Origin of the sequence: Rhodococcus sp. BP-349 (assembly GCF_019835845.1) — a bacterium.
Classification (GTDB): domain Bacteria; phylum Actinomycetota; class Actinomycetes; order Mycobacteriales; family Mycobacteriaceae; genus Rhodococcoides.
Window position 1 is genome coordinate 915520 of the sequence record NZ_JABUDR010000001.1, and the last position, 223952, is coordinate 1139471.

Sequence of the window (223952 nt, forward strand, 5' to 3'; positions counted from 1 at the left end):
GGTCGCGGCATACCTGCTCTACGCGACACTGGGGCCCACGCTCCCGAACGGCGCGACATCGGCCTCGGTCATGTGGGCGTTGTCCCAGAAAATCTTCCACGAACATCCCGGCTCGGTCCGCGCAGCAGGCCATCGCAACGCCGAGGCCCTGTTCACCGCGATCCTGGAGAACAGATCAGGCGTCGAGATCACCGTGGACGATCTCGACGGCGGAGCGTGGAACTATGTCCCTGCTGCGAACCGGCCGATACAGCTGGCCATCACACCCCTGCTGAAGTCGTTGACGGCGTTGACGGGCAAGAACCCGTCCCATGTCAGCGACGAATTCCCGTTCGTTCTCTCCGCCGGCGAGCGACGCGCGTTCACAGCGAACACCATCTTCCGTGACGACACGTGGCGCAAGCGGGGCGGAAACGGCGCCTTGCGCATCTGCCCCGTCGATGCCGAGAAGCTCGGTCTCTCCGAAGGTTCGAGTGCCCGGATCACGACTGCCAAGGGGTCGGCGATGGCACACGTGGAGATCACGGACACCATGCAGCCCGGCCACATCGCCCTGCCGAACGGCTTCGGACTCGACCTCCCCGGTTCGGCCCGCGTGGGAGTGGCACCCAACGAGTTGACCGATGCTGCCCGCCGCGACGAGTACTCGGCCACCCCGTGGCACAAGAACGTGCCCGCACGCGTGGACGCGATGCACGCTCCGCAGTGAGTGCGCCGGCGCAGTCGACACGGGCACGCGACACCGAGGAAGCAGCACGTGCTGCTTCCTCGGTGCCGTTGGTAGTGTTCACTTTCCCGAATCTGTCACAACATCGTTCTCACAGGAGGATTCATCATGCGACTGTCCACTCGCAACCAGCTCGTCGGCACCATCACCGAGGTCACTCTCGGTAGCGTGATGGCGACCGTGAAGGTACGTCTCGACGGCGGCGACCAGACCGTCACCTCCTCGATCACACGAGAGGCGGCCGAAGACCTCGGCCTCGAAGTGGGTCAGCAGGCAACCGCGTTCGTCAAGTCCACCGAGGTGACGATCGGCGTCGAGTGACCCCGCTAGCGGTCTCGGGTCGAGGCCGCTAGCCGCCGGCGAAGGGCGGCAGGACGTCGACTCGGGAACCGACCGGGTAGGCGTCGTCGCGGACCATCTCGTCGCCGATGAGGAACACCGCCACCGCCAGCACACGATCGAGTTTCTCCCCGTGGCGTCCACGCAGCGCCGACTTCACGTCCGCCACGGTCGCACCGGCTCGCAGCTCGTACGACTCCCGGGTGGTGCCCGCAGCGTCCGCGGCCCCCGCGAAGTACCGCACGCCCACCGTCACGGACTCAGCCACCGATGGCACCCATCGAACGTTCCGGCGGCACGAAGTCCTCACGTTCCATCCCGTGCCCGGCCCACTTGTTCCACATCGCTCCACGCCAGAGGTCCGCGATCTCCTCGTCCGCCGCACCCCCGCGCAACGCCACCCGCAGATCGGTCTCGGCATCGCTGAACAGGCACGACCGCACGGTCCCCTCCGCCGTCAACCGCGTCCGATCGCAATCGGCGCAGAACGAGCGGGTCACCGAAGCGATGATCCCCACCGTGGCCGGGCCACCATCGACGGTCCACTCCTCGGCCGGCGCCGACGGATCGGTACGCCCGATCTCGGTGAGCGTGAACCGCTCCCCGAGCACATCCAACAGTTCCGCCGCCGACACCATCGTCGAACGGGCCCACTCCCGGTCCGCGTCGAGCGGCATCTGCTCGATGAACCGCAGATCCACACCCCGGTCCAGGCACCACTGCACCAGATCGCGAGCGCCGTGCAGAGTCTCCCGCATCAGAACGGCGTTGATCTTGACCGGCGTCAGACCGGCCGCCAGGGCACCGTCGATACCAGCGAGCACCGTGGGCAGCCGGTCCCGCCGGGTCAGCGACGCGAAGTGCTCGCGGTCGATCGTGTCGAGGGAGACGTTGACCCGGGTCAGACCCGCCGCGCGCAGCCGCTCCGCTCGGCGTTCGAGGCCGATGCCGTTGGTGGTCATCGACAACTCGACACCGGGTGCGTGCTCAGCGGTCAGGGCGATGATGTCCACGATATCCTTGCGGACCAACGGTTCGCCGCCGGTGAAGCGGACCTCGCGCACCCCGAGGAGCCGATCGGCGATGCCGACGAGGCGGGCGATCTCCTGCGCGGTGAGCAGTTGCTCGAACTCCAGGTTCGGCAGCCCCTCCGCCGGCATGCAGTAGGTGCATCGCAGCGAGCACTTCTCGGTCACCGAGATCCGCAGATCCCGCGCGATGCGACCGAAACTGTCCACCAGGTGCGGCACATCGGGACGGCCCACCATCATGTCCTGCGGACCCGATAGGGCGGACGGCGCACGTACGACACCGGGCAGGCTGGGCATTCCCATGCTCACCGTCGTCATCCGATCACCTCCGGTCGAGTCGCAGGCATCATCGCACCGTGACACCGAGCAGTGTGGCCAGCTGGTTCGCGATCGGGTTGAGGTCGAGTGCGCCGGGGTCGACCTTGGGCTTGTCGTCCCAGGGCTGCGGAATGGCGGGATCCATGTAGGGCGCACTGCCGGCACCTCGGACGCCCGTCACGGATCCTCGCGGTGCTGTGCATCCGACCGACAGATCGATCGGGAAGTCCCGAGTCGTCTCGTCGAAGTCCGGATCGGCGGCACGTTCGCGCTCGAGGGTTCTCTGGGTGGCCTCGTATCCCACTGTGCACGGTGGGGGGTTGTTCGTCTCCACGACGAGGCCGAAGTGGGTGGTTCCGTCACCGGGGCTCTGAGCTCGGGCCCCCATGGCCGTCCGGGGGAGAATCTGCAGCAGAGGCCGAAGGGCCCATGCTCGTGGACTGACCGCGGCGGCCACCGAGGCGACGTCGTTCGCGATCGATGTGACGCGTGCCCCTGCACTGGTGATCAGTGCGCCGGTTTCGTCGGAAGCGTCGATTCCGCTGTCGACTATTCGACGTAGGTCACCGTCGTTCGCACGGAGCTGCGCGGTGATGTCGTCGAGCCCCGCGCTGAAATCGATGATGGCGGAGGACTGTTCGGACTGGGTGTCGAGTACGACGCGCCCGTCCCGTACGAGATCCAGCGTCTCGGGGAGGGCGTCGAGCTGCGCCGCACTGAGCGAGTCGAGTGACTCGACGAGTGTCGCGAGGTCACCTCCCATACCGTCGAACCCGTCGCCCAGTTCGGTCACGACGGTCCGCAGTTCGTCGACCGGGATGCTGCGCGCGAGGCCGTCGACGTTGGACAGCACGTTCTCCACTGGGGTGGGAATCGTCGTCCTCGATCGGTCGATGATCGAGCCGTCCTGGAGGTGAGGGCCCTCGTCGGTGTCAGGCCGCAGGTCCACGTACTGCTCACCGATGGCGGAGCGTGCGGCGACCGCGGCGGAGGTCGCCGCGGAGATCGGATCGGACGAGTCGTCGATCAGCAATTCGACGTCGACCCCCGCGTCGACGAGTGTCAGCGTTCCGACGCGACCCACGGGAATGCCGCGCGATGTCACCTCGGCGTTGGTGAAGATGCCGCCGGAGTCTCTGAGCTGCAGTGTGACCGAGTACTGGCCGACCCCCAGGAGGGACTCCATGCGGACATACGATCCGCCGGCCACGGCGAGAGCGGTCGCGGCGACTGCGAGGACTGTGAGTCGGGCGTAGGTGCTGCGTCCGACGGCGGTCATGCAGCGGTCGCGCGGTCAGCCGCAGGAGGACTGTCCATCATCGTGTCGAGATGTGGAGTGCCGCGGAGCGCTGTCATAGCGCATGTATATCAATGTTATGCCGCTCTCGCAACGCATCCCGATCGTTCACGCGAACCGTGGGTGCTGGACCACGCGTTCGGGCGGGGGGATCGATGCACGCTGACAGGTAATGGCACTCGACCACCGGCACGCGTCACAGCGGCATGATCCCGCCCGCTGGTCGCTCGAAAATCGGGGCGTGGAAAGGGGATTGTCGACGGCGAGGCGGCGACACTCCAGTGCCGACGCGACGGCGGCGGCGGCTCGGTCACCCGCATTCTCGGGTTCGCTCACCGGCACGAGGCCGACCTTGCAGCCACCGCACGCACGCGCGATGGCCCGGACCCTGACGGGCCCGGGCCATCCACTACCTACCGCAGCTCAGCTTCCGAAAATGTTCCCGAGACCACCGGCAGGTCCCGCAGGCCCGGCAGGCCCGGCAGGTCCGGGAGCCCCGGGAGTGCCCGGTGCGCCTTCGGGCCCGGCAGGTCCCGCAGGCCCGGCAGGTCCGGCAGGTCCGGCGGGTCCCGCAGGTCCGGCAGGTCCGGCAGGCCCGGTGGCGCCGCCGCCACCGAACGCACCCACGATCACCGGCAGATTCGTCACCGAGTACACCTCACCGATGCCCTGGCATGACACGTCCACCGCATACAACCCATCGACCAACGGCCCTACCGGGAAACTCGGGATGCGCTGTCCTTGAGACAACACGCTCCCGATGAAGATAATGCCGGGACTCGAGTACTGCGTCGACACCCCGTCGATCGAGAAGGTGCAGATGGGCGAGCCGAAGGCAGTGAAGGCGTTGGCCGTCACCGTGATCTGAATCGCCCCCGAGCCGTCTCCCGGGTCGACCTCCACCGCCGTGAACGTCACATCGTTCGGAGCAGCCGTCGCCGACCCCGCAGCTACCAGACACAACGGGACCACAGCAGCAGCCCCGACAACAGCACGAACAACACTCCTACGCATCACACGACTCCCCACGTTCACGGCCCCGAGCCTGCCGAGGAAGTCCCGGCCTCCGCCGCGGAGTACATCAGTGAACTGCACATATTTTGTGAAAACGCCTGGTGACATCTCATAAATCCAGACCCGCTCACTGCTGGAGGGAGGAAGCTGCCGTCGGACAGGACGGCCAGTCTCGTGGCCCACCCGGTCTGGAATCGCCGACACCGACGTCCCTGTCAACTCGATATGGACTGTCGAGCCGATCGCCCGCGACATCCACGGCGCGAGGCGTGGCGGGCAGTCACGTGTGCGATGACAGCCAGGTGGTGATCCGTCGGCGTGCGCGCGCGGGTTGCCTGCGCACTGACCGTCGCCGTGCGACGCTGGCGTACACCAGTCGTCGGGTTAGTCGAAAGGGTTGTGCCGTTGCCTCCTCTGCCTCAGTTCCGGAGTGCGATTCGCGGTCCGTGGTTGACATCGGTGTTCGGCGCCGTTCTCCTGGTGTCGCTGCCGGTGATCACCGTGACCGGGCTGTTGTCCTACATCGCCTACGGTCCCGAGTTCGGACAAGCCCGCCCCGGGGACGTGGGGTGGTTGAGAGTGCCCCAGTTCGACTGGCCGACCGATCCGGCATGGATCTATCGACTGAACCAGGGCCTGCACGTCACGCTCGGCATCGTCGTGATTCCGTTGGTGCTCGCGAAGTTGTGGTCGGTGATGCCGAAGTTGGTGCAGTGGCCCCCGGTCCGATCCCCGGCGCAGGCGCTCGAGCGGCTCAGCCTGTTGATGCTCGTCGGTGGTGTGCTGTTCGAGATCGTCACCGGTGTGCTCAACATCCAGTACGACTACGTCTTCGGTTTCGACTTCTACGCGGCCCACTATTTCGGGGCGTGGGTGTTCATTGCCGGTTTCCTCGCGCACGTGGCCGTCAAGGTTCCGGTCATGTGGAGGACGTTGCGGCAGACGTCGCTGTCCGAGGTGCTCCGGGAGCGCAACCGAGCGGCCGGGGTGGAACCGGAGCACGAGCAGAAGGCGCCGGACGGCATTTCCCGGCGCGGGGCCCTCGCACTCGTGGCGGGCGGGAGCGGCCTGCTGGCCGTACTCACCATCGGGCAGACGATCGACGGGCCACTGCGGTCGACTGCACTGCTGCTGCCCCGCGGCCGGTCCTACGGCGACGGACCGAACGACTTCCAGGTCAATCGCGCGGCGGTCGCGGCGGGGATCGATCCGGCGTCGACCGGGGATTCGTGGCGTGTGGAGCTGTCGGGGACGACGCGCGTGGTTCTCGACCGAGCCGCGCTGGAGGCGATGGAGCAGCACACCGCGGTGTTGCCGATCGCGTGCGTCGAGGGGTGGTCGACGACGCAGGAGTGGACCGGGGTGCGGCTGCGGGATCTCGCGGGGCTGACCGGCGTGTCCGGCGGCGCTGCGACGGTTGTGTCGCTGGAACAAGGGGGCGCGTTCGCGCAGGCGACGCTGGCTCAGAACCAGGTGTGGCATCCGGATTCGCTTCTCGCCTTGACCGTCAACGGTGCGGCGCTGTCGCTCGACCACGGCTTTCCGGCTCGGGTGATCGTCCCCGGGCTCCCCGGCGTCCACAACACCAAGTGGGTCTCGCGTATCGACTTCGCGGGCGGGGCCGATCGATGAGGCGGCTCTACGGCGCCGGCGTCGCCCATGCGGCCGTCCTGGTCGTGTCCTTCGTCATCGCCGGTGCCGCTGTCCTGACACTCGGGGTGGATGCATTGTGGAATTCGGACAGGTGGTGGCAGTCGATCGCCGTGTGGTTCGTCGGTGCGGCGATCCTGCACGACCTCGTTCTGTATCCGCTCTACTCGCTGGCGGATCGTGCGACGCGCCCGACCCGGAACTGGACGGTTCGACAGGTCCCGGTGCGGCAGCACATCCGGGCGCCGGCCCTCGGCGCCGCGCTGACGCTGCTGGTGTTCTTCCCGGGCATCCTGAACACCGACGACACTGCCATCGTGGCGGCCACGGGCCTGGGCCGTGACCCGTATCTCGAGCGGTGGCTGTGGCTCGTGGCGGCCATCGTCGCGATCAGCGTCGCCGTGTTCCTGGTGCGGGTGCTCGCGGCGGCGCGGCGACCGTCACGTGGAATGCCCCGCGGCCATGACCGGACGGAGACGCGCGGCGCGTAGAGGCCGCGAGAAGTGTTGCGCTGCAGAGTGTCACGACCGTCACGGAGATGCGCCACAATACCTGCTGCGAAGTCGGCTGCGTGAACGATTGTGGTCGAACACCATCCGTGGGCCGTGTCGCGGCGAATGTGGAGTGACCATCATCGACGACAAGGAGCTGCATTGTTCACCATTCGTGAGTCCGTGGCCGCTACTGCGATCGGCGTGATGTCTCTCGTCCCGCTGGCCGCCTGTTCGTCCAGCGACGACGGCGTATCGACGGCGACGTCCAGTTCGTCGTCCGCTGCCGCATCGACGTCCACTCAGCCCGAACCCGCCGCGCAGGTCGATGCTCTGACCGGCGTGGACACCGCCGTCGCGCTCGATACCGGCTTCACGGACGCTCTGACCACGCTCGGGTTGACCCCGGGAACCGTGGGCACGGCGACCCTGGCGGACGGATCACTTCGATTCCCGATCACCGGCGGCAACGTCAAGTACTGGACGCCGGGCACGGTCGATCCGTACGTGCAGGGCTCCATCGACCACGAAGGCAGCGGATTGTCGCTGACCGCCGGCGGCACCACGGTGGAGCTGACGAACTTCGTCATCGATCCGGGCACCTCACTGCTCATGGGTGATGTAACCGTCAACGGTGAGAGCGCCGCCACCGACGCCGTGCTGTTCGATCTCGACGGCCGCACGCTCGAGCCGCTGGCCACCGGCCCGAACAACACCGCGATTCTGCAGGGCACGACCGTGCACATCTCCGAGACCGCCGCCGGCCTGCTGAACGAGACGTTCAAGACCGACGCCGTCACCCCGGGACTGCTCGTGGGAGTCGCCACGATCACCGTCAACACGCAGTAACACGGCGGAGCCTCGCACCCGGCCCACATCGACACCGATGTGGGCCGGATCGTGTCGACGAGCCGGACGATGGCCCCGAAAGCTGGGAACCTACCGACCCCGACGTTTGTCGTCGTCGTCCAACGGGAATGGACAACCATCCACTCAGGACGCAGTGCCGGACCAGTCGGGGTCTGTAGAAGGGACAAGTGTGACAGCGACTTCGGCGGGCGAGGCCCCTGACAGTTTCGATGTTCTGTTCGGCACTGCCGCTACCGGCACCGCCTGGTGGGTACGCCACCGCGACGGGCCCCGCCACCCGTTGCCGGTCGGGCGTTGGCTCGGCGGCGAGCACGCAGACGCCGACGACCGGGCAGTGGACGAGACGTTGCTCGCCCTGTGTCGTGGTCGCACGATCGATCTCGCGTGTGGTCCGGGCCGATTGATCGAGGAACTACGGCGACGAGGAGTGTCCGCGATGGGTGTGGACACGTCCCCGGCCGCGGTCGCGCTGGTCCGCGAACGCGGCGCCAAGGCCGAGCTGGCGGACATCTTCGATACCGTGCCCCACGAAGGGCATTGGGACACAGTGCTTCTCGTCGACGGGAACATCGGCATCGGAGGCGACCCCGGTCGTGTCATCGGTCGTGCGCAGGACATCGCCTGCGAGAGCGGAACGGTGCACGTCGAAGTGGCTGCCCCCGGAACGGGATTCGTCGCCGAATGTCTGCGTATCGAGAGTGACGAGACTGCCGGGCCTTGGTACGACTGGGCTCGAATCGACGCCGACACACTGGCGCCTCTCGCCGCGGCGCGAGGACTGGTGCAGGTCGGTGTGACCTCGATCGTGGGTCGGCACTTCGCTCACTTCGTCAAACCCCCGTACGGCTCGGCCCCCGAGAATCCCGAGTGAGCGGCCCGACCACGACCGTTCGGCGGCGCGGGTGGGCTCCACGAGTTCCGGAACTCATCGGCGCCGTACTCGCGGCCGCCCTGGTCATCGCTGCGGTGATGGTGGCGCGGCGGAGAAACGCCCTCGTCACCCCGCTGATCGACGGTATGGGTTTCGAGTTCGACGATTTCGCCGCGTTGGCGCCTCTGTTCGGGCAGTGGGGTGCTCACGTGGGGCCGGGTACTCCGGTCGCGGTAATCGTCGGCGTCCTGGTGGTGATCCTCGGCCCGTCCGTGGCGGCACGCATGTCGTGGCGTCCGCTGCTTCTCGTGACCTGGGCGACGACCCTTGTCTGGACCGTCGGTCTGGCTGCGGTCGACGGCTGGCAGAAAGGGTTCGTCGACAAGTTGACGTCCCGCGACGAGTATCTGTCCGAAGTAGGTGGCATCGACGACATCGGTGCCACGCTGCGCGGCTTCTCCGACCGGATCGTCGACGGCCAGGCGGAGTCCTGGGCCACGCACGTCTCCGGGCATCCCCCCGGCGCGATCCTGACGTTCGTGTGGTTGGACCGCATCGGACTCTCCGGAGGCGCGGCGGCCGCATGGTTGTGCGTGATCGTCGGGTCGTCGGCCGCCGTCGCCACCGCTGTCGCCGTGGCAGCGCTCGTCGACCGCGACACCGCTCGGCGGCTGATCCCGTTCGCCGTGATCGCCCCCAGCGCGATCTGGATCGGTGTCTCCGCGGACGGCTTCTTCACAGGCGTGTCCGCCTGGGGGATCGCCCTCCTGGCAGTCGCAGCAACCGGGCGACGCCCGCGTCACGACGCTACGGCCGTCGCGGCAGGTCTCCTGCTCGGGTTCTCGGTCTACCTCAACTACGGCCTCGCCTTGATGGGACTGCCGGCGCTGGCGGTCCTCATCGCCTCCCGCCGCGTTCGGCCATTGCTACCGGCGATCGGTGGCGCCCTCGTCGTCGCCGGACTCTTCACCGCGTCGGGCTTCTGGTGGTTCGACGGGTATGTGGCCGTCCAGGAACGGTATTGGCAGGGCATCGCGTCCGCACGTCCGTTCCAGTACTGGAGCTGGGGCAACATCGCGGCTCTGGTCTGCGCCGTGGGACTCGCGGTGCCCGCCGCCCTGTCCCGCGTGGTGTCACTGCCGCGTGTGCAACGTGCCGAGCCGGTGACGCTGCTTGTGGTGGCCGCCCTGCTGGCGGTGGCTTTCGCCGACCTGAGCAGGCTGAGCAAGGCGGAGACGGAGCGCATCTGGCTGCCGTTCCAGGTGTGGATGACGGTCGCCACTGTCGCGATCGGAGATCGCTCGGTGCGCTTCTGGCTGGCAGCGCAAGTCGTGCTGGCACTGGCGATCAACCATCTGACGTACACGAACTGGTGAGCGACCCGCCCCCTCGATCGACACGACAAGGAGAAAACGATGCACGTGTTACTCACCGGCGCGGCCGGTTTCATCGGTGAACACATTCACGAAGCACTCCTGGCGGCCGACCACGAGGTCACGGCTGTCGACGCGTTCCTGCCCTCCGCGCACGGCTCGGCGCCGCGGCTCACGCCGAACATCAGGACGGTCGACGTGCGCGACCCCGACGCTCTGGACGATGTCATGGTGGGGGTGGACGTGGTGTGCCACCAGGCCGCCGTCGTCGGAGCCGGCGTGAGCACGGCCGATGCGCCCGCCTACGCGAGCCACAACGATCTCGGTACCGCCGAGGTACTCGCCGCGATGGCCCGTGCCGAGTGCCGGAAGTTGGTACTCGCATCGTCGATGGTCGTCTACGGCGAAGGTCGCTACCGCTGCCCGGTGCACGGTGTCGTCCGTCCGCGCCCCCGGAATCCGTCGGATCTGCGACACGGTGTCTTCGATGCGAAGTGCCCGGAAGGCGACGAACCGGTGACGTGGGAGACGGTGGACGAGGACGCACCGCTCGAACCTCGGAGCCTCTATGCGGCAAGCAAACTTGCGCAGGAGAATTACGCACTCGCCTGGTCGCTGGCCACGGGCGGATCGGTCACGGCGCTGCGCTACCACAACGTCTACGGTGACCGAATGCCGCGTGACACACCGTATTCGGGTGTCGCCGCGATGTTCCGCTCATCGCTCGAGGGCGGTGAATCACCGACGGTGTACGAGGACGGCGGGCAGATGCGCGACTTCGTCGATGTCCGGGACGTCGCCGCGGCGAACCTCGCCGCCGTCGAGCACGAGGGGGAGGGGTTTCAGGCCTGCAACGTCTGCTCGGGACACCCGATCTCGATCGGCGATGTGGCCCGCATTCTGTGTCGTGCACACGGCGGCGGCATCGAGCCGACGGTGACGGGTCAGTTCCGTCCAGGCGACGTGCGGCACATCGTCGCGGGTGCCGCCCGCGCGGACGAGGTCCTCGGATTCAGAGCGGCCATCGGTCCGGACGAGGGGTTGACACGGTTCGCGTCCGCGCCGCTACGGGCAGCATCCGACGGCTCCGCCCCGGTGGTGTGACGATGATCGATCCGTCCGACGTCACCGTCGTTCTCCCGTGTCGGAACGAGGCGCAGTCTCTCCCCGGTGTTCTCGATGCCGTGCCCGACGGTTACCAGCGACTGGTCGTCGACAACGGTTCCACCGACAGCACAGCGGACGTGGCCCGCGCGCACGGGGCGCAGGTGGTCGTCGAGGCGATTCCCGGATACGGATCCGCCGTGCACGCCGGAATCAGTGCTGCGACAACGGCGATCGTGGCAGTCATGGACGGGGACGGGTCGATGGACCCGCGCGAACTTCCCGGTCTCGTCGCGGCGTTGGACTCCGCCCACCTCGTCGTCGGTCGGCGCCGCCCGGTGCACCGCAGTGGCTCGCCGTGGCACGCCCGCCTCGGCAACAGGGCCATCGCCTGGCGTCTGCGCAGACGACTGAAGATCGACGTCCACGACATCGGCGCTCTTCGGGTGGCCCGCCGCGAGGATCTGCTCTCCCTCGACGTCCCGGACCGACGCTCCGGTTACCCGCTGCAGCTGCTGGTTCTCGCCGCTCGAGCAGGGTGGACAGTCGTCGAACACGACATCACCTACCGTCCGCGTACCGGGGGAGTGTCGAAGGTGTCGGGGTCGGTTCGGGGCACGGTGGTCGCGGTCTGGGACTTCGCGAAGGTGATCCCATGATCGATGCCACGCTGCTCGTCATCGCGAAAGCACCGGTACCCGGTTTCGCCAAGACACGGCTGATGGCGGCGATGTCCGCCGAGGACGCCGCGTCGGTGGCGGCTGCGGCGCTGCTCGACACGCTCCACGCGGCGCTGCAGGCTCCTTTCGCCCGGCGGGTGGTCGCGATGACCGGCGACCTCGGCGAGGCGATGCGCAGTGACGAGATTCGAACGTTGCTGGCCGGCTTCCGAGTCATCGACCAGCGCGGCGACGACTTCGCGCAACGGCTGATCCACGCGCATCACGACGCCGCCGGATCCGGACCCGTCGTGCAGATCGGCATGGACACGCCGCAGGTCGACCCCGCGGTGCTGGTTGAGATCGGTGCAGCTCTGGCACCGTCGTCGGCGATTCTGGGCCGCGCCGAGGACGGAGGATGGTGGGTGCTCGGACTGCACGACGCATCCGGCGCGCAGGCCCTGCGGGCAGTGGAGATGTCCACCAACCGCACCGGGGACGACACCCGGGATGTACTGCAGCGCAGTGGACTCGTCGTCGACGCGGCACCGACTCTGCGTGACGCCGACGAACTCGTCGATCTCGCCCCGATCGCACGGCAGTGCCGCCCGGACAGTGAATTCGCCCGATGCGTGGCTGCGCTGCCCGTTCCGAGGCCGCCGGGGGAGACGCTCTGACGACGACATCCCGAACCCGGAGCGTGTTGTTCCGCTTCTACCTGGTCGGCGGTGCGAGCGCGGCCGCGTACGTTCTGTTGTTTCTCGCATTCCGAACGATCATGTCTTCACAGGTCGCGAATGTGCTGGCACTGTTCATTTCTGCGCTGGCGAACACCGCGGTCAATCGCCGCTTCACCTTCGGCATCCGAGGAACCGATGCGATCGTTCGGCAGTACGTCCAGGGTGTGGTGGTCTTCGCCCTCGGGTTGGCGGTGACCAGTGGTTCTCTGGTGGTTGTGCACAGCTGGGTACCTGATGCCTCACGAGCGGTCGAGGTGTCCGTCCTCGTTGCCGCAAACCTCGTGGCCACGGTGGTGCGCTTCGTCGGGCTGCGCCGAGTGTTCACCGATCATTGAGCGGGAACGTCGCGCAGGCAGGTATCACGGAGCGTCGACGTTCTCGGCGGGGATGATCTGCAGGCTCGAGTCCGCGCCGGGATCGCTGCCCGTCACCAGGACGTTTCCCGAGCGTGGATCCACGGCAACGGAATTGGCCTGTCGAACCGTCGGCAGGTCGACCACGACTCGGGGCGATGCCGGGTCGGCCACGTCGACGACACGAAGAATGTTGCTCTCGGTCAGCGTGATCAGAAGCAGCTGTCGATCGGCGTCGTAGGCGAGCCCGTAGGGATTACCCGGCGCGTCGATGCGAGCGACCTCGCTGATGTCCGGGGTGATGCGCTCGAGGTAGACCGCGCCACCGTCGGTGTCGGCGAAGGCAGCGAGGTCGGGGCCGAGCGATGTCGCATGCGTCAGTTTGGTCCCCAACGGTCCCTGCGCGACGAGCTTCTGGTCCGGCCCGCTGTAGATCCAGATCCCGTTGCCCTGCACATCTGCGACAGCTGCGTGATTGCCGACGGCTGCAACTCCGCCCGGCTGCACGGGGCCGGCGGGGAGAGATGTTGTCACGACACCGTTGCGGACGAACACGACTCCGCCGCCCATCTCGTTGGTCACGACGGTCGTGCCGTCTGCGGTCACCACGGCATCGTGCGGTTGCCGTCCGACGCCTCGAGTGGTGGAGAGCGTCGCGCCGTTCGCCGGATCGACCAGGAGCAGTTCGTCACTGGACTCGAGTGGCGCGAGTACCGGTCCGTCCGGGCCGGCAAGAGAGAGGTGCCGCGGCGCACCGACCGTCGGCACGAACTGCCGCTCCACCCCGGTCGCCGCGTCGAGCAGCCTCAGACCGTCGGGCTCACGCACTGCGGCGACAGCGATACCGGACGCCGTGACGACGATGCCCTCGGGTGCTCCCGGAAGCGGGACGACGGTGCCGATCGGATCCTGTGCGGCGGGCGCCCGGGCCGGTTCGGCAGCAGGCGTCTGTGTGGGCGCGGGTGCAGGTTCCTCGGTGGAACAGCCGGCGACCAGAGCCAGTACCGACAGTGCGACGACGAATCGTTTCACGGTGTGCCACCGAGCTTCTCTAGTGCAGCATGGAGCGATCCGTGTGTGCATACCCACCCCTGTCGAGCGAGAAACTCGGGTGGGGCTCGGACCGGACCACAGCCGAGCGGGCCGACCGATCGCGTGACAGAACGGAATCGGTGTGCGGAGCCGGCTGATAGCGTCGATCGTCTCCACGGTTCATCCCATGAAGGAGACGACGAGACGATGACGGACACGCTCATCTGGCACGACGACGTCAGCCCGCAGGCACGCGTCCTGTCGGCGGCGATGAAGGCGGTCCTCAAGCCCACCCTGAGTATGTGGCCGCTCACCGATGGCGGCATCAAGGCCATCGGGCATCTGGACCGCGCTGTGGACCACCTGCCCAAACCGCCTCGCGTCACCATCGACCAGGTGACTCTCGGTGGTGTGCCCTGTGAGAAGACGACACATCCGCGGACGGCCACCGGCTCTCTGGCCGACGCCACGGTCCTCTACTTTCACGGCGGCGGGTTCGTGTTCTGCGGACTGGCGACCCACCGCGGTGCGTGTGCCATGATCGCCGCCCGTGCGGGTGTTCCGGTGTACTCCGTCGAGTACCGGCAGGTCCCGCACGGCGGCATCGGCACGTCGATCTTCGACGCCATGGTCGCCTACCGGGCCGCATCGGCGACTGTGGCCGATCCGTCGAAGATCATCGTGGCGGGGGACTCTGCCGGCGGCTACCTCGCGATGAAGGTCGCCGAAGTGGCAGTGCTGGAGGGGTTGACTCCACCCGCTGCCGTACTGGGGTTCTCTCCGCTGCTCAATCTCGATCTGCGAAGCCATCCCCGTGCGTTCATGAAGCGGGACGCGTATCTGCCGATGAAACAGGTTCTCGCGCTGGAGGACCGCTGGATGAACGGTCCGGACTCCATCCCGGGCGCCGCGTCTCCGATCGACGCCGATCCGTCCGTGTTCCCGCCGGTGTTCCTGTCCTCGGCGCAATACGAATTGATGCGCCCGGATGTGGAGGCGATGACACGCAAGCTCGACGACGCCGGACGGATCGTCGAGACCCATGTGTGGCGAGGTCAGGTGCACGCATTTCCCGTGCTGGCGGGCGTACTACCGGAGGGTCGAGAGACCCTCCGGTGCGCAGTGGACTTCGCTGCACGCCACCTCTGACTGCCGGCGGAACGTCGTCTCGGCCGACGATCAGGCCGCGTTCCTCCGCGCGGCCAGGCGGTGGGCAGCGTCCTGAACGAACCAGTACGCCACCAGGCCCACGTACACCCCGACGAACCCACTCGTCACTCGAACGCTACGTCGGCGAGACAGCGTCTCCCACGTCATCGACATCGCACACCCCTCCGTGATCCCGATCGATCTCGTCGATCGTCCTCCCACTCGTCGACCAGCACAACCGGTGATCCCGGGGTCGTCCCGATCGTGACGTCAGGTCGAGGATCTGCTGCGGGCGCCGACGACGAGGTCGACCGCGAGGAACGCGAGCAGGGACAGGCCCAGGAGCGGCACGAACCACCCGACGGCGGCGGTGACGACGGCGAGTCCGAGGACGGTGGCAGGTGATATCCGCCGGAGCGCTCCTCGCTGCGGCGGCCGACCGACCGGAGATGCGCCACTGCGAACAGGTCTGCGCTGGAACCACATTCGGTACCCGGCGATGATCATGGTCACCAGGACGGCGGCCAGTGCCAGTAGGGCGAGTTGGCTGACGAGCCCGAACAGCACGCCCATGTGCAGGCTGATGCCCCAGGTGGTGAGTTGGGCGGCGAGCGGCCAGTCGTCGAAGCGTTGTACGTCGACGACTCGGTCGGACGCTCCGTCGACGGCGATCGAGTCGGTGGAGAGCACCCACGGATCGCGTAGTTGCGCCACGGTGAACGCGGTGTCGCTCGAGGTGGGTATCGATGCTTCGACGGCGCCGGTGACGTCGTTCGCGCGAGCGACGGCGAGGACACCGTCGATCTGCCGGACATCCACCGGCTCGGTGGCCGCCGCGGTGTCGGACGTGCCGTGTCCGGTGTGGCCGGCGTGCTGGTCGTCCGAGTGACCGGCGTGACCGGTGAGATCGGTGTCGACGGCGGGGGTGGTCCAGCTCAGCGCGGATCGTAGGTCGCCGATGTTCGCGCCGGCGTGGTTCGACCATGTCAGTCCGGTCGCGGACAGGAATACCAGCCCGACGACGATCCACGCTCCGCTCGCCCCGTGCAGGCCGAGCGTGCGCCGTCGGCCGCGGGCGGTGCGGTCGACGGTGAACAGCCGCGCTCCGTCGGCGGCCCTGGTGCGGTGGCGCCGGTAGCGCTCGACCCAGAGGAAAATTCCGCCCAGCGCGACGACGCCGAGCCAGGACGCGGCGAGTTCGCTGTAGAGGCGGCCGGTGTCGCCGAGGTGCAGCGTGCGGTGCAGCTCGCTGAGCCAGGTGCGCAGCGGAAGCGAGCCGGACGAGCCGTAGACCGTCGACTGCCCGACGGGGGCGGCGGTGGCGGGGTCGAGGAACACGGCGGTGCGTTTCGACTCGCCGAGGCTCGGATCGGTGAACAGGACGCGGGTGGTGTCGCCCGTTTCGGTGGCCGGTCGGACGGCGGCGACGGTGAGATCGGGTCGCTCTCGCTGTGCTGCGACGATCTGGTCGGACACCGGTAGTGCGGGTCCGGTGCTGTCGGTGTGGAGCAGGTCGCGGTACACGACGCTCTCGAGTGTGGGTGCGATCGCGTAGAGGCCGCCGGTCACCGCGGCGACGAGGATGAACGGTGCGATGAAGATGCCGGCGTAGAAGTGCAGGCGCAGGATCAGTGGTCGCCACCGCGCGGTGGGTGGCGGTGCGGGAGCCGCGGTGGGCTCTGTCTTCTCGGGTGTGGACATGGTTGTGCTCGATTCCGGTGATGGCGCGCGAGAGCGCCGAGTCTCGACACACGAGATCGGCGGTCGGCGCGGCAGGATGCATCACCCGACGGCGTGCTGCGTCGGGCGGCTGTCGAGGAAGGGTTACCGGAGTCGAGCGGGTGGGCCGCGAGTGCCGCGCCCGGAGAGGTCGAGCAGACGCGCGGGTGCGTCGACACGGATGACGGGGCGGGCTGGGCGGACCGTGTCGGTGTCGACGTCCGCCACGGCGAGAACGACCGGGAGGATGCGGCGCATCGCTCGCGCGGCGGCGATGATGCCGCGTTCTGCGCCGTGGACGGCGACAGCGCCGACACCGATGGCTAGAGTGTGCGCTGCGGCCATGCGGGGGTCGAGGAGTGGACCGTGGTGATGGCCGTCCACGACGGTCAGGGTGAGGTGTCCGAGCGCCTGCGCGGCGGCGAGCGCCACCACGAGACGGTTCCTGCCCGCCGGTGTCGACGAGACCATCCACCCCACACCGGTGCAGACCGCGAGTAGTGCGACGACGGCGGATTGCGACGGCAGTGCAGCCCCACCGAGACTGTGGGCGGCGGCGGTGACGAGCACGGACAGCGTTCCGACGGTGACGCCGCGCAGAGGCGCGCTGGTCGCCGGGGTGCTCACCGCCAGCACCCTACCTGCTGCTGCTCCTGGTGGTGGTCACGGCGACATGGTCGGCCGGAGTCCTCGCGGAGCTGTTCGATCAGAGTCGATTTCCGGCATCGGACCCGTGATCACCGAGGGGCTCACTCGCCAGGCGAGTGACCTCCTCGTCTCGGAAGTCGAAACCTTCCAGTACGTCCGTGTCCGCAGCGATCACGCGGAACACTGCACTGACGAAGTACTTCTGGATGTCGAGAAGATCCAGGCGCCCGCCGGGCCGATACCAATGGGCGACCCCGGTGCACATCTCCAGGATCGCCAGGCGAGACAGCGCGTGATCGGCCACGTCGAAGAGGCCGATTCTGCCGCCGCGTTCGAGTACGTGTCCGAACAGCGCCTCGTAGTCGTCTCGCATCTTCTGCATCTCGTCCAGGTTGCTGCCCGTCAGCCCGCGCATCTCGTACTCGGCGACTCGCGCGGTCGAGCTGTTCACTGCCGTGAATCCGACATGTGAGGACACGAGCCCGGCCAGCTGAACTGCCGGGTCGGAACTACGCCTGAGAGCGAGCGCGCCGGAACGTGTCATCTCGTCGAGGCAGGTTCTGATGATCGACGCGAGGAGAGACTCCTTGCTGCCGACGTAGTGGTAGAGCGTTGCCGAGTTGATCCCGGCTTCGGCGCCCAACTCACGGATACCCGTTGCTGCGAAACCCTGCCGAGAGAACAGCACGACGCCCGCCCTCTGCACCCGCTGTAGATCCATTGTCCGCCGTTCACCTCGTCGACCCCGTCATGGTACATCGACGCGAGGCGCGCTCGCTGCCCGATCGAACGATCGGGAGCTGGCATCCATCTGCTCATACGTCCGAAGTTCGATCAATCGATCGATTGAAAATGCTTGACCCGGGGTTGTCGATCGTGGGAAGCTCGGGATCGCTGCAGACGGTGCCCCACCTGTCGAGACGGACCGTCACTCGTTCCGGCTCGGGTTCCCCGGCGCCGATCCGACGAACAGATTCGAGACGGACATGACCAGTGCAGACAACAGCAACAGGGCCGCGCACACCGCGCTGGTGGAGGAGCTGCGCTCTCGCCTCGCGGTGACCTCCCGCGGTGGTAGCGACAGTGCGCGCGAACGGCACGTCGCCCGCGGGAAGTTGCTGCCGCGCGACCGAGTCGACACTCTGCTGGACCCCGGAAGTGCGTTCCTCGAGATCGCCCCGCTCGCCGCGAACGGGTTGTACGACGACGCCAGTCCCGGAGCGGGTGTGATCGCCGGCATCGGCCGAGTCTCCGGGCGCGAATGCGTCGTCGTCGCCAACGACGCCACGGTCAAGGGCGGCACCTACTACCCGATGACGGTGAAGAAGCACCTGCGCGCACAGGAGATCGCGATGCAGAACAACCTCCCGTGCATCTACCTCGTCGATTCGGGGGGAGCGTTCCTCCCACGTCAGGACGAGGTGTTCCCCGATCGCGACAACTTCGGCCGGATCTTCTACAACCAGGCCACCATGAGCGCGCGCGGCATCCCCCAGATCGCCGCGGTCATGGGGTCCTGCACGGCGGGCGGTGCCTACGTTCCCGCGATGAGCGACGAAGCCGTCATCGTGCGCAACCAGGGCACGATCTTCCTCGGCGGACCGCCGCTGGTGAAAGCGGCAACCGGTGAGGTTGTCACAGCCGAGGAACTCGGTGGCGGAGATCTGCATTCGAAGGTGTCCGGGGTGACCGATCACCTCGCCGACGACGATCGCGACGCGTTGCGCATCGTTCGCGACATCGTCGACACCTTCGGTCCTCGTACCGAGAAGCCCTGGGACATCCGGCCTGCCGAGCCTGCCGTCGCGGACCAGAGTGCGTTGTACGACATCGTTCCCACCGATCCGCGGACTCCGTACGACGTGCACAAAGTCATCGAGACTCTTGTCGACGGAGGGAAATACCACGAGTTCAAGGCCGAGTACGGCAAGTCCTTGGTCACAGCGTTCGCACACATCGAGGGGCATCCCGTGGGGATCGTCGCCAACAACGGCGTGTTGTTCGGCGAGTCCGCGGTGAAGGGTGCCCACTTCATCGAGTTGTGCGACAAGCGCACCGTCCCGTTGCTGTTCCTGCAGAACATCACCGGCTTCATGGTGGGGCGGGAGTACGAAGCGGGTGGCATCGCGAAACACGGCGCGAAGATGGTCACCGCAGTCGCGTGCGCACGGGTTCCGAAACTGACCGTCGTCATCGGCGGGTCCTATGGGGCGGGCAACTACTCGATGTGTGGGCGGTCGTATTCGCCCCGCTTCCTGTGGATGTGGCCCAATGCCCGCATCTCCGTCATGGGAGGTGAGCAGGCCGCATCGGTGCTGGCGACGGTCCGCCGCGAACAACACGACAATGCCGGCACCTCCTGGACCGAGGACGAGGAAGCGGCGTTCAAGGCGCCGATCCGCGAACAGTACGAAGAGCAGGGCAACCCGTACTACTCCACGGCGCGGCTGTGGGACGACGGGATCATCGACCCCGCCGACACCAGAACTGTTCTCGGGCTTGCTCTCTCGGCGTGCGCCAATGCGCCGGTCGAGTCCGTCTCCTACGGCGTCTTCAGAATGTGAGTGACCATGACCGACAAGATCAGCATCGACACCGTCCTCGTCGCCAATCGCGGTGAGATCGCCGTGCGCGTGATCCGCACCCTCCGGGAGATGGGAATTCGGTCCGTCGCAGTGTTCAGTGAACCCGACCGGCATGCCCGCCATGTCGCGGAAGCCGACACTGCCGTGCTCCTGGGACCCGCGGCGGCGCGGGAGAGCTACCTCGCCATCGACAAGGTCATCGACGCTGCGACTCGCACCGGCGCGCAGGCCATTCATCCCGGGTACGGGTTCCTCTCCGAGAACGCGGAGTTCGCCACCGCCTGCACACGTGCCGGCATCGCCTTCCTCGGTCCCGACGCCCACGCCATCGAGGTGATGGGTGACAAGATCACCGCGAAGAACGCGGTGGCAGAATTCGGCGTGCCCATCGTTCCCGGCATCGCGGAACCAGGACTGACGGACGATCGGCTCATCGCCGCAGCCTCCGACATCGGATACCCCATACTGGTCAAACCTTCCGCCGGCGGCGGCGGTAAAGGTATGCGGCTGGTCGAGAACCCGGACGATCTGCCGGCGGCGCTGCGGAGCGCCCGGCGTGAAGCGGCCTCCTCCTTCGGAGACGACACCCTGTTCATCGAACGCTTCGTTCTCCGTCCGCGTCACATCGAGGTGCAGATTCTCGCCGACCGTCACGGCAACGTCGTCCATCTCGGCGAACGTGAATGCAGTCTGCAACGGCGGCACCAGAAGGTCATCGAGGAAGCCCCGTCACCCCTGCTCGACGAGGCGGCGCGCGCTCGTATCGGCGAGGCCGCCTGCAACACGGCCCGGAGCGTGGACTACGTCGGGGCCGGCACGGTGGAGTTCATCGTCTCCGCCGACGCCCCGGACGAGTTCTTCTTCATGGAGATGAACACCCGCCTTCAGGTCGAGCATCCGGTCACCGAGATGGTCACCGGTCTCGACCTCGTCGAGTGGCAGGTGCGCGTCGCCGCCGGAGAGGAACTGGGCTTCGGTCAGGACGACATCACCCTCACCGGGCATGCCATCGAGGCTCGCGTCTACGCCGAGGATCCCAGTCGCGGATTCCTCCCGACCGGCGGCACGGTGGCCGACGTGGCCGAGCCCTCGGGACCGGGCGTGCGTGTCGACTCGGGCTTGCAGCCGGGCACCATCGTGGGCAGTGACTACGACCCCATGCTCGCCAAGGTGATCGCCCACGCGGACGACCGCGCCTCGGCACTGCGGAAACTCGACCGCGCACTCGCCGAGACAGGCGTCCTCGGCATCGTCACCAACATCGACTTCGCTCGCTTTCTTCTGGCCGACCCGGACGTGGTGCGCGGCGACCTCGACACGGGACTGCTCGACCGCAGGGTCGACGATTTCGTTCCCCCCGACGCATCCGACCTCGACATCGTCGCGGTGGCGGCATTTCTGTGGCTGCGGCGGTGGCCGGCCGACACGTCCGGAGATCCGTGGGACCGCCCCACCGGCTGGCGCATGGGCGGTCCGGCGCGGACCACGGTCGCGCTCTCCGCTTCCGGGCGCGAGGTGCACGTCCACATCACCGGTGACCCGGAGAACGCTCGCGTGCAGATCGACGACGCGGATCCCGTGCTGCTGTCCGCATCCCTCCACCGGAACATCGTGACCGCCAACGTCGGTGGACAGCGCTCGTCCCATCGAGTCGCCGAGGTGGACGGCACCATCTGGTCGGCCGGCGCCGACGGCACCATCGCAGTCCGCGAGATCGACGAACGTGGCATCCGGGAAGACGATGCGCAGGAGGGCGATGCCGATGTCGTCAGTCCCATGCCCGGAACCGTGATCGAGGTCGGCACGACGACAGGAAGCGAGGTCACTGCAGGGCAGACGCTTGTCGTGGTGGAGGCCATGAAGATGGAACACGCACTGACTGCACCGATCGACGGGGTCGTCGACATCCTGGTCACGGCGGGGGAGCAGGTTCGCGTGGACCAACCTCTCGCCCGAGTGTCACCCCACGGCGCAGCTGACTGCGGCGAGGACCTCCTGGCGACGTGACGAATTCGGTGGACCACTCGTCGGCGCGAATGGTCGCCGTGCGACAGGTAGTTCGAGGAGGGGTGACTCGACACCTCAGGCCGTGCCCCGCATCTTCCCGCGCACGACGATGACTCCCACGACGAGCACCAGAACTGCGACGACGAGGGCTGACGGCCCGCCTCGGGGGAGCGAGGTGAGAACCGGTGCCGCCGTGAACAATGCGAGACCCAGCGGGGGCAGGGTGAGGAGTCCTACTCCCGTTCCGTACCAGAGGTCCTCCACCTTTTCCCAGTCCGGCCTGGCCTGGACAGACTCCTCCAGTCGGACGAGCACGATTCCGAGCGGTGCAGCGACGAGCAACCACAGCAGCGGAGACGTCGGCAGCCCCGGTCGGCCGAGAAGTGCGTCCGTGATCAGAGTGGCGCCGAGGTAGGCGGGCAGAAATGTGCTCACCGCCAGAACGATGCCCAACGTGGTGTCGGTGGGTTCGTCACCGGGGGGCGAACCGGCAGGTGGGGTCGGGTCGGAACTCACGTGTCGACGCCTCCCCGTGGGTGCGGCCGACGGTCGTCGCGAGAATGGGGGTTCGTCGACACGAGCAGGACCCGGGCCGGTGCGTCCCCGACGCTGCGGACCGTGTGCGTCGTGGACGACGAGAAGTGGAGCGCGTCACCGGGTTCGAGCGGCACTCCTTCGTCGCCGACGGTCACTTCGACCGAGCCCTGCAGGAGGTACAGCCATTCTTCGCCGTCATGGCGAGCCTCCGGTGCGTGCGACGTCGGTGGGATGGTCAGCAGTACTGCAGCGAGACCGGGATAGTCGCCGGACAGGGTCGTCATCGCACCGTTGACGGTGTCACGGGGTACGTGTTCCGAGGTCCGCACCACATGGAACCTCCCGGACGGCTCCTCTGCCACGAGCTCGCTCAGCGTGAGACCGAATGCCCGCGCGAGTTCGATCAAGGTACCCACCGAGGACTGCCGACCCCCCGACTCGATCCGAGAGAGCTGCGTCGTCGACAATCCGACCCGGCTCCCCAGAACTGCCAGGGTCCACCCTCGCTCGCGGCGAAGCCGTGCGACTCTGCGTCCGATCCAGTTCTCGTCGGTCGGGTGCGCTGACATGTCGATCAGGGTAGTTGTTCGGCGCACACGCTGTTGCCTCACTGGCGAACAATGTGCCTCTCGGGTTGACGCACCGTCTGTTCGCCTGACATGGTCGACGGCGCGTGCCCGTCGGAAGATCGGAGTTGGCGATGACCGATGACGACACGGGTCGGCGTCACGGTGGTGGTTCACTCGTTCCTGCACCATCCGCCCTCGCCGCGGTAGGCGTGGGCACAGCGGTGCTGGCGCTCGTACTCCTCGGGCTGAATCTGCGCGTGGTGTTCGGCAGCGCGTCCGCGACCATGACGGAGATCAGGCAGGACTACGGCCTCGGGGCAGGCTCCGCTGCACTGGTGACCACGGGTCCGGTCCTGTGTCTCGGTGTCTTCGCCCTGGCCGGTCCCCGACTGCTTCGGCGATGGACCGTGCCGGTCGTCCTCACCGGGTGCCTGGTCGCGGTGTCGGTCGGAACGGCGCTACGAGGTGCACCGTGGTGGTCGTCGCTGGTGTTCGGCACTGTGGTCGCGGGGATCGGTGTCGCGATCGCCAACGTGCTCGGCCCCGTTCTGATTCGACTTCTCTTCCCGCATCGAATCGGATCGATGACAGGACTCTTCACGGCGCTGGTCAGTGCCAGTGCGGGGCTTGCCGCCGGGGTGACCGTGCCGATCGACTCGGCGTTGTTCCACGACTGGCGCGTGACGCTCATGGCATGGTCCATTCCGTCCGCACTCGCGGTGGCGGCGATGGCGTTGCTCTCGTGGCGATATCGAGTTGTCGCCCAGTCTGCGACGGCCGGGACTCGCACTGCTGCAACGACACCGGTGACCGATTTGGTGAGATCCCCCGTCGCCCGCGCCGTCACCGGATTCATGGGACTGCAGTCCCTGTTGGCCTACTCCTTGATCGCGTGGCTCCCGACCGTGTACCGAGATCGCGGGATGGCCCCCGACCATGCTGGGCTCGTTCTGACATCGTTGTCCGTCTCGAGTATCGCCACGGCGCTCACCGTCCCTGTCCTCGCTACGCGCCTCCGCCGTCAGAGCGCGCTCGCTGTCACTGTCGTCGCGTTGTCGGTGGCCGGGCTGACGGGAGTCCTCGTCGGCGACACGGGCATGGCGACGGTGTCGGCCGTCCTGCTCGGACTCGGTCAGGGCGGCCAACTCTCGCTCGCTCTGACGTTGATGAACCTTCGAAGCCGCAGCGCAGCGACGACCACGAGTCTGTCGACCATGGCCCAATCGATCGGCTATCTCGTCGCGGCGCTGGGGCCTGTCGTATCAGGAGCGATCCACGGTGCGACGGGCACATGGACCGTTCCCCTCGTGGCACTCGTCGTGGTCACGGTCCCGATGGCCGTGTGCGGATGGGTGGCCGGCCGCGACACACCTGTGCGAGACACCCCGTCCGAGTCACCGCTCGCGTCGTAGTACGGACTCTTCGAGGATGGTCCGCAGAGCACCCACGGAGGAGGGGGGTAGTGGACGGGCACACAGGGTGATCGCCTCGGCCGCGGACACACCGAGTGCACGCAGCACACTCGATGCCATGGCGTCCACTGCGGCCTCGTCGTCACGCTCGGGATGCTCGGTGAGCAGTCGACCGAGCGCGAGCATGGACCCGGACACCAGGGCCAGTGCGACCTCGGCATCCTCGATCACGAAGCGACCCGAGTCGGCCCCAGCCCTGATGTCCCGTAGCGACCGCGGCGCGAGTCCGCTGTGGGGCGAACTCAGCAGTATCGATGCGGAATTGAGCAGGACCCGGCTGAGTTCGGGTTCGAGCCGAAAGAGCCGTCCGGTCAACCGGAAGGACTGGGTGAACATCTCGACGGGGTCGGTCAGGTCGACGGTCACGGTGTCGAGATAGGCGCCGACAGATTCGAGTGCGTCGTCCACCGCCGCGCGGAACAGGTCTTCCTTGCTGTCGAAGTGGTTGTAGAACGAGCCCATTCCCACGTCTGCGGCCTGCGTGATCTCGAGGACCGGAGCATTGAACCGCCCCTCGGCGACAAACGTCTGCGCGGCGCCGACCAGCGCGGCGCGGGTGCGCGCCTTGCGGCGTTCGAGCCGGTTGACCTGTGTCATGACTGACCTGCCTCTCGTGACCGGCGTGATCGCAGTCTGCAGGCGTCACGGGGCCGCGAAGTCTGGACGACACCTTGACTGCGATCGTCATCATAGGTGACGATACCGTCACCGCCGTGAATCGATGGGCTGCGAGGCTCGCGACGACGCGACTCCCACTACGCGAGGAACACCATGCTTCGAACGTCTCCGTCCGGTTCTGCGCGCCATCTCCCCGCTGCTGTCGGGCTCGCCCGGGCAGCGATCGGCATCGCCCACATGATTGCGCCCACTCGCGCGAACGAGCTGCTCGCCGGACCTGATGCGGCGCTCGCCACGACCCGTGCGGCGGCCCGTACCTTCGGTGTTCGGGAGATCTACATCGGCGGAGGATTGTTCGCGGCGACCCGGCACGCACCGGCGGCCGTGCGCACACTGCTCCGCGCCGGAGTGGTGGTCGATGTGTGGGACACGGCTGCGTTCGCGGGTACCGCACACCTGCCGACGAGAACGCGGGCGGCCGGATGCATCATCGCCGGGGGCTTCGCCGTCGCCGGCGTCCTGGCCGAGATGCAACTGGACAGGTGACGGTCGACTCACGGTGGACATCGCACACACCCTGAAGGCGGCGAGCATCACGGCGCTGCGACTGTACAACCGGCTCGATATCTCAGTGGCGCAACCAGTTCCGGACACCCCCGTCCTCTTCGTCGCCAACCACGGGTTCGGTGGGATCGTCGATCTGAACGTGTTCGCCTTCGCGGCTGCCTACGACCGACTGGGGCTCGACAGGGCGCTGGTCACCCTGACCCACCAGATCGCATGGACGCTGCACGTCGAGAAGCTGATCGAACCGTTCGGTGCCAGGCCCGCTGATCGTCGGACCGCTCTCCGAGCGTTCCGTGAGGGCAACAATGTTCTCGTCTTCCCCGGCGGCGACCTCGATGCTCTGAAGTCATGGAGACAGCGCGACGACATCGTGTTCTCCGGGCGTACCGGTTATGCCCGTCTGGCGATCGAGGCGGGGGTGCCGGTGGTACCGGTCGTCACTGCGGGAGCGGGGGAATCGTTGTTCGTGTTCGGCAGTGGCACTCGGCTGGCAAGGGCGCTCGGAGTGGACAGACTCCTCCGTCTGAAAGCGCTGCCGCTGTCGATGTCCGTTCCGTGGGGTCTCAATCTCGGCCTGGTCGGGCTCCTGCCCTATTTCCCACTACCGACCAAGCTGGACACGTCGGTACTCGCACCCATGAGTCCGCGGCCGGAGGAGTCGGCAGAGAGCTTCGCCCACCGGATCCACACTGCGATGCAGAACGAGCTGGACTCCTTGACGGCCGATCGCAGGCCCGTGATCGGCTGAGCGCGCGCCGGCGGTCCCGGCCGGCTACTGCGAGGATCCCGACGTTCGGCGGGGAAGCAACTGAGGAATCCTGTCGACCAGCTCGAGTGCCACATCGGGATCGGCGCCGTCGAACACTGCAGCGTGAATTCCGCGCATCGCGCCGGTGACGAGTCGCGCCGCGTCAGCGATGTCGATGTGACGGTCGATCTGATCGGTGTCGGCTGCGCGACGGAGCAACTGATCGATCGCGCGGACGAAGTCGTCGTGCCATCCCTCGGCTGTTCCTTCGCTGCGGGGCACGCCGACGTTGCGGAACAGCACGTGTGTCGCGGGGGTGCTGTAGATGGTGGCGGCGGCCACGTGGAGGAACGACCCCAGTTGGCCCAGAGCGTCCTCCGGCCATCGTGCCTGCTCGGACCGCGCTGCCATGCGCTCGATCAGTGTGGTCGCGGCGTCGTTCACCGCCGACTGGAAGAGGTCGCTCTTGGTGGGGAAATGATGGAAGGCGGTGCGGGGAGCGAGCCCGCACTGCTGCGCCACGGCCTCGATGGTGATGTCGCCGTAGTCGGCGTGCCTCAGGAGCTCCTGCGTCGCGCGGACGAGTCGGGTCGTCGCCGGCCCCGGGTCGTCCGCTTCCTCGGACGCGGCCCACCGATAGAGAGTGGTGGTGTGGACACCCAGAGCCGCAGCGACAGCGGACGGGCTCTCTGTTCCGGTGAAGGCACGTTCCACGGCGTCGCGACGGTCGGCCGCAGTGAATCTCGAGACCCTGGCCATGGTCGTGACAGTACAGTCCTCGTCGGATCGAGCTGCGGAGGGAACACCGAGGTCAGCGGAGCAGCCGGGCCACCGCGGGCAACAGTATGCGAGCCGGCGTCAGTGACGCTGCGCCCGCCTGGACGACGTTCATGCGACCCGAGATCACGTGTGGACGTGACGTTCTGGCGTCGAGAGCGCGCATCGCTGTGGCGACGACCTCAGTCGGTGACTGGTACGAGCCGGTGACCGCGGCAGACTCGCCGATGACGTCGAAGAACTCGGTGCGCGTCGGACCCGGGGCGAGTGCGAACACTCGGACACCGTGGCGCCCGGATTCGTACCACAGGGACTGGGTGAAGCTGAGGACGAACGCCTTGGCTGCGGCGTAGACGGCCAGGGTGGGAACGGGTTGGAACGCGGTCGTGCTGGCGACGTTGACGACGGATCCGGTGCCGCGGGCGATCATGTAGGGGACGAAGGCGGAGCAGATGTCCACCACCGCTGCGACATCGACCGCCACGAGCCGTGCGAGATCGTCGGCGTCGTTGTCGACGAAAGGGCCTTGAACGGCGAAGCCGGCGTTGTTGACGACAAGATCCAGTGTCTCGGGAACCAGGTCTCGCAGTCGACGGCCGGCGGCCGGTTCCGACAGATCGTGGGAGACCGTACGGCAGTGGACACCGTGCGCGCGTTCGAGTTCGGCTGCGAGAGCGGTCAGCCTGTCCGTCCGCCGGGCCACCAGCACCAGGTCGGATCCGCGAGAAGCGAGAACCCTGGCGAACTCGGCTCCGATGCCGGAGCTCGCGCCGGTCACCATGGACCGCGCCGGTCGGAATCGATCCCGCGAGCGGCTCATCGTCGGGTGTCCGTCACCTGGTGTCCGCGCTCGGTGGCGGACCGTCGGGCGAACTCCTCGTAGGAGGTGGGTTCGCGTCCGAGCAGTGCGGGCAGCACGGTCAGGTCGCCGGCGGGGAGTCCGTGTCGGTCGTAGTGCGCCATCATCGTGCGGTACGCCTCGCGGGCGTCGTCCGGCCAGTCGTTCATGCCGCGGGGATTGGCGGCCGCGCCGACTCCCCGAACGAGGTGACCGGCGGAGTGCAGCCCGGTCGCCCGGACGGCCTCGACGAGAATCGGTCCCAGCGCGGGCAGGGCCGCCGTCCTGTGTCTCAGCGACGACGGTGGGATGCGGAAGGCAGTCACACTGTGGCCCAGCACCGTCGACCAGATCGCCGCCATCTGGTGGCGTGTCAGTTCGACGGTGCTCAGGTCGTAGGTGCGCCCGGTGTGGGGGGCCGGATCGAGCGCGATGGTCGCGGCGACGCCGGCGACGTCGGCGACGTCGACCACTCCCATGACGCTGTCCGGTGAGACCGGGTAGGGCATGACGCCGGCGAGGAGCAGGTCCCACACCTCGAGGTAGTTCTGCATGTAGTGCGACGGTCTCAGGACAGTGGTCGGCAGTGCGCTGTCGAGCAGCATCCCCTCCGCGAGGTCCTTCTGTCGGTGGTGGGTCAGCTCGTGCAGGTCGGGGTGAATCACCGAGTGGAACACGATGTGCTGCAATCCATGTGATGGACCGGAGGTGATGAGGTGCTCGATGATGGGCCGCTCGTCGATGACCTGCGTGGGTGCCGCGTGGTACAGGACGGTCGCGCCGACGAGCGCCGTGTCGAGCGTCTGCGGGGATCGCAGGTCACCGACGACGACCTCCGACGCGCCGTCCCGCCGCGTCGTCCGAGCCTGGTCGGCGTTCTTCACCACCGCGCGCACCGATGTGCCTCGTCGTGCCAGCTGTCGGACGAGCAGCCGTCCGACACCGCCCGCGGCACTGGTCACTGTGATCATGAGATCCCCCTCCGACGACGGCATCCGGCTCCGGATGCTTTAGGCGAATATTGCATGATGAGTGCAAATAGCGCAAGACTCTCGACGTGCACGTCCGGGTGTGCGGGCCAGGAAGTGTGCACCTCTGCTCCGCTGAGGAGCGGGTGCTCGACAGGTGGTGGCGGTGGCAGCCCGCGCGGTGTCGCTGAGTGGACCATGCTCGTGGTGACCGAGCGCACAAGTCTCCACACTGATCGCGTCCGACGGCACCCGCCGTCATTTGCACAGGTTCGAGGAGTTGACATCTATGGTGCCACGCACGCAGAACGGCACGCCTCAGGCGGAGGACGCGACAGAGCTGGCGCAGGGGAGCCTGAACGTCGCCCACATCGTGTTCATGGTGATGGCCACCGTCGCACCCGCCGGTGGCGCGGTGGCGATCCTGCCGCTCGCGTTCGGTCTGGGAGTGGGACTCGGCACGCCCGGCATGTACGTATTCGTGGTGGTGATCATGCTGTTGTTCGCGGTCGGATTCACCCGGATGGTCCCGTACGTGCAGAACGCCGGTGCCTTCTTCGCGTACATCGTCAGAGGACTCGGTCGTCCGGTCGGACTGGCCGGTGCCTACATCGCCAGCAGTGCGTACATCGCCCTCTCCGTCGCCACGGGCGGCGCCATGGGATTCTTCGCCGCCGGCAGCATGAACAAGCTGGCGGGCATCGATCTTCCGTGGTGGATCTACACACTGGCCGGTCTGATGATCACGTTCCTCCTGGGATACCGAAAGATCACTCTCGCTGCCGGAGTCCTGGGCGTCGCTCTGGTCATCGAACTGGTGGTGATCCTCGTGCTGGACATCGCCATCATCGCGCGGAACGGGTTCGGCAGTCTGCCGCTGGAATCCTTCAGCCCGAGTGAGGTCTTCGTTCCCGGAGTCATCGGCGTCGCGATGATCTTCGCGTTCTCGTGCTACCAGGGTTTCGAGGGAACGGCCATCTACGCAGAAGAGGCACGTGATCCCCAGCGCACGGTTCCACGAGCGACCTACATCTCCATGGCCTGCATCGGACTGTTCTTCGTCCTGACGTCGTGGGCCTTCCTCGCGAGCTCGAGCGGCGCGACGGCTGCGGCGGCCGCGAGTCCGGGCACGTTCGTCTACGACCTCAGTGACGAGTTCGTCGGGCCGGCGTGGACCACGACACTCGAGGTGCTGATCGTGACCAGCTGCTTCGCCGGGATGCTCGCGTTCCACAACGCGGCATCGCGCTACCTCTTCGCGCTGGGTCGTGACGGGTTCCTGCCGCGGTCGATGCGAACGTTGCATCCTCGCCATCAGTCTCCTGTCGTCGCCGGCTCGACGAGTTACGTGATCGAGACGCTCGTCATCGTGGCCTTCGCCCTCGCCGGTCTGGACCCCCTGACGAACCTCTCGTCGTCGCTCACCGGTTTCGGCGCTGTGGGTCTGATGGTCCTGATCACCACCACCTCGCTCGCCGTACTGGTGTTCTTCGCGCGGCAGCGCCAATTCGGTTGGGCTCGAACCGTTGCGCCGACGCTGGCCCTGATCGGTTTCGGCACGATCACGTACTTCGCGCTGTCCAATTTCCCGGCCATCACCGGCACCGATTCAGCAATCATCAACGGGTTGCCCTTGCTGCACGTGGTCACCATCGTGGTCGCGATCGGGGTCGCGCTGCATGCGCGGAGAAACCGACCGGAGTCGTACGCCAATATGGGACGCACCCTTGTCGACTGACGCCGTCTCGGTCCGTGACGCGACTGCCGTTCGGTACGGCTACGCGGACACCCCACTGGGGCAGCTGCACTACGCCGAAGCCGGCTCCGAGGGCGTCCCGCTCATCTGCCTGCACCAGACTCCGCGCTCCTGCGACGAGTTCGCCGAGCTTCTGCCGCTCATCGCGTCGTCACGTCGCGTGATCGCCATGGACATGTACGGATTCGGCCACTCGGCCACACCGTCAGGGCCGCAGTCGATCGAGCAGTACGCGTCGGGTGTCCTGCATCTGGCCGACGCGCTCGAACTCGGCCACTTCTCGGTCCTGGGCCACCACACGGGGGCCGTCGTCGCGGTGGAGGTCGCGGCCGCTGCCCCCGGGCGCGTGCACGCCGTGGTGCTGTCGTCCCCGTCGTTCACCGGACCCGAGTACCGCGCCCGTCACCGGGACGGGCCCTCCGTCGACGTCGCGGAGAGAGACGACGACGGAGGCCACCTGCTCACATGGTGGAACCAGCGCGCGCCGTACTACCCCGCGCATCGTCCCGATCTTCTCGATCGCTTCGTGCGCGATGCTCTCGCGCCCGGAGTCGATCCCGCGGAGGGCCACAACGCCTGCGCGCGGTATGTCATGGAGGACCGCGTCGCCTCGGTGTCCGCGCCGGTGCTCGTCCTCGGCGGTGACGCGGACCCGTTCTCGTTCCCCGATCTGGAGGTGATGCGCCGCAGCCTGGTCACTGCATCCTCCGTCGAGGTCGCGGTCGTCGAGGGCGGAACGATTCCGATGATGGAGCAGCTGCCGGCGGCCGTGGCCGGCGCGGTCACCGCTTTCCTGAACGGCCGGACGACCGTGGACCGCTGAGCAGAACCTTCGACTGCACGCACGACAACTCGCTGGTTGTGTGGGCAACACACGCCGGCGCATCGCAATCCGAGCCGGCGACATGCCAGGAAAGGAACCACCCGTGCGCAACCCGCTCTTCGATTCCCTGACCGCCGACGAGATCAGCCTCGTCTCCGCCGTCGTCCGCCGTGAAGCCATCGCTGCAAGGCCTGGATTCGCCGCGGTCTACACCGACGAACCCGACAAGCGACTGCTCCGCGAAGGCCATCGCATCCCTCGTCGCGCACGGGTTCTGCTCGTCGACCGTGCGTCCGGCACGACGCACGACGTCGTCGTCGATCTCGAGGCGGAGGCAGTCGTCTCCTCCGAGGTGATCACGGACGGCGCAGCACCTGTTCTCCTCGACGAGTTCGATCTCGCTCCCGAGCTGATCAAGCAGGATCCGCGCTACGTCGCCGCGTTGGCTCTGCGCGGCATCACCGACATGAGCAAGGTTCAGATCGACCCGTGGGGTGTGGCCAACATGGCGGTTCCCGGCGTGCTCGACTACGACGTGGAAGGCCGCCGTCTCGCGGGATCGGTGTCCTACTACCGAGACTTCCCCGACGACAACGGTTACGCGCATCCCATCGAAGGCGTGATCGCCGTGGTCGACCTGGTCGCGATGACGGTTCTCGACGTCCACGACTTCGGCGTGCGGCCGATGAACATCGATCAGGCCAACTACACCGCGGACGCCAATCAGCCGATGCGTTCGGACATCGCCCCTCTCCACATCACACAGCCGGACGGCGTCGGATTCGTCATCGACGGCAAGGAACTGACCTGGCAGAAGTGGCGGTTCCGGATCAATTGGCATCCGCTCGAGGGTCTGGTCCTGCACGCAGTGGAGTACCGGGACGGCGACGACTACCGCTCGGTGCTGCACCGCGCGTCTCTGGGGGAGATGGTCGTCCCCTACGGAGATCCGTCCCCGGAGCACTTCTGGCGCAGCGCTTTCGACGCCGGTGAGTTCGGCCTCGGAAAGCTCGCGAACTCCCTCCGACTCGGGTGCGATTGCCTGGGCGAGATCGTCTACCTGGATGCGCTCAATGCCGGCGAGAACGGCGAGCCCACGACGATCGAGAACGCCATCTGCATCCACGAGGAGGACGCCGGCATCCTGTGGAAGCACACCGACTGGATGACCGGCAAGGTGGACGTACGTCGCTCGCGTCGACTGGTCATCAGCTTCATCGCCACCGTCGGCAACTATCACTACGGCTTCTACTGGAACTTCTATCAGGATGCGTCCATTCAGATGGAGGTCAAGCTGCTGGGCATCGTGCAGACTCGTTCCGTCGAATCGGGCGAGACGTCGGCGCACGGCACCCGCATCGCCGAGAACCTCGTGTCCAGCTATCACCAGCATCTGTTCTCGTTCCGGTTGGACACCGAGATCGACGGGTGGGAGAACACGGTCGTGCAGAACGACGCCTACGGAGTGCCGGTGGGGCCGGACAACCCGTACGGCAACGCGATCGGCGTCGAGAAGACGATCATCGACCGCGAGCTGACCGGTGACGACCACACCAACCCGCAGTCGTCTCGCAGTTGGTCGGTCGTGAACACGTCGAAGCGCAATGCATGGGGAAATCCGGTGGGGTACAAGTTCCTGCCCGGCTGGTCCTCGGCGACGATGTTGGCACAGGCTCCTTCGCTCATCGCCGCGCGCGCCGGATTCGCCACCAGGAACATGTGGGTGACGCCCTACTCTCCCGCCGAGATGCGCCCCAGCGGCGATTTTCCCAATCAGAGCCGATCCGGCGACGGACTGCCCCGGTGGACTGCGGAGAACCGCGCGACCGACAACACGGACGTGGTCCTCTGGCACACCCTCGGTGTGACGCACATTCCGCGCGCCGAGGACTGGCCGGTCATGCCGACCGAGGTGGTGGGCTTCCATCTGTTGCCGGTCAACTTCTTCGACAAGAACCCGGCACTCGACGTGCCTGCCACGTCGACGGCCCACACCGGCGGTACGTCCGACGACGGACCGTCATGTCACTGACGCATCGACCGGGCGACACGATGGTGCATTCTGTCGTCGGGCGCGAGAAGACCACGTCGCCGGTCGATCTGGCCGTCGCTGCGCTCCCCGCAGTGGCCGTCCTGTGCTTCGGAGTGCACGTCGCGCTGCTGCTGGTGACGGGGACGTCGATGCTCGGGATGGTCGTGCCGATGCTCGTACTGTCCGGGCTCTGCGTGGTGTTCACGTGCCGCAAGGGCAGCGGCACCTCGCTCCGGGGACACCTGGTGACCGCGGGCTTCGGGATCGCGATGCTCGTGGTCCATTCCGTGACGATGCACTCGGCGCCCGGGCACTCGATGGCGGGCCACGAGAATTCCGCAGGCATGGACCACGCGGCGATGGGACACACTGCCGCGGACATGGCGGAGTCCGGGAATCTGATGGCCACGGGACTGGTCGGTGGTCCGATGCAGGCCGGCCTGGTTCTCGCGGTGGTGCAGGTCCTGGTGGCAGTGGTTGCAGCCGTTCGTGTCTCGCGCTCGTCGCGTTGACCGAATTCCTCTCCACGACGGCCGACGGTCCGAGTCGAGGTACCGGCTCCGTCGCCCCCGCAGTGAGTGCACCGTCCGGAACGACCCGACGTCGTCTGGTCGTTCTGCTCGGCGCACTCACCGCGCTCGGACCGTTCACGGTCGACATGTATCTGTCCGCCTTCCCGTTCATCGCGGCCGAGTTCGAGATCTCGGAGACGGCGGTGCAGTTCACGCTCACCGGCACGTTGCTCGGATTCGCGGCCGGCCAGCTGGTGATAGGTCCGCTGTCGGATGCGATGGGTAGGCGCCGACCTCTGATCCTGGGCTCGGCGCTGCACGTGGTGGCCTCGCTGGGCTGTGCCGTCGCACCGGGGATCGAGACACTCGCGGTGCTGCGGGTGATCCAGGGTTTCGGAGGTGCGGCGGGCGCCGTCCTCGCCATGGCCGTGGTGCGAGACCTCTACGACGGCGGAGCCGCCGCGGCCATGCTGTCCCGGCTGATGCTGGTGATGGGCGTGGCACCCATTCTCGCCCCCTCGATCGGGGGCCTCGTCGTCGATGTGTCGACCTGGCGGGTCATCTTCGTCGTGCTGGCGGCATTGGGGCTGATTGCAGTCCTGGTCGGCGTGATCGCGATGCCCGAGACGCTGCCTCCTGGTGCACGCCAGAAGGCGGGTGCGCGCAGGGTGATGAGGAACTATCTGGCACTGGGCTCCGACCGCGCATTCCTGTCGATGGTCGTGGTGTGCGGTCTGGGACGGGTGGTGATGTTCTCCTACATCTCGGCGTCTCCCTTCGTCCTGCAGGGCAGCTTCGGTTTCACGCCGTACCAGTTCGGGTGGGCCTTCGCCGCCGGCGCGGTGGTGCTGATCGCCTCGTCGCAACTCAATGTCGTTCTCGTCCGCCGGTGGCCGACGCGGACCGTGCTGCAGTCGGCTCTGGTGGTCGGCGCAGTGGTGGCGATCGCGTTCGTCGTCCTGGCGGCGACCGGTGCCGGCGGGGTGGCCGGATTCATCGTCCCCGTCTACCTGATGCTCGCAGTGATGGGCACGGTTCTGCCGAACGGCCCCGCACAGGCGATGTCGGACAAGAGGGCTGTCGCCGGCACCGCGGCGGCGGTCATCGGCGGTGTCCAGTTCGTGTGTGCCGCCGCGGCGGCTCCGGTGGTCGGACTCCTCGGAAACGATGCACTGGCGGTCGCGTCGATGATGGCGTTTGCTGCGTCGGCCGCCGTGGTGCTCGCTGTGGTCGGTCTCCGTTCGCAGCCGCGGCAGCAGTAGTCATGTCCAGCAGTAGTCACGTCCAGCAGTAGTCACGTCCAGCAGTAGTCACGTCAGAAACAGTCATGTCAGAAGGAGATTCGATGTCCACCACACTGTCGACGGAGTCCGCACGCGCGGCCTTCGTACCCGAAGGGGACTACGAGCAGTTCATCGGAGGCGAGTGGGTGCGCTCCCGTGACGCCTTCGACGCAGTCGACCCCAGCGTCGGCAGCCCCTGGGCGGTCCTGCCACAGGGGACGGCCGCCGACGTCGAGTCCGCTGTCGCGGCGGCCGGTCAGGCGTTCACGCTGTGGCGCAGGACGACACAGGAACAGCGACAGGCACTTCTGTTGTCGATCGCCGACCGATTCGAGTCTGACGGTGCCCGCTTCGGCGCTCTGCTGGCGACCGAGAACGGCCGACCCGTGCGGGAGGCGGGCATCGCCGACATCCCGACTGTCACTGCGATCTTCCGGTTCTACGCAGGCGTCGTGCGCGCCTTCAACGGCGAGCAGATTCCGCTGTCGAACGCCGACACACTGCTGTACACCAAGCGTGAACCGCTCGGTGTCGTCGCAGCGATCATCTCGTGGAACTCCCCGCTGATCACCTTCGCGAACAAGGTGGCACCGGCACTCGCCGCGGGTAACACCGTGGTGGTCAAGCCGTCCGAGTACGCCTCCGCGAGCATTCTGGAATTCACCCGCCTGATCGCCGATCTGCTGCCGGCCGGGGTGCTCAACATCGTGACGGGCTTCGGACCCGAGACGGGCGCAGCTCTGGTCTCTCATCCGGGCGTCGCGAAGATCTCGTTCACCGGAGGGCCCGAGACCGCGCGGGCGATCCTCGGCTCGGCGGCGCAGATCCTTCGCCCCAGTCTGATGGAACTCGGTGGCAAGGGACCGATGATCGTGGCTGCCGACGCCGATCTCGATCTCGCTGTCCAGGACGCCCTGATGGGGATCTATCTCGCCAACGGGCAGGCGTGTATAGCCTCGTCGCGGTTGCTTCTGCACGACGACATCCACGACGACTTCGTCGACCGGTTCGCGGCGGTGGCGCGAACGATCAGGGTGGGCGATGCGACCGACCCGCGCAGCGAGATGGGCCCACTGGTCTCGCGTCGTCAACTGGAGCTGGTCAGCGCTCACGTCGCGAAGGCGCGCGCCGAAGGTGTGTCGGTCGTCGTCGGTGACGAACCACTCGAGCTCGACGACTCGTTACGCGAGGGTTTCTACCACCGACCCGTGTTGCTGGCCGATCCGGAGGGACGGTCGACGATCGTGCGTACCGAGGTGTTCGGCCCGGTCACGGTCGCGGAGCGATACCGCACCGACGACGAGGCGATCGCGCGCGCCAATGCATCGCCGTACGGCTTGGCTGCCGGGGTGTGGACCCAGAACCTGCGCCGAGCGCACCAGTTCGCCGATCGTCTGAACGCCGGGATCGTCTGGGTCAATCGCTGGTTCGACCTCCCGCCCGGTATGCCGATGGGTGGCCGGGGTGACAGCGGATTCGGACGTGAGCTCTCGTTCGAGACCCTCCGGGAGTACACCGCGGTCAAGTCCGTCAACATCGATCTCGGGGACGCGCGGCCACCTCTGTGGGGTCTGACCGGCCGATAGAGACCGGGTGGTCGGCGGCGTGATTGGCTGTGTCCATGAGCGCCGCCGACGGTTCCACGGACAGTGACACCGATCAGTCCACCCGCGATCGACTGCTCGACGCTGCCATCGACATCGCCGGCGAGACGGGTCTGCAGGCGGTCACCTACCGCGCTGTGGCGGCCCGTGTCGGAATGGCGCACGGATTGGTCCGACACCATTTCGGTACCCGTGAGCAGTTGCTGGTCGAAGCGTTCCGGCGGGCGGCGACCCAGGATTCCGACCAAGCGGGACTGGCGGCGAACTCGATAGACGAGTTCGCCGCCGGTCTGGTCGAGACCTTGAACGGGTCCAGGAGGCGCCAGCTGCTGCAGTACGACGAGACCACCCAGGCGGTGCGTGGGAATCTGCCGATCGAGAACGTGCGCGGACTGTATCGGCGGTACACGGCCCAGGTCGGCGGCACACTGCACACTGCGGGTGTCCCCGATCCGGACGGATCGGTGTCCGGCCTGGTGTTCTCGGCTCTGGATGGAATCGTGCTGCAGCACATGATCTTCGCCGACGACGACCGCACGTCGCAGTTACTGGAACAGTTGCGAGAGGTGCTTCGGCGGATGGTGAGGTGACGATCGGTCAGTGACCGGCCGTGAAGTCCGTGTCCACGCCCAGCGGGCCGATCTTCTGGGATCCGCCCGGATCTCCGATGGGCTCCTCGCGTCCGGGCAGCGGCTCGGCGAAGAATGCGATCGAATCCGCCAGGAACTCGGCGAGCTCGGGATCCTTGCGCGCTTTGCGGTCGACGAAGACGGCGTCCACGGGACATTCCACCTCGCAGGCACCGCAATCGATGCACTCGTTGGGATTGATGTAGCTCCGCCGGTCCCCGATGTAGATGCAGTCCACGGGGCAGACTTCGATGCACGACCGGTCCAGCTGGTCGATGCAGTTGATGCCGATGACATAGGACATGGTCGGTTCCTCCTGGTGATGGTGGGTGTGAAGCTCAGGCGCCGTCGGTCGAATGACCCGGAAACAGAACGAGATCGGGATCGAGATCCACCGCGACATGGTTCATCGCGGTGGCGACCTCTCCGAATCCGACCGACATGAGCTTGACCTTGCCGTCGTAGTCGGTGACGTCGCCGGCGGCGTAGACACGGGGAAGGTTCGTCCGTCCCGATCGGTCCACCGCGATCGAACGACCACGAAGTTCGAGGTTCCACTCCTTGATGGGGCCGAGATTGCTGATGAAACCCAGCGCGGCGATCACGTGGTCCGCAGCGACGACGGTCTCGGCGCCGCTCTTGGCGCGCAGGGTCACCTCGGTGAGCACGCCGGCGTGCCTGTCGCCGACGAGACCGATCACCTCCGTGTCGGTGTGAATGGCGACCTTCCCCGAACGCACACGGTCGAGCGTCGCGGCATGGCCCCGGAACGTGGCCCGGCGGTGGACCAGGGTCACCGACCTGGCGATCGACGAGAGAGCGTCCGCCCAGTCGAGCGCCGAGTCACCGCCTCCGACGATCACCACGTCCTGATCCGTGTGGACGGTGGGATCGACGACGAAGTAGGAGAGTCCCGAACCCAGCCATTCCGTGCCCGTCTCGATGGCACGCGGCGTCGGCGTGCCGATGCCTGCTGTCAGCACCACGGCGCCGGCGCGGATCACGGTGCCGTCGTCGAGAGTCAACACCGGTGTACCGTCCTCGTGGCTCAGGTCGACGGTCTGACGGCCGAGCATGTAGGTCGGTTCGAAAGCGTCGGCCTGCTGCACGAGGTTGGCGACGAAATCCCGGCCCCGTATCGAGGGCAGCGCAGCGACGTCGCGAATCTGCTTCTCCGGGTACAGCGCCATCACCTGGCCCCCCGCTTGGGGAAGGGCGTCGATCACCACAGTGTCCAGGCCGCGAAAGCCGGCGTAGTACGCGCCGTAGAGGCCGGTCGGGCCGGCCCCGACGATGGCGACATCGGTGGTGACGACCGGTGGCTGAGAGGTCATCGGTTCTCCTTGGTTCTGGTTGTCTCGCTGGACGGTAGGTGTGACCGGCAGAGACAGCGCAGCACGGGATCGCTGAGCGGAACCCGGCCGGCGCAGTGGCCGGGTCGCCTCGAGATCTCGGTAGGTGAACCGCTTCGATTGTGGGGCCGGTCGGCGGGTGGTGTCCTGTGGCCACTCGGAGCGCTCTGTCCACGGCGGTCGCTCCGCCCGACACGACTCGAACTGCACCTGGAGAACACATATGAGTGAGACGCGAGAGGCGACGCCGGCGCGGAAGAAGAAGGAGGGCAACCTCCCGGGCCGCCAGGACTGGTCGAGTTGGCCCCTCTACCAGGCGGCCGGTGCCGGCTTCCGAGGGTACTGGTACCCGGTCGCGTTCTCGTCGAAGGTCGGTGAGCGCCCCCTTCGCGTCATGCTGCTCGGTGAGGACCTCTTCGTCATCCGCGACGGCGGGGTGGTCCGCGGCATGGCCAACCGGTGCCCTCATCGCGGTGTGCCCCTGAGCTACGGGAACAAGCAGTTCCCGGGAACGATCTCCTGCGTCTACCACGGGTGGACGTTCGATCTCGAGTCAGGCGATCTCAAGGCTGCGATCACGGACGGCCCGAAGTCGCCGATCTGCGGCAAGGTCACCCAGCCGACGTACCACGTCGAGGAGCGTCTGGGGATGGTGTGGGTGTTCGTCGGAGACGGCGAGGAACCGCACCCGATCGACGAGCAGTTGCCCGAGGAGCTGGTCGGCAACGCCGCCGTGATCGGAGCGCGCATCCAAGCGCGCGAGGGCAACTGGCGCTTCGCCTGTGAGAACGGATACGACGAGGGTCACGCCAAGTATCTGCACAGAACTGCGCTGTGGCGTGTCTTCAAGTCGATGCCGGTGTGGAACACCACCAAGATCGTCAAGCGTGGACGGTGGATCTATCGCGTTCAGCTCGAACAGTTCTGGGATGCGGACTTCCCCGGGCTGGGGAAGTGGAGCAGCCAGGCCTGGTACAAGACCAAGCCTCCGAAGACGACCACCAACATCGGTAACACCGGCTCACACCGTGAGGTGAACGAGGTGATCGCGGCACAGGAGTTCCCGGGCTTCGCATCGGTCAGCATGCCGGGCGTCCTGCGGATCGCCTATCCGACCTTCATCCACTACGAGTTCTACGTGCCGGTCGACGAGGACAACCACCTCTACGTCGGAGTTCTCGCGGACTTCAAGAAGGGGTGGCGGACGATCCCCTTCTACTTCAAGTATCTGGGCGCCGTCCGATGGTTGTTCCACGGGCAGTTCTCCGGCCAGGACAAGTGGATGGTCGAGGTGACCGACGCACCGCCGGAGAAGCTGTACCGCCCGGACGACTCACTTCTGCAGTGGCGCAAGCTCGCCGAGGACACCACCGAGGACCGTATCGACGCTCTGGCCGACCAGGGCATCGAGGTCTCCGGGCCGGCCTGACCGCACCTCACCCATCCGAATCTCGACCGAAAGGAGCACCCTTGTCCATCGTGCTGGGCGTCGGGGCATCCCACTCGACACTGATGAACACCCATTGGGACCAGGTGGTGCACACCGAGCGAGCCGAGGCGTTCCGAGCCGGCCTCACGGTGGCTCGCGAGCGCATCGTCGAAGCACGCCCGGACGTCGTCGTCCTGGTGGGGTCCAACCACTTCCGCGGCTTCTGGCTGGACCTCATCCCGTCGTTCACCCTCGGCGTCGGCGAGGTCGTCGCCGCCGGTGACGGCGGAACACCGAAGGGCCCGCAGAAGACGGATCCCGAGTTCGCCCGCGCTCTCGCTCAGCGCCTCGTCGACGCCGGTACCGAAGTGGCGATCTCTGCGCGCCTGCAGATCGACCACGGGCAATCGCACGCGATCCAGTACCTGCTCGACGGGATCGACGTACCGGTCGTACCGCTCGTGGTGAACGTCTTCGCGGCACCTCTGCCGACGCTTCCCCGAGTCGCCGAGCTCGGCCACAACATCCCCGAGGCAGTCGCCGCCATCGGTGATCGACGCGTCGTGGTCATTGCCTCGGGTGGGTTGTCCCACCAGTTACCGTGGCCGAGCGACTGGACGGCCCCGGACGGTGAGGACGAGGAGTTCCTCGTCGAGGCTTGGTTGAACGGGCGCGGCGAGTGGGAGCGATACGACAAGCGCCGCCGAGAGATCATCGTCGGCGCCCAGCCGACCATCTTTCCCGAGTTCGACGAGCAGTTTCTCCGCGATCTCGAACTCGGTGCGTTGGAGCAGTACACGCAGTGGACGTCGGAACGGATCGCGGAGAACGCGGGTAACGGCGGGCAGGAGCTGCGGACCTGGTTGCTCATGGCCGCCGCACTCGGTTTCGCGCCGGGGAAGGCCCTCGCGTACTCACCGATGCCGGAGTGGCTCACCGGAATGGGCGTGGCCCTGATCGAACCGGATTCCTCGCGAGAAGAGATGACGTCATGACTGTCGTATCGCCGGTCGCGGCAGGGACATCGCCCGCCGCTTCGGCACCCCCGGAAAGCCACTTCGTCGACGCGGACGGTGCCACCTACCACTACTACGACATCGGTACCGGGCAGGACACCCTCTTTCTGCACGGTGGCGGCCCCGGATGCACCGCATGGAGTGACTTCGGTCCTGTCGCACCGTATTTCGAGGCGGATCGGCGCTGCATCCTGGTCGACATCCTGCAGTACGGGCAATCGGAGAAATGTCTGATCACCGGTCCGATGTGGGACTTCCATGCGGCCAAGACCGTCGCGCTGATGGACGCACTCGGCATCGAGCAGGCCGACTTCGTCTGCAACTCCTGGGGCGGAACGATCGCACTGAATCTGGCGGCGCTCTATCCCGAACGTGTTCGCTCGCTTGTGATCACGGGAAGCATGCCGGTGTTCTACGGTCCACTGGCCCCGCTTCCCGAGCGCGGTCATCGGGGACGAACGGCTCGTGACGTCTACTACGGCGGCGAGGGGCCCACCCGGGAGAAGATGCGGACACTGATCACCCGTCTGGAATGGTGTGACGCCGATCGTCTCCCCGAGGAGACCCTGGACATGCGCTACCGGCAGAGCCTCGATCCCGAGGAGACAGCGCTCGCCGCGATGTCGGACAGCCCGCGCGGCGACTGGCAGGACCTGACCCGGCAACTGGGCCTGATCGAGGCGCCCACCCTGTTCATCTGGGGGCGTGAGGACGCATTTCTCACGCCCGACTACCCGATGATGTTGGCGCGCATGATCAAGCGCGGCAACCTCCACGTGATGGACAACGTCTCGCACCACCTGCAGGAGGAGCGCCCCGCTGCGTATCACGCGGTGGTCGCAGGCTTCTTCACCGCCAGCCGGCACACCTGACCGACAAGAAGAGGACACCGTTGTGAAGTTCGTGTACATCCCTCTCGCCGCCGCTCTGGCGGTGGGCGCGCTGCGTCGGCTGAGCGACCGAGTCGCCACCCACCAGCGCGTCGTCCCCAATCCGTTGGCCCACGTCAACACCCAAGTGCATCGCATCAATCAGTAGTACGCACACCTCTCGGTAGGAGCAACGATCATGACACAAGAACTTGCACAGACGATCTGGACAGAGCTCGCGGGGCTGGACTTCAGCGTCGGCACCGTGAACGCGGGTGGTGTCCCCACTCGATCGCTCAGGGCCGGCAACGGTGCCGAGCACGTCGTGTTCCTTCATGGCACCAGTGGCCACCTGGAAGCGTTCGCTCGTAACATCAAGCCACACGCGGAGCGCTACACCGTCCACGCGATCGACATGCTCGGCCACGGCTACACCGGGAAGCCGGACCACCCCTACGAGATTCCGCGCTACCGGGATCACCTTCTGGCGTACTTCGACGCGGTCGGAATCGACAAGGCGCACATCGGCGGAGAATCGCTCGGTGGGTGGGTCGGCGGTCGGACTGCGATCGACAACCCCGACCGCGTCGCCTCGTTGCAGATGATCGCCGCCGGCGGGACGGTCGCGAACCCGGAGGTCATGGAACGCATTCGCACCAGTACCCGCAAGGCCGTCGAGACTGACGACGTCGAGCTCACCCGGCGCCGTATGCAGCTGCTCATGCACGATCCGGCGAACGCGACCGAGGAACTGGTCTCGGTCCGCCACACCATCTACCACCAGCCCGACTTCGTCGCCGGCATCGACAACCTGTTGTCCTTGCAGAATCTCGAGACCCGGTTGCGGAACATCCTCACACCCGAGGACCTCGCACAGATCACCGTTCCCACCCTGGTCGTGTGGGGTCGCAACAACCCGTTCGGGGATATTCCGGAAGCGACCGCGATGCACCAGAACATCGCCGGATCCGAACTTCTGTTGTTCGACAACTGTGGCCACTGGCCGCAGCGGGAGCACGCGGACGAGTACAACGCGGCCAGTCTGGCGTTCCTCGAGAAGCATCCGATCGCATGAGTGGAACGATGCGAGCGGCCCGGGTCCACGCCTGGGGACAGGCGCCGGTCGTGGAGGACGTCGACGTGCCGGTTCCCGGCCCGGGGGAGGCCCTCGTCCAGGTGGAGGCGGCCTCGGTCGCGCACCTCGACGTCACCGTCGCCAGTGGTGAGTTCGGCATCAAGCCGACCCTGCCCTACACCGGAGGCGTGGAGGGGAGCGGCGTCGTCGTCGAGTCGGCCGCCTTCCCACCCGGCACCAAGGTCGTCCTGCGCGGCGGCGGACTCGGACTCTTCAAGAACGGGACCTGGGCCGAGTACGTGGTCGTCAAGGACAAGGCGTTGGTCGAGGTGCCCCACGGTCTGTCACCCGAGGTCGCTGCGACGTTCTGGGTCCCGACGACGACCGCGCACACCGCACTCGTCGACGTCGGCCGACTGGGATCCTGGTTGCCCGATGTCGGCAGCGCTTCCGAGGAACACGTCATCGTGGCCGGTGCCGCCGGGGCTGTCGGCTCGATGGTCACCCAGCTGGCCCTGCGACACGGAGCGACCGTGACTGCCCTGGTGGCCGACCACGAGCAGGCGTCGCGGGTCGCGGACGGTGCCACCGCCGTGGTCGCCGACGACGACGAGCGATTCGCCGAACTTGCCGAGCAGCGCCCGGCCACCCTGCTGGTGGACACCCTGGGCGGATCGGATCTCGTCGTCAGATCGCGGTGGGTTCGTCCCGGTGGCCGCGCGGTGTCGATCGGATACGTTGCCGGCAACGACGTCTCGATCGGGCTGTCGAACTGGCTGCTCGACGATGTTGCGCTGCTGCCGGTCAACATGATCCGGCGTGAGGAGTCGGCGCGTGCCGCGGTCCCCGAGCTCGCCGCCCTGCTGGCCGCAGGAGAACTGACGCTCGACCACGAGACCTTCTCGTTGGACGAGACCGGGATCGCTCTCGACAAGCTCGGTGCGGGAAAGGTCCGTGGACGAGCGGTGGTCGTTCCCCGGTGACGACAGGGAGCAGGGGGACCGCCACCGAGGAGATCGTCGAGCGTGTTCTCGCACAGGTCACTCGAGAGCGTCTGCTCACCGCCGTGCGAGCGATGGTGGACATCGCCAGCCCCACGGGCGGGGAGGGGCCGTTGGCCGAGTGGATCGCGTCGGATCTGGCGGCGGCGGGGGTGGAGGCCGAGGTCCAACGTCTCGACGCCAGCCAGGCGAATGCCGTCGCCACCATCCGTGGTGGTGACGGACCGTCCCTTCTCCTCTATGCCCCGATCGACACGTTCACCACCGGTGATCCCGCACTCGACATTCCCGGCGCCGCTGTGCGGTGGCGGTCGGATCTCGCGCCGCGGTCCGTGGTCTCGGGCGACATCGTCGAGGGCCTCGGAGCCGGTAACCCCAAGGGCCACGGCGCTGTGGTGCTGGCCGTGCTGCATGCACTGCACGCGGCCGGCATCACCCCGCCCGGAGATGTCCTGGGAGGCTTCGGGGCCGGCGGTATGCCGAGCTTCGCGGTCTCGGGGGTCGGTGCGCCGGACCGCACGAACACCGGTCACGGGGTCGGCGCAGGGTTCATGCTCGAGCGCGGTCACGCCACCGACTTCGCCGTCATAGCCAAGCCCGGGTGGACCGTTCTGCACGAAGAGGTCGGGTTGGTGTGGATCGACGTGACCGTGCAGGGTCTGCACACCTACGTGGGCAGCCGCCACCGGATCCCGTACAGCAACGCGGTCGCCTCGGCCGGCCGTGTGGCCGTCGCCCTCGAGGACTGGCTCGAGGACTACGCGGTGCGCCATCGGCACGCGACGATGACGCCGCAGGGAATCGTCTCGTCGATCAGCGGCGGGCTCGAACGGTTAGCGGCGTCGACTCCCGCGGCAGTGACGCTCCGGCTCGATCTTCGGCTGACCACCCAGCAGACTCCGGCCACGGTGCTGCGGGAAGTACGCGCCATGCTGGCCGGTGTGAGTGACCAGCTCGGGGTGGCGGTGTCGGCACGGCAGGTGGCTGCCGTTCCCGCGACGCACACCCGACCCGATTCACCGGTGATCCGGGCGGCTGTCGAGGCATTCGAGACCGTGTCCGGTGCACCTCACGAGATCGTCGTGGACAACAGTGGAGCAACCGACGCGAACATCCTCCGGATGCGGGGCGTGCCCACGGCCCGCGTCGGTATGCCGAAAGTAACTGCGACACCCGATGGTTCGGACATCGACTTCACTCGGGGGATGAATCTCGTCGCCCTCGGCGACATGAGACGCCTGGCCGAGATCCTGATCCGCACCGTCTTCCTTCTTCCCACCGCGGGCGACCACAGACCCACGTGACACTCAGCGTCCCTCGAACCGCGCCGTGCGCTTGTCGAGGAACGCGCCGATGCCTTCCGCCGCGTCGTCCAGGTCGAGGTTGGCCAGAACGTGCTGCTCCTCGACCGACATGGCCTCGTCGATCGGGAGGTCCCAGCCGCGGTCGATCGCCGACTTGACCAGACCGATCGTGGCCGTGGGGCGCTGGGCCAGCCGACGCGCCTCTCGTACGACGACCTCCTCGAAGTCGTCGCCGGCGACGAGATCGACCAGACCCTCCCTGAGCGCCTGCTCCGAGGTGAACCTGGTCGCGTCGACGATGAATCGCTTGGCGCGGTGGGGGCCGACCAGCCGGGGCAGCCGCTGCGAACCGCCCGCACCGGGGAAGATCCCCAGGTCGGTCTCGGGGAAGCCGAACAGCGCGTCCGCGTGCAGGATTCGAAGATCGCACGCCAACGACAGTTCCGCTCCTCCGCCCAACGCGTGTCCGTTCAATGCGGCGATGACCGGTTTCGGTGCGAGTTCGAGCAGACGCTGAACCACCACCCACCTCCGCATCTCGCGGTAGGTGTCGGCATCGAGTCGATGCATGACGCGGAGGTTCGCTCCGCCGACGAATATCCGGTCCTTTCCACGGAGCACGACGCACCGCACCGTCGGATCGTCCAGTACCGACGGCAGGTGCGCGATCAGCGACTCGATGAGGTTCGGGTCGACGATGTTGATCGGGCCGTGGTCGATGACCACGGTGACGATGTCCCCGTCCCGCTCGTAACGGTGGCCGGTGGGTTCAGTGCTCATGTGAGTACTCCTTCGGTGTGCAGTTCGGCGAGCTCCCGCGGAGTCAGTCCCAGTCGCTCGCGGAGAATGTCGTCCGTGTGCTGGCCCAGCAGGGGAGCAGCGGTACGCAGGCTCCCCGGCGTGTCGGAGAGGTGGGCCACGAGTCCTTCGTGAGCGACCGGGCCGGCGAGCGGGTGCTCGAGATCGACGTAGAAGTGGCGCTCCCGCAGTTGCGCGTCCGTCTCCACGAGGTCGCGCCCGTCGCGCACCGCGTAGGCGGCGATTCCCCGGCCCTGCAGGAGTTCCGCGAGCGAGTCGGCGTCCCTCTGCGCGGCCGCCTGCGTCAGTGACTCCATCGGATCGCGGTCGGTCTCGAACCCGAGGTCGGAGACCACCCTGCGCAGAGCGTCGGGTGCACTCGCACCGATCGCGATCCACCGATCGTCGCCGAGGCAGCGGAGAACACGGGCCGGCAGGTCGTCCGACGGTTCCGTCGGCATCTGGCTCTCCACCGCGGCAGTACCCAGGTGGGATGCCATCGCCTCGAGCTGAGACAGGTCCACATGTCCCCCCTCCCCGCGGTGCAGAAGCTCGAGCGCACCGATCACGGCCGCGTTCGCCGCGACCATGTCGCCCAGTCCGAAGGTGAGACCCTGTGGGTCGCGGTCCGGCCGGGCGGTCTCCGCTGTCAGCCCCGACATCGCGGCGAGGGTGTCGGCGAAGGTGACTGCGTCGCGCCATGGTCCCGTCTGGCCCACACCTGCCATCGACACCAACACGACGCGCGGATTGAGTTCGCGCAGTCGGGCGAAATCGAGACCCCACCGTGCGAGAACACCCGGACTGAAGTTCTCGACGACGATGTCGACGTCCGCAGCGAGTCGTCGCAGGAGAGCCTGCCCGCCCTCGGTCTTCAGATTCAGAGCGATGCTTCTCTTGTTGCGGTTGAAGTTGAGAAAGTACCCGCTCTCGTCGAAGTCGGCGCCCGGGCGCAGTCGCATCCCCGGTGCGAAACGGGTCGGATCCTTCCGGTGGAACGACTCCACCTTGAGGACGTCCGCACCGTGTTCGGCGAAGATCTTGGTGACATAGGGCCCGGCCAACACCCACGTGAGGTCCAGTACGCGAACACCGTCCAGCGCGCCGGCGGGGCCGGGCGACGTCTCTTCCGCCCGATGGTGTCCGGGTCCCGCGCCGGCGGGTCGAGGGAATCCCGTCGCCCATGCGTCGTCGGTCGAGACGTCGAGCGGTGGGGCCAGACGTATCGGGCGCGGGAGGGCCGGCGATTCCCAGCCGAATCCCACATCCCGGATACTGCCGTTCGCTCCGGTGTCGACGAAGAACTTCCGGTCCAGCAGTTGTGGGTTGCTCGACAGGGCCTCGGCACTCGACACTTCGGCCCACGGCAGAGCCCGGCGTCGCGCCTCTTCGGCGAACAAGCGGGCCGAGCGGCGACCGGTGAACCGTGCGACCACGGCATCCACGTGCGCTCGCTCGCGCCACCGGACATCGTTGTCCTGCCAGCGTTCGTCGGCGAGATCCTCGGCCTCGCCCTCGTCGATCATCCAGGTGAGGAAGTCGTCCCACATGCGGGGTGATCCGGAGTATCCGCCACCGAGAAATCCGTCCCGGGCGCGGAACACCCGGTGAGCGACATGGCCGTAGATGCCGGAAGTGCGTGCAGGGATCGTCCGGCCGTGAATCCACGAGACGGCGCCGATCTCCAGGGTCGCGGCGACGGCTTCCTGGGCTGAGATCTCGACGAGCTGGCCTGTCCCCGTGCGCCTCCGGGTGATCAGGGCAAGGAGGGCGCCGATGGCGCCGTGCGTACCGGCGAGTTGGGTGCCCTGCTCGCGGGGTGGCGCCTCGGGAGCCTGGCCCGCATCACCACACAGCCATGCCATGCCGCCGGCCGCGGTGATGACGGTGTCGTCCCCGAGCCACTCACGTCGTGGTCCGGACAGTCCGAACGGTGTGATGACCGTGTGCACCACCGCGCTCCAGAGCGTCGGCCGTGAGTTCCGCAGCGCGAGTGTTCGCAGCGTCGACACCGGGCCGGACTCGAGCACGACATCGGCCGCGGCGATCAGGGCGCTCACGGCGTCGTCCGACAGTTCGGCCGTGGTCGATCGGAGGATTCTCTTGCCGGCATGCCAGTGTGCGGCGTCGACCGCCGAGTCGGGCTCGCCCGATCGGGGTACGCGGACCACATCGGCACCGAGGCCGACGAAGATGCGTGCGGCAGTGAATCCGAGCCGATCGGTCAGGTCCAGCACGCGAAGAGGTTCGACGGACAAGTGACTACTCCTGATCATGGTGTGGGTCTTCGGCATCCCACGCTGCGGCCGGCAGACCCCGGTCGCGGAGAGCGCGGCGATCGAGCTTCGTGCCGGCCGAGGTGGGCAAATGCTTCTCGACGGTGATGTAACGGGGAACGGCGTGCCGAGGAAGCTCGCGCGCGCAGTGACGCAGCAACTCGCCCGGGCGGATGGTTCGACCGACATGCGGGACCACTGCCAACAGGACCTCGTCCTCGGTCAGCTCGGACGGGACCCCCACGGCAGCGGCATGCGCGACATCGGGGTGAACGGACGCGACCCGCTCGACGTGTTCGGCATCGATGGTCAGTCCCCGCCGACGGATGGTGTCGGCGCACCGTCCCTCGTAGTGGAGCCACCCGTCCACCAGCCGCCCACGATCCCCGGTGACGAACCAGCCGTCGCGCCACGCGCGTCGAGTCGACTCCGGGTCGCCCACGTACTCGGTGAACGTCGCATCACTCCTGCGGGGAAGTACCTCCAGCGAACCCGTGAGACCGTCCCCGAGGACGCTGCCGTCCTCGCCCGTCACGCGCACCCGATAGTCGGCCACGATCTGCCCGGCCGCACCCGGTTTCACGAGCCTGCCAGTGGTTGCGACATCGCCGAGCTCGGTCGATGCGTACGCCTGACGCAGTTGGACACCGAAACGTCGTGTCACCCGGTGACACATCCATTCCGGTGCCGGCCCACCGTAGGCGCGGGAGATGCTGTGGGCGCGATCGTCCTCGCTCTCGTTGCCGCGCAGCAGAATCGCGCAGACCGCACCCATGAAGTTGAACGCGGTGACGCTTTCGTCGCGCGCCGTGCGCCAGAACCGACGAGCGGAGAAGTCGTCCACGACGAGCCGAGCTCCGGATTCGACCGCAGGGAGGAAGGCGGCGTGGCGGGCGTTGACGTGTTGCCACGGGAAGACATTGAGGAGCACGTCGCTGGAGTCGTACTGCATGGCTCGTCGTACGCGTGCGGACTGGCCGAGACCGACGCCGTTGCACAGCAGTGCGCCCTTGGGTCGCCCGGTCGTGCCGGAGGTCACCATGATCGCGGCGGGATCGTCTCTGGACGTCCGGCGCCGCGCGGGGCGAGGTCCGGTCCGGTCCGACAGGGCGGCGAACCCGTCCCGGTGTCCGGCGACCGTGACGACGGGGATCCCTGCCGCCTCGGAGAGGTCGACCGAGTGCGGTTCGACGATCAGCCGATCCGGTGATGCAACGACGAGCACACACCCCGCCGCGGTCATCAGTCGAGCCGCGACGCGTGGATCGAGTGTGGTCGGTATCGGTAGCTCGATCGCTCCGAGCCAGGAGATCGCCGTCGTGAGCGTCGCGGCGGTCGGTCCCGACGGGCAGGCCGTCGCGACGACATCACCGGCGCCGATCAGCGTCGCGAGCGAGCTCGCCATGTCGACGGCGTTCTCCAGCAGCAGGCCGGCGCTCGTCGCAGGCCCGCCGACTCGGCGGATCACCTCACCGTCCGCGTCGGCATGCGCTCGACGCTCGACGGCGTCGGCCCAGGAGCTGGGAGGGTTCATGCCGGCCGTGTCTCTCGTGCGGCGATGGACATGGTCGACCTCACTCACGGACTCCGGTGTCACCGCCCTGGTGGCGATGCGTCGCCAGCTTCACAGTCGATCGACCGCCGGGGCACGAACCTGGTCCGTTGAGCGATACGTGACTAGGCCGGACGCAGGGCGCTGAGAGCGGTCGGCATGCTCATCACCGCGCGGGTGTGGTGCTGTGTGATCGCGTGCGAAGCCCCTCGGAGTGCGCTGACCATGGCAGCGTCGCCGGCGTGATCCACGGGGACCGTGAGCGACAGCGCCGCGATGGCAGTGTCGCCGGAGTCGTAGATGGGTACGGCGAAGCTCTTGTACCCCGTCAGGGCCTCCTCGCGTTCCGTGGCCAGGCGTCGTGCCCGGATCGTGGCCAACTCGCGGCGGACCGCGTGCAGGTCACGAGTGCTCTGAGCCGTGAGGCGCGGGAGGTCGCTGTCGACCAGCAGGGCCAGAAGCCGGTCGGCGTCGGGTGCCATGGCGAGCAGGAGTTTTCCCGATGCCGTGCACGTGAGGGGAAGCCTGCCGCCCACTCGGGACAGCGAGTGCACACTGCGGGTACCGCCGAGCTTCTCCAGGTAGCACGTGTGCGTGCCCTTCAGGATGGCGAGGTGGGCGGTGCCGCGGGTCGAGGCGACGAGGTCCACGAGGACCGGGCGTCCGACGCGTCGCAGCAGCGAGGTGCTCCCGGCACGTTGGCTCAGGGCGAACACGCTGAACCCGATGCGGTACTCGTACCCGACGCGCTCGAGCAGGCCCAGGTCCACCAGCTCCTGGGCGAGCCGATACACGGACGGCTTGGGCACACCGCTCCGCTGACACAGGTCGACCAGGCGCAGGGACTCGCTCTCGCCGTCGAAGGCCGACAGGATGGAGAATGCCTTGCCCAGAACGGAATTGGGTGGGGTGAGCGACGACTCGTCGTCCGAGTCGAAGGGGTGTGCCGACTCGGACATGGTTGCCTCCAGTGCGTGCTCGGTGGGAGTGTGCTCCCTGTCACACCCATCATTATCCAGATGGATAAGAAAGTCCAGCCCGGAAACGCGACCGGAACATACTGTTCACGGCGGAGAGTCTCGATCCTCGGTTCGCTGACCGATACGTCCGTCGGTCCCGACGACCACGGGCTGGGACAGTGGCCAGCCGAAGCCCGATCCGGCGCTCGTCGAACGAGATGTTGAGGAAAAATCATGCACAACACACAGTTGCTCATCGCGAACGAGTGGGTCGATGCGTCCAGCGGTCGCACCGGCGAGACCGTGGATCCGTCGACGAATCAGGTGATCGGTCGGTTTGCGGAGGCCACGGGCGCCGACGTCGACGCAGCGGTGGCTGCGGCGCGTACCGGCTTCGAATCCGACGCCTGGCAGGGGATGACGCCGGATGCGCGCGGCCGACTGCTGTGGCGGATCGCCGACCTGCTCGACCGTGACGCCGAGGAGATCGCTGCGCTGGAAACTGCCGATCAGGGGCAACCGACCTTCATGAGTGTCGGCGTCAACCTGCCGCTGACCGCGCAGGTGTTCCGGTACTACGCCGGATACGCGACCAAGATCGAGGGCACCGTGTCGCCCGTGTCGATTCCCGGGAATCTGAGCTTCCAGAACCGGGTACCGGTGGGGGTCTGTGCGTTGATCACACCCTGGAACTTCCCGCTGGCCATCGCTGCGTGGAAGTTGGCGCCTGCCCTGGCCACCGGCAACGCGGTCGTTCTGAAACCTGCTGAGCAGACCCCGCTGTCGACTGTGCGACTGGTGGAGCTGTGCCGCGAAGCGGGAGTTCCCGCCGGCGTGGTCAACCTGCTGACCGGTGGGCCCGAGGTCGGCAAGGCCCTGGTGGCGCATCCCGGCGTGGACAAGGTGTCGTTCACCGGTTCGACCGAGGTCGGCCAGCACATCGTGCGTGCCTCGGCGGGAAACCTGAAGAGGGTGTCTCTGGAGCTCGGCGGCAAAGCGCCCAGCATCATCACGGCCGACGCCGACATCGACGCCGCGGTGACCGGAAATCTCCAGGGCGCACTGTTCAACACCGGCCAGGCGTGCGGGGCCTACACCCGGTTCTTCGTACATCGTTCACGCGCAGAGGAATTCACCGCGAAGATCGCCGCAGCGGCCGACTCGCTGCCGATCGGTCCGGGATCTGATCCGTCGACCATCGTCGGGCCCTTGGTCTCGCAGGAACACCTCGACCGCGTCCACTCCTACGTCGAGTCCGGCCTGTCGCAGGGGGCCGAACTGGTGACGGGAGGACGCCGCGTCGACGGGGAACTTGCCAACGGATTCTTCTACGCTCCCACGGTGTTCGCCGGTGTGCGTGACGACATGGTGATCGCACGTGACGAGATCTTCGGGCCGGTCCTCGCCGTCATGCCGTACGACGACGAGGACGAGGTCGTGGCCCGCGCCAACGACACCGAGTACGGACTCGCCGCAGTCGTGTGGACGAAGGCGCTCCACTCGGCTCTCGCGCTTCCGCCCCGGCTGCGATTCGGAACGGTGTTCGTCAACCAGCTGCCACTCATCGATCCGGCCTCGCCGTGGGGCGGTTTCGGGATGAGCGGCTGGGGACGGGAATTCGGCTCGCACTCGATCGACGCCTACACCGAGACCAAGACGACCTTCATCAACCTCGCGTAGCCGGTCGACGCGCAGAGTCGACCACGGGACGACCGTTCGGTCGACTCTGCGCATCCCCCGACGGGAGTGCGGTCCGTCAGTTCAGGGCGACGAGCTCGTGCAGCGTCCGCCCCGTCCGGGTCTCGGTCACCCCGTCGCGTACGACGGTCAGTTCGAACGTCGAGTCGAAGCGGAAGTACCCGGGGTGACCGACGAGGCTGTAGAGCAACGGTCGGAACATGCGATGGCCGGCGACGGGAACGTCGTCCAGCAGGTCGTGGGCGTGCACGACGTTCCGGACGGTCAGCAGGAGGGACACCTGTCCCGGTACCTCGATGCGGAGCCACGCGGGGTACGACCGGTTCGCGATCTCGTTGAACACCATCGGTCCCTCGGTGACGTCCGCTTCGCCGGAGCTGAGGATGATCTCTCCCCTGTACGCCAACATGAGTGGTCGACTCTCGTGGGCGCCGAGCCTGGCCTGCGTCTTGACCAGGGCGTAGAGCAGCGAGTAGTCGTCGTCGTACAGTCGGCCCCAGTGCCAGCGGTCGATGACGCGCTTCATGTCGCCCGCGCCCCAGTTGTGGTCCGCGTAGCCGCGCCCGGTGACGGCCGTGGTTCGGCCGTCGATGGTGATGGATCCCTCGACGCGTGCTCGCGGCGCGGCGACGACCCAGCCGAAGACGTCGGTGCCTCCGAACAACGTCTCTCCCTCGCCGGGCATCCAGCTCGGAAGTTCGTTGTGGAAGCGGAGATCGAAAGTGACGTCCTCCTCCGACAGGTAGAGGTGATGGATGGGGAGCCCGTCCTCAGGGAACTCTGCCCACGCGTGATTAGGCCCCACGACGACGTCGCAGGCGGCGATCGATGCGGTGGCGTCCTTCTTGGAGTGGCGGACGAAAATCTGTCGGCGTGAGCCGTCGGGTGCGTAGATCAGGATCTCCACGCTCGGTTTCGCCACCAGTGCAGGCTCTTCGGGCCGACGCAGGTTGAGGAACCCGATGATGGTGTGACCGTCGTCGAGATGTGCGTCGAAGTACCAGTGCTCGAAGCCCGATCGGCTACCCGGCACAGGATGGGCCGCGTTGTGGCGCGGGTGGACGGCGGTCAGCCGAGCGTCACGTCGGCCGGGGCCGTTCCAGGTCTCGACGATCTCCGGCGCGCTCATGCGGAGAATCCGATGTGGACGGTCTTCTCTTCGGTGTCTCCGTCGAGGCCGGTACGGCCGAGTTCGCGGCCGACTCCGCTCGCGCCTCGTCCGCCCCACGGCAGGCCCGGGTCAGGCACGCCCCACCCGTTCACCCACACGGTGCCCACGCGGAGTTGCTCCACGACGGAGTGCACGCGGGAGATGTTCTGCGAGTACACCATCGCGTTCAGGCCGTACTGGGTGTCGTTGGCGATGGCGACGGCCTCCTCGGTGGACGAGAAGCTGATGACGGTGGCGACGGGGCCGAAGATCTCCTCCCTGGCGATAGTCAGGTCGTTGTGTCCGCGGAAGACGGTGGGCTGCACGAACTGTCCCGGGCCGTCCAACCGTCGCCCTCCGGTGACCAGCTGTGCCCCCTCGGTGACGCCGGAATCGATGTATCCCATGATGCGGTCGAGCTGCCGTTCGTTGACGATGGTGCCCATCGTGCTGGCGTCGTCGAACGGGTCTCCGATCACCGCGGCGTCGGCCGCCGCCACCAGCCCCTCGACGACGCGATCGACCACGGACTCGTGCGCGAGGACGCGGGTGCCTGCCGCACAGACCTGCCCCTGGTGATAGAAGTTGCCCATCGCGATCCACGGCATCGCGGCGTCGAGGTCGGCGTCGTCGAAGATCAGTTGCGGTGCCTTACCGCCCAGTTCGAGGACGATCTTGCGGAAGGTGGTGCCGGCGAGCGACTGGATCAGTCGGCCGACACGGGGACTGCCGGTGAACGACACCTTGTCCACGCCGGGATGACCCGCCAGGGCGGCACCGGCGGTCACGCCCAGCCCGGTGACCACGTTGAGCACACCGGGCGGTAGACCGGCTTCGGCACACAGATCCGCGAGGTGCAGGGTGGACAGAGACGCGTCCTCCGCGGGCTTGATCACCACCGTGTTCCCTGCGGCGAGGGCTGGTGCCAGCTTCCACGCGGCGATCATCAGCGGGTTGTTCCATGGTGTGATCGCGGCGACGACACCGAGAGGCTGCCGGACGGTGTAGCCGAACCGGCGTTGCGGCCCGAAGTCCGGCAGCATGACGGTGGTTCCGGAGATCTTGTCCGCCCACCCAGCGAAGTGCCGGAACACCGCGGCAGCGGCCGGGATGTCGCCGTTCACGGAGTCGCGGAACAACTTGCCCATCTCGACCGCTTCGAGTGCGGCTAGAGTCTCGCAGTCGCGGTCGATGAGGTCTGCGATCGCGAGGAGAAGCCTTGATCGTTCCGGTCCGCTGACACGAGACCAGTCACCGTCGAACTGCGCGCGTGCCGCGTGGACGGCCCGGTCGACGTCGGCATCGGCCCCTGCAGCGACGGAGGCGACAAGAGAACCCGTGGTCGGGTCGATGCTGTCGTAGGTCTGTCCATCCGTGGCAGCCTGCGCTGCGCCGCCGATACGCAACAGCGGATCGGGCAGGGCGACGGGCGGACGGATGGTGGTGCTCGCGGTCATGGCTGCTCCGGGTTGCTGTGGGTGAGGGATGGCGTGAAGTGGCGCTGCAGTCCGGCCCACGAGGAGTCGTAGTCCGGCTGGCGATGCGGTGCGTCGTGGGCGAGTGGGGTGACGAGCAGGGGGAGCCGCGTCTCGAACATGAACGGCAACGATCCTTCGAGCTTCTGTGGTGCCAGGTCGGCCGCGGTGGCGAGGTCGAAGGTCTCCTGGTCCGGTCCGTGCGCACCCCACATGTTGTGCAGACTTGCACCCCCGGGCAGGAAGCCTTCCGCCTTGGAATCGTGTTGCCCCCGGACCAGTCCCATGAACTCGGTCATGACGTTGCGATGGAAGTGCGGGGGCCGGAACGTGTGCTCGGCGACGTTCCAGCGCGGCGGGAAGATGGCGAGATCCACATTCGCCTGTCCCGGCCGTTCGGAGGGCGACGTCAGAAGCGTGAAGATCGACGGGTCGGGGTGGTCCCACCCGAGTGTCCCCATGACGTTGAAGTCGGCAGTGTCGTACTTGTACACACCGTGATTGCCGTGCCAGGCCACCACGTCGAGAGGCGAGTGGTCAAGCTCTGTCGAGAAGAGTCGGCCGCCGAACTTCTGGATCTTCTCGACGGGTCGGTCGTCGTCCTCGAATGCTGCGACGGTGTAGTGGAAGTCCCGTGCGTGGGCGAGACCGTTCGCGCCGATGGGTCCGAGTTCGGGGAGGGTGAAGTAGGACCCGTAGTTCTCGCACACGTAGCCCGCGGCATCGTCGTCGAGCAGCACGACTCGGAACGTGATGGCCCGTCCGACGACGGCGATCTCGCCGGGAGCGACGTCGACGATTCCGACCTCGGTGTGTATCCGTAGACGGCCGGACTGGGGAACGATCAGCAACTCTCCATCGAGGTCCGCGACGTAGCGGTCGGTCATCGATGTCGTCGCGTGGTACAGGTGGATCGCGATGCCGTCACGCTGCAGCGCATCACCGTTGGCAGCGATGGTCGTGAGGCCGTCGAGAAAGTCGGCCGTCTCGAAGGGTCGGGCCACCGGGTTCCACCGAAGCCGGTTCACGTCGAGAACTCCGTCACGCAGCGGTGCGGATCGGAGCGTCGGGTGGTCGATGGGGTGATACCGCCGGTGCGCTGCACTGGGGCGGATCCGGTACGTCCAGGTGCGTCGGTTGACCTCTCGCGGCTCGGTGAACGCCGTCGCGGACAGTTGCTCCGCGTAGAGGCCGTGGGGCGCTCGCTGCGGCGAGTTCTGACCTCGGGGGAGTGCACCGTCGAGTGCTTCGGACTGGTGTTGGTTGCCGAAGCCGGATAGATACTCGGTCATCGTCGCAGTGCTCCGTTCGCGTCGAATTCGGCCTCGCGGCCGTCCATCTGGTCCCGGTACCACCGGAGTCGTTGTGCCACAGCGACCTTCTCGACGACGGGCGCCACTCCGGGTAGGAACCGTCGGGAGAGCTCGATCGCTGTCAGGAGAGGGAAGCGCAGGAGGATGATCAGGATCCACGGGAACGCCCGAGGCATCGTGTAGTCCGACCGTGTCACCGGACTCATGAAGAGAGCGGTGTAGGCGCCGTGAATGCCGTAGGTGTACCGCGCGCGAAGGCGCGCGAGGCCCTGCTGCTCGGGGCGCGGTGCGAAGCCGGCGGGAAAGGACTCGATTAGTTCTTTGCCGTGTGGTCCGGCGTCGTAACTGCGGGCGGCCGACACCATCGCCGTCATGCGGAGTGAGTCGGCGATGGTGGTGGGGAAGTTCGACACGTCGACACCCAGCAGGTGGCCCATGTACTTCTGGAAATGGAGCAACGCCCGGATCTCGTCGGCGGTGGTCTGCAGACCCACCAGCCGCAGAGCCAGGGCAGGGACGGTGCTGCCGCCGAGGAGAGTCAGCATCTGGTACCCCTGGCTGATGGGGTAGCCCCACTTCTCGCGATCCCACTCCGGGTGTCCATCGACCTTGCGACGTACGGCGACGTGCATGACGCGGACCTTCATCGCGGTGGCTCGGCCTTCGGACCCGATGCGGGACAGGGCACCCGGCTCGGAGGTGTCGATCCAGAATTTGCAGGTCTCGAGGAATCGGCGCATCGCGTTGTCGCCGGCGTACCCGCCTGCCAGTGACAGCGGTGTGGCGACGGCCGCTTCGGTGTACATCTCGAGGGTGATGCCGCCGGCGACGGTGAACAGCATCGTGCCCCACCGTCGCCACACCGCGGCCCCGCGTTCCACCAGATCGGCGTCGAGCCAGTCCGGTTCGGTCTCGAACTCGTCGAACAGGACGCGCATGCTCTCGGGAACGTCGCGAAGAGAATCGATCCCGTGCGCGAGTGCACGGTCGAGGATGGCGCGTGTTCCGGTCGGGTCTGCCGCGTACACCTCGTCGACGAAGTTCTCGGCCACTGTGTCGCCGAGGAACAGACTCTCGCAGAACTCCCGCGCGACGTCATCGCTGGGAAAAGGCGACGATCGGAACACTCGCTCGAACAGTGCTTCGGCGCGTTGGATGCGGGGACTCTGCCGGTTCTCCCAGTAGGTGAACGCGGTAGGAGTGCGCGTGGCGCTGGTCATCTCGATGTCCTCTCCGACAGGGCGTCCGTCAGCCATGCCAGCGCTGCGGTGGTGACTCGGTCGACTCCGTCGGGTTGATCGACCAGGTAGTGATTCAGGTGGGGCATCTCGACCACTGTCGCGTCACTGCGAGCTGCGGCCATCGCGCGCGCATCGTCGGCGAAGGCGGCTTGGTCGCCGAGCAGAGGCATGACGAGAGTGGGAACCGTCACGGCGGTCAGGTTGCGCACGGCATCCGCGTTCGTGTGGTCCAGGCTCCAGGTGCTGAGCCAGCTGCGGACCGAGACGAAGCGCGCGAGTCCGCCGGCGGCGGAATTGGCCGCGACCGGATTCCCGTACATGCTGCCCGGCAGCCGATCACTCGGATCCAGCGTCATGTCGACGAAGCGCGGATCTGCCACGGTGCGATGGACGACGAAGGCTCGGTCCGACGCCCCGCCCCGAGTGAGATCCTCCAGTTCTCTCCACGCCCACGTGTCGATCCTGCGCATGCGGGAGAGCTGCGCCGCCCGGTACTCCTCGACCCACGTGCGGTCGAGTGGCGTCGTACGTCCAGGTGCGTAGAGGTCGAGGTCGGGCGCGACCGAGGACGGGTCGGACTCGTCCACGACTGCTCCGTCGATCCAGTGACGCAAGACGCGAGCGCGTCCGGAGTGCGCTCCGACGAGCATGAGGGCATCCGCAGGAACGAGCTCCGCCGACGCGAGATCGACCGGGTCACCGGCGGGAGTCGTCGTGATCGTCGGAGTCTCGGCCTGCGACTGGTAGAACGCGGACAGCGAACCGCCGCCGCTGAATCCGAGGAGAACGACCTTCTCGAACCCGAGCTCGTCCTTCATCCACCGCACACCGGCGCCCACGTCCAGAGCCGCGCGTTCCATGATCAGTGCCGGCTCGTTGGAGGAGTAGCGGGTGTTGAGACCCATCGTGGGGATGCCGGCGGCCGCGAATCCGCGGAGCAGGAAGTGCGACAGGAAGTCGCTCGACGGGTGCGCCATCAGGATGCCGACGCGTCGATCGGGCCTGCCGATGGGCGACACCAGATTTGCATGCAACGTCGGGTAGTGCCGGGAGAGTCCGGAATGCATCTCCACGCGCCCGTCCCGCGCCGGTTCGTACGGTATTCGCTGGAACTCGTCGACTGTCTCCCGCACCTGCCCCCTGCTTTCGATCGGTGAAATCCGGTCGTTCGTGTGGAGCGAACGTACCGTACTACCGGGTATGGAGGAACCGTTTCGAGCAACGAAATCTGTTCCGCTGTTTCGGAATCAACAGCCGTACTCTGTAGTACGGTCGACCCTGAGGGCCGCGCTGGAGGTGGCCCGGGACAGGAGCGGCTGTGCGCACACGAACGCGGGTGATCGTCGGTGTACTCGCTGTCGCCGCGGTGGCCACCTCGGTCACTGTCTCGGCCACGACGTGGACGCAATCTCAGGAGGTTCGGGAGCGCGCCACGCTCGAGCAGCAGTACCTGCAGGTCGCACGGCAGGGCGTTCTCGACCTCACGACCATCTCCGCAGACACGGTCGATGCGGACGTCGAGCGGGTGACGTCGTCGTCCACCGGTCGCTTCCGCGACGAGTTCTCCGAGCGCGCTGCGGATTTCGTGTCCGTCGTCCGGGATGCAGACGTCACTGCCACCGGAGCGGTGAGCGAGGCGGGAATCGAGTCGATGACCGATTCCGACGCGCAGGTGCTCGTGGCTGCGACATCGACGGTCACCAATGCCTCGGGAGCCACGGACGAGCCGCGTGTCTGGCGCCTGCGCGTCTCGGTTGCACGCGACGGTGACCGCGTCGCGTTGTCCGACGTGCAGTTCGTGCCGTGAGCGACGACGTGGCGGCCACTCTGGACGCCGACACAGAACCTGAGGATGCGGTCGCCGGCGGCGCGGCGACCGATCGACGACGAGGCCTGCGCCGGAGGGGTGCGCAGATCTCGATCGTCGTCGGAGTCATTGCGCTGGTTGCTGTCCCGGTCGCGATCGCGCTGACGGTCCCGGATCGGGCGGTATCCGATGCCGTCGAGTCGGACGTCGTCCGGGCGGCGACGGAGGGGACCGTCGCCGTCCTGTCCTACCGAGCCGACAGCGTGCAGTCCGACGTCGACAGCGCGAAGGCACGCCTCACCGGCGATTTCCTCACCTACTATTCCGGTTTCGCCGAGCAGTCCGTCGTTCCGGGAGCGATCGAGCGCGGGCTCACCTCGAGCGCGGTCGTGTCCGGTGCCGCGCTCGTCTCGATGGACGACGCCGAGGCCGTCGCGCTGCTGTTCGTCAACCAGACCGTCACGGCGGCAGACACTCCCGATCCGCGTGCCACCTCGACCAGCCTCCGCGTGGAGATGGCGCAGGTGGACGGCCGATGGCTCGTCTCCGCGCTGGATCCTGTGCGGTAGGTCGCCGGGTCACCTGTCCGGCAGCATCATCTGTTCCACCGTTGCGGGCGGCGCGTCGGACAGTGTCGACTCGACCCAGCGCGATCCGTCATCGGTGATGAAGGACCCGTTGTTCGGGTCGTAGGCACCCTGTCGGCACAACTGCACCGTCGCCGCCCGCCGGCCCGGGAACTCCTGGCACGGCAGGTTGCGTGCACCGCGGATCGCGCTCGGGTCGTCCGGCGCAACCTTGCAGTACAGGTCGGTCGGCGTCGGCACGGTGTCGACCTCGACGGGTGACCTGCGCTGGTCGGCGGGGAGGAAACCCTCCGTGCACGGCGGCGGGTCGTTGAGTTGCGCGGCGAAGTAGGTGTTCTGGCCGGGGTCACCGGCATCGGCATTCGCTTTACCGGTGCCCTGCGTGGCAGCGATGAGAGGGGGATACAGAACCAGGATCTGTTCCAGCGCAGCGTTGTACGTGACGGCCACCTGCTCGACGCTGATGAGGTTCGACAACAACAGGGGGAGTGTGGGGCGCAGGTCCTGGAAGAGGCCGGACACCGCAGCGCCCAGGGGTTCACCACCGTCGATGACGGATCGTAGGTTGCCGTCGCGCGCCGACACCCGACCGGTGACGGTGGCCAGCGACGCGGCCCACGACCGGATGGCGTCACTGCTCGCGGCGGTCGCACCGAGCACGGGGTCGAGATCGGTGACGAGGGCCGCGATCGGGTCGATGTTCTCCCGCGTCGCAGTGGTGACGGACCCGAGCGAGTCGAGCAGCTCGCCGAGGGTGTCACCGTCGGCACCCAGCGCGAGGGAGCTGTCGTCGAGAACGCGGCCGAGAGTCACCGGGTCGACGGATCGGAACGCCGCGTCGAGACGGTCGATGGTCGGGGCAACCGCCGTCGGGATCGTGGTGCGGTCGATCGGGATGACCGACCCGTCCTCGAGAAATGGCCCGTCGTCGGTGTCGGGCAGGAGATCGATGAACTGTTCGCCGATGGCCGACATGCTGTGCACCTCGGCGCGTGTCGTCGCTGGAACCGGCACGTCCGAGGACAGGGAGACGACGGCCGACGCACCGGCGGGAGTGACCCGCAGGGCGCTGACCTTGCCGATCTCACTGCCGCGGTACGTGACGTTCGCATTTGTGTACAGGCCGGCGCCCCCCGCGAGCTCCACGGTCACGCTGTACCGGCCCAGCCCGAGCTCTTGCGGAATGCGTGCGTAGTGGACACCCGTGATCCCCACCGACAGCGCTGCCACCACGGCGATGACCGTCAGCTGAACACGGAGTCGGACAGTCGGAGTCATGGTGCGCCGTTCTGTGGCAGAAAGTTCGGGGGCAGAAGGTTCGGCGGCAGAAGTTTCGGGGGCAGGAGAAGATCGTCGACGGGGGGAAGCGTGGGTGTCGGGGTGGGTGCCGTGGCGCCCACGGCTCCTTCGAGCCCGGCGAGCATCCCTTCGAACGGTGTGCCGAGAAGGAGAGCGTTGTCCAGCGTGGCCATGCGGAGATCGAGCGTCACCTCGCCGTTGGCGTAGTCGCCGCGCACCGCGTTCTTGTAGACGTCGATGGGGAACGGATAGGTGAGGAGATACCGGAACGATTCGGTGAGTGATGTTCCCGAATCCGCGAGAGACTTCAAGACCGGGCCCAGATCGTCCAGTGCTGTGACGAGGTCGTCGCCGGTGTCGTTCACGATGGCCTCCGCCGTCGTGCCGAGGCGTCCGAGGGAGTCGAGGGCCGAGACCAGGTCCCCCCGGCGATCCGACAACACAGTCAGAGCCGGGGCCAGCGCGGTGACCGCGTCGCCGAGGACCGCATCGTTCGCAGCGACCGTCCCGGCGAATCGGTCCAGATCCACGATGGCGTTCTGGATGTCGGTTTTCTGATCGTCGAGTCCGACGAGCAGTGTCTCCAGACCCGCCAGGACCGAGCGCAGCGACTCCTCGTTGCCCTCCAGTGCCGCGTCCACCTCGGTCGTGATGTCGTTGATGCGCGCGAGCCCACCCCCGTTCAGTACCAGGGACAACGACGACAACGTCTGCTCTGTCGTGGGGTACGCGCCCGCTCGGTCGAGGGGGATCACATCGCCGTCGGAGAGTCGACCCTGCGCGTCTCGCGTTGTCGAAGCTGCCAATTCGATGTGGGTCGATCCGAGGAGGCTCGTCTGCCCCACCGACGCGACGGCATCGGCCGGGAGTGCCGTGCTGCCGTCGAGACGCACCGTCACCTCGGCGTGTCCGTCGACGAGCGCCAGATCGGCCACACGTCCGACGGTGACGTCGCCGACGAGGACTCGCGCGTTGCGTTCGATCGTCGAGACGTCCGGCATCTCGATGACCACCTCGTACGATCCGGGACCGTCCCCCGCTGTGCCCGGCAGCGGAAGCGAGTTCAGGCCTTGCCATCCGCACGCCGACAGCAGTGCCGACGAGCACAGAACGAGTGCCACCGACGCCGCGGCCCTCCGTGTCGTCATCGCCCACCCTCGCTGTCGACGATCTGGCCCGGCAGAGCGCCGACACCCGTGATGGGGTTCGCCTGCAGGGGCAGGTAGTCGAACGCGAGAGTCTTCAACAACGGACCCAGGTACCGGACACACGACTCTGCTCCCTCCTGCGCTCCCACCTGCTCGGCGGCGGCGATGGCCGAACAGACGAAGTCCATCGGATTCGCGAAGTTGTTCGGCGCCAACGACGACACGATCGCGTTGTGCGCCGGTTGGTAGATGTTGTTCAGATTTGACAGCGCCGTGGGCGCGACGTGGAGAATCTGCGCGATGCCGTCCCGCTGGGACGCCAGCTCGGCCGTGAGCTCTTCCAGGCTGCCCAGCGTGGTTGCGACGACCGTCCTGTTCTCGCGGACGAAGCGCTCCACGTCCGACACCGCGCCGTCCAATGATGCCAGCGCGCTGCCGATCTCGTCCTGATCGTCGGCCAGCACGGAGGTGACCGAGGCCATCGTCTCGTTGAACGTGACGATCTGCTGATCACTCGCGGCGAGTGCCGACACGAAGACCTGGAGGTTGCGCACGAGGGAGTAGAGGTCGGTTCTGCCGTCCGAGAGCGTGCGCATCGCGTCGGACAGCTGGGTGAGCGTGGTGCGGATGTCCTGCCCACGCCCGCCGATGTTGGCGTCCACCGCATCGACGAGCGCTCCGAGGGGCCTGTCGGCGTCGTCCGAGTCGGGCCCGGTGGGGCCCTGCGGCGCGAGCGTCTCGGACACGCGGGCGAGTTGTTCGGTTATGCGGTCCCACTCGACGGGCACGGCAGTCCGATCGAGCGGGATGGTGTCGGCGGATCGGAGGGTGTCGCCGCCGTCATATGCGGGGGCGAGCTGGACGAAGCGCGACGCCACCACGCTCTGCGAGACGATGACCGCCTTCGCGTCGGCCGGAATGGGATACGACGAGTCGTAGCGCAGTCCGACCTCCGCGTGGTCACCGCGAGGTTCGATCGAGGTCACCGAGCCGATGGTCACCCCCATCAGGCGCACGTCGTCACCGACGTAGAGGCCGGTGGTGTTCCCGAACTGCGCCGTCACCGCGACCGACGTGAACCGGGGCACGAGCGCGTAGGACGCGGTCGCAGCGACGACGAGGAACAGCACGACGCCGACGATCCTGGCCGTCATCGCGGTGCCCCGTTCAAGGCCGTCAGCGGATTGACGGAGGTGGAATCGGCCGGCGCCGGGCCGAGTCCGAGGGCTGCGCGGATGAACGGGCTGATGACCTGGCCAGGGATCAGGTTCTGGATGTACGAGTTGAAGAACGGTCCGCTGGAGACCGCCTCACCGAGTTGCGTCACGTACGGCCCCAGGTTCTCGATCGCGGCGGAGATGTCCGCCTTGTTGTCGGTCAGGACGGTGAGGACGGAGTCGAGCGAGGCCAGTGTCGGCGCAAGCTCGGCCTGGTTGTCGGCCACCAGTCCGCGCAGTTGGTCCGCCAACCGCGTCACGGTTCCGAAGAGTGTGTCCACGGCGCCGCGTCGTCGGTCGAGTTCGGCGAGAACCGTGGCCGCATCGACGATGAGCGTGTCGACCTGCGCACTGCGGTCTGCAAGGACGCCGGTGACCTTCTCGGCCGACGCCAGGAGGTCACGCAAGCTCTTGTCCCGCGACGCGACCGTCGCGGACAATCGCCCCACTCCGTCGATGGCGCGGCCCAGGTCGTCCGGTGTGCGGTCGAGCATCTCGGTGGTGGCGGCGAGTGAGTCGGTGAGCTGCTCGGTGTCGATACCGGCTGCGTCGTCGGTGAGGTCGCCCAGAGCGTCCGTGAGCTGATACGGGCTGGTGGTGCGGTCGAGTCCGACGGGTTCCGTCGTCGACAGGCGGCCGGCGCCACGCGGATCCATCCGGAGGTTCTTGGTGCCGAGGACGGTCTCGGTGGCGATGGTGAGACGGGTGTCATTGCCGGGCAGCACCTTTCCCTCGATCGAGAACGTCACCAGGACGGCCTTTCCTGCGACCGCGATGTCGGTGACCGTCCCTACCCGCACTCCCGCGACCTCCACGGCGGCGCCTGTCTCGAGTCCTCCGGTGTCGAGGAACAATCCGCTGTACGACGTTCCGGCGGAGACGATCGGCAGTGCGGCCGCGTTCATCGCTGCTGCTGCGGCGATCACCACGAGGAAGGTGCCGACGATGCCGGTGCGGACGGTGTCGACCGTGCGAAAGCGTTCCATCATGCTGGGGCACACCTTCCCGTGTTCTGACCGATGAGCGGTGTCGTCAGGCCCTGCCCGTCGGGCGTGTCGATCTTCAACCTGATGCCGCACAGGTAGTAGTTGAAGAAGTTCCCGTACGCGCCGAGGCGGCTGAGGGAGGCGTACGTGTCCGGAAGGCGAGTGGTGATGCTCGCGATGGTGTCCTTGCCGGCATCGAGTTGTGCTGCCGTGCGCTGCAACTGGTCGACGGTGGTGTCCAACGGCGGACGTGCGTCGACGAGCAGGTCACCGATCGTGGCGGCCGAACTGTCGATGCTCGTCAGTGCCTCACCCCAGGTCCGGGTGTCGGCAGCGAGGCCGGACACCAGCGTCTGAGCACTGTCTATCGCGAGGGACACGTCGTCCTGGCGCCCTGCGAGTGTCGCCAGGGTGGTCCGCAGATTCGTGATCAGCTGTCCGATCACCTCGTCACGGTCTGCCAACGACGACGTCAGACTCGCGAGCCGCGCCAGCACCGAGGCGACGGTGCCGCCCTGCCCCTGGAAGACGTCGACGAGTTCGCCGGTCACTCTGTTCACGGTGCTGGGGTCGAGGCCGGAGAACAAGGGTTGGAATCCGCCCAGGAGTCGGTCCAGATCCAGTGCAGGAGAGGTCCGGTCGACCGGGATGGTGGCGCCGGCATCGAGAGGCGCGGCGTCACCGGCAGTGTCGGCCAGTTCGAGATAACGATCGCCGACCAGGTTCTGGTAGCGGATCGTGGCCGTGGTGGACTCGGTCACGGTGTACGCGTCGGTCACGTCGAACTCCACCACGGCGTGGTCGTTGTCGTCGACGTCCACCGCGCCCACCGATCCGACCTCGACACCCGCCACTCGGACGAACTCGCCGCTGCGCAGTCCTGACGCGGTGGTGAAGATCGCCCGGTGGGTGGTGGTCGAGTCGAAGCGGACCTGGCCGAAGACGACCACCAGGGCGGCAAGCACCAAGGTCATGGCGACGACGAAGGTCGTGAGCCGAACGAGGGTGCCTCGGTGGCTCATCGAGTCGTTCTCGGTGCTGCAAGACCGCCGGGGAGGAAGTCGATGATGGACGTCGGGTCGAGGACGGGGGCGGTGGTAGCGGCGCGGAAGGGGTTCGAGCCGGTGTCGGCCAGGACGTAGGGAGCCGGAATGTCGTTGTCGGACAACAGCGGTAGCGCACCGCACCGGGGCCCGCCGGTGGCGGCGACCTTCGGTAGGTCGGTGGCGTACTCGTACGCCGGCACCCCGAACAGCACGGTGCTGTTCAGCAGCATCGTGCGGCCGTTGCCGCCGGAGACCTTCTCTGCGGCCTGCCGTGCGACGTCGGCGCCCTGAAGGAAGCACGTGAACTCGGGGGAGTACTCCCGCAGCAACCCGGTCGTCGGGACGAGATCGGCCACCGTGGCTGTCACTCCGTCGGCGTTCTCCGCGAGCACGGTGCGAGCGTCGGTCGCCGCTCCCGTCAGCGACGTCAGGGCGGGGCCGAGCGCATCGGTGCTGTCGGTGACCGTGCGCGCGGTGGTGGTCAGCGAGGCCAGAGTGCTGACCAGATCCGGTGCGCTGTCACCCAGTGCACCGGATGTGACAGCAGCGGAACGCAGGTCGCGTCGGAGAGTGGGAACGAGCGGAGTGAGCGCCCCGAGCACGGTGTCCAGGTTCTCGATGGTCGTGCCCAGCGCGCGTCCGCGGCCGTTCAGGGCGGTGGAGAGCGCCCCCAGGGTGGTGTTCAGCTTCTCGGGTTGCGACGCGACGAGAACGGACGTGAGGGATTCGAACACGGAGTTCACCTCCACGGTGACGGAGGAGGCGGCGATGACGGCGCCGTCGGCGATGGGCACGGCGGACGGTGACGGGGGAGCGGTGAGGGTGACCATCTTCGATCCGAAGATGGTGGTGGCGGCGACGGAGGCCTCGACATCGGAGGGCACCGAGCCCGCGATGTCGGCGCGGAGGCGCAGGTCGATCACAGCGCCGCGGGTCGACGGGCGGACCTGCGAGACGGTGCCGATCTCGACACCGTTCATCTTGACCAGCGCGCCCCGCTGCATCACCAGCCCGGCGCGATCGGACTGCACCGACACCGAGACCGATGGCGCGATCGCGTCGGTGACGGTGCCCCGATAGGCGAGGTAGGCCGCCGCGACCACTCCGATGATCAGCAGTATCGACAGGAGCGCAGCACCTTTGAGGCGAGCGGAGGATTGCGTCATGTCACCCTGCCAGGTGCACGGATCGTGCGCTGCCGTACAGCGCAAGCGAGATCAGCAGCGTGACACTGACGACCGTGATGAGGGACAGTCGCACGGCGCGTCCGGTGGCGGTGCCGACGCCCGCGGGACCCCCGGAAGCGGTGTAGCCGTAGTAGGTGTGGATCACCATGACCGCGACGGCCATGACGATGACCTGGACGAACGACCACAGAACGTCCGTCGGGACGAGGAACGTGGAGAAGTAGTGGTCGTAAACCCCGCCGGACTGGCCCAGCACCACGACTGTCGCGACCCGGCTCGCGAGGAAGGACGTGATCAGTGACAACGCGTAGAGCGGCACCACGGCGACGATGCCCGCGACGATGCGTGTGCCGACGAGGTACGTGAGCGACTTGATCGCCATGACCTCGAGCGCGTCGATCTCCTCACTGATCCGCATGGCGCCGAGGGCGGCGGTGGTCCCGGCACCGATGGTCGCGGCCAGTCCGACTCCCGCGGTGACCGGTGCGACCACCCGGACGTTGACGTAGGCGGCGAGGAACCCGGTCAACGCGTCGACCCCGATGCTCCCGAGCGAGTCGAAACCCTGCACCGCGACGGTGGCTCCGGCGAACAACGTGAGGAAGCCGAGGATGACGATGCTGCCACCGATCGCGGCGAGAACCCCGGTGCCGAGGGAGATCTCGGCGATGACGCGCATCGTCTCCCCGCGGTACGACCGGACGGCTCGGCCGGTGGACGCAAGTGCGCGCGTGAAAAAGATCGCGCGTTCGCCGAGTACATCGACCGCTTCGGAGGCAGCGTTCGTCCGGCGTCGCATCGCGGCGGCGACGTCACTCACCTCGAGGACCATCAGCGGCCGCTCACGGCGAGGCCCACGGAGGTGAGGACGAGGTTGGCCAGAAACAGGGCGACGAAGGAGAACACGACGGTCTCGTTGACCGCCTCTCCGACGCTCTTCGGCCCACCCCACACGGACAGTCCGCGGTAGCAGGCGACCAGCGCGGCGAGGAGGCCGAACAGTGCGGCCTTCACCTCGGAGAGCAGCAGTTCCGGAAGTCCCACCAGCAGAGTGACTCCGGCGGCGTAGGCACCCGGTGTGACGTCCTGGAGGTAGACGGAGAAGAAGAACCCACCCACCAGTCCGATGGTGCACACGGCGCCGTTGAGAAGGGCCGCGACGAGAGTGCAGGCAAGGACGCGAGGCAGGACGAGGCGGTGCACCGGATCGATGCCCAATACCTCCATCGCATCGACCTCCTCACGGATGGTGCGCGATCCGAGGTCCGCGGCGATGGCGGTGGCGGCAGCGCCGGCCACGACGAGCACGGTGACCAGCGGCCCGATCTGGGTGACGGCGCCCAGGCCTGCGCCCGCTCCGCTCAGATCGGAGGCACCGATCTCGATGAGCAACGAGTTCAGAGTGAAGACGACCAGCACCGTGAAGGGGATCGACATCAGGATCGTCGGCAGTAGGGACACCCGGGCGATGAACCAGCTCTGATCGACGAACTCCCGCCACTGGAACGGCCGCTTCGCGAGTGCTCGGGCGGTGTCGAGTGCCAGGGAGTAGAACTCCCCGAGAGACGACACCGTGCCGCGTGCCGCGGACGTGACTGCTCTCGAGGTGGAGACGCTCACCGGCCTACCCGACCGGGTCGTGTCCGTTCGTGGTCCATGCGACCTGCCCTTCCGGCGATCCTCGGCACAGCGGCTGTGACTCAGGACACCATACCGCACTGTATGGTGTGTTCGAATGGTTTCGACGATCCGGCCTCGGGAGACATGAATGTCGTTGCGCAGCAGACTCACGTCCGTCGTACTCATCGCGATAGGAGTCCAGGCGTGTGTCGCGGCTCCGTCCACGGCCGGCCCGGCGGATCCGTGCGTCGACACTGTTCTCCTGCTGCACGATCTGGGTTCCTCCGCGGCGGAGTGGGACGGGTGGACCGACGATCTGACGACTCGGGGGTGGTGTCCGGTCGCGCTGACCTACGGCGAATCGGCCCTCACGGAGGCGCTCCGGCCGGTCGCCACCGTCGCCGGTCTGGCTGCCCTCGAGGACTCCGCATCGCAGATACGGTCGGCGATCGACGGAATCCTCTCCCGCACGGGGGAGTCGCGCATTCGCGTCGTGGCACGCGGCGCGGGAGCGCTGGCCGTGCAGTACGCACTGGCCCACCCCGTGGACGACGGACCTGCCCCGGTGTCCACACTGATCACGATCGGGCCTCTCTGGCACGGGACGAACCTCGCCGGAGCGGGCACGATCGCGGCGTTCAACCGCGGTATCGGAATCTACGACGAGCTGGCCCGTCTGGAGAAGCCCCTGGTGAATCCGTGGTGCGGGGCGTGCGGCCAGATCGTCGCGGGGTCGTCGTTTCTCACGACTCCGCCCGTCGACGTACCGGTCGCTGGGGTGCGGTACGTCGACCTCGTCACGGCGACCGACGGACTCGTGACCGATCCGCTCACGAGTGCGATGCCGGGCGGCGAGGCGATCGTCGTGCAGTCCGTCGATCCCACGAGCACGGTCGACCACACCCGGCTCTCGGGCGACGAGCAGGTGCGGCGACTCGCGCTGGACGCACTCGGTCAGACCTGAGTCGACGAGGTGATCGTACGATCGACGGATCAGTCGAGCCCGACGACACGAAGGAGAGCGATGGCACCCGAGGCCGCGTCCGGCGATGCCCGCACCCGGAGTGGCGCCCCCGCGCGTCGACGGCGTGGCAGTGAGAAGAAGTCGGCGCCCGCGCCACGGGCTCCGCGGCTCACCGTCGACGACTGGATCGACGCCGCCTTCGCACTGCTGGTGAGCGAGGGCGTGTCGGAAGTGAAGATCACGACGCTGTGCGAGCGGCTGAAGGTGACCAAGGGCAGCTTCTACTGGCACTTCGCCGACATCGACGAGCTGATGACCGCCATCGCCGACAAGTGGTGCGATGAGCAGAACGACACGCTTCGCGGACTGGCTCAGGTGGACACCGTACCCGTGGACGCGAGACTGCAGGTGATGGCGGAACTGCTTCTGCAGGAACGAACCTGGGCTGTCGAGGCGGCGGTGCGGGACTGGGCTCGGACCTACGACAAGATTGCCGTGGTCGTCCGGGAGCTCGATCAACGCATCTTCGACGTGGTCCAGAACTCTATGCGCGAACTGGGGTTCGACGAGGCCGAGGCACGGTTGCGAGCAGGCTTTCTCGTGTACGCGGGAATCGGTTTCGTGCATGCCCGCGACAACCTTCCCACGCCCACCCCGGACGAGGTGCGGGCGATGTTCGCCCTGCTGACCGCGCGGTAGCTGCCCGTCGCTCCACCGAAACGGGCCTGACACACCATACGGTGCGGTATGGTCGGCCCCGGCGCACTCGCGTCGCGGGCATAGGGGTGCGAAGTGGCAGAGGAGTTCTCGGTCGGTCGTGACGGCGTGATGGCGCGTCGGCGTTTCCTGCGCAATCTGGGTCTGACGATGGCAGTGGGTGTGACGGGGGGTGTTGCCACCCGCGCTCAGGCTCAGCCGACCATCTCGAGTCCGCTGCTGTTCCACTCGCCGGCACTGACGCCGTACATCGACGAGGTGGCTCCGCTACCCACTGTGCGCGGGGCCGACCACGTTGTCCGAACCGTGTCCACGATGCATCGATATCACTCGGGAGTGTCTGCGGCACCCGCGATGGCGTACGAGGTGGACGGGGTGGCGACCACGGTGCTCGGCCCCACCCTCGAAGCGGTGTCCGGTCAACGGATGTCGCTCACCCTCACCAACGACCTCGGCCCGCATCCGTTCGCACGCGATCTCGACACGAGTCTCCACGGAGTCTCGCCTCTCTTCCGGACCAGTCCGCCGACGGTGCTGCATCTGCACGGAGGGCTGACCCCGCCGGACAGCGACGGGCACGCCGAGCAACTCGTGCACTACGGTCGCACCCTGCGCTACGAGTTCCCGTTCCGCCAGGAGGCGGCGCACTTCTGGTACCACGACCACGCCATGGGAATCACCCGCGCGAACGTGTACGGCGGGCTCGCCGGAAACGTCCTGCTCCGCGATCGCTTCGACACCGGCGAAGCGGGCAATCCGCTGGGTCTGCCCGCAGGTGAGTTCGAGATGCCGCTCGTACTGCAGGAGAAGATCCTGAACCCGGACGGGAGAGCGAGCCTTCGGTCGACGCCGGTGGTACCCGAGGGTTCCTGGGAGGGTGGGGCCGTCGGTGATCTCGGAGTGGTGAACGGTGCTGTGTGGCCGCGTATTCCGGTCGCTCGCGGGTTGTATCGCTTTCGCTTGATCAACGCCGGCTCGTACAGCGTCTGGAATCTGTACCTGGACCACGAGATCCCGTTTCTGGTCATCGGTAACGACGGCGGACTGCTCGACGCGCCGGTGGAGACGCGGCACCTCCGGGTCGCGCCGGGCGAGCGCTACGACGTGCTCGTGGACTTCGGCGCGGTCGAACCCGGCACGGCAGTGCGACTTCTCAACGACGAGGCACCACCGTTCCAGGCTGCACAATTGGGCGCCGTCGCCATGACGCACTTCTGCCGCTTCGATGTGACGGCTGCTCGCGGCCACACGGGCGCGATTCCGAACCGTCTGCGCGACGGCGGATCTCGACCGGACCCCCTACCGTCGATCGCGACTCCCGACCGCCATCGCGTCGTCACCGTCAGTCAGCCCTACGCACTGCGGCTTCCGCCGGCCTACATGGCTCTCAACAATCTCCGCTACACCGACGGTGACATCGAGTCGCCCCGCGCCGGGACCACCGAGCGGTGGGACATCGTGAACATCACCGCGGATCCGCATCCGATCCATCTTCACCTGGTGCACTTCCGCATTCTCGAGCGCGTCCCGCTGCGCACCGTGGAGCTTCAACTCGCTCATCCGCAACCCGCCGTCGGCACGAAGTGGACGCCGTCGCCGGAACCCTTCCTCGCCGGTCCGGGTCTCCCTCCCGCGCCGTGGGAGAGCGGGTGGAAAGACACGGTGCGGGTCGATCCCGGCACCGTGACTCGCATCGTCGTGCGATTCCCCACCGCCGAGGAACTCGACTTCGATCCCGACGCCGTGTTCCCCCGGCCGCCCGAACCGGGTGCACTGGCGTCCTACGACCATGCAGCTCACAGTGCACCGGCCGGGGATCTGCAGGGCTACATGTGGCACTGCCACATACTCGACCACGAGGATCACGAGATGATGTTGCGATACCGTGTGATCGGCTGAGGGAGAGGACGTCTCCGGGGATGAGCAGTACGTCATGCTCGGCAGCCGAGAGATGTACGCGAGCGTCGGCGGTGTCGAGGACCTGATCGGAGGACCGCAGACCCCGTCCAAGGTCACGGTCTCCTTCGACCTCGGAAGCCGCGCGGCGGTCGACGGTCTCGTCGAGCGCGCTGCCGCTGCGGGTGGCCGTGTCGGCGACACCGACGACTACCCCTTCATGTATCAACGCCAGTTCGACGACCTCGACGGCTACCACTACTCGCCGTTCTGGATGAAGCCGGACACCGACGACGCGACGTGAGTGACCTGGCCACTGCTCTCGAGGTAGTCGGTGCGCGCTGGGCTCTACTCATCGTGGAACGCCTTCTCGACGGTCCGCAGCGATACGGTGACCTGCAGCGTGAACTCGGGGTTCCGACGAATATGCTCGCCACCCGTCTGCGCGAGCTCGAGGCGGCAGGCGTCCTGACCCGTCTCCCGCTGCGGCACAACACCCGGGCCTACGCGCTCACCGGTCGTGGAGCCGCTCTGCGCAACGCGATCGAGGCGCTGGGACGTTGGGGCGGCGACGCCGACTGAGGATGCACCGATACGGCGGCGGCGCCGAACGGAGGTCAAAGATTGCCGGTCGGCGCGGTCGCACTGACAGACTCGACGAACTCGGTGGCGATCTCGCGCACCTTGCGATTGAGATGTTGGGAGCGGGTCGACAGCACAGTGAAGGCCGCATCCTCGTCAATGCCACGCAGTGCCATCAGGATGCCCTTGGCCTGTTCGATGGGAGCCCTGTGCACCAGCGCGTCCCGTAGTCCGGCGATGGTTCCGTGTAGTTCGCGGCGACGTCGAGCCCTCTCGAGAGCATCCGCTGTCACTCCCGTGAGCAGGTCGACGATGCGGTGATCGAGATCGTCGAAACCCTGTGGTGCACGGGCGAACAGGGTCAGCGATCCGACCGGCCGATCGTCGCAGACGATCGGCGCACACAGCATGGTGTTGATGCCGACACGGCGAGCGGCGGGTCCGAGATGCGGCCATCGATCGTCGTCGACCGTGCAATCGACGACGATGGTGGCGGCCGTGCGAGCCGCGTGCAGACAGGGACCGTCGTCGGCGGAGTACTGCTGGTCGTTGATCGGCGCGATCTCCGTGCTCGAGGCGGCGGCGGTGAAGGTGACATCGCCGATCGACAGCGTGATGCCGCAGTGGTCGGCGGCATCGACGAGGGTGCAGGCGACGTCGGTCAGTCGATCGAGCAGCTCGGCGACGTGGTCGTCGTCGGCGAGTGCGGAAACTGCCCGGACGGCCAGAGCGAGCCGCAGCTCGGGCGGTGTGGGGTCCGACGTGGTCACGGCGCTCTTTCCATCACTGTCTCAGGTCGCGCCGGCCGGTGACGGGCCTCGCGAACACGGGAAGTCGGTGCCGACCGCCGTCGGTTTCGACAGTCGAGCACCGAACTCCGGGTGCAGCGGGGCACCTGCGGAGGATTGTGCCCAGTGGGGGACCACCCTGAAACACCGCTCGGAGATCACGGTGGAGTCGAGAGAGAAAATCTCCCCTCACGGAAGGTTGAGTGGCACCGGACAGGGTATGGACACGCACAGACAGCGGCGTCCAGAGTGTGGCGGCTTCCTACTACCTACCGATGCAACGGCAGATCGGCCCGTGCGGGGCCACCCTGCGTGGTCGTTCGTACGTGTGTCCGACGAGTTCCACGTGGTTCGCAAGATTGACGTGACGCTGATCGACGACCTGGACGGGATGTCCGCGGACGACACCGTCGTGTTCGGTTACCGGGGAATGTGGTTCGAGATCGACCTGTCGGCCGAGAACGCAGCGCAGATCCACGGCCTGCTCACGGAGTGGAGCAACCGAGGACGTCGGTCGGAGGATATCTCGACGGTGCGGCGTCGGACGGCAGCGGACCGCGCGGAGACCGCGGCGATTCGCACGTAGGCGCGTGGACATGGTGTCGCCATCGCCGACCGCGGGCGCATCGCCGATTCTGTCGTGGCGGCGTATCGGACGCGAGCACGTCCGCCGTCTCGTGAGGATGCGACCTGCCCCCGTCGTCGCGGACGGGAAAGCTGAACGAGGCGTACGCGAGTCGATCTGCGAACGCCTGGTGGAGGGATGGACCATGAACGACCCCGGTGACGCGACCGCGTCCGACGGGCCTCGACTCGGCCCGGGGGAGAGGTTGTCGGATTTCGTCGACGTGTGTGTCGGGGTCGCCGGCGCGGACAGTGGCGCGGTGGTCGTGTCGTCTCCGCGTCACCCCGATACGCGACGCGTGCTGCACACCACCGACCCGTCGGCGGAGAGGATCGCCGACCTGCTGTACCTGCACGGCGCGGATGTCGATCTCGTGTCGAGTGACCGTGCGGTGGGCCGGACGATCATCGTGGGCGACCGCGACGACGGGGCGCGGTGGCCGTTGTTGATCGACGACCTGGTGGCATTGGATGTCGGGTGGGTGAGGGTGCTCTCGCTGGGCGCAGTGGACGCCCCCCTCGGGTGCGTACAACTGCACCGGCGCTCGGTGCGGAGCGGGCCGCTGCCGGCAGGAACGGACGTCTTGATCGGACACCTGGTGCGGGTCATCGGGCCCGTGGTCGCCGGCGACGCCGCGCTGGCGACCGTGGACGGGGACGAGGCCACCGATCTCACGAGCGTGGCCATCGGCATCCTGGTCGCGCGGCATGCCGTGGCGGTCGATGTCGCGTCGGCGATGTTGCGGGCCGGAGCGGTCACCCGGGCGCATTCGTCGGTGGAGGAGGCGCAGCGCATCATCGCCACCCTCCACGGCCGCGAGGGGCCGTGACACGCGCAGCGCGGCGGCGGCATCATCCTTCCCGAGTGGTCACCCGGCTGTCTCCGCAGCGACGAGCCCGAGCACCAGAGCGGCCGCCAGACCGCCTGCGTACGCGCGGTTCCACAGGTCGCCCGTGTCCGAACCGGCTGCCAGCAGGCCCGGAATCGGCTCGCCGTTCGGTGTCAGAACACGGGCGTCGCCGTCGACTCTGACGCCGTGAAACGGGAAGGTGACGGCCGGGACGGCTTCGATGACGTAGTACGGGGGTTCGCTCAGTGCGCTCCCATCCAGTGCCCGTCCCGGTGTCGGTCCCTCCGCGGACGTGGTGGACTCGTTGAACTCGGCGATCGCGGCCGCGATGGCGGCTCCGTCGTACCCCCAGTCCTCCGGTAGGTACTCGAGCTCCTCGAGCGTGTCCGCTCGTCCGACCCGACCGCCGCGCTTGCTCGCGAGTGCGAACTTGTCGACGGCCACCGCGCCCTCGACGTACGACGCCAGGACCCAGTCCCGGTGCACACGAGCGTCTGCCACGAGAAGCCCGCGTGCCTCGCGCCGGTCGAGCAGAGCCATCGTCGTGAGGTGATCACCGAGTGTCTCGTCGACGAACCGCGTCCCGTCGAGATCGAACAGGAGCGCGTGTTCGCTGTAGTAGAGCGACATGTCGACGAAGTCGGACGGGTCCGTCAGGGTCACCCCGCTGGGAATCAGGTGCCCGTAGAAGCCGGCGTTCGTCGTACCGGAGTCAGCGCCCACACTGTCGGCGAGAGTCAGCCCGACACCTGCGCTGTGGGGATTCGACCGCAGCTGCATGCGCCCTGCGTTCGGATGAACGTGCTTCTCGAGCAGCGCCGCGGACCCTTGGAACCCGCCCGTGGCGAGCACGGTGTACGTCGCCCGCACGTCCTGTGGTTCCGCGGTGCTGGTCCGGATCACCGCACCGGTGACGACGCCGTTCTCGAACGACAGGCTCTCGGTGCGCGTGTTCAGCAGGACCGATCCGCCGGACTCGAGGACGATCCGCCGGCACAGATCGACGTACTGGTTGGTGTCGAACTTGTGTCCTCGCCCGAAGGACAGGATTCGCTGAGCATCGCCCACCTCCACGCCGGTGTCACGTATCCACTGCACGCCGTCCTGGAACCGGTCCACCAGCAGTCGTCTCAGGGCAGGGTCGCCGTGCGGGTTCTGTGCGTCCATGACGGTGTGATCCGGTGCCGTCCAGACGTATCCGGCATAGCGCGCGGATCCGCCGACATCCGCACCGACCTCCACCACGACGACGGATCGGCCTGCGGACGCGGCGCGGGCCCCGGCGGTCAGACCGGCCATCCCTCCGCCGATCACCAGTACGTCGCACTCGATGTCGTTCATTGCTGTCGGCCTCTCATCAGATGTGGTGTCTGTGGGTCACCGTGAGAACGCGCGCAGCCCGGCTGCGGCGAATTCGGCTGTGGCGTGGGCGGCTGCCGCGGCGGTGCCGTCCGTGTCGTCGGAGGCGGCGGCGCGGTATGCGATGCCTTCGGCGATGACGGCGATCTTGAAGTCGGCGAGGGCGCGGTAGAAGTTCCAGTGGGCGAGGTCGCGCCCGGAGGCGACGGCGTAGTGCTGGGCGAGGTCGTCGGCGTCGGGATAGCGAGGGGAGGTCCAGGCGGCGTCGACGCCGAGGACGGTGTCGAACATGGGTTGCCGGTAGGCGCACATGAGGGCGATGTCGGTGAGGGGGTCACCGAGGGTGGACATCTCCCAGTCGACAAGTGCGGCAACAGTTCCGGGTTCGCCGTGGGTGAGGATGGTGTTGTCGACGCGGTAGTCGCCGTGCACGATGGCGGCGGCGCAGTGGGCGGGGACGGCGTCGGTGAGGGCCTGGTGGAGTCGGTCGATGTCGTTCAGGTCGCGGGTCTTGACGCGGTGCCATTGCCGTCCCCAGGTGGCGACCTGTCGGGCGGTGAATCCGTCGGGCCGACCGAAGTCGGCGAGTCCGACCTCGTGGTGGTCGACGGCGTGCAGCGCGGCGAGGACACGGACGAGTTCGCTGGTGTTGGCGGCGATGTCGTCGTCGGTGAGGGCGTCGAGGTCGGTGCGGGTGCGCACGACCTGTCCGTGGACGAACTCGACGACGGTCATGGGCGCGCCGAGGGTGGCGCCGTCGGCGTCGAAGGCGACGGCGGTGGCGACGGGGAAGTCGGTGCCGGCGAGGGCGCGGGTGACGGTCCACTCGCGGGCCATGTCGTGGGCGGAGGGGGTCAGTCCGCTGACCGGGGGGCGCCGCACGATCCACGAGGTGGTGTCGTCGTGGGCGCGGTAGGTGAGGTTGGACCGGCCTCCGGCGATGCGGTCGACGCGCAGGTGCCCGGTGATGTCGATGCCGTTGTCGCGCAGGAACGTCTCGAGTGCGGCGATGTTCATGCCGGGGAGGGTGGTGGTCACGGCTGTTCCTTCGCGGCGCGGCGGGCGGCGCCGACGGCGCGTTTGGCGATGGCCCACCGGTGCACTTCGGAGGGGCCGTCGTAGACGCGGAAGGGGCGGACCTCGCGGGAGAGTCGGGCGAGGGGAAGGTCGTCGGAGACACCGAGTCCGCCGCACATCTGCACGCCGCGGTCGACGATGCGGAAGATGGCTTCGGCGGCGAAGGTCTTGGCGATGGAGGTCTCGTTGCTCGCGGGGTCGCCGAGGTCGAGTGCGTGGCAGGCGGTGACGAGCAGGGCGCGGGTGGCGGCGATGTCGATCTCGTTGTCGGCGATCATCTTCTGCACCATGCCGAGGTCGCCGAGGCGGCTACCGAACCCTTCGCGGTGGGCGACGTGGGCGACGGCGACGTCGTGTCCGCGTCGGGCGGCGCCGAGCCAGCGCATGACGTGGGTCATGCGGGCGGGTCCGAGGCGTACCTGGGCGTAGGTGAATCCTTCGTCGACGGCGCCGAGGACGTTGTCCTCGGGCACGACGACGCGGTCGAAGGTGACTTCGCAGTGCCCGCCGATCATGGCGCGGTCGAGGGTGCTGATGTGGCGGCCGATGGTGATGCCGGCGGTGTCGGCGGGGACGAGGAACATCGTGGCGCCGCCGCGGTCGCCGGGGGTGCCGGAGGTGCGGGCCATGACGATGAAGAATCCGGCGCCGTCGGCGCCGGTGATGAACCATTTGTGGCCGTCGATGCGCCAGCCGCCGTCGGTGCGGGTGGCGGTGGTGGTGAGGGCGGAGGGGTCCGAGCCGGCGCCGGGGGCCGGTTCGGTCATCGCGAATGCGGACCGCACGTCGCCGCGGGCGAGGGGGGCGAGGAACTGTTCCTTCTGGGCGGGGGAGGCGACGTGGGCGAGCAGGTGGACGTTGCCTTCGTCGGGGGCGCCGATGTTCGTCGCGATCGGTCCGAAGAGGGAGTAGCCGGCTTCTTCGAACACCGGTGCCCGGTCGCTCATGGACAGTCCGCCGCCGCCGTACTCGCGGGGCGCGTGGGGGGCGAAGACTGCTGCGTCCTTCGCCGCGGCCTGCAGTTCCTGGCGGAGGTCGTCGCCGCCCGCGGCGGTCACGTCACCGAGGAACTTGTCCTCGATGGGCAGGACGTGCTCGCGGGTGAACGTGCGGGTGCGCTCGATCCACTCGCGGACGACGGGGTCGTAGGTCAGATCGATCGCCATGGTGGTTCCCTTCGGTCGACGGCCAGGCTAACATGAACTGACTTCAATTAGAGAGGCTGGTGAACGATGTTGTGTGATGACCGTACGGCTGTGCGTGATCCGCAGCCGGTGTCGCTCAGGGTGCTCGACGAGTTCGCTTCCTGTGGCCGCGGGCCCCTGCCGACCACCACCGCTGTGGCCGGCGCACTGCACGTCAGCGAACCGCACCTGCGCCGCCTGCTCGCCGGTGAGTCGACCACCCTGGGTGCTCTGCGGGCTCGACACGACGCCGCCCGTGCGGTGGAGGCACTTCGGCGTGGAGAGGCCCTGGACATCGTGTCGGCCCGGTTGGGCTACTCGGAACCGCGGGCATTCCGCCGCGCCTTCCGGCGGTGGACCGGTGTCACGCCCAGCGCGGTCGATGCGGTATGACGGGGGTGACCTCGACTCGTCATGTCGTGTTGCGCTGTCGGCCGAACGGCGCGCTGACGAGCGGCGATCTCGAGGTGGTGGAGGCTACGGTGCCCGAGCTTCGTTCCGGGGACGTGCTGGTCCGGAACACGTGGCTCTCGATCGATCCGTCGATCCGCATCCGGCTGTCGAGCCAGACGCCGCGAGGCTATCTGCCACCCTTTGCGCCGGGGCAGCCATTGGAAGGCCTTGCCCTCGGCGTCGTCGAGCGATCGGAGAGTTCCGCTTTCGCCGTCGGCGACATCGTCGCTCATACACTGGGTTTCCGTGAGCACGCCCTCATCTCGGCCGACACCGCGACGATCGGTGGTTACGGGTCGCCCACCGTCGTCCGTCCGGGCGGTCTGCCCGAGCAGTGGTTCCTCGGCCCCCTGGGCAGTTCCGGTCTCACCGCGTACGCGGGAGTGATCGGCATCCTCGACGTGGGGCCCGCGGACACGGTGTGGGTGTCGTCCGCTGCCGGTGCGGTCGGTGGGCTCGCGGCGGGACTCGCGGTGGCACGAGGGGCCACCGTCATCGGCTCGGCAGGGTCCGCGGCCAAGGTGGCCCATCTGCGAGCGTCCGGCCTGGCGGACGCCTTCGATCATCACGATTCGCTGCCGGTGGCATTGGCCGCCGCGGCGCCCGACGGCATCGACGCGTACTTCGACTGTGTGGGAGGTGATCATCTGACTGCTGCGATCGACGCACTCCGGCCGAACGGACGTATCGCGATGTGCGGCCAGATGTCCCAGTACGACGCGGCCGACGCGCCGAGTCTTCCCGGCAACCTGTTCCAGTTCGTGTCGAAGAATCTGTCGATGCGGGGGTATCGGGCCGGATCGTTCCTGCACCTCGAAGCCGACATGCGCGCGGAGATCACCTCCCTCATCGACGCGGGCCGTCTCGGGTACGACGAATGGGTGTTCGACGGGCTCGATTCGGCCCCGGCCGCACTGGTCTCGATGCTGGCAGGGGAGAACATCGGCAAGACGCTCGTTCGGCTGGGATGATCCCGCAGCGGTCACGATCAACGGTTTCGGTTCGACGCGGCGAGGTGACCGCTCCTCCTGTTCCCCGTGGTAGGGCACCAGCGGTCTAGAGTTCCGCGCCGGCCCGATAACCCTCTGCGATCGCATGACCGATGCGCCGTGGCGTGACGCAATCTCCGATGACACTGACGGTGGAACTCGAGTCGAGTCCGAACGACGACAGCGCCACTCGCGGCTGGTGCCACACGATGGCGGCGTCCTCGTAGGGCAGGTCGCCCGTCCCGAAGACCGGTCGCAAGGTCACCGGATCTGCCGGGTCGTCGGGGACGTGAAGGCCGTGCGCGATCTTGAAGTCGACCCCTGCGTCACCCAGTCGATCGAGCAGCGGTCCTGCACTCTCGGTGGGGATTCGGGACGCGAGAGCCGTGAGCGTCGTGGCCACGGTGACCTCCCATCCACGCTGCACGAGTGCTTCGGCCGCGCTGTACGCCGGCCAGAAGCCGTCACCGTCGTCGAACACCACCACCCTGCCGGCATCGGCCGAGACACGGCCGAGCAGAACATCGTCGACGCTGTAGGCGGTCCGCGTCCGGAGCGACGGGGTCACGTCCGCGGGACGCGATCCAGTCGCCACCACGATGTGGTCCGACGCGGAGCGAATCTCGTCCAGGTCGTCCTCGCCGATCCCGGCCGACAGGTGAACCTCGACCTTCAGCCGACGCATCTCCCGTTCCAGATAGTCGACGATGTCGATGAGTGTGGCGCGATGGGGCGCCGAGGCAGCCACCCGCACGGATCCGCCGAGGGCACCGCTCTTCTCGAACACGGTGACGCGGTGGCCCCTCCCGGCGGCCACGCGGGCGGCTTCCAGACCGGCGGGGCCGCCGCCGATCACGATGACATCCTTCGTCGCGCGGGCTCGTCGACCGACGTCGACGTGTCGACCGCGCCCGATCTCGGCATTGACCGCGCAGTGCAGATGCGGATCGAAGGCCCTGCAGTCCTGGTTGACGCCGAGACAGCCGCGTATCTCGTCGAGGCGACCGGTTCGGGACTTGTTCGGCAGTTCGGGGTCCGCTATCAGCGCCCGTGCCATGCCGACCATGTCCACCTGTCCGGTCTTGATGGCGTGGTCCGCAACGCCCGCATCGCGAATCCGCTGTCCGACGAGAGTCGGTGTCCCGGTCGCCGCTCGGACCCTCGCAGCCGACGGGATCGCGACCGCGTCCGCGCCGGTGGAATCCTTGACGTACTTCCCGCGGGTGCCGTGAGTGATGCTGAAGTAGTCGACGCCGACCGTGGTCACGTTCTCGGCGATGCGAACGCAGTCGTCGATCGTCATTCCGCCGGGGATCTCCTCCTCCCCACTCAGCCTCACTCCCAGCGCGAGCCCCGCGGGCATCTCCGACCGCATCGCCTCGATCACCATCCGGGTGAAGCGCATTCGGCCGTCGAACGAGCCGCCGAAATCGTCCGTCCGTCGGTTCGTGAGCGGGGACATGAACTGAGCGGGGAGATACCCGTGCGCAGCGTGGAGCTCCACCCCGTCGACACCTGCTCGCACCAGGTTTCGGGTCGACGTACGCCATCCCTCGACGATGTCCTCGATCTCCGCGACCGACAGCTCGTGGGGTGGGTAGGCGTCGCGCGCGGTCTTGATCGCGGAGGGCGCCGAGGGCGGCGCATCCGATTCGCCGCCGATGAACTCACGTCCGAGATGACAGAGTTGGCCGATGAATCGTGCGCCGTGGCGATGCGCCGCAGATACTTTGGCCGCTGTGCTCGGAACGACGTCGACCCGGTAGGCCTCGATCAGCTTGCGCGATCGCAGCGTCGTCGTCGGGTGCACGACCGTGGCACCTCCGATGATCAAGCCCACTCCACCCGCGGCCAGACGCTCGACGTGCTCGGTGTCCTTGTGGGTGGGCACACCGTCGACCGCCATCGACGTGCCCGCCGGGAGCGCGACCAGTCTGTTCTTCAGCGTGAGTCCGCCGATCCGGATCGGTGAGAAGAGGTGGGGAAAGTGGTCGTTCATGCGGACTCGGTTCTGTCGGCGGGTGTTCTGGGGCGGACGAGGATTCGAACACGCGGTTCCTCCGCCAGGTCGGGGGCGAGGTCCGTTCGGACGAGCCGTTCCGGGACGGTGAGACGGACGGTCTCCTGGGCGGAGTACTCGGCCCAGTTCCGGAAGGTGCAGAATTCGACGTACGTCGAGGCGGAGTCGCTCACCCTGGTCAGCGCCCATCGCGATGCGCCGAGGCGCAGGCGCGACGACCTCAGACGAGCCATGGCGTGGACGAAGTGGTCCGCCCGCTGCGGACGGACCACGTACGTCGTCTCGACGACGATCGTCGCTCCACGATGACCCGGTTCGAGTTCCGGCGGTCCGTCGGCACCGGACGGGTCGGGCGCGATGGAGTCGCTGGGCAGAATGCCTCGGCGCAGCAATCCGATCGACGACACCGACATCGCGACGGCGGAGAGTGCGACAGCGGAGACGAGCCCCATCGTGTCGGCGAGGAGCCCCCAGAGAAGGGCACCGATCGCTTGGCTGCCCTGGAACGTCAGCATCACGAAGGCAATGACTCGGGCCTTGATCCACGGTGGCATGACCGCGTGCGTCGCGATCATCCACGTGCTCTGCACGCCCACCCAGGCCGCGCCGACCATCACCAGTAGAGCGAACACGACCGGCATCCACGGCACGAAGGCGAGACCGAGCAGAACCAGTGCGTACGCGGCAGAACCCAGGGCCGCGAACACGTTCCAGCTCAGGCGTCGTCGCAGCGGCATCGAGGCGACGGTGCCCGCCACCGCGCCGACACCGATCGCCCCGGACAACACTCCGAACTCGAACGTCGTCACGTGAAGCATCTCGTACGCCACGAGCGGCAGCAGAGCCCACAGGCAGCTCGCCGGCAGGCCGAACATCACGACACGGAACAACAGTCTCCGCGTCCATCGCGAATGACGGATGAACCGCAGGCTCGTCGCCACCGATTCGAGAACCGACTCGGTCCTGGGAACTCGCCCGGACCGAGCCGGAATCTGACCGGCCGCCACGACGACGCAGATCGCGAACACGACCGTGACGAGAGCGAAGGTCGAGGTGGCGCCCCATGCGGACAGGAGCGCCCCGCCGAGTACCGGACCTATGGCGCGCGCACCGTTGAAGATGGCGCCGTCGATCGCGGGCACGACGGTCATCATCTCGCGGGACGCCAGCGTCGGCAGCAGCGATTGCCAGACGATCGCCACCGACGCCAGACCGCACCCCGACAGGAACACGGCTGTCATGAGAACCGGCGTCGTCGCGAGTTCGAGGACCTGGAGCGCCGTCAGTATTGCGGACGTGATCAGCAGACCGATCGCCGTTCCTGTCAACAGGTTCCGGTGACCGGCGTGCTCCGCGATCGCGCCGAGGGGGAGGGAGAGCAGAAAGAAGGGCAGACTGGCAGCGAACTGGACAGCCGACACTGCGAACGCGGATTCTCCCGATTGCGTCAAGGTCCACTGAACCGCCAGAACCAGGATCCAGATCCCGATCGCAGCGCCGAGTTCGAAACCCAGCATCATGCGTAATCGGTGCACCCGCAACGGCGTCAGGAGTGTGACGGTCTGTGGTCGTGTCATGGCCCGTGCCCCTTCGCCGCCGGCCGGCGTCACCGGATGAAGCCCGACGTCACCGGATGAAACGCTGTTCCCACTCCGCCTGGTACTCGGTCACCGCTGCGGGGTCGAGGTCCGCGGGGTCGGTCAGTGCGATGTCCTGTGCGCGGCCCACTGCCTCCGGGATGTTCGGCAGCACACTGGCGTACCCCTTCGACAACGCCTGCTGGCCCTCGGGGGAGATGAGGAAGTCGGCGAGTAGTTGCGCTGCATTCGGGTGCGGTGCGGATGCGAGAACATGCGAGTAGTACGGGGCGCCCCATGCCGGGTCCGGCCTGAACCACCCGACGGGTGCGCCGGCCTCCTGTTCCCGGACGAGGGGCTGGACCATCGGCGTGGCGATGATCTCTCCGGACCCGAGGCCCTGCGCGACGGCCAGAACGCCGGGATAGACACGTGGCTCGTTCTTCGCGAGTTCGTCGGTGTAGTCGGGTGACCAGTTCCGGTCGAAGAACCGGAACTGATCGGTCACGGCGGCGAAGCCCGCCGGATTCACGACGCCGACACGTCCACGCAGTTCGGGAGCCAGGAGATCCTCCGGACTGTCGAGACCGTCCGGTAATGCCGTGGTGTTCCAGCCGAGCCCCAGAACGGCGGCGCTGGTGAGGAAGAGCTTGTTCTCCAGCACGCTGGTGTCTCGATCGTAGTCGGGGTTGTCGAACGAGGGGCCGACGACGTTCACCGAGTACTCGCCCGAGTCGGCGGCCGCGCGGATCCACGCGGGGTCGGTGGTCATGTGGACGTCGCCGATCCCGCGCCCGGACTTGTGCTCCGCGTCCACGCGGGGGTTCAGCTCGACGTCGGAACCTCGCGTGAACTCCACCGTGATGCCCGGATACGTCGCTTCGAATCCGGCTTTCACCGAGGCGAGGTTCTCGGGGTGCTGCGACGAGTACAGGTAGACGGATCCTTCGTCCTTCGCTGCGGCGACCACGTCGTCCCACGTGCCCGACACCGGTCCGGACGCTGTCGCCCCACCGCTGCAGGCCGCCGACAACCCGATTGCAGCTGCCGATGTCAGCGCCGCGAGCGTACGACACCACGTGGTCATGAGGGCCTCCTGTCAGTTCTGGTCGACGGCATCAGTCGAACGCGAGTTCCGGTGTCCGGCAGATGAGCAACCGGCGTATCGAGCCGGCCGCGTCGACCGACGCGGTCGCGTTGAAGGACGCCTCGAAGTCGCCGTCTCGCGTGGTCCGCCCCAGTACGAGCTCCACGTCGCCCACCCGGGATCCGACGTCGATGTGATGGACGAGAGTGCTCTTCTCACGCTGGGCGAGGTAGAGGACGAGTCCCTCTCTGTCGCCGACGAATTCGGCGGACGCCCCCTCGCCACGGGAGAACTGCACTGACATCCGGAAGTCGTCCGTGATCATGGTCAGCACCCGGTCGGGATCTTCGGAGTCCATGTACGAGAACCACGTTCGCAGGACTGCTGTCGCATCGGTCGTCATCGTCGTGCTCCTGTCGGGTCGGTCGAGGGCGCGTCGGAACCGGTCCACGGCACCAGCGCGTGGTCGGGATCGAACGACACCTGGTAGCGGTCGATCAGTCCGTTCTCGTCGAGGTGCATCGCCGCGACGAAGTATCCCGTCACGACATCGCCGTGCTCGGTGACGGCTCCCTGGGCGAACTGGACATCGCCGTCCTGTGCGCGTCGCAGCAGTCGATGCTGCCGGCCGACAGGGGGACGTCCGGTGAGGTAGTCGAGCATCGCGGCGCGACCGGTGCCGGCTCGGGCTCCCGTCGGGACGATCATCACGAAGGAGACGTTCTCCGCCAGCATGTCGGTCGCCTGCTCGAGCTCACCGCTGTCGAGGGTGGCGTAGTAGGACTCGATTCGAAGCATGAACCGAACTTAGTTCAAGAAAAGTCCGCACGTCTCCCCTTTCGTCGATACTCTCAAAACAGAACTGAACTCGACTCAGGAGTGTTATGTCTGCAGCGATCGACGACGTCACCTACTCACCCTGGCCGGAGGCGGAGCCCGCGGGCCTGATTCCCGGGCCGGAGCAGACCGATCTCCGGTCCGCGATGCGCGCAGTACTCGCGCGGCACGGTGGCCGAGACGAGGGGGACCCGACGGCACTGTGGCGGACACTCGTGGACGACATGGCCGTGACCATGCTGTCCGTTCCCGAGGATCGTGGCGGCCTCGGGTACGGGATGACGGACATGGCCGTGGTCCTGGAGGAGTGCGGCCGAGCGCTCGTGTCGGAACCGGTGCTGTTCGCGGCCGGTGTCGGCGTGCACGCGTTGCTCCGAGCTCCGGCCGGAACCGTGGACGAGATGCTGTCCGGCGCTCTCGCCGGTGAACTCCGCGTCGCGGTGCACCTGCCAGTGTCGCAGGCGGGACGAGCTGCCGCGCAGGTGATCACGGCCGACCACACGGCGGACGGATGGCGTCTGAGCGGTGTCGCGACCGACATCGTTCACGGTGCGTCGGCCGATGTCGTCGTGGTCGGGGCGCACACGGCGGACGGCGCCCGAGTGTTCGCCGTACCCCTCTCCGACGCGGTGCGCGCCGTCCCGCGGACGGTCGTCGACCCGACGCGGCCGCGCGCCGACGTGCATCTCGACTCGGCAGTGGCGTCCGTGCTCACCGAGGTGGCAGACACGGCCTCCGCTCTCGACGACCTGACGGCGCGAGCGACGATCGGGCTGGCGAGCGAGCACACGGGAATCGCCGATCGCATGCTGGAGATGACCGTCGAGTACGTCACCACCAGGCAGCAGTTCGGTCGGCCCGTCGGCTCCTTCCAGGCCGTGAAGCACCGACTCGCAGACCTGCTCCTCTCTCTCGAACGAGCGCGATCGGCATCCCGCTTCGCTGCTGCGCTGTACGACAGCTCCCCGGACCGCGCCGTGCTCGCGGTCGCGATCGCGGGCGCCGTGTGCACGGAGGTCGCGTCCGAGTCGGTCGCCGAGGCGGTACAGCTGCACGGTGGCGTCGGTTTCACGTGGGAGCACCAGGCGCACAGGTACTTTCGTCGAGCGACCGGTGACGAGGCACTGCTCGGCGATGGGGTGTTCCACCGCCGCCGCATCGCCGACCTCATCGGACTGAACTCGATTCGATTCGAGGCTTGACGTGCTCGACCCCATGCCGTAAAACTGAAGTGAATCCAGTTCAAATCGTGACGCAGCCCAAGGAGATCCCATGATCGACACCGACCACATCCTGCTTGAGAAGGACGGCGACGTCGCTCGCGTCTGGCTCAACCGCCCGCACAAGAAGAACGCGGTGACTCCGGAGCTGCTGTACCGACTCGACGAGATCATCGCCGAGGTCGACGCCGACCCGAACCTCAAGGTTTTGGTCCTGCGCGGTGTGAACAACACCTTCTGCTCGGGGTTCGACCTGGACATCCTGCTGTCCGATTACGTCGGCAGCACCAACGCCATGGACGTGGCCGTGCTCTCGGCCAAGGTCTGCGATCGCCTGTACTCCATGAACACTCCGTCGGTCGCGGTCCTCGAGGGGTACGTCACCGCCGGTGGATTCGAGCTCATGATCTCCTGCGACTTCGCCATCGCGGACGATGACGCCAAGATCGGCGACTTCCACATCCGCCGTGCACTGTTCGGCGGCGCCGGCCCCATCTACCGCCTCCCGCGCATGATCGGCATCCGCAAGACCAAGGAACTGATGCTGACCGGCAAGCTGCTCTCCGGTGTCGAGGCTGCGGACTTCGATCTCATCAACGCGTCCGCGCCGGCCGCCGAGCTGGACAAGACCGTCGAGGAGTTCATCGCGCAGCTCACCGACAAGAGCCCGTTCATGATGAAGCTGACCAAGATGACGATCGACCGCGGCCTGGACGCGGACATCCAGTCCCTCATGGTCATGGAGCACCTCGCCGTGGGCAACGCCCTGCAGTCCGAGGACGGGCGAGAAGGCGTCACCGCGTTCCTCGAGAAGCGTGAGCCGAAGTGGGTCGGTCGCTGATCCACAGCGAGACACGAACGAGGAACGACGGTCGGCGGGGAGCGGGAGGATCACGATGACGAACGGTCTCGGGACACAGCGGGTGGTGTTACAGGGCAGTAGATGCACTGTGTGCGGCACGGTCGCGTACCCGGCGTCGACCCTCTGCTCCCGGTGCGTCACGCCCACGGCAGAACCCGTCGACCTGAGTACGTCGGGCACCGTGTGGGCCCACACGGTGCAGCGCTTCCCGCCAAAGTCGCCGCCGTACATGCCACCCGCGGGCGGGTTCACCCCGTTCGCGGTCGGCTGGGTCGAGTTGAGCGAGGGCATCCGCATCGAGGCGATTCTCGACACCGAGAACGTCGACGATCTGCACGGAGCGCTCGTCCACCTCACGGCCGTCGTCCCGGTTCCCCGGTTCGAGGTCGTCGCGGCCGACCCGTCGTCTGCACCGAGCACACTGGGAGACACAGTATGAGCGAGTCCGTGGTCATCGTCGGAGTGGGATTGTCGAAGTTCGGTCGCCAGCCCGGTGTCAGCGGCCGCGCGATGGCCGTCTCGGCCATCACCGCCGCGCTCGCCGACGCGGGCATCGCCTGGCCGGACGTCGATGTGGCGTTCGGCGGCAGCGACTCCGCGGGCCTCGCCGACACGCTCGTCAGCGAGCTCGGTTTCACCGGCCTGCCGTTCACCAACGTGCGGAACGGCTGCGCCACGGGCGGCAGCGCCCTGTTCTCGGCGGTCAACGCCGTACGGGCGGGATCGGCGTCGATCGGTCTCGCAGTGGGCTTCGACAAGCACCCACGCGGTGCGTTCGACCCCACGCCGGCGGAGTGGGGTCTGTCCGAGGGGTACGGCGAGGCGGGTCTCATGGTGACCACCCAGTTCTTCGGCGCGAAGATCTCCCGGTACATGCGTCAGCACGGCATCACCCCGGACACGCTCGCGCGCGTGGCCGAGAAGTCCTACCGCAACGGCGCGCTCAATCCCAATGCGTGGCGCCGCGAACCCATGTCGGCCGAGGCGATCGCGTCCGCCGACATGGTGAACGATCCCCTCACGCGCTACATGTTCTGTTCTCCCGGCGAAGGCGGAGCGGCCGTGATCGTGGCCTCACCCGAGGTGGCCGAGCGGCTGACGGGCCGACCGATCCGGTTGCGCGCCATCACCCATCGGACGCGGCGATTCGGCTCGTTCGAGGTCTTCAGTCCGTCCGTCCAGGGCGTCGGCGAGCCGACCAGCGTCAGCGCGGATGCTGCGGCAGCCGCGTTCGAGCAGGCCGGGATCTCCCCGTCGGATGTCGACGTGGCTCAGCTGCAGGACACCGAGAGTGGGGCCGAGCTCATGCACATGGCCGAGTGCGGCTTCTGCGAGCACGGCGAGCAGGAGCAGTGGATCGCCGAGGGGGCCACCGAGATCGGCGGGCGTCTGCCCGTCAACACCGACGGTGGGTGCATCGCGAACGGTGAACCGATCGGGGCTTCCGGTCTGCGCCAGGTGCACGAGGTGGTCACTCAGTTGCGTGGGGAGGCCGGCGATCGTCAGGTGCCGGGCGGGCCGTCCATCGGCTTCACCCATGTCTACGGGGCACCGGGCATCAGCGCCTGCACCGTTCTGTCCGTCTGAACCAGTCCGATCCGACCAGCGAGGTCAGTCCATGAGTACCAGCACCGTGTCGTCCGACGTCCGAGCCTTCACCGCCGAGGCGACGGCGTGGCTCAGCAGCGTGGCCGCACCGCGGACCAGCACGACGTGGGGCGAGGGCTCCGACTCGGTGGCCGTCTTCGAGAACTGGACGCCCGAGGAGGAACGACGACACACCGACGTCATCCGCGACTACGAACGGCGGAAGTTCGATGCCGGGTGGGGTCCGCTCGACTGGCCGGCGGAATACGGTGGACGAGATCTTCCGCTCTCCCACGTACTCGCCTTCCGCCGCGCGGAGGACCGGTTCGATGTCCCGCGTCGCACCGAGATGTTCTCCGTGACACAGCAACTGGTGGCGCCCACGATCGAGAAATGGGGCACGCCGGAGCAGCGCGCCACGTACGTGCGAGCGATGCTGCGCACCGACCTCATGGCCTGCCAGCTCTTCTCGGAGACCGAGGCCGGTTCCGACCTCGCGGCCGTCCGCACCCGCGCGGTCCGTGACGGCGACGGGTGGGTGCTGAACGGCCACAAGGTCTGGACGTCGGGAGCCACGGTCTCGGACATCGGGGTGGCGGTGTGCCGCACCGATTCCTCGGTCCCGAAGCACAAGGGCCTCACCGTCTTCCTGGTCCCGATGGACGCGGAGGGCGTCTCCGTCCGCCCCATCCGGCAGATGACGGGTGGCAGCTCGTTCAACGAGGTGTACCTCGAGAACGTGCGGCTGACCGATGCGCACCGTCTCGGCCCGGAGGGGCAGGGGTGGCAGGTCGCTCTCACCGTGCTGGCGGCCGAACGACTCGACGGTGGCAACCTCGGACTGGCGAACGCCGACCGGGCCGTGGAACTGGCGCGCAACCTGGGTCGGCCCCTCACCGAGATCGAGCTGGACCAGGTTGCTGATCTCGTCGTGCACAGCCACGTTCAGCGCGTCACCGCCATGCGCGTCGCCGGCGTCGTCGTCTCCGGACGCGATCCCGGCCCCGAGGCGTCCGTCGGCAAACTGCTCGCGACCACCACGATGTCCCGGACATCGGCGGCGGTCCGCCGGATGCTGGGCTCCGATCTGGTGTCCGACACCGGTGAATGGGGCACGTTCGCCTGGACGGAACACGTCCTGGGCGCACCCGGATACCGCATCGCCGGCGGCACCGACGAGATCCAACACAACATCATCGCCGAGCGCGTTCTCGGCCTTCCCCGAGAGCCGAGGCCGTGACCACCGACGACACGACACACTCCGCACTGCAGCAGCGCGTCGCCGAGAAGCTCGAGGCCGGCGGCCTCGGATCGCTGCGCAGCTTCGATCCACTCCTCGGAGGGCACTCCGGTCTGACCTACCGCGTGCGGACCGACGACGCCGAGTTGGTGGTCAAGGCCGTGCCCGCAGGGCAGCGCCCCGTCGGGCGCCACGACATGCTGCGGCAGGCCACCATCATGCGGGAACTCGCGGGTACGTCGGTGCCGGTGCCCACGATCGTGATGGTCGACGACACCGAGCCCTCCTGGTACGCCATGACATTCGTCCGCGGTGAGTCGCTCGAGCCTGTTCTGGACGACCCGGCGGTCGACCCGGAGCTGGCGGCCGCGCGCATGCGTCGTGCGGCAGCGGTCCTGCCCGAGTTGCACGCGGTCGATCACCGGGCGGTACCCGACGCCGGTCCCACACTCACACCGGGTGACGAACTCGCCCGGTGGGCTCGCACGCTCGGCGCCGTTCCACCGGAACTGGTGGAGGGCGGAGACAGACTGCTGAGCCTCCTCGGTGCCCGAGTCCCGGATGCGGTCTCGTCGACGCTGGTGCACGGTGACTATCGCCTGGGCAATCTGATCGCGGACGGTACCGAGCCGGTCGCGCTCATCGACTGGGAGATCTGGAGTGTGGGCGACCCCCGAGTCGAGCTGGGGTGGTTCCTCGTCTTCGCCGACGGTGACAACTTCCCGGGTGTCGGGCGGTCGGTCCCCGGCCTGCCGAGCGCCGACGAGCTGGTGGAGATCTACGCCGGCACGGGACGCGACCTGCCCGACCTGCCGTGGTTCGATGCCCTGGGACGACTCAAGATGGCCGCCATCATGGGCCACAATCTGCGTCGTCACCGGGAGGGTCGTCATCACGATCCGGATCAGGAGAAGCTGCCCGCCACCATCTCTCGGCTCATCGACACCGGCACCGCCCTGCTCGCCTGAGCCCCCCGTCCTCGCATTCACACGCTCGATCCGCCCTCCAGGAGGCCAACCGTGGACTTCTCCTACAGTGCTCGTACCGACGCGCTGCTCGAGACCCTCGAGACATTCATGACCGATCATGTTCTGCCCGCCGAGAAGGTGTACGACGCGCAGATCGCGGCGAACACGAACAAGCACGAGCAGCCGGCGGTGATGCGCGAACTGCAGGAGACCGCGCGCTCGCAGGGACTGTGGAACCTGTTCATGACGCACGACGGACTCGGAGCCGGACTCACCAACCTCGAGTACGCCCCTCTCGCCGAGGTGGTCGGGCGCTCGATCATCGGCAACGAGGCCATCAACTGCTCCGCCCCGGACACCGGCAACATGGAGATCCTCGCCATGTTCGGTACCGAGGAGCAGAAGAAGGACTGGCTCGAGCCGTTGCTCGACTGTCGTATCCGGTCCGCGTTCGCCATGACCGAACCGGCCGTGGCCAGCTCCGACGCCACCAACATCACCTCGACGATCCGGCGCGACGGTGACGAGTACGTGCTCAACGGCCGAAAGTGGTACACCTCGGGTGTTCTCGACCCGGACTGCAAGCTCATCATCTTCATGGGCAAGTCGGATCCGGACGGTCCGACCTACCGTCAGCAGAGCATGATCCTGGTTCCGGCCGACAGTCCCGGCATCGAGGTGCTGCGCGATCTCCCGATGTTCGGTTTCCACGACCGTCTCGGGCACGGCGACGTCCAGTTCACCGATGTCCGAGTGCCGGCCTCGAACATGCTCGGAGCCGAGGGCGACGGTTTCGCCATCGCGCAGGGTCGCCTCGGGCCGGGCCGGATGCACTACGCCATGCGCGCCGTCGGCATGGCCGAGCGCGCCCTGGAGATGATGTGCCGCCGTTCGCTCGACCGGGTCGCGTTCGGTGCCCCGCTCGCCGATCGCGGTGTCGTGCGCGAGTGGATCGCCCGCAGCCGTATCGAGATCGACCAGATTCGACTGTTGGTCCTGAAGTCGTCCTGGATGATGGACACCCGCGGTAACGCCTCGGCGCGCTCCGAGGTCGCCGCGATCAAGGTCGCGGCGATGGAGGTGGCGCACAAGGTGGTCGACCGCGCTGTCCAGACGTTCGGAGCGGCCGGGGTCAGCGACGATTTCGTCCTGGCACGTCTGCACGCCATCACCCGCGCCCTCCAGATCGCGGACGGACCCAGCGAGGTCCACCTCCGCACGATCGCCCGCCTCGAGACGAAGAAGTACCGATGACCGACATGCATTCCCTCACCGGCAGAGTGGCCCTCGTGACCGGCGCGAGCCGCGGACTCGGCCTGGCCATCGCTCGTGGACTGCGCGACGCGGGAGCCACCGTCGTGGTGTCCAGCCGCAAACTCGAGGCGTGCGAGGAAGCAGTCGCCTCACTCGGACCGTCGACGGTGGGCAGCGCTCACGCCCGCGCTCTGCACGTGGGTCGCTGGGACGAGATCGAACCCGCGGTCGACGCCATCGTCGACGAGTTCGGCTCCCTCGATGTCGTGGTCAACAACGCCGGCATCGCACCGCTGTCCGAGAACCTCGTCGGAGTGACGGAAGGGTTGTGGGACAAAACTATCGAGGTCAATCTCAAGGGTCCGTTCAGGCTGATGGCAGTGGCCGGAGCGCGGATGGCGGCCGCCGGGCGCGGGTCGATCATCAACATCTCGAGCATCGGAGCTGTTCGACCGAGCCCGCCCGAGGCCATGTACGCCGCGGCCAAGAACGGCCTCAATGCGCTGACCATGGCGTTCGCGCAGGAGTATGCGCCGCACGTGCGAGTGAACTGCGTGATGCCCGGGGGATTTGCAACGGACATGGCCGAGCACTGGGACGACGAGTTCGTCGGCAAGATCGTCGACCGGTTGCCGTCGGGACGTCTGGGTCGCCCCGAGGAGATCGCCGGTCTCGTCGTACATCTCGCGAGTGACGCCTCGTCGTACACGACGGGTGCCATCATTCCCGTCGACGGCGGCCGCACCGCGGTCTACTGAGGAGGGCGTGGACGTGACAGAAGTGAACGACACCCCGAGCCCTGCCGCCTTGTTCGATCTGACCGGCCGAACAGCGGTGGTGACCGGAGCGTCGTCCGGTCTCGGTCTCGGGTTCGCCCGGACGCTCGCCGCCGCCGGAGCCACGGTGTACGCGGCGGCACGTCGCGCGGATCGTCTGGCCGCGGTGGCGGAGACCGTCCCGGGCCTCGTTCCCGTGCGATGCGATGTGACCTCGGACGAGGACCGTCGAGCGCTGGTGGATCGGTGCCGTGCGGAGACCGGGCGCCTGGACATCCTGATCAACAACGCCGGGATGCCCGGCCCACCGGACGCGGAGCAGGAGACCGCGGAGGGTTTCTCCGCGATCCTGGAGGTCAACCTCCTCGCAGGCTTCCACCTGGCGGTGCACGTCGCCTCGACGACGCCGGACTCCGCCCCGGTGTCGATCGTCAACATCTCGTCCGTCGTGGGTCTCGTGTCCACCGCCCCCATCGGCGGTGCGAGTTACGCGGCATCCAAGGCCGGTGTGCTCGGGCTGACCCGCGAACTCGCCGGGCAGTGGGGGAGACGGGGCATCCGCGTGAACGCGGTGGTCCCCGGGTGGTTCGACACCGAGATGACCGACGGGCTGTTCGAGAACGAGAAGTCGGCCGGGTGGGTGCGGCGCAACACGATGCTCGGTCGCGGAGGCACCGCGGGCGAGGTGGACGGCGCAGTGCTGTTCCTCGCCTCCGATGCCTCGTCGTACGTCACCGGGCACACCCTGGTGGTCGACGGCGGCTGGACGGCGCGCTGATGCTGGCCGTGCAACTGCTCGAGTGGGGCTCCGCTCCCGAGCTGAGGGACATTCCCGTTCCCGAACCGACGGGCGAGCAGCTGCTGCTCGAAGTCACGGCGGCGGGTCTGTGTCGCAGCGACCTGTCCGTCTGCGATGCGCCCTCCGGACGGTTCGACTACCCGTTGCCGCTCACACTGGGACACGAGGTGGCCGGACGCGTCGTCGCTGCCGGCCCCGATGCCGACGGCAGCACGGTGGGATCGTCCGTGGTCGTCCACGGCGTGTGGTCCTGCAGGACCTGCCGTAACTGCCGCCGGGGTCGGGAGAACTACTGTCTGGCACTGCGGCCGGTCGACGGCAGGCTCGCCGTGATCGGCAACGGCCTCGGCGCGCCGGGCGGACTGGCCGAGTACATGGTGGTTCCGCACAGCGGCGTGCTGGTCGACACCGGCTCCCTGGCACCGGAACTCGCAGCGCCCCTTGCTGATGCGGGCGCCACCGTGCATCACGCCGTCAGCGGTCAGGCCGACCTCCTCGACTCGAACGCCGTGGTCGTGATCGTGGGTGTCGGCGGACTGGGTCACCTTGCCGTCAGGATGGCTTCGCTGCTGGGAGCCGGCCACGTCGTGGCCGTCGATCCGCGCGACGCGGCTCGGCGATCCGCGTCGACCATGGGCGCGACCGCGGTGTACCCGTCACTGGCCGAGGCGGCCTCGGCCACGAAGGATCTCGGGGGCGTGGACGTGGTGTTCGACTTCGTCGGCAGCGACGACACGATGGCCGAGGGGCTGGCGACGCTCGCACCCGGAGGGCGCCTGGTAGTGGTCGGCGGCGCGGGTGGGTCCGTGTCGGTGGCCAAGAACCGGGGGATCGCCGCCGGGTGGCAGGTCTCCGCCCCCTTCTGGGGCAGTCGCGCGGATCTGGTGGAGGTGGTGGCGCTCGCGGAGTCCGGGGCGCTGCTGCCCGAGGTGACCACGCGACCTCTCGACGAGGCGATCGACGCCTATGCGCGTCTGCGTGCCGGGGAGGACGCCGGCCGAACCGTGCTCCTGCCCACCACGTCCGACGAGCCCACCCCAGAACGTGATGCCGGAAAGGACCACTGTCAGTGAAGACCCTCGCGCTCGAACTGCGAGACCGCGTCCGGGAACACCCCGACGCGATCGCCGTGATCGACCTGCACGGCACCCATCGACTGGCCGACGTGATGGCTGCCGCCGAACGCGGAGCCGAGCACATGGCACAGCACGACCCCACACCTCCCACGGTGCTGATCCAGGCGGACAACACCTGGCAGACGGTGGCAACCGCACTGTCGGTCGGTTTGCGCGGAGGCGTGGTCGCCGTGCTCAGCCCGCACGCCACAGCATCGGAGTTCGTGCTCGCCGTCGAGGACGTCGACCCCGACATGGTGGTGGCCGACCTCCGCACACTCGAACAGTGGGGGGTGTCCGACCAGGACTTCCCGTCGGGCGACGCGGCGGTCGGTGACCGTCATCTGCGTGCTCGCCGTGGTGACCCGCGAGGTGTGTCGCGCTGGAACGGAGGCAGTGTCATCGCGATGACCTCCGGATCCACCGGTCGCCCGAAGTGCGTCGTCCAGTCCGAGGACGCACTGCGCTACGCCTGTTCGTGCACGAGGGACGCCGTGGGTCTGCGGCCGGGCGACGCGGTGGGCGCCTTCGTCCCCCTGTCCTCCGTCGCCGCAGCATGTTTCGGGATGTATCTGCCGCTGTTCGTGGGCGGACCGATGGTGTCGATCGGCAAGTGGTCACCGGCGGCCGCACTCGACGCGATGGCCGCCCACGACGTCCGCTGGACGATGCTGGTGCCGACGATGGCGCTGCAGCTGTCCCTCGTCGAGAACGGGGCCGGTCGACTCGCGGGGATGCGGGCGATGACGGTCGGCGGGGGGCCCATGAACGCGTCGGCTCTCGAACGGGCCGAGCAGTTCCTGGGAACGACGTTCCTCCGGGTGTTCGGCATGTCGGAATGCCTCGGTCACACGACCGCGACCCCGGACGACGATCCTCCGCTTCGCCTCGGTACGGACGGACGGCCGTTCCCCGGCACGATCGTGCGGGCCGTGAACGGTGCGGGGGAGGACGTGGGCACCGGGGAGATCGGTGACGCGCAGGTCCGCGGACCATCGATGTTCGTCGGGTACGCGCGGGGAGGGCAGGTCGCTGCACCGACACTGACCGACGACGGATTCCTGCCGACCGGTGACCTCGTCGAGGTGGCGACCGACGGCACCATCACCGTGATGGGCAGGCAGAAACAGATCATCATCCGTGGTGGTCGCAACATCGACATCAACGAGGTCGAGGCGGCGGTGGCCGGCGTCCCCGGAATCGTGCAGGTCTGCGTGGTGCCGATCCCGGACGAGCTGCTGTCCGAGCGCGCCGGAGCCCTCGTGGTGACCGACGGACGCGCTCTAGGTCTGGCCGAGGTGACGGACGGATTGTCCCGTCGCGGCGTGCCACGACACAACTGGCCGGAGTACGTCTTCGCTGTGGACGATCTGCCGCAGAACCGTGTCGGGAAGCTCTCCCGGCCGGATGCCGTGCGGATCGCAGCACGTCTCGCCGGTGTTCCCGATCCGAATTCACCTCGGGACGCGTAGCATGATCACGATGCGGACACGTTGCGGGAAGGCCGGAGGCCGGCCGGGCCGGTCTTCGCGGGTGCCGCGATGAGCGTCGGAACGACGGCACGCCGCGAGAGCCCGCGCTCCAAGCGTTCTCGTATTCTCACCGTCGCCATCGAGCAGTTCGGCAGGGTGGGCTACGACCACACCAAGTGGGCGTCGGTGGCGGACGAGGTCGGAATAGGACAGACCGCGCTCTACCACTACTTCGAATCCAAAGCGCACTGCCTGCTCACCATCATGCGTCTGGAACTGGCGGATTCTGTCGAGCGCTTCGACGCGGCCACGGCCGACCCGAGCGACCCGGAGGCGGCGCTGCGAGCCGCCGTCGCGGGAGCTCTCCAGGCCTCGCCGCTGGACGCTCTGCAGCGCCGGATCCTGCAGAACCACATGGACCTTCTGGCGACGGAGCGGCAGTCGGGGAAGGAGGAGGCCGAGCGTCTCCAGTCCCGCGAGCTGGTCCAGGAGATCGAGCGTCGGTGGACGAGACTGATCGCCAGTGGCATGGACGACGGGGTCTTCGCCGAGGGAGATCCGAAGACCGTGGGACGCCTGGTCCTCGCGCTCGTCATCAGCGTATGGCGATGGTATCGGCCGAACGGTTCCGCCACCCTCGACGAGATCGCCGAGACCGTCACCACCGCAGTGCTCAAGATGGTGCGCCCCTGACCGCTGGGCGGTGAGCCCGGCTCGGCCATTTATGTCGATCACGTCCACCTGTACCGAACCGAATTCATGTCGACCACACTCTGGAGGAAATCATGTTCGATCTGATGGTTCTCGCCGCCCGTCCGAACGACTGGACGCACGAGCAGTTCATGGCGTGGTGGCGCGGTGAGCACGCGGAGGTGACCTACCCTCTCCCGGGCCTGCTGCGGTGGCAGCACATCGACATCGTCCACTCGATAGACGAGCGCAGCGCCGGGTGGGACGGTCTGTCCATTCTGAGCTTCGCCTCGCGCGACGATCTCGAGACCGCGCTCGCCAGTCCGGAGTGGAAGGTCGCCGTCGAGCACGTCGGAACCATGCGTGGGCGACGGATGATCTGGTACGGCGACGAGCGGACCATGGTCGCCGACACGTCGACCACCTCGTGACCGCCCGGTGGTCCGATCCGGGATCCGTTCGGATCGCGGACGGCATCCACCGGGTGCCACTGCAGATGCCGTCCGACGGACTCCGTGCCATCAACGTCTATGCCCTGGAAACCGATCGAGGCCTCGCGCTGATCGACGGAGGATGGCGACGACCGGGCACCTACGACGAATTCCGCACCGCCCTGGCCGAATTCGGTCACCGTCCGGACGACGTGCATGACGTGTTCGTCACCCACGTCCACCGTGACCACTACACCTTCGCCGTCGACCTCCGCCGTCGACACGGCTGCCGCATCCACCTCGGGTCGGCCGAGGCGCCGGGGATCGTCGCCATCGGGGAGCTGGCCTCCAACATGCCGACATCGTCACTGCGTGAGCTGGAACGGGCCGGCGCCGACGGCATCGCGCGAGCGGTTCGCCTGGACACCAGCGACGAGGACTTCGACTCGGACGACTGGGAGCCGCCGGACGCGTGGCTCACCGAGGGCGCCCTCGACATCCCCGGACACCGGTTGACCGCGGTGCACACGCCCGGCCACACCAAGGGCCACATGGTGTTCCACGATCTCGACCGAGACATCAGCTACACGGGCGACCACGTTCTGCCGACCATCACCCCGTCGATCGGATTCGAACTCGGTGAGTGGGACCTGCCCCTGGGGCACTACCTGCAGTCGCTGGAGATGATGCTCGACGATCGGGATCGCACCGTGCTGCCCGCCCACGGGGACACCGGTGTCGGTCTGCACGCGCGCGTGCGCGAACTCCTCGATCACCACGCCCGCCGCTTGGCGGCGACCCGGGCGGTCGTCGCCGACCTGACCCGGGCGACCGGCCTCGATGTCGCCGAACGCCTTCCGTGGACCCGTCGTGATCGACCGTTCGCGGATCTCGGAACGTTCGATCGCATGGTCGCGGTCTGCGAGACCCTGGCCCACCTCGATCTGGACGGCCACCGGGGCGTGCTGCGTGTGGAGAACCAGGACGGCGTCGACGTGTTCAGCGCCGCCTAGGACTCAGGCGGCGGTCCACCCGCCGTCGACGTACAGCTCGGTGCCGGTCACGAAGCGTGCATCGTCACCGGCCAGGAACGCCACCGCGGCAGCGACTTCCGCGCCGGAACCCAGTCGTCCCATCGGTGTGCCGGCCAGCATGGCCTCGTGGCGCGGTGTGCCCTCGTAGCGTGCGAGCAGTGGCGGGGTCGCGATGAAACCGGGGTGGATCGAGTTGACCCGCACCCCGAGGCGGGCCCAGTGCAGCGCTGCGTTCTTCGTCATGGTCCGCACGGCACCCTTCGCCGCGGCGTAGGCGATGCTGTTGCCCAGTCCGCCGACGCTGCCGAGGATGGAGCAGATGTTGACCACCGATCCGCCGCCGGTCCGCTCGATCAGGGCGCCGGCGTGCTTCATTCCCAGCCACGTACCGGTCTGACTCACCTCGACGACGCGGCGATACTGCTCCACCGTCTCGTCGACGACGGTGGCGAGCGATCCGATCGCACCGTTGTTGACGACGGCGTCGAGCGTGCCGTGACGGTCCTCCACGAGGGCGAGGGTCGCCGCCCACTGCTCCTCGTCGGTGATGTCCAGCGCGCACGCCAGGTGCGAGTCGGGGCGTTCCAGCGCGTGCACCGCCGCGTCGCAGGCGCTCTGGTCGACATCGGTGACGATCACGCTGGCTCCCTCGGACGCCAGCCTCGTCACGATGTCGACACCGATTCCGCCGGTGGCGCCGGTCACGAGGACCACCTTGTCGGTCAGTCGAGTACTGCCTTCGGGCATGGTGGGCCTTTCAGAGCTTGCTGAGGACGTTGCGACCGCCGACGAGCATGGCGATCGCGACTCCGGTGGTGGTCACTGCGGTCATGAGCAGCGCCATCGCCGCGACGAGCGGGTACGACCCGTTCTGCCACATGTCGTAGAGCAGGGTGCCCATGACCTGGGTCGTCGAGGCACGCACGAGGAGCGAGGCGGCGAACTCGTGAGTCAGGAGGATGAACATCAGGGCGACGGCGCCGAAGATGGCTCCTCGCATGAGCGGCAACAGGATTCGCAGGTTTGTCACCACAGGCGAGGCGCCACTGGTTGCGGAGGCCTCGGTGTAGGTGTTGCCCAGCGCGAGCATCGCCGTCATCTGCAGTCGGACCGAGAACGGCAACATCAGCACGATGTAGACGAGCACGATCACCGTTCGGGTTCCGTAGAGGATCAGCGGAGGTTCGGTGTACGTGAGCAGGAACCCCACACCGAAGATGACCGCGGGGATACCCAGTGGCAGGGCGGTGATGAAGTCGCCGATCATGCCCAGGACGCGGAAGCGCCGGCCGCGGACCAACAGGTTGGCCATGACGTACCCGATGGGGATGCACACGGCCACCGCGGCGAGGGACGTGAGGATGCTGGTGAGCACGGACGAGACGATCGCGTCGTCGGAGATGAGGGCCCGGAAGTTGTCCAGCGTCAACAGATCCAGGGTCAGGGTGTCCGACCAGTACGGGGTCAGCGACACGATGACGAGTCCGACGACGGGAATCAGCAGCGCGAACAGGGCGTACACACTGATGGTGACGGCCGCCCACGTTCCGCGGCCCGAGGGTGCGGAGAACGCCTTGCCGCCGTGAGTGACGAACCGGCTCTGGTTGCCCAGCAACATCTTCTGCACCAGAACCAGCGCCAGTCCGAACAGGACGAGGGGTGAACCGGCAGCGGCGGCGGCCGCGAAGTCGGACGGTGATTCCGACACCCGCCGGTACATCTCGGTGGTGAGGACCTTCACTCCGCTGTTCTGACCCAACAGGAGTGGTCCGGTGAACTGGCCGAGTCCGAGGAGGAACGCGATACCACCGCCGTAGATGAGCGACGGACGGAGCAGGGGGAGAACGATACGGAAGAACACACCCATCGAGGACGATCCGCTGATCCGAGCGGCCTCGAGGTGCTCCGAACTGATGTTGTCCATCCCCGAGGACACGAAGAGATAGACGAACGACGTCAGACCGAATCCGGTCAGGATGACGATCCACGGCACCGTGTAGACGTCCACGGGGCCGCTCTCGAGATCGCTCCACCAGGGCAGCGCGCGCAGTACGACATTGAGGTAGCCGGGTCCCGGTGACAGCAGGAAGGCCCAGCCGACGATGTTGGCGACCGCGGGAAGCACGATGGGCAGGATGGGGATCATCTTGAGGAACCCCAGTCGCGCCGGAAGGCGGCTCGCGGCGTAGGCGAGCAGGGTGCCGAGAACGAGCGCGATGACGAGCGATCCCAGCGCCAGAATCACTGTCGTCCACAGTGTCTGGGCGATGTCGAACCGTCCGTACTGGCTGCGGTAGCCCCGCGCTCCGTCCTCGAACGCGAGCATCTGCAGACGCACCATGGGGAGGACGACCAGATAGGCGAGAACGGCGAGAAGAATGCCGTAACCGAGCCGGGCACGCCAGGGGCCGGTCAGCCGTGACCGTCGTCCCGCCGGCGGCGGCGTCGTGTCGGTGTCGGGGGGTGTGAGGGTGGCGGTCACGATGCGCTCCCCACTGCTGCGGCGACGGGTGCGGTGTCCGCGGCTGTCGCGGTGGAGGGCGCCGAGGGGAACACCCGCAGCGCTGCGGGGGAGAAGGAGACGACCACGGCGTCACCCGGCTCGGCCGAACGCAGCGCGAGGCCGTGCTCGGCGGCCGACGCACGCAGGGTGAGTGTCTCGGCGCCGGACCGCACGGTCACGTCGAAGTGCCGGCCTCCGTACTCGTGATCGACGAGGGCGGCGTGCAGTCCGACGTGGCCCGGCGGGACCTCGGCCATGCTGCGGTGCAGGAGCAGGTCGTCCGGACGTAGCCGTGCGACCGCGGAGTCGCCCTCGTCGGCGCGGTCGCGGACCACCGAGTCCCGGAGATCGATCGCGTCACCCGCGGACGTCTGCCAGCCATCGTGTGCTCTGCGCAGTTCGAGCTTGTTGGCCATACCGATGAACGCCGCGACGTAGTCCGACCCGGGGTTCTCGAATACGTTCGACGGCGTGTCGAGCTGCTCGATGCGGCCGGATTTCATGATCGCGAGGCGGTCTCCGAGTGCGAAGGCCTCGGACTGGTCGTGGGTCACAAATACGGCGGTGAACCCGAGTTCGCGATGCAGACGGTGGATTTGAGAACGGACCTGATCGCGCAGCCGCGCGTCGAGGTTGCTGAGCGGCTCGTCGAAGAGGATGAGATCCGGCCGCGCCACCAGACCGCGAGCTACCGCCACACGCTGCTGTTGACCGCCACTGAGTTGAGACGGGTACCGATCGAGCAGGGCCCCGCAGTCCACCATGTCGGCCGCTGCCTCCACGGCTCCCGGCCCGAAGGACTTGGTGAGTCCGCGGACGTCGAGGGGGTACTTGATGTTGCGGCGCACCGTCATGTGCGGCCACAGGGCGTAGGACTGGAAGACCATGCCGATGTTGCGCTTGTGCGCGGGGACGTCGACTCGCTGGTCCGCGTCGAAGACCGTCCTGTCCTTGAACGAGATACGCCCGCCCTGGGGCGTCTCGAGCCCCGCGAGGCACCGCAGCGTGGTGGTCTTCCCACAGCCACTCGGGCCGAGAAGAACCAGGAACTCGCCCTGCTCGATGTCGATGTCGAGACCGTCCACGACCTTCGTGCTGCCGTACGTCTTGGTCAGTCCGGAAATGGTGAAGCGATCGGTCATCTCATGCCTTCTGTCCAGAGGTGTGTGTGGGTGTTCGCGCGCCGGCCGCCAGACCGCCGTCGACGACGAGGTCGGTTCCCGTGATGTAGCTGCTCTCGGATCCGGCGAGGAACACGACGGCGTCCGCGACGTCGGCGGTGGTGCCCCGACGCTGCATCGGAATGGTGCGCACGTAGCCGGCGACATCGTGGTCGGCGAAGTCCTCGCTACCGGTGATGTCGGTGTCGATGCTTCCGGGGCACACCGAGTTGACCCGGATCCCCCGCTCGGCGAACTCGAGCGCAGCCACTCGGGTGAGGGCCCGCACCCCGAATTTCGAGGCGCCGTAGGCACCGAGCTTCGCTGTCGCGAGGATTCCGCGCAGGGACGAGACCGTGATCACGGAACCGCCGGACTTCACGGCAGTGCTCGCCGCCCTGAGGGCGAGGAAGGTGCCGACCAGGTTGATGTCGAGCATGCGGCGGAAGTCGGCCAGTGAGGTGTCGGCGATGTCGCCGCGGTGCGCCGCCCCGGCGTTGGCCACCAGCACGTCGAGGCCTCCACCGTCCGCTTCGATTCTCTGCACGCACGCGTCCCACTCGGCTTCCGACGCCACGTCCAGATGCAGGTAGCGCGCCGACGGTCCGAGGGCGTCGGCGACGGCGCGACCACCCTCGTCGTCCACGTCCGTGACGTACACGGTCGCTCCGAGAGAGGCGAAGCGCGCGGCACATGCCGCACCGATGCCGCGCGCGGCGCCGGTGACGAGCACACGTGAGCCGTGTGAAGGCGCTGTCCGAGCGTCCATGATCACCTCCCTGGATGACGAGTTCGGATGGTCGAGAGCGGTCGCGTCCCCGTCACTGGAAGAGCTGCGACCATTCCTGCGAGTACCGGTCGACGTTCTCGGGGGTCAGATCGGCGGGATCGGGTGAGGCGATGTTCTGTGCCCGCTCGACGGCGCCCGGAACATCCGGCAGCGCGGCGGCGTAGCCACCGTTCAGCGCGGCCTGTCCCTCGGCGGTCACCATGAAGTCCGCCAGGACCTGAGCCGCATTCGGATGCGGCGCCGCACTCAGGACCTCGGTGTACCACGGTGTGCCCCAGGGGTTCTCCGGCAGCACCCAGTCGACGGGAGCGCCCGCGTCGACCTCGGTGACGAGCGGCTGGACGCTGGGCGAGACCACCACTTCACCCGACGTCAGGGCCTGCGCGACGGCCAGTGCGCTCGGGTAGACACGCGGCTGCAGTTCGGCCAGCTTGTTCCAGTAGTCCTCGCCGTAGTTCTCGGCGTAGTGCCGATACAGGTCGACGTACGACGCGATGCCCGTCGGATTGACGATGCCGATGCGGCCGCGGTAGGCCGGGTCCAGAATGTCCTGCGGGGTCTCGAGACCGTCGGGCACCGCGGCGGTGTTCCACCCGAGGCCGAAGACAGCGGCGGACGAGAGGAAGAAGCGGTCGTTCTTCACGCTGGCCGCGCGGTCGTAGTCGGCTGCGTCGAAGTCCGGACCCACGATCTCGGTGGAGTAGGTGCCGGACTCGGACGCGCTGGCGATCCACGACGCGTCGGTCACCATGTGGACGTCGGCAATGCCTGTACCCGTCCGGTTCTCGGTCTCGACCCGGGGATTGATCTCGGAATCTGTTCCGCGCACGAAGTCCATGGAGATCTCCGGGTACTTCTGCGTGAACGCGGCCTTCAGCGCGTCGAGGTTCGCAGGCTTCTGGCTGGAGTAGAGCATCACGCTGCCCTCCGTCTTCGCCGCGGCGACGACATCGTCCCAGCTGCCCTCGACGGGCCCGGACGGGGTGGTGCTGCCGCCGCACGCTGTGAGCGCGAACGCCGACGCTGCCACGGCAACGGTGGCGATGGCTCGGGGAATCCTCCGCATGGTCAGACCTCTCTCGGACTCACAGGGCCGCTCGGCTGTCGGTGCGAGTGGACTTCCTGAACTGATGTCAGTTTGAAAGTAGTATGACGTCCTTGTGATGTCAATCACGCAGGTGAGGGCAGTGCGATGACGGGCACGACGGGGTTGCCGGGCCCGCGCCCATCTCCGCGCGCCGCGATCCGGGGTTGCGAGGTTGTCGCAGTCGCGATCAGCGAGCTCTCGAGCGGGCAGATCGTTCTCTTACTCGACTGCCGTCGCGGTCCAGGTCGCGTAGGCGTCGAGCGCTCCGCGGGTCGCCCGAGCGCGGTCGTCGCCGATACCGACGAGCTGGGCAACAGCCATGGGCGCGAGGACGTCCGCGACTGCGTCGTTGTGATCGGCGAAGTGGCCGGCCGCTTCGAGCGAGACGAACCCGTGGACCATGCTCCACAACTGGGCGGCGATCTGTTCCGGGTCGTCGATGTCGACGCGACCGGCCGTCACCAGTCGGTGGCAGCTGCCGACCAGAACGGCGTAGGCGTCGCGGAAATGCTGCTGCGGCACAGTGGGAGCGAACGCACGATGGGTTCCTCGCGGCGAGAGTCCGAACATCAGGTCGTAGAGGTGCGGATTGCGCTGTGCGAAACCTCTGGTTCCCAGGGCCATGGCGAAGAGCTGAACACCCGGGTCATCGTTCGACGCGGCCGCGTCCTCGAGAGTCCCCTTCAGTGTGGCGTATCCCCGCGCCACGACGGCGTCGAGCAGTCCGCCCACGTTCCCGAAGTGGTGGTAGACCGTGATCGTCGAGGACCCTGCCCTGTCGCTGATGCGACGGACCTTCATCTCGGCAGGGCCTTCCTCTGCCAGGACAGCGACGGCGGCGTCGACGAGGCGCTCGCGGGTGGATCCGTCGTCCGCTGTGCGGGCGGTGTCTCGCCGAGCGGCCATGACGTCATGGTCCCACGGTGACGTCCTGATGCGACGGGCCCGCCACGCCTGCTATAACTGTGTTATGACGCTCCTCGCCGCGGTGCCGGCCCTCCGCTCGCGCAAGATGGCCGCCCTGGTGACGCTGTGCTGCGCGGTGTTCGTGGTCAACGTGTCCACCACGATCGTCAACATCGCGCTGCCCACCCTCGTCGAGGACCTGGGGGCGTCCACGCGCGATCTGCTGTGGGTGGTCGATGCCTTCAACCTGGCATTCGCTGCGTTGGTGCTGGCCGGGGGATCGCTCAGCGACCGGTTCGGTCGCCGTCCCTTCCTCGTGGGCGGGCTCGTGCTCTTCGCGGTCGCATCGGTGGGTGGGGCGTGGAGTGGTGAGCCCGCCCAGCTGATCGCGTGGCGGGCGCTGGCCGGTGTCGCGGCTGCCGTGGTGTACCCGGTGACGCTGTCGATTCTGACCAACGTGTTCCAGGAGCGGTCCGAACGCGTCATGGCCATCGGACTGTGGGGCGCGGCGACCGGCGTCTCGGTCGCGGTCGGACCCGTGGTGGGTGGGGCGTTGATCGAACATTTCTGGTGGGGATCGATCTTCGTCTTCAACGGCCTCGCTGCTGTCGCAACCATCGCTCTCGCAGCGCGTTTCGTGCCGAACTCCCGTGATCCGTCGACCCCGCCGCTGGACAAGTCGGGCTTGCTTCTGTCCGTGCTGGCCCTGGGGTCACTGGTGCACGCCATCATCGAAGGCCCCGACCGCGGGTGGTCCTCGGCGTCGACGGCGCTCGGATTCGGTGTGGCCGCCGCATTGTTGGTCACCTTCGTTCTCCGGGAGTCGCGCGCTCGCCACCCGATGCTGGATGTGTGGCTGTTCACGAACATGCGCTTCACGGCTGCCAGTGGGGCGGTCACCAGTGCGTTCTTCGCGCTGTTCGGGTTCATTTTCCTCGTCACCCAGTACTTCCAGTCCGTACGCGGCTTCGGTGCCCTCGAGACCGGCGTGCGCATGCTGCCCGTCGCGGGATCGCTGGCAGTGTTCTCGCTGGTGGGTCCCCGCCTGGCAGTACTGGTCGGTTCCAAGATCGTGGTGGCCGCCGGCCTGGCATCGTTGACGGCTGCGTTCCTGTGGATCTCGCAGATCGACACGGGCACGTCCTACCTGCAGATCGCGGGTCAGATGGTGCTGCTGGGCGCAGGCCTGGGTCTGACGAGTGCCCCTGCGACGGAGGCGATCATGGGAGTCGTTCCGACCGACAAGGCCGGGATGGGATCAGCGGTCAACGATGCCACCCGCGAACTCGGCGGAACACTGGGTGTCGCCGTGATCGGATCGGTCGCACTGTCGGTGTACCGGGACGGGCTGGACACGACCGAATTGCCCACCGTCCTGATGGAACCCGCGCAGGAGTCGGTGGGCGCCGCGCTCGAAGCCGCACGCCAGGCGGCGGACTCGCTGGGTGCCACCGGGGCACTGCTCGGGTCGCAACTGTCCGATCTCGCACGCGAACGCTTCGTCGACGGCTTCACCACCGGCAGTCTCGTCGCCGGGATGGTCACCGCCGTGGCGGGTGTGCTGACGCTGATCTTTCTCCCCTCGCATCCCCTCCCGTCGCATACCGACGACGACGAGTCGCATGATCGCCCCGCCACGAGCCTGCGCCGCTGACATACGCTCCATCGGTGCCGACTCTGCGAGCCCTGGAATGCTTCGTGGCCGTCGTCGACGCCGGCTCTGTCACCGGGGGAGCAGCTCGGCTGCATCTCTCGCAACCCGCGCTCTCGCATCACCTGGCGTCGTTGGAGGCGGAGATCGGGACTCCCTTGCTGGAGCGGCTTCCGCGAGGAGTGCGTCCCACGCCCACCGGCCGTGCCGTTCTCTCCGATGCGCGGGCGGCATTGGCAGCGGCCGAGCGCGTCCTGCGAACCGGACACGCTGCGGCACAGGGTGATGCGGGTCGGCTACGCCTGGGGTGCGCCGAGAGTATGACCGTGCCGATCCTCGCGCCGACGTTGCGTACATGGACCCGGAAGTATCCGCACATCGGTCTGGATCTGACCGAGTACACCAGTGCCGACACGATGGCGACGGCGATCACGGACGGCGACCTCGACATCGCCGTGGGGCCGGCGCCGTCGCGCATGTCCGCAGCCGTGACCGAGATCGGGACCGAGGAGATCGTGGTCGTCGTCCCGGAAGGTCTCGATCTCGCCGACGAGGACGCCGTCTCGTGGCCGGACCTCGCCGGCAGGCCGATCGTGCACTACCACCCGTCGAACGGCCTTCGTGGATGGTTAAACACCGTGGCTGCGACGCACGGAGTCCAGCTCGACGCTGTCACGCACACCCGACATGCCGCGACGGCAGCACAACTCGCTCACGCAGGGTTGGGGGTCGCGCTCGTGCCGGCCACCGCCCTTCCCGCTCGCTTCACAGGCATCGCCAATTCTATGTCACCCCCGCTGAAGCGGTCGGTCGTCGTGATGGTCGGGGCGACGTCGGACACGCTGACACGGAGGTTCGCGGCCGACCTGGTGTCCCGAGGCGTCGCTGCCCGCAGCTTCTGAGCCCCTCGGCCCGGCGGCTGTGTTCCCGGACCGGTACCTTCCTCGACGTTCACACCGCCACAGGCGCGGCATCGTGCCATGCTGGACGCGTCATAAGCCGTGAATGTCGGGTTCGTCGCTCGTGACGTGCGCCCGTGGTCCAACCGACCATCGTCCCGCAGACGCCCGAACGGAGTGATGGTGGCGATTCCCGCTCGTGTCCTCGCGGAGGTCCTCGCGGCCCGCCGCTTCGCGCTGGCACAGACCGCGTTGGCCAGGCTCAGCGGTCTCGCCGTCTCCGCGGACATGGAGGAGATGACGACGGCCGCGACGTCCACCGCGGCGACCCTGGTGGGGGTGGCGTCCGCGGCACTCGCTCGGCACGAGAATCCACACGATCAGTTCCTCCGCATGACGGCTGTCACTCACGTTCTGCACACCGGCGTCGAGGTGCGTGCCGGAGCGGGATCCCTGGCCGGGTACACCCTCACGCAGGGGCAGCTGACGGTGTGCTCCGACGCCGTGACCGAGACGCGATTCGACACGTCCGCGATGTCGACGGTGGGATTTCGCAGTGGTGCTGCCGTCCCGGTCATGACCAGTATCGGGGTGTGGGGCGTCCTGCTCGTGTACGGAACCGAACCGAACCTGTTCGACGACACGGACATCGCGTTCCTGTCGGCGGTCGCGGGTGTGTTGTCCGCGGCACTCGAACGAGTCGACCTCTCTCGGAGACTCAGAGAGAGAAACGAACACGATCCGCTGACGGGACTGCCGGACCGCACCCTGGCCTATTCGGCGGTGGGTGACGCACTGTCCCGCGTGCGTGAGCAGGGCGACGGCGTGGCGTTGCTACTCCTCGACATCGACGACTTCGCGATCATCAACGACAGCCTCGGGCACGACACGGGTGACCGGGCGCTGGCCCGATTCGCAGACCGCCTCGTCGCCGCGGTCCGTAGCCGGGACACCGTGTACCGCCTGGGAGGTGACGAGTTTCTCGTCATCTGCGACGGTGTCGACGACGCCCGCCGTGCCGAGGACCTCGCCTTCCGCATCACCGCTGCACTGGCGGCCCCGCCGTCCGCGGCCGACGCTCCCATCCCTATGAGTGCATCGATCGGGATCGCGGTGTCCGAGAACGGCATCACCGTCCGAGAACTCCTACGGCGGGCCGATCTGGCATTGCACCGCGCCAAGGACGGCGGAGGTGGCGCACACGCGATCTTCGATGCCGAGGACGATCATTACGACGCCGACCGTGTGCGCTCCCTGTCGGTGGATCTGCGCGCTTCGCTGAGTCGCGGCGAGTTGACGCTGGCGTATCAGCCCTTGGTGGACATCGCGACGGGCGCAGTGGTGTCGGTCGAGGCGCTCGCTCGGTGGGACCACCCGACGCTGGGGCGTATCGAGCCGTCGGAGTTCGTGGCAGTCGCCGAGCGCACCGGTCTGGCCGCAGTGCTGGGTGAATGGGCTCTGCGATCGGCATGTCGACAGGCGGCCTCGTGGCGTGAAGCCTTCCGGATCACCGTGCGAGTCAACGTCAGCGCACTCCAACTGCGAGACCCTGCGTTCCCCGAGCGGGTGTCGTCGGTGCTTCGGGAGACAGGTCTGCCGCCACAGGCTCTGGGACTGGAGGTGACCGAGACGGTGTGGCTCGCCGACACCGGTCGCGTCGCTCGAAACGTCGCAGCGGTGAACGAGATGGGCGTCGCCCTGGTCCTCGACGATGTCGGTGCGGGCCACAGCAGTCTCGCCTACCTCGAGCGGTTCTCGGTGTTCGAGTGCTTCAAGATCGACAAGGGGTACATCGACGCTGTCGAGACCAGGCGGGGGCGGGCGGTCGTGTCGGCCATCGTCGCACTGGCCAAGGCGTACGAGATGACCGTCGTGGGCGAAGGTGTCGAGACCCGGGCGCAACTCGATGCACTCGCCGAGACGGGATGCGATCTGGCGCAGGGGTTCCTGCTCGGCAGACCCGTCGATGCCGAGCAGACCACCGCCGTGTTGGAGCTCCGTGCATCACCGGCCGAGGCGGTCGGCGGCATCTGACGGATCTACGTCAGTGCGCTCGCTGTCTCCGTGCCGGAGCGCGGGTGTGACAGATGCAGATCGTCGTCGCGGATCAGCGCCGTGGCGACGACACTGACCACCGAGGTGCCGACGAGGAAGCCGCACGCGAGCCAGGGTGACCCGCTCGCCGCAGCGATCAGTGCGGTGAGGATCAGTGGTGTCACTCCGGAGGCGTAGATGCCGGAGAACTGGTAGACCACGGACAGGCCGGTGTAGCGGATCTCGGTCGGATAGAGGCTCGCGTACAGCGTGCCCTGTGCTCCGTAGAAGGTGGCGTGGACGATGCCGAACACCAGGACCAGTCCGAGTCCGAAGAGCCACAAGCTGCCCGTGTCGAAGAGGGCGAACACGGGAAACACGGCCAGCCCGTAGGCCGCGATGCCGGTGACGTACACACGCTTGGCGCCCACCCTGTCCACGAGCACCCCGGACACCGGGATCAGCACCGCCATCACCACTGCCGCCACGGTGACCACGAGCAGGACCGAGACCTTGTCGAACTTCAGTTGCGTCGTCGCGTAGGTGATGGCGAAGACACCCCACGTGTTGAAGGCTGCGCCCTCGCCCCATCGCGACAGCAGTCCGAGGACGGTGCTTCGCGCATGACGCCGCGCGAACACTTCCTTGATCGGTGCGCTCGATCGCTGCTGGAGGTCGGACACCTCGCGGAACGCCGGCGTCTCCTCCACCTTCAGGCGTACGACCAGGCCGACGATCACCAGAACGAGACTGGCGAGGAACGCGATGCGCCAGCCGTAGGAGAGGAACTGCTCCTCGTCGAAGATCACCTGTAGCAGGGCGAACATTCCGGTCCCCAACGCGAGTCCGAGCGCGAGCCCCACCTGCGGGATGCTGCCGAACAGTCCGCGCCTCCGCGCCGGGCTGTGTTCGACGGCCAGAAGAACGGCACCGGCCCACTCGCCGCCGAGTGCGAAGCCCTGCGCAATGCGCAACAGCAACAACAGAATCGGAGCCAGCAGTCCGACGTTCTCGGTCGTCGGTAGGACGCCCATCAGGGTGGTCGCCACACCCATGATCAACATCGACAACGCCAGCGTCTTCTTGCGGCCGATACGGTCTCCGAAGTATCCGAAGACGACTCCACCGATGGGGCGCACCACGAATCCGACAGCGAAGGTGGCGAACGACAGCATGGTGCCGACGAAGGACGACTGATCGGGGAAGAACAGGCGATTGAAGACCACACTCGCCGCCGTGGCGTAGAGGAAGAAGTCGTACCACTCGACGGTGGTGCCGAGCAGACTCGACGCCACGACCGTGCGAAGGCGCTTGCGCCGGTCGGCATCGGGTTCGTACGAGGCCGAGTCGGTGAGGACAGTCACGTGTTCCGACATTGATGTACGTGGTGCCTCGCCGTCACCCCTTGCGCTCGAGGTGATCCGAACGTCTCCCGGGATACGGCACCGCGCGGTCAGTACACCGTCCGGAAACCGCCTATCAGGGTGATGACGTTGCCGTCGGGATCGGTGATCGGCGCGAGTCGAACTCCGTTGGTGGCGTCCGTGGTGTCGCCGACTGTGAGTCCGCGGCCCGCGAGCTCGGTGGTGTGAGCGTCGAGGTCGTCGACGGCGAGGTTCGACCGCGTGTGGCCGGCCAGGTCGGCATCGAGGAACACCTGTATCCACGCCCCCGGCACGACCTGCCACTCGATCAGACCCGGCATGGGGTTGTTGTCGGGTTCGCGTCCCAGCAGGCGCGTGTACCACTCGCGTGCGACATCGATGTCGTGCACGGGTACGACGGTCAGTACGTGGTCGATCATGGGCTCGTCCTCTCGTCGGGTGTCACTGATGTGGACCTTCGAAAGATCGAGAACTCATCGATGGTGTGGGCGTGACACGCGATCCGGTGCAGCCGGCAGTGCTGTACACGGTTCACTGCACCAGATCGTGCCGGGTCGCGAGTACGGTCGAACGATCGATGACAGGGAGGCGAACCGGGGTGGCGGACGAATCCGACGTGGCGCAGGCGAGGGTGTTCCTGACGGCGCTCGGCGCCGAGATCGCTGCCGTCACGGTCCAGTTGGAGGATGCTCGTCGGCTCGCCGCCGAGGCCCGGTCTCGAGGGAACGCGCCCCTGGGGGCATGGCACGAGCAGCAGGTCGCGGCGCACAAGAAGATGTTGCGGGAGCTGCACCGTCAGACACACAATCTGCGCACCCGATTCGCAGTGACCTGACCCGCTCCGGCGCATCTGATCCATGCCGAACGGCCCGCAGATGTTCCCCCGCACCATCGATCGGTGGCATCGGCAGCGACAGACCGACATGGTGACGGGATGACGTACGGTCGAGGAGTGAGGACACAATTGGGACGTCTGGACCGTCGCACCCGCACAGCGCTCGGCGGCCCCGGGCTCGCGGTGGTCGCGGTTGCAGCACTCCTCGTCTTCGGCGCCGTGGTCGTCGTACAGACCGCGGACCCTGGTGCGACGGCCGTCGTGGCCGTCCTTGCGCTCGTTGCGCTGGTCATCAATCTCGCTGGGGCCCGTCGGCGATCACGACAGCGCTGACCCACAGGCGTGCGGACCTCGTCGACCTGACAATGGCGGGGTTCTACTCGTTCACATCGACGATCTTGTTCTGATAAGCCCACACCACTGCTTGCAGGCGTGACCGCACTCCCAATTTCGGAAGCATCCGTGCCAGATGCGATTTGACCGTCGACACCTCGACGAACAACGCCCGAGAGATGTCGTCGTTCGACATGCCCTGGGCGAGCAGGCGCAGGATGTCCTGCTCGCGGTCGGTGAGGATTCCGTCGGCGCGTGCCGTGGTGACGGGTCGTAGCGCTCGTCGGCGTGCGAACTCCTGCATGATCCGCCGCGTCAGCGCCTGGTCCAGGGTGCCCTGTCCGGCGGCGACTCGCCGCACTGCGTCGACGATCACCTCCGGGTCCGCGTCCTTGAGCAGGAAGCCTGAGGCGCCGGCCTCCAGTGCGCCGAACACGTAGTCGTCCAGGTCGAACGTCGTCAGAATCAGTACAGGAGTGGGGTTCTGGACATCCGGGCCGCACAACAACCGCGTCGCCTCGATGCCATCGGTACCTGGCATCCGGATATCGAGGCACGCGATGTCCGGCGCCAGATCTCGGGTCAGGCGTACCGCCTCGGCGCCGTCGGACGCGACTCCGACCACGTCGATGTCCGCTTCGGATCCGAGCAAGGCCGAGAGGCCGGCGCGGACGAGCGGCTGGTCGTCCGCGAGCACGAGTCGAATCACGTGTGCTCCCCAACGTTGTCGGGCTCGCGCGGAAGCTGGAGCGTCACGGTCCATCGCCCGTCGGCGGTAGGGCCGTGGTGCACGTGTCCGCCGACGAGCACGGCGCGTTCGCGCATGCCGATCAATCCGAATCCTTCCTGTCGTGGCGCGGTCCCCGCCGACTGTCGCATCGGGTTGGACACCGTCACCGTCACCGCACTCGAGTCCGCGGCACTGACCTCGACGACACAGGGCGACCCCGGGGCATGCCGCACTGCGTTGGTGAGGGATTCCTGCACCATGCGGAACGCGACCAGCTGAGCCAGTGGCCCGACACGCTCGCCCAGAGCCTCGAGATCCGTCAGACCGACCAGGCGCAGCTCGACGTCCAGACCCGAGGCGCGTCTGCGGCCGACGAGATGGTCGATCGAGCCCAGAGTCTCGACCGAACGCTCCGCGGAGGCAGTGTCCTCGCGCAGCAGGCCGACCAACTGACGCAGATCGTCCAGTACCGCCCGCGCCTGGACACGGATCTCGTCGGCCGATCTCCTGGCCGTGTCCGGATCACTCTCGATCTGGCGCCCGACAGCCGCCGCCATCACGGCTATCCCCGACAGGTGGTGCGCCGCGATGTCGTGGAGTTCCCGCGCCATCGCAGCACGCTCGCCCGCGATGGCGGCGCTCACTCGCGCATCCCGTTCCCCTTCGGCGGCGCGCAATTCCCTGCCGTGTGCGACCCGGGCGTCTCGGCGGGCGGCCACCACCGATCCGACGAGAACGGGCAGCCCGATCACGGTGGCCGTCTGCAGTACCGATTGGATCAGCCCGGAGGCGAGGCCCGAACCGTCGAGGGACGTCCGGTTCACGACATCGCTCAGCAGAACCGCCGCGGCGGCCGACACCACCGTGGGCATCGATGTCCGTAGCGACGAGCGCGAGACCATGAGATACACGGCCACCATCACGGCGAGCGAGGTGACGCTGAACAGTGCGGTCGGCGCGAGGCCCGCGACGAGCAGAGGTGTCACGGCGACGGTGGCGACCACCACCCGTGGATGCCGCGCAGTCCACGCCAGTGCGATCGCCTGACCCGTCAGCACGAGGGCGAGCACCCACCAGGCCCTGCCTCCGACCGGAGACAGGGCCATCGACGGGTCGAGTGGGACGAGGGTCGCCACACCCACGGCAACGGCCCAGCAGACCACACCGACCGCGATGTCCACGCCGCGTCGCGAGCGGGGGAGAGCGATCACGAAAGCGATTGTAGGTGGGCCGGGTTCGTGCGACTCGAGTCCACGCCGAGACGCCCGCGGGTGACGACGACCAGCGCGACCGCAGCCACGCTCGCGGTCACGGCCATCACCTCCATCGCGCGCTGGGTGTCGAGAGTCGGAAACATGTCCGTCCACATGACGGACGCGAACGTGTTGACGCTGACGTGCATGAGCATCGACACGGGCAGGCTCTGACCGGTGCTGTTGAACACCCACGACATGACGACGTTGAAGGCGCAGCAGAAGACGAGGAACACGAGGGGTTCGGTCCAGTGCGCGTCCGGCCACCCACCCCACTCGGTGAAGAACAGCGGAAGGTGCCACGCGCCCCAGAGGGGTCCGAGAATCATCGCTGCACCCAGCGGACCGAATCGTGTCTGCAGGCGAGGGAGTGCGAAATCGCGCCAGCCCGGTTCTTCGGCAAGCCCGGTGGTGATCATCTGCAGGAACAACATAGGTATGTAGGCCATGATCGCGACCGTGGAGGGCGCAGCGATCTGCCCCCCGGAGAACGCCGCGCCTGCGACGATCATGACCGCCGCACGGAGAGCAGGGCGACCGCATACCAGCGCGCGCTCACACGCCACCGGAACAGACGACCGGCCCACACCCGCAGACCTGCCCGACCGTCCACGACCGCGGTGACCACGAGTGCCGAGAAGATGGGACCCAGGTAGGCGCCGGGCAACATGCCGGTCAGCTGACTGGATCCGAAGACGCTGGGAAATGTGTAGTGCCATACGCCGGTTCCGTTGTGGGACAGAATGTACGGAAGCCAGGCGAGCCAACTCAGCGCATTCGCGAGGGTGAAGAAGCTCAGAAGCGGATACCGGCGAATCAGTCCGCGGAGGCCGACGTGTCCTTCCGTCGGTGGAGAGGTCGTGAGGGTCATGGTGGTGGTCCTTTCGTCCGAGTGCTGTCACTCGAGAACGCTAGGGACCACGCAGTACGACATCGAGAGGCGAAAGGTGGCACCGCCGACATTCATCCGAAAGGTGCAACCGCCGGTTCAGGGTCGTCTCGTCGCCACCGCCGACTCGTTGGTCGCACCCGTAGCCGGCCGACCGGCCAGTGCGCGACCTCGACTCGCTCCGGTGGCTCGTCACCGCTCCGCTGCGCCGACCGCCGTCGCCAAGCCGTCGACGAGAGTCGGGAGGAAGTAGGGAATCGTCAGTGCCGTCGGGCCGATGGCGGCCCCGGCCTCCTGGCCGACGAATCCGGCGACGGCACCCGTTGCCACGGCGGGAATCTGCCGAGACACGTCGGATGCCATGAACTGCTGGAGCGCCGTGTCCGTGTCCACCTGCGTGAAGACGACGGAGGCATCGATTCGGGAGATCTCCTCGGACGACACCGCGGTCGAGAACGTGGAATCACCGGTCGCCAGTTCGGTGACGGACGGATCGGACGTGAATCCCAGGTTCTCGAGCAACTCGACGCGCGGGTCCGAGGGAAGCAGGAGGTAGTAGACGTCCTGCGCCTCGGACACATAGGCGATGGTTCGGTCTCGGAACTCGGGGTGTCGTGCGCCGGCATCGACTACCTGCTGGTCCAGTTCGGACACGAGTTCGATCGCCTCGACGCTCTTTCCGAGAACCTCACCGGTGACACCGATCGTGTCTCGCCACGGAGTCGACCAGAGCTCGGACGGAGGTGCGACCACGGGAATGCCGGCCGATGTGACCGCGTCGTACTCGCTCCGGGTGAGGCCGGAATGTGGTGCCAGCAGGACGTCGGGGTCGGCTGCGACGAGCTTCTCGACCGACAGGGGACCCAGGACGTCGTCCAGGAGAGCCGGTGCCCCACCGCCGTTCCGGGCGATGGACTCGGCGATCCACGGGTAGGTCAGGTCGTCACCGCCGCCGTACGTTGTCGACGGCATGGCCACCGGCATCACCCCGAGAGCCAGTACGGCATCCGTGGCGCCGGCGCCCCAGGTGGCCACGCGGGTGGGTGCCGAGTCGAGGGTGGTCTCTCCGTACATGTGCCGCACCGTCTTCGGGAACGACTCATCGGTGGTCGTCGTCGACGCGGGCTCGGCGGGGTCCGACGTACTGCAGCCGATGAGCTGCGCGGTCACCGCCGCGGTTGCGATCAGAACTGCGATCGAGCGGTTCGTCCTTCGGGCAGTTCTGCCGAGAATGCGCGTCATGCCACGATGCTAAGGGTAGCCTGCCCTCATATCGCAATCGCCGAGCTCAGCGGTCGGTTCCGCGTCGTCCGAGGGATTCGACGATGATTCTGGCCTGAGCCACCGACGCGCGGCCGTGGGAATCTGCGACCGCGCGGAGAAGTGCGGATGCGGCGGGGACCGGAATTTTCTGCCTGGCGGCGATCATCCCGATCGCCGTGTGCACCACGTCGGTGTCGGGGCCGGCCGCTGCAGCGTTCTCGTCGGCGAATTCTGTCGCGGAGAGAGTGGCGAGGGAGTGGGCCAGACGGCCGAGGGGCGCGTCGAGGTCCGTCGACCACCCCCGACCTCTCCACGTCCGTCGATGGAGCTGCAAGGTCCCCGACGGTCGTGCGCGGGGCCCGACAGGGAACACCCGCAGCCACCCCACGCCCAGAAGACCCAACTCCCCGGTGACCTGTGGCCACCGTAGACGATCGAGTGAATCCTCCACCGCCGCATCGTGCACCGCACCGTCGGCGAGGGCGTCGATGGCCGGTCCAGTTCCCAGTGTGTGCAGTGCGCGTGCCACGCGAGCCGCCGTCTCGTCGGTCACGTGGGCGACCGTCTGCGCCGGTCCACCGTCGGGAGCCACCAGGACCAGGGCTGCGCCGTCCGCTCCCGTCAGTTCCACACAGACATCGACGATGTCGGTGATCACCGACGTGCCGCGACCGTCGCGTCGGTACCCCGCGCTCACCATCGAGGGTGGTCGTCCTTTCTTTCAGCGCAGATCCCCACATCGCGCCCACTCGGTCGTGGTGATCGACTGATACCCAGACTGCGGCAACTCCACTCACTGCCCGGTCTCCCGCCGTTGTCGTACGAAGCGATGGAACGTCGCGGAGCGGGTACTCGTCCGTTCATGACCACCGTGCGCGCACAGGCTTCTTCCGGCGACCGACGCCGTCTACTCCTCGACGCGACCTCGATCGGGGCAGCGACCGGGCTCAGGAGCGCCTGGGGAATACTCGCGGCGACGGTCATCGGAGTGCAGGGGCAGCGTCGCTCTCGTGCGCTGGCAGTTGCCGGAGGAGCTGTCGTCGTCGAGGCCGTCGTCGACAAGCTGCCGGCGACGCCGGCGAGGACCGCCCCGGGGCCCGCCGCATCGAGGGTGTTGGTCGCCGCCGCGACCGCTGCGCTGCTCGGGCGCACCGCCCGTGGAGAACGAGTCGATGCACTCGCCGTGTCACTGGCCGCGGTGGCGGCTCTCACGACGACGTACGGCGGTCGCGAAGCGCGGCGCCGATACCCGAGTGCGATGGCCGCGGTGGTGGAGGATCTGGCCGCCGCCACGGTCACTCTCTCGACGCTTCGCCGGGCGCATCGGCTGTAGTCGTCCTCGGCGCGAACGGCCCTGACGGGCCGAAGACGATGTCCGCGAAACGCTGTCCCATGACGGCGTGGGCGTCGGTGTCGGGATGCAGGTTGTCCGGAAGTGGGTGGCGCCGTTCGTCGTCCTCGCCGAAGAGCATCAGCCCGTCGAGGTGGTGGAGGTTGGGGTCGTCCGATCGACTCTCGACGATCCGAGCGAGCGCGTCACGGATCACGCGAAGTGTCAGGCGTCCGAGCGCGATGTCGCCTTCCGTGCCCGTCGCGCGGAATCTCACGGAGCCGGCGGCGAACGAGTCGGGATCGATTGCCCCGGGTCCCGGCGTGTTCTCGTGAATTGCGCAGTGGATCGGCGAGATCAGCAGCAGCGGTGTGGTCGGGTGCCCGTCGCGCACGGTGTCGAGGAACCCGTGAACGGCGGGAACGAACGTACGAAGGCGCATTGCGTCGAGGTTGACGACGTTGATGCCCAGCTTGACGCTGATGACGTCCGCGGGGGAGTCCCGCACGACGCGAGCCGTGAACGGATCGACGAAGGCGCTGCCCCCGAAACCCAGGTTGCGCAGCCGAATGCCGGCGCGACGGGCCGCGACGACAGGCCAGATGCGCGTGGGGCTCGCGGCGTTGGATCCCTGGCTGATGGAGCTGCCGTGGTGCAGCCACCTCGGTCCGCTCGACGGTGCCGGGTGCAGAACGGCATCAGCGGACAGCGAGACCAGGTCCACCTGTTCGTTGTGGGGGAGCCAGATCTCGACCGTCTTCTCCCCGGCCGGCAGATCGGTGAGGGTGATGCGTTCCGTCGTTCCCGGGTGGACCGTGCTCGTCCCGGTGGCCGGATCGATCTCGACGGTGTCACCGCCCGAGAGCACGTGCGACTGAAGCACCGAGTCGTTCACCACCACGTCGACGGCGCCCCGGTCGCGCATCACACCGCGGTAGGTCATGCGCGTGGTGTGGACCTCGAGGACCATCTGGACGGCAGTCGTGCGCGCAGCGATACGCACTCCGGACGGTTGCGCCTCCATCATCGCGAGCTGCGGGTCCGCATCGCGTTGCCGGACAGGACGGGGGAGCCGGTGTGGGCGCACGCCCCGATCCACGCGTTCGAGCTCGGCTGCACCGAGAACGAGGTCGTCGGTGAGCGGTACAGCGATCATGCTTTCCGAGGCTACCTAACGGTGTTCGGGGCTACCTAACGGTGTTCGGGGCTACCTAACGGTGTTCGGGGCTACCTAACGGTGTTCAGGGCTACCTAACGGTGTTCAGGGCTACCGAACGGTGTTCAGGACGACGGCGGCGCTCTCGCTCACCGCGGCGTCCTCGTACGGTGCCGAGGCGTCGTTCTTCCGTGTCAGCACAGTCAGGACCAGCGGGGGGCGGCCGGGTGGTGTGACGACGGCGATGTCGTTTCGCGCGCCCCCGGCGCCACCCGACTTGTCGGCCACCGTCCATCCGCTCGGCGCCCCCGCGCGGACGAGGGCATCGCCGGTGGCGTTTCCGCTCATCCACTCGACCAGAGTCGCTGCATCGGCATCGGTCGACGAGCCGTCACCTCGCAATGCGGCCATGTTCGCCGTGAACGCGTCGGCGGTGGTGGTGTTTGCGGTGCTGTCGGGTTCGACCGTGTTGAGGGCCGGCTCCACGTCGACGATGTCCGTGACGTCGTCACCGAGTCGGGAGAGAGCAGCATCGAGTTCTGCGGGACCGCCGATCCGGTCGAACACGAGGTTGGTCGCCGTGTTGTCGCTCTCCCGCACGGCCGCTTCTGCCAACTCGGCCGCAGTGAGTCCGGTATCCAGACGTGCCGTGGTCACCGGTGAGTAACCCGCGCGCTCGATGTCGGCCGCGGTCCACCTCGCGATGTCGTCCCGAGCGTCCTGAGGAGTTCGTCGCAGGAACTCGGCTGCCAGGAACACCTTCACAGTGGAGGCGAAACCGAAACGTTCGGCACCGCGATAGCTGATCGTCTCTCCGGTCCCGGTGTCCAGGAGGCTGACACCCACCGTCACGTCGTAGCGTTCCTCGACAGCCTGTAGTTCGGTCGAGAAGTCATCGCGCACTGCTTGATTCGAGGTGGGATCCGTCGAGACAGGCACGCTTCCCTGGTCACCCCCCGAGGGAGCGCAGGCGGTGAGGGCCAGAGCGCCGACAGCGAGCGCGGCGCGCGGTCGGGCCGGCGTGTGCCGGAGTACTCGTCTCGTCACGCGAGTGCGAGGAACAGCTTTTCCAGTTCCGCTTCGGTCATGGGTTCCTTGTTGTCGGCGGTGGCACCGGTCATGCACTCACGCAGTCCCGTGGCGACGATCTTGAACCCTGCCTTGTCGAGTGCGCGGGAGACGGCGGCAAGTTGGGTGACGACCTCCTTGCAGTCGCGGCCGTTCTCGATCATCGAGATGACCCCGGTAAGTTGACCGTTGGCGCGTCGGAGCCGGTTGAGTACCAGTGCGATGCTGTCTTCGTCGCCGATCATGTGAAACTCCTGTCAGAATTACCGTGAGACTTCGATGGTACCCCCGGGGGCATCGCGGTCTCAGCTGCCGGGTGTCGGCTCCTCGGCGAGTGTTGCGATGGCAGCGCGGAGCTTGATCGCGGCGTCGCGGGCGATGTCGCCGAGTGCGGGCTCCCCGGTTGCGTCGACCATGATGTCGGGGTTCATCGCGTCGACGATGATCACATCCGCGTTGTCCGGGTCTTCGCGGACGACGACGTTGCACGGGAGCAGCAGGCCGATCTGTCGCATGATGCCGACGGCGCGGTGGGCCAGGGGCGGGTTGCACGCGCCGAGGATCAGGTAGCGCTCCATGTCTTCGTCGAGTTTGGCTTTCATGGTGGCCTGCATGTCGATTTCGGTCAGCACGCCGAAACCCTGCTCTGCCAGGGCGTTGCGGGTGCGCTGGACGGCGGTGTCGAAGTCGGTACCGGTCAGTGTCGTGGTCAGGGCGATGCTCATGAGGAATCTTTCGTGGGGTCAGTGGGAGAAGCTGATGGACGGGAGAGCCTTGCGGAGCCAGGCCGGTGACCACCAGGCGGCGGAACCGGCCAGTCGGAGCAGGACGGGCAGCAGGATCAACCGGATGAGCACCGCGTCGAGAAGAACGGCGACGCCGAGAATGATGCCCATCTCCTTCGGCGGGAGCGGGTCGGCGAGGGCGAAGGTGAAGAACACCGCCACCATCACCGCGGCCGCGGCGAAGATGACCCGACCGGAGTGGGCGAGACCGTCGATCATCGCGGTCGTCGCGTCGCCGGTGCGCTCGAAGTGCTCCTTGGCGGTGGCGAGGAGGAACACGGTGTAGTCCATGGCGATGGCGAAGATCATCGCGAAGAAGAACACCGGTCCCCACCCGTTCAGGAAGCCCTGCGGGGTGAAACCGAGCAGCGAGGCGCCGTGCCCGTCCTGGAAGATCAGCTTTGCGACGCCGAACGCGGCGGCGGTGGAGAGCAGGCTGACCGCGGTACCGAGGAAAGCGATCAGGGGTGCTTGCAGTGCGACGAGGAGCAGCACGAATCCAAGGATCAGGATGATCGTGACGACGAGCGGCAGGTAGTCGTTCAGGGACTGCTGCAGGTCGAGGTTTTCCGCGGGGGCGCCGCCGACCAGTGCCGACTCCGGAAGCTGGCCGCGTAGGTCGGCAAGAATGGTGCCCATCGACTCGTCGGACGGGTCGGCAGCCGGAATCGTTTGCAGGAGTGCGTAGCCGGAGCCGTCGGCGGCGGGTTGCGGTGGGGTGACCATGGCAATGCCGGGCACCTGCGCCGCGGCGGCGGCCGTGTCGGCCGCGTCGGCCGAGGGGACGACTATCTGCAGTGCGCCGGGGGCGCCGTCTCCGAACTGCTGCTGGACGAGGGCGTAGCCCTGCCGCACGGGCGCGTCCTCGGGGACGACGGAGATCGACGGCATCGCGACCTTCAAGCCGAGGACCGGCAGTGCGAGTGCGACGAGGACGCCGATCGAGGCGAGCGCGAACGGCCACGGGTGCTTGTGCAGGAGAGCGCCCCAGGCAGCGAACACCGGTGAGCGGTGCTGCTGACGCTTGGCGTAGGGGAGGGACGCGGCGTTGACCTTCGGTCCGAGCGCGCCGAGGGCCGCGGGGAGCAGGGTGAGGGTGGCGAGCAGGACGAAGGTGACGGCGAGCATGATGCCGACGGCCATGGTCCGCACTGCGGGGGCGGGGACGATCAGCACGGCGGACAGGCTGACGAGGACGGTGAGTCCGGACAGGGCCACGGCTTTGCCGGCGGTGTCCATGGTCTCGGCGACGGCCGCGCGGGGATCGCGGGAGCGCAGGGCGTCGCGGAAGCGGGCGACGAGGAACAGCGCGTAGTCGATGCCGAGTGCGAGGGCGAACATCATGGCGAAGTTCATGGCCCACACCGAGATCGGGGTGATCTCGTTGAGCAGGACCAGCCCGCCGGCGGAGGCGACGAGACCGGCAATGGTCAAGAGCAGCGGGAGTCCGGCGGCGACGAGCGAGCCGAACGCGAGGACCATGATGGCGAGGGTGACGGGCCAGGAGATGAGTTCGGCCTGGATCATCGCGTCGTGGTTGGCCTTGTTGAAGTCCGACCACAGCGCCGACGCACCGGTGGGGTAGACCTCGACACCGTCGCCGGAGAGTGCGGTGAGCTGGTCCTTGACGTCGTTGACGGCGGTGACCATCTCGTCGGTGGTGCCGTCGGCGCCGGCGATGAGGATGCCGGTGCGCCCGTCGGGGCTGATCGTCATCCCCTGCTGCGGGGGCACGATCTCACCGAAACGCGGGTCCGCGTTCAGGATGTCGGTCGCGCCGGTGAGCGCGGCGGTCGCTTCCGGGTCGCTCAGCGCACCGGAGTCGCTGTGGACGACGACCTGCACCGCGGCGGAGGAGTTGCCGCCGAAGTGTTCCTCGGCGAGCTCGCGGACCTGGACCGATTCCGATCCGTTCGCCTGCCACCCGGCACCCGCGAGGGATGAGAACACCGACGGCGCAGCGGATCCGAGGGCGATCAACAGAATCAACCAGGTGCCGAAGACCCAGCGGCGGCGGGTGACCATGGCTGCGCCCCACCGGCCGAGGCGGCCGGGGGCATTGTCGTGGTGGTCGCCGAGCCGGGATTCGGCGACGGTGTCGGGCTGGGACACGATTGACTCCTATACGGGTGGGGGTATTTGAAGGGCCTGGATCGGCCGCCGTCGAAAATTGGGTCGGGGGTGTCCTCAGCGGCGGAACAGGGAACGCAGGCCGCTGGACGGGGATGGCGCGGACCGGCGGTCACACGTGCAGCGTTGCGACTGCGGGACCGAGGTCATCACGCTGTCGATATGTCGGCCGCAGCCCGACCACGTGGTCTTGCCGCACTGGGGGGGCATTCGGCGGGACGGCACACGGGGCGCTCCTTCCGGGTTCGGTCGCCTGGACGACACCACCGTGCCACATACGAGGGGGGGTATGCAAGTACCCCCTGGGGTATCTGACCGAGGTTGCCGGGTGTCGGTGTGTTGACTGCCGACGTACCCCCAGGGGGTACTCGTCGGTACGCTGGGGCCCGTGTTGCACAGTCTTCGGCAGCGACGTTCGCTGACCCGCGCTGTGCCGATGGCCTGGTGGGCCGTCTCGATCGCACTGGGCGTGGTGCTGATGCACATGGTGGTGCCCGTCCGGACCGCCGGGGCCCATGAAGCGATGCCGAACCACCACGCGTCGATGGACACGGAGGCCCACGCTGCCGCCGCCACGCACACCGCGGAGTCCGGTCCGGTGTCGGAGCAACCGCCGTGTCCCGGCGGTCACGACATGATGCATCCGTGCATCGGGACGGTCACCTCGTTTCCCCCGATGTCGGTCCCGGCGGGGGTCGTCGAGTGCCTGTCGGCGCTCGATGACGCATTCGACCGTGTCGTCACGATCGTCGCCCGAGCAGGTCGAGCTCCACCGTGGGCGCTGTCCTCGCTGGACGACTCGGTACTTCTGCGGGTGTGACGGGGAGCCCGGGGCAGTGATGCTCTGGCGGATCGCACGTCGATCCAGACCCCGTTCCCGTCGACACACCTCAGGAGTACGTCCATGCATGTCAAGACCACGACGGTCACCGCCCTTGCCGCTGCCGCGATCGGAGTCGCCCTCGTCGCCGGTTGTGGCGACGACGGGTCGTCCGCGTCGATGGAGGGCCACTCGATGGGTTCCTCGTCCATGGAGTCCGCTCCGTCTCAGGATCCTGCTGCGGACTTCGCCGACGCCGACGCCGACGCCGACGTCGCGTTCGCATCGATGATGTACCCGCACCATGCTCAGGCTGTCGAGATGGCCTCCATGGTCGACGGGCGTTCGACGAACCCGGACGTGGTCACGCTCGCCGACGCGATCGCGGACGCGCAGGGGCCCGAGATGGACCAGTTGGCCTCCTGGCTGGCGGAGTGGGGCCAGCCGTCTCCGTCTGCATCGCCCGACGACATGCAAGGCATGGACCACGGGTCGGGGAGCGGAATGATGAGATCGCAGGACATGGCCTCCCTGACGGCCTTGTCCGGCGACGAGTTCGACCAGCGGTGGCTGACGATGATGATCGACCATCATCGAGGTGCGGTCGCCATGGCGGAGACGGAGATCGAGGAGGGCTCGAACGACGACGCGGTCGCGATGGCCCGCACGATCGTCGAGACGCAGAACGCCGAGATCGCCAGGATGGAACACCTTCTCGGTTGACCTCCGGCCGACGGCCGCCACTCCGACGGGAGTGGCGGCCATCGGGTGCGGCCCGTGTCAGTTCCGGAGGCGCGCCGCGAGTTCGTCGACGCGCGTGGCGATGTCGTCGCGCACCAGGCGCATCCGCTCGATGCCCTCGATGCCTCGCGTCGACGGCTCGTCGGTGTCCCAGTTCAGGTAGGTCGGTCCCTCGACCGGGTCGACGGTCGCCTCGGTGCCGAGGGTGACGACGAAGTCCATCCGGGACATCAGATCCGGATCGATCGGCTTGGGGTGCTCACCGGTGAGATCGACTCCGACCTCACGCAGCGACTCGGCCGACAGAGCATTGACTGCACTGCCGGGGGCAGTCCCGGCGGAATGCACCTCGACATCGTCACCGGCGACCGTGCGCATCAGCCCTGCGGCCATCTGCGACTTGCCGCCGTTCTTCACGCAGACGAACAACACACTCGGCTTGTGGGACATCAGGATTCCTTCGTCTGTCGGGTGGGTGAGAATCGTCTGCGCAGTGCCAGCGAGACGTACACCAGGCCCACGAGCACGGGGACTTCGATGAGGGGTCCGACGACGCCGGCGAGGGCTTGACCGGACGTGGCGCCGTAGGTGGCGATCGCGACGGCGATGGCGAGTTCGAAGTTGTTGCCCGCCGCGGTGAACGCCAGGGTGGTCGTGCGTTCGTAGCCCAGGCCCATGGCGGCGCCGAGCGCATATCCGCCGCCCCACATCACGGCGAAGTACACCAGCAGCGGGAGCGCGATGCGGACGACGTCGAGGGGTTGGGAGGTGATGCGGTCGCCCTGCAGGGCGAACAGGACGACGATGGTGAACAGCAGTCCGTAGAGCGCCCACGGCCCGATTTTCGGGATGAACGAGGTCTCGTACCAGTCGCGGCCCTTGGCGCGTTCGCCGAAGTACCGAGAGGCGAATCCGGCGATCAACGGGATGCCCAGGAAAATCAGCACGGACTTCGCGATCTGCCACGGTGATGCCTCGATGGTGGTCTGGTCGAGACCGAGCCAGCCGGGGAGCACGGAGAGGTAGAACCAGCCGAGGACGGCGAACATGATCACCTGGAACACCGAGTTGATCGCCACGAGAACGGCGGCGGCTTCGCGGTCGCCGCAGGCGAGGTCGTTCCAGATGATGACCATCGCGATGCAGCGGGCGAGTCCGACGATGATGAGTCCGGTGCGGTACTCGGGCAGGTCGGGAAGGAACAGCCAGGCCAGAGCGAACATCAAGGCCGGGCCCAGGATCCAGTTCAGTACAAGCGAACCCAGTAAAAGTTTCTTGTCTCCGGTGACCGTGTCGAGCCGGTCGTAGCGGACCTTCGCCAGTACCGGGTACATCATGATCAGCAGGCCGATCGCGATCGGTAGAGAGACTCCGTCGACGGAGATGGACGACAGAGCGTCGTTGATCCCGGGGATCATGCGCCCGAGCAGCAGCCCGACGACCATCGCGACGCCGATCCACACCGGGAGAAAGCGGTCGAGGGTGGAGAGCTTGCCGACGACGGCGGGCTGGTCGGTGGTGTTCGCCGCGGTGCTCATGCGGTCACCAGTGTCGGGTCGACGGTGGCCATGACGGCCGACAACTGCTGCAGCGCAGCGGGAACCACGCGATAGTAGACCCAGGTTCCGCGCCGCTCGGAGTCGAGCAGGCCGGCCTGGCGAAGCACCTTGAGGTGATGGGAGATGGTCGGCTGCGACAGGTCGAAGAATCCCGAGATGTCGCACACGCATGCCTCGCCACTGTCGTGACTGGCGATGAGACTGAGCAGGCGCAACCGCACCGGGTCGCCCAGTGCCTTGAACATCGACGCGAGGGTGTGCGACTGCTGCTCGGTCAGAGGTTCACGAACCAGTGGCGAGCATCGGACACCCGTGGCGGGTTCTGACTGATTCGACATTCTTCTATATTGACGGGCGTCGATGATCGCGGTCAATTCGCACTCTACTCTCCGGTGAGAGTAGGGTTCGGCCAGCGAAGGGCCATGCTCGGCCTCCGGCAGTTCCGCACCACGAAAGAGGCTCGTCATGTCCCACGCCGGCTCGACCGTCGCCCCACCCGAGGACACCTCGGTGCTGGCCGCGCTGCGCTCACCTCGTCGTCTGAAGACCGAGGTGCTGGCGGGCCTGGTCGTCGCGCTGGCGCTGATCCCGGAGGCGATCTCGTTCTCCATCATCGCCGGTGTCGATCCCCGCGTCGGACTGTTCGCGTCCTTCACGATGGCGGTCACCATCTCGATCGTCGGCGGTCGTCCGGCCATGATCTCCGCCGCCACCGGAGCGATCGCCCTCGTCGTCGCGCCACTGTCACGCGAGTACGGCCTCGACTACCTCATCGCCGCCGTGGTCCTCGGTGGCGTCCTGCAGATCGTCCTCAGTGTCCTCGGTGTGGCGAAACTGATGCGCTTCATCCCGCGCAGCGTGATGGTCGGGTTCGTCAACGCGCTCGCCATCCTCATCTTCACGTCGCAGTTGCCGTACCTCATCGGCGTGCCCGCTCTGGTGTATCCCCTCGTGGCAGTGGGTCTCGTGGTCATGGTGTTCCTCCCCAAGCTGACGACCGTCGTACCCGCTCCGTTGATCGCGATCGTCATGCTCACCGCAGCCACGCTCGTGTTCGCGCTGCAGGTTCCCGATGTCGGCGACGAGGGCGAGCTGCCGTCATCGCTTCCCGCGCTGTTGCTCCCGAACGTGCCGTTCACCCTCGACACCCTGTCGATCATCGCGCCGTTCGCACTCGCCATCGCCCTGGTGGGGCTGCTCGAATCGCTCATGACCGCGAAGCTGGTGGACGACATCACCGATTCGCGCTCGAACAAGACCCGCGAGGGCTGGGGCCAGGGTGTCGCCAACCTCGTCACGGGCTTCACCGGCGGCATGGGCGGCTGCGCGATGATCGGCCAGACCATGATCAACGTGAAGGTCTCCGGAGCCCGCACCCGGATCTCGACCTTCCTCGCCGGCACGTTCCTGCTGATCCTCGTGGTGGGTCTGGGCGACATCGTGGCGCTCATCCCGATGGCCGCGCTGGTCGCGGTCATGATCATGGTCTCGGTGGGTACGTTCGACTGGCACAGCATCCGTCCGTCGACCCTGCGGCGCATGCCCAAGAGCGAGACGCTCGTCATGGTCGCCACAGTGGCCGTGACCGTCGCGACCCACAATCTGGCCTACGGCGTCGTCGTGGGTGTCGTCACCGCGATGGTCCTCTTCGCCCGGCGTGTCGCCCATCTGACCGAGGTGGTCGACGTGGCGCACCCGGACGAGAACACGCGCGTCTACAAGGTCCTCGGAGAGCTGTTCTTCGCCTCCAGCAACGATCTGATCCACCAGTTCGACTACATCGGTGATCCCGAGAACATCATCATCGACATGTCGGAATCGCACATCTGGGACGCCTCCACCGTCGCGACGCTGGACGCCGTCACCACGAAGTACGCGGCGAAGGGCAAGATCGTCGAGATCATCGGCCTGAACGCGTCGTCCGTGGAACGACGGGACCGGCTCAGCGGAAACCTCGGCGCAGGGCACTGATCGGGCCCGGTCTGCGGACCGGAACTAGAGTCGACGCAGGGACGACGCACGACAGAGGAGCGGGACAGTGGGCGAGAGCATGCAGATCGGTGAAGTCGCCGAACGCACGTCCCTGTCCATTCGCACACTGCGCCACTACGACTCGGTCGGTCTCGTCGTCCCGTCGGCGCGGTCGGCCGGTGGATTCCGGCTCTACACCGAGGCCGACGTCGAGCGATTGCTGGTGATCCGGCGTATGAAGCCGTTGGAGTTCACGCTGGCCGAGATGGGCGAGCTGCTCGCGGCCCTCGACGTCCTCGCGAACGACGAGTCCGACGACGAGCAACGTTCTGTCGCCACACAGTTCGTCGACCAGTGTCACGACAAGGCGTTGGACCGATGTGAGACGTTGCGACGCCACCTTGCCTACGGCGAGGAGTTCGCCGCACTGCTCGCGGCCCGCAGGCCGGTCACCGAACTCTGAGTCAGCTCTCCTCGCGGCGCTGATACACGTCGGGGATGCCGTCGTGATCGTCGTCGCGGGTCTCCTCCTCGTGAATGAGCTTGTACTCGCGGTTGCGGCTGCGCAGAATCACGGCGGCGATGCACGCCGAGATCACCGATCCGGTAAGCACGCCGACCTTGACGTGATCGTCTCGTTCGGTGCTCTCGCCGAACGCGAGGTCGCCGATCAGCAGTGAGACGGTGAAACCGATACCGGCGAGAACGGCGACGCCGAACACGTCGCGCCACGCGAGTCCGGCATCGAGAGTGGCACGGGTGAAGCGGGACACGAGATAGGTGGTGCCCAGCACACCGATGGTCTTGCCGACGACCAGACCGGCGACGATACCGATGGCGATCGGGTCGCCGAGCGCCTCGAAGAAGCCGGACACGCCGCCGACGGTCACGCCGGCGGCACAGAAAGCGAAGAGCGGCACCGCGACACCGGCGGAGAGTGGCCGAATGCGATGTTCGAAGTGTTCGGCCATACCTGGTCCGGCCTCCGGACCCCCGGCGGCGCGGCTGCGGATCACCGGCACAGCGAATCCGAGCAGCACACCGGCGACCGTGGCGTGGACGCCGGACTCGTGCATGAGAACCCAGGTGACGACGGCGAGGGGAATGAGAATCCACCACGACCGGATCCGTCGCTGCACGGCGACGGCGAAGAGGGCGAGCGGGATCATCGCGGCGCCGAGCGCCACGAAGTTCAGGTCGGCGGTGTAGAAGATCGCGATCACCGTCACCGCGAGGAGATCGTCGACGACGGCCAGCGTGAGCAGAAAGGTGCGCAGGGCGAGCGGGAGATGCGTGCTGACGACGGCGAGAACGGCGACCGCGAAGGCGATGTCGGTCGCGGTGGGAATCGCCCACCCCAGCAGCGCACCGTCCCCGGTGCGGAGATTGACCATGACGAAGATCAGCGCGGGCACCGCCATACCGCCGACCGCGGCTGCGATGGGCAGTGCCGCACGCGCCGGGTCGCGGAGGTCCCCGGCGACGAACTCACGCTTGAGCTCGAGCCCCACGACGAAGAAGAAGATCGCGAGCAGGCCGTCCGCGGCCCAGGTGGAGAGTGTGAGATCGAGGTGGAGCGCGGACGGGCCGACCCGTGTCGCCATGAGTGTGTCGTACGCGGCCGACCACGGTGAGTTGGCCCAGACGAGAGCGACGACCGTGGCGACCAGGAGAAGGGCACCCCCGACGGTTTCCTTGCGCAGCACGTCCGAGATTCGCGATGCTTCGGACCACGACCCGCGCGCCAGCAGATTGCGACGCGTGGGGGGTGGCGAGGATGACGTCATGGGGTGCCCTTCGGTGCTCTGACGATCAGGAGTTGTCGTACGGGGTGGCGTCGGTACGGCGCTGGTGCGCTTCGCCTTCGGCCGAGTCGGCGAATTCAGGTGTGTCGAAGACCTCGCCGCCGAGGGGATCCACCGGCTCGTCGTGCTCCGAGTACTGAACGGCGCCCGTGTCCGGGTCGATCTGGAGTCGGCTCTGCGGTACCGACTGGACCGCGAGGAGCCCCGACGGAGTGGACAGGCCGTCCTTCGACGGCGACAGACCGGCGAACGTGGTGGAGATGCCCCCGCGCTCCGGCCGTCTCGTCGGAGTCGCGCCGTCCACGGTCAGTGCATCCCCGGCAGGGGTGATCCGGACGTAGGACGGCGTGGTGGCCACCTCGTAGCGGAAAGCCTTGAGGAGTGACACGCAGGCCAGCACCATGATGATCGAGAACGGCACCGCGGTCGCGATCGAGGCCGTCTGCAAGGCCGTGAGTGACCCCGATCCGCCGATCAGCAGCAGAACCGCGGCGGCGACGCCCTCGAGCACGGTCCAGTAGACGCGGGTGATCTTCGGTGTGTCGAGGTCACCGCCGGTGGACAGAATGTCGATGACCAGCGAGCCCGAGTCGGAGGACGTGACGAAGAAGAACACGATCACCGCGATGGCGAGAACGCTCGTGATGGTCGCGAACGGGAGACCGTCGAGAAGTTGGAACAAGCTCGTGTCCGTGCCGACCGTTCCGTCGTCGGCGAGCATGGTGCCCTCGTTGCGCTGACGGAGGATTCCGGAGTCACCGAAGATGGTGAACCACAGCGAGCCGACGAGAGTCGGCGCCAGCAACACGCCGAAGACGAATTCGCGGATCGTGCGGCCGCGCGAGATACGGGCGATGAACATTCCGACGAACGGTGCCCAGCTCATCCACCAACCCCAGTAGAAGATGGTCCAGGCGCCGGCCCATCCGTCCTCGGCGAAGGGGGAGGTACGGAGCATCAGTTCCGGAAGAGCCTGGACGTATCCACCGAGGTTCTGCACCCAGGACTGCATCAGGAACAGCGTCGGGCCGGCGATGAGGACGAACAGGGCCAGACCGGCCGCGAGCGCCATGTTGATGTTCGAGAGCCATTTGAGGCCCTTCGACACGCCGGACACGACGGAGTACGTGGCAAGCAACGTGACGAAGGCGATCAGCGCGATGGTCAGCCAATTGTTCGTCTCCACCCAGCCGAGGTAGGACAAGCCGGCCGAGATCTGCTGGACGCCGAAGCCGAGTGAGGTCGCGACGCCGAACAACGTTCCGATGATGGCGATCGCGTCGATGGCGTGGCCGATTCCCCCCTCGATCCGTTGCCGTCCGAGCAGTGGCTCGAGGAGCCAGCGAACCGACAGGGGGCGGCCCTTGCGGTAGGTCATGTATGCGAGTCCGAGACCGACGACGACGTAGATCGCCCATGCGTGCAGACCCCAGTGGTACAGGGTGAGCTCCATGGCCTGGTTGGCGGCCGCGTCGGTCGATCCGTCGACACCCCCGGCAACCGGGGGAGTGATGTAGTGCGACAACGGTTCTGCGACGCCGTAGAACACCAGTCCGATACCCATACCGGCGCTGAAGAGCATCGCGAACCAGGAGAGGACACCGAATTCGGGGCTCTCGTCGTCGCGGCCGAGGCGAATGTTGCCGATACGGCTGGCGCCGCAGTACAGAGCGAAGACGACGAATCCCGTTGCCGTGAGGATGTACCACCATCCGACGCCGTCGGTGATCGCCCCGTTGAGAGCCTCGAAGGCATCGGCAGCGGTGCCCGCGAAAATGACGGAGAAAACGATCATGGCGACGATGATCGCGGACGCGGGAATGAATACCGGTTTGCGTATTCCGCGCCAGGCGGATCGTACTGAATTCACTTGTTCACATCCTGAGAAATAGACGATCGGTCAGTCGATCATGGCGGTGAGGCCGGGGTGGACGCGAATCCGCTACGTCCGGACCCGTCGATCGACCCGCTCGATCGCGGCGGTGAGCGCCCGCGGGCATTCGTGTTCCGGGAGGTGACCGCAGTCGTCGAGCACCGTCGTGTCCCGACCGGTGATCTCCCACACCTGGTCGTCCAGTCGACGGTGGTCGAGCACCGGATCACACGATCCCGCCACCACTTCGAGCGGCACCGCGTGGCTCCACTCCGCGAGCCGCCGCTCCGAGATGTGGCGATCCGCGCGCATTCCGGCGCAGTGCGTGGACACCAGTAGTCGCCATTCCACCAGGTCGTCGTCCGGACGGAAATTCTGCCCGCCGAGTGCGGCCACCGCCCTGGAGGTGCCGTGCGCGGACGTGCGGCGTCGCAGGAGCCGCCCATCGGGGCGAGAGACCGGGACGATGCCTTCGGGACGGACCAGCACCATCGCGCCGACCGACGATCGGCAGGTGGCGGAGAGCGCCGCCGCGGCGCCGCTCCCGATGCCCAGCAGAACCGGCCGCGGGGCGCCGATCTGCGTCAGGGTGTCCTCCAGCCAGCGACCGTAGTCGGCCGAGGCCCGGCCTCGGCGCGGGCGCACCCCCGAACTGAGCCCGGGCTGGCCGGGCATGTCGGCGACGTGCACCGTGGCGTCGGGCATCGCATCGATCAGCGGCGTCAGAAGTGCCCCGCAGGACAGCTCGCCGGGCACCACCACGACGGTGCGCTGCGCGTCGGGTCGAACGACGGACGTGATGACGGTCGAGCCGAGTGACGTGTCGATCGTGCGGACGGTGTGCGGCGTGGACCAGTCGGCGAGTCTGCGTCGGCACCATTCCTGCACGGCCTCTCGGCCTGCTGTGGTCCGGTACGTGCCCGTGTCGACGGCGAGCAACATGTCGAGGTGCCTCTTCCTGCTGGACGTCGTTCGGGGTCGCGGAAGCGACCGCCGACCAGACTTCCCGGCACACCGTGGGAGGACACTACTCGTGCGGTCGGCGGGTTGCCACTCGGCGACAGAGGTCCCGCGGAAGGACACGCGCCGGCGTGCTCGACCGGCATGATCGGGCAATGGCGACCAGGCACCACCGCATCGACTACATCGAGCTGTCGGTCACCGACCTGACAGTCGCTCGGGCCTTCTACGCGGGGGCCTTCGGATGGACGTTCGTCGACTACGGCCCGACGTACGCAGGCATCGTGGGAGCCGACGGCGCCGAGGTCGGTGGGCTGGCCGTGGTCGAGACCCCCGCGCCGGCGGGAGGACCATTCGTGCTGCTCTACTCCGACGACCTGGACGCATCGGCCGAGGCGGTCGAGGCGGCAGGCGGATCGGTGGTGTCCGGCCCGTACGACTTCCCGGGTGGACGACGCTTCCACTTCGCCGATCCGAGCGGCACCGTGCTGGGTGTGTGGGCGTCGTCCTGAACGACGCGATGACGACAGTGGAATCGAGACCCCGGATTCCGGGGTCGGTAGTACACGATCAGCGGGCTGCTTCAGTCGACCAGGACCCCAGCAGTCGCAGTCGATCCGCGCTCGGGGATCCGGGCTCCGCTGTGTAGACCATGAGGACGGAACCGGGGTCCGCGGTGATCACCAGTTCCTCGTAGGCGAGGTGGATCTCGCCTACCACGGGATGGTGGAAGCGTTTGGTCCCGGCGCCGTGAGTGCGGACGTCGTGTGCTCCCCACAGCCTGCGAAACGTCTCGTCGCGTGTGGACAGTTCGCCGACGAGGTCCTGCAGGCCCTTGTCGTGCGGGTCGCGGCCGGCCTCCGCACGCATGATGGAGACGCACATCTGCGCGAACAGGTCCCAGTCGGGATAGAACTCCCGCGACAGCGGATCGAGGAACTGGAACCGAGCCAGGTTGGGCACCCGGCCGCCTTCCCCGATGACGGGGGCGTAGAACGCTTTGCCCAGTTCGTTGGTGGCCAGCAGATCCTGCCGTCGATTGCGCACGAAGGCGACGCCGTCGGTGATGGAGTCGAGTGCCCACTGCAGGCTGATGCGAGGTGGGGCGATGCGCTCCGCCCTGCGACGGGGGCGTCCCGACGTGGGGACACCGTCGGCTGCGCGAGCGAGATCGAGCAGATGCGCATGTTCGGTGTCGGTGAGCTGCAGGGCGCGTGAGAGCGCGTCGAGCACCGACGACGATGCACCGCCGATGGCGCCGCGCTCGATGCGGGCGTAGTACTCGACCGACAGGCCGGCCAGCGACGCCACTTCGCTGCGACGCAGGCCGGCCACCCGACGGGTACCACTGGTCGTGATGCCCGCTGCCTCCGGTGTCAGCCTGGCGCGGCGGGTCATGAGGAACTCGCGAACCTCGGCCTTGGAGTCCATGAATCCAGCGTAGGACGACCGGAGGCGATGAGGGAGGCCCTGTCATGACATCCCTCGCGCGGTCAGGCCAGCGTCGCGGTGTCGTTGACGAACCGGTGGCGGACATCGGAGGCGAGCACGCGTTCCACGCCTCGTCGATCTTGTCTGCGGAGATGACCTCGATCTCGGCTCGGGACAGTGGCTCGTCTGCTGCGGTGGCGGCTTACGCCTTCACGGACGTGGTCATGTCTCCAGTCGACACCCGCGTCGGCGGTCGAGGGAGTCCCCGATGAAGGGTGTACCCGCAGGGCACTTCTCGTGGAGAAGGTCAGTCGAGAGGTGCTGCGAACGTGCGGAATTCGCCGCGCTCGGTGTGCATGGTCCACAGCCGTTCCGCGAGCGCGTCCGGTTCGTGGGACGGCTCGCCCGCGCCGATGCCCCGCGGAATGATCAGCTGACCGACGTGCAGCCCCTCCGGTGCGAGTGCGTCGTGCAGCAGTTGGGCGTAGGCACTCTCGCCGGCGAAGGCGACCGAGGTCCCGGCAACGGTCGCGCCGGGACGAACTGCACTGCCTCCGTTGACGAACAGCACGGTGCCGCGTCCCAGCGACCGCATTCCCGGCAGTGCCCAGTTCACCGCTGTGACGGGTCCGTAGATGGAGAACTCGACCGGACCGACGAGATCGGCCACGCGTGTCTCGAGGACCGGCTTCATGAATTCCCTTGCCGGGACAGGGCTGTACTGCAGCACCTCGATCGGTCCGAGTCGCTCGGCCGCCGAGTCGAGCGCGGTGGTCAGGGACTTGGGGTCCCGGACGTCGGCCGCGAAGCCCGCGGCGGTGATCCCGGCATCGCCCAGCGAGTCGGCGATGCGGTCGACATTGCCCTGCTCTCGCGAGATCAGGGCGACCGAGAACCCCTCGCGGCCGAAGCGGCGAGCGACAGCGGCTCCGAGTCCCTCACCCGCACCGATGATGGCGATCGTGGTCATGGTCGTACTCCTCTGATCGAGTGGAAGTCAGGACACCAGCGCGTCGTGATGCGGGGTGGCGCCGGCGCGGTGGCCGTCTGCGTGCCTGGCCATGATCACGAGGGTAGCCAGCGGAACGAGCAGCGCGGCGGCGAACGCTGCGCCGACGACCGGGAACGAGGCCGGGCCGGACACACCGACGGCCCGCGAGCCGGCCACTGCCGAGTGTGCCGGTGACGGCACCGACGCCGAAGATCGCGAGACCCACCGGGAGGAGTTCGGCGGACAGGCCCGCACGCTTCGTCAGCAGCGGGACGATGAACGGGTAGGTGGACATCACGGCCGTGGTGACGAGGACGCAGGCAGCCATGACCACCCGCAGGCGACGCGACATCAGCGCCGCCGTCTGCTCGCGCAGCGGGACGGTGGTCGAGGCGGAGCGACCGCCGGGAACGGTGCGAGCGACGGGAACAGTCGACGAGGCACCCTTCGGTAGGGCACCCGACGGTCGTCGAGGAGAAGTTTGTCAATCGTGCTCGACGAGACCATGCTGTGTCGGATGCCCACGCTCTCGCGCTGTCTGTCGTGACCGACCCGGCGCTGGACGCTGCCGTCCTGCGCTCGCTGCTCGAACAATCTCCGGACATGATCATGCTGTCGGAGTTCTCCGGTGCGGTCGTCCACGTCAACCCGGTGGGGCTGACACTCCTCGGTCTGGCAGCGCTGCCGCCTGCGGGTGTCACCACCGCGGAGGTCTTCACCACGCGGGGGCTCGAGGTCGCCGACGACGTCGAAGCGGCGCTTCGGACGGTCGGACACTGGCAGGGGCGGACCGAACTTCGACACTTCGGCACCGACGTCGGTGTCCCGGTGGCACTGTCCACCTTCGTCGTACGTCGATCTCGAGGTACGCCCGACCTGATCGCCACCATCATCCGCGACCGCACGCACGGTCACCGTCGGGACGCGGATCTCGTCGCTGCAGCCCGTTCGGCGCTGCGCTCCGCAGCCGAACATCGTGCTCTCGCGGAACTGAGCGGTCTCGCGGTCTCCGCCGACATGCCGTCGCTGTTGGTGGCTGCCACGAGCACGGCGGCCACGGTGGTCGGCGTCGAGTCGGCTGCCGTCGCCAGAAGCGTCGAGGACGCCGGGACGCTGCGCTTCGACGCGGTCACCCGCGAACTCAGACCCGACGTCGTGATCGCGGCCGGAACCGGTTCGCTCTCCGGGTATGCCCTGGCGCACCACGAGGCCACCGTGTGCGTCGACACGAGGGAGGAATCGCGGTTCGACGTCTCGGCGATGAACCTCATGGGTTATCGCAGCGGCGCAGCGGTTCCCATCACCACCGGAGCAGGCCAGTGGGGTGCGCTGATCGTCTTCGGCACCGAGCCGGGTGTGGTCGGCGAGGGTGAGCTGACCTTCCTGTCCGCGGTGGCCGGGGTGCTGTCAGGGGCGCTCGAACGAGTCGACCTCGATCGAAGGCTGCACCGTCGCAGCATGCACGACCCGCTGACCGGACTGCCGAATCGAGCGCTGGTCTACGAGGCCATCGACTCCGCGCTCGCCGACGAGAACGGATCCGTCGCCCTGCTGCTGCTCGACGTCGACGACTTCAAGATCATCAACGACAGCCTGGGTCACGACGCCGGGGACCGTGCGCTCGTCCGCTTCGCTCGCCGGCTGGTCACGGCGACTCGCCCCGAGGACATGGTCGCCAGGCTGGGCGGTGACGAGTTCTTGATCGTCTGCAGCGGAGTCGAGGACGATTCCCATGCCGAACGGCTGGCCGCCCACGTGCTCACCGCTCTCGCCACGACGTCCACGTTGGACGGCGCGCCGACGCCGGTGAGCGCGAGCATGGGTGTTGCTGTCTCCGAACGGGACTCGACTCGACGCGAACTTCTGCGGCGTGCCGATCTCGCGATGTACCGCGCGAAGGACACCGGTGCCGGTGGGTACGCCGTGTTCGACCCGGACGACCTCTACGACGCCGACCGCGTGCGCACGCTGTCCGTCGATCTGCGCGGTGCGCTCGCCCGTGACGAACTGTCGCTGCACTATCAGCCGGTGGTCGACGTGGGGACGGGACGCATCGTCGCGGTGGAGGCACTCGCTCGGTGGACGCACCCGAGCCTCGGCCCCATCGCGCCGTCGGAATTCGTCGCCGTCGCCGAGCGCACCGGCCTCACCACCCCGCTGGGCGAGTGGTCGTTGGGGAGTGCCTGCCGCCAGGTGGTGCAGTGGCGCCGGTTCTGCGACGTGAGCGTGCGCGTCAACATCAGCGGTCTGCAGCTGCGCGACCCGGCGTTCCCTGCGCGCGTAGCCGCAACCCTCCGCGAGACGGGTGCACTGCCCGGCGAGGTGGGTCTCGAGATCACGGAGACCGTCTGGCTCGCCGACACCGGCCGCGTCGCGGCGAACCTCTCCGCGCTGCGCGACCTCGGCGTCGCGTTGCTGCTCGACGACGTGGGCAAGGGGTACAACAGCCTGTCCTACCTCGAGCGGTTCCCGGTGTTCGAGAGCTTCAAGATCGACAAGGCGTACATCGACGCGGTGAGCACCCCGCGTGGGCGGGCCGTGGTGTCCGCCATCGTCCTGCTGGCCAAGGCCTACGACGTGACCGTGGTGGGGGAAGGGGTGGAGACACTCGAGCAGTGGGAGGCGCTCGCCGCCGCCGGGTGCGATCTGGTGCAGGGCTTCCTTCTCGGCCGCCCCGCGGATGTCGCCCGCACGACGGCCCTGCTGCACGAGCAGGCGGCGGGCCCGGTGTGAACCGCACTCGGTGATGATTTCATCAGAAACTCTTGACTGGGTGTCCGATCATGAGTGACGATGTGATCACCTACTTCAGGAGCGGCCATGACGATCGACCACGCGCACCGGATCCGCGACGTCGACGGGCATCAGGGGATGCACGTCGATCAGGGCGCGCTGCCCGGCGAGCATCCCGGACGCGCCGCGAATCCGGTGATCAAGGTTCAGGACATCGCATGGCTGGAGTTCCGTAAGCCCGATCTGGACCGTGCGCAGACGTTCGCGGAGGCGTTCGGATTCCGCGTGACCGTGCGGACCGACGACGAGCTGCACCTGCGGGGTCTCGCCGACCGGGCGCCGTGCGTGATCATCCGAAAGGGGCGTCGGACGTCCTACGTCGGCGCTGCGTTCCGCGCTGCGGAGTCCGCCGACGTACTTCGTCTCGCCGAGGTCACGGGCCACCGAGCCGAGCGGTTGCCCGACTCGATCGGGGGGATCGGGGTGACCGTGACCGACCCGAGCGGTCAGCCGGTCCGGGTGGTCGCCGACCTCGACGACGGTCGGCAACTGCCGGGACAACGCACCCACGACTACAACTTCGGGGCGCTCGATGCCTCGCGGATCACCCGCACCAACCGCACCCAGCGTCCTCCGCACGAGCCGGCGCTCGTGGAGAGGCTCGGTCACGTGGTGCTGCAACGTACGCGCTACCTCGAGAACCTGAACTGGTACCTCGAACACCTGGGACTGATCGTCAGCGACTTCCTCTACTACGACGGGCAACGTCACCGTGGCCCGGTCATGAGTTTCATCCGCTGCGACCGGGGGTCCGAACCGACCGACCATCACACCCTCGCGATGACGTTGGGTCCGTCGGACCGCTACGTCCACTCGGCGTACCAGGTGTGCGATCTGGACGCGATCGGTGCGGGCAGTCGCTATCTGACCGAACGCGGGTATCGGCACTCCTGGGGCATCGGCCGCCACATCCAGGGCAGTCAGATCTTCGACTACTGGCGTGATCCCGACGGGTTCCTCGTCGAGCACTTCAGTGACGGTGACCGTTTCGATGCGACGCTGGATCCGGGCTGGGCGCCGATGACGGCATCCGGCCTCGCGCAGTGGGGGCCGCCCGCCAGCAAGGACTTCCTGGGAATCGCTCCGAACCGGCGATCACTCTCCGAACTGCGCTCCATCCTCACCGGACTGCGCAGCGACAACGAATTCGACTCCGAACGCCTTCTCGGCCTGATGAAAGTAGCCTCGTCATGAGCATTGCCGTTCTCCGTACCGTCGACGCATGGTGGGTGCAGACCCGCGAGGGTGCTGTTCGGGTGGACACCGCGGCAGTCACCACCGCGGAGCTGCTCGCCGACCGTTCGGCCGTCGATGCCGCCGCGGCCGGCGCCGAGACCGTGCCGGTGGCCTCACTCGAGCTCGTCTCGCCCGTCACCGCACCGTGTCGGGTGGTGGCCCAGATGACCAACTACGTGTCACACGTCAAGGACTCCGGCATGAACCCGGAGACGGTGCCGCTGACCTTCTTCCGCAAGTCGTCCGGGTCGATCAGCGGCCCCGCGGCCGACATCGTCAGGCCGGCCCACGTCACGTTGCTCGACTACGAGGTGGAGATCGGGCTCGTGGTGGGAGCGACCCTTCCGGTGGGGTCCGCCGTCGACGAGACGACGGTTGCTCGACACATCGCGGCGCTGGTCATCACCAACGACGTGTCGGCACGCGACGTCCAGCTGCCGAAGACCCAGTTCTACGAGGCGAAGTCGTACCCCACATTCACCCCCGTCGGCCCGGTCCTGTTGATTCTCGAGGACGGCGACCTGGCGCGGTTCGATCAGCTCCGGTTGATGCTGCGCGTCAACGGGGAGATCCGGCAGAACAGTACGGTCGCCGACATGATCTACAAGCCGATGGAGGCGCTGCGCACTCTGACCGGATTCCAGCGCGTCGACCCGGGCGACCTGATCCTGACCGGCACGCCCGGGGGAACTGCGCTGAAGGCGCCGGCGAAGGTGATCGAGATGATCGGCGCCCTGGTGCCGCCGGCGGTCAAGTGGAAGACCTTCTTCAAGAAGCAGGCGAGCAACCCGGCGTACCTGCAGGACGGCGACGTGGTGGAGGTGACCATCGCCACCGACGACGCGATGCTCGACCTGGGGATGCAGCGCACGACGGTGCGGTACGCGTGACGCACCACCCGGCCGTCGTCGTCGGCGCGGGACCCACCGGCATGGTGGCGGCCTCGCTGCTGGCTCGGCACGGTGTCGAGACGCTCGTGCTGGACAGGTGGGAGGACATCTTCCCGCAGCCGCGTGCCGTCCACCTCGACGACGAGGTGCACCGCATCCTCGGCGATCTGGGCGTCGCCGACGCGTTCACCGACATCTCTCGCCCCGGACACGGCCTGCGCCTGGTCGACTCGGACATGGCCACCATCGCCGAGTTCGAGCGTGACCCGGAGTCTCGCCCCCACGGCTTCCCGCCGGCCAACATGTTCGACCAGCCAGAACTCGAGCGCATCCTGCGCACGGCGATGACACACGACCCGCATGTGGAGTTTCGCGGTGGTGTGGAGATCATCGACGTCGCCACGATGAAGGACCACGTGGAGGTGGTCCTGCGAGACATCGCCACGGGTGAACGCAGCGCCGTCACCGCGGACGTCGTTCTCGGGTGCGACGGTGCGAACAGCGCTGTTCGCGCCGCACTCGGAACCTCCATGGAGACTCTGGCGCCCGAGCAGCGGTGGCTCGTCGTCGACGTGTCGAGCCCGGTCGACCCGGGTCTGTGGGACGGGGTGCATCAGCTCTGCGATCCACACCGCGCGGGAACGTTCATGCGCATCGGCGCCACTCGCTACCGGTGGGAGTTCGAGCTGCTGCAACACGAGACCGTCGACGACTACTCGGATCTCGACTCGCTCACACCCCTGCTCGATCCGTGGCTACGCGGCGCTCCGAACGCCGATCTCGAGCTGGTCCGGGTCACGGAGTACACCTTCCGTGCCCAGATCGCGGACCGGTGGCGTGATCGACGGGTCTTCCTGCTGGGAGACGCCGCGCATCTGACACCGCCCTTCATCGGTCAGGGCATGGGTGCCGGACTGCGAGACGCCTACAACCTCACGTGGAAGGTGGCCGGTGTGTTGCGCGGCACCCTTCCCGAGCAGGCACTCGACACGTACGAGCAGGAACGAGTGCCGCACGCGCGGGCCATGATTCGCCAGGCCGTCGCCGTGGGCTGGGCGATGAACGGCGGCGGCGAACGTGTCGCCGGCCTGCGGCGCCGGGCCTTTCCGATGCTCACGCGCGTTCCCGGTCTGACTTCCCTCGTCACGGACAGCGCGACCCCGCGCCTGCATCCATCGGCGTTGGTGCGACGGGGGTCGATGTCGCCGCGTCGGCTCGAGGGAACGTTGTGTCCGAACGCACCGACGGAGCGCGGCGTGCGCTTCGATGCCGTCGCCCCGTATCGGTTCACAGTGGTCACCGCCGTGGTGCCCGAACCCGCTCAGCGTCAGGAGATCACGCGCCGTGGCGCGGAGATCCTGCTGGTCAGCCCCGGGTCGGACCACGGCAGATGGTTGCGTGGCGGACGTGTGTCCGCGGCCCTGGTCCGTCCCGACCGGACCGTGATGGCGACCGCGCGGTCCCTGTCCGCCCTGCACACGCTCATACCCCCTTCTCCACATCCGTTCCCCCCGAATCAGATCGGACGTGCCGATGAGAACTGACACGGCGATCCCGCGGTACACGCAGGACATCTACTCCACCGCCGCCATCCTCGATCCGTACCCGCACTACGCAGAGATGCGTGCGCTGGGTCCGGTCGTGTGGCTGTCTCGTCAGAAGGTGTACGCGGTCACGCGCTACGCGGAGTGCAAACAGGTACTGCTCGACGACGCGACGTTCATCTCCGGCGATGGAGTCGCCCTGAACCCCGTCGCCAACAGGCTCGGTCGGGGTACGACCCTGAACAGTGACGGCGACGACCACACCCTGAAGCGTTCGGTGCTCGCGCATCGGCTCACTCCGAAGGCCGTCCGGAAGATGGCCTCGGCGGTGCAGGAGAAGGCCGAGCACATCGTCGACGCGGCGATCGCGAAGCGGTGGGTCGACGGGGTCGACGACCTCGCCACGGCGCTACCCACCTCGATCGTGCCTGATCTCGTCGGCTGGCCCGAAGATGGCCGCGACGAGTTGTTGCGCTGGGCCGGAGCGACATTCGATGCGCTCGGTCCACTGAACCGGCACTCCGTGGCGGCGACCAGAGCAGCGACGGAGATGATGGCCTACTCCCGACGCGTGGTCGAGGAACGGTCGGTGCTGCCGGGCAGCATGGGCGCGGATGTCCTCGCCGCTGCCGACGAGGGCCGCATCGAGAAGTCACAGTGCCCGGCGCTGATGATCGATTATCTCGGTCCGTCCCTCGACACGACCATCGGCGCCATCTCCGGTGCACTCCATCTCTTCTCGAAGCACCCGGATCAATGGCAGGCGGTTCGCGAGGATCCGGCTCTGATTCCCAACGCGATCAACGAGGTGGTGCGGTACGAGTCGCCCATCCGTGCGTTCTCGCGCCGGGCCGTGCGACAGGAGGTGATCGGCGGTGTGGTGATCCCGCGGGACGCCCGGGTACTGGTGCTGTACGCCTCGGCGAACCGTGATCCGCGTGAATGGCACGACCCGGACTCGTTCGACATCACCCGGGACGCGTCGCGCCAACTCGGATTCGGATCGGGAGTGCACGGGTGCGCCGGCCAGGGTCTCGCTCGCCTCGAAGCGTCCACGATCCTGCGGGTCCTGGCCGAGCGCGTCGAGCGCATCGAACCGGCCGGAACTCCCTCGCGCGCAGTCAACAACGTCATCCACAGATTCGATCGGCTCCCACTGAGACTGGTCGCAGCAGAAAGGACACCATCATGATCGTCGATGTCGACTGGGATCGATGCGAGGGACACGGCATCTGCGCAGAGCAGGCTCCCGAGGTGTTCAGCCTCGATGACGAGGGCGAGCTGCACCACGCCTACGACGGCGCGGACATACCGGACGAGTTGGTGTCCGGTGCTCGATCCGCCGTGGGTGTCTGCCCCGTCGCGGCTCTGCGTGAGCGCACGTGAGCGGTGCCGAACGCCGAGTGGTGATCGTCGGCGACTCCATCGCCGGGTGCACCGCGGCACGTGAACTCCGTGCGCTCGGTCACGACGGTCCGATCACCATGATCGGACGCGATCCCGACGGCTGCTACGCACGGCCGCCACTGTCGAAACGAGTTCTCGCCGAGGGAGTCGGCGCGTCCGATGCCTGGGATCTGTCCGACCTGAATCTGACGTCCGTCACCGCGGAAGCGACCGGAGTCGATGTCGAGCGGAGAACGATCGCCCTGTCGGACGGTGCGGACGTTCCGTACGACGCCCTCATCGTGGCGACGGGCGCGGATGCACGCCGACTCGCAGCGCCCGAGCAGAACGGTGAGATCGTGGTGCGCAGCCTCGCCGACGCGAGATTGCTGCGGAACCGGTTGGACACGGCGACGTCCGCGATCGTCGTCGGCGCAGGGTTCCTGGGCATGGAGGTGGTCAGTGCCTGCGCATCCCGTGACATCGCGGTCACCGTGGTCGACGTGGACCCACCGCTGCACCGCATACTCGGCCCGTTCCTGTCCGACGCGATCGCCGCGCGGGCGGCTGCTCGGGCCGTCGAGGTCCGCCGAGTGGACCGACCTGTCGACCTGCTCGGCGATCCGGTGGGTGGGGTCCGGATCGACGACGACGAGTCGACGGCCGATCTCGTGGTGACCTGTGCCGGAGAAGTTCCGGGTACACGCTGGCTGGACGGCACCGGGATCGGTGACGGCGGCGGTGTGGACATCGACGAGCGCTGTGCGACAGCGGTTCCGGGGGTGTACGCCGCCGGGGATGTCGCTCGGACCGTCGGCGAGGACGGTCTACGGCGCCGGACGCCGTTCTGGTCGAACGCGATCGCGCAGGGCAGGGTGGCCGCGGCGTCCGCGTTGGATGTCCCTGCCCGGTGCGCGCCGACCGACGACTATTTCTGGACGGAGGTGCTCGGTCTGTCGATCAAGGTCGTCGGACCGCTGCCCCTCGTCGGCGCACCCACCGTGCTGGAAGGCTCGGTGGAGGACGGATCGGCCCTTCTGGAATGGACACACGAGAGCGGCCGCAGGACCGTCGTGGCCTACGGGATGAAGAAGGCTGTCGGGTTGCTCCGTCGTATGGCGGCGTGATCCCCCGACGCGGCACTGCGCGAACAGGTTTCGTGCAGTGCCGCGTCGGTGAACTGTCAGATCACTTCCCGAGTTCGCCGAACGTGGCGTCGATGTCGGCCATCTCCATCTCCGCGGTCTGCTGGATCAGTTCCATGAGCTCCGGATCGAGTCCGGGTGCGAACTCCTCCGGTCGCTCGGGCGCGATGTCCAACGGTGCCCCCGCCGGCGCCTGTTCGCTCGCATCGAGATCCGTTCCGTCCTTCGACGGCGACATGCCCTGGTAGATGCGGCCCGCCTCGGACGCGCCGGTGAGGTCGAAGGTGTACTGCTTGCTCTGCAGGCCCATCTCCACGAGCTTCTTCACCTCGGGGAACTGCTCGGCGTTCGTCTTCGGTATCGGCAACGTCTTCTTCCAGTCGACCCCCAGGGTCTCGAGTGCCTTCGCGTATCCGTTCTCGTGCGCCTGATCCCGAACGATGAGGTAGGAGATGGTGGACCGGGCGGTCTTGTTGTCGGTCATCTCGTACATGCGGCACTTCTGTAGGCGCCCCGTCGATTCGAGCATGAGGTTGTACAGCAGATCGAGCACGAGGTTGCCCGAGTTGTAGACGTAACTGCCGCTCCACGGGTTGCCCACCGAGTCCACGGGCATCGCGCCCTGAGCACCGACGAGGTGGTGATGGATGTTGCCCTCGGACAGGGCGATGTTCAGCGGCACCGCGCCGCCTGCGCCCGGCGTGTCGAGCGGATCGTTCTGCTTGCCCTGGTATCGGGGCGACCCGTCGAGCAGGCGGGAGATCGTGGTGCCGATCAGTTCGACGTGGCTGATCTCCTCGGTACCGATGCCCTGGATCAGGTCCCGGTAGGGCTTGGCCGCGGCACCGCGGAAGTTCATCGACTGGAACAGGTACTGCATCATCGTGCGCATCTCGCCGAACTGGCCACCGAGACCCTCCTGCAGTGCGTTCGCTGCGGCGGGATCGGGCTCGTCGGGAACGATGTCGTGGATCAGCTTCTGTACGTGCAGATACATGGGGCCTCCTCAGGCGTGGGGCGGAACTGCCGCCCACGCAGCACGGGTGCCCCGCATCTGACCACCCTCAATCCTTCGGTGGTGTTCCAGTCTTCGAGGAAGGCTGTTGTGACTCACCACGTTTCACTGGTGTTACGCGCATTTATTGTTTTGTGATACACGCCTCACGGAGTCGTCCGAGCACATTTCGTCCGGAGAATGACAGGTATGACCTCTCCTATGGCGATCAGTCGTGACACCGCAGTGGGCCCGGAAGCCCGGTTGTCCTGGATTCTGTCCGGCCTCGCCGGGATGGTCGGCGCGGTCGCATTTCTGCATTCCGCGGGATACTTCGTCACCTTCATGACGGGAAATACCGAACGTGCGGTTGTGGGTCATTTCGGGGAACCCGCCGGCAAGGAGGTGGCGCCCGGCGCATCTCCCTGGGCTGCACTCGCTTTGATGGGATCGTTCCTGCTCGGTGTCGTCATCGCATCGATCTGCCGGCGGAAGTACTGGTCGAACCATCCGCACGGTGCCACCGTGGTGACGACGATCGCGCTCGCGGCAGCGGGATCGATCGATATCGCTCTGTCCGGTTGGTCGTCCGCCGACGTCAACTTCTATCCGATCCTTCTCATCGCTTTCGCGCTCGGTGCATTGAACACCGCCTTCACCAAGAAGGAAGAGACCTATATTCCGTTGAGTTACGTCACCGGAACGCTGGTCAAGCTCGGTCAGGGAATCGAACGCCATCTGTTCGGGGGCGGCACCCGCTACGACTGGGTCTGCTACGTGATGCTGTTGGGTTCGTTCTCGCTCGGTGGTGCGATCGGCGCATTCGTCGGTGTGGTCATCACGGGCCCCCAGGTGCTTCTGCTCGCCGCGGTGTTCAGCTTCGGCGCCACCATCTTCACGTTCACGCACACCGAGCGGCAGACGGTCTTCGGCTGACAGGTACCCCGCCGGCTCAGATCGCGCGGAAAGCTCTCCGCGCCGTCGCGGCCAGTGCTGCCCGTCGTCGGTCGTGATCGGACGCGCTCTCACCCGCGTGTGCGGTGTGGACGATCGCAGACTGCGCCCACGTGGCGGCGAGGGACACCAGCATCGACCAGAGATCCTCCGCCGAGAGGTCGTCGACGAGAACGCCCCGCTTCTGTGCGTCCCGGATGGCGTTCAGCTCGACACGACTCGCATCCTCGCGGTGTGCGAACAGCGGGCCGATCGGAGTCCGCTCCAACCGCGCCCACGTGAGCAGCCGCACCAGCTCGGGATCGTTCAGATACATGTCGTACAGGGCCGCCACGTATCCGGGCAGATCGTCCGCGTCGAGCGGCATGTCCGCCATGTCGACGTCGACCCGATGGTCGAAGACCGCGTCGAACAACGCCTGCTTGCTGCCGAAGTACGCATAGATCTGCGACTTGTTGATGGCGGCGTTCCCGGCGATGCGGTCCACGCGCGCCCCGGCGATCCCGTGCTCGGCGAACTCGGCAGTCGGTCACCGTGTTCACCACCTCGTCGGCCAAGGCGGAGGAGGCGCGCGGGCTCGGTGCCCATCACACCGTCCTGTCGACGGACGATGCCGCGATGGCCACGGTGCGTGGCGGACTCGACCTCGTCGTCGACTGCATCCCGGTCGCTCACGATCCGAAGCCGTACCTCGCGAGCCTGGCACTCGACGGGGCCCTCTGTCTGGTGGGCCACCTCGGCTCGGTCTCGATCGAGACGGTGGACCTCCTGGTCGGTCGCAAGTCGGTCACCTCGTCCGGCAGCGGTGGTCGCCGGAGCACGCAGGAGATGCTCGACTTCTGCGGCGAACACGGCATCACCGCACAGGTCGAGGTACTGCCGTCCGCTTTCGTCGGCACCGCTCTGGACCGTCTCGAGGCCGGGGACGTTCGCTATCGCTTCGTGCTCGAGATGAGTGATCTGACCGGCGACGCCACACCCGCACGAGGGTTGCCGAATCGGGACGCGGGGCATCCACGGTGTGACCCGACCACCGATCAGAGAGCAGGACCCCACGATGACGATGCCCAGTGATGCTGCGGACGCCGTTCCCGCCGCCGGAAGCAACGACGGGCCGCGCGAGCACGAGCAGGACACCGAGCACACGGCCTACGTCGACGAGGAGAACGTGCCGCACCCGGGGGACGCGAACACGGACTCCTGATCGACGATCGTGGGTATCGACACCAGCGGAAGGACGCTGACACTCACCATCGGGCACGACGAGTTGATCGTCCGTCAGCGATGGGAAGTCGTCAGTATCGTCAACGACATCGCGATCGCGGTGTGGTTCATCGTGGGCAGCGTGCTGTTCTTCAGTGAGTCGACGACCGAGATCGGCACTGTCCTCTTCCTCCTCGGAAGCATCGAGCTTCTGATCCGTCCTGTCATCCGCCTGTGTCGACGTGTGCACATTCGCCGAGTACGCGGTGCGACCGACGGAGTGGACAGCCTCGACTTCTGACAGCGGGACGATTCGACGACCGTGTCCACGACGTCGTTCAGTAGCTGTACGTGTTCGACGGCGCCTCCGTCGGTGTCACCGCTGTCACCCGGAGGTCCGGCGTCCACCGATCGTCCTCGGTGGCGCTGCCCGAGACCACGAAACCTGTCACGATCCACCACTGATCGGCACCCGCGCTGCGCATCGACTCGGTGCCGGGACCCACGAGGTGCAGCCTCGTCGTCCGGGCGTCGGCGGCGCAGCAGATGATGAGGATGCGCGCCAGATCGACGCCGCCGTCCTCGCGGGGCATCGCGTATCCGCGGACCGCGATCTCGCGGTCGTCGAGTGTGCCCGCCGTGTCCGACCGGGCGCGCTGCAGGACGTCGATCATCGTCAATTCGGGCGTGCCGTCGGCCGGCAACGGGGGAAACGCTCGCCCGCCCGCGACGGTGCTCGGCGGTTCCGCCTGGCGCTGTACGAACGATCCTGGTCCCAGCGCAGGGGGCGCGAGAAACAGGACGACCAGCGCCGGAGCGAGGAGCAACCACGGCATGCGGTGCGAGTGCGCGTGACCGTCGTCGTGCTCGCGCACACCGCCTGCCCTGATGTCGGAGACGATCGCCGCCGCCGCCAGCAGGAGGACGACCACCGCGCTGACGATCAGGTACGGACCCAGCCCAGGTTTGACGTAGCGGACGTACGTGCCGTCGAGGGTGGTCTTCAGGACGGCTATGCCGAGAAACACCAGGATCAGGTTCTGCGTCTCCCGGCTCACGACGACAGTCCCGGGACGAGTACGCCGGCCAGGCACGCGCACAGAACCGCCGCGCAGAACACGACCGGTGCGAAGCGCACCGCGAACGTGCGTCCGAACGTTCCCGCGTGCATCGCGAAGAGCTTCACGTCGATCGCCGGGCCGACCACCATGAACACCAGCTTCGGGAGCGCCGGCAGGGTGGAGAAACTCGCGGCGACGAAGGCGTCGGCCTCCGAGCACACCGAGAGCACGACGGCGAGGACGGCCATGGCTGCGATGGCGAGCATCAGTTGTCCTGCCAGAGTATCGAACACGCTCTGCGGAACGACGACGTTCAGCATCGCCACGAACAGCGCTCCGAACGTGAGGTAGGCAGCGGACTGCAGGAGGTCCGCTCTGGCCGACTCGGCGAACACCGCCCAGCGGGGCGCGTCCTCGTCCGGGCTTCTCGCCTCGGCGAGCCGGCGCGTGATCCACGTCGGATCCGCGAAGCGCGTCCACAGACCTGCGACGACGACGGACGTCGCGAGCGATCCGAGCGCTCGCGCCACCACCATTCGTGGTTCGCCCGGAAAGGCGACGGCTGTCGAGACGAGCACGACGGGGTTGATCGCGGGTGCGGACAACAGGAAGGCCAGCGCGGGGCCGACGGGCACACCGCGGTCCAGCAGTCGACGGGCGATGGGGACCGATCCGCACTCGCACCCCGGCATCACCGCGCCGGACAGGCTCGCAGCGGTGATGGCCAGCGGCGTTCTGCGGGGCAGGATCCGCCGCACCATGGCAGGGGTGATCCACGCGGCGATCGCTCCGCTGACGAGCGTCCCGAGTACGAGGAACGGAATTGCCTGCACGACGACGCCGACGAAGATCGCTGCCGCGGTACTCGCCCGCGCGTTCGACATCACCACGTCGGACACGGGCACGGCGAGCAGTGCGGTGACCAGGACGATGCCGACGAACACCAGGGTGGAGGCGGACCTGGCCCGCGTCTCCGTCGCGGGGGTTCCGTCGCCCGGATCCGCCGCTGTGCTGTGGTCGTCGATGGAGCCACCCTAGGCCGACCGCAGACGCACTCGCGAGGTCGGCCGATTTCGCCGCGCGAGTACCGCAGGTTAGCCTGTGCTAACTCCACACCGTCGTGTGGTGGGCCGCCGGCGTATGTCGGCGGCTTCTCGCTGTCACACGAAGGAATCGTCTGTGGTGCACGCTGCTCGGCGCGTCGGCATTCTCGCCGCCGCCACCCTTGTTCTCGGTTCGCTCGTCGCCTGCGGCGCGTCCGAGGAGGTGACCGAGACCGCGGCCGCGACCACCGACGGCGGCACCACGTATCCCCTGACCGTCGACAACTGCGGTGAGACGGTCACGTTCGACTCGGCCCCGACCGGGGTGGTCTCGCTGGATCAGGACTCCACCGAGATCCTGCTGTCGCTGGGTCTCGCGGACCGCATCGTGGGCACGGCGTCGTGGACCGATCCGGTGCTGGACGAACTCGCCGACGCGAACGCCGGCGTGCCCCGGCTCGCCGACAACGCGCCCACCTACGAGGTCGTCGTCGATGCGGAACCCGATCTGGTGACCGCCTCCTTCGGTCGCCATTTCAGGCAGGGCGGCGTCGCAGAGCGGTCACGCTTCACCGAGACCTCGACCGCGACGTACCTCTCGCCGACCGATTGCGACAAGGGCCTGAGCGTCAACGGCGGCAACACGCGCACCACCCCGTTGACCATGGACTCGCTGTACCAGGAGATCACCGAGCTCGCGGCCGTCTTCGACGTCAACGAGCGCGGCGCGGAGTTCGTCGCCGAGCTGAAGGAGCGCATGGCCGCCGCGACGGCTCCGACGACGACCGACGGTGTGACGGTGGCATTCTGGTTCGCCGACACGAAGAGCCCGTACGTCGGTGGCGGTCTGGGCGCGGCGAACCTCCTGGCCACCTCTGTCGGAACGACCAACGTCTTCGCGGACCAGACCGACGACTTCCCCGCCGTCGGCTGGGAGACGGTCGTCGACCGTGATCCCACCGTGCTGGTGCTGGGAGATCTCACGCGAGCACGATTCCCCGGTGACCTCCTGGCCGACAAGATCGCATTCCTCGAGTCCGATCCGGTCACGAGCACGATGCAGGCCGTCCGTGACAAGCGCTACGTCTCGCTCCACGGCGCCGAGATGAACCCCTCCATCCGCACCGTCGACGGCGTCGAGAAGATGGTGGCCGGTCTCCGCGAGATGGGACTGTCGTCCTGACCTCCGCCGTCCTCGACACCGGGTCCCCGACGACCCCGCGTCGTGGTCGGGGACACACGGTCCGCGTCGCTGCGGTGTCGATCGGCGCGCTCGCTGCCGTGGTGTTCTCCGTACTGGTCGCCATCACTCTGGGGCCGGCGAACATCTCGATGGTCAACGTCCGCGACATCGTGCTGAATCACCTCGGTCTCGCGGACGTTCCCGTGAAGATGTCCAAGGACGCGATCGTCTGGCAGGAGCGGTTGCCCCGTGCTCTGGTCGCGGCGGCCAGCGGTGTCGGACTGGGTATCTGCGGTGTCGTCATGCAGTCGTTGCTGCGCAACCCCCTGGCCGACCCGTTCATCCTCGGGATCTCGTCGGGTGCCTCCACCGGCGCCGTGGTGGTCGGCGTGCTCGGCATCGGGGGAGCGGCGTTCGGGTTGTCGAGCGGCGCGTTCGTCGGTGCCCTGCTGGCCTTCGGGTTAGTGCTGTTCCTCGGCCGGCTCGCCGGGAACGGCACCGACCGCATCATTCTCGCGGGTGTGGCCGCGACGCAGTTGTTCTCGGCCCTCACGTCCTTTCTCATCTTCGCGTTCGCCGACTCCGACGAGACGCGTGGCGTGATGTTCTGGCTGCTCGGATCGTTCGAGGGTGTGCGCTGGAACGACGTGGCCCTGTGCGCCGGCGTCGCCCTGGTCGGCGTGGCGTTGTGCACTCACCATGCGTACGTGTTGGACGCCTTCACCTTCGGTGACTCCGTCGCCTCCTCGCTCGGATTCGACGTCCGACGAGTGCGACTCGTGCTGCTGGTAGGCACCGCCCTGGTCACCGCGACATTGGTCAGTGTGGCGGGAGCCATCGGCTTCGTCGGTCTGGTGCTGCCCCACGCAGCGCGATTGCTGGTGGGTCCGAACCACAGTCGCCTCGTTCCGGCGACCGCGATCATCGGCGCGATCTTCATGGTGTGGGTCGACGCGGTCTCGCGCGTCGCGTTCGCGCCCACCCCACTGCCGGTGGGAGTGGGAACCGCACTGGTGGGCGTTCCCGCCTTCATCGTCATCATGGCGAGGCGAGGTCGGGACCGATGACCCTCCACGCACGGGACGTCTCGTGGAAGAGAGGCGCCGCACTCGTGGTCGACGGTGTGACCCTGACGCCGGAACCGGGGGACGTCGTCGGGCTGCTCGGTCCGAACGGATCGGGCAAATCCTCGCTGCTGCAGCTGATGTCCGGAGCGACGAACCCCACGTCGGGGGTGGTGCATCTCGACGGCGACGACGTGTCGTCCCTGCGCCGCCGCGACGTGGCCAAGGCCGTCGCCGTCGTCGATCAGGACACGCACACCGACGTGGACGTCACGGTCCGAGACGTGGTGCGGCTCGGGCGGATCCCACACCGCGGCATGTTCGGCGGATCCGACGGCGACGAGCTCGCCGTCGACGAGGCTCTGGCGCACACCGGTCTCGAGGACAAAGCGGATCGGCTGTGGCGCAGACTGTCCGGTGGCGAGCGCCAGCGCGTGCACATCGCGAGGGCGCTGGCGCAACAGCCGCGCGAACTGCTGCTCGACGAGCCGACCAACCACCTCGACATCCACCACCAACTCGAGATCCTGGCACTGGTCGCCCGGCTGCCCGTCACCAGTGTGGTGGCCCTGCACGATCTCAATCTGGCCGCCATGTTCTGCGACCGGGTGATGGTGCTGAAGAACGGCCGCGTCGTCGCCGGCGGTACCCCCGAGGACGTGCTCACCGAGGAGCTGATCGCCGACGTCTACGACGTGCGGGCGCGCGTCTCGGTCGACGCGCCCGGCGGGCGTGTACACGTCCGATTCGAACCCGGAGCGGTGCAGCGCGTTCCCGCCGGGTGACCGCAGGGTCGCTGTCCCGGGCGGTTCCTCGGCGCCGGCGTCATCGAGGTCCGGGTCCGCGGCGATCTCGACGGGCTCGGCGCCGCAGCGCTCGGACTCGGGGGTACGGCTCGCCGGACGGGACCACCACGGGTCCCGACGGGCTCCGATCGATGCATCGCGATCCGCTCCTTCGGAGCCGCCGGGAACTGCGGACGAGGATCGGGCGCATACTTACCGGATGCCCCCCAACGCGAAGCGCACGATTCTGAGCAACGGCGCCGACCGCGTCACCGTCTTCCACGACGGGAGGGTGAAGGTCACCTCGAGTTCGCACGTCTGGGACATCGTCGACCGCGGCCGTCACAGCGCCCTCGGCCAGTACGTCACCCTCGCGCCCGCACCGGCCCGCCACGCGGACGTTCGGGCGGACGACCGCGAGGCCGCACCGGGCACCCCCGACTTCGTCGCGGAGCTGGATCCGGAGCTCGGATCGGCCGTCGCCGGAACCGCTGCGGCCACCAACGGAACCTTCGTCCAGTTCGTGCACGACGGGACCATCATCGTCGGCAACGACGGTCGCGACCTCGCCGAGACGTTCAACACCGGCCGTGAGGCCACGGAGGAGGCGGCGGCGGAACGCGGCGGCGCGGTGACCGTGACGTTCAAGGGGTCCTACCGGCCGAGAGACGTCCGAGACCACGACTGGCTCATCGAGATCCCGCCGAAAGAGAAGCCCTTCAGCAATCGTCTGTACCGCGGGGACTACGAGAACCCCGAGAACAAGGTGGGTCCCCACCGCAGGTAGTCCACCGGCCACCCGCAGCACCGCCCGTCAGTGCGTCGGATAGTGGCTGCGCCACCGTTCGAGAAACGTAGTCAGCTCGGCTACGCCCGACGACGCAGGTGAGGTGGTACGCCAGACCACGTGACCGTCGGGACGGACGAGCACGGCTCCCTCCTCACCGACCTCGAGGAGGTCTCTCACTCGACGCCGGTCCTCGGGATCCGGCACGTCGACGGGAGCCACCACGACACCCGGGCTCGGGACACGGTGATCTTTCAGCTCGTTCTCCCACCGGTTGCCGTCCAGGCCGACGAGCGTCAACGAGGTCGGGTCGATCAGGTCGTGGATGCTCGCGGTGGCACCGCCGATCGACACCACCGCGTGGGGTAGCCGGGCGCCGGGGTAGGTGGTGGGGAGGTAGTCGACCACGTCTTCGGGCGGCCGGACGGCGGGGTCGTCGTCGGCGACGAGGTCACTCGTGTGGAGATAGCCGAACTGCAGACCGGTGGAGACGAAGTGTTCGATCTGACCGGGGAGAGCCTCGGCGATCTGCCCACGCAGCGCCGCGGCACCGGGAGCGCGAGGGTCCAGCCGCCGCGCTCGGCGCATCTGCCGACGCATCATCGCCGTGGCCACGGGCGCGACGAGACGGCCGGGTAGCGAGACGAGCGGGGCCCGGGCTGCGACACGGGTCGCGGCAGCGAGCATCCTGTTGGTGATGCCGATCCGCCCACCGATGTCGTCGAGCCGGAAGTGATTGGCCACACTCTGTTCCGCGAATTTCTCCACGACGGGTCGCCGCTCCGTCTCGTAGGTGTCGAGCAGAGTGGGAGACGCCGTGCCGGACAGCACCGCGTCGAGTTTCCAGGCGAGATTGTGGGCATCCTGTACACCGGAGTTCAGACCGAATCCGCCCGTGTGAGGGAAACGATGAGCGGCGTCTCCGAGGAGCAGGAGTCGCCCCCGGCGGAACGAGTCGGCGGTCTGCGACGTCATCAACCAGGTTCCGGTCGATTCCAGGTCGAAGTCCTTGTCGCCGAGTACCTTCGGCAACATGTCCGCCCAGAACTCCCGGCTGTTCGCGGCGATGTCCTGAGCTGGGTGGAGGTAGGCCGTCATGAGGATGTAGCGGTGATCGGCATGGGAGATCAGCACGCCGCACAGATCGGGTGTGTAGATCCAGCTCAGAAGTGGACGAGCATCGTCCGGAAACAGTGAGTGCGAGGTGAAGAACGCGCTGCCCATGTTCGCCAGGACCGGACCGTCGAGAACGATGCCGCTGGCGTCGCGAACGGGGCTGTTGGCGCCGTCACACCCCAGTACGTACCGAGCGGTCAGCTCTCCGTCGTCGTCGTCTCCACTCCGCGTCCGCACGCGAGCGACGTCGGGTGTGGACTCGACGTCGAGAACGGTGACGCCGCGCCGCAGGTCGATCAGCGGTTCGTCGTCGAGCGCATCCCACAACACGGGCATCAGCAGGTGCTGTCCGATGTGCGAGACCATGTAACGGCTCTGGCTCTCGACGACTGCTTTCCGCTCCGGGTCGGACAGCAGATCGATGGATCCGATGGGGCCGTCGTCGATGCCGCCGAACCAACTGATGAGGTTCACCTCGTCGTGCGGTGGCGACATCGATGCGATCGCCGCCGCCAGATCGGGGCTGTACTCGTGCCAGATCTCCAGGGTGCGGGCATTGATCACGTGTGCGGCCGGATGGAAGAGCGGTGTGGTTCGACGCTCCAGGACAGTGCTGCGGATTCCCCTGCGAGCCAACAGCAGTGCGGCTGTGGCGCCCGCCGGACCCGCGCCGACGATCACCACCGGTGTCGTCATCGGACGACGGTCCGCTGCGTGCCGAGGTCGATCGTGCCGTCGGCCGTCCGGATGGTGGCGGTCACGACGTCGTCCACGGCGAGGTAGCGCGGATTCTTCGCCTGCCGGGCGAAGAAGAACTTCCACTTCAACGCCGGTGGGATCAGCTCGCCGATCTTCTGCACGATCTTGGGCGGTGCCGAGATGGCGGTACCGACGGGTGTGCCGGTGAGCAGAACGTCTCCTGCGGAAAGGGACTGGAAACGGGACAGGCGGGTGAGTGCCTCTGCGGGTGGGGTGATCAGATCATCACCGATGGTCTGATCCTGGCGGACGTCGCCGTTGACGGACAGGGTCATGTGCAGCTCGGGGAGGCGGGACCAGTCCGCCGCGTCGAAGAGGACGAGGCGCGGCCCGAGCGGAGTGAAGGTGGGGTAGGACTTGCTCTCGTAGACCTGTACTCGGGTCAATTGGATCTCGCGCGCGGAGACGTCGTTTCCCACGACCACTCCCGCGGCGTAGTGCGACAGGGTGTCCTGCGTGACCGTCGTCCCGACAGGAATGTCCGTGCCGATCACGATGCCCAGCTCGATCTCGTGATCCAACAGGGCGACCTCGGCGGGTTGCCGGATCGCATCGTTCGGACCACTGATGGATGCCGACGACTTCCGGAAGAAGGTGGGGTGCAGCGTCGTCGGGTCGGCTCCGATGTCCAGCGCGTGCGACCGATAGTTGAGCAGCTGCGCCACGACGCGGCACGGAGTGGTGATCGGAGAGAGTGCGTCGAGGTCGCCGACGGCGACCTCGACGCCGTGGGCGCCCTCGAGGGCATCGCGATCGGCGAGGAGGCCGCCGGTCGTGGTTGCCGCGGTGTCGATGCGGGACGCGGTCTCACCGTGCAGGCGCCACCATCCCTCGGCGGTGCGAACGATGTTCACAGGCATGATGATTCGCTTTCTGGTGGACGGGTCACAGAGTTCGGAACGAGATGGTCTTCTTGTTCGCCACGACTGGGCGGCCCGGTCTGGTCCCGGCCTCACGTCGTCGTAACTCCTCCGGCGAATCGCCGTTGCGCAGTCGGCTCAGCAAGTAGTCGGGGTCGATGTTCACGCCGATCGGATTACGGGCGAACTCGTCGCTGTAGAAGAACGCCGCCGTGTGATCCGGGTCGAAGTTCTCCACCTGGAACTCGAGTCGGATGCCGTCGGGATCCTCGTAGTACAGGGAGATGGTCGGGCCGTGGTTGATGGACCAGACCGGGCGGATGCCCTGTCGCTTCAACCGCACGTAGTTCTCGAGCAGCCGCTCGAGCGAGGTGAAGGTCAGAGCGATGTGGTCGATGCCGTAGACCTTGCGCTTGAGCCGCGCGAGGGGGAAGAGAAGCCGCAGAACCGGGGGCACGGCGATGATTGCCAGGCGGTGCGACTCGTCGTCCCAGGTCAGGAACGTGATCTCGTCGTCCTGATATGCGACCTGCGCACCGAAGACGGTGCCGTACCACCGCACCATCTCGTCGGTACGTGTCGATTTCACCACCCAGTGGGCGATGCGATCCGGTCCGTGCCTGTCAAGACCGGCCGAGCCGGTGTCGTCAGCCGTCGCGCTCATCGTCAGCCTCTCGTCGAAGGAAGTGACATCGACGCTACGAGCACTTTGACTGTCAGTCAAGAAACTGACTCCTACTCGAGTTGTAGGGCCGGGTGCACTACCCTCGGTGCCATGTCCGCGAACTCTCCCGACGGCGCGCGCCGTCCGCGACGGGATCGTCGACAGGCGCTCATCGACGCGGCCATCGCTCTCATGAGCGAGGGCGGCGATGCGGACATCAGCGCAGCAGCCATCTCTCGGCGGGCCGACGTGGCGCACGGGTTGCTGTTCTACTACTTCACCGACAAGCAGGGGCTGGTGGCAGCAGCGCTCGCAGATGTGTTGTCCCGCTTGGTACAGCACCAGAGTCCCCGGGCGGACGAGCAGACGGCGGAACTACGCCTCGACGGATTCGTCCGCCGCCACATCGAGTTCCTGGAGAGCCATCGGACGCTGTACGTCCGTGTCGTCGTCGAGGGTGTGTTGGGCGATCCGGCCGTCGAACAGGCGCTACGAACGGCGCGTGCAGAAGGTGCGCGTCAGGTCGCCGACATCGTCGGACTGGATCAACCACTCACGCCGGTGATGCACACGGCGGTCGTCGCCTGGACGGGGTTCCTCGACCGAGCGGCCGACGAGTACGTCGAGCGCGACGACCTGTCGCTCGACGACGTCGTGGATCTCGTGGTGAGGGCCTTCGGCGTGGTCACCGGGCACTGACAACTCGCAACCTCGCGGTGGTGGGCACGTGCACAACCCGGTGAGCGGCGCCGTGTCGCGGCAGCCATCGTGGGCGGCGCCCTCGTGGCCCACACTCGGATGACCGATACCGTCGTCGAGCGAGGAGTCGCCCGTGATCATGATGCTGCGCTGGGCTCTCCGCATGTGGTCCTTCGGACGGCCGGCCAGGGTGGGTGATCCTCTCGAGACACGGTTCCGCGTGCTACCGGTGGATCTCGACATCCTGATGCACATGACCAACGGCAGGTACCTGTCCGTTCTGGACGCTGCCCGCATCTCGTACTACGCGAGAACAGGTCTCTGGCGTCAGTTCCGAGAGCGGGGCTGGAGCCCCGTCGTCACGGCGCAGAGCATCACGTATCGGCGCTCGCTGACCTTCCCTCGGGCCTACCGCGTCCGGACCCGTCTGATCGGGACCGATGCCAAGAACCTGTACTTCGAACAGGTCTTCCACATCCGGGACATCGACCACGCGACCGCTGTCGTGTCCGTTCGACTGACCGATCGGGGCGGTACGTCGGTGCCGCCGGCGCGAATCCTCGCTCTCGACGGAACTTTCGTCCTACCCGGGAGCATCCCGGCAGCCGTCGCCGAGTGGTCGGAGTTCTCCCGTCACCATCACGCAGAGAAAGAGGGTCAGTGATGTCATCGTCCGGGACCTCCACGAGTTCCGACCACCACACGCTGGCGGTCATCGGCTCGGGTTTCGCGGGAATCGGAGCCGCGATCGGGCTGGCATCGCTGCACGAGGGAAGCCTCGTCATCTTCGAGCGGGCGGCGACGCTCGGTGGAGTGTGGCGGGACAACGACTATCCGGGTGCTGCGTGCGACGTGCAGAGCCTCCTCTACTCGTTCTCGTTCGCCCCCAGTCACCGGTGGCGTCACACCTACGCACGGCAGTCCGAGATCCGCGAGTACCTCGACCGTGTCGCGCGGGACCACGGATTGCTCCCACGACTCCGGACGGAGTGCCCGGTCACATCCCTGACGTGGGACGCGTCGGCGGCGCGGTGGATGCTCGAGACGCCGCGCGGAACGTCGACCGCGGACCACGTCGTCCTCGCCACCGGATCCCTCGCCGACCCGTCCCTCCCCGTCGTCGACGGCATCGAGTCCTTCGCGGGGCCGATGTTCCATTCGTCGCAGTGGGACCACGCCACGGATCTGACGGGTATGCGCGTCGCCGTCGTCGGTACCGGTGCCTCGGCCATCCAGTTCGTTCCGAGAATCCAACCGCTGGTGGAGTCCCTGACCCTGTTCCAGCGCACGGCACCGTGGGTGATGCCGCGCGACGACAAGCCCATCTCGGCCCGCACGTGGACGCTCCTGAAGTCGGTTCCCGGGTACCAGCGTGCTGCGCGCGCGGCCATCTACCTCGAGCGGGAGGTGAAGCTCCTGGCCTTCCGCCACCCTGCGTTGATGGCGATCGGGGAGCGCGAGGGCCGTGCGCACCTGGCACATGCCGTGAGCGATCCTGTTCTGCGGCAGAAACTCACACCGGACTATCGGATGGGCTGCAAGCGGATTCTGCTGTCCGACGAGTACTATCCGGCTCTGGCGCAACCCAACGTGTCCGTCGAGACGGCGGGCGTGGCGACGGTGACTCCGAACGGCGTCGTCGACACGAACGGCACCGCGCACGAGGTGGACGCCATCATCTTCGGCACGGGGTTCGACACCAGTCGACTTCCGCTGACGGACGGCGTCTTCGACGAGTCCGGTCGATCGATGGCGGACACGTGGGGCGACAGCCCGCGGGCATACCTGGGAACGACCGTCGCCGGATTCCCGAATCTCTATCTGATGCACGGACCGAACATCGCACTCGGCCACACGTCGGTCATCCTGATGTTCGAGTCGCAGATCGCGTACATCGAGAAGGCGATGCGTCGTGCGATGGCCGCGGGCGGTTCCATCGAGCCGACCACCCGGGCGCAGGCCGAGTACTCGACCCACATCGACGACCTCACCGACGGCACGGTGTGGACGAGCGGTGGATGCTCGAGTTGGTATCTCGACCCCGCCGGGCGCAACAGCAACCTCTGGCCCGGCAGCATCCTCGGGTATCGACGCCGTGCCGTGCGATTCGAGGAGAAGCACCACGCTGTCCATGCGGACGAGGTGCCGCGATGAGCGAGCCCGTCGTCCTCCTGCACGGACTCGGTGGGTCGTCGGCGATCTGGGATCGCGTTCGACCTCTGCTCGCCGGAACGGTGTTCGCGCCCGAGGTGGCGGGAACCGCGTCGATCGAGCAGGACGCCCTCGACCTCGCCCGTGCGATCCGGGCTGCCGGCATCGGCCCGGCCGTCGTGGTGGGTCACTCTCGCGGCGGACTCGTCGCCACGTCGCTCGCAGAGCAGTTCCCGGGGCTCGTGACCCGCCTGGTGCTGGTGGCGACGCCGCCGACCACGGCGAGTCGACTGACGGCGAGGGGTGTGTCCGAGACGGTTCTCGGTGTGCCGGTTCTCGGCGCCGCGGTGTGGAAGGTCCTGCCCGAACGCAGGCTCCGGTCCGGCCTGACATCCGCGTTCGCTCCCGGTGGTCCGGTTCCGGAGCTCGCTGTGCGGGATCTCGTCGCGACGGGACTGCGTCGCTTCCGCGCCTCCTCGACGGCGATCGACCACTACCTGACCGACGGGCCGCTGGGAGAACGACTGTCGAGACTGTCCGTCCCGGCCTCGCTCGTCTACGGTCTCGACGATCGCCGGGTGGATCCGGCCGCGATGGCGGACAGCGCGGGCGGTCCGCGCACCACCGCGTATCCGCTGCATCGTGAGGGGCACGGTGCTCCGTGGAGTTCGGCCGGTGCCGTGGCTGCCGTGATCGCCGGCGACGCGTCCGCGAGCGAGGTGGTCCGACCCTCTCCCGCGGTGGCTCCGCGACTACGCCCGGTCCGGTGGACTCCACCGAGCGCGCCGGCCCGAGCACGGCAGGTGGCGAGCACGGAGCCGGTGGCGTCGATCCGCCGTCTCGAACTGCCGGGCCGCGGGCCGGAGGACGTCAGGCTGGACTCGCGGGGGCGAGTGCTCACCGGACTGGAGGACGGGCGCATCGTCCGGGTCACCATCGACGACACCGGTCACGGCGTCGAGACTCTCGCGAGCACCGGAGGTCGGCCGCTCGGCATCACCGTCGTCGACGACGCCACGCTGCTGGTGTGCGATGCCGAACGCGGCGTCCTCCGTGTGGACCTCGACACCGGGGCGGTCGACGTCCTTCTCGACCGACTCGACGGCGAACCGATCACCTTCGCGTCGAACATCGTCCAGGGACGGTCGGGAAACATCTACTTCACCGTGTCCACCCGGCGGTTCGGGTTCCACGACTTCCTCGCCGATCTTCTCGAGCACTCCGGCACGGGCCGGCTGGCGGTGCTGTCGCCCGACGGCGACGCGCGCACGCTCGTCGACGGTCTCCAGTTCGCCAACGGACTCGCGGTGTCGGACGACGAGGATGTCGCCACCGTGATCTCGACGGGCGACTTCGCCGTGCTGCAATACCCCCTCGTCGACGGTCGCGCCGGACCGCCGCGTGTGGTCGCCGACAACCTGCCGGCCTTCCCCGACAACGTCTCGGCCGACGGTGACCTTCTGTGGGTGGCCATGGCGACGCCGCGCAGTGCACTGCACGATCGTGTCGCGCAGCTTCCCGGCATCGTCCGGAGGCTCGCGTACCGCCTGCCCGAGAGCGTGCGACAAGGCGAGTCCACGACGTGGGTGATCGCTCTCGACTCCGGCGGCGCTGCCGTGCACGACCTGCAGTCGGCGTCGCCCGAGTACTCGATGGTCACCAGCGTGGTCCGGCGCGGCGCGCAACTGATCCTCGGAAGCATCACCGAATCCGCGCTGGCGGTCGTCGATCTCCCGCCCACGTCGCACGGGAGAGTCGAATGGTGAGCAGCCTCGACGGCCAGGTCCTCGTGATCACGGGCGCGGCCGGCGGCATCGGTTCCGCGACGGCGCGGTGGTGCTCGGACCTCGGTGCCGTCGTCGTCCTGCTCGACGTGGACGAGGCCGGCCTGGCCCGTACCGCGCAGTCGCTGACGGGACCGTGCGACACCCACGTGCTCGACGTCCGGGACGCCGACGCCTGCCGACGGGTGATCGACGCCGTCGTCGCCGAGCGGGGGCGGGTCGACATCGTGTGGGCCAACGCCGGGGTGTCGGAGTACGGTCCGCTCGACCTCCTGCCCGACGGAGCGTGGAAGCGCATGATCGACATCAACCTGGTCGGTGCCCACAACATCGTGCGGGCCGCGCTCCCGGCTGTCCTGGCCTCGCGCGGCCACATCGCCTTCACGTGTTCCTGGGCGTCCTTCGCTCATCAGCCCGGCCACTCGGGCTACGCCGCGGCGAAGGCCGGGCTGGAAGCGTTCGCGAATGCCCTGCGACTGGAGCTCAGCGGTACCGGAGTGCGCGTCGGATCCCTGCACCCGGGATGGATCGACACGTCGATGGTCACGGGAAAGATGGCGCAGCCTGCGTTCGCGGCCCTGCTCGCCGCCCTTCCCGGCCCGTTCGGTGCGGTCAACCCCGTCGACGACATCGTTCCGCACATCGTCCGCGCTCTCGAACGGCGGTCGTCGCGCATGGTGTACCCGAGAGCCGGCCGCGTCCTCCTCGTCCTCCGTGCCGCACTCCCGACGGCACCGTTCACGGCGCGGAGTCGAGCAGCGGCTCCGACGATTCGTGCACTCGCGGCCAGGGATGTGCGACGCTCGTGAACCGGACGGGCACGGTGGTGGAAGAGGAGACGCGATGAGCGACCGGACGGGCACTCCGCGGGAGCGGGAGATCGCCGCGCGCATCGCCTCTCTCGTCACCGACGCCGAGCAACAACTCGACGCCGTCGCATCGGACCTGACGTCGTTGTACCGCAGAAGCATTCCGGTGTACGACTCGGTGGCGCACGAGGAGGTGCAGCGCAACACGCGCGCCGTCCTGGACATCGTGCTGTGGCGAGTGCGCAGCGATGCGCCTGCCGTGAACGAGCGGGACGTCGCCGATCTCGTCCGGCGGTGGGCCGATCAGCGGATCCCCCTGGAACTCGTCGCGCACAGCATCCAGCTCGGCGCCCGCGAGCTGTTCAAGATGATCCGGCGCAACGCCGTCGACCAGCAGTTGTCGACCGATCTGATCGACGACATGCAGGATCTGATGTGGGAGTGGGCCACGTCGTACTCGGCCGTCGTGAACACGGTGATGCAGGAGCGAGCGGTCACGGGTGCCACCCGCCGAGCAGATCTCATCCGGCAGCTCGTCGACGGGTCGTACGTGCCCGCGTCCGTCGAGCGGGACGCCCGTGAGCACGGTATCGCCCTCGACCACCGTTACCGAGTCGCCTGCGTGGCCTGGAACGACTCGTCGCTCGTGTCGGACATCCGGTCGATGTTGCGACTCCGTTGCGGCACCGATGATCTCGGCGTGGTGGACGCGGTCATCGACGGCTGCCTCGTCGCGTTGCTACCTCGGGTTCCGGACCGCCTCACGGCCACGGTGACGGTCGGTCTGGGCGATGCTCGACCGGCAGCGGACGCGCGCGCGTCGTACGGACAGGCGCGGCAGGCACTCGATCTCGCCACCCGCTTCGAGAGGACGGGGATGGTCGACCTGGCCTCGCTGGGCCCGCTTCCACTCCTCGCGCTGGGCGAGGCGGCGGCGGATCGACTCGCGTCCGCGCATCTGACCGCGGTGGCCGAGCGCGGCGAGGCCGGTCGCGAGATCCTGGACACCGTCGCGGCGTACCTCGATCACGATCGACGCGTGGACGACACCGCCGCCGCCCTCTTCGTGCACCGCAACACCGTGCGCAATCGGGTGGCACGCTTCGGAGATCTGACGGGCCTCGACATCGACCGGACAGCCGATCTCGTCCTGGCCTGGTGGCTACTGACGCGTGAGCGCGGCTCGCGCTCGGCTCTCGAGAATCCCGCGCTCCAGTAGAGGGACCGTCTTCCGCATCTTCGGACGAAGGATCGCGTCCCACAGCGAGCCCGTGAACACACCGCGGATCTTGTCGACGCCGCGCAGCGCGCCCGGCACGTACACCTTTCGCCGGCGCCGCACGATGGCGTCGACGAACGCGTCGGCGCAGTCCTCGACGTCGGTGACGACGTCGAACGGCCACGGCAGTTCCTCGATGCTCGCCCGCACCGACTCGATGCTGTTCTGCGACTCGAACATCGGAGTCCGAACGAACGCGGGATGCGCGACCCCGACACCGACGCCCTTGTGTGCCACCTCGAGGCGCAGACCACCGCCGAAGGCCTCGACGCCCGTCTTGGCGGCAGCGTAGGCGGACTGGCCCGGCACGGTCTTCAGGGCGGCTGCGGACGAGACCAGCAGGTAGAAACCGCGTTGTGCCGTGACGGCGGGGAGTGTGGCGTGCACGGTGCGGATGACGCCGTTCAGGTTGACGTCGACGATGCGGGTGAGCGTGTCGATGTCGCTGATCGCAACGGTGCCGGCCTCGGCGATGCCCGCATTGGCCACCACCACGTCGAGGCACCCGTACTCCGAGAGAACCTGCGCGACGGCTGATTCCAGTGAGTCCGAGTCCGTGACGTCGGCGGTCACGGCCAGGTGCCGGCCGTGAGCGCTGGTGTCCAGGCTGCCGATCACCGACGCGGGGATGTCGGAGCGGTCCACGAGCACCACGTGCGCGCCGAGAGACGCGAGCCGTCGTCCGGTCTCGAGACCGATCCCGGACGCACCGCCGGTGACGAGTACGACTCTGCCTGCCATCGATGCCATGCGCCCTGTCCTCCACTGGTCGTCCTTCACGGTCCCCCTCAGCGTCGCCCGGCGGGCGGTCGCGGGACAGGTGCGTGACTCCACGTCGATCCGGGCTGCGCTGTGCAGCCGCACAGCGAGCGATCGATCGGTCTGCGTAGGCGAGACGCCGATCGGGTACCCGCTCGGAACGACGACAGGAGCAGCTCACGTGAGTACGGACGATCTCGACCCCGGTGTCGCCGCGGCCGTACGGTCCCGCATCGCGTCCGCCGGTGAGATCCCGCTACCGGGAGCCGGCGCGACCAGGCGACGCTGGGAACTGCTGACCGCGTGGTGCCGCGAGGACGCGGTGGTCGGCCGGTTGCTCGAAGCCCACTTCGACGCCGTCGCCATCAGCGCGGAACTGGGTGGTCCCGCCACCTCGTCCGAGCAGATGTGGGGAGTGTGGGCCGCCGAGACACTGCCGCCCGTGAACGCGGTCTCCGACGCGCACGGTTCCTGGTCGCTGACCGGCCGGAAGATGTGGTGCTCGGGCGCCCACAGTTGCTCGCACGCGTTGGTGACCGCACGAGCGGGGGAGGACTCCGCACTGTTCGCCGTGGTGTTGGACAGCGGCACCGTGACCCCCGAACCCGACACGTGGCACGCGACGGGGATGCGCGAAAGCGATTCCGGTGCAGTATCTCTCGCGGGAACGCCCGCGGTCGCGGTGGGGCGGCCGGGTGACTACACCGCGCGCGCCGGATTCTGGCACGGTGCGATCGGGGTGGCCGCCTGCTGGTTCGGGGTGGCGCTCGCCGTCGCCGACCCGCTCTATCGCAGGGCCGCTGCGGACCGGGCGGGCCCGCACGCGCTCGCGCACCTCGGCGCAGTGGACGCAGCACTGGCGGCCTGCGTCAACACCTTCGACGCCGCTGCCAGTCAAGTGGACCGAGACCCACTGGCTCTGGACGAGGCGAGAGTCCGCGCCATGCGGGTTCGCGCCATCGTGGAGCGGGCCTGCACCGAGGTTCTCGACCGGGTCGGCCGTGCGCTGGGTGCGGCTCCCCTCGGTCTGGACGCAGAGCACTCCCGCCGGGTGGCAGACCTGACGACGTATCTACGCCAGAGCCACGCCGAGGTCGATCTGGAGAACCTGGGTCGGGCGGTCGCGGCGACGGGCTCCGCATCGTGAGTGTGGACAGGTTCGCGGAACGCCCGGTGGCACAGCGCGGAACGCCGGAGTCCGTGTGGCTCGAGAACGGTTCGACGTACCCCGACCTGGCCCACGACGGGCTGGCGCATCTGGTCCTCGTCGCTCCGCACCCCGACGACGAGGTCCTCGGTCTGGGCGGCTGGGCATCGATGCTGGCCGCGTCCGGTGTTCCGGTGACGGTGGTCGCCGTCACCGACGGGGGCGCGTCTCACACCCCCACGCCCGCGCGGTCGCGCGCCGACCTGGAAGCGGTGCGCAGAGCAGAAAGTGACTCGGCACTGGTGGATCTCGGTATCGTCGACGTCCGTCGGCTGAGCCTGCCCGACGGACAGGTGGCCGAGCACGAGCGCGCCCTCGTCGACGCTCTCGTCGACGTGCTCGACACCGTGGGGCGCGGTACGACGGTGTGGTGCGCGACGACGCTGCGCGGCGACGGCCACCCCGATCACGAAGCGGTCGGCCGCGCGTCGGCCACGGCGGCGATCCGGAACGGGTGCACGCTCGTCGAGTACCCGGTGTGGATGTGGCACTGGGCAGAACCCGGGGACGAGGCCGTGGACTGGGAGTCGGCCCGCACGATCACGCTCGACGCGGACGCGGTCGCGCGCAAGGAGGTAGCGGTGAGCAGATTCGTCAGCCAGACGACTCGGGACGGGAACGAGGACGAGATCCTGCCGCCGTGGGTTCTGGAGCGGCTCCTGCGTTCTCACGAGACGGTGTTCGTGTGAGCGGGCAGCCCGGAGGTGTCCCGGCGAGTTATTTCGAGCGCATGTATGAGGCGGATCCGGACCCGTGGGGGTTCGAGAGCCGGTGGTACGAGCGACGCAAGTACGCCCTCACGATGGCGATGCTCCCGAACGAGCGGTACCGGTCGGCCTTCGAGCCGGGGTGTTCCGTGGGCGTTCTGTCCGAACTCATCGCGGGCCGAGCCGATCGCCTGCTCTCCACGGACATCTCGGAGGCACCGTTGCGTCGCGCACGGGAGCGTGGGATTCCGAACGTGGAGTTCCGCCGAGAGTCGTTGCACGACGGGTGGCCTGGCGAGCAGTTCGATCTCGTCATGTTGAGCGAGATGTGTTACTACGTCCACCCGACGGAGCTCGACGCTCTGGTGTCGAAGGCGGTCGATGCGGCAGAGCCCGGCGGAACCGTGTGCATCGCGCACTGGCGCCACGACGTTCCGGAGTACCCGAGCACTGCGGCCGAGGTGCACACCGCGTTCCGCGCGTCACCGCACCTGCTCCTCCGGGCGGAGTACCGCGACGACGACGTTCTCGTCGACGTCTTCACGCGGGGTACTGGCGCACTCTGATCAGGCGGTGGCGGGAGTCGCCATCTCGTCGAGGAACGTGGCGAAGCCGCCTGTGGTGCGGGTACTCGAGCGGGCCGACGTCGTCACGCACGGAGCGCCCGCGCGGCGTATGCGGTACCCCCGGCGCCCGAGGCGCTCGACGAGATCGACGTCCTCGTGGACGGCGAGCGCCCGGAAGCCTCCGACAGCGCGATAGGCATCGGCGCGCACCGCGAGGTTGGCCCCGTGGACCTGCAGGAGACCGCGTCGTTCACGGTCCGCGTACTCGCGCCGGAACCGCCGCAGCACAGCAGGATCGCGATGTCCGTCCTCGATGCGGATCGGCCCGGGTAGGACGTGTGTGTGTGCGGCGGACGCCACGATCGACCGAAAGTGGCCGGGGTCGACCAGTGAATCGGCGTCGGTGCTGACATACCAGGTGGACGATCCGGCGGTCGACGTGTCGGACCGGAAACCCAGCGCCCGAGCCGCTCCCACGTTCGCGACGTCCGTCGTGATGCACCGGACGCCCCCGCCCACCACCTCCGCGGTGCTGTCACTGCAGGCGTCGAGCACCACCACCAGTCGCACCGGGACCGGCGACAGCGCGCGAGCGGTGCGCAGGGCATCGAGGCACACCGACAGCGATGCGTCCTCGTTGTGGGCAGGCACCACTGCCACGATGCGCTCGACCCGGGTCGGCGTGAAATGCACACCTGTGAAATGCCCGATTCCCGTCGTCGCCAATCATGCGCAGCGCGCGGTGCTGTGCGCGCGCTACGCCGTGCGATGCGCGCGGGACCGCACGACGGGGCGTACCGCCTCCAGAACCGCGATCCCCACTGCCGCGGAGACGAACGCGAGCACGGTGTAGGACGCGTTGCCCGCGTCCAGCTCGAAGAAGCGGGCGAGCGGCGGCACGGTGAAGATGACCGCGTAGGCCGCCACGGACACCGTCAGCAGCGTCACCTTCCACCACTGCATGGGCCGGGCCACCGTACCGAGGACCCACATCGCGACGACGATCAGCGTGATGAGCGCCGAGGTGCTCGACTGGATCCGGTCCGCGCGCGAGGCGTCGGGTCCGTCGTAGGTGGCGAGGTAGGTCGCGAACGTGGCGATTCCCACCACCAGTCCTGCGGGCACCGCCTTGCGCAGAACCCGCGGAACGAAGCCGGAGCGGGCGCGCTCGTTGTTCGGCGCCAGCGACAGCAGGAACGCGGGGATGCCGATGGTGAACCACGCCGCGATGGTGACGTGGCGAGGCAGGAACGGGTAGGGCAGCGGATCGACGTTCACGATCAGGGACAGCAGACCCGACAGCCCGACGAGGACCGCGAGCACCACCGAGTAGACCGTCTTGGTGAGGAACAGGGTGGAGACGCGTTCGATGTTGCCGATGACCCGGCGTCCCTCGGCCACCACGTGGGGCAGTGTCGAGAACGCGTTGTCCAGCAACACGATCTGCGCCACGGACCGCGCCGCAGGGCTCCCCGCTCCCATGGCGACACCGATGTCGGCCTTCTTCAGGGCCAGTACGTCGTTGACGCCGTCACCCGTCATGGCCACCGTGTGACCACGGCTCTGCAGGGCGGTGACCATGTCCCGCTTCTGTTCCGGTCGTACCCGTCCGAACACAGCATGGCGCTCCATGGTGTCCGCGAGTTCCTCGGTGTTCGACGGGAGACTGCGGGCGTCGACCGCATCACCCGACGGCAGAGCGTCGAGCGACCCGGCCACCGCGCCCACGGACACCGCGTTGTCGCCGGAGATGATCTTGACCTGAACCGCTTGATCGGCGAAGTAGTTCAGGGTGTCGCCGGCGTCCCCCCGAATCTTCTGTTCCAGCACGACGAGCGCTCGGGGCGTCACGACACCCGGTGCGTCGGCGTGATCCATCGGTAGGTCGCTGGTCGCGAAGAGCAACACTCTCTTGCCGGCCGCGCCCAGCTCGGTCGCGCGTGCGGAGGCCTCCGATGCCGGATCCAGCAGTACGTCCGGCGCGCCGATCAGGAAGTTGCCCGCGTCGGGAAAAGAGACTCCGCTCCACTTCTTCTCCGACGAGAACGGGGCCCGAGCGGACGCCGTCCGGGCCGGCGCGGTCGGAAGCGCGTCGGCAACGGCGATCATGCTGGCGTTCGGTCGATCGTCGTCGGCGACGACGGCGGACAGATCGCGCCGGACGTCCTCGCCCGACTCGGTCGACAGCAGTATCAGGTCCGACATGACCATCGCGTTCTCGGTCAGCGTTCCGGTCTTGTCCGCACACACCACGTCGATACGGGCCAGCCCCTCTACCGCCGGAAGCTCCTGCACGAGGCACTGTCGACGTCCGAGGCGGACCACGCCGACGGCGAAGGCCAGCGAGGTGAGCAGCACCAGTCCTTCCGGCACCATCGGGACCAGTGCCGCCACCATGCCGTTGAGCGCGGGGCCGAGCGGCTGGCCCGTGACGACGAGCTGGTTGACGACGATGACGATGCCGGCCGGGATCATCACCCGGGTGATGTGGCGGAGGATGCGGTCGATACCGGACCGGAGTTCGGAGTCGATGAGGGTGAACTTGCCTGCCTCCTCGGCCAGCTGGGCCGCGTACGCTTCCCTGCCCACCTTGGTGACGCGGTAGGCGCCGCGGCCGGCGACGACGAACGACCCGGAGAACACGGAGTCGCCCGGGGTCTTCGTCATCGAGTCGGACTCACCCGTCAGCAGTGATTCGTCGACGTCGAGCGAGTCCGCCTCGATCACGTCGCCGTCCACGATGATCTGATCGCCCGGGCCGAGTTCCACGACGTCGCCGAGCACCACCTCGTGCGGCGCGAGATCCCGCGCTCGACCATCTCGTCGCACGAGGGGGCGACTCTGTCCGACGATGGCGAGCGCGTCGAGGGTACGTTTCGCGCGGAGTTCCTGGATGATGCCGATCCCGCTGTTCGCGACGATGAGCAGACCGAACATCGCGTCGATGATCGACCCGGTGGACAGCACGATGACGAGGAGTACCGCCAGGATCGCGTTGATACGCGTGAAGATGTTGCCGCGCAAGATGTCTGCGACCGACCTCGAGGAGCGGGCCGGCACGTCGTTGGATCGACCCTGCGATGCGAGGGTCTCCGCCTCCGCGGTGGTGAGTCCTTCTGCGGTGGGGACGTCGCTCGACAGCATGGAGGGGAGCCTAGTTCGTGTCGACGAGGTCGGTCGTCAGCCTCGTTGGACGTCCAGCACCCGTCGGGCCTGTTCGGTGACCGAGGTTCCCGCGCTGTACGCCTGTGCTCGCAGCAGCGCCGACGCGGCCTGGACGCTCAGATGGTGCCGCGCGACCACCACGCCGATCGCCAGGTGCACGGTCGACAGATCGAACCCATGGTCGGGCCCGCCGTCGACGGCCGTCAGCACGGTGTCTCCGTCCAGGTCGTCGCACAGGGGAACGCGTGGCGCCAGCAACTCCGGGCGCTGCTCGACGAGCGCTGCGATGGCGGCGTCCGAGTGCGTGCTGCTCCGGCGTCGACTGCGCCAGTACATCTGGAGTGTTCCCAGCGGTGTGCCGGCGGCACCGATGGGGAACGTGGCGACCTCGACGACTCCGAGTGTCGCCAGTTCGTCGACGAGGGTGGTCCAGCGGACGCCGTGGTCGGGATTCTCTACGTCGAGGCGACTGTGTCCTGCCCCCGCCATCGAGTCGGTGTGTGGTCCGCTGCCGAGGAGGTACTGGAGGTCGGCCAGGCGTTCGGCCAGGTCGTCCGTCGCATACGTGACGAGCCGGACGTCGGCATCGGCGGCCGACTCCGCCACCACGGCAGCCCCGTCCGCCCGGCACCACTGCACACAGGAAGCCAGCCACGTCTCCGCAGTGCGACCGGACCGCAGTTCGCCCGAGACGCGCTCGTCGGGTGGGTGCGGCTCGCGGGCCGAGTTCGATGCCATGGGGGCGTCCTTCGCTGCGTTCGTGAAACCGGCTCGTGGACCGCAGCTGAGGGAGTGTCTCGCCTTTCATCGTGTACCCGCCTGTCGTCTCCGCACACCACATCCGCCGGTGTCCTCGAGCACGGGCACATCGATCGCCGCAAGGCGACGATCACCGACATGGTCAACTCGCTCGGAGCGTCCTCGACGACTTCTCGCGTTGTGCGCAGAATGCTCGAGGTCCGAGCCGGATCTTGTGCAGATGGCAAGACCGTGGTGACCTGAGCATCTCCGCGATGCACCGAGCCGGAGATGACGTCCTGAGGGGGAAGCGCCATGACCAGCAACGAGAATGTCGACCACCGAACGCCGCGGACAGCGGAGGCACTCGAGAGCATCGCGCAGCGTGTGTTGTGGTTGTCGACCTCGATGATTCACCACGCCAATCGGATCCGGCCGAACCCGAGTGGGCTCAAGGTGGGTGGCCACCAGGCGTCGTGCGCGTCGATGGTGTCGATCATGACGTCGCTGTGGTTCGAGCAGTTGCAGCCCGGAGACCGGGTGTCGGTCAAACCGCACGCGTCCCCGGTGCTGCACGCGATCAACTACCTCCTCGGTGAGTTGGACGAGGAATATCTGACGACGCTGCGGTCCTACGGCGGGTTGCAGTCCTACCCCTCGCGCGCGAAGGACCCCGACACCGTCGACTACTCCACCGGGTCTGTGGGTATCGGGGCGACGGCACCGATCTGGGGCGCGATGTCGCGCCGGTACGTCGACGCCGCCTTCGGCGACGCGGACGACGACCGGGCGGCCACCGGATTCCGCGGGCGGCAGTACTCGCTCGTCGGCGACGCCGAACTGGACGAGGGTGCGGTGTGGGAAGCGGTGATCGACCCTGGCATCGCGGACCTCGGCGAGATCGTGTGGATCGTCGACCTGAACCGCCAGTCGCTGGATCGAGTGGTGCCGAACTTCGCTGCGCGGCGGCTGGAGAAGATGTTCGACGCCGCCGGCTGGCAGGTCGTCACCGTCTCGTTCGGCACCCTTCTCGACGCGTTGTTCGCCCGCCCGGGCGGTGAGGCCCTGCGCGAACGCATCATCGACATGCCCAATCCCGAGTATCAGCGGTTGCTGCGCTGCACGGCGGACGAACTGCGCAGCCGACTGCCCGGCGACGGGCCCGGTGCCGAGAGGATCCGCACCCTCGTCGCCGATCTGGACGACACCGCGCTGACGGAGGCCATCCGCAACCTGGGCGGACACGACCTCGCCGCCCTGCGCGCCGCATTCGACCGCATCGACGACACTCGACCCACGGTGATCATCGCCTACACGGTGAAGGGCTTCGGGTTGCCCACGCAGGGTCATCCGCAGAACCACTCCTCACTGTTGACGGTGGAGGAGTACGCCGAGCTGGCTCACGCGCTCGGCACCGACCCCGACGCGCCGTGGGGACGATTCCCGGACGGCAGTGCTGCCGGGCGGGTGTGCGAGGACACCGCGGATCGCCTGCGTCGGGAACCGGTTCGCACTGTCGAGCCTCCGGTGGTGCCGACCGACATCGGGCGTACGCCCAAGGGAACGGCGACGACGCAGGCCGCGCTGGGGCGGGTGCTGCTGGATCTGACGCGGCAGGCGCCCGAGGCGGCGCGGCGGGTCGTCACCGTCAGTCCCGACGTCAGTTCCACCACCAACCTCGGTGGCTGGGTGAACAAGGTCGGAGTCTGGTCCTCGTCGGAACGCCACGACTGGTTCGGTGACGACGCCGAGACGATCATGCACTGGCGCGAGAGCCCCACGGGACAACACATGGAACTTGGCATCGCCGAGACCAACCTGGTCGGGTTGATGGGCGAGCTCGGGGCCACGTGGAGCCGGTGGGGGGAGCCGCTCTTCCCGATCGGGGTGATGTACGACCCGTTCGTCGAACGCGCGCTCGAGCCGTGGTCGTACGGCATCTACGCGGGCGGTCAGTCGATTCTCGTCGGCACCCCGTCGGGAGTGACGCTGGCCGCGGAAGGTGGTGCGCACCAGTCGATCAAGACGCCGTCGATCGGTCTGGAGCAGCCCGGGTGCGTGAGCTGGGAACCGGCGTTCGCGATCGATGTGGAGTGGACGCTGCTGGCGGCGATCGGTCGGTTGGGACGACCGGGCGGCACGTCGGCGTACCTGCGCCTGTCGACCAGGCCGGTCGAGCAGTCGCTGGCGAACGTTCCGGCGGATCCGGCGGCGCGCGAGCGTCGACGGCGGCAGGTGGTGGCCGGGGGATACCCGCTGGTGCGGCAGGACGGCGCCGTGGTGACCATCGCGGCGATGGGCGCGATGGTCACGGAGGCCCTCGCTGCCGCGGAGCGGCTCGAGCAGATCGGGCTCGTGGCCGACGTGCTGTGCGTCACGAGTCCGGGGGAGCTGTATCGGGCGGTGCAGGCCCGGCAGGGGCATCTCGACGCAGAGTCGTGGATTCTCGATCAACTGCTGCCGGCCGAGCGGGCGACGCCGATGGTGACGGTCCTCGACGGTCATCCACACACGCTCGCGTTCCTGGCGACGGTCAACCGGGTGCCGTCCACGTCTCTGGGAGTGAGCGAGTTCGGGCAGGTCGGCTCACTCGACGAGGTGTACCGCCACCACCACATCGACACCGATTCGATCGTCCGGGCCGCTCTCGACGTCACCGGTCACTGACTGCGTCGCGGCACGGTCACCGAGCGGCCGCGGCACCGAGTTCGATGAGCAGGACGCCGGCGACGATGCACGCGATCCCGCCGAGCATGCGGCGAGTCAGGGGTTCACGGAAGAGGTATCGGGAGGCCACGGCGGTGAGGGCCACTCCGGACGCGGCCCAGATGCCGTAGGCCACACCGAGGGCCAGGCCGGAACGGAGCGCACCGAGAAGGGCGACGAGAGCGAGGAGATATCCGAGTGCGACGACCCCGTAGAACGCGGGGCGTCCGGTGGCCGCCACGCGAAGCGACAGCGTGGCCGACACCTCGAGGAGGATGGCGCCGAGGAGGAACAGGTACTGCATCACGGTTCCCGCTGTGCGGGGTGAGACCCGGTCTCGACGAGGAGTACACCGACGATGACCAGCCCGATTCCGAGACCCATCACGATGGTCAGCGGCTCACCGAAGAGCGCCGTCGCGAGTAGGGCGGTGAGAGCGACACCGCTCGCTCCCCAGATTCCGTACGCGACACCGAGGGCCATTCCGCGGCGCAGTACGAACGCGAGTCCGACGAACGCCAGCAGGTATCCGATGACGACGACCACGTACAGGGCGGGACGGGTCTCGGAACCCTGAAGCGACAGGGTGGCGGACACTTCGGCCACCACGGCCGCTGCCAGAACGAACCACACCATGCGGTAGTTCTACCGCACGGTCGGACTAGCGAGCGATCTGTCCGCGGCCCATACGCAGGAGAAGCATGCCGAGGGTGCGGCCCTCGTGGCCGAGATCGCCGAAGCGCTGGAGCACCGACATCTCGCGTGCGGACGATGCGGCCGAGCGAGGCTCCATCATGCCGACGGTGCGAGTGAGCTCGGTGCGGCGTGCCACAGCGGCGAGGATCTGAGCGTCGAGACGCTCGATCTCGTCGTGCAGGGAGTCGATGTCGTGGGCGGTGTCGGCACCGTGGTTGCGCGTGACGTCTGCGGTGGCGAAGTCGGTTGCAATGCTCATGTCTACTGAATCGCGCCCATCCCGGATTTCATTACCGATCTGCCGAGATATTTTTCGGCGACCGGTCGAGAACGGGTCTCACCTGCGGCGATGGTGATTGTGAGCTGGGTCGCAGTACACGCTGCGGCCTGAAGTGAGGTTAGGCTAACGCAATGTTCCGCACTCGCCGCACGCCCCTGAGGCGACTGATTCCCGTTCTCGTCGCGATGGTGGCCCTCACCGTGTCGTGTTCGTCTGCCCCGACGGACGACGACCGTGACGCGGCGCGGACACCGGGCGGCGTCTACCCGGCGGCGGTCGACACTGCGTTCGGCGCCGTCGACATCGACTCGGCGCCGACGCGTGTCGTGGCGTTGGGGTGGGGAGATGCGGAGACGGCGTTGGCGCTGGGGGTCCAGCCTGTCGGTGCGAGCGACTGGCTCGACTTCGGCGGAGAGGGCGTGGGCCCGTGGGCCGAGGGTCTCTACGACACTCCACCCGAGATCATCGGAACGCTGGAACCGTCCTACGAAGCTGTAGCAGCGCTCGAGCCGGATCTGATCCTCGACACCAAGAGCTCGGGTGACGTCGGCCGACACGACCGGCTGGCGGCGATCGCCCCGACGGTCGGCATCCCGGAGGGAGCGGAGAACTACACGACGTCCTACGAAGACCAGGTGACCATGGTCGCCGCGGCGCTCGGCGTGCCCGACAGGGGCGCGGAACTGATCGCCGGGCTGGACGACGGTTTCCGCGCGGCCGCCGCGGGCCACCCCGAGTTCGAGGGCAGGACCGTCACCGTGGGCGCCCTCAGCGGGACCGGCTTCGGCGCCTACATCGAGGACAGCGAACGGGTGCAGTTCCTGATGCGGCTCGGGTTCCGACAGAACCCGACCATCGCGTCCATGACCCCGGTGCGCTTCTCCGTACCGATCGCGGACGAGCAGTTGGGTCTGCTCGACGCGGACCTCGTCGTCATGTTCCCGATCGGCAGGACAGCGCCGGACATCGAGCAGAACCCGCTGTTCCGCAGCATTCCGGCCGTCGCGCGGGGGCGTGCGATCGTGTTCGACGACCCGGCCGTGGCGAAGTCGTACTCCACCAACTCGGCGCTCTCACTGCGCTACGCACTCGACACGGTGGTTCCCCTTCTGGCGGACGCCCTCCGGTCGTGAGGGGCGCGGGGCCGAACGTGTGAAGGCTGCCTCGTCGGAGTGCTGCCTGTCGAGGGTCCACGACACCTAGGCTCCCGAACAGAGAGCGCACCCGGACGACCGGGAACGACGGAGAGGACCCCATGTCGCTACCGCTGACCGGCATACGAGTGTTGGAGCTCGGCAACTACATCGCCGCACCGACCGCGGGACGCATGCTCGCGGACTTCGGCGCGGAGGTGATCAAGGTCGAGCGGCCCGGCACCGGCGACGAGATCCGTAACTGGCGTCTCTATTCCGGTACCACCTCGATGTTGTATCGCACGATCAACCGCAACAAGAAGTCGATCGTTCTCGATCTGCGCACCGAGCAGGGGCGGCAGGACGTGCTGGATCTCGCCGCGCAGTGCGACATCGTGCTCGAGAACTTTCGGCCCGGCACCCTCGAGAAATGGGGACTCTCGCCGGAGCGGTTGAGCGAGAAGAACCCCGACCTCATCATCACCCGCATCTCCGCTTTCGGGCAGACCGGTCCGATGGCCGAGCGTCCCGGATTCGCCGCTGTCGCCGAGGCCTACGGGGGATTCCGCAACCTCGTCGGCGACCCCGACCGACCACCGGTTCGCGTCGGAGTGTCGATCGGCGATTCCATCGCCGGCCTCTACGCCGCCTTCGGTTGTGTCATGGCACTGTTCCGACGCCAGGCCGCGACGAGCGAGCTCTCGCTGGAGCAACGATCGATCGACGTCGCGCTCAACGAGTCGATTCTGTCGATGATGGAATCGTTGGTACCCGACTACCTCGCCTACGGAGTGGAACGCGAGCGCACCGGTGGGCGGATGGAAGGCATCGCACCCTCGAATGCGTACCCGTGCAACGACGGTCACTCGATCATCATCGCCGGCAACGGTGACGCCATCTTCCAGCGCTACATGGAGACCATCGGGCGGCCGGATCTCGGCGCGGATCCCGAGCTGTCTGCCAACGCAGGCCGCTGGCAGCGTCGGGACGAACTGGACGCGGCCATCTCCGCCTGGACCATGCTGCACTCACGCGACGAGGCGTTGGCGGTGCTTGATCGGGCCGGTGTGCCGTCGGGGCCCATCTACACGGCCGCCGACATCGTGCGGGACCCACAGTACCGAGCGCGCAACATGATTCAGACGTTCCCCGTGGACGTCGGTGGTGAGACTCCGGTGGACGTGGGTTTCGTCGGTGTGGTGCCCGTCATCGGCGACGCGTCCGTTCCCATCCGATCGCTCGGACCGGACCTCGGCGAGCACACCGCCGAAGTACTGCGGGAACTGTTGGGACGTACGGAAAGCGAGCAGGACGTATGACACGGATCCTGGTCACCCTGCCGATTCCGGAACCGGGTATGGAGATCCTGCGCCGCGCCGCCGACGTCGACGTGATCGCGCTCGATCACGTCGCGCTGGCGGAGCGATGCGCCTCCGGCGACTACGACGTGGTGGTGGCCCAGCTCCGAGACCGGTTCGACAGCGGTCTGCTCGCCGGTGCGCGCCTGCGGGGGATCTCCAACTACGCGGTGGGTGTCGACAACATCGAGGTCGGCGCCGCCACCGCCCGAGGCATCGTCGTCGGGAACACTCCGGGCGTCCTGACGGACTCGACGGCGGACATCGCTCTGTTGCTGATGCTGGCCACAGCGCGTCGGGCGCTCGAGGCGGACCGGATGGTGCGCGCCGGTGAGTTCACCGGATGGGCACCGGAACTGATGCTCGGCACGGACGTGTCCGGACGGGTGTTGGGACTGGCCGGATTCGGGCGCATCGCGCGCGCGACAGCGCGGCGCGCTCTCGGATTCGGTATGACGGTGCGGTTCTGCCCTCGACCCCCGTCCGACAGGCCCGTCGACGACGAGGAACTCGGCGAGTTCGGCGGTCGTGTCGAGCACGTCTCGTGGGACGAGTTGGTGGCGACGAGCGATTTCCTGTCCCTGCACGTTCCGCTGACCGAGGCGACGCACCACCTCGTCGATGCTCGGGTTCTCGGCGCGATGAAGACCTCCGCGATTCTGGTGAACACCGCGCGCGGGCCGGTGGTCGACGAGGCCGCTCTGGTGGAGGCGTTGCGCGGCGGCGTGATCGCCGGCGCGGGGCTCGACGTCTACGAGGACGAACCGGCCACGGCACCCGGCCTGTCGGAGCTGGCCAACACCGTGCTGCTGCCGCACGTCGGGAGCGCGACGGTGTCGGTGCGGAGCGAGATGGCGCGTCTGTGCGCGGAGAACGCCGTCGCGATGGCCGCCGGCGAGCTGCCGCCCCACGCCGTCAATCCGGAGGCATGGGCGGACCTGTGAGAACTAGGTCGCGAGTGCGGAGTTGACCGCGTTCTCCGTCCTGGTCGGATCGTCCACCGTCAGGACGAGGCGATCGAACCGTCCGGTGCCGTCGAGCTCGATCACGATGTTGCGCACCGGATCCCCGACGTTCCAGAACACCTTCTCGCCGTCACGGTGGAAGGTGCCGGCGTACTTTCCCGGTATCGAGAGGCCCGGAGCCCTGATGCCCCTGGGCTCACGCCGTACGCCGGTGTCGACGGTGGCGCCCTTCACCTCGGACAACGGAATGTCGAGTCGGCGCGTGAAGCTCCAGAGCTTGTCGAGACCGCGAGGTTCGACGACCAGTCGACCGTCGACGATGGTCACGGTGTTCATGATGTGCCCTTTCTCTCGATGCAGGCGCGCGTGAGTATCGCGTCGCCCAGTGTTCGTGCGTCGATGCTCTCGGCAACCAACTTCTCGTGAATCTCCTGCCTCACCGAGGGATCGGAAGGGGCCAGATCCATGAGAGCGACCAGAAGCAGAGGCATCGTGGAGTGCGTCGAGCGCAGTGCGGTGAGGAACAGTCCGCGCTTGCTTCCGAACGCGTTGTAGAGGCTGGCCCGCCGGATGCCCACGGCCTCGAGGATCTGGTCCACGGAGGCTCCCGTGTAGCCGTGTGCGGTGAACACGTCGATCGCAGCCGCGAGCACGGTGTCCGTGTCGAACTCACGAGGTCTCGGCATGCACCCATTCTAGACTGATCAGTCAATAATGGCGAGCGCCCGCACGGCGTCGACGAATGCATCCACGTCGCGCGCAGTGTGCGCGAACGACGTCACGAGACGCACGACCCCCGGCTCCCACCGGTCGTCGTAGAACGTGAATCCGCGGTCGTGCAGTGCCCGTGTCAGAGCAGCGGGGAAGCGGAAGTAGGACATGTTCGCCGACGCGTCGCCCACGACCTCCACACCGGTGACCGGTCGTAGTCCCGCGCGCAGCCGGGCGGCCATCGCGTTGGCGTTACGCGCATGACGCATCCAGAGATCGTTCTCCAGGTAGGCCACGAGTTGGGCACTCTGGAACCGCATCTTGGACGTCAGCTGGCCACCGCGCTTGTGACGGAACGCCAGTTCCACAGACAGGGAGGGATCGAACGAGACGATCGCCTCGGCCGTCATGGTGCCGTTCTTCGTCGCGCCGAAGGACAGGACGTCGACTCCCGCTCGCCAGGTCATCTCGGCCGGCGAGCAGTCGAGGGCCACGAGCGCGTTGGCGAACCGGGCGCCGTCCATGTGCACGCGGAGTCCGGCATCGTGCGCGATGGTCGAGACCTCGCGCACCTCGTCGAGGGTGTGGACGCTGCCGGTCTCGGTGACCTGGGTGAGGCTCACCACCGACGGCTGGACACTGTGGACGTCGCCGCGTCGTCGCACGACTGCAGCGCGCAGTGCGTCGGGATGCATTTTCGAGTGCGGACCGTCCACCAGAACGATCTTGGCGCCGTCGGTGAAGAACTCGGGAGCGCCCGCCTCGTCGTTGGTGATGTGGCCGTCGGGATGCGTGAGAATGCTGCCCCACGGCGGCGTGCACGCGGCCAACGCCAGTCCGTTGGCCGCCGAACCGGTTCCGACGACGAACACGTCGACGGGACGCTCGAAGACATCGGCCATCAGTGCCGTGAGACGAGCGGACGTCGAATCGTTGCCGTACGGGGTCGCGAGTCCGGTCGACGCCTCCACCATGGCCGCGAGAATCTCCGGGGCGGTGCCGGCGGCGTTGTCGCTGAGGTATCCGGTGAGTGGGGCAGTGGTGCTCGTGGCCATACCCACCATGGTGGCAGAACCGCGACCAGCTACCGCAGCTCCGCCGCCAGGCGGGGGAGCAGCGCGAGGGGATTGGTGCGTTCGACCCGCGCCCGGCCGTCGCCGTCGAACACGTCGGACAGGCCCGGGGCCGGGTCGGAGGTGTCCGAGGCGGAGTAGGTGAGTCCGCTGAAGGGCCAGTCGGTTCCGAAGACGATGTGGTCGACGTCGGCCACCTCGAGCACCGACCGCAGCGACGACGCCGAGGCGGACAGCGCGGTGTCGTAGTGGAAGCGCCGCAGTGCACCTTCCAGGCCCAGCAGCGACACGGACGGGATCTGGTCCGGTACGACGGCGCGGGGCGCACCCAGCCGTGTGGCGAGGTACGGCAGGCAACCACCGGCGTGAGCGAGGACGAAGCGGATGTTCGGATACCGGTCGAGCGTGCCGGCCGCGATCATCTCGACCGCTGTCCTCGTGGTCTCGAACGGGAACTCCAGAAGAAAGCTCGGAAGCGGCAGTGGGGGAGCCGAACCCGCGGGGAGCTCGCCGGGGTGGACGAAGACGAGGGCGGACCGCGCGTCGAGCAACGCCATGATCGGCTCGAAGCGGGGGTCACCGAGGTAGATGCCGTCGTACGAGGACAGCAGTGCGACGCCGTCCATTCCCAGGACGTCCAGACCGTGCGCGATCTCGGCGAGGGACGCCGGCACGTCCGGGAGGGGCACGGTGACCAGGGAGCCGAAACGAGCGGGATGCAGCCGCACCTGGTCGGCCGCGTAGTCGTTGCAGGAACGCGCCAGGCGCACTGCCTCGAGACCGCGCGCGAACCGCACACCGGGGTCGGAGATCGAGAGCACCTGGGCCGCGATACCGAACTCGTCCATGAACGCGAGAGCGGCCTCCGGCGACCACGCGGGCAACGGAAGGCCGCCCGGAACGAGAAGCCCTGCGCGCAGCACGGCCTCCCGATACATCGGCGGGATCATGTGCGCGTGCAGGTCCACTCGATACGCGCCTGTGGGAGCGGCCCAGGCCGTCGGTCCCGTGGCCGCGAGCAGGCCCGTGCCGAGCACGCCTCCGCCGATCAGAGTCTGCAGAGCCTGTCGTCGTGTCGCCATCGTCGTTCCCCCCGTGTGCGGAAGCCGTCCCCCCGGCTCCGCGGCAACGTAACAGGCGCCGGTGCCACTCCTGATGTTTTCATCGGACTTCGGGACCGGTCACGAGTCGACGTGGTCCTGCGTGTCGTCCAGTCGGCCGGCCGCTGCGCGTCGACGCAGGACCTCGCGGTGTCCGAACGTCGCACGGAGAATCTGCTCCCGGTCGGCCACGGTGCTGCCGACGGCGCCCGCCACGGTGCCGAGTGATGCCGAGAGCCAGGCCAGGCGAACGTAATCGGAGAGGTTCGCCGAACGCCCGATCTGTTCGGACAGGAACGACGGAGAGATCACCACCGCGGCCGCCGCGCCGACCACCGCGAACAGGACCGCGTACATGACGGCCACCCCGGACACGACCGTACCGAGGGTGGCGAGGTTGTACATCGTGCGATCGAACCCGCGCTCGCGTCGAGCGCGCCTCTCCCACAGTCCGTTCGGCACGATGAGCCATGTCGTCACGGCCACGAGGGCGGTGGCGGACACCGCTGACAGACGCACGATCGACATCGAGGCCGCCATCTGCCAGATGCTCGAGTAGAAGAGGCCGAACGCGGACGTCGCGGTCGCCGCGGCGAGTGCGCCGGACAACGTCGGCATCAACCGCCACGGGCGGTTGGTGCGGATCATGCCCGCGACCACTCGCGCTCGTCCCGCCAGGGCGGGCGCCACCAGGGCGTCGTGGCCGGACACGGTGGACCAGTGCGCGAGACCCGTGGCGGGATCGGGCCGGTCGACACCGGTGGCGTCGCGTAGCGCTTCCAGCGCGGCCAGCGTGACGGCGCGCGCCCGCGGCGCGACTCGGTGGGTCCCGAACGACGGAACGTAGACGACCACCATCGACGGCCCGACGATCTCGGCGAGTACGGGGCGGGACCGCACGCGCCGCGGTATCTCGGACACGCACACGGTGAGGACGTCCTCGCTGCCCCCGGTATGGCCGAGCAGGGACGCCCAGGTGTCCAGGTCGGGGCTGCCGCTCTGTACCGGTGGCAACGGGATCGCGACCTGGTCGACGGTGAGCACGTCGCCGTCGCGCGTTGCCGATCCGTCGAGATCGGCCGCGACGGAGTCGGCGACGGCGGCGGCGAAGCCGGGATCGGACGCGACTCTGACGACGGGCATCCTGGTCGGCTACCCGTCGTGCTCGATCGGAAACGGGCACGGGGGGCCGCCGCGTTCCCGCCGAGTCGTCGCCCGACCGATCGCTCAGTCGTCGAGCTTGAAGCCGACCTTCAGCGTCACCTGGAAGTGCGCGACAGCACCGTTCTCGATGTGTCCGCGAGTCTCGGTGACTTCGAACCAGTCCAGCTCTCGCAGTGTGGCGCTCGCACGGGAGATGGCCTTGCGGATGGCGTCGTCGACACCTTCGGTCGAGGTGCCGACGATCTCGGTGACGCGGTAGACGTTGTCGCTCACGGGGTGCCCTTCGGTCGATGAACAGAACTCCGTCATCGTGCGTCCTCGGGTGGCGTCCGGTCCAGAGTTTCGATCGACGCGGTTCGACCCGGTACCCGTGTCCGTTTCGGAACAGGGCGGCTCGGGTAGAAGACGTGCGGCGGCAGCGGCGGCGCGAGCGTCGGCGCGGACGCCCGGTGAGGTTGAGACCACAGCCCTGCCGATGGAACGGCCTTCCCGCACGGACCACGCGGGCGGGGAGGCCGTTTCCGTCTTCTATTCGGAGTCGGGCCGGTGTCGGATCGATCTAGTCCGTGACGGTGAGACCGTGCGCGTGCACGTAGGCGAGCGCCTGGACGGTGTCGATGCGGGCACCGCCGAGCGCCGCCGACGTCCAGAACGTCGCATCGGCGACGCTGCCGCGCAGATCCGCGTCGTCGAGTCGGAGGCCGGAGGTGCGGGCGCCGCCGAAGTCGACGCCGCGCAGCGTGGCCTTGCGAAGATCGGTTCCGACGAGGTTGGCGTCCCGCAGACGCGCCCCGGTCAGGTCGAGCCCGCGGAGGTCGAGCCCGCCGAGAGACGTGAGCATGAGGTCGACCTCGTCGAAGACAGCGGGCGTGATACGCGAGTCGGAAATGGCGGAACCGAGAAACGATGTGCTACGGAAGGTGCTGTGCCACAACCGGCTCCGGCGGAATTCGCAGTTGCGGAAGGCCGACCCGATGTGCGTCGACTCCGTCAGATCGACACCGGAGAAGTCGCAGTCGGTGAAGACGACACCGTGAGTGGTCAGGCCGGCGAGATCCGCATCGATGAAGCTGCAGGACGTGTACGAGCGCCTGTCCCACTGCTGGCCGTGTGCGTCGCTCTCGTTGTAGTTCTCGTCCTCGAACGACCGGTCGGCGAATTCGTCCTCCACACGGGGGACTCTAGCGGGAAGGCCGGAGGCCGGCCGGGGTGTGCCGGGAAGGCCGGGGTGTGGCGGGGAGGCCGGAGGCCGGCCGGAATGCAGGCGGTCAGGCGGTCGGGCGTGCGGTGGGGCCCATCCGCGGCACGCTGGCGGGCAGTACGGCGTCGACGAGGGCCGCCGCTCGCGGATCCACGTCGGCATCGGACCGCGCGATGAACGTCGTGGTGCTGGTGCACACGTCCTCGCCGTGCGACGTCAGATGGTTCTGGACCACCAGGATGTCGTTGCCCGCGAACTGGCGGATCGACAGCACCTGGAGGGTGGACACCAACTGATCTCCCTGCATCACCGGGCGATGCAGAACGAAGCCTTGATCGGTCTGCATGACCGCCGTGATCTCGTACTCCACGAGGATGTGGGCGAAGAGGTAGTCGATCGCGATCGACCCGACGACGCTCACGAAGGTCGCGGGTGCGACGAGTCCCCCGTAACCCAGCTCGGCCGCCGCGGCCTCCTTGTGATGGGCGGGGTGCTGGTTCTGGATGGCACGCGAGAGTTCCCGGATCTTCTCGCGACCGACCTCGTAGTAGTCGGGAATGACGTACTCGTGTCCGACCAGCCGGGAACTGCGTTCGAACCGGTGATCGGGCTCGTGGGGAACGAGCGGGCGAGTCTCGTGGGCACCCGTCACGGAATCGTCGGTCACCGAATTGCTGGTCACGTGGAGCCTTCCCCTGGGACGCGGCCACGATCGTCGGCACACGCGTATGTGAACAAATCCTACTTCGCGCGTGAATAACCACAAATGCGGCGGTCGAACCCGGTCGGTCGAGCGCGGTCGAGCGCGGTCGAAACGGTCAGGTGTCGGACCGGCCGCGCCGGCTGTCGAGGTAGGCCCTCGCCCGGAGCGACCGCAGCCATTCCGGGCCGGGCCGCACACTGTCGGGAGTGCGCCGGATCGGGTCGAACGACAGGTCGCCACCGGACTCGTCGACCGAGTTCAGCGTCAGTTCCGCCAGTGGGAGGTACGACCCGGTGCCCTCGGCCTGCTCGAACTCGAAGACCAGCGGCCGCGCACGCACGGCGTCGACGATGGAGTCCAGGGTGGGTAGTGGGGGCGCGGCGACGGCCCGCGCGCGGACCCACCACTGACGACCCTCGAACTGCAGCGGCATCAGTGTCGAGAAGGAGGCCGTCTCGAACGCCAGTACCGGAAGCGGAACGCACCGCGTCACCACGTCCCGGCCGGCGCTCGCCAGGAGCATGTCCCACGCGCCGTCAGCCCGGTCGGTCGGTGGAAGACGCAGCGCGAGACCGGCGACATCGGGAACCCGGCGGGGCAACCCGAGCGCGGTCGACAAACGCACCATCACCTCGCACGAGCCCACGGGCAGTCCGATGTCGCCCTCGGCGGTACGGCGCAGTGTGCCCGTCAGAATCTTCCCGTGCGGGTGGAAGAGCTTGGCGTGGCGCAGCGCCGACCCCAGTCCGAACGGCAGGGCCAGCGCGCGCACGGGCATCGACGTCTCGTTCACGTTCGGTGTCTGCCCGGTGCGCGCCATGAGAAAACCTCACCCGATCAGGCGCCGTCGTGGGCCTTCTGCAGGTCGGCGACCACGATCTTCGACATCGACAGCATGGCCTGCACGACGCGCTGCGATGCCGCCGGATCCGGCGTGCTCATCAGCTGCATCAACTGGATCGGGACGATCTGCCAGGAGACCCCGAACCTGTCCTTGCACCAGGCGCATCGGCCCTCGCTTCCGCCGTCGGACGTGAGCGCGTTCCAGTAGCGATCGACCTCCTCCTGCCCGTCGCAGCTGACCGCCATGGAGATGGCCTCGGTGAACGGGAACTGTGGCCCGCCGTTCAAGGCGTTGAATCGCTGACCGAAGAGTTCGAAGTCGACCATCATCGCGCGGCCGGGGGCACCGGGTCCGCCGTCGCCGTAGCGGCTGACGTTCAGGATCGCCCCCGTGCCGAATGTCGAGAGATAGAACTCTGCCGCCTCCTCGGCCTGGTCGTCGAACCACAGCGTGGGTGTGATCTTCTGCATCGTCAGGTCCTTCGTGCTCGGATGGCGGATCGAACTCGACCCGTCAGCCGTGTCGACTCCGACCGCCGACGAAAGTCATCGCGCGATGCCCGCGGTCAGCAGTGTGGCCAGCTCCCGGTAGGCGGCGGCATCGTCGAGACCAGTGCGCCGGGCGAGCGCGCGGCTCTGGATCGACACCATCACCGACGCGGCCACGTCGGCGACGAACGCGGCGTGGACGTCCCGCACGTCACCGGCGCGGACTCCGTCGTCGATGATGCCGCGGACTCGTTCGGCGGCGATGGCGGTGTTGCGTTCGTAGACGAGCCTCGACGGTTCGAAGTCGGCGAGGTCGGTCATGAAGCGTTCCGACGCCGGCGCGAGTGCTTCACCGACCGCGCCCAGGTAGGCGGCGAGGCGTTCGCGTGTTCCTGTCGCTGCGTCGGATGCTGCATCCACCCGGATCGCTGCCGAGGTGAAGAAGTGCACCGCCGCGGATCGGACGAGGTCGTCCTTGCTCGCGGCGAGGGTGTACAGCGTGCTCTTCGAGCAGCGCAGGCGGGCGGCGATGTCGTCGAGTGTGAGGTGCGCGAAGCCTTCGGCCAGGAACAGTGCGACCACGGAATCGAAGAGTTGTGCGCGCCGCGCCGTCGCGTGAGCACCGGTCATGGTGAGCGACAGTACTGCAGAACGTCATGCAGTACTGTTCGCGGTACTGAGGGAGCCGCCGCAGTACTGGTGCCGCCCCGCCCGATCCGCGACCGAGACGAGGACCCATGACTGTCGAACGACTGCTGCCGAACGACGACGCACGTGACCTGCTCCAGTTGACCCGCGACATCGCGGACAAGGTCCTCGATCCGATCGTCGACGAACACGAGAAGGCCGAGACCTATCCCGAGGGCGTCTTCGCCACGCTGGGCGAGGCGGGGCTGCTCAGCCTGCCGTATCCGGAGGAGTGGGGCGGCGGCGGTCAGTCCTACGAGGTCTATCTGCAGGTGCTCGAGGAGCTGGCGTCGCGCTGGGCCGCAGTGGCCGTCGCGGTCAGCGTGCACGGGCTCTCGTGCCACCCGTTGATGTCCTTCGGGTCCGAGGACCAGAAGTCGCAGTGGCTGCCGGACATGCTCGGTGGGCGCACGATCGGCGCCTACAGCCTGTCGGAGCCACAGGCCGGCAGCGACGCGGCCGCCCTGTCCTGCAAGGCCGTGGCCGGTCCGGACGGGTACACCGTCACCGGGTCGAAGGCCTGGATCACGCACGGCGGCAAGGCGGACTTCTACACGCTCTTCGCGCGCACCGGTGAGGGATCGCGGGGCATCTCCTGCTTCCTGGTGCCCGCCGACCTCGAGGGGCTCTCCTTCGGAGCTCCGGAGGAGAAGATGGGGCTGCACGCGATCCCCACGACGGCCGCCCACTACGACGGCGCGGTGTTGTCGGCCGATCGCCGCATCGGCGAGGAGGGGCAGGGGCTCGGCATCGCCTTCAGTGCCCTCGACGCGGGTCGGCTGGGCATCGCCGCCGTCGCCGTCGGGATCGCCCAGGCCGCGCTCGACGACGCCGTGGCCTATGCGCAGGAGCGGACGACGTTCGGCCGCAAGATCATCGATCATCAAGGGCTCGGGTTCGTGCTGGCGGACATGGCAGCGGCGGTCGACTCGGCCCGCGCGACGTACATCGACGCGGCACGCCGCAAGGACGCCGGACTGCCGTTCTCGCGTCAGGCCTCCGTGGCCAAGCTCGTGGCGACCGACGCCGCCATGAAGGTGACCACCGACGGCGTGCAGGTGTTCGGAGGCTACGGGTACACCCGAGATTTCCGGGTCGAGCGGTACATGCGTGATGCCAAGATCACGCAGATCTTCGAGGGCACCAACCAGATCCAGCGTCTGGTGATCAGCCGGTCGCTGGCCTGACCCCCGTGCGCACTATGCGCATCCAGCGGTACGCACAGGGCGCACGGGGCGATAGCCTCCCGCTATGAGCTCGTTCACCGGAATCCCGGAGGCCGCCCTCGATTTCTACGAGGATCTCGAGGTCGACAACAGCAAGACCTGGTGGGCCGAGCACAAGCACGTCTACGACGAGTCGGTCCGCGCGCCCATGACCGCGCTCACGGAGGTGCTGGCCGAGGAGTTCGGGTCGGCCACGCTCTTCCGGCCGCACCGCGACGTCCGCTTCTCCAAGGACAAGGTGCCGTACAAGACGCACCAGGGTGCCTACGTGCAGGTGGCCCCGTCCACGGGGTGGTACGTGCAGGTCGATGCTTCCGGCCTCATGGTCGCCGGCGGGTTCTACGCGTCCACGTCCGACTCCATCGCCCAGTTCCGTGCCGTCGTCGACGACGAGGTCCGTGGGTCGGAGCTCGCACGGATCGTCGCCGATCTCGAGAGCCGCGGATACGACCGCGGCGGTGATCGACTCAAGACCTCGCCGCGCGGTTACGACGCGGATCATCCGCGCATCGATCTGTTGCGCCACAAGTCCCTGACCGCGGGGCGGTCGTTCGGCTGCCCGCCCTGGCTCGACACACCGGAGTGCGCCGATCACATCCGTGCCGCCTGGCGGGATCTCACGCCCCTTCTCGAATGGTGCCGTCAGGTACTCGCCTGACGCGCCAGCACGGCCAACTGGAGCTCCATCAGCACTCGCGCAGCAGGATCGGACAGATCCGTCCCGGTGATCTCCTCCGCCCGTCTGACCCGATAACGCAGCGTGTTCGGGTGCACGTGCAGATCCGCCGCGGCCCGGCGCACGTCCGACGGGTGGCGCAGATACATCGCGACGCTCTCGCACAGCGACGAGGACGTGCGCGCGTCGTACGCGACGAGAGCCGCCATGCGCGGATCGTGCAGCGACGGATGCGCGACGAGCAGATCGACGATCTCACCGAGCAGCACGGACGTCCGCGAATCGGCGAGTGTGGTCACCCTGTCGTCGGCTCCCACCGTTCCGTCCAGGACGCGATCGACCTCGAGCCGGGCGGCGGCGACCTCCGACAGCGCGGACACCGGCGACGCCACCGCGGCCCGCAACCTGATAGCTGTGCGTGCCTCGACGCCGTCGAGCAACCGGCGAGTCCACGACGGCACCGAGGACTCCGCGCGGGTCCGTGGAACGAGAACGTAGATGCGGTCGCCGAGCGTGGTGACCAGCGACAGGCGGTGAAACGAACTGGCGTGCAGACGGATCGCACCGGACAAATCGGCCATCGTGGCCGACGAGGGGGCATCTGGCGCAGTGCTGTCGAGCGCGGCCAGACCGATCACCGCCGCCGGGCCGTCCGTCGGAATGGACAGGGCCGCAGCGAGTGAGGGCACATCGACCCCGCCGCCCCGAGCGCCGAGCAGTCGCTGGATCTGCACCGCCTCGTTCGTGGGTGCCTCCAGGATGCGTGTGATCAACCGCGCCGCCACGGCGGCCGCGCCCTGCAGCACGCTGGCAGCGTCGTCGGTGAGCGGTCGACGGCCCTCCTGGATCCACAGCGTGCCCACCAGTCGGGGTGTACCCGAAATATGCTGTGTGGCAGTCGTTCGGATACCGGCGACCAGCCGCCGCCGGATACCCAGATCGGGGTGTGCCGGCACCTCGACGACCTCGTCGGAACGGCGGACCGCGTCGTAGACACCCCACTGCTCGAGTCGCCGGAGATATTCCGAGGGGCCTTCCCGGCCGAGGATGGACAGGGTCCGCAGCTCGTCCGCCTGATCGTCCGACGCCGAGTACGCCAACACGTGTGATCGCTGATCCTCGATGCTCACCATCCCGCGCGTGAGCATCGCGACGGTGTGCGCCAGCCCGAAGAGATCGGTGTCTGCGCCCACCAGTCCCGCCAGTTCGGACGGTTCCGCAGACGACGGCGGAGGTGTGGTGATCGACGGCGAGGAATGGTCGAGCACGCCGCGCACCATCGACAGGAGGCGATCCCAGCGGGTCTGCGGGTGCACCGCCACGAGAGCGACGCCGGCCGTGCGGGCCGAGTGCTGCATCAGCGTCGACGAGGCGGCGATCTTCGACATCACCGCGGTGGGTCGAAGGTCGCTGCTCCGCGTCGCCATGTCGTCGAACCACGCCACGGCGTCCGCTTCCCGCACACCCGCCAGGAGATAGAGGTCCGCCGCGGCGGCGGTCGTGTAGAGCTCGGCGGCCAGATCGTCGGCGTCGACGAGCGTCACCGACCCGATCGGCACGTCCGACCCTGCCGGTGCCACGAGCACCTCGACGAAGGCGGAGTGCAGCGCACGCACGATCGAGTCGAGAGTCGACGAGGTGCTGGTCATGCCGTGCACTCTAGGTGTCCTTCGTCCGATCGGACAGCGGTCGGTGGGTTTCTTTGGCCTCTGGGCCGAATATCGGGCATGCCGCGTCCGCTTGGCTGAACCCACCGACCCGGCACGAAGACCCGACACCGAGGACCGACATGGACGCCGTCACCGCAGTACCCACACCCCTGAACGAGCCGGTACACACGTACGCACCCGGCAGCGCCGAGCGAGCGCGGCTCACGCACCATCTGGACCGACTCGCCGCGTCGCCGACCGAGATCACCCAGGTCATCGGCGGAGACCACCGAGAGGCGACGGGTCCGCGCGAGAACGTCGTGCAACCGCACAGGCACGCGTCCGTCATCGGATCGTTCGCGAACGCCACCCACCAGGACGTGCGCGACGCCATCGACGCGGCGACCGCCGCCGCACCTGCGTGGCGATCGCTGCCCTTCGACGAGCGCGCCGCAGTCTTCCTCCGCGCCGCCGATCTCCTCGCCGGGCCGTGGCGCGAGACCATCGCGGCCGCCACCATGCTGGGGCAGTCGAAGAGCGCGTATCAGGCCGAGATCGACGCACCCTGCGAGCTGATCGACTTCTGGCGCTTCAACGTCTCGTTCGCCCGGCAGATCATGGCCGAGCAACCGGTCTCCGCGCCCGGCGTCTGGAACCGCGTCGAGTACCGCCCCCTCGAGGGCTTCGTCTACGCCATCACCCCGTTCAACTTCACCGCCATCGCGGGCAACCTCCCCACGGCGCCGGCGCTCATGGGCAACACCGTGCTGTGGAAGCCGTCGCCCACCCAGGCCGTCGCCGCGTACCTGACGATGCAGCTTCTCGAGGCCGCCGGACTGCCCCCCGGCGTCATCAACCTCGTGCTCGGTGACGGACCCCTCGTCTCCGAGGTCGCACTCGCCGATCGTCGTCTCGCCGGCATCCACTTCACCGGCTCCACACCGACGTTCCAGCGGCTGTGGCGCGAGGTGGGCGAGAACATCGCCGGCTACGACACCTACCCGCGACTGGTCGGTGAGACCGGTGGCAAGGACTTCGTCGTCGCCCACAGTTCCGCCGACCCGGACGTGCTCACCACGGCGCTGATCCGCGGTGCCTTCGACTTCCAGGGTCAGAAGTGCTCCGCGGCGTCGAGGGCCTTCGTGCCGTCGTCCGTGTGGAAGAGGATGGGGGACACGCTCGTCGACACCGCGTCGTCGCTGCGTTACGGCGACGTCACCGATCTGTCGAACTTCGGTGGGGCGGTCATCGACCGGAAGGCCTTCGACCGCAACGCGGCTGCACTCGAGCGCGCGAAGTCCACCCCGGGTATCACCATCGCCGCCGGCGGCACCTGCGACGATTCCGTCGGCTACTTCGTGGACCCGACGATCCTGCTCGGTGACGACGCGGGCGACGAGGCGTTCCACACCGAGTACTTCGGTCCGATCCTCGCCGTGCACGTCTACGACGACTCGAAGCCCGGAGCGTTCGAGAACACGCTCGCCCTGGTCGACAGCGGGTCGAAGTACGCCCTGACCGGATCGATCATCGCCGACGATCGCGCCGCCGTCACGCAGGCCACCGAGGCCCTGCGTTTCGCCGCCGGCAACTTCTACGTCAACGACAAGCCGACCGGCGCCGTCGTCGGACAGCAGCCGTTCGGCGGTGCTCGCGCGTCGGGCACCAACGACAAGGCCGGATCACCGCAGAACCTGCTCCGGTGGGCCTCCGCGCGCACCATCAAGGAGACCTTCGTGCCGGCCGTGGACCACACCTACCCGCACCAGGGAGTCTGACCATGGCCACCAACCCGCTCCGCCCCGTCCTGCTCGCCGCCGGGCGATCGCGCCGCCTCGAACGCGTCGTCGCTCGATCCGTCCTGACCAGGTCGCTCGTCGAACGCTTCATCGCCGGGAGCACCGAACCGGAGGTGGTCGGTGCCGTCGCCGACCTGCTCGGGTCCGGCCGCTTCGTCAGCGTCGATCACCTGGGTGAGGACACCACCGACGCGGCGCAGGCCACGGCTACCGTCGACGCGTATCTGTCATTGCTGCGGGCATACTCACGTCTCCACACCCCACAGCCGGCTGCTTCCCCGTCCAATTCCGGCCGGCCTCCGGCCTTCCCGCCCACCTCCGGCCGGCCTCCGGCCTTCCCGCCCACCTCCGGCCGGCCTCCGGCCTTCCCGCTGGAGATCTCGCTGAAGCTCTCGGCGCTCGGACAGTCGCTCCCCGACGACGGCCACGCCGTGGCCCTCGCCAACGCCCACAAGGTGTGCGCCGCCGCGGACGCTGCGGGAGTGTGGGTCACCGTCGATGCCGAGGACCACACCACCACCGACTCGACTCTCGCGATCGTGCGGGAGCTCCGCAAGGACTTCCCGACTCTCGGCACCGTCCTGCAGGCGTACCTGCACCGCACCGAACAGGACTGCCGCGAGCTCTCGGGGCCCGGATCGCGAATCCGGTTGTGCAAGGGCGCGTATCGCGAACCGGCGAGTGTGGCCTTCCAGAAGAGGGCCGAGGTGGACGCCTCGTACGAACGGTGCCTGCGGGTGCTCATGGAGGGGGAGGGTTACCCCATGGTGGCATCGCACGATCCCCGCATGATCGAGGCGGCGCGACGAGACGCTGCCGAGCTGGGACGTGGACCGGGCGACATGGAGTACCAGATGCTCTACGGCATCCGCGACAACGAGCAGACACGCCTGGTGTCGGAGGGGTACCGCGTCCGCGTGTACGTGCCCTTCGGTACCCAGTGGTACGGGTACTTCATGCGGCGGTTGGCGGAGCGTCCGGCGAATCTGACGTTCTTCCTCCGGTCACTGCTGACCCGTTCCTGACCCCTCGCCGCGCGCACGATTCGCGCGCCCGTCGAAACTCCCGTCCCGGCACCCCTCACCGAGGGCGGGAGTGAAGACGGTGTCACCGCAGGTGCGGCAGTGGTGCGTGCGATGGTGACCGATGCCGCACGAGCACGACCGCGCTCCCACGAGAACCGAACGCGCCTGCAGCACATGACCGTTGCTGCAGGTGGCCGGTGCCTCCTCGTGCCAGACACCGTTCATCAGGTGCAGTCGGCGCCGACGGTTCATCACGGACGTCTCCTCGGGAATCACACGTCACGAGGGAAGTTCTGACGTCGGGTGGTGCAGTAGTTCCCACCCTACACGTGTATCGAACACATGTTCGACTCGGGTGGATCCGATCCGGGATCAGACGAGCGCGACGCGGGCCACCGCGCCGGAGGTGGGAAACGGTGATCCGCCCGCGGGTTCCACGGTCACCGAGAGTGCGGTGGCGCCGTCGACGGGCACGGATGCCGGCTGGGAGAGATCGTCGGCATCCATCGTCCCGACGGAGACGGGCGAGCCCTCGATGAGCCAGACCTGGTAGACCGATCCGGCGGGAGGCGCCGCGACACCCGTCATGCGGAGCACGGCGCGCTCGTCTCCCGGGGTGAACTGAACGCTCATGGTGCCGCCGCCCGCCACGGGGGATTCGAGTGGTGCCGCGACGGTCGCGGTGGGAGCCGACGGAGTCGCATTCTGCTGCACGGCCACCGCGCCGCCCACACCGACGACCACCGCGGCTGCGGCCGCCATCGCGGCGATGCGCCACCCGCGTCGGCGGCTCGGACGAAGGGGGAGAACGGTCGCGCCGTCAGGGTCGACCTGCGCCGTGTCCTCCACGGCCCCCAGGATGCGGACCCGGAGGTCGGCGGGGGCGGGAGTGCGCGTCGCGTCCGAGGTCACGGCCATCGTCTCGCGGACGTCGCGCACGATCGCGTCGAACCTGCGCCTGGTGTGGGCATCCGTGTCGTCGAGGCGAGTCATCGTCTCGTACTGCTCCGAGGCTGCCATGGCGTCGAGGGCACACAGGTACGCGAGCTCGAGAAGGTCCCGATCCGGCAGCTGCACGGGTCGATCGGGCGAACCGTGATCGCTCATCTCGGGCTGCCTCCATGCGTGTGGTCGGTGGTCAGGTAAGAGTGGGCGAAAAGTACCCCCGTCACATCCACGGCCGTGCTCTCCTGGCTGATACACCGGGTATTCGGTGCGCTCGCCGCACCGGATGGGCGGAGGGCGTCAGCTCGGTCCACCCTCGTCGACCAGTCGCGGCCGTAGATGCTCGAAGATCAGTGTGGTCTCGGTCGCGGCCACCGACGGATGAGCGCTGAGGTTCTGGACGACGAAGTCCCTCAGGTGCGCCGAGTCCGTCATCGCGACGTGGATCAGGTAGTCGTCGGCACCGGCGATGAAGTAGACGTCGAGCACCTCGGGGAACGTCGTGAAGGATTCCGCGAACTCGCCCAGGTGCCGTCGAGCACCCGCCAGCAGCCGCACCGCGATCATGGCCTGCAGGCCCTGTCCCAGTGCCGCCGGATCGATGTCGGCATGGAAGCCGCGGACGACCCCGCGCTCGACCAGTGATCGGACGCGTCCCAGACATGTCGACGGGGCGATTCCGGCGCGGGCGGCCAGGGTGTTGTTGGGAATGCGGGCGTCGTTCGCCAGTTCACGCAGGATGACGCGATCGATCCGGTCCAGGGATGCCGCCCGAAGATTGTTCGGTCGCACCGGGGCGGACAGACCCGTATTCGACGATTCGATGTCCATGAGGCCAGTCTACGAAATTATCGTCACTTCGATTGCGTGCTGGTCGAACGAAGTTCACGATTATCGGACATGACGAGTCATCCGGTAAGGGCGAAGGGCGCACCATGAGAATCGGCATACCTCGGGAACTGAAGAACCACGAGTACCGGGTGGCGGCGAGCCCGGCGGGGGTGCACGACATGGTCGCGCACGGTCATCACGTCGTCGTCGAGACCGAGGCGGGCGCGGGATCGTCGTTCTCGGACAACGACTTCAAGGCTGCCGGCGCGGAGATCTCGAACTCGGCCGACGAGGTGTGGGCGCGGGCCGAGTTGCTGCTCAAGGTGAAGGAGCCGATCGAGGCCGAATACCACCGGCTGCGGTCGGGCCAGGTCCTGTTCACCTATCTCCATCTCGCCGCGTCGGCCGCGTGCACCGATGCTCTCGTCGCGTCCGGCACCACGGCGATCGCCTACGAGACGGTGACCGGCGCGGGCGGCAGCCTGCCGTTGCTCGCACCGATGAGCGAGGTCGCCGGCCGGCTCGCGACCCAGGCCGGGGCCTACCACCTGATGGCGCAGACGGGCGGCCGCGGCGTGCTGATGGGTGGTGTTCCCGGAGTGAGTCCGGCGAAGGTGGTGGTGATCGGTGGCGGAGTGTCGGGATCCAACGCCGTGGCGATGGCGCACGGGCTCGGTGCGGACGTGACGGTGTTCGACCTCGACATCGCCAAGCTGCGGACCATCGACGCGCAGTACCGCGGCCAGGTCAAGACCGTGGTGTCGAACAGGTGGGAGCTCGAGCAGGCCGTCGTGGGCGCCGACCTCGTCATCGGGGCGGTCCTCGTCCCGGGTGCCAAGGCCCCGACGGTGGTGTCCAACGCACTGGTCGCACGGATGAAGGCGGGGTCCGTGCTCGTCGACATCGCCATCGACCAGGCCGGGTGTTTCGAGGACTCGCGTCCCACCACACACGACGAGCCCACCTTTCCGGTGCACGATTCGATCTTCTACTGCGTGGCCAACATGCCGGGGTCGGTTCCCCGCACGTCGACGCAGGCGCTGACCAACGCGACGCTCCCGTTCGTTCTCGCTCTTGCCGACCAGGGCTGGGAGCAGGCGTGCGCCACCGTTCCCGGGCTCGCCGACGGTCTCAGCGTGCACGCCGGCAACCTGCTGTCGGACACCGTGAGAACGGCGCTGGGTCGCTAGAGTCGGCCGGTATGACTGTCATCGAGGTCGACACCGGAACCGATCGCATCGAGGCGACACTCGAGGTCCCCGCAGGGGAGGGGCCCTGGCCCGCCGTCGTGATCGTGCACGACGTGTTCGGCATGACCGACGACATCAGGTCCATCGCCCGGCGCTTCGCCGACCAGGGCTACGTCGCGTTGGTGCCGGATCTCTACGCCCGCGGTGGCCGCGCCAAGTGTGTGACAGGAGTGTTCCGGTCGCTTCTCGCGCGCTCGGGCCGGGCGGTGGACGATCTGTTGGCGTGCCGCGACACCCTCACCGTGCGCGCCGACACCACCGGCGCGGTGGGCATCGTCGGGTTCTGTATGGGCGGAGGCTTCGCTCTGGCGCTGGCGCCCAAGGGGTTCGAGGCGAGCGCGCCGTTCTACGGCATCCTGCCCCGTCACATCGAGTCGGCCCTCGAGGGCACGTGCCCGATGGTCGCGAGTTTCGGCAAGCGCGATCCGATGCTGCCGGGCGCGGGCCCGAAGCTCGAGAAGGTGTTGCAGGACAAGGGCGTTGCCCACGACGTCGTGACCTATCCCGGTGCCGGCCACAGTTTCGCGAACGACTTCGGATCGGGTCCGGGTGCACTGGTCATGCGCGTCACAGGATTCGGATATCAGCACGAGCAGGCCGAGGACGCCTTCGCCCGAGTCTTCACCTTCTTCGGCGAGCACGTCCGGTCGCGCTGACGGCGACGAGGTTCGGCGGCCGACGAGGTTCAGCGGCCGACGGCCGGACCCTGCAGCGCCCCGCGCACCTCGCCCGTCTTGGGCTCGACCGCGCCGCGACTCTTGACCCAGCGGCTGGGCAGCTTGCCCACCAGCTCGCCGAGCGGGTTCACCGCAGCGGCGAGGACGTCCACGGTGTCCTGCAGAATCTCCACGCTGACGCTCATGCGCTCGAGGTTGGGCGCCAGCGAACTGAGCGACTCGGCGACGGTCACGAGCTGATCCAGCGGACCGTTGCGTGCCGTCAGCCGCTGGATCGCGCCTTCCTCACCGAGCAGCGTCTCGACGAGCCCGCCCTTGGCGAGGGCGTTGTCGATGACCCCGTTCTCACGGGTCAGCGCCTCGATCACGCCGCCCTCCTTGGTCAGGAGTTCGACAGGGCCGTCCTTCGCGGTGAGGCGCTCGATGGGTCCGTCGACGGCCGTGAGTCGGTCGAGCAGACCGCCCTCGGCCAGGAGACGATCGAGCGGTCCGTCCTCCGCGAGGACACGGGTGAGGGGCCCGTCGTCCGCCAGGATGCGCTCGAGGGGGCCGCCGGGCTCGAGCAGCCGATCGAGGGTGCCGCCCTTGCTGGTCAACCTGTCGACGGCGCCACCGGGCTCGAGCAGTCGGTCCAGCGGGCCACCGGGCCGCAGCGCGTGACCCAGTGCGCGGTCGTCGGAGGTGAGCTCGGCCAACTGTCCGAGGAGCTGCAGCGGGCCGCTCCGGGGATTGGCCAGAGTGATGGCGTCGAGCGACCCGGAAGCGCCTGCGGCCAGCGCCATCCGGGTGGTCGCGACGGCCGACTCGGCCACCCCCACCGCCGACTCGGCGACGGCCAACCCGACGCGCACCGGCAGTGTGACCGCGGACACCCAGTTCATGGGGTCACTCTAACCCGCGGCGGGGAGGCCGGAGGCCGGTCGGGATGGGACGGTCGGGGAGGCCGGAGGCCGGTCGGGACGGCCGGAGGCGCGGTCAGTGTGCGAGCTTGAGTCCGATGACGCACCCGACGAGCCCCGCGATGAGCGCGATGCGGATCGGCGTCGCGGACTCGGTGCCGGACACCATCGCGTAGACGACGGTGAGGGAGGCGCCGATGCCGACCCACACCGCGTAGGCGGTTCCGGTCGGGATGGTCCGCATGGCGAAGGCGAGACCGCCCATGCTGACGACGAGCGCCGTACCGAAGACGATGGTGGCGACGGGCTTGGTGAAGCCCTCGGACTTGCCGAGTGCGGTGGCCCAGACGGCCTCGAACACGCCGGACAGCACCAGAATGATCCATGCCATGAGTAGTCGACTCCCCTGGCACCGTCTTGTCGCTGGCCGGGTACGGTGCGCTCGTCCGGGTCTGTGTCGCAGTCTGTCCTCCACGGTAGCAAAGCGGACACGACGCCGGGTCGGGGCTCACAGGAACCTCACAGCGACACCCCGGGCAGGAACCAGCAACCCCGGACATGATGGCACTCGTGAGCGAGAATTCCGTCATGACGACTCCCCGACCGCAGACCACCGCCGAGGCGAAGGTGCTGGTGGTCGACGACGAGCCGACCATCGTCGAACTGCTGTCGGTCAGTCTGAAGTTCCAGGGTTTCGAGGTCCGCACGGCGCTGGGTGGGCCCGCGGCTCTGGACGTCGCCCGGACCTTCCGGCCGGACGCGTTGATCCTGGACGTGATGATGCCCGACATGGACGGCTTCGGGCTGCTCCGCCGACTGCGTGCCGACGGCATCGACGCGCCCGCACTGTTCCTCACTGCGCGGGACTCTGTGGAGGACAAGGTGACCGGTCTGACCATGGGTGCGGACGACTACGTCACCAAGCCGTTCAGCCTCGAGGAGGTGGTGGCGCGCCTGCGCGTGATCCTGCGCCGGTCGGTGCGTGGGCCGGAGGCGCAGCCGTCACGCCTGACGTTCGCCGACATCGAGCTCGACGACGACACCCACGAGGTGTGGAAGGCGGGCGAACCCGTCTCGTTGTCCCCGACGGAGTTCACGCTCCTGCGTTACCTCATGGTCAATTCCGGGACCGTTCTGTCCAAGCCTCGGATCCTGGACCACGTGTGGCACTACGACTTCGGAGGTGAGGTCGGTGTCGTGGAGTCCTACGTGTCGTACCTGCGCAGGAAGGTCGACACGACGGAACCCCGGCTGATCCACACACTGCGAGGCGTCGGCTACGTCCTGCGGGAACCGCGACGGTGAAGCGGCACCTGCGCGCCGTTCCCCTGCGCGTCACGCTGGTGACGGTGCTGCTGTTGCTCGTCGCCCTCGGTCTCGTCGGTTCGGGTGTGGCCGTGACGTCCGCGCTGCAGAACACGCTGACCCAACGCGTCGACGAGCAGCTGATGGAAGGGGCGTCCGGCTGGGCGAGGCCGCGCAGTGACCGAATCGGACCGCCTCCCGAAGAAGCGAATCCACGGCGCCCGCCCGCGGCCTTCTACGTCCGCTCGGTGGCGGCGGACGGCACCGTCCGAACCTTGGTGAACGATTTCGGAGACGCGGAGCCCGATCTGACCGGCGCCCTGTCCATCACGCCGACCACCGTCGGATCGGTCGGGGATCCCGACGAGTCGTGGCGCACGGTGACCGTGTCCAACGAGGACGGCCAGACCACCGTCGCGATTCCGCTCGCAGGGAACGAGGCCATCGTGTCGAGGCTCGTGACTCTGCAACTCTCCATCGGTCTCGGAGTGCTGGTGGTGCTGGGCGTGGCGGCGTACTTCCTGGTGCGCCGGAGCCTGCGGCCGCTGCAGGAGGTGGAGTCGACCGCCGCGGCCATCGCGTCCGGGGATCTGCACAGACGCGTTCCCGAGTGGAACGAGCGCACAGAGGTGGGGCGACTGTCCGCCGCTCTCAACGGAATGCTCGCCCAGATCCAGCACGCCTTCGCTGCGACGGAGGCGTCCGAGAACGCCGCGCGCGAGTCCGAGAACGCGGCACGGGCGTCGGAAGATCGAATGCGTCGTTTCGTGGCCGACGCCTCCCACGAGCTCCGGACCCCGCTGACGACGATCCGCGGCTTTGCCGAGCTCTACCGGCAGGGGGCCATGACCGACACCGAGATGCTGATGACCCGCATCGGGGGAGAGTCGGCGCGGATGGGTCTGCTCGTCGAGGACCTGCTGATGTTGGCGCGGTTGGATGCCCAGCGCCCGATCGAGCGGAGCACGGTGGACCTCCTCGCGATCGCAGCGGACGCGGTGCACGATGCGGCGGCCACGGCTCCGGAACGGGCCGTGACTCTGCGAGTGCTCGAGGGCAGCGGAGTCCCGGAGGTGCTCGGCGACGACGCGCGTCTGCGCCAGGTGCTCGGCAATCTCGTGAGCAATGCGCTCCGACACACCCCGCCGACGGCGTCGGTCACCGTGGCGGTCGGAACCGCCGGTGAGACAGCCGTTCTGGAGGTTCGCGACACCGGGCCGGGGCTGAGCGAGGACGATGCCCAGCGCGTCTTCGAACGGTTCTATCGGGCGGATCGTTCGCGCACGAGGGAGAGCGGTGGGAGTGGACTGGGGCTGTCGATCGTGTCTGCCCTCGTCGCGGCCCACGGTGGGCGGGTCTCGGTGGACAGTGCGCCCGGCCGGGGTGCGACCTTCCGGGTGGAGCTGCCTCGGGCGGACCGGAGGTCGGGTGGATGGGAGTCAGCCGGAGACGAGGCCCTCGACCAGGACGACGGCGATGAGGAGCATCACCACGCCGATCAGGACGTCGAGCACACGCCACGCGACGGGTCTGGCGAAGATCGGCGTCATGAATCGCGCGCCGAATCCGAGGGCCGTGAACCAGACGATGCTGCCCAGCGTCGCGCCCAGGGCGAACCACCAGCGCGCTGATCCGCTCTCGCGGTTGGCGACGGAGCCGAGGAAGACGACGGTGTCGAGATAGACGTGCGGGTTGAGCCACGTCAGTGCCAGGCAGGTGAGGACCGCGGACCGCAGAGACACACTCGCTCCGTTCCCGCCGACGGTCAGACTCGTCGGGCGCAGTGCCCGTCGGAAGGCCATGAGTCCGTACACGGTGAGGAAGACGGCGCCGGCGACGGTGACGACGGTGACCGCCGTCGGGTAGGCCTCGACGACCACGCCGATGCCGGAGACTCCCGCGAGGATGAGGACCGCGTCGGACAGAGCGCACACCAGGACGACGGCGAGCACGTGCTGTCGCGCGATGCCCTGACGGAGAACGAAAGCGTTCTGTGCGCCGATCGCGACGATGAGGGAGAGGCCGACACCGAAGCCGACGAACAGGGAGGACATGACCGGAACGCTAGGGCGATTCGAGTGATGTAGTCCAGCTCATGTTTTTCAGTAGTGATGAGCGTAGCTTCACATCATGCAGTCCGACCAGCTCGAAGCCCTGCGTGCCGTCGTGGACGACGGCACATTCGAGGCGGCCGCACGGTCGCTGCACATCACACCGTCGGCGGTGAGTCAGCGCATCAAGGCGCTGGAACTGCGGGTCGGTGCCGTTCTCGTCTCGCGCACGAAGCCCGTGATCCCGACCGAGTCCGGCGTCGTGCTGCTCCGACTCGCCCGGCAGATCCAGACTCTGACCGACGGCGCCGTGCGGGAGTTGCGCACCGCGGACGACGTCGCTCGGGTGTCGCTGGCCGTCAACTCGGATTCCCTGGCCACGTGGGTGTTGCCGGCCCTCGCGCCGTTGGCGGGCTCCGTGATCCTCGACATCCATCGGGAGGATCAGGACCACACCGCCGAACTGCTCCGCGGTGGAACGGTGACGGCGGCGATCACGTCCGTGGACACCCCTGTCCGAGGCTGCACCTCGACCCGGCTCGGCTCGATGCGGTACCGCCCGTGTGCGTCACCGTCGTTCGTGACTCGATTCCTGGGCGACGGCGTCACTCCGGACGCTCTGACCCGAGCCCACGTCGTGGTGTTCGACGAGAAGGACGCGCTGCAGGATCGCTACCTGACGCGACACGGCGTGGCAGCGTCGGCGCCGCCGCGGCACCTGGTGCCGTCGTCCACCGAGTACGCGCGTGCCGTGCATCTGGGATTCGGCTGGGGCATGCTGCCGGACCAGCAGCGCGGCGGCCTCGACGTCGTCGAACTCGACGACACCGTGATCGACGTGGCGCTCCACTGGCAGCAGTGGACGCTGTCGTCGCCGGCGCTCGACACCGTGGCCGCGGCGATCGTCGGTGCCGCGCGGGCGGTGCTCGGATGACCGATCAGCGACGGGGGACGTGCTGCCCGTGGCCGAGCGCCGTGAGCGCGGCGGTGATCTTCTCCTGCGCCTCGTCGAGCGACTCGGGCGACGGGGAGGTGTCGGCGCCGGAGATGTCGAAGTCCGCCATGTCGAAGGCCGGGAACACGTGCAGATGCAGGTGCGGCACCTCGAGACCGGCGATCAGCAGACCCGCCCGAGGGGCGTCGAACGCCGACCGGACGGCCTTGCCGACGGTCTGAGCGACCGACGTGAGCGATCCGAAGGTCGTCGGATCGACGTCCTGCCACTGATCGATCTCGGCGCGCGGGACGATCAGGGTGTGGCCCTGCGTGACCGGGGCGATGGTGAGGAACCCGACGACGTCGTCGTCCTCCCACACGAAGCGGCCCGGGATGTCGCCGGCGATGATTGCGCTGAACACGGATGCCATGAACCGACTCTATTCGTCGGCTCCGCATCGGCTCCCGGGTACTTCCCGGGTTCGCCCCGGGTCGGTCCCGGGGCGGCGAACGAGTGTTCGGTGCATGACAACCAACTCAGTGGTGGAGCGGGAAGGCCGGAGGCCGGGCGGTGACGGGCGGGAAGGCCGGAGGCCGGCCGGTGACGGGCGGGAAGGCCGGAGGGCGGGGCCGGGTGCGGCGCGGACGGTGACCGTCGAGGTCGTGGTGCCCGTGTACAACGAGGAGGCCGCGCTCGAAGCCTGTGTCCGCAGGCTGCACGCCTTCCTGCGGGCCGACGTTCCCTGGTCGACGGTGATCACCGTCGCCGACAACGCGAGCACGGACGCGACACGGTCGATCGCCGAGCGCCTCGCCCGGGAGCTCGACGGTGTCTCGGTGCGACATCTGGACGACAAGGGTCGCGGTCGCGCGCTCAAGGCGGCGTGGACGGAGTCGGAGGCCGACATCGTCGCGTACATGGACGTCGACCTGTCGACGGATCTCGGTGCACTCGTGCCCCTCCTGGCTCCGCTGGCATCCGGCCATTCCGATCTCGCGATCGGGTCCCGGCTCGCCTCGTCCTCGCGGGTGGTGCGAGGGGCGAAGCGAGAGTTCATCTCCCGCACCTACAACGTCCTCCTCCGCACAGGTCTGCGGACCAGATTCTCCGACGCTCAGTGCGGGTTCAAGGCCGCGCGCACCGAGGTCGTCCGGGAACTGCTTCCGCTGATCGAGGACACCGGGTGGTTCTTCGACACCGAACTGCTCGTCCTCGCGGAGCGTGTCGGTCTCCGCATTCACGAGGTGCCCGTCGACTGGGTCGACGATCCCGACTCGAGCGTGGACATCGTCGACACCGCACTGGCCGATCTCAAGGGCTGCTGGCGCGTCGGGCGCGCACTCGCGACCGGCGCCCTTCCGATCGCGGACCTGCGTCGCAGCCTCGGTCGCGGACCTCTGTCGTCGACCGCCTCCACCACCACCGCGGTCCCCGAGTTGCGGGGAGTGCCCGTCGGCATGATCGGTCAACTGGTGCGGTTCGCGCTCGTGGGTGTCGCCAGCACCGTCGCCTACGCGGTGCTGTACCTGATCCTGCACACGGTCCTCGGGGCGCAGGGTGCCAACTTCGTCGCCCTGCTGACCACCGCGGTGCTGAACACCGCCGCCAACAGAGCGTTCACCTTCGGGGTACGAGGATCCGACGGCGCTGCGACACATCACCTTCAGGGCCTCGCGGTGTTCGCCTTCGGGTGGTTCGTCACCGCGGGCTCACTGTTCGCTCTGCACGAGTGGGCTCCGGGTGCGTCCAAGCACGTCGAGCTCCTCGTTCTCGTTCTCGCCAACCTGGTCGCCACCGTGACGCGCTTCGTGGCGTTGCGATGGGTCTTCCGGCCCACGTCCTCCGACCGCTCTCATCAGATGGAGTCCACCTCGTGACCACCCTTCTCGCCGCCCCGGAAGATCACGTGCACGACGGGGCTCCGCGCCCGGTCCGTACTCGCTGGGAACCATGGGCCGCTGCGGCCCTGATCCTGGGAACTGCTCTCGCCTACCTCGTGAACCTGAGCAGCAACGGGTGGGCCAACTCCTTCTACTCCGCTGCGGTGCAAGCAGGTTCGCAGTCATGGGAAGCGTTCTTCTTCGGTTCCTCCGATGCAGCGAACTCCATCACCGTCGACAAACCTCCGATGTCGTTGTGGCTCATGGAACTGTCCGTGCGGGTGTTCGGGCTCGACTCGTGGGCGATCCTCGTGCCGCAGGTCCTCCTGGGTGTCGCCTCCGTGACGCTGCTGTGGCGCACGGTACGGCGACAGTGGGGACCCGCCGCCGGACTCCTCGCCGGCCTGGCTCTCGCGGTGACTCCGGTCGCGGCACTGATGTTCCGTTTCAACAACCCCGACGCGCTGCTGGTGCTGCTCATGATCGCAGCGGTGTGGGCGATGATGCGGGCCGTCGAGACCGGTCGTACCCGGTGGCTCGTGGTCGTCGGCACGATGGTCGGACTCGGCTTCCTGACCAAGCAGCTCCAGGTCATGCTGGTGGTCCCTCCGCTCGCCCTGACCTACCTGCTGGCCGGGCCCGTGTCTCTGCGGCGGCGCATCCTGCAGTTGTTAGCCGCACTCGGGGCGATGATCCTGTCGGCCGGCTGGTGGATCGCCGCCGTGGAGCTCTGGCCGGCGTCGTCGCGGCCGTGGATCGGCGGCTCGCAGAACAACTCGATTCTCGAACTGACGCTGGGATACAACGGTCTCGGTCGGCTCAACGGTGAGGAGACCGGATCGGTCACTCCCGGCGGCGGTGGCGGTGGCGGCGGTGGGATGTGGGGTGAGACGGGCACCCTGCGCATGTTCGACGCGTCCCAGGGTGGACAGATCGCCTGGCTCGTCCCTGCTGCGCTGATCCTGGGAATCGCGGCGATCGTGCTGCGCGGCAGAGTGGCTCGCACGGACCAGCGGCGAGCTGCGCTGATCGTCTGGGGACTGTGGCTGCTCGTCACCGGGCTGACATTCAGCTTCATGGCCGGCATCTTCCACTCGTACTACACCGTCGCGCTGGCACCGGCGGTGGCGGCGCTGGTGGGCATGGGCAGCGTGGCGCTCTGGCGGGCTCGCGAGCGCCTCGTCGCACGCATCGTTCTCGCCTCGGCGGTGGCCGCGACCGTGGTGATGGCCTGGATCCTGTTGTCCCGCAGCGCCTCGTTCGTTCCGTGGCTGAAGGTCGTCGTCGTGCTGGTCGGTGTGCTCGCGGTCGTGGGCCTGCTCGTTCCACGGCTGACCCGCGGCAGGCTGGCCGCGGTCACGGTCCTCGCGGCGATGATCGCGGGTATCGCAGGGCCGACCGCCTACGCCGCGAACACCATCGCGACACCGCACCAGGGCTCCATCGTCACGGCCGGCCCGAACACCGGTGGCGGCGTCGGACGCGGCGGCATGGACGGCGGGCGCGGCATGCGTGACGGCGGGACGGGCCAGATGGCTCCCGGCGGCCAGGCGCCGACCGGTCAGGCGCCGACGGGTGCGCCCGGGCAGCTCCCGGGTGGCACGGCGCAGATGCCGGGCGGCGCGGACGGTGGCGGCGCAATGGGCGGGTTGCTCGACGGCAGCACTCCGAGCGCCGAGATGGTGGGCCTGCTCGAGGAGAACTCGGACTCGTTCACCTGGGTCGCAGCGGCGATCGGGTCCAACGCCGCGTCGGGCTACCAGTTGGCGACCGAGGATCCGGTCATGCCGATCGGTGGCTTCAACGGCAGCGATCCCTCCCCGACGTTGGCCGAGTTCCAGCAGTACGTCGCCGACGGTGAGATCCACTGGTTCATCGCGGGCGGCGGTATGGGAGGCGGTACGTCCGGTACCTCGGCGGAGATCAGCGAGTGGGTCACGGCGACCTTCGCCGCGCAGACCGTGGACGGCGTGACGCTGTACGACCTCACCGCCTGACAGTGATCCGGTGCAGTGAACCGTGTCGACCACGGTCCACTGCACCGGATCTCACATCAGCGAAGTTCCCCGGCGATGTCGGCGGACGCGAGCATCAGCACCAGCGCGGGCACGACGGTGCGTGCGGCGAGCCGGTAGTCGCCCCGGCCCTGCTGCTCGACGATCCGTGCCGACGTGAGGGTCTTGAGATGGTGGTAGAGCTGACCGACGGACGACAGTCCCACCGCCGCCTGCAGATCGGCGGCGACCGCGGGACCGCGCAACAGTTCACGGACCACGGCGAGTCTCACGGGGTGGCCGAGCGCCGCCAGCACCTCGACCGCCCGGTCGGGGGGAAGATCGAGCACGGCGTCGGGCACGTACTCGATGGACCAGGTGACGTCGCCGGCCAGATGGACGTCACCCGAGTAGGACACGAGGCCCCCGGTGGACGCCGCCGTCTGTCGGGGGTCCCCCTCGAGCGCCGCGACCCGAGCCTCCAGGGCTGCGACGCGTGCCTCCAGCTCGCTCACGAGATGCAGGCTAGCCGCCCCACTGTCGCCGGATCCGCCGCGGCCTCGAGGAGCAGCGTCTGATGCTGGGTCAGGTTCGTCGTCGCGGACTCGTACTCGGACGCAGTCAGATCGTGGTTCAGCCACACCACCACGGCGGGGGCGCCGTCCGCGCGGCGGAACTCGAAGCCGTGCGTGAGGACTCCGGGCAGATTCCCGCCCTTGAACCCCATGGCCACGAACCCGGCGTCCGCAGGCGGGTCCTGCCATTCGAGGTGGCGCCTGACGGTGTCGACCCCCGAGCCGTAGGACCCGTCGGCGACGGCGGTGTGGAATCGTGCGAGCTCGGCGGCCGTCCCGGTCGGGCCGAACCGATCGAAGTACGTGAGAAGTTCCGTCTCGTCTCGCGGTCGCGCAGTCGTTCCGTAGGTCGCGCGGAAGTCGGCATCGAAGGCGAACCGCTGTGCGAGCGACCACAGATCGTCCGTGTCGACGGTCGCGTCGAGGGCGCCGAGCGTGACGCCGACGAGGGTGGGCGGTGTGAAGTCGCTCCACCCGCCCGCTGCGGCCGCGTCCCGCAACGCGTCGTCGCCGAGCCGGTACCGGAGGTAGTCGGGCACTCCGTTGTCGCTCTCGCGCACCATCGCGGAGACCATGTCGTCGAGCCGCACCGTCGCCGCCGGATCCGTCGGCGACGTTCCGTCGTTCGGGATGCCGAGGCGGTTCAGGGCCGCGATGTGGGCGCCGCCGTCGGTGCCGGGCGCGAACCATCGCTGCCAGTCGGCGACGGGGACGCGTTCGTCCGGATTCAGCGTGCCGTCGGCCACCGCGCGGGCGTAGGCGCCGAGGTGTACGACCTTCACGGCGGAGGCGAGGGGGTGCGGCGTGTTCGCGTCGTGCTCGGAGGTGTGTCCGAGCCCGTCGTCCACCGCGAAGGACACCGATTCGGGATGCTCGGCGGCGAAACCGATCCAGCCGTCGGGTGTGGTCATGTCCGCAACGGGGGCCGGTGCGCACGTCGTGGTGGACGTCGGCTCGGCCGTACTCGGCGGTGCGGACGAGCACCCGGCCAACAGGATCGATGCCGCGATCACGGCGGTGAGAGTGCGCATCATCGGATCTCCTCGAGTCGCATAGTTCGGTGATTCCGTAATTCCGGAATTACCATAGCGCGAACGGGCGCGCTGGTCCAGGGGCCGTGGCCAGTACGCTGCTCTCGTGCGAGTACTCGTCATCGGTTCCGGAGCCCGTGAACATGCCCTGCTGATCGCCCTGGCGGCGGACCCCGAGGTGAGCGCGGTGATGTGCGCCCCCGGCAACGCCGGCATCGAGACCGTCGCCCAGACGTACCCCGTCGACGTCGCCTCCGGGGAGGCCGTCGTGTCGCTCGCTCGCGAGCGCGGCGCCGATCTGGTCGTCATCGGCCCCGAGGTACCGCTGGTGCTCGGCGTCGCCGACGCGGTGCGCGAGGCCGGGATCGCCTGCTTCGGTCCGTCCGCCGCCGCCGCCCGCATCGAGGGTTCCAAGGCGTTCGCGAAGGACGTCATGGCGTCGGCCGGGGTCCGCACCGCGACCAGCGAGGTGGTGGACACGCCGGCACTGCTCGATGCCGCCCTCAACCGCTTCGGGCCGACGTGGGTGGTGAAGGACGACGGACTGGCCGCGGGCAAGGGAGTCGTCGTCACGCAGGACCGCCTCACCGCGCGCGCTCACGCCGCCGAGCTCCTCGAACTCGGCCATCCCGTGTTGCTCGAATCGTTCCTGTCCGGCCCGGAGGTGTCGCTGTTCTGTCTCGTCGACGGCGAGACCGTGGTGCCGCTGCTGCCCGCTCAGGACCACAAGCGCGTCGGTGACGGTGACACCGGGCCCAACACCGGCGGGATGGGTGCCTACACACCGTTGCCGTGGTTGCCCGACTCGACGGTCCAGCGCATCGTCGACGAGGTGGTCGCACCCGTGGCCGCGGAGATGGTGGCACGGGGCTGCCCGTTCACCGGCCTGCTCTACGCGGGACTCGCGGTGGACGGTGAAGGCCCCGCCGTCATCGAATTCAACTGTCGCTTCGGCGATCCCGAGACCCAGGCCGTGCTGGCACTGCTCGATTCACCGCTCGGTGCGGCGCTGTACGCGGCGTCCACCGGGACATTGGCCGACCTCCCGCCGCTGCAGTGGAAGAAGGGCACCGCAGTCACCGTCGTGCTCGCCGCCGAGAACTACCCCGGCCGACCGCGGACGGGCGACGCCATCACCGGCGCCGACGTTCCCGGTGTGCTGCACGCGGGAACGGCACACGGCAAGAACGGAGGCCTCGTGTCGGCCGGAGGTCGAGTACTCAGCGTCGTCGGTACCGGGGCCGATCTCGCCGCCGCCCGCACCGAGGCGTACGACATCATGGCGCGAGTGTCGTTGACCGGCGGCCACTTCCGCACCGACATCGGACTCTCGGCCGTCGAGGGCCGAATCTCGATCCCCTCCTGACGATGGTCGAGGAATCCGCGCGCTCGCGTATCGAGCCGTTCCGCGTCATGGACGTGTTCGCGGCTGCGGCACGCCGCCAGGAGACCCACGGCGACGTCGTGTCCCTCGCGGCCGGACAGCCGTCCACGCGTGCGCCCGGGCCGGTCCTCGCTGCCATGCGCACGGCGCTCGACGACGACGTGATCGGCTACTCCGAGACGTTGGGTACCGCGCGGCTGAGGTCGACGATCGCCATGTATCTGTCCAGGCGATCGCAGGTCGTCGTCGAGGCCGAGGACGTCGTGGTGACCACCGGGTCGTCGGGTGCGTTCACGTTGCTGTTCCTCGCGGCGTTCGACGCCGGCGACACCGTGGTGATGGCGCGACCCGGGTATCCCGCGTATCGCAACACGTTGTCCGCCTTGGGGTGTCGCGTGATCGAGCTGGACTGCGGCGAGGACGTGCGCTTCCAGCCGACGGTCGCGATGCTCGATGCGCTCCCCGAACCTCCGAAGGGGCTGATCGTCGCCAGCCCGGCCAATCCGACCGGCACGATCATCGATCCCGGCGAGTTGGCCGCGCTCGCGCGATGGTGCGACGCGCACGGCACACTGCTGATCTCCGACGAGATCTACCACGGCATCTCCTACGGCGACGTCGAGTGCCGGAGCGCTCGGGAGTTCTCGGACGGTGCCGTCTCGATCGGGTCGGTCTCGAAGTACTTCTCCATGACCGGCTGGCGTCTCGGTTGGATGGTGCTCCCGCGTTCGCTGACGCGGGCGGTCCAGCGGCTGGCCTCGAACATGACGGTGTGTCCACCGACCGTCTCACAGCTCGCCGCGATCGCCGCCTTCACGGACGAGTCCCTCGCCGAGTTGGACGGCCACGTGCGGCGGTACGCCCGCAACCGCGAGGAACTGCTCGGCGGTCTCCGTGATGCCGGCATCACCCGGCTCGCGCCCGCGGACGGCGCCTTCTACGCGTACGCCGACATCGGGCACCTGACGGACGACTCGTTCCGATGGTGCGCCGACGTCCTGAACGAGACCGGCGTGGCCGTCGTCCCGGGTGCGGACTTCGACACGGTGCACGGTCACCACACGGTGCGCTTCTCCTTCGCCGGTGCGACCGAGGACATCACCGAGGCGCTGCGTCGGCTCGCCCCGCGACTGCGGTAGTGGGCTGCGCCCCGTGCGCCTTCTGCGCATCCAGGGATACGCAAAAGGCGCACGGGGGAGAAGCGCCGGTGGCAGCATGTGTACGCATGTCGACCGGCTCCGCTCCCCGCTCGACGCCCAAGGGTCGGCGTCGACGCGAGGCCCTCATCTCGGCCGCAGCGGACCTGCTGCTGGCCGGAGGATACGACGCCGTGCGGCACCGGAGCGTCGCGGCGAGGGCCAGGCTTCCCCTGGCATCGACGACCTACTACTTCGACTCTCTCGACGACCTCGTCACGCATGCGGCGGAGCTGAACGGGGTCCGCGAGATCGCGATGATCCGCGACCGCATGACGGCGTTCGCGCCGGCCGCACTGGACGCCGCGGACACGGTGGACCTGGTCGTCGACCTGCTCGTCGGTCCGGACGACGGCGACGAGGTCCGACGCGAACTGATGGTCGCGCGCTACGAACGGGTGCTGGCCGCGGCGCGGCATCCGCAGCTGCAGGAACTGCACTGCCGGCTGCGGGGCGAGCTGGAGGACATGCTGTCCGACGTTCTGTCCGCCGCGGGTCGGCCCACCGACCGCGACCACGTCCGGCCGCTCCTGGCCCTCGTCGACGGCGTCGTGATGGGAGCGCTGGGGGAGAACGGGGCGGACCTGCGGTCACGGGTGCGCGAGGTCCTGCTGGATGTGGTGGACCGTCACGCGCCGCTGTCGCGGGAAGTCCGGAGGACGGTCGCGCAGTAGTGGGAAGTCCGGAGGACGGTCGCGCAGTAGTGGGAAGTCCGGAGGACGGTCGCGCAGTAGCGGGAAGTCCGGAGGACGGTCGCGCAGTAGCGGGAAGTCCGGAGGACGGTCGCGCAGTAGAGGGGCCGTAAACTGGCCGCTCGTGAGCCGTATCCCGAATGTCCTCGCCCACCGTTACGCCAGTCCCGACATGGCCCGCCTCTGGTCGCCCGAGCACAAGATCGTGCTCGAGCGTCAGTTGTGGATCGCCGTATTGCGTGCGCAGGCCGATCTCGGGGTCGACGTTCCGGCGGAGGCCATCGCGGACTACGAGCGCGTGGCCGACCGGGTCGATCTGGAGTCGATCGCGGATCGGGAGCGGGTCACTCGCCACGACGTGAAGGCGCGGATCGAGGAGTTCAACGCGCTCGCCGGTCACGAGCACGTGCACAAGGGGCTGACCAGTCGCGATCTGACGGAGAACGTCGAGCAACTGCAGATTCTGCGGTCGATGGAACACGTGTACGGCCACGGAGTGGCTGTCGCGGCGCGCTTGGGTGAGCGCGCGGCCGAGTACACCGAGCTGGTCATGGCCGGCCGCAGCCACAACGTCGCGGCGCAGGCGACGACGCTGGGCAAGCGGTTCGCGTCGGCCGCCGACGAGCTGATGGTGGCGCTGACCAGGCTCCGGGAACTGATCGACCGCTACCCGCTGCGCGGCATCAAGGGTCCGATGGGAACGGCGCAGGACATGCTCGATCTGCTCGGCGGCGATGCCGACAAACTCGAGACTCTCGAACGCGCGGTGGCGCAGCATCTCGGTTTCGCCCACGTCTTCACGAGCGTCGGCCAGGTCTACCCTCGTTCCCTCGACCACGACGTGGTGTCGGCACTGGTGCAGGTGGGTGCGGCGCAGTCCTCGTTCGCGCACACGGTGCGTCTGATGGCGGGGCACGAGTTGGTCACCGAGGGTTTCCAGCCGGGCCAGGTGGGCTCGTCGGCCATGCCGCACAAGATGAACACCCGGTCCTGCGAACGCGTCAACGGTCTGCAGGTGATCCTGCGCGGTTACGGATCGATGGCCGCGGAGCTGGCCGGTGCGCAGTGGAACGAGGGCGACGTCTTCTGTTCCGTCGTGCGCCGGGTCGCGCTGCCGGACGCTTTCTTCGCCATCGACGGCATGATGGAGACCTTCCTGACGGTGCTGGCGGAATTCGGCGCCTATCCGGCCGTGATCGCGCGTGAGCTCGATCGCTACCTCCCCTTCCTGGCGACGACGAAGGTGCTCATGGCCGCGGTGCGTGCGGGCGTGGGCCGCGAGAGCGCGCACGAGGCCATCAAGGAGCACGCGGTGGCCGTCGCTCTCGCGATGCGGGAGCAGGGCAGGGAGCCGGACCTCCTCGATCGACTCGCCGGCGACGACAGGTTGCCCCTCGACCGGGCGGCGCTCGACACGGCGCTGGCGGACCGTTCGGCCTTCATCGGCGCTGCCCACGCGCAGGTCGCCGCGGTCGTCGCCGCAGTGCAGAATCTGGTCGACGCGAACCCGGAAGCGGCTCGGTACACACCGGCACCCATCCTCTGACACTGTCTGATTCGCACACCGATGTGACATGTGACCACCGGGCGGTTCCGAGTGGAACTGTCGTGCCGGAGAACCTACGGTTCCACGTGTGAGCAATGTCGTGGTCATCGGAACGGGTTACCTTGGCGCCACGCACGCCGCGTGCATGGCCGAGATCGGACACGACGTCCTGGGGGTCGATGTCGACCCGAGCAAGTTGGCCAAGCTCGAGGCCGGCGAGGTTCCCTTCTGGGAGCCCGGTCTCGAGGAGGTGCTGCAGCGCAACATCGCGGCGGGCCGACTGCGTTTCACCGCGTCGTACGAGGACGCTGCATCCTTCGGTGACATCTTCTTCCTCGCGGTGGGCACGCCACAGAAGAAGGGCGAGTACGCCGCGGACGTGACGTACGTGAACGCGGTGGTGGAGAACCTCGCGCCGCTGATCACGGGCCCCGCTGTCATCTTCGGCAAGTCGACGGTCCCCGTGGGGACGGCGGAGCGGCTCGGCACCATGGCTCATGCTCTCTCGCCCGCCGGCGAGGACCTCGAGGTGGCGTGGAATCCGGAGTTCCTGCGCGAGGGTCACGCCGTGGAGGACACGCTCCACCCGGACCGCTTGGTGCTCGGGGTCGATCGGAACCGTCCCCGTCGGGCGGAGGAGGTCGCACGCGAGGTCTACGCGCCCTTGCTCGCCGAGGGAATTCCCTTCATCGTGACCGATCTGGCCACCGCCGAACTGGTCAAGACCTCGGCCAATGCATTTCTCGCGACCAAGATCTCGTTCATCAACGCCATCTCCGAGGTCTGTGACGCGGCGGGCGCCGACATCACCGTTCTGGCCGACGCGATCGGTCACGACGATCGGATCGGACGCAAGTTCCTCAATGCCGGAATCGGCTTCGGCGGCGGCTGTTTGCCCAAGGACATTCGCGCCTTCATGGCGCGCGCCGGTGAGCTGGGAGCCGATCAGGCACTGACCTTCCTGCGCGAGGTCGACAACATCAACATGCGTCGCCGCACGGGCATGGTCGACGTCGTCCGCGACACTGTCGGGACCCTCCTCGGTGCCCAGGTGGCGGTGCTCGGGGCCGCATTCAAACCCGACTCCGACGACGTCCGCGATTCACCGGCTCTCAATGTCGCTGGGCAACTGCAGCTCCAGGGTGCGGGTGTGACGGTGTACGACCCCAAGGCGAACGACAACTCGCGTGCGCTCTTCCCGACGCTCGGTTACGCGAGTTCGGCGCTCGAAGCGTGCGCGAAGGCCGACGTGGTGCTCGTGCTCACGGAATGGCGTGAGTTCCGGGAGCTGGTTCCGGCCGATCTGGAGAGCGTGGTGCGGGAACGTCGGATCATCGACGGCCGAAACTGCCTCGACGTGGATGTCTGGCGATCTGCGGGTTGGGTCTATCGGGGGCTGGGACGGCCGTGACGTCGGAGGTGTCGCGCCGGATGCTTCGGCCGGATCTCGGGTCCACCGTCCCGGGCCACGCGTGACGGCGAGGGCTGCGGGCCGGTCCTCGTGTCTTCGCCGGAGTCGACACTGGCTGGGTGCAGGCGTGGTGATCGTTCTCGGGTTGCTGGGGTGGCTCGCCTGGACTGCGCACGAGGCCTACGCCGGCTTGACCGAGGCGCGAGACGAGATCACGGCGACGATGTCCGCCGTCTCCTCCGGCGACCCGGTGTCTGCAACCGCAGGCGTCGATGCTGCCCGGAGCGCGACGACACGAGCCGTGGGAGCGACGGATTCGCTGATCTGGAAGGCAGCATCGGCGATGCCGGTGCTCGGTTCGCCCTTCGACGTGACGGCGTTCGTCGCGCACGTGGTCGAGGACGTCGTCACCGAAGTCCTGAGCCCCGCTGCGGCCGCCGGGATCGGGCTCGATCCGTCCGAACTGCGCGGGGACGACGGCACGATCGCGGTGGCGTTGCTCCGCGATGCCGAGCCGACGCTCGTGAGGATGTACGACGGTGCCGCACTGCTCGAGTCGCAGTCGATGTCGGTCGACACCACCACGTACGTGCCGCTGGTCACGGCCGCCGCTGATGCCGTCAAGCGTCAGCTCTCCGACCTCACGTCGCTCCTGCGCACCACGAGCACGGCTGCCCGAGTGGTACCCGACATGGTGGGGGAGACCACACCACGCAGCTACTTTGTCGCACTCCAGACCAATGCCGAGGCACGCGCGACCGGTGGCCTGATCGGTGGGTTCGCCGTGATCACCGCCGATCGCGGCAGACTGTCACTGGACGAACTGGCGACCAACAGTGAACTCGACGGCGACTACGCCCCCATGGATCTCGGGGCCGAGTTCACGACGAACTACGAGGGCAGATACCGAGCGACGTCCCACTGGCAGAACGCGAACGTCAGCCCGCACTTCCCTTACACGGGACAGATTCTGCGGTCGATCTGGGAACAGGAATCAGGGCAGCAGGTCGACGGTGTCGTCGCCACCGATCCGGTGGCTCTCTCGTACATCCTCGACGTGGTCGGGCCGATCACTCTCCCTGACGGCGAGCAGATCGACGCTCGGAACGTCGTCGAGGCCACCGAGTCGACCGCGTACGCGCGCTTCTCGGACGACAACGCTGCGCGCAAAGCGTATCTGCAGGACATCGCTGCTCGGACCTTCGCGCGCATGCAGAGCCCGGTCGTGTCGACGGCAGCGCTGGTGAGAGCCGTCGGTCGGGGTGTGAGCGAGGGGCACACGGCGCTCTGGAGCGCGGATCCGCTCGTGCAGAGCGAGCTGTCCGGAACGGCGATCGCTCACGAGGTGCCCGAGGACTCGGCGCCGTATGCCAACGTCGTCGTCAACAACGGTGCAGGCGGAAAGCTGGACTACTTCCTCGAACGCGACGTGGTCTACACGGCCGGATCGTGCTCGTCCCCGACTCGCGAGAGTCGGATCGACGTGACCCTCACCAACACTGCACCCGCACGCGACTACCCGGCCTACGTTTCCGGGCGCTTCACCGGCAGTACCTCGTTCGAAGGTCCACCGGGAACGAATCGGTCGCTGGTGGAGGTCTTCACCACCGCGGGCGCGCGTCTGAACCGAGCCACCGTCGACGGCGTACCGCTGCTGATGTTGTCGGGAACCGAACGCGGTCATCCCGTCTTCTATGCGCCGATCGTCTCGGAACCGGGGCAGAGCCGGACCGTGGTTCTCGAACTCGTCGAACCCACCGCCGGGGGACAGGCCAGAGTGCCGGTCCAGCCACAGGTACGTGACGCGTCCGTCGTGGTCGACGTGCCGGACTGCTCGCACTCCTGACGCCTAGCTCCGGACGCCGCCTGTCGTGACGTCGGGACGCGCTGGTCACGTCTGTCTGTGACCGGCCCCATTGCACTCGGTCGCCAGGCATGGTTAGGCTCGCCTTACAGCTGCTCGATACCCGAGCACGACGCAGGCGAGGAGGTCCGATGTCGACAGCGTTCGAACTCGACGCGGTAACGCTCGATGCGGAACCGGGCTTCTACCCGGCGTCGGTGCTGTCCGCGACCGCGATCTCGCCCAGCATGGTGCGCATCGTTCTCGGTGGCCCGTGGGTGCAACGGTACGTCGGCGTCGAGGCACCGGACGAGTGCGTCACCGTGTATTTCCCGGCCGCCGTCGACGACGTCCTTCCGCCGATGACCTGCTGCAAGGGCGTGTGGGGTTACCACGACGCGGCGACACGACCGGAGTGCCGCAACTACACCGTCCGCACGCGCGACGACGACACCCTGACCATCGATTTCGTCCTGCACGAGAGCGGAGTCGCGTCGAACTGGGCGCGGCTGGCGCGCCCGGGGCACAGCGTCGTCCTCTCGCGACCCCGTTCCTGGTACCGCTGCCCCGAGGACGCCGCGTGGCAGTTGCTCGTGGCGGACCAGACGGGGCTGCCGGCCATCGCCCGAGCACTCGAGCAGGCTCCGGCAGGGCTGCGCACGCACGTCGTGCTCGAGGTCCTCGATCCCGCCGACGTCCAGTCCTTCGACACGGCGGCGGACGTCACCGTCGACTGGCGCGTGGGTACCGGCAACGGTGTGATGCCGAGTGTTCTCCCCGATGCGGTTGCCTCGTACGAGCGTCCCGCAGGCACCGGATACGTGTGGTTCGCCGGTGAGGCGGGCGCGTCCCGCGCGGTGCGCTCCCACGTGCGCAAGCAGTGGGGCATGAGCACCCGTCAGTGCTCGGTCATCGGATACTGGCGCGAGCGCGCCGAGGAGTGGTTGGCCTCCTACAAGCGGTACGAGGCGATGGCGCTCGCGGGTTACAAGCGCGCGCTACGTGAGGGCAAGTCGGAAGCGCAGGCGCAGGAGGAGTTCGAGGCACTCCTCGAGCGCGTCGGCCTCTAGCTTCCCGGGGTCTCAGCTCTTCTCGGGATCGGCGATACGGCCACCGGGCATCGCGAGCGCGGCGATCAGCAGCAGGACCGCGCCGCCGATCACCGTGTAGAACACGATGTGCAGACCGTCGCCGAGCTCGGCCGGCGAGGCGTCGTCCCCGACGGTGGCATTGACGATGGCCCCGCACACCGCGATGCCGACGGCACTGCCGAGGTTGCGCGCGAACGTATTGGTGGAGGTGACCACGCCGCGTTCGGACCAGTCGACACTCGATTGCGCCGCGATGAGCGCGGGGCCCGCGATCAGCCCCATCCCGGCTCCGATCACGAGGCACCCGGCGCAGATCTCCCACACCGACGACGTCGCGGTCCACCCCAGTGTGAGCAGGGAACCGGCCGTGACGATCGACCCACCGATGACAGCGGTGCGACGGAACCCGATGCGCAGATACACCCGCCCCGACTGTGAGGACATCAGCGGCCACGACAGCAGGAGCGGTGCGAGGGTGAAGCCGCCTGCCAGTGCGCTGAGCCCCAGCACGCCCTGGACGAACGTCGGGACGTACGTGGTGAGCGTGAGCACGACGGCGCCGATGACGGCGCCCACGGCGCTCGTGGCGACCAGGACTCGGCGGGTCAGCACCCACAGTGGCAGCACCGGGGACGCGACGCGTCTCTCGACCAGAACGAAGGCGGCGAGCCCGGCCACTCCGACGGCGAACACGGCGACACTCGCTCCGGATGTCCACGCCCACGACTGACCGCCCTCGAGCAGTCCGAGGATGAGGGCGCCCGCGCCGACGGTGAGCAGGGCGGCGCCGACGTAGTCGACGCTCTGCCGCGTCGACGGTCTCGCCGTCTCGTCGAACTTGCGGATCAGCATCACCGCGGCGATCAGGCACAGCGGGATGTTGACGAAGAAGATCCAGCGCCACGAGAGGAACTCGGAGAAGATGCCACCGAGACTCGGCCCCACGATGGACGACATGGCCCACACGCTCGCCAGATAGCCCTGCGCCTTCGCGCGCTCGCGCACGGTGTAGATGTCGCCGGCGATCGTCTGCACCATCGGCTGGATCGCGCCGGCGCCGATGCCCTGGATCGCTCGGGCGACGATGAGGGCGGGCATGCTCCACGCGATCCCGCACAGCACCGAGCCGATCGCGAAGACGGCGATGCCGAACAGGACGAGGCGTTTGCGACCGAAGAGATCCGCCAGCTTGCCGTACACCGGCACGGTCACGGCCTGGGCGAGCAGATAGATCGAGAAGAGCCACGGGAACTGGGAGAAGCCGCCCAGATCGTCGACGATGGTGAGGACGGACGTGGCGATGATCGTCGAGTCGAGCGCGACGAGCGAGTTGCAGAGCATCAGTGCCGCCAGGATCGGGCCCCGTTCGGACCGGAATCCGACCTGCACCCTGTCCGTCGTCGTCACCCGGCCACACTCCTTCGTTCGCCTCGGTACCGAGGGTCCCTCCGAACACTGCCAGACACCGCCACCACCGCGATGCGCGGCACGACTACGCTCGATCGTCGTGCGCCCCTCTCTCTCGCAGTACCCCCATCTGGCGGCCGGCAAGGTCCGCGACCTGTATCGCATCGACGACGACCATCTGCTCCTGGTGGCGAGCGACCGCATCTCCGCGTACGACCACGTGCTGTCGACGCCCATTCCGGACAAGGGTCGTGTGCTCACCGCGATGAGCGTGTACTTCTTCGGCGTCCTCGGCGTCCGCGATCACCTCGCCGGAGACGCGGAGGATCCGCGGATTCCGCAGGAGGTGCTCGGCCGGGCGCTCGTGGTGCGCGCGCTGCGCATGGCGCCGGTCGAGTGTGTCGCCCGTGGCTATCTGACCGGCTCGGGGCTGCTCGACTATCGGGAGACCGGCTCGGTGTGCGGCGTTCCGCTCCCGGACGGCCTCACCGAGGCGAGCAAGCTCCCGGAGCCGATCTTCACCCCCGCCAGCAAGGCGGCGATCGGCGACCACGACGAGAACATCGACTTCGATTCCGTGGTCGTCCTGGTCGGAGCCGACACGGCGGACAAGCTGCGCTCGGCCACGCTCGACATCTACGCGCGCGCCGCGGAGTTCGCCGCCGGACGCGGAATCATTCTCGCCGACACCAAGTTCGAGTTCGGTGTCGACGACGACGGCGAGGTGGTCCTCGCCGACGAGGTGCTGACTCCCGACTCGTCCCGGTACTGGCCGCTCGACGGCTACACCGAGGGGCAGGCGCAGCCGAGTTTCGACAAGCAGTTCGTCCGGGACTGGCTGATCGGTGAGTCCGGATGGGACCGCCACGGTGACGCACCGCCCCCGCCGCTGCCCGACGACATCGCCGACCGCACCCGGTCGCGTTACGTCGAGGCGTACGAACGACTCTCGGGTCTCTCCTTCGACGATTGGGTACGACCGTGACCGACATGCAGACGCACGACGCACAGCACGCGACGCCGCCGATCGCGAAGACGGTGCCGCACATCCGTACCCACCACGGTGACGAGGTCGTCGACCCGTACGAGTGGTTGCGGGAGAAGTCGGACCCCGAGGTCGTCGCGTACCTCGAGGCGGAGAACGCCTACACCGAGGCACAGACGGCCCACCTGGAGCCGCTGCGCACGGAGATCTTCGACGAGATCAAGTCGCGCACACAGGAGACCGATCTGTCGGTGCCCACGCGCCGCGGACTCTGGTGGTACTACGGGCGCACGCTCGAGGGCAAGAGTTACGGCATGCAGTGCCGCTGCCCGGTCGCCTCGGTGGACGACTGGACGCCGCCCGCGCTCGAACCGGGTGTCGAGGTCCCCGGCGAGGAGATCGTCCTCGACGCCAACGTGCTGGCAGAAGGACACGATTTCTTCTCGCTCGGTGCATTCTCCCTGAGCGACGACGGACATCTGCTCGCGTACTCCGTCGACACGGCCGGCGACGAGCGGTACACGTTGCGCATCAAGGATCTTCGTACCGGGGAGCTGTTCCCGGACGAGATCGAGCAGACCGCTCCCGGAGCGACCTGGTCCGCCGATCAGCAGTACCTCTTCTATCAGACCGTGGACGACTCTTGGCGTCCCGACAAGGTGTGGCGACACCGGATCGGGTCGCCCACGACCGAGGACGTGGTGGTCTTCCACGAACCGGACGAGTCCTACTGGGTCAGTTTCGGATCCACGCGCAGCGAGAAGTACCTCATGATCTGGGTGGGGTCGAAGGTCACCACCGAGGGCTGGTACCTCGACGCGCAGGATCCGACGGGCGAGTTCCACGTGATCCTGCCGCGTAGGGACGGCGTCGAGTACAGCGCGGAGCACGCCGTGGTCGCCGGCCGCGACCGGTTCCTGATCCTGCACAACGACGTCGTCGACGGCGTGAAGGCGGAGAACTTCGTCCTGGCCGACGCGCCGGTGCAGGACCCGTCGGACATGACGATTCTCCTCGAGCACGCCGACGACGTGCGGCTCGAGGACGTCGACGCGTTCGCGCACCACCTGGTCCTGTCGTACCGCCGGGAAGCCGTGCCGCGCATGGCCTTGTGGCCACTGCTCGACAGCGGCTACGGCGAGCGTCACGAGCTCGAGTTCGACGAGGAACTGTTCTCGGTGGGTCTCGGCTCGAATCCGGAGTGGGACGCACCGTTGCTGCGTTTCGGCTACACCTCGTTCATCACGCCCTCGCGCGTCTACGACTACGACCTGGCGTCCGGCGAGCGCATCCTGCGCAAGTCGCAGCCGGTGCTCGGCGACTTCGACCCGGCGCGGTACACCCAGACCAGGGAGTGGGCGACGGCGGAGGACGGCACGCGGGTGCCGCTCTCGGTGATCAAGCGCGTCGACGTCGAGATGTCCGAGGGCGGCGCGCCGACGCTGCTGTACGGGTACGGCTCGTACGAGGCGAGCATGGACCCGGGCTTCTCGGTGTCGAGACTGTCCCTGCTCGATCGGGGCATCGTGTTCGTCATCGCGCACGTGCGCGGCGGCGGGGAGATGGGTCGCCTCTGGTACGAGGACGGCAAGATGCTGCACAAGAAGAACACGTTCACCGACTTCGTCTCGTGCGCACGGCATCTGATCGACACCGGGGTGACGTCTCCCGATCGTCTGGTGGCCGACGGCGGCAGCGCGGGCGGCCTCCTCATGGGAGCGGTGGCCAACCTCGCACCCGAACTGTTCGCGGGCATCCTCGCCAACGTGCCGTTCGTGGATCCGCTCACGTCCATTCTCGACCCGTCGCTGCCGCTCACGGTGATCGAGTGGGATGAGTGGGGAAACCCGTTGGAGGACAAGGACGTCTACGACTACATGAAGTCGTACAGCCCGTACGAGAACGTGGCGGAGAAGGACTACCCGGCCGTCCTGGCCATCACCTCGATCAACGACACGCGCGTGCTCTACGTCGAACCCGCGAAGTGGATCGCCGCTCTGCGGGTGAAGAACACCGGCAGCGAGCCGATTCTGCTGAAGACCGAGATGAGTGCCGGGCACGGCGGGGTCAGCGGGCGATACGAGAAGTGGAAGGAGATCGCCTTCGAGTACGCGTGGGTGATCGAACGCACGGGTGCGATTGCCACGGGTGGCCGCGATACGGCAAGCTGACGGCGTTCGCCGGGGGGTGGACTGCAGCGAATGACGGTCGGGGGCCGCAGTGAGTGAACGTCGTGATGTCGAGTTCGTGTCCGGGGACGCCACCTGCGCGGCGTGGCTCTACCGTCCGGACACACCGAGCGAGCGGCAACCGATCATCGTCCTGGCGCACGGTCTCGGCGGAGTCCGGGAGATGCGGCTCGACGCGTACGCCGAGCGGTTCACCGCTGCCGGCTACGCGTGCCTGGTGTTCGACTACCGCCATTTCGGCGCCAGCGGCGGCGAGCCACGTCAACTTCTCGACATCGGGCGCCAGCTCGAGGACTGGGCGGCGGCCATCGCGCACGCCCGCACCGTCGACGGTGTCGACCCCACTCGAGTGGTGGTGTGGGGATCCTCTTTCGGTGGGGGCCATGTTCTCGAGGCCGCGGCACGGGACGGCCGGGTCGCCGCGGTGATTTCTCAGTGCCCGTTCACCGACGGGCTCGCGTCCGCTCTGGCCACACCGTTCACCACCACGCTCAGGATCACCCCGCTCGCCGTCCGGGACATCGTGGGATCGCTCCGTGGCAAGCCCCCCGTGATGGTGCCGCTCGCCGCGGAGCACCGTGGTGTCGCGCTGATGGCGAGCACGGACGCTCTCGACGGGTACCTCGGTCTGCAGCCGCCCGGCTCCGCCTTCTCCAACGAGGTGGCGGCCCGGTTCGCGCTCGCGATCACCCGGTACTTCCCCGGCCGCGCCGCGAAGAAGATCACCGCGCCGGTGCTGTTCTGCGTGTGCGATCCGGACACCGTCGCACCGACGAAGGCGACACTGCGTCATGCCGCGAAGGCGCCCCGCGGACAGATCGAGGTGTACCCGTACGGGCACTTCGAGATCTATGTCGGCGACCCGTTCGAGCGTGTCGTGGCCGACCAGATCGCGTTCCTCCAACGCGCCGTCCCGCTGGGCTGAGTCACCGCCAGCGATACCGCACCTGGGGCCGTCCGGCCCTGCCGTACTCGGTGTGCCGCTCGACGAGCCCGTCGTCGGCGAGCCGTTCCAGATAGCGCCATGCCGTCACACGGGAGACGCCGACGGCCTTGGCTGCCTCGGAGGCCCCGAGTCCCTCCGGCTGAGCCCGCACACTGTTCGAGATCTCGGTCAGTGTCGCCGGAGCGATGCCCTTGGGGGAGGCGGCGCGCTCGTCGGCGGTGCGCAGAGACGCCATGGCGCGGTCGATGTCGCGCTGACTCACCGCGGACTCACCGTCGCGCAGGGCACTGCGGAACTCGCCGTACCGTTCCAGCTTGTCGCGGAAGGCCGCGAAGGTGAAGGGCTTGAGCAGGTACAGCACCACCCCGTGCGCGACGGCGTTGCGCACGACGGCGAGGTCGCGCTCGGAGGTGATGGCGATGACGTCGGGTCCGGGGCGCAGTCCGCCGAGTGCGGCGGCGACGTCGATGCCGTTGGCGTCCGGCAGCCCGATGTCGAGCAGGACCAGATCGAACGGCGACCCGTCGGCGATGGCCTTGGACGCCGCGCGCATCGCGCCCGACGCGGTGTGCACCATCGCGCCCACGGTGAAGCCGGGGACACGGCCGACGTAGCTCGAATGGGCCTCCGCGATCAGGGGTTCGTCCTCGACGATCAGCACGCGGATGGTGGTGCCGTGGGGTCCGGGTGCCTCACTCATGCGGGATGCTCGCGGTGACGACCGATCCGTAGGTCGTCTCCGACGTCAGGGTCCCGTGATGGCGTTCGACCACCTGGGTGACCAACGCGAGCCCGAGGCCTCGCGAGCCGGACTTGGTGGAGTAGCCGCGGGTCCGTGCCTTCGCAAGAGCCTCCGCGTCCATTCCCGGTCCACTGTCCGCCACCTGGATCACGAGGTCCGTCTCGCTCTCGCGCACGGTCACCTCCACCCACGGCTCGTCCGATTGCTTCGCTGCATCGATCGCATTGTCTATCAAATTTCCGGCGAGAGTGACCAATTCGCGTCGGTCGAAGGCCTCGGTGTCGGTGAGGGCGGTGTCCTCGGTGACCGTGAGCTCGACGCCCTGCTCGGCGGCCTGGCTCACCTTGCCCAGCAACAGTGCCGCGACCGCGGGTTCCTGCACCGTGCTCATGAGCCGATCGATGAGGTTCTGCGACAGCTCGAGTTCCTGGGTGGCGAACTCGACCGCCTGCTCGGTGCGGCCGAGCTCGACCATCGTGATGACGGTGTGGAGACGGTTCGCGGACTCGTGCGCCTGCGAGCGCAGCGACTCGGCGAAGGACGTCATCGAGTCGAGTTCGCCCAGGACACGCTGTAATTCGGTGTGATCGCGCAGCACGGTCACCGTGCCGAGTCGGCGCGACCCGTGCAGGACGGGGTCCTGGGTCACCACGAGGACACGCGTCGTGGTCAGGTGCATCTCGTCGCGAACGGCGGTGTCGCCCAGTCCGCGCAGGGATTCCGGGAGGCGCTCGCGCGTCACGGGCCCCTCGGGCAGATCGAGCAGCCGCCGCGCCTCGTCGTTGACCAGGTCGGCTTCCGAGCCTTCGCCCCACACCACGAGCCCCTCGCCGATGGAGTGCAGGACGGCGTCGTGGTGCTCGTACATACTGCGCAGCTCGTCGGGCGCGAGCCCGAGAGTCTGACGACTGAGCCGCCGGTTGAGCAGATACGACGCGACGAGGGCCACGCCGAGTGCCGCCGCGATGATGCCGAGGACGGCGGGGAGCCCGGCGACGAACTGACTGGAGATCTTCTGACGGGTGACCCCGGCGGAGACGAGCCCCACGACGCGGCCGTCGTCGAGGACCGGCGTGACGGCGCGGATCGACGGTCCCAGCGATCCGCGGTACGTCTCGGTGAACGTCTCGCCGGCGAGCGCACGGTCGATCGTGCCCGTGAACTGCCCGCCGATCAGCTCGGTGGTGGTGTGCGTGAAGCGCGTCCGGTCGGGCGACATGACGACGATGAAGTCCATCCCCGTCGCGATGCGCACGCGCTCGGTCACCGGTTGCAGAGCGGCCGTGGGATCCGCACTCGCGAGTGCTGTCACGGTGGACGGGGCCGTCGCGATCGAGACGGCGATGTCGACGACCTCCCGGCGGATGCTCTCGTCGCTGTCCCGGCGGGCGTCGACGAGGGCGAGAGCGCCGCCGAGCGTCACG

Annotated in this window: 222 protein-coding genes, 2 pseudogenes and 1 riboswitch (2 of these 225 only partly in view); of the genes and pseudogenes, 117 read left to right on the plus strand and 107 right to left on the minus strand. The window is 67.9% G+C overall.

The genetic code is table 11. The features are described 5' to 3' along the window. Both HQ325_RS04315 and HQ325_RS04320 read left to right on the plus strand, forming a co-directional pair. Positions 1-709: the final stretch of a molybdopterin-dependent oxidoreductase gene (locus tag HQ325_RS04315; protein WP_222628870.1), read on the plus strand. Its footprint begins 1577 nt before the window's first position; only the last 709 of its 2286 coding nucleotides appear in the window; the start codon falls outside the window, past its left edge; its stop codon occupies positions 707-709. Positions 710-835: 126 nt separating this feature from the next. Next, positions 836-1048 carry a molybdopterin-binding protein gene (locus HQ325_RS04320; protein ID WP_027507116.1) on the plus strand — a complete coding sequence of 71 codons (213 nt, stop codon included), beginning with the start codon at positions 836-838 and terminating at the stop codon, positions 1046-1048. A gap of 28 nt (positions 1049-1076) precedes the next feature. Here HQ325_RS04320 and HQ325_RS04325 read toward each other — a convergent pair whose 3' ends face one another. From HQ325_RS04325 to HQ325_RS04335, 3 genes are read right to left on the minus strand one after another with little or no spacing between them, the layout of a single operon-like run. Beyond that, on the minus strand, positions 1077-1334 hold the full coding sequence (locus HQ325_RS04325) for a MoaD/ThiS family protein (protein ID WP_308014246.1): 258 nt from the start codon (positions 1332-1334) through the stop codon (positions 1077-1079). Continuing rightward, positions 1327-2415, minus strand: coding sequence for a GTP 3',8-cyclase MoaA (gene moaA, locus HQ325_RS04330; RefSeq protein WP_222626861.1), 1089 nt, complete (start codon positions 2413-2415; stop codon positions 1327-1329). The genes HQ325_RS04325 and moaA overlap by 8 nt, the downstream gene beginning before the upstream one ends. A gap of 28 nt (positions 2416-2443) precedes the next feature. Next, the gene (locus HQ325_RS04335; RefSeq protein WP_222626862.1) at positions 2444-3694 is read right to left on the minus strand and encodes an MCE family protein; all 1251 of its coding nucleotides are present in this window, start codon (positions 3692-3694) and stop codon (positions 2444-2446) included. A gap of 1431 nt (positions 3695-5125) precedes the next feature. Here HQ325_RS04335 and HQ325_RS04340 point away from each other — a divergent pair. From HQ325_RS04340 to HQ325_RS04380, 9 genes are all read left to right on the plus strand, one after another. Then, positions 5126-6358, plus strand: coding sequence for a molybdopterin-dependent oxidoreductase (locus HQ325_RS04340; protein WP_308014247.1), 1233 nt, complete (start codon positions 5126-5128; stop codon positions 6356-6358). After that, positions 6355-6867, plus strand: a complete 513-nt coding sequence (locus HQ325_RS04345) for a hypothetical protein (RefSeq protein ID WP_222626863.1) — start codon at positions 6355-6357, stop codon at positions 6865-6867. The genes HQ325_RS04340 and HQ325_RS04345 overlap by 4 nt, the downstream gene beginning before the upstream one ends. A 207-nt stretch (positions 6868-7074) precedes the next feature. Beyond that, on the plus strand, positions 7075-7716 hold the full coding sequence (locus HQ325_RS04350; RefSeq protein ID WP_261779501.1) for a hypothetical protein: 642 nt from the start codon (positions 7075-7077) through the stop codon (positions 7714-7716). Between the two features lie 190 nt (positions 7717-7906). Continuing rightward, complete coding sequence (locus HQ325_RS04355; protein WP_308014248.1) at positions 7907-8608, plus strand: class I SAM-dependent methyltransferase; 702 nt, start codon at positions 7907-7909, stop codon at positions 8606-8608. Then, positions 8605-9984, plus strand: coding sequence for a hypothetical protein (locus tag HQ325_RS04360; protein ID WP_308014249.1), 1380 nt, complete (start codon positions 8605-8607; stop codon positions 9982-9984). Before HQ325_RS04355 ends, HQ325_RS04360 begins: the two co-directional genes overlap by 4 nt. Positions 9985-10023: 39 nt before the next feature. Continuing rightward, positions 10024-11085 carry an NAD-dependent epimerase/dehydratase family protein gene (locus HQ325_RS04365; protein ID WP_222626866.1) on the plus strand — a complete coding sequence of 354 codons (1062 nt, stop codon included), beginning with the start codon at positions 10024-10026 and terminating at the stop codon, positions 11083-11085. Positions 11086-11087: 2 nt separating this feature from the next. Continuing rightward, positions 11088-11744 (plus strand): glycosyltransferase family 2 protein, encoded by a 657-nt coding sequence (locus HQ325_RS04370; RefSeq protein WP_222626867.1) that lies wholly within the window; start codon positions 11088-11090, stop codon positions 11742-11744. After that, a complete protein-coding gene (locus HQ325_RS04375; protein WP_222626868.1) occupies positions 11741-12421 on the plus strand; it encodes a DUF2064 domain-containing protein in 681 nt (226 codons plus the stop codon). The genes HQ325_RS04370 and HQ325_RS04375 overlap by 4 nt, the downstream gene beginning before the upstream one ends. Then, positions 12373-12819 carry a GtrA family protein gene (locus HQ325_RS04380; protein WP_261777660.1) on the plus strand — a complete coding sequence of 149 codons (447 nt, stop codon included), beginning with the start codon at positions 12373-12375 and terminating at the stop codon, positions 12817-12819. The genes HQ325_RS04375 and HQ325_RS04380 overlap by 49 nt, the downstream gene beginning before the upstream one ends. Before the next feature lie 24 nt (positions 12820-12843). Here the strand turns inward: HQ325_RS04380 and HQ325_RS04385 are convergent, their stop codons facing one another. Further along, complete coding sequence (locus HQ325_RS04385; protein WP_222626870.1) at positions 12844-13869, minus strand: hypothetical protein; 1026 nt, start codon at positions 13867-13869, stop codon at positions 12844-12846. Positions 13870-14076: 207 nt separating this feature from the next. On the opposite strand from HQ325_RS04385, the gene HQ325_RS04390 reads away from it, so the two are divergent. After that, positions 14077-15018 carry an alpha/beta hydrolase gene (locus HQ325_RS04390; RefSeq protein ID WP_222626871.1) on the plus strand — a complete coding sequence of 314 codons (942 nt, stop codon included), beginning with the start codon at positions 14077-14079 and terminating at the stop codon, positions 15016-15018. Between the two features lie 270 nt (positions 15019-15288). On the opposite strand, the gene HQ325_RS04395 is transcribed toward HQ325_RS04390, so the two are convergent. The 3 genes from HQ325_RS04395 to HQ325_RS04405 all read right to left on the minus strand — a co-directional run bounded on the left by HQ325_RS04395 (position 15289) and on the right by HQ325_RS04405 (position 18106). Further along, positions 15289-16719 (minus strand): PepSY domain-containing protein, encoded by a 1431-nt coding sequence (locus tag HQ325_RS04395; RefSeq protein ID WP_222626872.1) that lies wholly within the window; start codon positions 16717-16719, stop codon positions 15289-15291. A 123-nt stretch (positions 16720-16842) separates the two neighbouring features. Beyond that, entirely contained in the window at positions 16843-17364 is a 522-nt protein-coding gene (locus HQ325_RS04400) for a hypothetical protein (RefSeq protein WP_222626873.1), read from the minus strand. A gap of 79 nt (positions 17365-17443) precedes the next feature. Continuing rightward, on the minus strand, positions 17444-18106 hold the full coding sequence (locus tag HQ325_RS04405) for a TetR/AcrR family transcriptional regulator (protein WP_222626874.1): 663 nt from the start codon (positions 18104-18106) through the stop codon (positions 17444-17446). 265 nt (positions 18107-18371) lie between these two features. On the opposite strand from HQ325_RS04405, the gene HQ325_RS04410 reads away from it, so the two are divergent. Next, entirely contained in the window at positions 18372-19949 is a 1578-nt protein-coding gene (locus tag HQ325_RS04410; protein WP_222626875.1) for a carboxyl transferase domain-containing protein, read from the plus strand. 6 nt (positions 19950-19955) lie between these two features. Next, positions 19956-21977, plus strand: a complete 2022-nt coding sequence (locus HQ325_RS04415) for an acetyl/propionyl/methylcrotonyl-CoA carboxylase subunit alpha (RefSeq protein WP_222626876.1) — start codon at positions 19956-19958, stop codon at positions 21975-21977. A gap of 75 nt (positions 21978-22052) precedes the next feature. On the opposite strand, the gene HQ325_RS04420 is transcribed toward HQ325_RS04415, so the two are convergent. Together HQ325_RS04420 and HQ325_RS04425 are read right to left on the minus strand one after the other, a co-directional pair. Next, positions 22053-22412 (minus strand): hypothetical protein, encoded by a 360-nt coding sequence (locus tag HQ325_RS04420; protein ID WP_222626877.1) that lies wholly within the window; start codon positions 22410-22412, stop codon positions 22053-22055. Positions 22413-22489: 77 nt separating this feature from the next. Then, the gene (locus tag HQ325_RS04425) at positions 22490-23083 is read right to left on the minus strand and encodes a helix-turn-helix domain-containing protein (RefSeq protein ID WP_222626878.1); all 594 of its coding nucleotides are present in this window, start codon (positions 23081-23083) and stop codon (positions 22490-22492) included. A gap of 131 nt (positions 23084-23214) precedes the next feature. Between HQ325_RS04425 and HQ325_RS04430 the strand changes: the two genes are divergently transcribed. After that, positions 23215-24495 carry an MFS transporter gene (locus HQ325_RS04430; RefSeq protein WP_222626879.1) on the plus strand — a complete coding sequence of 427 codons (1281 nt, stop codon included), beginning with the start codon at positions 23215-23217 and terminating at the stop codon, positions 24493-24495. Here HQ325_RS04430 and HQ325_RS04435 read toward each other — a convergent pair. Next, the gene (locus tag HQ325_RS04435) at positions 24478-25152 is read right to left on the minus strand and encodes a TetR/AcrR family transcriptional regulator (protein WP_222626880.1); all 675 of its coding nucleotides are present in this window, start codon (positions 25150-25152) and stop codon (positions 24478-24480) included. The genes HQ325_RS04430 and HQ325_RS04435 overlap by 18 nt on opposite strands. 174 nt (positions 25153-25326) lie before the next feature. Between HQ325_RS04435 and HQ325_RS04440 the strand changes: the two genes are divergently transcribed. After that, positions 25327-25719: a hypothetical protein gene (locus HQ325_RS04440; protein WP_222626881.1), complete on the plus strand. Its 393-nt coding sequence runs from the start codon at positions 25327-25329 to the stop codon at positions 25717-25719. Positions 25720-25732: 13 nt separating this feature from the next. Further along, a complete protein-coding gene (locus HQ325_RS04445) occupies positions 25733-26488 on the plus strand; it encodes a 1-acyl-sn-glycerol-3-phosphate acyltransferase (protein WP_222626882.1) in 756 nt (251 codons plus the stop codon). 24 nt (positions 26489-26512) lie between these two features. Here the strand turns inward: HQ325_RS04445 and HQ325_RS04450 are convergent, their stop codons facing one another. Genes HQ325_RS04450 through HQ325_RS04460 form a run of 3 tightly spaced genes read right to left on the minus strand, consistent with a single transcriptional unit; the run spans position 26513 to position 29074 of the window. Next, positions 26513-27247, minus strand: coding sequence for a TetR family transcriptional regulator (locus HQ325_RS04450; protein ID WP_222626883.1), 735 nt, complete (start codon positions 27245-27247; stop codon positions 26513-26515). A 52-nt stretch (positions 27248-27299) separates the two neighbouring features. Further along, positions 27300-28085 carry an SDR family oxidoreductase gene (locus HQ325_RS04455; RefSeq protein WP_222626884.1) on the minus strand — a complete coding sequence of 262 codons (786 nt, stop codon included), beginning with the start codon at positions 28083-28085 and terminating at the stop codon, positions 27300-27302. Beyond that, positions 28082-29074, minus strand: a complete 993-nt coding sequence (locus tag HQ325_RS04460) for an NmrA family NAD(P)-binding protein (RefSeq protein WP_222626885.1) — start codon at positions 29072-29074, stop codon at positions 28082-28084. The genes HQ325_RS04455 and HQ325_RS04460 overlap by 4 nt, the downstream gene beginning before the upstream one ends. 286 nt (positions 29075-29360) lie before the next feature. Here HQ325_RS04460 and HQ325_RS04465 point away from each other — a divergent pair, with 286 nt between their 5' ends. The 7 genes from HQ325_RS04465 to HQ325_RS04495 all read left to right on the plus strand — a co-directional run bounded on the left by HQ325_RS04465 (position 29361) and on the right by HQ325_RS04495 (position 37671). Continuing rightward, on the plus strand, positions 29361-30809 hold the full coding sequence (locus HQ325_RS04465; protein WP_222626886.1) for an APC family permease: 1449 nt from the start codon (positions 29361-29363) through the stop codon (positions 30807-30809). After that, positions 30799-31650: an alpha/beta fold hydrolase gene (locus HQ325_RS04470; RefSeq protein ID WP_261777661.1), complete on the plus strand. Its 852-nt coding sequence runs from the start codon at positions 30799-30801 to the stop codon at positions 31648-31650. The genes HQ325_RS04465 and HQ325_RS04470 overlap by 11 nt, the downstream gene beginning before the upstream one ends. A gap of 103 nt (positions 31651-31753) precedes the next feature. Next, on the plus strand, positions 31754-33682 hold the full coding sequence (locus HQ325_RS04475; RefSeq protein WP_222626888.1) for a primary-amine oxidase: 1929 nt from the start codon (positions 31754-31756) through the stop codon (positions 33680-33682). After that, positions 33673-34194 carry a hypothetical protein gene (locus HQ325_RS04480; RefSeq protein ID WP_222626889.1) on the plus strand — a complete coding sequence of 174 codons (522 nt, stop codon included), beginning with the start codon at positions 33673-33675 and terminating at the stop codon, positions 34192-34194. Before HQ325_RS04475 ends, HQ325_RS04480 begins: the two co-directional genes overlap by 10 nt. Next, positions 34191-35456 carry a multidrug effflux MFS transporter gene (locus HQ325_RS04485; RefSeq protein WP_261777663.1) on the plus strand — a complete coding sequence of 422 codons (1266 nt, stop codon included), beginning with the start codon at positions 34191-34193 and terminating at the stop codon, positions 35454-35456. The genes HQ325_RS04480 and HQ325_RS04485 overlap by 4 nt, the downstream gene beginning before the upstream one ends. A gap of 83 nt (positions 35457-35539) precedes the next feature. Then, positions 35540-37063, plus strand: coding sequence for an aldehyde dehydrogenase (locus HQ325_RS04490; protein WP_222626890.1), 1524 nt, complete (start codon positions 35540-35542; stop codon positions 37061-37063). Between the two features lie 35 nt (positions 37064-37098). Then, positions 37099-37671: a TetR/AcrR family transcriptional regulator gene (locus HQ325_RS04495; RefSeq protein ID WP_222626891.1), complete on the plus strand. Its 573-nt coding sequence runs from the start codon at positions 37099-37101 to the stop codon at positions 37669-37671. A 7-nt stretch (positions 37672-37678) separates the two neighbouring features. On the opposite strand, the gene HQ325_RS04500 is transcribed toward HQ325_RS04495, so the two are convergent. After that, positions 37679-38014 carry a ferredoxin family protein gene (locus tag HQ325_RS04500; protein WP_222626892.1) on the minus strand — a complete coding sequence of 112 codons (336 nt, stop codon included), beginning with the start codon at positions 38012-38014 and terminating at the stop codon, positions 37679-37681. Positions 38015-38048: 34 nt separating this feature from the next. Continuing rightward, a complete protein-coding gene (locus tag HQ325_RS04505; protein ID WP_222626893.1) occupies positions 38049-39044 on the minus strand; it encodes an NAD(P)/FAD-dependent oxidoreductase in 996 nt (331 codons plus the stop codon). A gap of 241 nt (positions 39045-39285) precedes the next feature. Here HQ325_RS04505 and HQ325_RS04510 point away from each other — a divergent pair, with 241 nt between their 5' ends. The 7 genes from HQ325_RS04510 to HQ325_RS04540 are packed head-to-tail and all read left to right on the plus strand — an operon-like array spanning position 39286 to position 45756. After that, complete coding sequence (locus HQ325_RS04510; protein WP_222626894.1) at positions 39286-40491, plus strand: Rieske 2Fe-2S domain-containing protein; 1206 nt, start codon at positions 39286-39288, stop codon at positions 40489-40491. A gap of 50 nt (positions 40492-40541) precedes the next feature. Further along, positions 40542-41486, plus strand: coding sequence for a catechol 1,2-dioxygenase (locus tag HQ325_RS04515; RefSeq protein WP_308014344.1), 945 nt, complete (start codon positions 40542-40544; stop codon positions 41484-41486). Continuing rightward, positions 41483-42379, plus strand: coding sequence for an alpha/beta fold hydrolase (locus HQ325_RS04520; protein WP_222626895.1), 897 nt, complete (start codon positions 41483-41485; stop codon positions 42377-42379). The genes HQ325_RS04515 and HQ325_RS04520 overlap by 4 nt, the downstream gene beginning before the upstream one ends. A 22-nt stretch (positions 42380-42401) precedes the next feature. After that, on the plus strand, positions 42402-42545 hold the full coding sequence (locus HQ325_RS04525; protein WP_222626896.1) for a hypothetical protein: 144 nt from the start codon (positions 42402-42404) through the stop codon (positions 42543-42545). Between the two features lie 30 nt (positions 42546-42575). Then, positions 42576-43451 carry an alpha/beta fold hydrolase gene (locus HQ325_RS04530; protein ID WP_222626897.1) on the plus strand — a complete coding sequence of 292 codons (876 nt, stop codon included), beginning with the start codon at positions 42576-42578 and terminating at the stop codon, positions 43449-43451. Continuing rightward, positions 43448-44434 (plus strand): alcohol dehydrogenase catalytic domain-containing protein, encoded by a 987-nt coding sequence (locus HQ325_RS04535; protein ID WP_261777666.1) that lies wholly within the window; start codon positions 43448-43450, stop codon positions 44432-44434. The genes HQ325_RS04530 and HQ325_RS04535 overlap by 4 nt, the downstream gene beginning before the upstream one ends. Then, positions 44431-45756, plus strand: a complete 1326-nt coding sequence (locus tag HQ325_RS04540) for a M20 family metallopeptidase (protein ID WP_222626898.1) — start codon at positions 44431-44433, stop codon at positions 45754-45756. Before HQ325_RS04535 ends, HQ325_RS04540 begins: the two co-directional genes overlap by 4 nt. A gap of 3 nt (positions 45757-45759) precedes the next feature. Here HQ325_RS04540 and HQ325_RS04545 read toward each other — a convergent pair whose 3' ends face one another. The 4 genes from HQ325_RS04545 to HQ325_RS04560 all read right to left on the minus strand — a co-directional run bounded on the left by HQ325_RS04545 (position 45760) and on the right by HQ325_RS04560 (position 51341). Further along, positions 45760-46536, minus strand: coding sequence for an enoyl-CoA hydratase/isomerase family protein (locus tag HQ325_RS04545; RefSeq protein ID WP_222626899.1), 777 nt, complete (start codon positions 46534-46536; stop codon positions 45760-45762). Continuing rightward, positions 46533-48812 carry a CoA transferase gene (locus tag HQ325_RS04550; RefSeq protein WP_222626900.1) on the minus strand — a complete coding sequence of 760 codons (2280 nt, stop codon included), beginning with the start codon at positions 48810-48812 and terminating at the stop codon, positions 46533-46535. Before HQ325_RS04550 ends, HQ325_RS04545 begins: the two co-directional genes overlap by 4 nt. A gap of 4 nt (positions 48813-48816) precedes the next feature. Next, a complete protein-coding gene (locus HQ325_RS04555) occupies positions 48817-50364 on the minus strand; it encodes an AMP-binding protein (RefSeq protein WP_222626901.1) in 1548 nt (515 codons plus the stop codon). A gap of 143 nt (positions 50365-50507) precedes the next feature. Beyond that, entirely contained in the window at positions 50508-51341 is an 834-nt protein-coding gene (locus HQ325_RS04560; RefSeq protein ID WP_222626902.1) for an IclR family transcriptional regulator, read from the minus strand. 234 nt (positions 51342-51575) lie between these two features. Between HQ325_RS04560 and HQ325_RS04565 the strand changes: the two genes are divergently transcribed. Beyond that, positions 51576-53021, plus strand: coding sequence for an aldehyde dehydrogenase (locus tag HQ325_RS04565; RefSeq protein ID WP_222626903.1), 1446 nt, complete (start codon positions 51576-51578; stop codon positions 53019-53021). Between the two features lie 76 nt (positions 53022-53097). Here HQ325_RS04565 and HQ325_RS04570 read toward each other — a convergent pair whose 3' ends face one another. From HQ325_RS04570 to HQ325_RS04590, 5 genes are read right to left on the minus strand one after another with little or no spacing between them, the layout of a single operon-like run. Further along, positions 53098-54168: a lipocalin-like domain-containing protein gene (locus HQ325_RS04570; protein WP_222626904.1), complete on the minus strand. Its 1071-nt coding sequence runs from the start codon at positions 54166-54168 to the stop codon at positions 53098-53100. Next, positions 54165-55646, minus strand: a complete 1482-nt coding sequence (locus tag HQ325_RS04575; protein ID WP_222626905.1) for an aldehyde dehydrogenase family protein — start codon at positions 55644-55646, stop codon at positions 54165-54167. The genes HQ325_RS04570 and HQ325_RS04575 overlap by 4 nt, the downstream gene beginning before the upstream one ends. Further along, positions 55643-56956 carry a homogentisate 1,2-dioxygenase gene (gene hmgA / locus HQ325_RS04580; RefSeq protein ID WP_222626906.1) on the minus strand — a complete coding sequence of 438 codons (1314 nt, stop codon included), beginning with the start codon at positions 56954-56956 and terminating at the stop codon, positions 55643-55645. Before hmgA ends, HQ325_RS04575 begins: the two co-directional genes overlap by 4 nt. Next, positions 56953-58197: an oxygenase MpaB family protein gene (locus HQ325_RS04585; RefSeq protein WP_222626907.1), complete on the minus strand. Its 1245-nt coding sequence runs from the start codon at positions 58195-58197 to the stop codon at positions 56953-56955. The genes hmgA and HQ325_RS04585 overlap by 4 nt, the downstream gene beginning before the upstream one ends. Next, complete coding sequence (locus HQ325_RS04590; protein WP_261777948.1) at positions 58194-59285, minus strand: alpha/beta hydrolase; 1092 nt, start codon at positions 59283-59285, stop codon at positions 58194-58196. The genes HQ325_RS04585 and HQ325_RS04590 overlap by 4 nt, the downstream gene beginning before the upstream one ends. Before the next feature lie 251 nt (positions 59286-59536). Between HQ325_RS04590 and HQ325_RS04595 the strand changes: the two genes are divergently transcribed. Both HQ325_RS04595 and HQ325_RS04600 read left to right on the plus strand, forming a co-directional pair. After that, entirely contained in the window at positions 59537-60025 is a 489-nt protein-coding gene (locus HQ325_RS04595) for a hypothetical protein (RefSeq protein ID WP_222626909.1), read from the plus strand. Beyond that, complete coding sequence (locus HQ325_RS04600) at positions 60022-60594, plus strand: hypothetical protein (protein ID WP_222626910.1); 573 nt, start codon at positions 60022-60024, stop codon at positions 60592-60594. The genes HQ325_RS04595 and HQ325_RS04600 overlap by 4 nt, the downstream gene beginning before the upstream one ends. Before the next feature lie 9 nt (positions 60595-60603). Here the strand turns inward: HQ325_RS04600 and HQ325_RS04605 are convergent, their stop codons facing one another. The 8 genes from HQ325_RS04605 to HQ325_RS04640 are packed head-to-tail and all read right to left on the minus strand — an operon-like array spanning position 60604 to position 69067. After that, entirely contained in the window at positions 60604-61890 is a 1287-nt protein-coding gene (locus tag HQ325_RS04605; RefSeq protein WP_222626911.1) for an MCE family protein, read from the minus strand. Next, complete coding sequence (locus HQ325_RS04610) at positions 61887-63059, minus strand: MCE family protein (RefSeq protein WP_222626912.1); 1173 nt, start codon at positions 63057-63059, stop codon at positions 61887-61889. The genes HQ325_RS04605 and HQ325_RS04610 overlap by 4 nt, the downstream gene beginning before the upstream one ends. Next, on the minus strand, positions 63056-64213 hold the full coding sequence (locus HQ325_RS04615) for an MCE family protein (protein WP_222626913.1): 1158 nt from the start codon (positions 64211-64213) through the stop codon (positions 63056-63058). The genes HQ325_RS04610 and HQ325_RS04615 overlap by 4 nt, the downstream gene beginning before the upstream one ends. After that, a complete protein-coding gene (locus tag HQ325_RS04620; RefSeq protein WP_222626914.1) occupies positions 64210-65265 on the minus strand; it encodes an MCE family protein in 1056 nt (351 codons plus the stop codon). Before HQ325_RS04620 ends, HQ325_RS04615 begins: the two co-directional genes overlap by 4 nt. Further along, positions 65262-66284, minus strand: coding sequence for an MCE family protein (locus HQ325_RS04625; RefSeq protein ID WP_222626915.1), 1023 nt, complete (start codon positions 66282-66284; stop codon positions 65262-65264). The genes HQ325_RS04620 and HQ325_RS04625 overlap by 4 nt, the downstream gene beginning before the upstream one ends. After that, positions 66281-67474, minus strand: a complete 1194-nt coding sequence (locus tag HQ325_RS04630) for an MCE family protein (RefSeq protein WP_222626916.1) — start codon at positions 67472-67474, stop codon at positions 66281-66283. Before HQ325_RS04630 ends, HQ325_RS04625 begins: the two co-directional genes overlap by 4 nt. Position 67475: 1 nt before the next feature. Next, a complete protein-coding gene (locus tag HQ325_RS04635) occupies positions 67476-68327 on the minus strand; it encodes an ABC transporter permease (RefSeq protein WP_222626917.1) in 852 nt (283 codons plus the stop codon). Then, on the minus strand, positions 68327-69067 hold the full coding sequence (locus tag HQ325_RS04640) for an MlaE family ABC transporter permease (RefSeq protein WP_374107207.1): 741 nt from the start codon (positions 69065-69067) through the stop codon (positions 68327-68329). Before HQ325_RS04640 ends, HQ325_RS04635 begins: the two co-directional genes overlap by 1 nt. A gap of 202 nt (positions 69068-69269) precedes the next feature. On the opposite strand from HQ325_RS04640, the gene HQ325_RS04645 reads away from it, so the two are divergent. The 5 genes from HQ325_RS04645 (at position 69270) to HQ325_RS04665 (ending at position 73274) form a co-directional block, all read left to right on the plus strand. Then, positions 69270-70079 (plus strand): triacylglycerol lipase, encoded by an 810-nt coding sequence (locus tag HQ325_RS04645; protein ID WP_261777667.1) that lies wholly within the window; start codon positions 69270-69272, stop codon positions 70077-70079. A 60-nt stretch (positions 70080-70139) separates the two neighbouring features. After that, entirely contained in the window at positions 70140-70778 is a 639-nt protein-coding gene (locus HQ325_RS04650) for a TetR/AcrR family transcriptional regulator (RefSeq protein WP_027504457.1), read from the plus strand. Positions 70779-70907: 129 nt separating this feature from the next. Further along, complete coding sequence (locus tag HQ325_RS04655; RefSeq protein ID WP_222628886.1) at positions 70908-72695, plus strand: multicopper oxidase domain-containing protein; 1788 nt, start codon at positions 70908-70910, stop codon at positions 72693-72695. Between the two features lie 34 nt (positions 72696-72729). Next, the gene (locus tag HQ325_RS04660; RefSeq protein ID WP_261777669.1) at positions 72730-72996 is read left to right on the plus strand and encodes a VOC family protein; all 267 of its coding nucleotides are present in this window, start codon (positions 72730-72732) and stop codon (positions 72994-72996) included. Next, complete coding sequence (locus HQ325_RS04665) at positions 72993-73274, plus strand: helix-turn-helix domain-containing protein (RefSeq protein ID WP_222626920.1); 282 nt, start codon at positions 72993-72995, stop codon at positions 73272-73274. The genes HQ325_RS04660 and HQ325_RS04665 overlap by 4 nt, the downstream gene beginning before the upstream one ends. A 35-nt stretch (positions 73275-73309) precedes the next feature. On the opposite strand, the gene HQ325_RS04670 is transcribed toward HQ325_RS04665, so the two are convergent. Then, positions 73310-74044 (minus strand): GAF and ANTAR domain-containing protein, encoded by a 735-nt coding sequence (locus HQ325_RS04670; protein ID WP_222626921.1) that lies wholly within the window; start codon positions 74042-74044, stop codon positions 73310-73312. A 364-nt stretch (positions 74045-74408) separates the two neighbouring features. Here HQ325_RS04670 and HQ325_RS04675 point away from each other — a divergent pair, with 364 nt between their 5' ends. Further along, the gene (locus tag HQ325_RS04675; protein WP_222626922.1) at positions 74409-74648 is read left to right on the plus strand and encodes a histone-like nucleoid-structuring protein Lsr2; all 240 of its coding nucleotides are present in this window, start codon (positions 74409-74411) and stop codon (positions 74646-74648) included. 184 nt (positions 74649-74832) lie between these two features. After that, a complete protein-coding gene (locus HQ325_RS04680; protein ID WP_222626923.1) occupies positions 74833-75516 on the plus strand; it encodes a hypothetical protein in 684 nt (227 codons plus the stop codon). Positions 75517-75555: 39 nt separating this feature from the next. Here the strand turns inward: HQ325_RS04680 and HQ325_RS04685 are convergent, their stop codons facing one another. From HQ325_RS04685 to HQ325_RS04695, 3 genes are read right to left on the minus strand one after another with little or no spacing between them, the layout of a single operon-like run. Further along, positions 75556-76878 (minus strand): FAD-binding protein, encoded by a 1323-nt coding sequence (locus tag HQ325_RS04685; RefSeq protein ID WP_222626924.1) that lies wholly within the window; start codon positions 76876-76878, stop codon positions 75556-75558. 36 nt (positions 76879-76914) lie between these two features. After that, on the minus strand, positions 76915-77913 hold the full coding sequence (locus HQ325_RS04690; protein ID WP_222628888.1) for a phosphotransferase family protein: 999 nt from the start codon (positions 77911-77913) through the stop codon (positions 76915-76917). A 17-nt stretch (positions 77914-77930) separates the two neighbouring features. Then, positions 77931-79139 (minus strand): acyl-CoA dehydrogenase family protein, encoded by a 1209-nt coding sequence (locus tag HQ325_RS04695; protein WP_222626925.1) that lies wholly within the window; start codon positions 79137-79139, stop codon positions 77931-77933. Positions 79140-79229: 90 nt separating this feature from the next. Between HQ325_RS04695 and HQ325_RS04700 the strand changes: the two genes are divergently transcribed. Together HQ325_RS04700 and HQ325_RS04705 are read left to right on the plus strand one after the other, a co-directional pair. Further along, positions 79230-79550, plus strand: a complete 321-nt coding sequence (locus HQ325_RS04700) for a helix-turn-helix domain-containing protein (RefSeq protein WP_308014251.1) — start codon at positions 79230-79232, stop codon at positions 79548-79550. Further along, positions 79547-80581 carry an NADP-dependent oxidoreductase gene (locus HQ325_RS04705; protein WP_222626927.1) on the plus strand — a complete coding sequence of 345 codons (1035 nt, stop codon included), beginning with the start codon at positions 79547-79549 and terminating at the stop codon, positions 80579-80581. The genes HQ325_RS04700 and HQ325_RS04705 overlap by 4 nt, the downstream gene beginning before the upstream one ends. A gap of 85 nt (positions 80582-80666) precedes the next feature. Here HQ325_RS04705 and HQ325_RS04710 read toward each other — a convergent pair whose 3' ends face one another. The 5 genes from HQ325_RS04710 to HQ325_RS04730 are packed head-to-tail and all read right to left on the minus strand — an operon-like array spanning position 80667 to position 86081. Next, a complete protein-coding gene (locus HQ325_RS04710) occupies positions 80667-82598 on the minus strand; it encodes an FAD-dependent oxidoreductase (RefSeq protein WP_222626928.1) in 1932 nt (643 codons plus the stop codon). Then, positions 82595-84196, minus strand: a complete 1602-nt coding sequence (locus HQ325_RS04715) for an MFS transporter (protein ID WP_222626929.1) — start codon at positions 84194-84196, stop codon at positions 82595-82597. Before HQ325_RS04715 ends, HQ325_RS04710 begins: the two co-directional genes overlap by 4 nt. 49 nt (positions 84197-84245) lie before the next feature. Beyond that, positions 84246-85283, minus strand: coding sequence for an ABC transporter substrate-binding protein (locus tag HQ325_RS04720; protein ID WP_222626930.1), 1038 nt, complete (start codon positions 85281-85283; stop codon positions 84246-84248). A 31-nt stretch (positions 85284-85314) separates the two neighbouring features. Then, positions 85315-85686 carry a hypothetical protein gene (locus HQ325_RS04725; protein ID WP_027504437.1) on the minus strand — a complete coding sequence of 124 codons (372 nt, stop codon included), beginning with the start codon at positions 85684-85686 and terminating at the stop codon, positions 85315-85317. Then, positions 85683-86081, minus strand: coding sequence for a nuclear transport factor 2 family protein (locus tag HQ325_RS04730; protein ID WP_222626931.1), 399 nt, complete (start codon positions 86079-86081; stop codon positions 85683-85685). Before HQ325_RS04730 ends, HQ325_RS04725 begins: the two co-directional genes overlap by 4 nt. 86 nt (positions 86082-86167) lie before the next feature. Between HQ325_RS04730 and HQ325_RS04735 the strand changes: the two genes are divergently transcribed. From HQ325_RS04735 to HQ325_RS04800, 14 genes are all read left to right on the plus strand, one after another. Further along, complete coding sequence (locus tag HQ325_RS04735) at positions 86168-87322, plus strand: acyl-CoA dehydrogenase family protein (RefSeq protein WP_222626932.1); 1155 nt, start codon at positions 86168-86170, stop codon at positions 87320-87322. A 70-nt stretch (positions 87323-87392) separates the two neighbouring features. Then, the gene (locus HQ325_RS04740; RefSeq protein WP_027504435.1) at positions 87393-88181 is read left to right on the plus strand and encodes an enoyl-CoA hydratase/isomerase family protein; all 789 of its coding nucleotides are present in this window, start codon (positions 87393-87395) and stop codon (positions 88179-88181) included. Positions 88182-88236: 55 nt separating this feature from the next. After that, the gene (locus tag HQ325_RS04745; protein ID WP_222626933.1) at positions 88237-88641 is read left to right on the plus strand and encodes a Zn-ribbon domain-containing OB-fold protein; all 405 of its coding nucleotides are present in this window, start codon (positions 88237-88239) and stop codon (positions 88639-88641) included. Continuing rightward, positions 88638-89789 carry a thiolase family protein gene (locus tag HQ325_RS04750; RefSeq protein WP_027504433.1) on the plus strand — a complete coding sequence of 384 codons (1152 nt, stop codon included), beginning with the start codon at positions 88638-88640 and terminating at the stop codon, positions 89787-89789. The genes HQ325_RS04745 and HQ325_RS04750 overlap by 4 nt, the downstream gene beginning before the upstream one ends. Before the next feature lie 31 nt (positions 89790-89820). Next, on the plus strand, positions 89821-91029 hold the full coding sequence (locus HQ325_RS04755) for an acyl-CoA dehydrogenase family protein (RefSeq protein WP_222626934.1): 1209 nt from the start codon (positions 89821-89823) through the stop codon (positions 91027-91029). Continuing rightward, positions 91026-91997, plus strand: coding sequence for a phosphotransferase family protein (locus tag HQ325_RS04760; RefSeq protein ID WP_222626935.1), 972 nt, complete (start codon positions 91026-91028; stop codon positions 91995-91997). Before HQ325_RS04755 ends, HQ325_RS04760 begins: the two co-directional genes overlap by 4 nt. 51 nt (positions 91998-92048) lie before the next feature. Continuing rightward, entirely contained in the window at positions 92049-93251 is a 1203-nt protein-coding gene (locus HQ325_RS04765; RefSeq protein ID WP_042575773.1) for an acyl-CoA dehydrogenase family protein, read from the plus strand. Next, on the plus strand, positions 93248-94009 hold the full coding sequence (locus HQ325_RS04770; RefSeq protein ID WP_056446422.1) for an SDR family NAD(P)-dependent oxidoreductase: 762 nt from the start codon (positions 93248-93250) through the stop codon (positions 94007-94009). The genes HQ325_RS04765 and HQ325_RS04770 overlap by 4 nt, the downstream gene beginning before the upstream one ends. Positions 94010-94022: 13 nt before the next feature. Continuing rightward, on the plus strand, positions 94023-94805 hold the full coding sequence (locus HQ325_RS04775; RefSeq protein WP_222626936.1) for an SDR family NAD(P)-dependent oxidoreductase: 783 nt from the start codon (positions 94023-94025) through the stop codon (positions 94803-94805). Beyond that, positions 94805-95899: an alcohol dehydrogenase catalytic domain-containing protein gene (locus HQ325_RS04780; RefSeq protein ID WP_222626937.1), complete on the plus strand. Its 1095-nt coding sequence runs from the start codon at positions 94805-94807 to the stop codon at positions 95897-95899. The genes HQ325_RS04775 and HQ325_RS04780 overlap by 1 nt, the downstream gene beginning before the upstream one ends. Further along, the gene (locus tag HQ325_RS04785; RefSeq protein WP_222626938.1) at positions 95896-97413 is read left to right on the plus strand and encodes a class I adenylate-forming enzyme family protein; all 1518 of its coding nucleotides are present in this window, start codon (positions 95896-95898) and stop codon (positions 97411-97413) included. The genes HQ325_RS04780 and HQ325_RS04785 overlap by 4 nt, the downstream gene beginning before the upstream one ends. A 69-nt stretch (positions 97414-97482) precedes the next feature. After that, on the plus strand, positions 97483-98106 hold the full coding sequence (locus HQ325_RS04790; protein WP_222626939.1) for a TetR/AcrR family transcriptional regulator: 624 nt from the start codon (positions 97483-97485) through the stop codon (positions 98104-98106). Between the two features lie 92 nt (positions 98107-98198). Continuing rightward, entirely contained in the window at positions 98199-98534 is a 336-nt protein-coding gene (locus tag HQ325_RS04795) for an EthD domain-containing protein (protein WP_222626940.1), read from the plus strand. Further along, the gene (locus HQ325_RS04800; RefSeq protein WP_308014252.1) at positions 98531-99547 is read left to right on the plus strand and encodes an MBL fold metallo-hydrolase; all 1017 of its coding nucleotides are present in this window, start codon (positions 98531-98533) and stop codon (positions 99545-99547) included. Before HQ325_RS04795 ends, HQ325_RS04800 begins: the two co-directional genes overlap by 4 nt. Before the next feature lie 3 nt (positions 99548-99550). Here the strand turns inward: HQ325_RS04800 and HQ325_RS04805 are convergent, their stop codons facing one another. The 6 genes from HQ325_RS04805 to HQ325_RS04830 form a co-directional block, all read right to left on the minus strand. After that, positions 99551-100315 (minus strand): SDR family NAD(P)-dependent oxidoreductase, encoded by a 765-nt coding sequence (locus tag HQ325_RS04805; RefSeq protein WP_222626941.1) that lies wholly within the window; start codon positions 100313-100315, stop codon positions 99551-99553. A 10-nt stretch (positions 100316-100325) separates the two neighbouring features. Continuing rightward, a complete protein-coding gene (locus tag HQ325_RS04810) occupies positions 100326-101984 on the minus strand; it encodes an iron ABC transporter permease (RefSeq protein ID WP_222628893.1) in 1659 nt (552 codons plus the stop codon). A 62-nt stretch (positions 101985-102046) separates the two neighbouring features. Next, positions 102047-103213, minus strand: a complete 1167-nt coding sequence (locus HQ325_RS04815; protein WP_222626942.1) for an ABC transporter ATP-binding protein — start codon at positions 103211-103213, stop codon at positions 102047-102049. Between the two features lies 1 nt (position 103214). Beyond that, positions 103215-104000 carry an SDR family NAD(P)-dependent oxidoreductase gene (locus HQ325_RS04820; protein WP_222626943.1) on the minus strand — a complete coding sequence of 262 codons (786 nt, stop codon included), beginning with the start codon at positions 103998-104000 and terminating at the stop codon, positions 103215-103217. A 52-nt stretch (positions 104001-104052) separates the two neighbouring features. Next, positions 104053-105087 carry an ABC transporter substrate-binding protein gene (locus HQ325_RS04825; RefSeq protein WP_222626944.1) on the minus strand — a complete coding sequence of 345 codons (1035 nt, stop codon included), beginning with the start codon at positions 105085-105087 and terminating at the stop codon, positions 104053-104055. A gap of 240 nt (positions 105088-105327) precedes the next feature. Beyond that, positions 105328-106014, minus strand: a complete 687-nt coding sequence (locus HQ325_RS04830; RefSeq protein ID WP_222626945.1) for a TetR/AcrR family transcriptional regulator — start codon at positions 106012-106014, stop codon at positions 105328-105330. Between the two features lie 64 nt (positions 106015-106078). Between HQ325_RS04830 and HQ325_RS04835 the strand changes: the two genes are divergently transcribed. The 3 genes from HQ325_RS04835 (at position 106079) to HQ325_RS04845 (ending at position 110598) form a co-directional block, all read left to right on the plus strand. Next, on the plus strand, positions 106079-107668 hold the full coding sequence (locus HQ325_RS04835) for an MFS transporter (RefSeq protein ID WP_222626946.1): 1590 nt from the start codon (positions 106079-106081) through the stop codon (positions 107666-107668). A 14-nt stretch (positions 107669-107682) separates the two neighbouring features. Further along, positions 107683-108567 carry a LysR family transcriptional regulator gene (locus tag HQ325_RS04840; RefSeq protein WP_222626947.1) on the plus strand — a complete coding sequence of 295 codons (885 nt, stop codon included), beginning with the start codon at positions 107683-107685 and terminating at the stop codon, positions 108565-108567. Between the two features lie 177 nt (positions 108568-108744). Then, complete coding sequence (locus HQ325_RS04845; RefSeq protein WP_222626948.1) at positions 108745-110598, plus strand: bifunctional diguanylate cyclase/phosphodiesterase; 1854 nt, start codon at positions 108745-108747, stop codon at positions 110596-110598. A gap of 5 nt (positions 110599-110603) precedes the next feature. Here HQ325_RS04845 and HQ325_RS04850 read toward each other — a convergent pair whose 3' ends face one another. Together HQ325_RS04850 and HQ325_RS04855 are read right to left on the minus strand one after the other, a co-directional pair. Next, complete coding sequence (locus HQ325_RS04850; protein ID WP_308014253.1) at positions 110604-111962, minus strand: MFS transporter; 1359 nt, start codon at positions 111960-111962, stop codon at positions 110604-110606. A gap of 89 nt (positions 111963-112051) precedes the next feature. Next, positions 112052-112402 carry a VOC family protein gene (locus tag HQ325_RS04855; protein ID WP_222626950.1) on the minus strand — a complete coding sequence of 117 codons (351 nt, stop codon included), beginning with the start codon at positions 112400-112402 and terminating at the stop codon, positions 112052-112054. Between the two features lie 158 nt (positions 112403-112560). Here HQ325_RS04855 and HQ325_RS04860 point away from each other — a divergent pair, with 158 nt between their 5' ends. Continuing rightward, the gene (locus HQ325_RS04860; RefSeq protein ID WP_222626951.1) at positions 112561-112818 is read left to right on the plus strand and encodes a hypothetical protein; all 258 of its coding nucleotides are present in this window, start codon (positions 112561-112563) and stop codon (positions 112816-112818) included. A gap of 117 nt (positions 112819-112935) precedes the next feature. Then, on the plus strand, positions 112936-113151 hold the full coding sequence (locus HQ325_RS04865) for a hypothetical protein (protein WP_222626952.1): 216 nt from the start codon (positions 112936-112938) through the stop codon (positions 113149-113151). 43 nt (positions 113152-113194) lie between these two features. Here the strand turns inward: HQ325_RS04865 and HQ325_RS04870 are convergent, their stop codons facing one another. From HQ325_RS04870 to HQ325_RS04895, 6 genes are all read right to left on the minus strand, one after another. Continuing rightward, positions 113195-113860: a response regulator transcription factor gene (locus tag HQ325_RS04870; RefSeq protein ID WP_308014254.1), complete on the minus strand. Its 666-nt coding sequence runs from the start codon at positions 113858-113860 to the stop codon at positions 113195-113197. Next, complete coding sequence (locus HQ325_RS22760) at positions 113857-115092, minus strand: histidine kinase (protein WP_222626954.1); 1236 nt, start codon at positions 115090-115092, stop codon at positions 113857-113859. The genes HQ325_RS04870 and HQ325_RS22760 overlap by 4 nt, the downstream gene beginning before the upstream one ends. Next, the gene (locus HQ325_RS04880; RefSeq protein ID WP_222626955.1) at positions 115089-115646 is read right to left on the minus strand and encodes a CPBP family intramembrane glutamic endopeptidase; all 558 of its coding nucleotides are present in this window, start codon (positions 115644-115646) and stop codon (positions 115089-115091) included. Before HQ325_RS04880 ends, HQ325_RS22760 begins: the two co-directional genes overlap by 4 nt. Next, the gene (locus HQ325_RS04885; RefSeq protein ID WP_222626956.1) at positions 115643-116005 is read right to left on the minus strand and encodes a hypothetical protein; all 363 of its coding nucleotides are present in this window, start codon (positions 116003-116005) and stop codon (positions 115643-115645) included. The genes HQ325_RS04880 and HQ325_RS04885 overlap by 4 nt, the downstream gene beginning before the upstream one ends. Positions 116006-116215: 210 nt before the next feature. Beyond that, positions 116216-117265 carry an ABC transporter substrate-binding protein gene (locus HQ325_RS04890; RefSeq protein ID WP_222626957.1) on the minus strand — a complete coding sequence of 350 codons (1050 nt, stop codon included), beginning with the start codon at positions 117263-117265 and terminating at the stop codon, positions 116216-116218. A 46-nt stretch (positions 117266-117311) separates the two neighbouring features. Beyond that, positions 117312-117986, minus strand: a complete 675-nt coding sequence (locus HQ325_RS04895; protein ID WP_222626958.1) for a hypothetical protein — start codon at positions 117984-117986, stop codon at positions 117312-117314. A 162-nt stretch (positions 117987-118148) separates the two neighbouring features. Here HQ325_RS04895 and HQ325_RS04900 point away from each other — a divergent pair, with 162 nt between their 5' ends. Continuing rightward, positions 118149-118619: a hypothetical protein gene (locus tag HQ325_RS04900; protein ID WP_222626959.1), complete on the plus strand. Its 471-nt coding sequence runs from the start codon at positions 118149-118151 to the stop codon at positions 118617-118619. Here HQ325_RS04900 and HQ325_RS04905 read toward each other — a convergent pair. From HQ325_RS04905 to HQ325_RS04925, 5 genes are all read right to left on the minus strand, one after another. Continuing rightward, positions 118582-119772 (minus strand): SGNH/GDSL hydrolase family protein, encoded by a 1191-nt coding sequence (locus tag HQ325_RS04905; protein WP_222626960.1) that lies wholly within the window; start codon positions 119770-119772, stop codon positions 118582-118584. The genes HQ325_RS04900 and HQ325_RS04905 overlap by 38 nt on opposite strands. A gap of 111 nt (positions 119773-119883) precedes the next feature. Then, on the minus strand, positions 119884-120675 hold the full coding sequence (bla, locus tag HQ325_RS04910; RefSeq protein WP_222626961.1) for a class A beta-lactamase: 792 nt from the start codon (positions 120673-120675) through the stop codon (positions 119884-119886). Positions 120676-120815: 140 nt separating this feature from the next. After that, positions 120816-121085 (minus strand): metal-sensitive transcriptional regulator, encoded by a 270-nt coding sequence (locus HQ325_RS04915; protein ID WP_042574340.1) that lies wholly within the window; start codon positions 121083-121085, stop codon positions 120816-120818. Between the two features lie 60 nt (positions 121086-121145). Beyond that, complete coding sequence (locus HQ325_RS04920; protein WP_222626962.1) at positions 121146-121565, minus strand: DUF302 domain-containing protein; 420 nt, start codon at positions 121563-121565, stop codon at positions 121146-121148. A gap of 18 nt (positions 121566-121583) precedes the next feature. Next, complete coding sequence (locus HQ325_RS04925; RefSeq protein WP_222628896.1) at positions 121584-123650, minus strand: MMPL family transporter; 2067 nt, start codon at positions 123648-123650, stop codon at positions 121584-121586. A 493-nt stretch (positions 123651-124143) separates the two neighbouring features. Between HQ325_RS04925 and HQ325_RS04930 the strand changes: the two genes are divergently transcribed. After that, entirely contained in the window at positions 124144-124575 is a 432-nt protein-coding gene (locus HQ325_RS04930; RefSeq protein ID WP_222626963.1) for a DUF6153 family protein, read from the plus strand. An 84-nt stretch (positions 124576-124659) separates the two neighbouring features. Beyond that, positions 124660-125298, plus strand: coding sequence for a DUF305 domain-containing protein (locus HQ325_RS04935; RefSeq protein WP_222626964.1), 639 nt, complete (start codon positions 124660-124662; stop codon positions 125296-125298). 57 nt (positions 125299-125355) lie between these two features. Here the strand turns inward: HQ325_RS04935 and HQ325_RS04940 are convergent, their stop codons facing one another. Genes HQ325_RS04940 through HQ325_RS04950 form a run of 3 tightly spaced genes read right to left on the minus strand, consistent with a single transcriptional unit; the run spans position 125356 to position 127213 of the window. Continuing rightward, positions 125356-125766, minus strand: a complete 411-nt coding sequence (locus HQ325_RS04940) for a low molecular weight phosphatase family protein (protein WP_222626965.1) — start codon at positions 125764-125766, stop codon at positions 125356-125358. Next, positions 125766-126854 (minus strand): ACR3 family arsenite efflux transporter, encoded by a 1089-nt coding sequence (gene arsB, locus HQ325_RS04945; protein WP_222626966.1) that lies wholly within the window; start codon positions 126852-126854, stop codon positions 125766-125768. The genes HQ325_RS04940 and arsB overlap by 1 nt, the downstream gene beginning before the upstream one ends. Then, positions 126851-127213, minus strand: a complete 363-nt coding sequence (locus HQ325_RS04950) for a metalloregulator ArsR/SmtB family transcription factor (protein ID WP_222626967.1) — start codon at positions 127211-127213, stop codon at positions 126851-126853. The genes arsB and HQ325_RS04950 overlap by 4 nt, the downstream gene beginning before the upstream one ends. Positions 127214-127340: 127 nt before the next feature. Here HQ325_RS04950 and HQ325_RS04955 point away from each other — a divergent pair, with 127 nt between their 5' ends. Further along, positions 127341-128846, plus strand: a complete 1506-nt coding sequence (locus HQ325_RS04955) for a SulP family inorganic anion transporter (RefSeq protein ID WP_222626968.1) — start codon at positions 127341-127343, stop codon at positions 128844-128846. A 79-nt stretch (positions 128847-128925) separates the two neighbouring features. Then, positions 128926-129309, plus strand: coding sequence for a MerR family transcriptional regulator (locus HQ325_RS04960; protein ID WP_222626969.1), 384 nt, complete (start codon positions 128926-128928; stop codon positions 129307-129309). A gap of 1 nt (position 129310) precedes the next feature. Here the strand turns inward: HQ325_RS04960 and nhaA are convergent, their stop codons facing one another. From nhaA to HQ325_RS04975, 3 genes are all read right to left on the minus strand, one after another. Continuing rightward, positions 129311-130633 (minus strand): Na+/H+ antiporter NhaA, encoded by a 1323-nt coding sequence (nhaA, locus tag HQ325_RS04965; protein WP_222626970.1) that lies wholly within the window; start codon positions 130631-130633, stop codon positions 129311-129313. 25 nt (positions 130634-130658) lie between these two features. Continuing rightward, positions 130659-132446, minus strand: a complete 1788-nt coding sequence (locus tag HQ325_RS04970; RefSeq protein ID WP_374107184.1) for a BCCT family transporter — start codon at positions 132444-132446, stop codon at positions 130659-130661. A gap of 147 nt (positions 132447-132593) precedes the next feature. Next, entirely contained in the window at positions 132594-133466 is an 873-nt protein-coding gene (locus tag HQ325_RS04975) for an alpha/beta fold hydrolase (protein ID WP_222626972.1), read from the minus strand. A gap of 173 nt (positions 133467-133639) precedes the next feature. Here HQ325_RS04975 and HQ325_RS04980 point away from each other — a divergent pair, with 173 nt between their 5' ends. Continuing rightward, on the plus strand, positions 133640-133996 hold the full coding sequence (locus HQ325_RS04980) for a VOC family protein (RefSeq protein ID WP_222626973.1): 357 nt from the start codon (positions 133640-133642) through the stop codon (positions 133994-133996). A 58-nt stretch (positions 133997-134054) separates the two neighbouring features. Here HQ325_RS04980 and HQ325_RS04985 read toward each other — a convergent pair whose 3' ends face one another. The 3 genes from HQ325_RS04985 to HQ325_RS04995 all read right to left on the minus strand — a co-directional run bounded on the left by HQ325_RS04985 (position 134055) and on the right by HQ325_RS04995 (position 136107). Beyond that, on the minus strand, positions 134055-134915 hold the full coding sequence (locus HQ325_RS04985) for a helix-turn-helix transcriptional regulator (protein WP_222626974.1): 861 nt from the start codon (positions 134913-134915) through the stop codon (positions 134055-134057). A 307-nt stretch (positions 134916-135222) separates the two neighbouring features. Beyond that, on the minus strand, positions 135223-135885 hold the full coding sequence (locus HQ325_RS04990; protein WP_222626975.1) for an SDR family NAD(P)-dependent oxidoreductase: 663 nt from the start codon (positions 135883-135885) through the stop codon (positions 135223-135225). A 27-nt stretch (positions 135886-135912) separates the two neighbouring features. Then, positions 135913-136107 carry a hypothetical protein gene (locus HQ325_RS04995; protein WP_222626976.1) on the minus strand — a complete coding sequence of 65 codons (195 nt, stop codon included), beginning with the start codon at positions 136105-136107 and terminating at the stop codon, positions 135913-135915. Positions 136108-136416: 309 nt separating this feature from the next. Here HQ325_RS04995 and HQ325_RS05000 point away from each other — a divergent pair, with 309 nt between their 5' ends. The 7 genes from HQ325_RS05000 to HQ325_RS05025 all read left to right on the plus strand — a co-directional run bounded on the left by HQ325_RS05000 (position 136417) and on the right by HQ325_RS05025 (position 144882). Beyond that, the gene (locus HQ325_RS05000) at positions 136417-138639 is read left to right on the plus strand and encodes a GGDEF domain-containing protein (RefSeq protein WP_308014255.1); all 2223 of its coding nucleotides are present in this window, start codon (positions 136417-136419) and stop codon (positions 138637-138639) included. Positions 138640-138726: 87 nt separating this feature from the next. Further along, a complete protein-coding gene (locus HQ325_RS05005; RefSeq protein ID WP_222626977.1) occupies positions 138727-139893 on the plus strand; it encodes a VOC family protein in 1167 nt (388 codons plus the stop codon). Then, complete coding sequence (locus HQ325_RS22340) at positions 139890-140825, plus strand: fumarylacetoacetate hydrolase family protein (protein WP_261777679.1); 936 nt, start codon at positions 139890-139892, stop codon at positions 140823-140825. Before HQ325_RS05005 ends, HQ325_RS22340 begins: the two co-directional genes overlap by 4 nt. Beyond that, the gene (locus HQ325_RS22345; protein WP_308014256.1) at positions 140822-142369 is read left to right on the plus strand and encodes a bifunctional 3-(3-hydroxy-phenyl)propionate/3-hydroxycinnamic acid hydroxylase; all 1548 of its coding nucleotides are present in this window, start codon (positions 140822-140824) and stop codon (positions 142367-142369) included. Before HQ325_RS22340 ends, HQ325_RS22345 begins: the two co-directional genes overlap by 4 nt. Beyond that, complete coding sequence (locus HQ325_RS05015) at positions 142359-143561, plus strand: cytochrome P450 (RefSeq protein ID WP_222626979.1); 1203 nt, start codon at positions 142359-142361, stop codon at positions 143559-143561. The genes HQ325_RS22345 and HQ325_RS05015 overlap by 11 nt, the downstream gene beginning before the upstream one ends. Continuing rightward, entirely contained in the window at positions 143558-143755 is a 198-nt protein-coding gene (locus tag HQ325_RS05020; RefSeq protein WP_222626980.1) for a ferredoxin, read from the plus strand. Before HQ325_RS05015 ends, HQ325_RS05020 begins: the two co-directional genes overlap by 4 nt. Beyond that, complete coding sequence (locus HQ325_RS05025; RefSeq protein WP_222626981.1) at positions 143752-144882, plus strand: NAD(P)/FAD-dependent oxidoreductase; 1131 nt, start codon at positions 143752-143754, stop codon at positions 144880-144882. Before HQ325_RS05020 ends, HQ325_RS05025 begins: the two co-directional genes overlap by 4 nt. Positions 144883-144943: 61 nt before the next feature. Here HQ325_RS05025 and HQ325_RS05030 read toward each other — a convergent pair whose 3' ends face one another. Continuing rightward, on the minus strand, positions 144944-145897 hold the full coding sequence (locus HQ325_RS05030) for a manganese catalase family protein (RefSeq protein WP_222626982.1): 954 nt from the start codon (positions 145895-145897) through the stop codon (positions 144944-144946). A gap of 207 nt (positions 145898-146104) precedes the next feature. Between HQ325_RS05030 and HQ325_RS05035 the strand changes: the two genes are divergently transcribed. Continuing rightward, the gene (locus HQ325_RS05035; protein WP_222626983.1) at positions 146105-146830 is read left to right on the plus strand and encodes a YoaK family protein; all 726 of its coding nucleotides are present in this window, start codon (positions 146105-146107) and stop codon (positions 146828-146830) included. Positions 146831-146846: 16 nt separating this feature from the next. Here HQ325_RS05035 and HQ325_RS05040 read toward each other — a convergent pair whose 3' ends face one another. Together HQ325_RS05040 and HQ325_RS22350 are read right to left on the minus strand one after the other, a co-directional pair. Next, positions 146847-147224: a hypothetical protein gene (locus tag HQ325_RS05040; protein ID WP_308014345.1), complete on the minus strand. Its 378-nt coding sequence runs from the start codon at positions 147222-147224 to the stop codon at positions 146847-146849. A gap of 36 nt (positions 147225-147260) precedes the next feature. After that, positions 147261-147359, minus strand: a pseudogene (locus HQ325_RS22350) (TetR family transcriptional regulator); the annotation flags it as partial. A gap of 23 nt (positions 147360-147382) precedes the next feature. Here HQ325_RS22350 and HQ325_RS05045 point away from each other — a divergent pair. The 3 genes from HQ325_RS05045 to HQ325_RS05055 are packed head-to-tail and all read left to right on the plus strand — an operon-like array spanning position 147383 to position 148352. Then, the gene (locus HQ325_RS05045; protein ID WP_222626984.1) at positions 147383-147922 is read left to right on the plus strand and encodes a zinc-binding dehydrogenase; all 540 of its coding nucleotides are present in this window, start codon (positions 147383-147385) and stop codon (positions 147920-147922) included. Then, the gene (locus tag HQ325_RS05050; protein ID WP_197027715.1) at positions 147906-148052 is read left to right on the plus strand and encodes a hypothetical protein; all 147 of its coding nucleotides are present in this window, start codon (positions 147906-147908) and stop codon (positions 148050-148052) included. Before HQ325_RS05045 ends, HQ325_RS05050 begins: the two co-directional genes overlap by 17 nt. A 9-nt stretch (positions 148053-148061) precedes the next feature. Continuing rightward, positions 148062-148352 carry a YrhK family protein gene (locus HQ325_RS05055; RefSeq protein ID WP_308014257.1) on the plus strand — a complete coding sequence of 97 codons (291 nt, stop codon included), beginning with the start codon at positions 148062-148064 and terminating at the stop codon, positions 148350-148352. A 37-nt stretch (positions 148353-148389) separates the two neighbouring features. Here the strand turns inward: HQ325_RS05055 and HQ325_RS05060 are convergent, their stop codons facing one another. Together HQ325_RS05060 and HQ325_RS05065 are read right to left on the minus strand one after the other, a co-directional pair. After that, the gene (locus HQ325_RS05060; RefSeq protein ID WP_222626985.1) at positions 148390-149109 is read right to left on the minus strand and encodes a TIGR03943 family protein; all 720 of its coding nucleotides are present in this window, start codon (positions 149107-149109) and stop codon (positions 148390-148392) included. Further along, positions 149106-150056 carry a permease gene (locus HQ325_RS05065; RefSeq protein ID WP_285187616.1) on the minus strand — a complete coding sequence of 317 codons (951 nt, stop codon included), beginning with the start codon at positions 150054-150056 and terminating at the stop codon, positions 149106-149108. Before HQ325_RS05065 ends, HQ325_RS05060 begins: the two co-directional genes overlap by 4 nt. 235 nt (positions 150057-150291) lie before the next feature. Here HQ325_RS05065 and HQ325_RS05070 point away from each other — a divergent pair, with 235 nt between their 5' ends. The 4 genes from HQ325_RS05070 to HQ325_RS05085 all read left to right on the plus strand — a co-directional run bounded on the left by HQ325_RS05070 (position 150292) and on the right by HQ325_RS05085 (position 153974). Then, the gene (locus tag HQ325_RS05070; RefSeq protein WP_308014258.1) at positions 150292-151338 is read left to right on the plus strand and encodes an ABC transporter substrate-binding protein; all 1047 of its coding nucleotides are present in this window, start codon (positions 150292-150294) and stop codon (positions 151336-151338) included. 74 nt (positions 151339-151412) lie between these two features. Continuing rightward, the gene (locus tag HQ325_RS05075; RefSeq protein ID WP_374107185.1) at positions 151413-152405 is read left to right on the plus strand and encodes a FecCD family ABC transporter permease; all 993 of its coding nucleotides are present in this window, start codon (positions 151413-151415) and stop codon (positions 152403-152405) included. Then, positions 152402-153187, plus strand: a complete 786-nt coding sequence (locus HQ325_RS05080; RefSeq protein WP_222626986.1) for an ABC transporter ATP-binding protein — start codon at positions 152402-152404, stop codon at positions 153185-153187. Before HQ325_RS05075 ends, HQ325_RS05080 begins: the two co-directional genes overlap by 4 nt. Before the next feature lie 220 nt (positions 153188-153407). Further along, positions 153408-153974 carry a hypothetical protein gene (locus HQ325_RS05085; protein WP_222626987.1) on the plus strand — a complete coding sequence of 189 codons (567 nt, stop codon included), beginning with the start codon at positions 153408-153410 and terminating at the stop codon, positions 153972-153974. Positions 153975-154001: 27 nt separating this feature from the next. Here the strand turns inward: HQ325_RS05085 and HQ325_RS05090 are convergent, their stop codons facing one another. Genes HQ325_RS05090 through HQ325_RS05100 form a run of 3 tightly spaced genes read right to left on the minus strand, consistent with a single transcriptional unit; the run spans position 154002 to position 157373 of the window. Then, complete coding sequence (locus HQ325_RS05090; RefSeq protein WP_222626988.1) at positions 154002-155786, minus strand: FAD-dependent monooxygenase; 1785 nt, start codon at positions 155784-155786, stop codon at positions 154002-154004. Next, on the minus strand, positions 155783-156709 hold the full coding sequence (locus HQ325_RS05095; protein ID WP_222626989.1) for a fumarylacetoacetate hydrolase family protein: 927 nt from the start codon (positions 156707-156709) through the stop codon (positions 155783-155785). The genes HQ325_RS05090 and HQ325_RS05095 overlap by 4 nt, the downstream gene beginning before the upstream one ends. Positions 156710-156734: 25 nt before the next feature. Then, on the minus strand, positions 156735-157373 hold the full coding sequence (locus tag HQ325_RS05100; RefSeq protein ID WP_222626990.1) for a VOC family protein: 639 nt from the start codon (positions 157371-157373) through the stop codon (positions 156735-156737). 111 nt (positions 157374-157484) lie between these two features. Here HQ325_RS05100 and HQ325_RS05105 point away from each other — a divergent pair, with 111 nt between their 5' ends. The 6 genes from HQ325_RS05105 (at position 157485) to HQ325_RS05130 (ending at position 164035) form a co-directional block, all read left to right on the plus strand. Next, positions 157485-158072 carry a TetR/AcrR family transcriptional regulator gene (locus tag HQ325_RS05105; RefSeq protein ID WP_222626991.1) on the plus strand — a complete coding sequence of 196 codons (588 nt, stop codon included), beginning with the start codon at positions 157485-157487 and terminating at the stop codon, positions 158070-158072. Between the two features lie 139 nt (positions 158073-158211). Beyond that, positions 158212-158736 carry a thioesterase family protein gene (locus tag HQ325_RS05110; protein WP_261777970.1) on the plus strand — a complete coding sequence of 175 codons (525 nt, stop codon included), beginning with the start codon at positions 158212-158214 and terminating at the stop codon, positions 158734-158736. Then, positions 158736-160226 (plus strand): NAD(P)/FAD-dependent oxidoreductase, encoded by a 1491-nt coding sequence (locus tag HQ325_RS05115; protein ID WP_222628911.1) that lies wholly within the window; start codon positions 158736-158738, stop codon positions 160224-160226. The genes HQ325_RS05110 and HQ325_RS05115 overlap by 1 nt, the downstream gene beginning before the upstream one ends. Continuing rightward, positions 160223-161989: an alpha/beta fold hydrolase gene (locus HQ325_RS05120; RefSeq protein ID WP_222626993.1), complete on the plus strand. Its 1767-nt coding sequence runs from the start codon at positions 160223-160225 to the stop codon at positions 161987-161989. The genes HQ325_RS05115 and HQ325_RS05120 overlap by 4 nt, the downstream gene beginning before the upstream one ends. Further along, positions 161983-162816 (plus strand): SDR family NAD(P)-dependent oxidoreductase, encoded by an 834-nt coding sequence (locus tag HQ325_RS05125; protein WP_222626994.1) that lies wholly within the window; start codon positions 161983-161985, stop codon positions 162814-162816. The genes HQ325_RS05120 and HQ325_RS05125 overlap by 7 nt, the downstream gene beginning before the upstream one ends. Before the next feature lie 34 nt (positions 162817-162850). Next, on the plus strand, positions 162851-164035 hold the full coding sequence (locus HQ325_RS05130; protein ID WP_222626995.1) for a CdaR family transcriptional regulator: 1185 nt from the start codon (positions 162851-162853) through the stop codon (positions 164033-164035). On the opposite strand, the gene HQ325_RS05135 is transcribed toward HQ325_RS05130, so the two are convergent. Further along, positions 163979-164845, minus strand: coding sequence for a short-chain dehydrogenase/reductase (locus HQ325_RS05135; RefSeq protein WP_222626996.1), 867 nt, complete (start codon positions 164843-164845; stop codon positions 163979-163981). The genes HQ325_RS05130 and HQ325_RS05135 overlap by 57 nt on opposite strands. Before the next feature lie 190 nt (positions 164846-165035). Here HQ325_RS05135 and HQ325_RS05140 point away from each other — a divergent pair, with 190 nt between their 5' ends. From HQ325_RS05140 to HQ325_RS05150, 3 genes are read left to right on the plus strand one after another with little or no spacing between them, the layout of a single operon-like run. Next, positions 165036-166001 (plus strand): acyl-CoA dehydrogenase, encoded by a 966-nt coding sequence (locus HQ325_RS05140; protein ID WP_374107186.1) that lies wholly within the window; start codon positions 165036-165038, stop codon positions 165999-166001. Then, entirely contained in the window at positions 165995-166750 is a 756-nt protein-coding gene (locus HQ325_RS05145; protein ID WP_222628915.1) for a PIG-L deacetylase family protein, read from the plus strand. Before HQ325_RS05140 ends, HQ325_RS05145 begins: the two co-directional genes overlap by 7 nt. Positions 166751-166791: 41 nt before the next feature. Beyond that, positions 166792-167334, plus strand: a complete 543-nt coding sequence (locus HQ325_RS05150) for a class I SAM-dependent methyltransferase (protein WP_222628918.1) — start codon at positions 166792-166794, stop codon at positions 167332-167334. Here the strand turns inward: HQ325_RS05150 and HQ325_RS05155 are convergent, their stop codons facing one another. The 3 genes from HQ325_RS05155 to HQ325_RS05165 form a co-directional block, all read right to left on the minus strand. After that, complete coding sequence (locus HQ325_RS05155) at positions 167335-167985, minus strand: glycosyltransferase family 2 protein (RefSeq protein WP_222626997.1); 651 nt, start codon at positions 167983-167985, stop codon at positions 167335-167337. It lies immediately after the preceding gene. Positions 167986-168090: 105 nt separating this feature from the next. Continuing rightward, a complete protein-coding gene (locus tag HQ325_RS05160; protein WP_222626998.1) occupies positions 168091-170478 on the minus strand; it encodes an HAD-IC family P-type ATPase in 2388 nt (795 codons plus the stop codon). Positions 170479-170514: 36 nt separating this feature from the next. After that, complete coding sequence (locus tag HQ325_RS05165; RefSeq protein ID WP_222626999.1) at positions 170515-171237, minus strand: ANTAR domain-containing protein; 723 nt, start codon at positions 171235-171237, stop codon at positions 170515-170517. 315 nt (positions 171238-171552) lie between these two features. On the opposite strand from HQ325_RS05165, the gene HQ325_RS05170 reads away from it, so the two are divergent. Then, positions 171553-173904 (plus strand): pyruvate dehydrogenase, encoded by a 2352-nt coding sequence (locus tag HQ325_RS05170; protein ID WP_222627000.1) that lies wholly within the window; start codon positions 171553-171555, stop codon positions 173902-173904. 16 nt (positions 173905-173920) lie between these two features. On the opposite strand, the gene HQ325_RS05175 is transcribed toward HQ325_RS05170, so the two are convergent. From HQ325_RS05175 to HQ325_RS05185, 3 genes are read right to left on the minus strand one after another with little or no spacing between them, the layout of a single operon-like run. After that, positions 173921-174247 (minus strand): multidrug efflux SMR transporter, encoded by a 327-nt coding sequence (locus HQ325_RS05175; RefSeq protein ID WP_222627001.1) that lies wholly within the window; start codon positions 174245-174247, stop codon positions 173921-173923. Then, positions 174247-174579: a multidrug efflux SMR transporter gene (locus HQ325_RS05180; RefSeq protein WP_222627002.1), complete on the minus strand. Its 333-nt coding sequence runs from the start codon at positions 174577-174579 to the stop codon at positions 174247-174249. The genes HQ325_RS05175 and HQ325_RS05180 overlap by 1 nt, the downstream gene beginning before the upstream one ends. 25 nt (positions 174580-174604) lie before the next feature. Next, a complete protein-coding gene (locus HQ325_RS05185; protein WP_222627004.1) occupies positions 174605-174898 on the minus strand; it encodes a chorismate mutase in 294 nt (97 codons plus the stop codon). Positions 174899-175050: 152 nt separating this feature from the next. On the opposite strand from HQ325_RS05185, the gene HQ325_RS05190 reads away from it, so the two are divergent. From HQ325_RS05190 to HQ325_RS05200, 3 genes are all read left to right on the plus strand, one after another. Then, positions 175051-176052: an iron-siderophore ABC transporter substrate-binding protein gene (locus HQ325_RS05190; RefSeq protein WP_222627005.1), complete on the plus strand. Its 1002-nt coding sequence runs from the start codon at positions 175051-175053 to the stop codon at positions 176050-176052. A 122-nt stretch (positions 176053-176174) separates the two neighbouring features. Next, positions 176175-177371, plus strand: a complete 1197-nt coding sequence (locus HQ325_RS05195; RefSeq protein WP_222627007.1) for a CaiB/BaiF CoA-transferase family protein — start codon at positions 176175-176177, stop codon at positions 177369-177371. Then, entirely contained in the window at positions 177368-178354 is a 987-nt protein-coding gene (locus HQ325_RS05200; protein WP_222627009.1) for a D-glycerate dehydrogenase, read from the plus strand. The genes HQ325_RS05195 and HQ325_RS05200 overlap by 4 nt, the downstream gene beginning before the upstream one ends. A gap of 3 nt (positions 178355-178357) precedes the next feature. On the opposite strand, the gene HQ325_RS05205 is transcribed toward HQ325_RS05200, so the two are convergent. The 11 genes from HQ325_RS05205 to HQ325_RS05255 all read right to left on the minus strand — a co-directional run bounded on the left by HQ325_RS05205 (position 178358) and on the right by HQ325_RS05255 (position 186289). Next, positions 178358-178711, minus strand: a complete 354-nt coding sequence (locus HQ325_RS05205; protein ID WP_222627012.1) for a PH domain-containing protein — start codon at positions 178709-178711, stop codon at positions 178358-178360. Beyond that, positions 178708-179061 (minus strand): TetR/AcrR family transcriptional regulator, encoded by a 354-nt coding sequence (locus tag HQ325_RS05210; RefSeq protein ID WP_222627014.1) that lies wholly within the window; start codon positions 179059-179061, stop codon positions 178708-178710. Before HQ325_RS05210 ends, HQ325_RS05205 begins: the two co-directional genes overlap by 4 nt. Before the next feature lie 18 nt (positions 179062-179079). Continuing rightward, positions 179080-180141, minus strand: coding sequence for a low specificity L-threonine aldolase (locus HQ325_RS05215; RefSeq protein ID WP_261777682.1), 1062 nt, complete (start codon positions 180139-180141; stop codon positions 179080-179082). Between the two features lie 29 nt (positions 180142-180170). Next, positions 180171-181241 carry an amidohydrolase family protein gene (locus HQ325_RS05220; RefSeq protein WP_222627018.1) on the minus strand — a complete coding sequence of 357 codons (1071 nt, stop codon included), beginning with the start codon at positions 181239-181241 and terminating at the stop codon, positions 180171-180173. 99 nt (positions 181242-181340) lie between these two features. After that, positions 181341-182402, minus strand: a complete 1062-nt coding sequence (locus tag HQ325_RS05225; protein ID WP_222627020.1) for a hypothetical protein — start codon at positions 182400-182402, stop codon at positions 181341-181343. Positions 182403-182486: 84 nt separating this feature from the next. Further along, positions 182487-182696 (minus strand): dodecin, encoded by a 210-nt coding sequence (locus HQ325_RS05230; RefSeq protein WP_222627022.1) that lies wholly within the window; start codon positions 182694-182696, stop codon positions 182487-182489. Between the two features lie 286 nt (positions 182697-182982). Next, the gene (locus tag HQ325_RS05235; RefSeq protein ID WP_308014259.1) at positions 182983-183594 is read right to left on the minus strand and encodes a pentapeptide repeat-containing protein; all 612 of its coding nucleotides are present in this window, start codon (positions 183592-183594) and stop codon (positions 182983-182985) included. Positions 183595-183691: 97 nt separating this feature from the next. Next, a complete protein-coding gene (locus HQ325_RS05240; RefSeq protein ID WP_222627026.1) occupies positions 183692-184306 on the minus strand; it encodes a MaoC family dehydratase N-terminal domain-containing protein in 615 nt (204 codons plus the stop codon). A gap of 136 nt (positions 184307-184442) precedes the next feature. Further along, the gene (locus tag HQ325_RS05245; protein ID WP_222627029.1) at positions 184443-185147 is read right to left on the minus strand and encodes a phosphodiesterase; all 705 of its coding nucleotides are present in this window, start codon (positions 185145-185147) and stop codon (positions 184443-184445) included. Positions 185148-185164: 17 nt separating this feature from the next. Continuing rightward, entirely contained in the window at positions 185165-185641 is a 477-nt protein-coding gene (locus HQ325_RS05250; RefSeq protein ID WP_222627032.1) for a VOC family protein, read from the minus strand. 75 nt (positions 185642-185716) lie between these two features. Further along, a complete protein-coding gene (locus HQ325_RS05255) occupies positions 185717-186289 on the minus strand; it encodes a TetR/AcrR family transcriptional regulator (RefSeq protein WP_222627034.1) in 573 nt (190 codons plus the stop codon). Positions 186290-186396: 107 nt separating this feature from the next. On the opposite strand from HQ325_RS05255, the gene HQ325_RS05260 reads away from it, so the two are divergent. Together HQ325_RS05260 and HQ325_RS05265 are read left to right on the plus strand one after the other, a co-directional pair. Next, positions 186397-187533 (plus strand): acyl-CoA dehydrogenase family protein, encoded by a 1137-nt coding sequence (locus HQ325_RS05260; protein ID WP_222627036.1) that lies wholly within the window; start codon positions 186397-186399, stop codon positions 187531-187533. A 64-nt stretch (positions 187534-187597) separates the two neighbouring features. Then, positions 187598-188230, plus strand: a complete 633-nt coding sequence (locus HQ325_RS05265; protein WP_222627038.1) for a DUF2461 domain-containing protein — start codon at positions 187598-187600, stop codon at positions 188228-188230. On the opposite strand, the gene HQ325_RS05270 is transcribed toward HQ325_RS05265, so the two are convergent. After that, positions 188215-189897, minus strand: a complete 1683-nt coding sequence (locus HQ325_RS05270; protein ID WP_222627040.1) for a CdaR family transcriptional regulator — start codon at positions 189895-189897, stop codon at positions 188215-188217. The genes HQ325_RS05265 and HQ325_RS05270 overlap by 16 nt on opposite strands. Positions 189898-190037: 140 nt before the next feature. On the opposite strand from HQ325_RS05270, the gene pruA reads away from it, so the two are divergent. Both pruA and HQ325_RS05280 read left to right on the plus strand, forming a co-directional pair. Then, entirely contained in the window at positions 190038-191675 is a 1638-nt protein-coding gene (pruA, locus tag HQ325_RS05275; protein WP_222627042.1) for an L-glutamate gamma-semialdehyde dehydrogenase, read from the plus strand. A 2-nt stretch (positions 191676-191677) separates the two neighbouring features. Continuing rightward, complete coding sequence (locus tag HQ325_RS05280; protein ID WP_222627044.1) at positions 191678-192721, plus strand: proline dehydrogenase family protein; 1044 nt, start codon at positions 191678-191680, stop codon at positions 192719-192721. A 372-nt stretch (positions 192722-193093) separates the two neighbouring features. On the opposite strand, the gene HQ325_RS05285 is transcribed toward HQ325_RS05280, so the two are convergent. Both HQ325_RS05285 and HQ325_RS05290 read right to left on the minus strand, forming a co-directional pair. Then, entirely contained in the window at positions 193094-193828 is a 735-nt protein-coding gene (locus HQ325_RS05285; RefSeq protein ID WP_222627046.1) for an anti-sigma factor, read from the minus strand. Between the two features lie 138 nt (positions 193829-193966). Further along, positions 193967-194497 carry an Lrp/AsnC family transcriptional regulator gene (locus HQ325_RS05290; protein WP_027504334.1) on the minus strand — a complete coding sequence of 177 codons (531 nt, stop codon included), beginning with the start codon at positions 194495-194497 and terminating at the stop codon, positions 193967-193969. A 104-nt stretch (positions 194498-194601) separates the two neighbouring features. On the opposite strand from HQ325_RS05290, the gene ald reads away from it, so the two are divergent. Then, positions 194602-195687 carry an alanine dehydrogenase gene (gene ald / locus HQ325_RS05295; protein WP_222627048.1) on the plus strand — a complete coding sequence of 362 codons (1086 nt, stop codon included), beginning with the start codon at positions 194602-194604 and terminating at the stop codon, positions 195685-195687. A gap of 11 nt (positions 195688-195698) precedes the next feature. Continuing rightward, positions 195699-196403, plus strand: a complete 705-nt coding sequence (locus tag HQ325_RS05300; protein WP_222627050.1) for a dienelactone hydrolase family protein — start codon at positions 195699-195701, stop codon at positions 196401-196403. Between the two features lie 29 nt (positions 196404-196432). On the opposite strand, the gene HQ325_RS05305 is transcribed toward HQ325_RS05300, so the two are convergent. Both HQ325_RS05305 and HQ325_RS05310 read right to left on the minus strand, forming a co-directional pair. Further along, positions 196433-197305, minus strand: coding sequence for an ABC transporter (locus tag HQ325_RS05305; protein WP_222627052.1), 873 nt, complete (start codon positions 197303-197305; stop codon positions 196433-196435). 94 nt (positions 197306-197399) lie between these two features. Further along, the gene (locus HQ325_RS05310; protein WP_027504331.1) at positions 197400-197714 is read right to left on the minus strand and encodes a multidrug efflux SMR transporter; all 315 of its coding nucleotides are present in this window, start codon (positions 197712-197714) and stop codon (positions 197400-197402) included. A gap of 15 nt (positions 197715-197729) precedes the next feature. Further along, positions 197730-197791: riboswitch (guanidine-III (ykkC-III) riboswitch) on the minus strand. 120 nt (positions 197792-197911) lie between these two features. Here HQ325_RS05310 and HQ325_RS05315 point away from each other — a divergent pair. Together HQ325_RS05315 and HQ325_RS05320 are read left to right on the plus strand one after the other, a co-directional pair. Continuing rightward, positions 197912-198628, plus strand: coding sequence for a response regulator transcription factor (locus HQ325_RS05315; RefSeq protein ID WP_027504330.1), 717 nt, complete (start codon positions 197912-197914; stop codon positions 198626-198628). Beyond that, positions 198625-200259, plus strand: a complete 1635-nt coding sequence (locus tag HQ325_RS05320) for a HAMP domain-containing sensor histidine kinase (RefSeq protein WP_308014260.1) — start codon at positions 198625-198627, stop codon at positions 200257-200259. The genes HQ325_RS05315 and HQ325_RS05320 overlap by 4 nt, the downstream gene beginning before the upstream one ends. Here HQ325_RS05320 and HQ325_RS05325 read toward each other — a convergent pair. Next, positions 200149-200682 (minus strand): annotated as a pseudogene (locus tag HQ325_RS05325) (LysE/ArgO family amino acid transporter); the annotation flags it as partial. The gene HQ325_RS05320 and the pseudogene HQ325_RS05325 overlap by 111 nt on opposite strands. A 76-nt stretch (positions 200683-200758) precedes the next feature. On the opposite strand from HQ325_RS05325, the gene HQ325_RS05330 reads away from it, so the two are divergent. Next, positions 200759-201613, plus strand: a complete 855-nt coding sequence (locus HQ325_RS05330) for a LysR family transcriptional regulator ArgP (RefSeq protein ID WP_222627056.1) — start codon at positions 200759-200761, stop codon at positions 201611-201613. 4 nt (positions 201614-201617) lie between these two features. On the opposite strand, the gene HQ325_RS05335 is transcribed toward HQ325_RS05330, so the two are convergent. Further along, complete coding sequence (locus HQ325_RS05335; RefSeq protein ID WP_027504327.1) at positions 201618-202046, minus strand: HIT family protein; 429 nt, start codon at positions 202044-202046, stop codon at positions 201618-201620. A 94-nt stretch (positions 202047-202140) separates the two neighbouring features. Here HQ325_RS05335 and HQ325_RS05340 point away from each other — a divergent pair, with 94 nt between their 5' ends. Together HQ325_RS05340 and HQ325_RS05345 are read left to right on the plus strand one after the other, a co-directional pair. Then, positions 202141-203493, plus strand: a complete 1353-nt coding sequence (locus HQ325_RS05340) for a bifunctional glycosyltransferase family 2/GtrA family protein (protein WP_222627058.1) — start codon at positions 202141-202143, stop codon at positions 203491-203493. Further along, positions 203490-205493 carry a glycosyltransferase family 39 protein gene (locus HQ325_RS05345; RefSeq protein WP_374107187.1) on the plus strand — a complete coding sequence of 668 codons (2004 nt, stop codon included), beginning with the start codon at positions 203490-203492 and terminating at the stop codon, positions 205491-205493. Before HQ325_RS05340 ends, HQ325_RS05345 begins: the two co-directional genes overlap by 4 nt. A gap of 56 nt (positions 205494-205549) precedes the next feature. Here HQ325_RS05345 and HQ325_RS05350 read toward each other — a convergent pair whose 3' ends face one another. Both HQ325_RS05350 and HQ325_RS05355 read right to left on the minus strand, forming a co-directional pair. Beyond that, positions 205550-206005 (minus strand): ArsR/SmtB family transcription factor, encoded by a 456-nt coding sequence (locus HQ325_RS05350; RefSeq protein WP_374107188.1) that lies wholly within the window; start codon positions 206003-206005, stop codon positions 205550-205552. Beyond that, positions 206002-207099 (minus strand): serine hydrolase, encoded by a 1098-nt coding sequence (locus HQ325_RS05355; RefSeq protein ID WP_261777687.1) that lies wholly within the window; start codon positions 207097-207099, stop codon positions 206002-206004. The genes HQ325_RS05350 and HQ325_RS05355 overlap by 4 nt, the downstream gene beginning before the upstream one ends. A 103-nt stretch (positions 207100-207202) precedes the next feature. Between HQ325_RS05355 and purD the strand changes: the two genes are divergently transcribed. The 7 genes from purD to HQ325_RS05390 all read left to right on the plus strand — a co-directional run bounded on the left by purD (position 207203) and on the right by HQ325_RS05390 (position 216238). Then, positions 207203-208462 (plus strand): phosphoribosylamine--glycine ligase, encoded by a 1260-nt coding sequence (purD, locus tag HQ325_RS05360; RefSeq protein WP_222627064.1) that lies wholly within the window; start codon positions 207203-207205, stop codon positions 208460-208462. A 2-nt stretch (positions 208463-208464) separates the two neighbouring features. Continuing rightward, entirely contained in the window at positions 208465-209619 is a 1155-nt protein-coding gene (locus HQ325_RS05365) for a pyridoxal phosphate-dependent aminotransferase (RefSeq protein WP_222627066.1), read from the plus strand. 86 nt (positions 209620-209705) lie between these two features. Next, entirely contained in the window at positions 209706-210350 is a 645-nt protein-coding gene (locus HQ325_RS05370) for a TetR/AcrR family transcriptional regulator (protein WP_222627074.1), read from the plus strand. A 142-nt stretch (positions 210351-210492) separates the two neighbouring features. Next, positions 210493-211914: an adenylosuccinate lyase gene (gene purB, locus HQ325_RS05375; RefSeq protein WP_222627076.1), complete on the plus strand. Its 1422-nt coding sequence runs from the start codon at positions 210493-210495 to the stop codon at positions 211912-211914. A gap of 88 nt (positions 211915-212002) precedes the next feature. After that, a complete protein-coding gene (locus HQ325_RS05380; RefSeq protein WP_222627078.1) occupies positions 212003-213325 on the plus strand; it encodes a UDP-glucose/GDP-mannose dehydrogenase family protein in 1323 nt (440 codons plus the stop codon). A 127-nt stretch (positions 213326-213452) separates the two neighbouring features. Next, positions 213453-215171, plus strand: coding sequence for a DUF4012 domain-containing protein (locus tag HQ325_RS05385; protein ID WP_222627080.1), 1719 nt, complete (start codon positions 213453-213455; stop codon positions 215169-215171). Positions 215172-215320: 149 nt separating this feature from the next. After that, complete coding sequence (locus HQ325_RS05390; RefSeq protein ID WP_222627082.1) at positions 215321-216238, plus strand: siderophore-interacting protein; 918 nt, start codon at positions 215321-215323, stop codon at positions 216236-216238. 12 nt (positions 216239-216250) lie between these two features. Here the strand turns inward: HQ325_RS05390 and HQ325_RS05395 are convergent, their stop codons facing one another. Then, entirely contained in the window at positions 216251-217666 is a 1416-nt protein-coding gene (locus HQ325_RS05395) for an MDR family MFS transporter (RefSeq protein ID WP_308014261.1), read from the minus strand. 100 nt (positions 217667-217766) lie between these two features. Between HQ325_RS05395 and HQ325_RS05400 the strand changes: the two genes are divergently transcribed. Genes HQ325_RS05400 through HQ325_RS05410 form a run of 3 tightly spaced genes read left to right on the plus strand, consistent with a single transcriptional unit; the run spans position 217767 to position 221765 of the window. Continuing rightward, positions 217767-218651 (plus strand): phosphoribosylaminoimidazolesuccinocarboxamide synthase, encoded by an 885-nt coding sequence (locus HQ325_RS05400; protein ID WP_222627085.1) that lies wholly within the window; start codon positions 217767-217769, stop codon positions 218649-218651. Positions 218652-218656: 5 nt separating this feature from the next. After that, a complete protein-coding gene (locus HQ325_RS05405) occupies positions 218657-220822 on the plus strand; it encodes a S9 family peptidase (protein WP_222627087.1) in 2166 nt (721 codons plus the stop codon). 49 nt (positions 220823-220871) lie between these two features. After that, the gene (locus HQ325_RS05410) at positions 220872-221765 is read left to right on the plus strand and encodes an alpha/beta hydrolase (protein ID WP_222627089.1); all 894 of its coding nucleotides are present in this window, start codon (positions 220872-220874) and stop codon (positions 221763-221765) included. A gap of 1 nt (position 221766) precedes the next feature. On the opposite strand, the gene HQ325_RS05415 is transcribed toward HQ325_RS05410, so the two are convergent. Beyond that, positions 221767-222486: a response regulator gene (locus HQ325_RS05415; RefSeq protein ID WP_222627091.1), complete on the minus strand. Its 720-nt coding sequence runs from the start codon at positions 222484-222486 to the stop codon at positions 221767-221769. Beyond that, positions 222479-223952: the 3' portion of a sensor histidine kinase gene (locus HQ325_RS05420; protein ID WP_308014262.1), read on the minus strand. It continues 80 nt past the right edge of the window; 1474 of the gene's 1554 nt are visible here — the last part of the coding sequence; its start codon lies off the right edge, out of view; the stop codon is at positions 222479-222481. Before HQ325_RS05420 ends, HQ325_RS05415 begins: the two co-directional genes overlap by 8 nt.

What these genes read in the sequence shown, in the direction of transcription:
- HQ325_RS04320 (WP_027507116.1), top strand. Translation starts at nt 836, where the DNA reads ATGCGACTGTCCACTCGCAACCAGCTCGTCGGCACCATCACCGAGGTC.
- moaA (WP_222626861.1), bottom strand. Translation starts at nt 2,415, where the DNA reads ATGACGACGGTGAGCATGGGAATGCCCAGCCTGCCCGGTGTCGTACGT.
- HQ325_RS04335 (WP_222626862.1), bottom strand. Translation starts at nt 3,694, where the DNA reads ATGACCGCCGTCGGACGCAGCACCTACGCCCGACTCACAGTCCTCGCA.
- HQ325_RS04345 (WP_222626863.1), top strand. Translation starts at nt 6,355, where the DNA reads ATGAGGCGGCTCTACGGCGCCGGCGTCGCCCATGCGGCCGTCCTGGTC.
- HQ325_RS04350 (WP_261779501.1), top strand. Translation starts at nt 7,075, where the DNA reads ATGTCTCTCGTCCCGCTGGCCGCCTGTTCGTCCAGCGACGACGGCGTA.
- HQ325_RS04365 (WP_222626866.1), top strand. Translation starts at nt 10,024, where the DNA reads ATGCACGTGTTACTCACCGGCGCGGCCGGTTTCATCGGTGAACACATT.
- HQ325_RS04370 (WP_222626867.1), top strand. Translation starts at nt 11,088, where the DNA reads ATGATCGATCCGTCCGACGTCACCGTCGTTCTCCCGTGTCGGAACGAG.
- HQ325_RS04375 (WP_222626868.1), top strand. Translation starts at nt 11,741, where the DNA reads ATGATCGATGCCACGCTGCTCGTCATCGCGAAAGCACCGGTACCCGGT.
- HQ325_RS04380 (WP_261777660.1), top strand. Translation starts at nt 12,373, where the DNA reads ATGCGTGGCTGCGCTGCCCGTTCCGAGGCCGCCGGGGGAGACGCTCTG.
- HQ325_RS04390 (WP_222626871.1), top strand. Translation starts at nt 14,077, where the DNA reads ATGACGGACACGCTCATCTGGCACGACGACGTCAGCCCGCAGGCACGC.
- HQ325_RS04395 (WP_222626872.1), bottom strand. Translation starts at nt 16,719, where the DNA reads ATGTCCACACCCGAGAAGACAGAGCCCACCGCGGCTCCCGCACCGCCA.
- HQ325_RS04405 (WP_222626874.1), bottom strand. Translation starts at nt 18,106, where the DNA reads ATGGATCTACAGCGGGTGCAGAGGGCGGGCGTCGTGCTGTTCTCTCGG.
- HQ325_RS04410 (WP_222626875.1), top strand. Translation starts at nt 18,372, where the DNA reads ATGACCAGTGCAGACAACAGCAACAGGGCCGCGCACACCGCGCTGGTG.
- HQ325_RS04415 (WP_222626876.1), top strand. Translation starts at nt 19,956, where the DNA reads ATGACCGACAAGATCAGCATCGACACCGTCCTCGTCGCCAATCGCGGT.
- HQ325_RS04425 (WP_222626878.1), bottom strand. Translation starts at nt 23,083, where the DNA reads ATGTCAGCGCACCCGACCGACGAGAACTGGATCGGACGCAGAGTCGCA.
- HQ325_RS04430 (WP_222626879.1), top strand. Translation starts at nt 23,215, where the DNA reads ATGACCGATGACGACACGGGTCGGCGTCACGGTGGTGGTTCACTCGTT.
- HQ325_RS04435 (WP_222626880.1), bottom strand. Translation starts at nt 25,152, where the DNA reads ATGACACAGGTCAACCGGCTCGAACGCCGCAAGGCGCGCACCCGCGCC.
- HQ325_RS04440 (WP_222626881.1), top strand. Translation starts at nt 25,327, where the DNA reads ATGCTTCGAACGTCTCCGTCCGGTTCTGCGCGCCATCTCCCCGCTGCT.
- HQ325_RS04450 (WP_222626883.1), bottom strand. Translation starts at nt 27,247, where the DNA reads ATGGCCAGGGTCTCGAGATTCACTGCGGCCGACCGTCGCGACGCCGTG.
- HQ325_RS04455 (WP_222626884.1), bottom strand. Translation starts at nt 28,085, where the DNA reads ATGAGCCGCTCGCGGGATCGATTCCGACCGGCGCGGTCCATGGTGACC.
- HQ325_RS04460 (WP_222626885.1), bottom strand. Translation starts at nt 29,074, where the DNA reads ATGATCACAGTGACCAGTGCCGCGGGCGGTGTCGGACGGCTGCTCGTC.
- HQ325_RS04465 (WP_222626886.1), top strand. Translation starts at nt 29,361, where the DNA reads ATGGTGCCACGCACGCAGAACGGCACGCCTCAGGCGGAGGACGCGACA.
- HQ325_RS04480 (WP_222626889.1), top strand. Translation starts at nt 33,673, where the DNA reads ATGTCACTGACGCATCGACCGGGCGACACGATGGTGCATTCTGTCGTC.
- HQ325_RS04490 (WP_222626890.1), top strand. Translation starts at nt 35,540, where the DNA reads ATGTCCACCACACTGTCGACGGAGTCCGCACGCGCGGCCTTCGTACCC.
- HQ325_RS04495 (WP_222626891.1), top strand. Translation starts at nt 37,099, where the DNA reads ATGAGCGCCGCCGACGGTTCCACGGACAGTGACACCGATCAGTCCACC.
- HQ325_RS04500 (WP_222626892.1), bottom strand. Translation starts at nt 38,014, where the DNA reads ATGTCCTATGTCATCGGCATCAACTGCATCGACCAGCTGGACCGGTCG.
- HQ325_RS04505 (WP_222626893.1), bottom strand. Translation starts at nt 39,044, where the DNA reads ATGACCTCTCAGCCACCGGTCGTCACCACCGATGTCGCCATCGTCGGG.
- HQ325_RS04510 (WP_222626894.1), top strand. Translation starts at nt 39,286, where the DNA reads ATGAGTGAGACGCGAGAGGCGACGCCGGCGCGGAAGAAGAAGGAGGGC.
- HQ325_RS04520 (WP_222626895.1), top strand. Translation starts at nt 41,483, where the DNA reads ATGACTGTCGTATCGCCGGTCGCGGCAGGGACATCGCCCGCCGCTTCG.
- HQ325_RS04530 (WP_222626897.1), top strand. Translation starts at nt 42,576, where the DNA reads ATGACACAAGAACTTGCACAGACGATCTGGACAGAGCTCGCGGGGCTG.
- HQ325_RS04535 (WP_261777666.1), top strand. Translation starts at nt 43,448, where the DNA reads ATGAGTGGAACGATGCGAGCGGCCCGGGTCCACGCCTGGGGACAGGCG.
- HQ325_RS04545 (WP_222626899.1), bottom strand. Translation starts at nt 46,536, where the DNA reads ATGAGCACTGAACCCACCGGCCACCGTTACGAGCGGGACGGGGACATC.
- HQ325_RS04555 (WP_222626901.1), bottom strand. Translation starts at nt 50,364, where the DNA reads ATGAACCCTCCCAGCTCCTGGGCCGACGCCGTCGAGCGTCGAGCGCAT.
- HQ325_RS04560 (WP_222626902.1), bottom strand. Translation starts at nt 51,341, where the DNA reads ATGTCCGAGTCGGCACACCCCTTCGACTCGGACGACGAGTCGTCGCTC.
- HQ325_RS04565 (WP_222626903.1), top strand. Translation starts at nt 51,576, where the DNA reads ATGCACAACACACAGTTGCTCATCGCGAACGAGTGGGTCGATGCGTCC.
- HQ325_RS04570 (WP_222626904.1), bottom strand. Translation starts at nt 54,168, where the DNA reads ATGAGCGCGCCGGAGATCGTCGAGACCTGGAACGGCCCCGGCCGACGT.
- HQ325_RS04575 (WP_222626905.1), bottom strand. Translation starts at nt 55,646, where the DNA reads ATGACCGCGAGCACCACCATCCGTCCGCCCGTCGCCCTGCCCGATCCG.
- hmgA (WP_222626906.1), bottom strand. Translation starts at nt 56,956, where the DNA reads ATGACCGAGTATCTATCCGGCTTCGGCAACCAACACCAGTCCGAAGCA.
- HQ325_RS04585 (WP_222626907.1), bottom strand. Translation starts at nt 58,197, where the DNA reads ATGACCAGCGCCACGCGCACTCCTACCGCGTTCACCTACTGGGAGAAC.
- HQ325_RS04590 (WP_261777948.1), bottom strand. Translation starts at nt 59,285, where the DNA reads ATGCATTCCGGACTCTCCCGGCACTACCCGACGTTGCATGCAAATCTG.
- HQ325_RS04605 (WP_222626911.1), bottom strand. Translation starts at nt 61,890, where the DNA reads ATGACTCCGACTGTCCGACTCCGTGTTCAGCTGACGGTCATCGCCGTG.
- HQ325_RS04610 (WP_222626912.1), bottom strand. Translation starts at nt 63,059, where the DNA reads ATGACGACACGGAGGGCCGCGGCGTCGGTGGCACTCGTTCTGTGCTCG.
- HQ325_RS04615 (WP_222626913.1), bottom strand. Translation starts at nt 64,213, where the DNA reads ATGACGGCCAGGATCGTCGGCGTCGTGCTGTTCCTCGTCGTCGCTGCG.
- HQ325_RS04620 (WP_222626914.1), bottom strand. Translation starts at nt 65,265, where the DNA reads ATGATGGAACGCTTTCGCACGGTCGACACCGTCCGCACCGGCATCGTC.
- HQ325_RS04625 (WP_222626915.1), bottom strand. Translation starts at nt 66,284, where the DNA reads ATGAGCCACCGAGGCACCCTCGTTCGGCTCACGACCTTCGTCGTCGCC.
- HQ325_RS04630 (WP_222626916.1), bottom strand. Translation starts at nt 67,474, where the DNA reads ATGACGCAATCCTCCGCTCGCCTCAAAGGTGCTGCGCTCCTGTCGATA.
- HQ325_RS04635 (WP_222626917.1), bottom strand. Translation starts at nt 68,327, where the DNA reads ATGGTCCTCGAGGTGAGTGACGTCGCCGCCGCGATGCGACGCCGGACG.
- HQ325_RS04650 (WP_027504457.1), top strand. Translation starts at nt 70,140, where the DNA reads ATGGCACCCGAGGCCGCGTCCGGCGATGCCCGCACCCGGAGTGGCGCC.
- HQ325_RS04655 (WP_222628886.1), top strand. Translation starts at nt 70,908, where the DNA reads ATGGCGCGTCGGCGTTTCCTGCGCAATCTGGGTCTGACGATGGCAGTG.
- HQ325_RS04660 (WP_261777669.1), top strand. Translation starts at nt 72,730, where the DNA reads ATGCTCGGCAGCCGAGAGATGTACGCGAGCGTCGGCGGTGTCGAGGAC.
- HQ325_RS04680 (WP_222626923.1), top strand. Translation starts at nt 74,833, where the DNA reads ATGAACGACCCCGGTGACGCGACCGCGTCCGACGGGCCTCGACTCGGC.
- HQ325_RS04685 (WP_222626924.1), bottom strand. Translation starts at nt 76,878, where the DNA reads ATGAACGACATCGAGTGCGACGTACTGGTGATCGGCGGAGGGATGGCC.
- HQ325_RS04690 (WP_222628888.1), bottom strand. Translation starts at nt 77,913, where the DNA reads ATGAACATCGCCGCACTCGAGACGTTCCTGCGCGACAACGGCATCGAC.
- HQ325_RS04695 (WP_222626925.1), bottom strand. Translation starts at nt 79,139, where the DNA reads ATGGCGATCGATCTGACCTACGACCCCGTCGTCCGCGAGTGGATCGAG.
- HQ325_RS04705 (WP_222626927.1), top strand. Translation starts at nt 79,547, where the DNA reads ATGACGGGGGTGACCTCGACTCGTCATGTCGTGTTGCGCTGTCGGCCG.
- HQ325_RS04710 (WP_222626928.1), bottom strand. Translation starts at nt 82,598, where the DNA reads ATGAACGACCACTTTCCCCACCTCTTCTCACCGATCCGGATCGGCGGA.
- HQ325_RS04715 (WP_222626929.1), bottom strand. Translation starts at nt 84,196, where the DNA reads ATGACACGACCACAGACCGTCACACTCCTGACGCCGTTGCGGGTGCAC.
- HQ325_RS04720 (WP_222626930.1), bottom strand. Translation starts at nt 85,283, where the DNA reads ATGACCACGTGGTGTCGTACGCTCGCGGCGCTGACATCGGCAGCTGCA.
- HQ325_RS04725 (WP_027504437.1), bottom strand. Translation starts at nt 85,686, where the DNA reads ATGACGACCGATGCGACAGCAGTCCTGCGAACGTGGTTCTCGTACATG.
- HQ325_RS04730 (WP_222626931.1), bottom strand. Translation starts at nt 86,081, where the DNA reads ATGCTTCGAATCGAGTCCTACTACGCCACCCTCGACAGCGGTGAGCTC.
- HQ325_RS04735 (WP_222626932.1), top strand. Translation starts at nt 86,168, where the DNA reads ATGTCTGCAGCGATCGACGACGTCACCTACTCACCCTGGCCGGAGGCG.
- HQ325_RS04740 (WP_027504435.1), top strand. Translation starts at nt 87,393, where the DNA reads ATGATCGACACCGACCACATCCTGCTTGAGAAGGACGGCGACGTCGCT.
- HQ325_RS04745 (WP_222626933.1), top strand. Translation starts at nt 88,237, where the DNA reads ATGACGAACGGTCTCGGGACACAGCGGGTGGTGTTACAGGGCAGTAGA.
- HQ325_RS04750 (WP_027504433.1), top strand. Translation starts at nt 88,638, where the DNA reads ATGAGCGAGTCCGTGGTCATCGTCGGAGTGGGATTGTCGAAGTTCGGT.
- HQ325_RS04755 (WP_222626934.1), top strand. Translation starts at nt 89,821, where the DNA reads ATGAGTACCAGCACCGTGTCGTCCGACGTCCGAGCCTTCACCGCCGAG.
- HQ325_RS04770 (WP_056446422.1), top strand. Translation starts at nt 93,248, where the DNA reads ATGACCGACATGCATTCCCTCACCGGCAGAGTGGCCCTCGTGACCGGC.
- HQ325_RS04780 (WP_222626937.1), top strand. Translation starts at nt 94,805, where the DNA reads ATGCTGGCCGTGCAACTGCTCGAGTGGGGCTCCGCTCCCGAGCTGAGG.
- HQ325_RS04790 (WP_222626939.1), top strand. Translation starts at nt 97,483, where the DNA reads ATGAGCGTCGGAACGACGGCACGCCGCGAGAGCCCGCGCTCCAAGCGT.
- HQ325_RS04795 (WP_222626940.1), top strand. Translation starts at nt 98,199, where the DNA reads ATGTTCGATCTGATGGTTCTCGCCGCCCGTCCGAACGACTGGACGCAC.
- HQ325_RS04805 (WP_222626941.1), bottom strand. Translation starts at nt 100,315, where the DNA reads ATGCCCGAAGGCAGTACTCGACTGACCGACAAGGTGGTCCTCGTGACC.
- HQ325_RS04815 (WP_222626942.1), bottom strand. Translation starts at nt 103,213, where the DNA reads ATGACCGATCGCTTCACCATTTCCGGACTGACCAAGACGTACGGCAGC.
- HQ325_RS04820 (WP_222626943.1), bottom strand. Translation starts at nt 104,000, where the DNA reads ATGGACGCTCGGACAGCGCCTTCACACGGCTCACGTGTGCTCGTCACC.
- HQ325_RS04825 (WP_222626944.1), bottom strand. Translation starts at nt 105,087, where the DNA reads ATGCGGAGGATTCCCCGAGCCATCGCCACCGTTGCCGTGGCAGCGTCG.
- HQ325_RS04830 (WP_222626945.1), bottom strand. Translation starts at nt 106,014, where the DNA reads ATGGCCGCTCGGCGAGACACCGCCCGCACAGCGGACGACGGATCCACC.
- HQ325_RS04835 (WP_222626946.1), top strand. Translation starts at nt 106,079, where the DNA reads ATGACGCTCCTCGCCGCGGTGCCGGCCCTCCGCTCGCGCAAGATGGCC.
- HQ325_RS04845 (WP_222626948.1), top strand. Translation starts at nt 108,745, where the DNA reads ATGGTGGCGATTCCCGCTCGTGTCCTCGCGGAGGTCCTCGCGGCCCGC.
- HQ325_RS04855 (WP_222626950.1), bottom strand. Translation starts at nt 112,402, where the DNA reads ATGATCGACCACGTACTGACCGTCGTACCCGTGCACGACATCGATGTC.
- HQ325_RS04860 (WP_222626951.1), top strand. Translation starts at nt 112,561, where the DNA reads ATGACAGGGAGGCGAACCGGGGTGGCGGACGAATCCGACGTGGCGCAG.
- HQ325_RS04880 (WP_222626955.1), bottom strand. Translation starts at nt 115,646, where the DNA reads ATGATCGTCGCAGGCGCGGCGTTCTCCGGGGGGCAGATCGCTGCGCCC.
- HQ325_RS04885 (WP_222626956.1), bottom strand. Translation starts at nt 116,005, where the DNA reads ATGACCCTCACGACCTCTCCACCGACGGAAGGACACGTCGGCCTCCGC.
- HQ325_RS04890 (WP_222626957.1), bottom strand. Translation starts at nt 117,265, where the DNA reads ATGACGCGCATTCTCGGCAGAACTGCCCGAAGGACGAACCGCTCGATC.
- HQ325_RS04895 (WP_222626958.1), bottom strand. Translation starts at nt 117,986, where the DNA reads ATGGTGAGCGCGGGGTACCGACGCGACGGTCGCGGCACGTCGGTGATC.
- HQ325_RS04900 (WP_222626959.1), top strand. Translation starts at nt 118,149, where the DNA reads ATGACCACCGTGCGCGCACAGGCTTCTTCCGGCGACCGACGCCGTCTA.
- HQ325_RS04905 (WP_222626960.1), bottom strand. Translation starts at nt 119,772, where the DNA reads ATGATCGCTGTACCGCTCACCGACGACCTCGTTCTCGGTGCAGCCGAG.
- HQ325_RS04915 (WP_042574340.1), bottom strand. Translation starts at nt 121,085, where the DNA reads ATGATCGGCGACGAAGACAGCATCGCACTGGTACTCAACCGGCTCCGA.
- HQ325_RS04920 (WP_222626962.1), bottom strand. Translation starts at nt 121,565, where the DNA reads ATGAGCATCGCCCTGACCACGACACTGACCGGTACCGACTTCGACACC.
- HQ325_RS04925 (WP_222628896.1), bottom strand. Translation starts at nt 123,650, where the DNA reads ATGGTCACCCGCCGCCGCTGGGTCTTCGGCACCTGGTTGATTCTGTTG.
- HQ325_RS04935 (WP_222626964.1), top strand. Translation starts at nt 124,660, where the DNA reads ATGCATGTCAAGACCACGACGGTCACCGCCCTTGCCGCTGCCGCGATC.
- HQ325_RS04940 (WP_222626965.1), bottom strand. Translation starts at nt 125,766, where the DNA reads ATGTCCCACAAGCCGAGTGTGTTGTTCGTCTGCGTGAAGAACGGCGGC.
- arsB (WP_222626966.1), bottom strand. Translation starts at nt 126,854, where the DNA reads ATGAGCACCGCGGCGAACACCACCGACCAGCCCGCCGTCGTCGGCAAG.
- HQ325_RS04950 (WP_222626967.1), bottom strand. Translation starts at nt 127,213, where the DNA reads ATGTCGAATCAGTCAGAACCCGCCACGGGTGTCCGATGCTCGCCACTG.
- HQ325_RS04955 (WP_222626968.1), top strand. Translation starts at nt 127,341, where the DNA reads ATGTCCCACGCCGGCTCGACCGTCGCCCCACCCGAGGACACCTCGGTG.
- HQ325_RS04960 (WP_222626969.1), top strand. Translation starts at nt 128,926, where the DNA reads ATGCAGATCGGTGAAGTCGCCGAACGCACGTCCCTGTCCATTCGCACA.
- nhaA (WP_222626970.1), bottom strand. Translation starts at nt 130,633, where the DNA reads ATGACGTCATCCTCGCCACCCCCCACGCGTCGCAATCTGCTGGCGCGC.
- HQ325_RS04970 (WP_374107184.1), bottom strand. Translation starts at nt 132,446, where the DNA reads ATGATCGTTTTCTCCGTCATTTTCGCGGGCACCGCTGCCGATGCCTTC.
- HQ325_RS04975 (WP_222626972.1), bottom strand. Translation starts at nt 133,466, where the DNA reads ATGTTGCTCGCCGTCGACACGGGCACGTACCGGACCACAGCAGGCCGA.
- HQ325_RS04980 (WP_222626973.1), top strand. Translation starts at nt 133,640, where the DNA reads ATGGCGACCAGGCACCACCGCATCGACTACATCGAGCTGTCGGTCACC.
- HQ325_RS04985 (WP_222626974.1), bottom strand. Translation starts at nt 134,915, where the DNA reads ATGGACTCCAAGGCCGAGGTTCGCGAGTTCCTCATGACCCGCCGCGCC.
- HQ325_RS04990 (WP_222626975.1), bottom strand. Translation starts at nt 135,885, where the DNA reads ATGACCACGATCGCCATCATCGGTGCGGGTGAGGGACTCGGAGCCGCT.
- HQ325_RS05005 (WP_222626977.1), top strand. Translation starts at nt 138,727, where the DNA reads ATGACGATCGACCACGCGCACCGGATCCGCGACGTCGACGGGCATCAG.
- HQ325_RS22340 (WP_261777679.1), top strand. Translation starts at nt 139,890, where the DNA reads ATGAGCATTGCCGTTCTCCGTACCGTCGACGCATGGTGGGTGCAGACC.
- HQ325_RS05015 (WP_222626979.1), top strand. Translation starts at nt 142,359, where the DNA reads ATGAGAACTGACACGGCGATCCCGCGGTACACGCAGGACATCTACTCC.
- HQ325_RS05020 (WP_222626980.1), top strand. Translation starts at nt 143,558, where the DNA reads ATGATCGTCGATGTCGACTGGGATCGATGCGAGGGACACGGCATCTGC.
- HQ325_RS05030 (WP_222626982.1), bottom strand. Translation starts at nt 145,897, where the DNA reads ATGTATCTGCACGTACAGAAGCTGATCCACGACATCGTTCCCGACGAG.
- HQ325_RS05035 (WP_222626983.1), top strand. Translation starts at nt 146,105, where the DNA reads ATGACCTCTCCTATGGCGATCAGTCGTGACACCGCAGTGGGCCCGGAA.
- HQ325_RS05040 (WP_308014345.1), bottom strand. Translation starts at nt 147,224, where the DNA reads ATGGCGGACATGCCGCTCGACGCGGACGATCTGCCCGGATACGTGGCG.
- HQ325_RS05050 (WP_197027715.1), top strand. Translation starts at nt 147,906, where the DNA reads ATGACGATGCCCAGTGATGCTGCGGACGCCGTTCCCGCCGCCGGAAGC.
- HQ325_RS05080 (WP_222626986.1), top strand. Translation starts at nt 152,402, where the DNA reads ATGACCCTCCACGCACGGGACGTCTCGTGGAAGAGAGGCGCCGCACTC.
- HQ325_RS05085 (WP_222626987.1), top strand. Translation starts at nt 153,408, where the DNA reads ATGCCCCCCAACGCGAAGCGCACGATTCTGAGCAACGGCGCCGACCGC.
- HQ325_RS05090 (WP_222626988.1), bottom strand. Translation starts at nt 155,786, where the DNA reads ATGACGACACCGGTGGTGATCGTCGGCGCGGGTCCGGCGGGCGCCACA.
- HQ325_RS05095 (WP_222626989.1), bottom strand. Translation starts at nt 156,709, where the DNA reads ATGCCTGTGAACATCGTTCGCACCGCCGAGGGATGGTGGCGCCTGCAC.
- HQ325_RS05100 (WP_222626990.1), bottom strand. Translation starts at nt 157,373, where the DNA reads ATGAGCGCGACGGCTGACGACACCGGCTCGGCCGGTCTTGACAGGCAC.
- HQ325_RS05105 (WP_222626991.1), top strand. Translation starts at nt 157,485, where the DNA reads ATGTCCGCGAACTCTCCCGACGGCGCGCGCCGTCCGCGACGGGATCGT.
- HQ325_RS05110 (WP_261777970.1), top strand. Translation starts at nt 158,212, where the DNA reads ATGATGCTGCGCTGGGCTCTCCGCATGTGGTCCTTCGGACGGCCGGCC.
- HQ325_RS05115 (WP_222628911.1), top strand. Translation starts at nt 158,736, where the DNA reads ATGTCATCGTCCGGGACCTCCACGAGTTCCGACCACCACACGCTGGCG.
- HQ325_RS05120 (WP_222626993.1), top strand. Translation starts at nt 160,223, where the DNA reads ATGAGCGAGCCCGTCGTCCTCCTGCACGGACTCGGTGGGTCGTCGGCG.
- HQ325_RS05125 (WP_222626994.1), top strand. Translation starts at nt 161,983, where the DNA reads ATGGTGAGCAGCCTCGACGGCCAGGTCCTCGTGATCACGGGCGCGGCC.
- HQ325_RS05130 (WP_222626995.1), top strand. Translation starts at nt 162,851, where the DNA reads ATGAGCGACCGGACGGGCACTCCGCGGGAGCGGGAGATCGCCGCGCGC.
- HQ325_RS05135 (WP_222626996.1), bottom strand. Translation starts at nt 164,845, where the DNA reads ATGGCATCGATGGCAGGCAGAGTCGTACTCGTCACCGGCGGTGCGTCC.
- HQ325_RS05150 (WP_222628918.1), top strand. Translation starts at nt 166,792, where the DNA reads ATGTATGAGGCGGATCCGGACCCGTGGGGGTTCGAGAGCCGGTGGTAC.
- HQ325_RS05160 (WP_222626998.1), bottom strand. Translation starts at nt 170,478, where the DNA reads ATGCTGTCGAGCGACGTCCCCACCGCAGAAGGACTCACCACCGCGGAG.
- HQ325_RS05165 (WP_222626999.1), bottom strand. Translation starts at nt 171,237, where the DNA reads ATGGCATCGAACTCGGCCCGCGAGCCGCACCCACCCGACGAGCGCGTC.
- HQ325_RS05170 (WP_222627000.1), top strand. Translation starts at nt 171,553, where the DNA reads ATGACCAGCAACGAGAATGTCGACCACCGAACGCCGCGGACAGCGGAG.
- HQ325_RS05175 (WP_222627001.1), bottom strand. Translation starts at nt 174,247, where the DNA reads ATGCAGTACCTGTTCCTCCTCGGCGCCATCCTCCTCGAGGTGTCGGCC.
- HQ325_RS05180 (WP_222627002.1), bottom strand. Translation starts at nt 174,579, where the DNA reads ATGGTGTGGTTCGTTCTGGCAGCGGCCGTGGTGGCCGAAGTGTCCGCC.
- HQ325_RS05185 (WP_222627004.1), bottom strand. Translation starts at nt 174,898, where the DNA reads ATGAGCATTGCAACCGACTTCGCCACCGCAGACGTCACGCGCAACCAC.
- HQ325_RS05190 (WP_222627005.1), top strand. Translation starts at nt 175,051, where the DNA reads ATGTTCCGCACTCGCCGCACGCCCCTGAGGCGACTGATTCCCGTTCTC.
- HQ325_RS05195 (WP_222627007.1), top strand. Translation starts at nt 176,175, where the DNA reads ATGTCGCTACCGCTGACCGGCATACGAGTGTTGGAGCTCGGCAACTAC.
- HQ325_RS05200 (WP_222627009.1), top strand. Translation starts at nt 177,368, where the DNA reads ATGACACGGATCCTGGTCACCCTGCCGATTCCGGAACCGGGTATGGAG.
- HQ325_RS05205 (WP_222627012.1), bottom strand. Translation starts at nt 178,711, where the DNA reads ATGAACACCGTGACCATCGTCGACGGTCGACTGGTCGTCGAACCTCGC.
- HQ325_RS05210 (WP_222627014.1), bottom strand. Translation starts at nt 179,061, where the DNA reads ATGCCGAGACCTCGTGAGTTCGACACGGACACCGTGCTCGCGGCTGCG.
- HQ325_RS05215 (WP_261777682.1), bottom strand. Translation starts at nt 180,141, where the DNA reads ATGGCCACGAGCACCACTGCCCCACTCACCGGATACCTCAGCGACAAC.
- HQ325_RS05220 (WP_222627018.1), bottom strand. Translation starts at nt 181,241, where the DNA reads ATGGCGACACGACGACAGGCTCTGCAGACTCTGATCGGCGGAGGCGTG.
- HQ325_RS05225 (WP_222627020.1), bottom strand. Translation starts at nt 182,402, where the DNA reads ATGCCCGTCGTCAGAGTCGCGTCCGATCCCGGCTTCGCCGCCGCCGTC.
- HQ325_RS05245 (WP_222627029.1), bottom strand. Translation starts at nt 185,147, where the DNA reads ATGGCGCGCACCGGGCAGACACCGAACGTGAACGAGACGTCGATGCCC.
- HQ325_RS05250 (WP_222627032.1), bottom strand. Translation starts at nt 185,641, where the DNA reads ATGCAGAAGATCACACCCACGCTGTGGTTCGACGACCAGGCCGAGGAG.
- HQ325_RS05255 (WP_222627034.1), bottom strand. Translation starts at nt 186,289, where the DNA reads ATGACCGGTGCTCACGCGACGGCGCGGCGCGCACAACTCTTCGATTCC.
- HQ325_RS05260 (WP_222627036.1), top strand. Translation starts at nt 186,397, where the DNA reads ATGACTGTCGAACGACTGCTGCCGAACGACGACGCACGTGACCTGCTC.
- HQ325_RS05265 (WP_222627038.1), top strand. Translation starts at nt 187,598, where the DNA reads ATGAGCTCGTTCACCGGAATCCCGGAGGCCGCCCTCGATTTCTACGAG.
- HQ325_RS05270 (WP_222627040.1), bottom strand. Translation starts at nt 189,897, where the DNA reads ATGACCAGCACCTCGTCGACTCTCGACTCGATCGTGCGTGCGCTGCAC.
- pruA (WP_222627042.1), top strand. Translation starts at nt 190,038, where the DNA reads ATGGACGCCGTCACCGCAGTACCCACACCCCTGAACGAGCCGGTACAC.
- HQ325_RS05280 (WP_222627044.1), top strand. Translation starts at nt 191,678, where the DNA reads ATGGCCACCAACCCGCTCCGCCCCGTCCTGCTCGCCGCCGGGCGATCG.
- HQ325_RS05285 (WP_222627046.1), bottom strand. Translation starts at nt 193,828, where the DNA reads ATGAGCGATCACGGTTCGCCCGATCGACCCGTGCAGCTGCCGGATCGG.
- HQ325_RS05290 (WP_027504334.1), bottom strand. Translation starts at nt 194,497, where the DNA reads ATGGACATCGAATCGTCGAATACGGGTCTGTCCGCCCCGGTGCGACCG.
- ald (WP_222627048.1), top strand. Translation starts at nt 194,602, where the DNA reads ATGAGAATCGGCATACCTCGGGAACTGAAGAACCACGAGTACCGGGTG.
- HQ325_RS05300 (WP_222627050.1), top strand. Translation starts at nt 195,699, where the DNA reads ATGACTGTCATCGAGGTCGACACCGGAACCGATCGCATCGAGGCGACA.
- HQ325_RS05305 (WP_222627052.1), bottom strand. Translation starts at nt 197,305, where the DNA reads ATGAACTGGGTGTCCGCGGTCACACTGCCGGTGCGCGTCGGGTTGGCC.
- HQ325_RS05310 (WP_027504331.1), bottom strand. Translation starts at nt 197,714, where the DNA reads ATGGCATGGATCATTCTGGTGCTGTCCGGCGTGTTCGAGGCCGTCTGG.
- HQ325_RS05315 (WP_027504330.1), top strand. Translation starts at nt 197,912, where the DNA reads ATGACGACTCCCCGACCGCAGACCACCGCCGAGGCGAAGGTGCTGGTG.
- HQ325_RS05330 (WP_222627056.1), top strand. Translation starts at nt 200,759, where the DNA reads ATGCAGTCCGACCAGCTCGAAGCCCTGCGTGCCGTCGTGGACGACGGC.
- HQ325_RS05335 (WP_027504327.1), bottom strand. Translation starts at nt 202,046, where the DNA reads ATGGCATCCGTGTTCAGCGCAATCATCGCCGGCGACATCCCGGGCCGC.
- HQ325_RS05340 (WP_222627058.1), top strand. Translation starts at nt 202,141, where the DNA reads ATGACAACCAACTCAGTGGTGGAGCGGGAAGGCCGGAGGCCGGGCGGT.
- HQ325_RS05355 (WP_261777687.1), bottom strand. Translation starts at nt 207,099, where the DNA reads ATGATGCGCACTCTCACCGCCGTGATCGCGGCATCGATCCTGTTGGCC.
- HQ325_RS05365 (WP_222627066.1), top strand. Translation starts at nt 208,465, where the DNA reads ATGGTCGAGGAATCCGCGCGCTCGCGTATCGAGCCGTTCCGCGTCATG.
- HQ325_RS05370 (WP_222627074.1), top strand. Translation starts at nt 209,706, where the DNA reads ATGTCGACCGGCTCCGCTCCCCGCTCGACGCCCAAGGGTCGGCGTCGA.
- HQ325_RS05390 (WP_222627082.1), top strand. Translation starts at nt 215,321, where the DNA reads ATGTCGACAGCGTTCGAACTCGACGCGGTAACGCTCGATGCGGAACCG.
- HQ325_RS05405 (WP_222627087.1), top strand. Translation starts at nt 218,657, where the DNA reads ATGCAGACGCACGACGCACAGCACGCGACGCCGCCGATCGCGAAGACG.
- HQ325_RS05415 (WP_222627091.1), bottom strand. Translation starts at nt 222,486, where the DNA reads ATGAGTGAGGCACCCGGACCCCACGGCACCACCATCCGCGTGCTGATC.